Source organism: Gilliamella sp. B3783 (genome assembly GCF_026536125.1).
GTDB lineage: Bacteria > Pseudomonadota > Gammaproteobacteria > Enterobacterales > Orbaceae > Gilliamella.
Genome location: NZ_JAFNOU010000006.1, coordinates 1 through 212,291 on the forward strand (window position 1 = coordinate 1; position 212,291 = coordinate 212,291).

The window sequence follows — 212,291 nt, forward strand, 5'->3', positions numbered from 1 at the left end:
ATCAATTAACTAAACACGAAATCCGATTTATCTACTTTGCCAATCTAATATTAATCTTTATGGGATTGGTCGCCTTGTTAATTGCATATTCCTGATAACTATTGGCAAGCGGGGCGTAAGAAGGTCGTGAATATAAAAACATGATTTTTCAATCAACTCAATTAATGAAAAATACTTTTTTTAACCATAAATAAAAAATATTTTAATTAGGATAACTAAAATTCAAACATCCATACCAATTTAAAGTTAGTACTCAAAGAATCAATCAAATTAAAAATAAGCATCTAATCATACAAACAGCTTTATTTAAAATGAGATGTCTGTCTGGTTATACCCTTATTATTTATTAATGAGTGACTTAATAAAAACATCGAATTGATTTAAAACAATTTTAATAATTTTCCATGCAACAAAAAGAGAATATAACCATGAAATATTACTTATTAATTATTACTTTTGGAATGTGTAATTTAATTACTAGCTGCGCTTTTTATTATAGGTAATTGCAATGAAGTTTATCATGATATTAATTTCAACCTTATTACTTTCAGGCTGTATTACCGTTTATGAATGCGAAGGAGACCATAAAGAAACATATAATAATATATCCCCAACGACACAAGCACCTGAGGATAATACCAATAGTAAACAGCAATAAAGTAGTTATCGATTTAAATTTTTACGCTAATTATTTAGCGTAAATGTATTGAGTTTAAAGTTGAAAATCCAATAGTAATATTTTTTAACTATTTATTCTTACAATGCGTTTCTATTGGCATGAACGCCTGATTGAACCCATCTAAGCTAAATTTCATATTAACAGTTTTAGTTTTATTAAATGCTTTAACCAATAACATTTTTTTATCTTTTAAACTTTGATAGAACAGATGATCAAAATTACTGAATAGAATTTTATCATCAAACTTTAATTTTTGTTGGCTTAACTCTTTACCATCTACCGTAAAAATAAATGTCCACTGCGTTTTTGGTGTTATTAATTCATTCATAATTATTATCGAAATAATATTACTTTCACAACTAACACCTAATAAAACATCAGGAGTTGATGAAAAACGATCAAAATCAGCTGTGATTGCTAAATCTTTATTCTGCTTAGTTGTGACATCTAAAACTTCACCATAAACCCACTTACCACTCGTTTTAAGTTCATTTTTAGCTTGTACAGAAAAGATAAACAACATACCAATTATCACAACAATATAACTTATTCTTCCTTTCATTCACTATTCCTTATCTATCAATATGAAAAATTTTATTGTGTATCATGTTTATTTTAAACACGATTATTAATGATTAGAAAGTTTTTACGTGAAAAAAGATATATATTTATAGATTGAGATAGTTAATTGACATACATTTGGGACAAAAACGAAAGCCCTGCTTAACAGGGCTTTTATTAGTGTGATAAATGATAAATGAAATTATTCCCATTCGATGGTTGCTGGCGGTTTTCCACTAATATCATAAACCACACGGGAAATACCATTAACTTCGTTAATAATTCGATTTGATACTCGCCCTAAAAAGTCATATGGCAAATGTGCCCAGTGGGCGGTCATAAAGTCTACAGTTTCAACTGCTCGTAGTGAGACAACCCAATCATACCTACGTCCGTCGCCCATGACTCCAACTGAACGCACCGGTAAAAATACGGTAAATGCTTGACTGACTTTGTGGTATAAGTCAGCTTTATAAAGTTCTTCGATAAAGATAGCATCGGCTTTGCGTAGTAAATCACAATACTCTTTTTTCACTTCACCAAGAACACGCACTCCTAAACCCGGTCCAGGGAATGGATGACGATAAAGCATTTCGTAAGGTAAGCCAAGTTCTAAACCAACTTTACGTACTTCATCTTTAAATAATTCTCTTAATGGCTCGACTAGCCCCATTTTCATATCTTCAGGTAAACCACCAACATTATGATGAGATTTAATCACATGAGCTTTACCGGTATCGGCCGCAGCTGATTCAATCACATCTGGATAGATGGTACCTTGAGCAAGCCATTTGACATCTTTTAATTTTGCCGCCTCTTCATCAAAAACAGCAACAAATTCACGGCCAATGATTTTACGTTTAGCTTCAGGATCAGCTTCACCCTTTAACGCAGCCATAAACCGATCTTCGGCGTTAATAGCGATGATATTTAAGCCAAATTTATCACCAAACATGTCCATGACTTGTTTTGCTTCGTTTAAGCGTAATAAGCCATGATCGACAAACACACAGGTCAACTGGTCGCCAATTGCTTGATGTAATAATAAAGCTGTAACCGAAGAATCTACACCACCAGATAAGCCAAGTAATACTTTATCTTTACCAACTTTTTCTTTTATACGGGCAATTGCATCAGTAATAATTGAAGATGGCGTCCATAATTTTTCACACTGACAAATATCAATGACAAAACGCGTTAATAACTCTAATCCTTTAATGGTATGAGTAACTTCAGGATGGAATTGTACGCCATAAAACTGTTTTTCATCGTTGGCCATAATGGCGAAAGGACAAGTTTCTGTTTGCCCAATTAAGGTAAATGTGTCAGGTAATGAAGTAACTTTATCACCATGACTCATCCAGACATCAAGTTGCTCTATACCAGCATCATTGGTGCTATCTAAAATACCGTCTGTTAATTTTGATTTTGCAACAATATCAACTTTAGCATAACCAAACTCTCGTTGATTAGATGCTGTAACTTGTCCGCCCTTACCCACTTGAATCGCCATAGTTTGCATACCATAGCAGATACCAAGCACTGGCACGCCAGCGCTAAAAACATATTCAGGTGCGCGTGGGCTATTTTGTTCGGTAGTACTTTCTGGACCACCTGATAATATAATACCTTTAGGATTAAACTGTTTGATTTTTTCTTCTGATACATCCCACGGCCAAAGTTCACAATAAACACCAATTTCACGGACTCGGCGAGCGATCAATTGGGTAACTTGAGAGCCAAAATCGAGGATTAATATGCGCTGTTGGTGGATGTCTTGCTTCATTAATTTTATTCCTAAGGTATGAAATAATATAAAAAATAAGAGGTGATATTGTATCACCTCTTATCTATGGTTAGAACTGCATGCTTCGCTTATTTTGCAGCATTTTCTTGTGCTGATTGAATTGCAGTTAATGCAATAGTGTAGACGATATCGTCAACTAATGCGCCACGTGACAAATCATTAACAGGTTTACGCATACCTTGTAACATTGGACCGATAGACACAAGATCCGCTGAACGTTGTACCGCTTTATAAGTAGTGTTACCTGTATTTAGGTCAGGGAAGATAAATACTGTTGCACGACCAGCTACTTTTGAGTTTGGTGCTTTAGATTTAGCCACATCTGGCATTACCGCCGCATCATATTGTAACGGACCATCAATCATCAGATCAGGACGTTTTTCTTGCGCGATGCGAGTGGCTTCTTTCACTTTTTCAACATCGGCACCTTGACCAGAACTACCTGTTGAATAAGAGATCATCGCAACGCGTGGTTCAATACCAAAGGCAATTGCAGTATCAGCAGATTGGATAGCAATTTCAGCAAGCTCTTGCGCATTTGGATCTGGATTAATCGCACAGTCGCCATAAATGTAGACTTGATCTGGCATTAACATAAAGAACACAGATGAAACAAGTGAACTACCCGGTGCTGTTTTAATTAATTGTAATGGTGGACGAATAGTATTTGCTGTTGTATGCACCGCACCTGATACTAAACCATCTACTTCATTCGCTTCAAGCATCATAGTACCAAGAACCACATTATCGGCTAATTGTTCACGTGCAATAACTTCGGTCATACCTTTGTTTTTTCGTAATTCAACTAAACGCGGCACATATTTTTCACGAATTGATTCAGGATCAACAATTTCAACACCTTGACCTAACGTCACGCCCTGTGACGCAGCAACTTTACGGACTTCATCAGGATTACCAAGTAACACACATTTAGCAATATTACGTTCCGCACAAATAGCAGCAGCTTTAACAGTTCTTGGTTCATCACCTTCAGGCAATACCACCACTTTTTTCGCATTGCGAGCAAGTTCAGTTAATTGATAACGGAACGCAGGTGGTGATAAGCGACGAGCAGAATTCACTACTTCATTTAATGATTTAATCCAACTAGAATCGATATGATCAGCCACAAAGTTTTGTGTGTTTTCCATACGCTCTTTATCATCAACCGGAATTTCTAAGTTAAATTGTTGTAAATTGATTGAAGTTTGGAAAGTATTTGTTTGTACTGTAAATACAGGTAAACCGGTATCAAAAGCTGGTTGACATAATTTATAGATTTTGTCATCAATTTCATAGCCGCCTGTTAATAACACACCGCCGATTGATACACCATTCATAGCCGCTAAGCAGATAGTAACAAGAACATCTGAGCGATCTGCTGAAGTTACTAATAAGGCATTAGGTTGCAAGTGGTTAATGATATTAGGAACGCTTCTTGAACAGAAAGAAATATGTTTAATACGACGGTTTTTAATGCCACCTTCATTGATAATTTTAGCATCAAAATGTTTAGCAATATCGATTGCGCGGCAAGCGCTTAGATCCATATTCCAAGGAATACAACCAAGAACTGGAAGTGGACTATATTCGTTTAAATCTTTAATGGTGATTTTTTTATCGTCAAATTTTGGTGTGTGGTAAATTTCTGCAACATCTGGACGGGCAAGTGATTGCTCTTCAACTGGTGCATTCACTTTATTGACAATTACACCTACAATTTTTTCATTTTTAATACCACCAAAATTAGAGCGCGCAATTTCAATACGATCTTTAAGCTGCTCTGGTGTGTCTTTACCCATGTTAACTACAAAAATAATTTCAGCGCCAAGAGTTTTAGCAATATTATTATTTAGTTCATTCGCAAACGGATAATCTGATGTTGGCACAATACCTTCAACTAACACAACATCTGCACCTTTGGTGTTTTCAGCATAAAGCGCAACAATCTCTTCCATTAATACATCTTGTTGATTTAAACCTAATAGATTTTCAACATGACTCATTTTGAGTGGTTTTAAAGCGGGAATAGACGTGTTATGACTAACTAAAGTTGTAGTATTGTCTGGCGCATCTCCACCTGCTCTTGGTTGTGCAACGGGTTTAAATACATTTAGGTTAATACCTTGACGCTCCATAGCTCGAATAACACCAAGACTCACACCTGTTAAACCGACATTGGTTCCGGTTGGAATTAGCATAATAGTACGAGACATAATTCATTTCCTCTTAATTCTTTATTAAATAAAAACAAACCGCCATTTGGCGGTTTTAATTGTTTTTTAAGCAGTTAGACGCGCAGCATCTTGAGCAATAACGAGTTCTTCATTAGTTGGAATAACCATTGCAATTGCTGACCCCTCTTTAGTGATTGTACCACCTTTACCAAAACGGGCTGCTAAATTGCGTTCTTGATCAAGTTCGAAACCTAATAAACTTAATTTATTTAAAGCCATACGACGAACTTCTTCAGAGTTTTCACCAATACCACCAGTAAAGATGATTGCATCTAAACGTCCATCTAATAACATAGCATAACCACCAATATATTTGACTAAACGATGTACAAATACATCTAACGCATTTTTGGCGTTTTCGTCTGTGTCATAATTATCTGTAACGTAACGGCAATCGCTGCTAACACCGGTTAAACCTAATAAACCAGATTTTTTATTTAATAGGTTGTTAATATCAGCAACAGACATTTTTAAGTTGTCATGTAAAAAGAACATAATTGCAGGGTCGATATCACCACTACGGGTTCCCATCACCAAACCTTCAAGTGGCGTTAATCCCATAGAAGTTTCAACACATTTACCATTTTTGACAGCTGAAATAGATGCCCCATTACCTAAGTGACAAGTAATCACATTAGTTTGATCAACAGGTTTATTTAATAATTTAGCTGCTTGTTGGCTAACATAATAGTGACTTGTACCATGTGCACCATAACGACGAATACCATGTTTTTTATATAATTCGTTTGGAATAGCATATAAATAGGCTTCTTTTGGCATAGTGGTATGGAATGCTGTATCAAAAACTGCTACATTTTTGTTTTTTAAGTGAGGAAATGCAGCAAATGCTTCACGAATACCAATTAAATGAGCTGGATTGTGAAGAGGTGCGAATGCCGCTGCTTCTTCAATACCTTTTAGTACTGAATCATCAATAACAACAGATTGAGTATATTTTTCACCACCGTGAACAATTCGGTGCCCAATAGATTTAATACTATCTAATAATTCTGGTTTTTGTGGGAAGATACTATTAACAATAAATTTAATTGCTTCACTATGTGCAGCGCCTGCACCTAAAGATGCTTCGCCTTTAACACCATCGAGTTTCCACTTAATACGAGCATCGGGAAGGTTGAAACATTCAGCTAATCCAGAAAGAAATTCATCACCATTTTCAGGGTTGATAATAGCAAATTTTAAAGATGAACTTCCGCAGTTAAGAACAAGAGCGTTATTACTTGATGACATAGTAATTCCTATATTTTGAATAAAAAGATATATACCAATCAAAATTGGTAACTCAACACATGATTCAACAACCAATGTGATTACACTAAGGTGACTTCTGATATCGCACTTTTTGATATAAAATAGAGAGCCGCCAATTTGAATGGTGACTATTTTAAGACAATAAAATGTGAATGTCGAGGAATCCAAAAGATATGAGTATTATTAAAACCTTTAAGTCAGGTCAGTTATACATGCAGCTTTGCCCTAATGATAAAGAACTCGCTTATTCATTTCCTGAATTAAAAATCATTAATTACATAAAAACCGCGGCTAAATATCTTCCACCTATCATTATTGCGCTATTGGTCTGGCAATATTATATGCCAATACAACTGGCGGTAACCGTCATTACCATACTTTTTGCACTCAGTTTGCCATTACAAGGTATTTTTTGGTTAGGTAAACGCGCTAAATCGCCTTTGCCACTGAACTTAATAGACTGTTATAATCACATCAAATCACAATTGATTGCTAAAAAAATAATCATTGAAGATAAAAAAAACAATGATAAATTAACTTTTGAATCTTTTATGAGATTAATTTCGCTTGCCAAATTACATTTGGGTAACTATTTTGGTGAAGATAACAATTCTACTCATGATCAGAGATAAGTATTAGTCATGCCTAATTTATTAACTACTCTTAAGCAACAAATCGACGCACTTGAACAACGGGTTAATTTTTCGGATTTTCCTGAATATCAAGAGTGTTATTTTGATGAGCAGCTATTTAATAACAATAAAGTCATTGCTGATCGCTCTTTTTATCTTGAAAAAATAAAGCAAACTTACACAGCATTAACTCAATGCGTACTTTCGCAAAAATTGACTCAAATGACATTTTTATCTGAATCATTAGTTAATCAAATAGAAGCCCTAACACGTGAATTAGCTACTCATCAATTACGTCAAAAACAGCCAGAAACTTGCATTGAAGAAACGCTATCTGAAAAGCATGCACGCCATTTAGATTATTTACGTCGATTACAAGAGATGAAATACGAACTTGAGCTTAGCACAGATTCGCTTGATTACAAGAAAATTGCAACTATTGATAACCGTATTTATCGTTGCGAACAAGCAATCCAAAAGATTGAGTTAGAGATGGAAAGTGATGTTTAATCAAATAAGCGTATTTGAGTTAGCGATGTAAGCTTAATGTAGAGAAATATGGCGCCAAATTTTAAAAACTTTAGTATAGATGTGGTTGGAAAAAAAACTAAAAATCGCTTTAATCAAACACGTGATAAAAATAATATTATGGCGGGATATAGCGCTGTAAAAAAGCTTATTAGAATCAGTTTTTATACTGTTATCATTCTGAATTTTTTACTATTTTATTTTAAATCGATTAATGTCACCCTTCTTTCCAATATTTTCGACAGCAAAGTTTACATATGTTGGTCGTTAATTAACGTTATAATTAGTATAATCCTTTATAAACTAACTAAGCCCAATCTAATTGGTTTTTTAGATCCAATTTCACGCTCTAAAAGAGTTAAATATTTTGTAGGATACTTTTTTGAGTATTTTTGCGCTCTAATGGTTACGATGTATGTTGTTCCTCATAATTTAGTTTATATTGTTCCTAGCGAAATACAGACTTATACAACAGTATATAAAATGACTTCACCAGGCCCTTCGCGTGGAAAACATGGCCATTATAAAAATGGTATCAAGATCTATGAAAAATATACCGGCGATAGATTTTTTTTACCTTTTGATAAGTCCGACAATAAACAGTATCCACCCAAATTATCAGTCCAAATAAAAAATAATATATTTGGTTCTTATTTAGTGAGTTACCGTTTTTATAATAAGTGAAAACAGTTATGCATTTAAAAAGGGGTAAGATTTAACATAACAAAAGCAAATTAACGTAATAAAGCTACCATCGTTTTATTATTTTAATGATAAAAAGTAAAAATCAATCATTTATAAATAGAAAATCTTACTACATTGAATATATTAAAATATCAATCAAATTTGGCTGATAAATGTTAGGACAATGCACGCGATAAAACATTAATCATCAATCATGCATCTGTTAATAATATTTATTAATGCCATATCATTAGACAATTTTGATCAATTTAACCTATATCAATGTAACCACTAAATCTGTTATGCATTATGATCTTAGTAGCAATATACTCTTATTGAAATCAATGGATATTTTCAAAAATTCAACAACAAGTCGATGCCATATAGCCAAAATGCATATTGTTATAATTATTAATTAGTATCTTCTTTTTACGTTATATTTATAATAATCACTATAGTTAATAATTAATGAAGTAATGCTATTTCCTTTAAAGCGACAAATAAGGATTTTAATATGAGTAAAATATTTGATGATAATTCACAAACCATTGGTTATACCCCATTGGTACGATTAAAACACTTTGGTAAGGGCAATATTTTAGCTAAAGTTGAATCACGTAATCCAAGCTTTAGCGTTAAATGTCGTATCGCTTCTAATATGATTTGGGATGCAGAAAAGCGTGGTTTACTCACCTCTGATGTCGAGCTAATTGAGCCAACAAGTGGTAATACGGGTATAGCACTTGCAGCCGTTGCAGCGGCGCGTGGTTATAAACTGACTTTAACCATGCCTGAAAGCATGAGTATCGAGCGACGTAAGTTATTAAAAGCGTTAGGCGCAAATTTAGTGCTAACCGAAGCGGCTAAAGGTATGAAAGGTGCTATAGAAAAAGCGGAAGAGATTGTAGCAAGCAATCCACAAAAAAATATTATGTTGCAACAATTTAGTAATCCTGCTAATCCAGAAATACATGAAAAAACAACTGGACCGGAAATCTGGTTAGATACAGACGGCCAAGTTGATATTTTTATTGCAGGTGTTGGTACAGGGGGAACATTTACTGGGGTTACGCGTTATATAAAAAAAACGCAAGGTAAAAAAATAACTGCCGTTGCGGTTGAACCAACTAACTCACCGGTTATCACACAAGCACTAGCGGGCGAACTTATCAAACCTGGTCCACATAAAATTCAAGGTATAGGTGCAGGCTTTATTCCGGCAAATTTGGATCTCAATTTAATCGATCTTGTCGAAAAAGTATCTAACGAAGAAGCAATTGACACAGCGCGTATTTTAATGGAAAAAGAGGGAATTTTAGCAGGAATATCATCGGGCGCAGCAGTTTTTGCCGCTGATAAGTTAGCTAATTTACCTGAAAATGCCAATAAAACCATTGTCGTTATTTTACCATCTTCCGGTGAACGTTACTTAAGTACGGATCTCTTTAGTGGCATATTTACTGAAAAAGAATTAGGCTGATTTAAAAGAAAACCACCACACAAGGTGGTGGTTTACATACTGAATAATCAACGAATCATTTACCAATCGTGCAATCCATCTAGACTTATATGTTCCACTTTATACATCTTGAATAATTCCAAAATGACGGTAAGCATGAGGCGTTGCAATTCGACCGCGAGGTGTACGCTGAATATAACCTTGTTGGATCAAAAACGGTTCGAGTACATCTTCAATGGTTTCGCGCTCTTCGCCTATTGCCGCTGCAATGTTATCCAAACCAACAGGACCGCCCATAAACTTTTCAATGATCGCCAATAATAGTTTGCGATCCATAAAATCAAAACCTTCATTATCTACATCAAGCATATCGAGCGCTTGAGTTGCTATTGTTTCATCAACAATGCCTTTCGATTTTACATCCGCATAGTCTCTTACTCGTCGCAATAAACGATTGGCAATTCGAGGCGTACCACGAGAACGCTTAGCAATTAAATGCGCACCTTCTTGAGATAAATCCATACCTAAAAATTTGGCACTACGACTAACAATATATTCCAAATCTTCAACCCGATAAAACTCTAGGCGCTGCACAATGCCAAAGCGGTCACGTAGTGGTGAAGTTAATGAACCGGCGCGAGTGGTTGCCCCAATCAAAGTAAACGGGGGTAAATCGATTTTAATCGAACGTGCGGCAGGCCCTTCTCCAATCATAATATCTAATTGATAATCTTCCATTGCTGGATACAAAATTTCTTCAACCATAGGTGAAAGTCGATGAATTTCGTCAATGAAGAGCACATCGTTGGGTTCTAAATTAGTTAACATAGCAGCCAGATCACCCGCTTTTTCTAATACCGGGCCCGAAGTTGTACGCAAATTAACGTTCATTTCATTAGCAACAATATTGGCTAAAGTCGTTTTTCCAAGACCAGGTGGACCAAAGATAAGTAAATGATCTAATGCATCATGCCGCTGCTTAGCAGCTTGAATAAAAATTTTCATCTGCTCACGAACATGCGGTTGACCAATATATTCATCCAAAAATTTAGGACGAATTGCTCGATCTAATGATTCTTCTTCTTTTTGAGCCTGAGGAGCTATCAAACGATCCGCTTCAATCATATCCTTGACCTATTTTATAATGCTGATTTTAATGCTTCACGAATAAGCGTTTCACTATCCATTTCTGGCTTAATGACTTTACTAATAATGCGACTAGCTTCTTGCGGTTTATAACCCAGTGCAATGAGTGCAGAAACTGCTTCGCTTTCAATTTGATTAGACGTTTTTTTAAGGTCGCTTGATGAAATTATACTACTAGTTGTGGACAAATCTTCGCCAAATCGTTTCAGGCGATCTTTCATTTCAACAATCAAACGCTCAGCGGTTTTCGTCCCCACGCCTGGTAATTTAACAAGTGTTTTGATTTCACCTTGTTCAACAGCACTAATAAATTGTTGGGCTGACATACCCGATAAGATCGCCAATGCCAATTTAGGTCCTACCCCATTCACTTTAATCAGTTCTCGAAATAGCTCTCGTTCTTGCTCATGATTAAAGCCATACAATACTTGTGCATCTTCACGAACGGCAAAATGTGTTAATACAATCACTTCTTTACCATTGTCCGGTAACTCATAAAAACAGGTCATTGGCATAAATACTTCATAGCCAACACCGCCGACCTCGATTAACACTTTGGGTGGTTGCTTTTCTATAATGAGTCCTCGTAAACGCCCTATCACATTTAATCCTTAATAAAGAGTATTATTTAACTTTATTTTAACTATCAATAACCGAGGTTTTAAACATCGCTTAAATAAAATAATAGAAATTATTTGATAGTCAGTATTAACAACATTTATAAAATAACTAGTTTGTAGTTTACCTGATAGATAATAATTAATAAAGAAAAACTGTATAAATAGACAGGCAAAATCATATACCAATTTTGGTCATTACTTATTATTGAAAGTAAGGCCTAATAATCATTTATATACATGACACGGGTAAATAGTGCTAAATCTATTTATAGTAATGCTTATAAATTATAATCATTAACATCAGTTTTCTAGGAATAACTTGAATGATTAAGGAGTATTATGCGTGATTAGTCAAATTAAACATTTGTGTCCGAATAAGAATAATAAAGATAACTATTAGGGCTTTATAAAAGCACTAGACGAAAAAAACGATTACTATTTTGCTAAAAAAGATATCAATAATCTACCCATCGAAGAACTAAAAATAGGTACAAAAGTTAGTTTTACTGCAAATGAAAAAGACGCAGGCAAAAGATATGCAACCGATATCAAACTTATCGATGAGCGAAAAATAAAAGAGAATATTGATGTATCGGATGCCAATTCCTTTCCTGATAAAATGGATGCTAAGACTTATCAAGCATTATTAATACACTCGGTACGACAAATCGAAAACATCACCGATCCAATCGCTTTTGAAGATTCTGTTTTTAACTTATTAAAAATAATTGGGTTGAATAAAATTTTTCAATTTGATAGAGAAAATCAAGCCGGAAAAGCGGATGGCTTTTTTATTATTGAAAATTTAGCGGTAATGTATGATTGCACTCTCAAATCAAATTATGAAGCATTTAAAGAAGAACAAATAGAAAATTATATTAATCAACTTAATCATAAAGCACATTTAACGTTCAATACAAAAAAATGGATGGACCAACGACGCCAAAAACAATTCCGCTGACAGGCAAAAGCAAACAAGTTTGGATTATCACTAAAGGTAGAAGCAAAAAAATCAGCGATTATGATAATGTTAAAGTCAAAGAAATATCAATTCATGATTTGTGCAAAATATTCCAAAAAAGATTACATAATATTAACTATGATAATGAAAAATTAATGAATGATTTTATTTTTATTGCTAAATAATTTCTATAAATAAATGGGAAGACTAGAAAACTAGCCTTCCCACTAAATTAGATAAAGTTAATTTTTATACCGACAATAATCAATATTCAACGGCAATCATTAAAATGGCATTTTAAAGCCTGGTGGTAATTGCATGCCACCGGTAACTTGTGCCATTCGCTCTTTTTGCGCCTCGTCTAAACGACGAGTAGCATCGTTATAAGCAGCAGCAATAAGATCTTCTAACATCTCTTTATCATCTTCTGTTAACATTGATGGGTCGATTTCAACGCGTTTGCAGCTATGTGCTCCATTGACTGTGATTTTAACCATTCCAGCACCTGATTCACCGGTCACTTCCAATTTAGCGATCTCTTCTTGAGCTTGCTGCATTTTTGCTTGCATTTGTTGGGCTTGTTTCATCAAATTACCCAAACCACCTTTTCCACCTGAAAACATATTTATTCCTCTTTTAAAACATTTAGCTGTCAATTATACAGGACGAATACTCGCTTCATCAATCTTCGCTTCAAAATATTGGCAAATCATCTCAATTTTAGTATCTCGTTTGATGATCTGCTTAGCCTGTTCTAACTTTTGTTGATATAAATCTTCGCGCATTTCTAAAGGCGTTTTATTTTCTTGATTATCATCAATCATTACCTTGAGTTTTACTAATTGTTGTCGATGGTTAGATAAAGCTTTTTCTAATTTGTTAGTATTAACAGATGAGTTGATCAGATGTTTAACTGACGAGCGCATATGTAAGACAACATTATTTTCATCAACTTGTTCTAAAAATGAATTTATTGCTATTTGTTTAATTAACGGAGCCAATTCTAGTTGTTCGATCTCTGCACACCATTTATCTTTTTGAGCCATTTCACCAATAAGTTTTTGAGTCATTTCTGGTGTTTTATCACCATTTAATGATTCTCGAAAAGCCTTTGTATCGATAACCATATCATCTTTAGTTTCAACCAGACCATAGGATTGCCATTGATAATTTTCAGCAGTAATCTCTTCTTCGTCATTATCATTAATTGTATGGCTATCTAGTTCAGTATTTTTCTCTTTCTCGTTAGTTAATGGCAAAATGTTTTTTATACGCGCTAATGAGGAGTGCTCCTCGCCATTTTGTGACTGCTCTTTTCCAGCCACTGATTCAGACTTTTTTGTATTTTGCTCCTCTTTGATTAATTGCATTCTCATTTCTAAAATATTTTTAGTAATCGAGGATGCTTCATCAGGGATGACTAAGTCTGATTGTGCAACATTATCCTTTACATCTTCTGTTATCGTTTGTTCAGCTACAATCTTTTCTGTTGTGGTTGACCTTATTGGTTCCAACTTTTGTTGTTCTTTAGCATTAGACGAATTAACTGAAGTATTTTGTAAGTTTGACTTCGGTTCAATACGTTGCTGATTTTGCTGACTTGATACCATTGGCGGGACTTGTGGTTTGCTATCCGCCATTTTTGGTGATTGCTCAGCGACTTTAGCTTGCTGGGTATGCGGTTTAACTGCCTCATTTGTCTTAGGGATAAAGGCTAACGCACGTAGAAAGCTCATTTCAACACCAACTTTTTTATCAGGTGCATAAGCAAGTTCTTTTCTACCCATCAACAAAATTTGATAAAACAACTGGATATCATTTGGCGCCATATATTGTGCTAAAAAGCGTATGCGATCTTCATTATCACTGTAATCCCCCAATGCAGTAGGAACGACTTGAAGTAATGCTATTTGATGTAAAAGTGCAATGCTATCAGCAAGTAGATTATCCCAATCAACACCTTGCGTCGCAGCAACATTAATTTGCTGCATTAAAGCATTACCATCCCCGTGATAAAGCGACTCTACTAGTGAAAATGGTATTGATTTATCTAACGTGCCTAGCATCATGGCAACTGACTCAGCTTCGACTTTACCATTGCCTAAAGCAATCGCTTGGTCAGTAAGACTTAACCCATCACGCATACTACCGTTAGCTGCTTTGGCCAATAACTGTATCGCTTTACTATCACTTTCGATCTGTTCGAGTTGTAAAATGTGTGATAACTGTTCGGCAATTAACGAGGTATCAAGTACATTTAAATGCAAATGCAAACAACGAGATAAAATCGTAATCGGTAATTTTTGTGGATCGGTTGTGGCTAATAAAAATTTTACATGTTCTGGTGGTTCTTCTAATGTTTTTAACAAAGCATTAAAACTACTACGTGAAAGCATATGGACTTCATCAATTAGGTAAACTTTGAATCGTCCTTTAGTTGGCAAATATTGAATATTATCTAAAATTTCACGCGTATCTTCGACTTTTGTCCTTGATGCTGCATCGATCTCAAGCAAATCAACAAAGCGACCTTGTTCAATATCGCGACAATTATCACAAACACCGCAAGGCGTTGCAGTTATACCTGTTTCGCAATTTAAACCTTTAGCGAGTAAACGTGCGATAGACGTTTTCCCAACGCCGCGAGTACCCGAAAACAAATAAGCATGGTGTACGCGCCCAAGTGAAAGCGCATTCGACAAAATTTTTAAAACATGCTGCTGTCCAACCACTTCAGAAAATGATTTTGGTCGCCACTTACGTGCCAGAACTTGATAACTCATAATCACCATTACTAATTGCTAATGAAATTGCCAATTATCATATCATAATGTGTCAAATTAGTCTTTACTATGCCGATAACCGATTTAATATTCGACAATGTTTTATACTAAAATGCATACCTTTCCTTAAACTTCATGTCAGGAATTTTTGGATGTAAAGTTTATTTAACAACCTATACGGCTGTGGGCATATAGTTACAGGTGCTCTTGGTGCTGGTAAATTTCTAAGCAACCTTTACGGCTGTGAGCCAAGTGGCTGTTTGAAAAATATTTAGAGGGCGTTTCTAAGCAACCTATACGGCTGTGAGCAAGTCCCTACAGTAGGACTTAGTTTAGTTACTTTTCTAAGCAACCTATACGGCTGTGAGCTAGAACGTGAGATACTATAATCGTTGTTAGTGTAAAGGTAAATGGTATTTTTTTTGATGATTTTTTAATGTTTTGATTTTATTTAATTTTAAATTAACTCGAAAAAAAGGGATAGCAATTGGGTTACTTGAATTCAAGTTTTTTTGTAAAATGAAACTGTATAGACTCCTCAATAATTTTTACAAAAATATTTTAACCAATTAAATATTGATTGTTTTTTATGTTTAAACGCATAGGGTTCCTTAAACTTTTTGGCAGTCATTATTTTCATTTATTAATCAAATTTGTTTCTTAAATTTCTTAATAGAATTTTTGGATTTTAGATTGGTTAAGACTTTGGACGTTGGTCGTTTTGTGATGTTTTCTTTTTTGTAAAAACGCCCGAGTAAAGAGGGGTTTATATGCCTTCCCCAAATTACTCGTATCGTTCATTTTTGCTTGCCGATGCTATCGGCTCGGATTGCCCCTGCCGCTAAAACCGCCCTTTTGTTGCTTAACCTTTATTACGCTTTATTAAACGCCCCCGACTTAAGGATTAAGGATAAGCGCAAACCCCCCCATAGCTACCGTCGCCGGGGTTGATCCTGATAACGTAGCCGTCTCTCGAGTAGACAGTCAACGGGTACGAAGAGCTGATGTCACTTGTCCAATCGTAGTTGTAGAAGAAGCCGGCAGCGGTATAATCGCTCATGTTGCCCCATTCGGTAAACAAACCCGCACCAATATTACGCTGGTAACCATTCCAATTCGATGACGGCGTGGCGCCCACTGCTCCTTGGCAAAAAAAGCCTGAACTAGTTCCCGAACAAACCGCGTTAGTTAAGTCTTTGACCTGTGGCAGGCGGTAACCGCCGCCTAAATTGCTACACCAGGATGAGGTGTTAGCATAAGTATCTTGTTTATTTCTACGGTTAACGAACCACTGTTTTAACACAAAGCCATAGCTTAATACCGTTTTATTACGACTATCTTTACCGACTAACACGAATGTCTGTGGCAAGATGGGAGTAGCGACGCTACCCGGTGTGGCTGAATTGATTTGGGATGCTGTTGCCGCCGGACCCGTGAGGGTGACGCGAATGTTATTAGCATTATCGGGGGATGGCGTCATGGTGGCGGTAATACCGCCTTGGCTGACTGTTGGCCATGTCAATGCTGAACCTTTAACACCACCTATGTCTAAATCAAAATACAGATTATTAATACCAGTAGTGGGGAAGTTACGACTGTAAGTTGATGGCTCAGTGGATTGTACCAGAAAACCTTTATCCGGATTCCAGATAGTGGCGGGACCGGCGTATTTGCCGTCACCATAATTCAGATTGGGTTTGGCATAACAGATTTTTGGTGCGGCTTTAGGACTGATATAATAAGTAGCAGAACTACCATTGAAACTACGACTATTAGGCAGCCCATACTGAGTAGCTATACTTCCATTAGTACTGGTTAATTCCACTTTATAAGGCGCATCACAGATATCTAAAGTAGCACTACGACTCACAGCATGATTGGCTTTATCGGTAATACGCACGCTTAAATTACCGGTAACAGCAATACCATTAGTACCTTGACCATCACCATCTTCATCACCCCAATAATTATAGGGTGCACCAATTAAAGCACTTAAGGCAATGGAATTGGTATTGGTAGGTATTGACATAGCAATATTAACAAAACTCTGATTAGCTACCGGCAGCTGTATTGGGTTGACTGCGGTTGAACTATTGGTTGCTGGTGTAATGTGAGTACCGTCGGATAGGGTAATCCATAACAAACCATCTGTAGTGGTAACCTTAGTTACCCCATTATCAAAGGTTAAATAAGGTGGATTACCATGAATATATTCAGTTGTACTTGCCGATAATGCTTGAGTATTAGAGCAATAAAACAACAATAACATCGGCATCCATGCTAAACCAAGTTTAAATAACCTACCTGATGCTTGAGTTTGAGTATAAACCCCTAGTGAAGTTAAGATTAACCTTAAATTTATATCTTTAATTAAGCTTAAGGATAACGCTGAGCTCAAAGCGTATCTTTTGTTTACACTTATTGCTAAAAAACGATGATTATTTACGCTGTTTCGATGAAATAAGTTAAAAGTAGAAGTAAGAATTGAATTAAATTTCAGCCTAAAGAGAGATTGATGAGTTTTTAAAACATTATTTTGCCAGCGCTGGTGTCTGGTGTCTGGTGTCTATAATTATACTGCATGGCGTTCCATCCGTCAACTAATCTTTTATTTTATTTAGTTTTTTTTATGCTAAACGGCTATAAATTAAGCCTAAATCGTTTTAATTATAAGGGGATAATAAAAAAAAGCCACTCATTCAGCCGAATTATTTGTAAGGAAATGTAAAATAGCAAGATATATTTGAAATATATCGTATTATTTTTTATTCGAAAATATATCACCCCTTTTATTTCTTAAATTTCTTAATAGAATTTTTGGATTTTAGATTGGTTAAGATTTTGGACACTGGTCGTTTTGTGATGTTTTCTTTTCGGTGAAAACGACCGAGAAAAAAAGAGGTTTATGAGCCTCCCCAAATTACTCGTATCGTCCATTTTTGCTTGCTTCTTCGAGGCTATTATCGCTATGTACTAATCTTCAAATTTGTTCCATAAAAAATTTGTCCCCACAACCGCTCGAATACTGGTCACAGCTTTACTGCTTTCGTTTCACATTAACAAACCAGCGAGAATCGTAGCTCGTGTATGCCCTCGCCTTATTCAGTATTCTGAATGTTCTAGGCCAATTCCCTCACTCGGCAAAATTTATATTGGAAATGAACATCTCGATTGGAATTAAGTAATCGCCCAAGAAAAAAACTTAAGTATAAAACACCCTGTGAAGCCTTTTTTAGGCTGAATTCATACTTAGTAGTTGAATTCAAGCAAAGTTTTTATGCTAAAACGTACATATTTCCTTAAGCTTTTTATCAAAATTTAATTTGTTAAATGATCTATTTGTCAGCAGTTGTGAAATAGTTTAGGTTAATTGATATGTTGAATTATCACGCTGCCAAGCCATTTGGCTGGGCAGAGTATCCGCCTAAATCAACTTTTTATTCAAGTTTTTGGCGTTTAGTTTTGATTTAAATAAGCCCAAGCATATTGTGCATAAAATTCTGCACCTAAGGTCATACCATCTTCGTCAACATTAAAGCAACCATGATGATGTGGCCATTGCGTGTCTTTTTCAGAATTACCGGAACCCACCAAGGCAAAAGCGCCTGGAATGTTTTCTGTATAGTAACTAAAATCTTCACCACCAGTTGTCGGCGGTTCAAAATAAAGGGTTTGTTCACCAAACGATTCGACAATAACTTTTTGTGCTAATAAGGCACTCTCTTTATCATTAATCACGGGAAGTGTACCGTAAATATATTCAACTTCGGCCGTAGCTCGGTACATAGCAGCAACTTGGTTAGCATATCGACGAATTGCTGCTTCAATTTTGTCACGTACAGCAACATTAAAACAGCGTACAGTGCCCTCTAATACCGCATTTTCGGCAATCACATTAAAACGAGTACCAACATCCATTTTGCCAATGGTGACTACAGCTGGATCAAGGGGAGATACCTCACGCGAGACAATAGATTGTATATTCATTACAAATGAAGATGCGACCATAACGGCATCAACAGTGTCATGTGGCATAGATCCATGTCCACCTTTACCTTTAAAACGAACAGTTAATAAATCTGCCGAAGCAAAACTAGAACCGACCACACAAGATACTTTCCCTACAGGTGTTTGTGACCAAATATGCATGCCAAAAGCGCTATCGACATCTTCAAGCACACCCTGTTTAATCATGCTTTTTGCACCTTGGGCGATTTCTTCCGCCGGTTGAAACACTAATCTCACATTACCTTTTAGCTGATCGCGAATAGCATAAAGTGCTTTAGCCGCAGTCAGTAGCATAGAAGCATGGGTATCATGACCACAAGCATGCATTTTGCCATCAATTGTTGATTTATAATCGATGTTGGTACTTAATTCTTGCACCGGTAATGCATCGATATCTGCTCTCAGTAAGATTCTTTTACCGGGTTTACCACCTTGGATATCAGCAATAATGCCTGTTGGTTTTGTCCGGCGGTAAGGAATACCGATTTTATCAAGTTGTTCGGCTATTTTGTCGGTGGTTCTAAACTCTTCCCATGGTAATTCAGGATGTCGATGTAGGTCTCGACGAAAAGCAATCATTTCATCAATATTTTGTTGAACGAGTTTTTTAATATCTGGATTTATCATGATACTACCTTTAATATTTCAATGTATTCTATTTTTTAGGATTAGATATGCAATCATCTAATCCTTATTTATGTCATTACTCTTTTTTAATTGTGTCGGTTACTTTAGCCAATCAACACAATTATATCTGTCGCTAAGGCGTAACTGCTGATGGTGCGACAATCATATTGACCATGATACCTGCAAGCACCACAGATACGATTGTGACTGAAATAAATCCACCAATCAGCATCGGGGGTAGCATATGGCTAGTCAGCACCTCTTTTTCTTTCTGATCTTTAGTTAAATTGTTGATCACTTCATTGGTAATAATATAATCGGCAGGAAAACCATATAAGGCGGTCAGTGCGATAGAAAACGCCATCTCTTTACTCACTTTTAAAACTTTACCCACAATCACCGAAAAGATAAACATGCCAACCACCGCAGATAAAATAAAGATGATAAGTGGTGTAATTAATCGAACTAGCATTTCAGGCGTTGCTTTACTTAAGGTATCAAAAATAAAGAGCATTAATCCCATCACCGCTAAACCAAATCCACCTGCTTTTTTGAGTGGATGACGTTCTAAGAAGCCACACGATGCCGCAATAACACCAAATAGTAAACATAAGACAAATGGGCTAACACTGACAATTGGCTTTAAAATTTCAGAGACAGAGTAAGCTAAAAGCCCAATAATTGCGATACGTAAAAAGATGAAATAAGATGAATTATAGCTGGAAGGAATTTTAGCAAACATGCGTGGCATCGGATTTTCATCATATGCGACCACTGATTGTTTGTCAATCGATGACTTTGGATCGTTATTGGCATTCCAAGTACCTGCATGATACTGGCTTAACACTCGTCGCCCTTCTCGTTTAAGCATGATTGAGGTAAGCGGATAACCAATAAAGCCTTGCATCACATAGATAATAATGGCAAATACAGCAAGATCAGGTAATCCAGCATCGGTTGCACCTTTCGCCATAATAATGGCCGATACAATGCCGCCAACTAGAGGCGGAATCGCCACAACAACGGTATTAAAGTCAAAGAATAGATAGCCCACTATTATTGCAATAATAATGATCCCCACAATTCCTGCCAGCGAAATTAAAATAGTTTTCCACTGTAGTAATAGTTCCTTAACCGATAATAGTGTGCCCATATTAACGATCAGTAAATACATAAACATTACAGCAACGACAGTTGGGATACCCGCACGAGCGACGATATCTTTTGGGAAAAACGTCCAATAACCAAGTAAGAAAAGTACAGCACAAATAAATACAGAGGGGATCCAAGCTTTGGTTCGGGTTGAAACAATATCGCCAAGATATAAAATAATTAACAATAATACGAGCGCTAACATTTGTGGCATGTCATTCATCGGTGACATAAAAAGCTCCATTTTTTATCTTTTTTAATAAATTTGTTTTCTTAAGAGACGCTATTATAGTTAATTATTTATGATGTTATATATTTTTTATCATGAAATCGTTAATTTCATCTAAAAATAAATTGCCATATTTCTCTAATTTAATTTTACCTACGCCTGTAACATTAAGTAGTTGTTTTTTGCTTTCTGGCATAGTTTGCACCATTTCTAATAAGGTCGCATCGCTAAATATGACATATGGTGCAATATCTTCAACATCTGCAATATCTTTACGTAATCGTTTTAGATTATTAAATAAAATACGCTCTTCATAAGACAAAATGGTAGTTAAGTTAATTGCTCTAGCATATCGATTTAAGCGACTCTTCTTCACAATCTCTAGTCGAGGTTTAGCTAATGATAAGCTAATCTCACCTCTTAAAATTTTTCGTGCCTCTTGAGTCAGTTGTAACGTTGTAAAAGTTGAAATATTTTGACTTAAGTAACCTAAATAAATTAATTGTCTAATGACACTTAACCAATAATCTGTTGAATGCTGTTTCCCAATTCCATAAACAGACAATTTGTCATGTCCGTTTTCTTTTATTTGCGAGCGAGCTGATCCTCGTAATACATCAGAAATATATTGCGCGCCATAACGTTGCTCAACGCGATAGACACACGATAAAACTTTTTGCGCATCAATTAAACCATCGTACATTTCTGGTGGATACAGACAAATATCACAGTTATTACAAGGCTCGCTGTGATTTTCGCCAAAATAATTAAGCAATACGATTCGCCGACAAGTTAAGCTTTGAGCAAATGATTCCATAGCATTAACTTTATGTTGCTCGACCTCTTTATGCTTACCATCCATTTTGTCAGCAATTTGTCGATGATACCAATTTAAATCTTTTCCATTAAAAAGTAATATTGCTTCGGCAGGTACGCCGTCTCGCCCTGCTCGTCCCGTTTCTTGATAATAAGCTTCAATTGTTCTTGGGCAATCTGCATGGATAACAAATCGAATATTCGGTTTATTAATTCCCATACCAAATGCAACTGTTGCAACAATAATTTGTACATTATCTTTTAAAAAAGATTCTTGTGCCTGTAAACGTTCGCTGTTGGTTAAACCAGCATGATAAGCTATAACAGAAAAACCACGTGCAGCAAGCCTTGTCGCCATATCTTCAACTTTAGAACGACTTGAACAATAAATTATGCCACTATTGCCTTTTTGTGTTTCAATAAAAGAGACCACTTGCTCGGTTAAATTAAATTTATCCACTACAGTATAACGGATATTGGGACGATCAAAACTACGTACGACAACTAAAGGATCCACTAGTTTTAATTGATGAATAATATCCGTCTGAGTCATCTCATCCGCTGTTGCAGTCAGTGCAACCAAAGGAATATCAGGAAAACGCGCAGAGAGCTGCCCTAATTGGCGATAATCAGGGCGAAAATCATGGCCCCATTGTGAAATACAGTGTGCTTCATCTATGGCAATTAATGAAGGGGGATGTTTTTCAATCATGGTAGAAAATGATGATACAGCAAGTCTTTCCGGTGAAATATAAAGCAATTTTATCGAGTGTGATAAATATTGTTCAATAACGGCTTGCTGTTCATCTGATGATTGAGTTGCATTTAGATATGCTGCCGAAATACCGTTGGCAATGAGTTGATCAACCTGATCTTTCATTAAAGAAATTAACGGTGAAATGACCAAAGCGGTACTTGGCAATAATACGGCGGGTATTTGGTAACATAACGATTTACCACCACCGGTAGGAATAATTGTTAAGGTATCTCGACCATCGATAATTGATTCAATAATTTCTTTTTGTTGATTTCTGAATGATTTATATCCAAAAATATTATGTAAAACATCCTCTATCTGATCTTTTATCGACATGTTAACCAAAACAAATAGCTCCTTAATTATTCCATGGAGTATAGCTAAATAAGACTAAACAAACCACAGAAAATTTACATTTATTTACAATTCGAGAAAAAAAACTAAAACTGTTTTTTAAATTGTAATAATGATAAAAATAAATCTATTTTACAACCCTTATCTTGATCATAAAAACAACGGATTCGGTTATTCTATAACCACAATCGTTCAATAGATTAAAAAACAGGCTATTTTTAATTTTTTTACTTGATACAAATCGATTTCACAGCTAATATTTGCGTGTTTCAACATATACGCCCGTAGCTCAGTTGGTTAGAGCATCACCTTGACATGGTGGGGGTCAGTGGTTCGAGTCCACCCGGGCGTACCAATTCAAGTCCTTATCCGAAAAGACTCCGCAAGAATTAATCTTCATCTCAATTCTATTAAAGGGGTTAAATCGGGGTAAAACTGGGGTAAAACCCATACCATTTTTTAGCAAATCTATTATTATCCACTTTCCACCGCCGCACTTCAAATTTCACCATTGCAAAATTCGTTTATTGTTAATAAAAGACCGTTTGCTTGTAACATGATAACAATTAACAACACAATACCATTTACAAACGTGGGCTATAGCTTATTTTGAATATATACAATTATTCAATTGATTATTATACTTAAAAATCAAGATAATTATTGCATATAGAATAACTTCTAAACACGAGAATAAAAAAAAAGCGATCAAAATCGCAATTGTTACAACAAATTATCTTAACTTACTTTATTGTTGGATGATATTCACTTTTTCACACGTACAAAATACGAGAAAGGCTATGCTCTTAATAACACCATATTGTGCCTGTTATTTCCCATCATCATTTTTTAATTTAATATTTATTATTATTAAATTCAGATCTGATAAGTTAGTTAACTAATGATTGTCTTCGTTGATGTCAAATTTCGATTAATCATAGGAACGGTATGACATATTTTTTATTTTGAACGTTCGATTGGCTAGCCTATCAAGATAAAACAGAGTTAACAGCATAATTCAAGTCATAAAAAAATTTTGATAAATAATAAATTAAAATTTTTTGACTGTATTTTGAATTAACCATGGTTAAATAAATTTTTACTGATATGATCTAAGTAATTAAACACTTTAATAGGAAAATACAATGAAAAAAATTTTATTAATATCATTTATTTCTGCAATGCTATTAGGTTGTGATGCTAATGTTGAAACAACCGTGACAATTTCACAGCTTGATGCTAAACCATCTTTTGTTAAGGGAAACTTAACATTAGAAGTCCCTGCCTGCTCAGATTATAAAGACTCCAGAAGTGAATCATCGTCACTCATTACAGCTAAAAAAGAGATAGCCCAACTATTCAAATCAGTTGAATATAAAGAGTGTTATACTCAAAAAATGAAATCATATGCATCATTTGAAATTCCTATTTTAGTTGGTCAAGACATATCAGACACTGAACTTTTAAAACAAGCAGATATCCTAACGGTTAAACATGATAAAGGAATATATGCTATAACTAACCCCGAGTTCACAAAAAAATTAATTCAATATAAGAAAAAAGCCATGTCAAATATTGATTTTAAAATTTCAATTTCACTTATCAATGACACCGATAAGTCTATCGATAAAATTTCTGTAACAAAAGCTTTTATCAATAATAGCCCATACGATGCGGCAGAGTTCTCTTTAACACCAAATGCTAAGGTAACAATAACACTGAGTGATGTTTCTACCCAAATACTGTTAAACCCGACTACAGATTCAAATAATAAACAAGGCATAACTGAAATCGCTAAATTTCAGTAAAATAATATTGTTAAATGCATATTATATGTCTTTATGATACTTACATAATTAAAAAAGGGCGCTTTAACCCGCCCTTTTTATATAAAAATCATCTTAGAAAAATAGTCGAGAGATTGTTTGGTTCATTTAGAAATTAATCTCAGTACCAACAAAATAACGTCGACCTTCTAACGTTTTACCAAAATCATCGTTACTTACGTCTTTATCAAACAAGTTATAAATACCAGCATATAATTTTGCTTGTTTATGGATTTTATAAGAAGCGCCTATATCCCAGAAGGTATAGCCTGCATAAGTGACATATTTAGTTTTTTTACCATCTCTTTTTGTTGCATTTTCTTGACCATAATAAGCCATTTTAGCCCATAAATCCCAATCATGGGCCACATACCAATCAAGTTGTGTATTGAACTTCTGTTTAGGTGTACGATTTAGCGCTCTTCCTTTATTTGGACCTGTTTTTTGTTCAGTCTTAGTCCAAGAATAATTGGTACTTAATAAGAAATCAGTAAATAATGGCGATTTGAATGATAATTCAATACCTTTCAGATTAGCTTTATCTACATTTTCTCTACCTTGTACAAAATCAAATTTTTCTTTATAACCATCAATTTTACATAAACCTTTACCTGCTGGACCATTACAAATATAGTAAGTTTGAATTTTATCTTTATACTTGGTATAGAAAGCAGTTGCTGATGCATCAACACCATATTCGTTAGTATAACCAAGACCAATTTCATAGTTATCAGATTTTTCCGGTTTTAGGTCAGGATTTCCCATTACCATGCCTTTATTCCCAGTACCTGCTCCACCGGTTACTTGTCCCCAATCAGAAACGACTTGACGTAATTGAGGAGTCGCAAAGCCAGTTGAATAACCACCTTTTAACGTAAAGTTATCATCAATATTCCAAACACTGTACACACGCGGATTCCAGTTGCTACCATAATTTTCATCTTTGTTATAACGCAAACCAAGCGTTAAACTCCAATTCTCCATTAATTTTAACTCATCTTCAGCAAACAAAGCATAATTCCAACGATCAATTTTAGTAACGGATTTATTTAACTGATTACCTCTGTCATGCAGTTCTTGATAGTTATATTTACCACCAACCGTTAACGTATTGATATAAAATGGAATTGTTATTCTTGAATCCACATCCGTGTTTCTAATTTTCATCTTTCTTTCTGGGTTATTATTACCTTCATAAGAAATAAAAGAAGTCGTTGATACATCACCAAATATCCCATTATGCGTTAAAGCAAATGAGTTACGAGCATTATCACGAACAAAATCACCTCTATTTTTGTCTCTGGTTTTCCCAGCTGATCCTTTACTATTTTGTAAAGAACGACCAAAGTCTAAATCAAATTTTTGAGTATCGGTTGCATTCAACGATAATTTTCCATTTATACTACGTAATTTTTGCTCGGAATGACCATTTAAAAACTCATCCTCATGGCGATTAGAGTATTGCCCATAAAGTTGAATACCTAAAATATCATCAATAATAGGGCCCATTGTTGAAAAGCTGCCAGTATAAGTATCTTTTTCTTTGGAACGATAAGGGATAACTGACTCTAAACGTAAACCTGAATGCCACTTATCTGATACTTTTTTGGTAATAATATTAATGACCCCGCCCATCGCATCAGAACCATACAGTGAAGACATAGGCCCTCGGACAACTTCAATACGTTCAATTGCGGTCAATGGTGGTAACCAACCTTGCTCAAAACCGGAACCATCACTATTTGGCCGTGTTTCACGAGTGTTAATTTTTTTACCATCAACTAAAATCATCGTGTATTTAGCATCCATACCACGAATACTAATATCAGTTGAATCACCGCCACCTGTTATTGTGACACCTGGAATATCTTTTAAAGCGTCAGTGACATCACGGTAAGGTTTATTATCAATTTCTTCGGGCGTAATAACCGAAATTGTCGCCGGCGCTTCTTTAACTTGTTGCGCAAATCCCGAAGCGGTTACAACCATAGTATCAGTATCAGAATTAGTTGCCGCCAAAGCCGAGGTTGATAATGATATTAAAATACCTGAATTGATTGCATGTTTAGCAAGTTTAAGTTTCTTTTTGAAAGCCATGATGTATAACCCTATTATTAATAATGATATTTTTATTTCAAGTGGAATGTGAACACTACAGTATATGAGAACAATTATCAATATCTTTTCGAAAAATTATTTAAGACTAGACAATTTTAATTTATTAAATAATAATAGTTCTCATTTACACATAAACATAATGCGAGAAATTATGATGAAGAGAAATAAAAAATGGTTAGTAATTAGCCTTATTGCCGCGACATTAGGACTAACCGGTTGCCAATCATCAAATACGATGATAGTAACAGCCGATAATCAAACAGTAACGGTTCCCAAATTACCACATAAAGTTGTCGTGATGAATTATGGAGCCTTAGACACCTTAGATGCATTAGGCAAAGGTTCTATCGTTGTTGGCGCACCACAATCAGTAATTCCAACCTACTTAAATCAGTATAAAAAAACCAATATTAAAGATACAGGTAATATGAAAGAACCTGATTTAGAGGCGATTAAACAAGTTAAACCTGATTTAATTATTATTGATGGTCGTCAAGCTAGTCGTGCGCCTGAGTTAACTAAAATTGCGCCTGTTATTAATCTAAGTGTTGATGCTAAAAACTATATTCAATCAACAAAAGATCATATTAATGTGTTGGCAAGTATTACCGGAACAGAAACTAAAGCTACTAATTTGATTCAATCGCTTGAAAAAAAGGTAAATGATGCACAATCAATTGCTTTAGCAAGCCATAAAAAAGCGATTGTAGCAATTCATAATGATGGAAAAATGATCCTTATAAATACTAGCTCAAGTGCGGCTTTAATACATGATGTACTAAAAGTTAAACGGGCAGTACCCGTCGATGTTAAATCTAGCAATAATAACGACAAACCTAAACCGGTATTTATTGATAATCATTACATAAGCACAGTAAAACCTGATGTTATCTATATCGTTGATCGCAGTAAAGCGATTGGTAAAGAAGGCATGAGTGAAAATTACTTTGACTCAAAAGTATTGAAAAAGGCTAAAACACAGGTGATATATTTAACGCCTGATCTTTGGTACTTATCTGGCGGCGGTGCAGAAAGTTTGGATCGTCAAATTGATGAAGTGGTAAATTCACTAAAATAAATTATTATTAAATTTTTAACTTCCTATTTATGAGCTGTTATTGTCAAATAACGGCTCTTTTTTTAATTAGATAAATCAACCATAATAAATTAAAATACGAGGAATAATTAGCTACTTTTTAGCTATTCTAATTTTAATAACTCAATTCAAAAAACAGTTTACTTAAAATTCAAATTAACCCCATTAAAGCATAAGAAACTTATTTTAACGTAGAATAACCATCTATTAATACATTGATGCTAAAGATGTTTATACGCAATGAGAAATTCTTTATATCAACTAAGATGAAATATGGTAAAATGCACCCGTTTTTTTATTATTAGCTACAAAATTAAACTAATTGACTGATAAAATTCTCAAATATACCTCTAATTAATAAACACACTATAAAAATATGAATATGTCATCCCCTACTATTGGATTTGTGAGTCTTGGTTGTCCTAAAAACCTTGTTGACTCAGAGCGAATTTTAACTGAGTTACGTACTCAAGGTTATCAAGTTGTACCAAGTTATGATAATGCTGATTTAGTTATTGTTAATACCTGTGGTTTTATTGATAGTGCTGTACAAGAATCGCTTGAAGCTATCGGTGAAGCATTAAACGAAAATGGAAAAGTCATTGTCACTGGCTGCCTTGGCGCCAAAGAAGATCAGATTCGTTCTGTTCATCCTAAAGTGCTTGAAATATCAGGTCCACACAGTTACGAATCTGTGCTAACTCATGTAAACAAATACGCGCCTAAACCAGCTTATAATCCCTTTACAAGTTTAGTGCCACAACAAGGTGTTAAATTAACACCAAAGCATTATGCTTATTTAAAAATTTCTGAAGGTTGTAATCATAACTGTACATTTTGTATTATTCCATCACTTCGAGGCGAGATGGTCAGTCGCCCGATTGGTAATGTGCTTGATGAAGCTAAACGCTTAGCCGACAGTGGTGTTAAAGAATTATTAGTGATTGCACAAGATACATCAGCCTATGGTATTGATATTAAAAATCGTACCGATTTCTGGAATGGTATGCCACTAAAAACCGATATCAAAACGCTTTGTGAACAATTAGCGAGTTTCGGTATTTGGGTAAGGTTACACTATATGTATCCCTACCCGAGTGTTGATGAATTGATTCCATTAATGGCTGAAGGTAAAATTCTTCCTTATTTAGATGTACCTTTACAGCATGCCAGCCCATCAGTGCTGAAATCAATGAAACGACCGGGCACCATTGAACGTACTCTTGAACGAATTGAAAAATGGCGAAATATTTGTCCTGAAATCACCCTACGTTCAACCTTTATTGTCGGCTATCCTGGCGAAACCGAACAAGATTTTGAACTATTACTCGACTTTTTATCGCAAGCACAATTAGATCGTGTTGGCTGTTTTACTTACAGTCCTGTTGAAGGTGCAGCAGCGAATGCGCTACCAAATCAAATTCCTGACGAAATCAAACAACAACGTTATGATCGTTTTATGCAACTACAACAAATGATTTCTACCCAAAAATTACAAGATAAAATTGGGAAAACATTATCGGTCATCATAGACGAAGTAGATGAAGAAGGCGCAATTGGCCGTAGTATGGCAGATGCACCAGAAATTGATGGTGTTGTTTACCTAAATGAAGAAAACAGTGTTAAAGTTGGCGATATAGTTCAAGTTAATATTGAACATTCAGACGAATATGATTTATGGGGAACTGTTAAACAGTAATAATAACAATGAAACTACATTATCGGTTAGAGATTAAAAATATTATAAAATTAGCAGTTCCGGTATTGATTGCCCAAATATCGCAAACAGCTATCACCTTTGTTGATACCATTATGGCCGGCAATTATAGTGCTACTGCACTTTCTGGTGTAGCGATTGCGGTTTCCATTTGGCTACCAACAATTTTATTTGGTCAAGGATTACTGACAGTTTTAACACCGATTATCGCTAATTTAAATGGCGCGGCTAAACGCGATCAAATTGCAATTCATACCCGTCAAGGTGTAATTATTGCGTTATTTTTGTCGATAATCATGATGCTTTTTCTCTATCATTCCGATAAATTAATTACATTGAGAAGTTCAACTGATCATCCTATCGATCCAGAAATGGTTAATGTGGCGGTATCGTTTTTACGTGCAATTATGTGGGGAGTACCGGCTTTTTTACTCTTTTTTGTTTACCGTAATCAATGTGAAGGGTTATCAAATACTAAACCAGCAATGGTAATTATATTTATTGCATTACTTGCCAATATTCCCATTAATTACATATTAATATATGGTAAATTAGGGTTACCAGCTTTTGGCGGTGTAGGTTGCGGTATCACTGCCGCAATTATATTTTGGTTAATGTTCGCGTTAATAAGACTATACACATTAACCACCTCAAGTCAGCAAGATGTACGTAAAACACCAATGGTTAAACTATTTGATTTTTCAATCATCAAAAATATTATTGTTCTTGGTACACCTTTAGCATTAGCCTACTTTTTCGAAGTCAGTTTGTTTGCAGTTGTTGCATTATTGATAGCGCCATTAGGTCAAACAACCGTTGCTGCCCACCAAATTATTTTTACCATCAGTAGTTTAACATTTGCTATTCCCCTATCATTAGGTGTCGCAACAAGTATTCGTGTCGGTTTTTTATTGGGTAAAAGCAAGCCAATTTTAGCTAAGCAAAGCGCTTATATCAGTTTAACAATATCATTAATGTTAGCAATTATTGTGGCACTGATATTAGTAATATTTAAATCACCAATAATTGAAGTTTTCACCACCGAAAGCACTGTTATTTCTATCTGCATGCAATTAATTATTTTATTGGCTATCTATCAAGTCTCTGATTATTTACAGGTGGTTGCAAGTAACGTACTGCGCGGTTATAAAGATACACAAAGTATTTTCTTTATTACACTTATTTCTTATTGGGTAGTCGGCTTACCCGTTGGTTATATTTTGGGATTAACAAATATTATTATCGAACCAATAGGAGCTGCTGGTTTTTGGATAGGATTTATATCAGGCCTGAGTGTTGCAGCAATTTTATTGCTTGCAAGAATGGTTTATATTCAAAGACAACCTATCGATACCATTCTAGAACGAGCTGCTAGATAACTAGTTAAACTCTTTTATAAATAATAACAGAGTATTATTAGCATTCATTTGTATAAAATAGTGTTAGATATAGATTTTGAAATATCTGGCACTATAGCAATATCATTATATTATATGACCATATATAAATTAAAAATCAACGTATAAAAATGCTATTTATTTTATTGACATTAATTATATTTTAAATATCCCTTAAAACATCCTAATTTGCAGCCTTTTAATTAAAATAACAAATAAAAACAATACAATAAATTATTTAAATTGGATTTTTGAGCTTAATTTAAAAATAAAGCAAATGGATGGGTGTTCAATTAGATGTCAAACATGATTATATGCAACATGAAATTACAGAAATACCCGAACAACAAAATATCAAAGTCAAAGATTGGAACATGAATAATTTATACGAGTATGATAAATTGAAAAAAGATCCAAACCCTTTGAATTAGTATTTTAAATAATATTTTATAAAAATAGCTTATCAAAATAAAAACGCCATTAGCAATCTACTGCTTATGGCGTTATGAGTTCGTTTTTTAATGTTGTTATTTTAACAAACTATCGGCTTGGGCAATTACATTTTCAACAGTAAAACCAAATGCTTTAAATAATTGCTCTGCTGGTCCTGATTCACCAAACGTTGTCATGCCGATAACTTTGCCATTTAGACCTACATATTTATACCAATAATCACTAATACCAGCTTCAATAGCAATTCTTGCTGTTACTGATGAAGGTAAAACTGATTCTTTATAAGATGGATCTTGTTTGTCAAAGGCATCTGTTGAAGGCATTGAAACGACTCTAACCTTTTTACCTGCTTGGGTAAGTTGATGATAAGCTTCTACCGCAAGTTCAACTTCAGAGCCAGTCGCAATAATGATAAGATCTGGCGTGCCTGTACAATCATTTAGAACATAACCACCACGATAAACATTAGCTAATTGCTGTGCTGTACGATCTTGTTGTTTAAGATTTTGTCTTGAGAAGATCAATGCTGTTGGACCATCTTTACGTTCAATTGCATATTGCCATGCAATGGCTGATTCAACTTGGTCACACGGTCGCCAAGTACTAACGTTTGGAGTAACGCGCAAACTAGCCATTTGTTCAACAGGTTGATGCGTTGGTCCATCTTCACCTAAACCTATTGAATCATGGGTATAGATAAATAATGAACGAATCTTCATTAACGCAGCCATTCTTACTGCATTACGGGCATATTCCATAAACATTAAGAAAGTTGCACCGTAAGGAATAAATCCGCCATGTAGAGCAATACCATTCATAATCGCTGACATACCAAATTCACGCACGCCATAATGAATATAATTGCCATCAGGATTAGACAATATCTCTTTAGAGCCTGACCACATGGTTAAGTTACTTGGTGCTAAGTCCGCTGAACCACCAAGAAATTCTGGTAGTGCTGGTGCAAAAGCTTCGATCGCATTTTGTGAGGCTTTACGCGTTGCAATAGTTGCTGGATTTGCTTGTAATTTATTAATAAAATCTTTAGCTGTTTGTTGCCAATTAGTTGGCAATTGACCTTCAACACGGCGTTTGAATTCTTTCGCTAATTCAGGATAGGCTTTAGCATAAGCATCAAAACGCACATTCCACTCTTGCTCACTTTGCTGACCTTTTGCTTTTGCATCCCAAGCTTCATAATATTCTTTCGGAATTTCAAACGGCGGATATGTCCATCCTAATGCTTTGCGAGTGGCATCGATTTCAGCATCACCAAGTGGTGCCCCATGGCTTTCATGGCTACCAGCTTTATTTGGTGAACCAAAACCAATAATTGTTTTACACATTAATAATGATGGTTTATCTGTTACGGCTTGTGCATGTTCGATAGCTTCAGCTAACGCTTTCGCATCATGACCATCAATACCACGGATCACATGCCAGCCGTAAGCTTCAAAACGTTTTGCAGTATCATCAGTGAACCATCCTTCCACTTCACCATCAATTGAAATACCATTATCATCATAAAACGCGATAAGTTTACCTAATTTAAGGGTGCCAGCTAATGAACAGACTTCATGAGAAATACCTTCCATCATACAGCCATCACCCATAAATACATAAGTGTGATGATCAACAATATTATGACCGGCTTTATTAAATTGGGCTGCTAATGTTTTTTCTGCAATTGCCATACCAACCGCATTAGCGATACCTTGACCTAATGGGCCTGTTGTGGTTTCAATGCCTGGTAGATGACCATATTCAGGATGCCCTGCCGTTTTTGAATGCAATTGACGAAAATTCTTTAAATCATCTATCGTGACATTATAGCCTGTTAAATGTAATAAGCTATAAATCAACATTGACGCATGGCCATTTGATAATACAAATCGGTCACGGTCTGCCCAATGAGGATTAGTTGGATTATGTTTTAAAAAACCTCGCCAAAGAACTTCGGCCATATCCGCCATTCCCATAGGAGCCCCTGGATGACCTGATTTTGCTTTTTGTACGCCATCCATACTTAATGCTCTTATCGCATTCGCGAGTTCGCGGTGAGATAAAGTTGTTGCATTCATTTTGTTATCTCCAAAATATTTAATTTAAATATCATTACTATTTGCAAGTTAAATCACACTTACAAAAATCGTTAAGAAATTAACGATAAAAAATAAAAAAGAGGGGGAAACACGCTCCCCCTGACGATTGTACATAATTAGAGAAGTGCACCAATCATGTCTTCTAATTTACCTTGATCAACAGCAAAAGCACGAATACCTTCAGCTAATTTTTCAACCGCCATTGCATCACTATTATGTTGCCATCTAAATTCAGCTTCAGTCATTAATGTAGGGCGCGCAACAATGGTTTGATTAGGATCTAATTTACGTACTACTGGCGCGTTAGATTGTTGCATTTCTGATAGTAAATTAGGCGAAATAGTTAATCTATCACAACCAGCTAAAGCTAAAATTTGGTCGACTTTACGGAAACTTGCGCCCATAACAATGGTTTTATAACCATGTTGTTTGTAATAATTATAAATATTACGAACCGAAACAACCCCTGGATCTTGATCGGCCACATAAGGTTCAATAGGTTTTTTAGCTTGATACCAATCATAAATACGACCAACAAAAGGGGAAATTAAAAAGGCATTCACTTCTGCACAGGCTCGTGCTTGGGCAAACGAAAAGAGTAATGTTAAATTACAATTAATACCCTCTTTTTCTAAAACTTCTGCGGCTTTAATACCTTCCCACGTTGAAGCAATTTTGATTAAGATTCTTGATTTATCGATCCCTTTTTGCTTATAAAGTTCGATAATTCGGCGTGCTTTTTCGATACAACCCTGTTTATCAAATGACAGGCGAGCGTCAACTTCTGTTGAGATGCGTCCTGGAATGATTTTTAAAATTTCAGCGCCTATATTTACAGCAACTTGATCACAAGCATTGACCAATTGTTGCTCTTTACTGCCACCTAATTTTTTAGCAGTTTCAACAGCAGAATCGATTAAATGACGATATTGAGGAAGTTGAGCGGCTTTAAGTACTAAAGAAGGATTAGTTGTTGCATCTTCAGGCGAAAATTGTTTAATTGAATCGATATCACCAGTATCAGCAACTACAACGGTTAATTTTTTGAATTCATCTAATTGACTCATACATCTATGTCCTCTACAACATTGCTATTTCAAATTGAGTTATCATATCATTTATTCAGTAATAAAACGACACTATCAAATCGCTATTTATATTGTTATTTTGAACTAAGAAAGTTAAAAATGTCGATAAAAACACGCGAGTTCTACTACAATATTTTATATTTTTTTATGAATTTAACTTCACTTTAACTAAAAAATTTCTTACTAACCTAATTACTTTGAATATAACTCATCGTAATAACAGATTCGTTCAACCTTAGCCGTTGATCCACCACCTTCAAATTCCGATTCTAGCCATGCTTGTACGAGCTTTTTCGCTAATTCTACCCCGATGACTCTAGCCCCCATAGTCATAATCTGTGCATTATTACTTTTTCTGGCTCGTTCGGCTGAATAGACATCATGGCACTGAGCGGCACGAATACCGGGAACTTTATTGGCAGCTATCGCTACGCCAATTCCAGTTCCACAAATTAAAATACCTCGCTCATGTTTTCCGGCTTTAATAGCAGATGCAACAGCATTAGCAACATCAGGATATAAACCATTTTCTGACTGCTTATCACTACTATAATCAACGAGTTCAATACCTTGCTTAGTTAAATATTCAACAATACTATTTCTAAATTCAAAAGCAGCATCATCTGCGCCAATTGCAATAGATTTCATGTTTTCTCCTTACTAACTTTTACTAAAATGAACATAAGTTCATATTAATATCATTTGTTATTATTTAAATATAAATTATTTCAGTTATGTGATAAAGGTCTCGAAAATAAAATATTTATTAAGCTATTGATGAGTAGAAGACGAAAATTATTGATTATTTTTTACTTAAAAGCCCTAATAACCTTAATTTCTTTCACAGAAACAATCAAAGGTTAAACATAAAAACATTTGATATAGCCTAAAGAAACATGAGAAAAATGAGATGGCGGCAAATTTATTTTATCTGTTGATACATCTCATTGAAAAGGATGAATTAACTGACGTTATTTAAGATGATGCCCAAGTATAAATGCGTTGACCAGTTAGGTCACAACCGACACAACTGACACATTTTTTTGTTCCACAGGCATTTGAATCCTCCATAATATAGAGCTTTATCTTGCCTTTTTTAATCCAAAACAACATCATTTGTTCAACTACACTTTCAGGCAAATGAAAATAGCGAGCAATATCTTGTAGATTTGCTCGCCCTTTTAATTGAATATAATCTCGAATCGAAATTAACATATGAGTAAAAAGACAAACGCTAGGTTTGCTCTTCTCCAATAAGTTTTATGATCACTTTGATGATGGATCACAGCAGCGAGATCCATTGCTAGTATCATGATACAATTTAGGCGGCATATTTAGAGACGAATATTGCCCCAACCAACGCATTAACAAAATCATTGCACCAATAAAGGCAGCGCATCCCATCAACCAATAAATTGCCGAGACTGATTGCCCTAATAAAGTTATTTGATAATATATCGTCGCAACCAGCCAACCTACTATAAATGTCCACAGGGCAACAAATACCATCCATCTAATTCCCGCTTCACGATAAATCGCTCCCAATGCTGCTGCACAAGGTGTATAAAGTAGAATAAAAATCAAATAGGCAATGGCAACATTGTACGTCATAAATGAAGTTTTAATCTTAGCCACTGTAGTAGAATCAACCGCTAAATCATTTTCAATATCATCAATATCTTCTTTTAAAGATGAGAATCCTAATGGATCTAAAATAGTATCAGTAAAATCGAGTAAATTTTTAGGAATCGATAATATTGAAGCTTTAATACTGTTATTAAAATCGAAGTTATCGCGTTGCTGTTGTTGGTTATCCATAGAATAAAGTGAGTTCAATGTCGCAATAACAGCTTCTTTGGCAAAAATACCCGTAAAAAGTCCAACGGTTGCTGGCCAGTTTTGTTTATCCAGCCCCATCGGTGCAAGTGCAGGTGTAATGGTTTGACTAAATGCAGCAAGTAATGAATCATTAGATTGTTCATGTCCAAATCGACCATCAGTACCCAATGAATTTAGCAAACTCAATACCGTTACCATAATGACAATGGCTTTACCGGCTTTAGTAATAAAACTTTTTAACCTTTGCCAAGTTAGTTTAAACATACTTTGTAATGTCGGAATTCGATAAACAGGCATTTCCATAATAAAAGGTGTTGGCTGACCTTTTAATAAGGTTAGTTTTAAAATATAACCGGTAGCAAGTGCAACGAATATACCAAGCAAATATAAAGAAAAAACGACCATTGATGCATGACGTGGAAAAAAGATAACGGCAAATAAGGCATAAACAGGTAATCTTGCACCACAAGACATAAAAGGAATCATACAAATGGACATAATACGATCACGTGTACTTTCTAGTGTTCGGGTTCCCATAATCGCAGGTACGCCACAGCCAAAACCGACCAGCATTGGCACAAAAGCTTTACCAGGCAACCCAATACAGCGCATGGCTCTATCAACCATCATTGCCGCACGGGCTAAATAACCAGAATCTTCTAAAAAAGATAAGACAAAAAACATAGCAGCAATAACCGGAATAAAGGTTGATACCGTCTTAATCCCCGTTCCAATACCGTCAGCTAAAATAATATTCATCCAAATAGGCGCATCGAGTTGATGCAATAGATAAGATAGACCTTCAACAAAAATAGTATTAAAAAAACCATCAAAAAAGTCGATAAAAATTGAGCCAAAATTGATGGCGATCGTAAACATAACATACATCGCTAACAAAAAGAGAGGTATACCTGTTATTCGTCCTAGCGCAATTTTATCGAGCTTTTCAGAAAAAGTAGAACTTAGCTCCCGGGGTTTATTAATAACGTTTTTGCACACATTATCAATCACGTCATAACGAGCACTGGCTAAAGCAACATCAATTTCATAATCACACCATGCAGAAAGTAATAATCGACAAGCGTTAAGTTTTTCTGATTCACATGGGGTTAATTGATAACGTGAGCCGTCTAATAAAGCATCAATCAATTGCCAACGATTAAATTGATGAACCTGACTGTTTGCCGGCAATTCCTCTATATATCGAGTAATTACTGTTTGCTGATCATGACTTAAGGTATTCATTGCAGGTTGAGTCACTTGCTTAGTTGAGCTAATTTTTTCAATTTGTTGATATAATAAATCAATGCCCGTTTTTCTTTTGGATGATATGGCAATTACCGGACAACCGAGTATATGTGACAACTCTTCAGTATCAATTTGTTCACCAGTCATTTTTAACGCATCAGTCATATTTAAGACAACCACCATTGGCAGCTGTAAATCAATTAATTGTAAAGTTAAATATAAGCTACGTTGTAAATTCGTGGCATCAATAATGTTGATCATTACACTCTCTTTTTCACTCAAGACAAATTGACGCGTGATTAACTCATCTTGTGACACCGACAATGCATCAGATTCAATAGCATAGGTACCGGGCAAATCAATAATAGTATAGTGATTATTTTGATAATTAAGCACACCGGTTTTACGCTCAACAGTCACACCAGGCCAATTACCGACTCGTTGTTTTGCACCAGTAAGTAAATTAAACAGCGTCGTTTTACCACAATTTGGGTTACCAATGAGTGCAACATTCATGACTCAACCTCCATAACTTCGATAGTTGCCGCTTCACTACGCCGCAAACATAATAAAAAACCGCGTATTTTAATTTCAAGTGGATCGCCTAATGGTGCGGCTCGTATCACTAAAACTTTACAACCTGGCGTGACACCCATAGCTAACAGCCGACGACGAAATGGTAACGATTCAGGCAATAGACGCGATATAACCGCCTCCTGACCTAAGGCAAGCTGATTTAAAGTTAGGACTGACATTGTGCTCCTAGATATTACTGAACCATTCGTTTTAATCTGTATAGTTCAAGTCATGATTATCAGAATAATTTAGCTTAAAAATGCGAACAGCCCGCAATAATAATGATTTTTTCAATATAAAAAAACAAATAAACATTAAAAAAATAGAAATAATTGTGGAATTATGGTGTCAAAATGAGATTTTTAATTGAGTTTGTAACGCAATTTTATATATCTTTTTATAAAACGGTATTATATAACAACAAGTTATACTAAACCGTATGATTACCCTAAAACTTGTTGGTAAATTCTATATATTAAAATAATAGCAATAGGTTTTTATAGTTATCGTCTAACGATCAAAATAACAACGAAAATTAACACTATAAGCCTTAAGATCCTACTTTCTCATCAACCGCTATCTTATTTTTATGAACATTAGGAAAAAGATCATCTTCATCTATCTAAAAAATACCTCAACCACAAATACAATTAAACTAAAACTATAGTTAATTAAATACTATATCTTTATCCAAACTACTAGCTCACATTAATCGCAAATTGCCGAACTTAACAGATAACTGTTATAATCTTTTTATAACAATTCAGATTAGGAAAGATCTTAATGTATATCATTTATGGTATTAAAAATTGTAATACAATGAAAAAAGCTTTCACTTGGCTTGATGAACATAATATTAGCTATCAATTTCATAATTATAAAACTGAGGGTTTGTCATCAGAACTTTTAGATTCATTTTTACAGTTAGTTAACTGGCAAAGTTTACTCAATACTCGCGGTACAACTTGGCGTAAACTTGATGAAACCATTCGAGCCAACGTTGATAATGAACAAGCGGCAAAAGATATTATGTTAGCCAATCCCTCAATATTAAAACGTCCTTTACTCATTGATGGAAAACGCGCTTTATTAGGCTTTTCTGACGAAAGCTATTCACAATTTTTTGCTACACAAAAATAAACCGAGATAATTATGACAGACCCTGTTATTACTTTAACTAAAGCATTGATCGCTGAAAAATCAATAAGCCCTGATGATAAAAACTGTCAACAAATGATTATTGAACGATTAAAACCTTTAGGCTTTACTATAGAAGAAGTAAATTTAGGTCACACCAAAAATCTTTGGGCATATCATGGCGAGCCGTCACAAAAGACATTAATGTTTGCAGGGCATACCGATGTCGTGCCAGCAGGTGATGAAAGTCAATGGCTATATCCGCCTTTTCAACCTACAGTCGATAAAAACGGCATCCTATATGGGCGTGGCGCGGCAGATATGAAAAGTGGCGTTGCGGCAATGGTATGTGCAGCTGAACAATTTGTTAAAAACAATCCCAATCATTCTGGTCGTGTTGCTTTTTTAATTACCTCGGATGAAGAAGCCGATGCTTCTGATGGTACAGTCAAAGTTGTTGATCTACTTAAAAAACGTCAAGAACGCATTGATTATTGTATTGTTGGTGAACCGTCTAGTGATCAAAAACTTGGTGATCAAATTAAAAATGGACGCCGAGGTTCGCTAACAGCGAATTTAATAGTCCACGGTATCCAAGGGCATGTCGCTTATCCTCACCTTGCTGATAACCCTGTGCATCGCTTTGCTCCAGCTCTAAATGAATTAGTTACAACAATTTGGGACAATGGCAATGAGTATTTTCCACAAACTACGATGCAAGTAGCAAATATTAATGGTGGAACAGGTGCCGAAAATGTCATACCAGGTGATTTAAAAGTCCAATTCAATTTTCGCTATAGTAGCGAATTGACTGACGAGATCATTAAATCTCGGGTTGAGCAAATTTTACAAAAGCACAAATTAAGCTATAGTCTAACTTGGCGATTATCAGGTAAACCTTTTTTAACGCCGCAAGGAGAACTTACCGATGCAGCTACACATGCTATCAAACAATTAACACAATTAGAGACCAAACTTTCGACAAGTGGTGGGACCTCCGATGGTCGCTTTATCGCCCAATTAGGGTGCCAAGTGATAGAATTAGGCGTAGTGAATAAGACTATTCATAAAATTAATGAGAATGTAAATTGTCAGGATATCATCACGTTAACAGCAATATATCATAACATTCTAGAAAAATTATTATCGATTTAGTGAATAAAGATTATCGTTACTGATACCAAGAATAAGTTGCTAGTTTTATTTTTAGCAGTAAACGATAATTGCTTTTATTTTCGACCATAACCAAAGGTGATTAGATGGAGTGGCTCAAAGACTATTGGTGGATAATTGTAGTTATTTTGATTGGTATTTTTATTAATACAATTAAATCGCTAAGTAAACTTAATTACAAATCTTATCTGGAAAAAAAGAAAGGGATAAAACCTATCCCCTATAATGATGATGACGATGATTAACCAATTCAACCAACCTCAAAGTTAATCATCAACGATTATTATGACCGTCATTGAATATGACTTGATGGCGGTAGCGATCGACCCACATAGCGGTTGAACCACAAACCGCAATAGGCATAATAACAAGGTTTAAAATCGGCATCATCGTAAACAAGCTGACTAAAATACCATAAATTAAATTATCCGTTTTATCCTGCTTTAGTAGCTCACGCATTCGAGGAAAGGTAATTTTATGATTATCAAACGCATAATCGGCATATTGAATGTTAATTTGCCAAGCAGTAAATAAAAACCATATAACAGGCGTGACCGATTGCCCAATAACCGGAATAAAATACGTTAGAAAAATTAGACTTGCCCATAATAGATAATGAATCAGTTTTTGTAATTCTCGCCCCAATATTCTGGGTATATCCATAATCAAACTTATCCAAGAAGTATCAGGTGCCGGCATACCGGTTAATTGAGATTCAACATGCTCGGCTAATAGCCCATTAAATGGCGCAGCAATAATATTAGCAACTGTACTAAAAAAATAGCAAAATACGATAGCGAGTGTCACAACAACAATAAAGCTAATGATGTATCCTAACCATTGAAGCCAACTAGGAACAAAAGATAATCCCCAGTCCACCATACCGGTTATGGATACCAAAAACCAATAAAACAATAAAGACATAATCACAATATTAGCAAGTAAAGGTAAAAAGACATAGTGGCGAATGCTTGGGCTGAAAGCTAATGACCAGCCTTTAATAAAATATTCTAGACCAGTTTTTGGCTGGTAACCTGTTTTGTTACTGTGCATGTTGGTATCTGTTTTTTCAAAATTATTTAATTTCATATTTTGTCCCTTCTAATAAAATATGATCTTATGTTGAGTTTGTGATTAAATTATTTTAAGCCTTGTTATCAACATTGTTTAACCACTGCTTAACTTCATACTTTATTGCCTGCATTAAAGCTGCTTTGCCTGTTAATTGATACTGTTTTATCACATGTGTTAATTTATTATCATCTTGCAATATTGATTTTAAGATAGGTAAATTGAAAGCGTTTTGTTGATGATGACTAAATTGATTCAATCGACAAAGTGCAGCATAAGTTGCTTCATAAGGGCGGTGATAGTAACAAAATCCACGAAGTTCATCAAGATCCTGATGGTTTAGTTGCTGATCGCTATTTAGTTGAAAACGATCAGCTAATGGTAGATCGATAATATTTTTTAACCAGTACCAGTTACGCTGCAATTTTTTGTTTAACTGCATGGTTAAAGATAATCCCTGCTTGGTGATAGGTTTTAATGCCATTACGGAATAACTACCACTGCTTGTTTCTTTACGACTACCAACGTGAACCAGTACAAATCCACATGCAGACCAAAACTGATCGTTTGCTTGATTAAAAGCATAACTGACCGAGATAAAATCTTTACCTTGTATAGTCCCATGCTGATAAATGCGTTCAACTAATTGCTGAGCAATATGCTGGCGACGATGAGACTCCGTAACGGCAATACGATTAATTCTAACTGATGCAAGCTTAGCTGCTAATTTTTCACCGGCATGCGCCACCAACGATTGAGCAACTAAATTACCTTTAGGTCGGCGCGTACCTTGCCACACGGCTTCAATTAAACTGTCAGATAACTGACCTTCATCTATAGTGATGGCTCCAGCAATAAGATAATTTTCTTGCTTTGCTTGCCAAACAGTTTGATTATTTGCATCAAAAATACGTCTTAAATCAATTAAAGTTGTTTGATAATGCGCAGTTTTTAATAAATAAAAAATCTGTTTTAATGCAGTAATATTATTACGGCTAACCCTGTTATATTCAATCGATTGGTTTATCTGATGCCTATCTTGTTTTTGACAAAATAAACCATTTAGCAATAAACAATCAGTAATAGCTTCTAGCTGATCGCCAGCTTGCCAACGTATTGGGTTTGTTAAGTAGAAAAACTCACACGACTTATTTTTAAATAATTGTAATAAAAAACCCTGTCCTGTCCCTTCATAACCTTCCATCGTTGTAGTTAATAAGACTGGGCAATTATTCTCAGATGCAAATTGCAATAAGTTTTCCAGCATCGGAAGTGGAATCATGGCAGCTTCGTCAATAATTAAATAATCAACAGCACTACCAAATCCAACCTCTATTAATTCATCGGGCGCAACAAATTTAACCGATGATTTGGCAAAACGAAAAAAAGTAGTTAAAGCACTTTTGTTAGGTGCGGTAATAATCATTGATTGGTGATACTGGCTAAATAGACCGGCTAAGGCTGATTTTCCTCGTCCGCGTTTAGCCATTAACACTTTAATTGGCGCATCACTTATTAGTAGACGTTCAAGAATAGTTTGTTGCTCTGTTAAACTAAGCGGTGCTGTTTGAATATTTGGAAAGTCAAATTGATCAGATTCAATGTCAAAATCCTTTAATATTTGCTCAAGATGTTTGACAAAATTGGGAACTTCAATAGCTTGGCTGTTCTCATTCCAGCGTATGCTATCTTGATCAAGCCAATGGTTAAAATCTTCTGGTAAAAGTAATATAAGTATACTTCCTTTAACCAAAGTCCCAACCAGCATGGCAAAAGCATCTAAATTAAAACCTTGCGTTGCATCAAAAATCGCATGCAAAAATTCTCGACCTAATAACGATTTGGTTTGATTGGGTAAAAAAGTTTTAGTCAAAAAAGGGGGTAAATTATTCTGTGTAGTAATGGTGATCCAATCAGCTTGATGCTGATTTATTGTATCACGCAATTGATTTAACAATTGTGTTGCTTCGCCTTTTAATACCCAGAGCTTTCTTGTGCTATCTGGACCTGACATAAGCTAACTTTTTCCAATCACGAGCGATAAAATACCTGCCGCTATCAATGGTCCAACCGGGATACCTTTGAAAAAAGCAACACCAATTAATGTACCAATGATTAAACCATTAATTATGGTCGGATGAGCACCAATTAATGATACTCCCCGAGTACCTAACCACGAAACAGCAATCCCTACCAGGATAGCCAACATTGATTGCCACGTCGTGAAGGATTTTAGAATATCTTGAATTTTTAATGTGCCATCAGCCAAAGGAACCATCATTGCAGCAGTTAAAATCACAATGCCAATAGTTAACCCATATTGATTTAATAGTGGGAAGTAAGTTGATAGTGGCGTTAATTTGAATAGTAATAATAACAAAACAGCAAAGGTCACTGTGTTATTATGCGTCACATAACACAGTGCAGCTAAAGCTAATAGAAGAAAAAAAGAAATATCGAACTGAGCAAACATTACAAAGGTACACCAATGCGCTTAGCGACTTCTTCATAAGCTTCAATCACGCCGCCTAAGCTTTGACGGAAACGATCTTTATCCATTTTTTTCAACGTCTCTTTTTCCCATAAACGACAACCATCAGGGGAAAACTCGTCACCTAAGGTTACTTCACCTTTGTATAAACCAAATTCAAGTTTATAATCAACTAAAATCAAACCAGCTTTATCAAATAATTCAGTCAATATTGTATTAATTTTAAAGCTCAGCTCTTTCATTGTGGCTAATTGCTCATCTGTCGCCCAGCCAAAAGCTTTACAATGCGATTCATTAACCATTGGGTCATGCAATGCATCATTTTTCAAAAATAATTCAAAAGTTGGAGGATTAAGGACAGTGCCTTCTTCAACGCCTAAACGTTTGACTAAAGAGCCTGCTGCGCGATTACGCACGACACATTCAACAGGAATCATTTCTAATTTTTTAACTAAAACTTCATTATCTGATATTAAGGCTGCAACTTGTGTAGGAATGCCTTCATCACGTAATAGTGTCATAATAAAATAGTTGAATTTATTATTAACCATTCCTTTACGATCTAACTGCTCAATACGTAAACCATCAAAAGCAGAGGTATCGTTACGAAATTCCAATATTAGTAGTTCCGGGTTGTCTGTTGTGTAAACAGTTTTTGCTTTACCACGATAAAGCTCATCCAACTTTTTCATGCTTATAACCTTATATCATCATAGCCAATAAATAATTAAGGAGCTTTTCGCTCCTTAAATTCGAACTCATTGTTGTTATCTTTACTTCGGATTTATTGAAAGCGTAAATATCAACATACTACTTATTATTAAAGTCATCAATTACGATAAACCAATAACACACCTGACGACTTTTTAATTAAAAACTCGATTTATCACAACAACCAACTCGATAACGACAACTATCGACGGTTGTTGTCTTTAAGATCTTCTTTTAAAGCCTTCATGGACTCAGAATCTTTATCAGACTTAGCGTCCTTTTTGGCATCATCATCTTTAGGATCTTTCACAGGTGGTTGTCGAACTGATTCGGGTGCAACCTCATCCATTATGATATTAAATAAACCAACTACGTAACGTTGTACTTCTGCTGGTTGGGTAGAAATATCTTCAGCACCACGAGTTAGCGAGTTCAACCCAAGTGTAATGGTTTCAGTGTTACCCATAATTTTTCGCTTAAATACGTATGAAGCTTCAGTTTGTTGCGATTCATCAGCACGTACTATATACGCCTTAGCCGTTTTAATAGTTTGATTATCACGACCATCAATAGGAATATTTTTGTTAGTTAAAATATTAGGAATTCGATCCCATATATTATAACTTAATGGTACATTGAACGTTACCATACCATTGTTGTAGATCACAAAAGCTTCAGAAATCGTTGAAAGCGGCAACACAGGTGGGCGAATATCAACTTGTTTTCCTAACGGCCCATCGATTTTGCCATTATTCACAAAATAGTCAGCAACTTCTGCTGGTACTGTAATACCTTGTGGAACAATTAATGGTTTTAAACTTGGTGAATTTAAATAGTCATCATTACCATCAACTTCACGTTTATAGTTTTGATCGCTTCCACATCCTACAAGAAAGAAAGAAGCAACAGCGGTCAAAATAGCGACTTTTTTTATGACATTATTTTGCAATACGGTTTTATTAAACATAGATGTCTGCTTATAAATTAAAAGTTATACGAAAATAAATTACAGTAAATTAGCATCTTTTAATGCTTGTTCCATCGCTGGAATTGAAGCATCAGTCAACGATATCATCGGTAAACGAATTGTACCATCAGCGATTAAACCCAATCTTAGGCAAGCCCATTTTGCTGGCGTGGGGTTGGGTTCAATGAACAAATTATTATGTAATGCTAATAAACTTTCATTTAACGCTCTAGCCTCTTTGATTTGGTTGTTTGCAGCTAATTGACAAACTGTAGCAACTTGTTTTGCTGCAACATTAGCAGTAACAGAAATCACCCCATCACCACCTAAAATCATAAAATCTAAAAATGTAGCATCATCACCACTTAACAGTTTAAAATCATCTCCCACTAATTTTCGCGTTTTATATACGCGAGAAAGATCACCTGTTGCGTCTTTTAATGCAACAATATTTTTGATTTTTGATAAACGACCAACGGTCTCAGGTTTGATATCGCTACTTGTGCGACCTGGTACATTATAAAGAATTTGAGGTAATGCAGTACACTCAGCAATAGCTTTAAAATGCTGATACATACCTTCTTGAGTCGGTTTGTTATAATAGGGAGCAACAGTTAAACACCCCACTACCCCAATATTTTCAACTTGACGAGTTAATTCAATTGCTTCTTTAGTGGCATTAGAGCCTGTTCCAGCAATAATATTGATTCGTCCTTGCGCATAATCAACAGTACGCTTTATAACATCGATATGTTCGTGATGATCAAGTGTCGCTGATTCACCCGTTGTTCCAACAGACACGATAGCAGATGTGCCATTAGCAATATGATATTCGACCAATTTTTTTAAGCTTACGTGGTCCACATTTCCTTTAGAATCCATTGGTGTGATAAGGGCGACCAGACTTCCTGTAAACATAAAATGACCTCTCATATTATCTGTTTAAACAACAACTTTAAAGAATAAAAAATCTGCGAATAAGTATGCGATATTTCTTAGTTAAATTCAACTTTTGTTATGCAGGATTATCAATATCAATAAAAATAACCTCAAGGCTATATTCCTTAGCTAACCATTCGCCAAGCTTTTTAATACCATAACGTTCCGTTGCGTGGTGACCTGCTGCATAAAAATTTATACCATATTCACGTGCAATGTGGATAGTGCGTTCAGAAACCTCGCCGGTAAAAAATGCATCATAACCTTGCTGAGCCGCTGCTTCGATAAAATCTTGCCCGCCGCCGCTACACCAAGCGACGCGTTTTATCACTTTAGGCGCATTATCACCACAAAATAAAATAGAACGCTGACTGTTATGCAAGACTTTTTCCAATTTATGCTTAAATTCAAGAGCGGTTAACGGTTCGGTTAGTGTTCCTTTAAAAAGTAAATCGGTGATATCAGTGCGCGGTTCAACCGAAATATTAAGCATGTTAGCTAATAAGATATTATTTCCAAGTGTGGGGTGGCCATCTAGCGGTAAGTGATAACCATACAGATTAATATCATGCGATAATAATGTCTTAAGCCTCTTATACTTAATGCCAGTAATTGTTTGTGGCTCACTTTTCCAAAAATAGCCATGATGAACTAACACCGCATCGGCTTGCAATTCAACAGCTTTATCTAACAAGTCTTGACAAGCTGTGACACCTGTCACAATTTTTTTTATCTCACTTCGCCCTTGCACTTGCAATCCATTAGGGGCATAGTCACGATAGCGCAAAACTTGCAGTTCTGTATTAATGATTTGTTGCAGTTCGTAATTATGCACAATGCTCCTCGCTACTTTTACTCAATCATAGAGTTGTTCTAAAACAACATTAACAAAAAGCTGAAAATTAGCAGATAAATGTTAAGCCCTTTTGTTTAGCGCCAATTATAGACACTTTCTTGAAATATCTCACCTGATATTATGACTAATTGTTTTTTACCATCCTAGTTGACCAAGGCTTTCATTATTCAATTAGTATCTATCATATTCATTTTAATGTTTATTCAGTTAAATAAAATAGATTAAAAATGTTGTCAGGTTTCAATTATAAGTAGTAGGAAAATGATAAGTGAAGCTTAAAAAAGCTATCTAAGTTAACTATCGTGCCAACGAGGCTTTCCACTTTTATAAAAAGCATTAACTTGTCTTTATCAAACCGCTTCTGAAATAGTATTGCAATAGGTTAACGCACTTTATGAAGATTAACAATTTGCTAAAGCAAACACTCGATTGATTAGAAAGAGAAGGATCGGGATTATTCTTCTAATGAAGGTCATTGACTTTACACAAAAATTTTGATTTCGTTGGATGGTAAAGAGCAAACTAACCAAGAGTTTGGTACACTAATTAGTGACTTTGCAAGCTTAGAAGCAACTTCTTATTTTTTATGTACATCAATCATTTGCAATCAAATTAGTCAAGCTTAAGATGTATTACAAACTGTTGTAACAACGTTTAAAACATCTGCCTAAACATTATAAATGTCTTAATTCACAATGGATTAAAAAGATTGAACTATTAAAACAACAATTATCCCGCTTAGATTGATTTATAAGATTTAAACGATGATTAAATTATCGCTTAAATGCTAAGATGACTTAGGTAAAACTAGGCGAAAACAACAAAAACTGGCATAATAACCTTCATTTTTGACAAACTAAGATAAACAATTGTGCCAAACACAAAATTATGTGAACGCTTTCGGGGTTTTTACCCAGTCGTGATTGATATAGAAACTTCAGGATTTGATCCTAAACTCAATGCCATTTTAGAAATTGCCGCCATTACCCTTAAAATGAATGATGACGGTTGGCTTGAGCCTGATGAAACGTTACAATTTAACGTTAATCCTTTTGAAAATTCCATTTTAGAACCGAGTGCTTTAGCTTTTAATGGCATTGATCCTGATAATCCATTAAGGGCAGCTGTTGACGAAAAACTAGCACTGGAATCCATATTCAAAATGGTGCGTACTGGCATTAAAGCCGCTGATTGTACCCGTGCAGTCATTGTTGCCCACAATGCACACTTCGATCATAGTTTTTTAATGGCAGCGGCAGAACGTGCCGGAATTAAACGTAATCCTTTTCATCCCTTTGCGACATTTGATACGGCATCACTATGTGGTTTAGTATTTGGACAAACCGTATTAGCAAAAGCGTGTGAAGCTGCAAATATTGCCTTTGATCATAAACAAGCTCATTCGGCACTTTATGATACCGAAAAAACCGCTATTTTATTTTGTGAAATTGTCAATCGATTTAAACGATTAGGCGGCTGGCCACTGCCACAAACTAATGAACAACCTGATCAATCAGCATAAAAAAAGAGAGATATAATATCTCTCTTTTCTTTTTAAATATGCACTTACAATTTAATTAAGATTTATGTTTTTCAGCAGTCTCTTTAATTAAGGTTTGTAATTCACCAGCTTGAAACATTTCTAACATAATATCACAACCACCAACTAACTCACCTTCAACCCAAAGTTGTGGAAAAGTCGGCCAATTAGCAAATTTTGGTAGTTCGGCACGAATATCAGGATTTTGTAAAATATCAACATAAGCAAACGGTTCACCGCATTGTGATAAAACTTGCACTGCTTGGGCTGAAAAACCACAACTTGGCAACTTAGGCGACCCTTTCATGTACAAAATAATGGGGTTATCAGCAATCTGTTTTTTAATTTTTTCAAGTGTTGTCATTTCAGTTGTCATACTAGTTAATCCTTCTTTTATTTCTAGCAAATTGTGACTATTCTAACGTAGAATTATGACTTGTCATACTGCTATATTAATTTAGTTTTATTATAACGACAATTTATGAACATCTTGCCATTAGTTGACAAATAAACATCGATAAAAAATTAAGATTAAATGAACAAGGGGTTAATTAACGATATTATAAATTTTGATTTATCGACGATCCTCTATTCATTTTTTGTAAAGATTAAAACTTAACAGTTAAACTTAGCTGACTAAATGTAAATTCTTGATAAGTCATTTTGGCGATCTCTTTTCCTTGCCATCACAATATAGTATGCTTATTGCTATTAAAACGACTTTAATAATATAAATATATCGTGCATCCTTTAATCCTGACTTTACGTAAAGTTTTTTACAGCAGTAATCTCCTTTTTAGCGTTCGTATGCTAATTAGTCTTACCGGTTCTACCCTAGTGCCATGGTATTTTGGTCATGTTAATTTAGTCATCCCGTTAACTTTAGGCGTTGTGGCCGCTGGACTGACCGAGATTGATACCCGTTTACTTAGCCGTTGTATTAATATAGTTTTAACGCTATTTTGTTTTGCTATAGCAACTTTTTCGGTTGAATTGCTATTTGACTTTCCTTTGATTTTTATCGTGGGATTAGTTTTTTCAACCTTTGCATTTATTATGCTTGGCTCACTAGGACAACGCTACGGCGTCATTGCGTTTGGATCATTACTGATTGCTGCATACACAATGCTCGGGCATAATTTATATGCTGACAATTATACTTTACCTTGCTTTTTATTATTAGGCGCACTTTGGTACAACATTGTGTCGTTAATTGAATCTATCATTCAACCTATCCGCACAACCCAACAAAGTTTATCAAACTGTTTTATTAGATTAGCCCAGTATCTTGATGCTAAAGCGGCAATGTTTGATCCTGACGAGACCGATGGATTTACTAAACAAACCTTACAATTAACCGAAAGTAATACTCAATTAATCAATGCATTTAATCAAACTAAACGCTCTTTGTTCAATCGATTAAAAGGCTATCGCGGACAATCTTATGTCAAAAAAATGTTGAGTTATTATTTTGTGGCGCAAGATATTCATGAACGAGCTAGTTCAGCGCATGGACAATATCAAGCGTTAAGTGATAATTTTAAACACAGTGATATTTTGTTTCGATTTGCACGAATTTTAAATTTACAAGCAAAAGCCTGTGCCAAACTTGCAATTTCGATCAAACTGAATCAAACCTATCATCATGATCCTTTATTTGCGCGCTATTTTTCTTATCTTGAAGAAGCGATATCTCAATATCAAAGTCACAATAAAAATTCGTCACTTTTAATAAAATCATTACAAAATTTATATCAAAACCTGTTATCTATTGATCTGTTACTTGCCAACATTGATACAGAGCAGCATCTTGCTAAACAGCAAGAAGAGAATCAATTGGTTGATGATGAGTTAACAAGTTTTTACGATATTTTCGCCAAAATAAAACAAAATTTGACTATCAAATCGGCCCTATTTCGCCATGCTATCAGAATGAGTATTGTGCTCTTTGTTGGTTATGGTGTCATTTATTGCACCGATCTTTCACATGGTTATTGGATCATCCTGACCAGTCTTTTTGTTTGCCAACCCAACTATGCCACAACAAAACATCGACTAAAATTGCGAGTATTTGGCACAATATTAGGGATCATCATTGGTATACCTTTAACCTATCTATTCCCGACTATTGAAGAACAACTTATCTTAATCATTATTACTGGTTGGTTGTTTTTCTTATTTAAAAATTCACAATATGCTTATGCGACAGCGTTTATTACTTTACTGGTCTTTTTCAGTTTTAGCTTAATTGGAGAAAGTAGTATTGAGGTCGCATTGTCCAGAATTATTGCAACCTTAATCGGCTGTTTTATTGCCTGGTTTGCGGTAAGTTTTATTTGGCCCGATTGGAAATTTAGAAACCTTCCGAAATTAGTTGATCGGGTTTGTCACGATGACAGCCACTACTTAGCATTGATTGGTCGTCAGTATCTGTCAGGTAAAACAAATGATCCTCAATATCGATTAGCAAGACGATCCGCCCACGATAGTAATGCAGATTTATCATCATTAATTAGCTTAATGACTAAAGAGCCGCATATGAATCCAGCCTTAATTGATAAAGGTTTTCGATTATTAACTTTAAACCATACGCTAATCAGTTATTTATCAACATTAGGGGCACATCGTGATAAATCTATTTCTAATCAGACATTAGAATTGTTTGATGATTTGTCGGTTTATATCATTAATTTATTGACTGATAAACAGTTAAATAGCGAATATCAACCGATTAAACAATCGGTCGCAAATTATATCGAGTCGATTTCGATCCAAGATGAACAAGCCAATAATGATTTACTCGTTATGCAACAATTAGCACTAATACTCGATATATTGCCGGAATTAATCAGTCTTGTTAGCGAATTAGACAATAAAACGACTTAGTCAAAGCGTACTAAATAAAGTGATTTGCTAACATGAAAATATTTATGAGTAAAGATGTTATACACCCAAAATATAGAGAGAACTGTATTTTTGCATATTCTCATCAATCCAAATGATTAGGTCACTAATCATTTGTGAAAAACTCAATTTATATTACAGAAAATTTTTTGACATCTCTTTTTGCCAAGTTTTATCAAAAATAAATGCAAAATCAAACAGATCGTCTCGCAGTTCAGTAAAATTTTGCGCTTTTGTCACTTTTTGTTTCAGTGTGAATAATTGAGGTTTTATCAGTAACCATTGTTGTTGAGTAACCTGCGTTGCTCCCCAATGTCCAAAATTCTGATAATTAGGAACATTATAATAGATAATACCTTCAATAAAGCTAAATGCGCTTTCTGCCAGATATTTGGACGTTGCATTCCAATGAGTATTTTTGAAAGGAGGGGGCGCAAATTCAAAATTTAGCCCTTCCATCTCTGATTCTAACGATCGTAATTTAAAATTTATCATATCTCAAAACAAAGCTATAACGTTATTTATCGACGAATTACACCATTTTTGACTGAGCTTAAACCGGCGAAAGTAGATAGAATTGATCACAAATTAAAAGAGTAACCATCCCCCTCAAGAAATTTATTTCGCTCAGATATAGCAGATATTTTGACTATCCTTTAGGCTTATCGAATTCAAACTTAGATAACTTTGCTGCTAGTTTCAAAAAAAATTGGATAATCATGATGATGTCACTTATTACGTGAATGTAATTAAATCAAGACTAAAAATCACTTAAGTTAAAGCCATATTTAACCTATTGAACCATCAATAGATTAAATACAGCGTTATTGATATCACTTAAAAGTCAGGCACGGTAGCCGTTTTACTTAGACCATAACTATTAAAAACTCCCTCTACCGCAGTTGAGCTTTTTTCTTGTTTTATCCATAAAATAAAGCGTTGCTCAGTGCTTTGACTATAAAAATGTAAATGCGGATAAGTAAGATTAACACTTCCCCATTTTTCTATCATTTTTTGTTGTACATCGCTAGACCATTTACCCTGAGCAGTTAAGCGTTTTTCGGCACGTCTTAATGCACTTTGTCCTTTAGGGTTAACCCGAATTAAACGTAAATAGCCCTTAACTTCAGCTGGTATGGCTGTGATTGGCAGAATCAAAACATAGTCAGCAATGGCAGCCTGTTGTTGTAACGTACTTTTAAATTCCTGTAACTGGGTTTCAGTACCAAAAATGCGAATAATTCCACCTAGTGTTCGGCGCACATTATAACAGGGAAAACTGATACCAATATTACCTTGAAAATTAACCAAGACTTGATGCAGTTTTTGCATCACTTGATTAATCACCTGCACTTCAGTTATCTCAATTTGTGGTATGGCGCGCAGTTCAAAATAGTGTGTATGCATATCGCTTACTCCTTACCACTCGCCCCAAAGACACCACCACGAATTAATACGGCAATCACATAATGTTGTTGTTCCAAACTTGGCTGCTCACCTTTTAAAACCCAGTTATCAAACAAAGTATAAAAATCTATTTTTTGTTTAGGTTGGCGGAAAGCATGCCCCATAGTGGTTACCGAACCATAAGGTTCAATCGCAATTGGAAATTCCGCTTTTTCATCATACCAGGTATCGATAGTACGAATTGCATTACTGACTTTTTGAGAATGCATCGCTGCTTGACCATTTTTGCCATAAAGCACTTTGCTTTTTTCTTTACCGGTATCTAAAATTAATTCTTGTGATGGATAAACTTCTTGCCCTAAGCCCATTTTTAGTGTTGCGGTAACATCAAAGATCACAAATTTTTTATTGGCTAATCCTGCTTCAATAAGATCAGTCAATGCTTGAACAGATTTATCATCATAATCAAAACTGTTAAGCTGATAATTTTTGGCATCAACGTTAGCAACGTCAATTATCTTAGCCTCATCTTTATCATTGTGCGCTTGATAACTCACGATAATATTAATTTGCTCGGCTGCCATACGGTTTCGCCACAACCAACGACCATTTAAAATATTAATGGCATATCGTTTTGCTAACGCTTTTAAGCCAACATCTTTAATATATTCTTGAGTTGTCGTTGTTAACTGTTCTTGATATTCAACATCATTACATACTGATGGTTTACCGGTAAAAGGTAACACTTTACAGCTCCATGTTACCACTAAAGTATCTTTATCGGCATCTAAGGCCGCAACATCGACGGTTTGTAAATTGGCTTTTTGAATTTCGGCATCTAATTTAGCGGGATCGCTAGCAAGGGCATTTTTAAGGCGATTCGAAATGGTTCCGCGTACTGATTTTTCGGTTAATCGAATTGGAGATAATATTTTAGGATTCGCAGAACTTGGCTGTGAAAAAACAGCATCAGAAATATCAAAACTACGTTCAAAAGCTAAAACGGATGCGGTAGTGATTTTACTTTTACTCATAATAAATTCCTTATTGTATAACTTTAAAATTATTTAATTATTTTTTTGATTAATGATGTAAATCTCTGCACCATTTGATTGCAATGTACTGCATTGATAGCGCCAAAACGCTTGTGATAAGTTTTCCTTTAAGCGCAATGGAAATACCCATTTACCCAGTCCATAAATACATTCAACAAATTGTGATTGATGGTCATTACTCCGAGCTTCTTGCAACTTACCAGCAGCAAATAACGGTGATATTGCTTGATACCCTAATGGTATCGGGACTAACCAACCTCGCCCCTGTTTGACTGATGTGGTTTGCCAGTGTCCTTTCTCTTGTGGATGATGATGCAACATCGCTGTTTCAATTAAAGTATTAAGCGCTGTCGCATTGGGGTCTTTTTGTTGTAACTCAGCCGTGATCTCTTGTAAATCTTTTTGAGCTTCAACTAATACGAAAGCAGGTAATAGAGCATAAATTAAATCTTTATGAGATTTAAAAGCTGAATATAACTCTACCGATTCTATCGACTCGACGTGTCCTCCCGATATCCGCTGTTGTAGTAGCTTTTTCTTCATCTGCTCTTTAAAAACAACCTGTTGTTCTATATCATTTAACGTTTCACGATTTTCGACTTTTACCTCAACAACTAATGAAACATCAAGATGAACACGCCCTTCTTCGATAATTGAACGAGTATCACCATTTTTAGCTAACGGATTACGAGTTAAACGAAAGGTATAATCACTGAAATTATTGGGACGATAAACTTGCACATCACAGTCATGACAAGCAATTAAAACACCATCAAGATAGATTTGTTCTGATTGGTCAATTTTACGATTTAAAGCATGGATTGCGCCTAAAAAACCAGAAATCGCTGGGAATCCATAACTTAATGGGCTAGATATTGCATTGGCATTATGAATTTTAATATGATCAAATAATAAATAATAACGTAAAGAAGCCATTAACCAATCCTCCCATATTTGTGTTGATGTGCTTTAATAGCAGGACGAAATTCACGACACCATTCCTTAAATTCAGGATCAGAAAACTGCTCCTTTATATTGTCAAACTTATTTCTTAAAATTTTTTGCACCCAATCAGCAAATTGCTGTTCAAGTTCTTGTTGCCATATCCCTAATTCGTAATGTTGCTTAAACTTAATTTCATCTTTTAAGTTAATGCGTTTCGGATCAAGCCAAAGTTGTTGACTAATATTTAATGAAGAATCACGAGTCCAACCTGCATGCTTTGAAGATTGAAGATGATTAACAAATTTTAAAATCAAACTGATAATTATATAAAAAGCCTCTTTTCGATTATTCCTTTCTTTAAAAACATTTTTTTTAGCGTTGATAGTATCGAATAATAATCTAAAACCAGATCTACAATAATATTGTAATGATTTATTGAAAATAGTTTCTTGCGAGTTGGCAATCGTTGGAAAAACTGTTCTACTAAATTTTGGTGGCATCGAAGGTAATAAAAAATTACGCCCCATTTGGCTACCAATTAATTGACTAGCATTTTGTGCATTACTTCCGCCTAATTTAACAATAGCTAAATCATGAAAAGAAAAATAATGTTGTTGTTCAAATCCTTTTTTAAATCGCTGTTCCCTAGCTTTTTTATTTTCATCAGAAAATCTTGTTTGCACTTTTTGATAAACAATATTGCATAAACTACTTGGATGAAGAGGTATTAATAATCGATAATTATTATCTACTGGAGATAAATAAATTTCTTCATTATTGGGCCAGAAAAATTGTTTATTAAGTTCTGATGCTTGTGAATCAATCCAGTTGTCACTAAGTAATTTTTTTAAATTTTCTAGATAAATTGCGGCTTTATTTTCATCATCAGATAATGCATTTTTGACTTTGGGATGATCATTAACAATCAATTTTAATATGGTAATATCATCTTTAACTTTCTGTTTTAAAAGTCCAAATATATCCAAAGAACTTGCCCCACCGGTTGCATCAAAGGGTAGATCAATTACTGTTGCAGAAGATACAAAGTTATCACAAGAATCAGGTTTCATCTGGGTGATATAATTAGCATTACTCGCTTTAGAACTAGGATGAATCCCCTTTGAGAGGTGGCTTGCCAGAATTAGAAATTTAATACGCCTTGTCGCTGCATCTTCCATCCAAGTTTCAAAGTCAAATCGTTTAACAAGCTCATTAATTTTTTGCTGTGATTCATTCATTGTAACTAAATCATTTGCTTGCTTGGCTGTATCTAATTTTGCCAGTTCGCTTTTATAATTACTATTATTACTTAATCGCTGATTTAGAAAGTCGACAATGACCTTTCTTATATCTTGCCAAGAAATATCTTCCATTGGCCCTCCTTAATTTCCTTTATGAAATAAAAAAGGCTCATAATAATTCATGAACCTTGATAATTATAATTATGATGCTTGAAATCTTATATATGACTCTAATAAATCACGTGCTTTATTATTGTACATCCATTTATTAGCGACAGTTTGATTTCTATACTTAGGTTGCTGAAGTTCTAATTTCTTAATTAAATATTGTACTTCTTTTGTTGTCGAAATATTTAATACAGTCATTAAATCTTCAATTGAATAACTTTTTAATTGTTCAGATGATGTAATTAAAGATTCATCATTAGCAGCCTTTCTGTTATTCAAAAAATTTTTTAATTTAATTAAGTTTCCTTTTATAGAAGTTATAGAAGGGATTTGACTAAATACTACTAAAAATGTATTATCAAGCATTGTTATTCCTTATATGTAACATGTAAATTTAATACTCTCCTCAGATATACCGAATCTGGGGAGTGTTTTTAATAAACTCTTTGTACAAGAACTACGCTATTAAATATATAATTATATGTTTACCAAGTCAAATTAATTTTAAAATTAAAATAAAATGCCATGGGGACAGAATGCAAATAATATTAAATTAAAATAAAATCCCATGGGAATAAAAAACCGCCTATACGGCGGTGAACTACTAAAAATAAAACTAAATTCCATGTTTCTAAACTGCCTATACAGCAGTAAATAAAAGTATAAAGTAATTCTTTTTTTATTCCTAGCAATAACCTAATTATTTTTACCAATAAACAATTAGCTATAAAAAAACTCTCATATATTAACCTTTATTCTGATAAAACCCAAAATATGGGTGGAAATACCAAGAATTATCAAAATTTAATGTAATATTACAAAATTCATTAGCGAGTCGATATAAGTTTTTATTCGGAAAATGGTAAGTTAATTTTTCAAGCGCTTGTTGTACAGTATTGGTTAACCAAGGCTGAATTTGTGAATCAAAAAATTGCCAACTATTATCATTTTTAATCATTTTATTTTGTGTATCATTACAATATTCGTTCGGCGTTTGCCAAGCAATCTCTGCATAGCTAAACGAATAATCACCATCTTCATCAAGCTGACAAATAAATTCATCTTCTTTATGATTTTGCATTCTAAACGGTGAAATTAATTGTAAATGCGAACAATGGTGATGAGCTAAATCGGGTTGCCAATAGCTCGTAACATAATTACTGTTACGTGCATTAAGCGCAAATAGATGTGCCATCACTTTATGCTCCAATTGCGCAAGCGTAAGCTCATCTTGTGTTAAATTAGTAATACGTGGTGTAGCATCAATATTTGCTAATTGTTGTTGCGGTATTAATTTATTGGTTTGATGTGTCGTAAGTAAAAAAGGTTTTTGTTCAAAACCAGGCTTACAAAAACACGCTGTACCGACACCATAGTTCACACCCTGCTTAATTGATTCAATATTACTGCCTAAAATAGCAACATTCGGACTTTTAGCAACTTTATTGGGGCGATGGCGCCATACACGACCAACTAGCTGTATAATTGAACGCATTGATGACGGTTCAATAATGGCCCAATCGTAATCATGATCTCGCCCGACTTCGGTTACTGGTGTGCCTATAATAATAAAAATATGATTTTTTTTGTCACTATCTTTAATTGCTTCAATAATTTCTGGTTGCTTAAAAATTGCTTTTGGATCAGTACGATTTAAAATTCTATCTAACTTTTGCTCTAATTGGTTACGTAATAATAATAATTGTCTTGCATGGTAAACCACTATATGAAATTGAGTATCTACAGCAAGATCGGTTTGTTGATAGATTTGTTTAGTTAAGGCAATCACATCTTCAGTATGAGCAAAACGGATTAAACCAATACTTATTTGTTTTTGTGTTTTTTCATCGAGTTGATGATGATTTAAATGAAAATCATAAGATTGCCTTAACAGTTGATTAGCTAATAAATAGTAATTTAACTTTTCGTTTTCTGGTTTTTTATGCTGGTAGTCAAGTAATTCTAGAATATGTCCTTGACGACGCACTTCGCCCTTAGCAAGTTCATTAATGCGCTCACTGACAAATAGCTGATGTTGTTGGCTAAATGCCGCATTATCTGAAATTTGCGTAATTGATTGCTGATACTCATCAAACCAACCACAGACGATCGAATCATTATTACGTTGATGGTTTTGATTCCATATTTTTCGTCCCGCTTGATAAGCCGCAAATAAACCCGCAATTAAATCAGGCGTTAAAGTTGCCGATGACAACAACACTTTGCTCCCATAAAGCCCAGCTAAATAAACAAGCCGCGCCAAAGCTGGCAAGTCATTTTGGTCAAAATCATCAGGCTCATCTAAAATCAAATCTGAGGTAAGTAACCTTAAGGTCGGCGCAATATATTTGCCACCTCGTATGCATTCGCTGGCTTGAATAATATGATCAATAGTACATGTAACAATCGGCGCATTAATTAGTTGACGAGCTTTGCTATTTTCAATAATTGTGCCTAATTCACTATCGGCAATACCACTTTCTGCCACATCAACATAGTCATCGACCAATGATTCTATCGATTCGCTACCCTCTTGCTCTAAATTATCTTTTGAGATATTTTGCTTTTCTAAATTTGATTTTTGTAACTTTTCTTCATTCTCTAACTCAAATAACGTTTGCGTTGCTCGTCCACCAACTAAGATCGCTAAATGTTCATCGCTAAGCTGTAGTTTTTCACGCAGCGCTTTACCGGTTTGCAAGGTTAAAACACGTAAACCTAGGGCAATGGTAAATCTAACGCCACGTTTAGGATTCGCCAGTGCATACATAATTCGACCATTGGCAAGCGTTTTACCGCAACCAGTGGATGCCATATTTACACCAAAAAAGCCTTGTTCATCGCTTAATGATTGATAATGCTTAGCGATATCATATGCATGATTTTGCCATTGAAATCGATCGATAGTCGTCCGTTTGGTAAAGGGTTTATGTTGATTAATAGCTGGCAATTCATCAACCATTTTCGGTAGTAAACGCGCAAAGCGTGCAGAAAGATTTGCTACGCCAATTAAATGATCATCTAAACACTGTTTCGCCTTTTTAAGATAATTAGTGTTAGCAATCAGAATGTTATCGTTTTTATCTGCATCTTCATTTGATAGGGATAAACTTGAGTAATTGTGATCAGCCACCATTAGACTTAAACGCGACATATGCAATAAAAAGGCATCAATATTCGTTAATTGCATTAAAGGTGGATGAATTAGCGCCTTATTAGCATAACGGCTGAGTTTTTTTAACCATGCTTGACTTAACGTTATATCGCTTTTAAGTTGCCAAAACTGATTAGGCGAAGGATGTTGGCTAAAACTATTTTTAACCCATTTTTCAACAGCTTTTAACGTTTTATAAAAACTGCGTATTGTCAAACCAGAAATATCGAAATCATCTTTCTGTTTTTCTTTAAGATCTTTTGAGCTAATTGGCATTAAAAATGGCATTCGGTGATGCGATACAATCAACCAAGCTATCCACTGTGTTAATAAAGGCCACTGCATCAGATCGGTTTTTTCAGTTTTGTTAAGTTTTTGATACCAATTGGGGTATTGCTGCTGATATTGAGAAAAATTTGCCAAACGTTCAAAAACAGCTTGATCTGTTGTGCAGTCTTGAATCATTAATAAAAATAATTGTAACGAAATCCATTCATGACGGTATGGATCGCCAGCCACTTTCTCTGTTGCGCGTAATTTAGATTGAAAACCAATAGTCGCTTTACCAAGATCATGTAATAAACCGGCAATCGTTGTGATTAATTGAATCGTTGTTGCATAATGCCAACTACTTTCATTACCACTTTTTAATATATTGCGTTTAGTACGATTAGTTGGTACTCGACCTTGCTGATTAAATTGACTACGATCGCCAACAATCCATAGAAGATCGGTCAAATTTTTACCATGAGTCCAATAACAAGCAACGGCTGTATTTTTGCGAGCCGTTTTGCGCAACAATTTATATAGGGTTTGTAATCCATCTTCGGTCATGGCTGTTTGCCATGTCCGTTCACCACAACGCTCAGCAAACTGATCAATAATCCGCCTTGTTTCGGTTAATGCCCGTTTTTTACATTGGCTTACTAATAAAATATTCATGCTTTTTCTGCTATCTGTTTTAATGTATCAATTATTCGATCCAACGCGCTTAACTGTGCAAATTGTGAAATGCATGCTTGCCGAAACACTTTTTCACTATCGCCTTGCTTTGCAGACAAAAAAGCTTGCGGTAAAACTATGCCATCTTTAATAATATCAGCGGCATCAAATACTAAACCACCACGCCGAGTTTTACCATGCAAAATCGCCAATCCATGCGGTAATCCTAACACCCAACAAGCGGTTGCGCCGAGCCCATAAGCTAAGTAGTTGCCATGATCTAAAAATTGGTTAGCTGGATCATAGCTTTTACCACGGGTACCTTGTTCACGTTTAAACTTATCATCCCTTAACGTTAATTGATTCGCCATACCATACAATGTTTTACTTAAACGCCCTTCTGCTGCGAGCAATGCTTGACTGTTATTTATATTATCAAATTGCGTTATTGCATCATTTATAATACTGTCTAATTGACGTTGATCTATCGTCCAATCAAACTTTGACCAACACTCGCGAATGATTTCAAGGCGACTTTGTTGCAACATTTTAGCCACTTGCAATCTACGTTCATCGTCAAACCAAAATTGACACCAACGTTGTAGGTATTCTGTTGCACGATATTCACTTTGAGGAGAGAAAAACTGACACGCAAATTCAGCTTCGGTAGAGGAAAAAAGTGGCGTTCCACCACCACCGCAAAACCCAATCATCACGCCAGCACGGGAAAGCTCGCGTACAGCCGCTTGCGTTAAAGAGGTACCGGTTCCTAACAAAATACAAGTAGTATTAGCAATCGGAATATTCCAATAAAGCGATTGTTGCCCCTGATCGGTAACATACTCAACGCGCCCACCATTAACCAATACACGGCAATGCTCTAGGTAATAAATGTTGGCACGTTTTGAATGTAAGATGGTTTTAAGATCGGAAGAATGAATCATATCCATGTTTTTCACTAACTTAATTCAATTTAAATATTGACCATAAATTAGCATGATAATGCGCAAAAAACGAGGTAAAAATAATCAAAGATAAAACAAAATCAAAGCTAATCTTTAGCTTATATGAATAAAAAGACATCAAAAAATAGGAGGTTAAAACAGTAAATTGTTTAATCCACTTTTGCAGTGTTGAACACATTTATCGCCCTTGTGCCGCCGAGGTGTGATTTCTAAACCACTTATGCAGTGTTGAACAAAGAATTATTAGCGGTGAACTGAACAAGGTTTTTCTAAACCACTTATGCAGTGTTGAACTAGAAACCGGTATACTATAAACCCTGTTTATAAAAAGGCAAACAAGATTTTTGTACTCAAAAACCCTTTTTTTTAACCCTTTTTTAATATATTGATTTTAATCAATTTTAATTTAGTGTAAAAAAAAGGGTTGATTGGCAAAAAAGTAAATCAAGATTTTTATATTGAAACGTGTATATTTGCTTAAACTTTTTACAAAACTTTTATTGCTGTAATCTTCTAGCTAGCTTTAATATACTTTTTCAAAATGAGTATTTGCTTTTTGTTCGATTTAATTCTACTTTTTTACTCTTCTTCAGCATCATTCCTAATCATAATGGGTAATTGGTAATGCGCATTCTGCATGAGATGGCATAGGTACACGGCTTGTAAAATATGAACGACTTCGATGTTTGGGTGGTTGCCTATTTTTGTCAACACTTGACTTAATGTGTTTAATCCTAAGGTGTCGCATTGATTTTGCAATTGCGCTAATTGCTTTTTATCGTCATTGTTCAGTTTAAGTCGTCCCAAACTCGTTATTGTTTCACAAAAATTGAGCGTCGGCTTGATAATGTAGATAACAATTGGATCGTGTTGGTAAACAATCTGCTGAGGTTGTTTTTGAAAGAGTATTTCGGGTTGTTTACAATAGTCATCGCTGTTATTCGATATTTGGTATAACGATTCGTTGTCAAAATCCAGATTTAAAATATTGATATCATCGGTTAGTGGCTGTTTATAAAATAGTGCAAATGGTTCAAGATCTAAATTATTATCATTTTTTACACATTTTACTAACACGGTTAAGGGTTGCAACTCTATTTCGTGTAGCAAATAAAGTGATTCAATACGTTGTTTTTGTTTACCATCCCAAAAGATGCGTAATAGTAGGTCATTATTCTGTGAATCTTTAACACACCACACCAAGCATTGTCTGATTTCGTCCAAATAAGGTTTTTGTGCTTTGGTAACGTGAATAAAGAGTACTTGGTTGAACAGTGAAATATTAGTATCGTAATTTTGTAAATAGTGACTTAGTAACGACCAGTTATCAAAGCCAACTTGTTGTTGAAATTGCTGATACTGCTGCAAATTCCAACCTGTTGGTTGTAATTTTATGTGTGAACCACGACTTGATAATTTACCATCATGCGATAAACGTGGTTCATATAAGGTAAAAGCTTTATTCATTAAGTCACAAGGCATCGCTTGCCAAATTGATGCACTTTGCCATAGGCTTTGTCGATTAAAGTTGATATCTGAATTATTAGGTCTGGCTAAGGTTGTCTCATAATATTGTAGCGCTATTGGATCCCAAAAGTAAAAGGTCGCCCCAATTGCGCCGGTTTTGCTTTGCCACCAATAAGCTCCCAATGGTAGCAAGTCAATTAATTGAGCATCATTTTGGTAATGACGTTTTTGCCCCCCACGTACTGTGGTAAGTTGTTCACCTTGATAATGTGATAATTTTTCCAGATATGCTTTAAGGCGAGCTAAGAATAACAGTATGTCTTGTTCGTCAACGGTAAAATGTCGATTGGCTTGTTGTTCAACAAGTTGGCAAAGGTGTCTTAGCATTGCGGCTAAACTGGCAAGATTTTGCGATCGAGCAGACATATTAAGCAACTGTAATTGTGTCGCTTGGCTTTGACTCACATGGGATAATCCATGGGTGATTAATGTATAAATATGTTCTTCAACTTGCTTAATTAATGCTATTTCATCAACGCTTAACCGATCAATCGGTTTATCCGTTAAGTTGTTTTCGATTGGCCAAGTCCATGGCTGGTGATGTTGTTGAAACAGGTACGCAATAACCGCTAAATGTACAGCTGTTTTCTGTTTTTCGGGTAGCTGTGAAATCATCCCAGCAAAACCGGTCCCAGTCATATAGATAATCGGCATGTCACTTTGTGGTATTTGAATACGTAATTGCCCTTTTTGATTTTCTACGGTTAATGTCGGCAGTTGCTGCCACTCAAAAACCAATTGATAAGCAAGGCGCACATTGGCTTTACCTGCTTGTTTAAGTAGCGCGCCAGCATCGATTGTCAGTAGCTCGCTTAATGCATCTTTTAATGGTGGCACTGACCGTTCAGTCGCTGAATTTTGCGATAATGTTGCATTATTATCCGTTTGATGATTGTGCGGAAGTTGTAACCATAAAATGGCCGCAATAATATGTTTGCAGTGTCCACTTGCTGGGCAACTGCAAGTTGCTTTTTGAATTCCTTGCGCAGTAAGTTTAACCTGTTGACCATCGACCATAAACAGAAGAAAATCGGGTTGCTCTTCTTGCAATAGGACTTTATCGGCTTCGATATCTTTGCGTGCACGGCGAATTAAACCAATATTGGCATAAAGTGCTAACGCTTCTTGATCATAATTTAAGTAGGTTTGTTGCCAACTCATCGCATCACCTCGGCAAGCCAGTTAGCAAAATGCTCGGGAGTTAAGGCGGCAATTAGCATACCGCGATCAGCAAGTTTTTGTGATATTTGCATATCATAAACAGCATTAGCTTGATAGTCTAAAGCAGCTAAACCCAGCATTTTTACTCGATTAGCATTAAGACGAGTGACAGTTCGATATAAATGCGTTACATTTGCGCCTTCATAAAAATCACTCACCACCACTACCACCGTTCGGCTCGGGTTTTTAATTTTTTGTTCAGCATAATTAAGTGCTTTACCAATGTCTGTTCCACCGCCTAATTGTACAGTCATGAGCACTTCAACCGGATCTTCGGCTATATGTGTTAAATCGACAACTTGAGTATCAAACACCAGTAAATGCAAATTAATCGCCGGTAGTTTAGCGATGATAGCGGCACAAATTGCTGAATAAAGAATTGAACTATCCATCGATCCACTTTGGTCAACACATAAAATAATATCCCAAGGTAATTGTCTTATTTTTCGTGAATTGAAAATTGCTTTTTCGATAATAATTTGCTGTTTGTTCTGATCAAAATGCCTTAGATTAGCATTGATTGTTGCTCGCCAATCAAAGTTCTGGTTATTTTTGATTAAAGAGCGCCTAAATCGATTTTTTTTACCAGTGATCGCATTGACAAAATTCGTTTGAATCTTTTGTAAAATTTCGTCCACCACTTTTTTAATTAATATCCGTACTTCTTGACGAACGTCATAACTCAATTTACCCCGTAAATTCATCAGTAAACGTACTGAGTTTACACTAGGTTCAAGATCTCGTATGACTTTCGGATCGTCTAAAATTCCATCCAAGTGATAACGCTCTATCGCTTGATTTTGCATCCGTTCAAAGGTACTTTTAGGAAACAATTTACGTGTCAGTTTTAACCAATCTATCGTGTTATAAACAGAACGACTTTTATCACCCGCTTTTAGTTCTGAATCAGCTTTGTCATTGGTCAATAAACCTCGAGCACGATATTCGTGTCGATAAAGATACTCTAATGATTGATCGATTTGCTTATCATGCGCATTAAAATTAATTTGACCTAAATCCTCATCGGCATAACTTCCTAAAATTAAACGCCAACGTTTAATTTGTTCATTGGTAGTTTTATCATCGATGTGATTATCGTTAGTCATACGTATTCCTATTGTTTAAACCATGTTTGCAAATGCTGTTGTTGAATATGTTTGGTTATCAATAATTCTAAAGAAAGTGCTTTGTTTAACTCTTTTTCACTAAAGTTGTATTGGTAAAAATTTAATTCATCATCGACAATATGATATTTTTTAGCAATCTGACTAGCCAACGAAGCATTCTGTGTCGGGTTTAATTGAGAAAAGGCATAACGTAAATCAGGCAATATTTCAATAAATCGCTCAGGTGACCAATCAATCATTAGTTGATCTAAGCTATCAAGTAGAAAAGTTGAATGAATAATCAATTGCGGGGTACACTGCATAATAGCGATAAAATAGTTAATTGCGTGATCATTTGGTGTTGTTAAACTGAAGTTATTTTTTATTTTATCTTCTAGTTGTTGTTGGCTTAAGTATGTATCTAAGTAGCTAAGACTATCAATAGCACCACAGATTAATGGCAGTTGGGCTAACTCAGGTTGTAAACGATGCAAATTATGATAAAAATCGTGTTTAAATTGTTTAACATTAAGTTGCTCTGGTAAATAATTTAGTAAGTCTCTAAATGAAAGTAATATTTTGATATTTTTTTGTTGCTGTTCTTGCTCTGGTTGTTTTAACTTGGTTAACAAGAAAAGACTCTGTTTAATTATTTTAACTAATAATATCAGTAACGTTGCGGTATTTTTCAGTTGTAAAAAATTTTGCCCTTGCCATAAGTAAAGTAAGCGATGGCCACAATTGATTAGATTGTCCAGTTCGTTATCGTTCTCAATACAATTAGATAGATTATTTAATAAATAAGCAAAACAAGATTCAAGCCCCATCAAAGCGCCTTGAATTAACTGTTCAACTGCCACAATACTTGAAAAACCAGTACTGTTTTGCCCAAACTGTTCAGTCGCTAATTGTAATTGCTTTATTGCGATTTGCTCTAACTGCGTCCCCTGTTCAGATAATTTAATTAAACGCGCTTCGACCATGGGGGTCCAAGCATAACGCCAATCTTCAAACATAATCGATAAGCGTTTACCATGAATATAATCAGGACCATCTATTCGATTGGCAAAACCCACTTGTAAAAAAGCCAATAAATGTAAATAACGGCTACGTTGCCGATGCTGTGATTTGCGATAAATATCGATATGCGTAAGTTTAGGACTGGAATAATCTAACTTAAATCGATATTTTTTTAGCGTTAAATATACTTCATTCACTAACGGAGGTTGTGCAATACCTTTAGGTATTTCACCCAACAAATTGCCCGATAAGCAATTTTGCACGGTTAACCAAAACTCATGACGAGAATCATTGATACTCTCTTTGATAAAGCAGGATTGAATCGCATCAAGCAGATCATATCTTCCTGGTCCATGATGTTCTCGTAAGTTGGCTAATAACATTGATTGTGCTATTGCAGAACGAAATGGGATAAAACCGATAATATTGTCACTGTTTTGTTGTCGTAATTTATCCACAATATCGGTAAGCATATCAGCAGTTAAAGATTGGCGAAATGCGATGCTAGATTTGCCATTGGTGGTTGATTTATCATAAAGTAACATTGACTGCCATGCCGCTTGATAATAAGCGGGCGAAGGCATTCCTGACGCATAACCATTTAAGGAATCAAGGCGATCAAAGCTATAACGAATTAGCCAATTTTGATCTTTATCACCACTTTTTTGTTGGTGATTAAATCGAGTCATCTCTGCTTTTTTAGGTAGCACAAGCTGATCGTGCCATAATCCTTCCAGTAAAGGTAAGGTATGAAAACCACCTGTTACGACCACAATTTTTGCATCAGGTTGAGATTTCTTTAATTGACCTATCGCTGTTAACATATACTGTTCACGCTGAACTGAACCCTCTGCGGCAAGTGAAGACGGTGAATAATCAAGCCTTGCCATTGCACACCAAATAAAGGTATCAATAAAGAAATTTTGCCAATCAGCGATATCATTATAATCTTTCAGTTCAAAAAGATGTTCCCACACTTCATCATGATCACGACAATGCAATTTTTTCATTAAATATTGAATGTATTGGCTGTGTTTTAGATAAGTTTCGGAAAGTAGCGAGCGACTTTTATCAAAATCAGCAGCGATTTCTTGATCACATTGCAAAGCCCAAGGCAGATCAATGAATTGTAGTGTGGCATGCTGCTCTTTTGCCATTTGTATTGCCACCCATTCTGGCGAGTAATGACAAAATGGGTAAAAAACCGAACAGGTAGATTGTTTAGATACACTATCATCTTCACTTTCTGTTACTAACGGTATTGTGTCAATTTCTGTCTGACAAAGTATCGCAATGGGCGGACGTGTATCATCATGTAACAGTTGTTCAATTAATGGCGTAAAACTCACTGGCGCTTCAATCAATATATGCGTTGGTTTTGTTTGCTCAATCAATTTTTTAAGCGCAAAACTGCATGATGGGCTATGATGACGTATCGGGGCAAAATAGATCTGCTCTTGCTGCAAAGCAGCAAGTTTATTTAATGCTTGTGATAACCTATCGGGTAATAATTCATGGTTAAGCGTCATGTTAAGTCGTTATTTCCAGAACGTTTTTGATACTTGATAAAAACTGTGCCATGTCTCGGATTTTTTTGCGCGTTCACGCACAACATTATCCATATAAAATTGGATTCGTTTTATATCATCGGCATTATCTTTTAAAACCACACCTATAAGCTGTTTGGCGATTTGTCCTGCATTTAAGGTTCCATCGCTAAAATAATAAGCATCTAATGCTGAAGCATAGGCAATGTTTACCGCTTCGGCCGTTGACATCACGGCATCAGGTGTTTTTATATTTGCGCCATCTTGAGTTTGACCTTGCCTTAACTCTTGAAAAGCCGTAACAAGTAAGTCAATGACATCAACCGGAATAACTATTTGTGTTTTTAATTCACCTAATTCTTGTTCAAGTTGCCTTTGTATCAATTCAATCTCAAAATCTTTATTATTTATTGGATTAACAGTTTCAAAGTTAAAACGTCGCTTTAATGCAGCAGACATTTCATGCACACCACGATCTTGTAAATTAGCAGTGCCAATAATATTAAAACCGGGTTTAGCACTAATAATTGCATTTGCTCCCATTTCGGGGATCATCATCTGTTTTTCAGACATAATTGAAACAAGGATATCTTGAATTTCTGGTGGACAGCGAGTTATCTCTTCAAAACGAACAATTTTACCTTGTTTCATACCTTGATAAATTGGCGAACCAACTAATGCACGTTCGGTTGGTCCTTCGGCCAGCAATAAGGCATAATTCCAAGAATATCGGATATGATCTTCACTAGTACCAGCCGTACCTTGGATGGTCAAATTTGAATCACCACTGATGGCGGCTGCCAATAATTCTGATAACATAGATTTGGCTGTACCCGGTTGACCAACCAGCATTAATCCTTGTTTACCTAATAATGAAACAATAGATCGATCAACTAAAGGATCGTCACCAAAAAATTTACGGCTGATACCCAAACGATCGTTACCTAAAATAAATTGACGCACCGATTTAGGGGATAAAACCCAACCTTCAGGCTTATTATTTTCGCTATCGGCCTTGATCAGTTTTTCCAATTCTTTACTATAACGTTGTTCAGCACTTAACCTAATAACTTGTTGTTTTGCCATAATCCTTTATTCTCCCAATCTGAATCAAAACCAGCTGTTCTATCAGCTACTATTCTATAATCAGTATAGCTTTCGACCAGTAACAAACTGGTAATCATTGAGTATTTTGGTTCAGCCTTTTAAACATACATTGTGAGTATTTTGCTAGCTATATTTAGTCAATTTTACCAAATTAACTTATCTTGCCAATTTGGATCAAAACCGCTTGATGCATCTGCTACCGCCATATAATCGGCATAGCCTTCAGCAAGTAACACGGGCGGTAACTCATCAAGTGCAATTAATCTATCTTTAAACGTTGTATTTTTACTAAAGTACAGATTGAAAAGCGCTGCCGGTATATTTTCTTCAGGGACAAAGCTACCACTGAATTCAATATTAATATACAGTTTAAGGCTAGCAAAATATTTATAATAACTATCAAAATAACCCGCATCTTGTATATCATTACGTTTATAACCCAATTTAGTTAGGATTTTTCGTATGGTAAAACTATCGGTTAACCAACCATAATATTTATCAATCATGTCATCTTTAAAGTGACGAATATCCGGTAATGGATGATTGAATTGATCGAATAATTGAATAATTTTGTAATCTTTAAGATGAGTTTGCCAATGTGCTGTGATATCAGCGGTTAATAGCGCTGAATGCGCAACGGTAATATGATTATTTTCGTTCAAAACAATTTCGTCATCTTGATTATTGACCAAACTACCATCTTCAGTTGGTCTAAAGCTATTAACAATATTGCCGTTTTCATCGAGTTCCAACCATACTAAGCGTTGAATAAGTCGACCCACAATTGGATGCGGTTGTAGATAGGTTTGCCAATCATCAACTCGCCAGCGGCGCTGAGTGCACATCGCTTCATAAAAACGATTAATTTGCATATCCAGTAATTGAGTCAGTTCTTTTTTACTGTTACTAAATTGTTTTTTCGCATCTTTTACTAAAGCTGAATCTTCACTTTTACGTGCTTCCGGTAAGGCTTTAATTTCGTCACCATCGGCATTTTTTAAGTGCCATTTAAACTTATCATCTAACGTTGCGCTAAAGGTGCGTTCGCCATAATCGAGAGTTAACACACCACTTTCATCCAACCCAGCTGTTGATATAGTGCGATCGGCTAATTCGTCTAATGTCCAACCATTACGTTCAGCAATAGTTTCTACTAAGGAACGTGCTTTTTCTTGTATTGTTGCCATGCGATGACGTCGAGCTATTGAGAGCAACAATTGAGTAATCAGTGGATCATCACTTTGTGCAAGGGGTTCTAGCATCGCTTCAATTTGAGCACGCCGTTTTTGGTGATGTTTCATAAAATCAAGTAATAACGAAACAGCAATACGCCCTTCAATACCGGTAGTTAACGCTAATACACCCTTTGCTTTAATTGCAGAACCAAGGTAGGTAGCTAATGTCTCTTTTTTTATCTGTTCAAATACTTGTTCCAATGTAATATTGGCATAAGCAGGATATAAACTCGGGTATTGTTTATAATAACCTAAGTATTCTTGCAAGCGTTGATTAGCCATTAGGTTAGCTTGCGCTTCGGCTTCGTTAATGCTTGGCCTTAAAGTATCTTGCTTGATAAAACTACGTAAAATAAACTCAGCTAATTGTTGTTGGCTTGGTTTACTTAACAATTGACTATAAATCGTTAATAGTGGGTTTACGGGCTCTTTTAACTTAACCGCTAACCAAGCCCACCACTGGATAATTTGTGGTTCGACCGCCTCGCCGCTTTGCCAAGTAAGTGCAGGCATTAAGCTAATATCAAACCAGTCAAATTCATTAGGTTTTTTACCTTTTAGACCTTGTTTTGCTTCAGCTAATAATTTTTCAGTGGTTAGTTGTTGACTTATGTCTTCACCACATTTTTCTAAAGCAATCAATAGTGATGCTTGTATAATTTCGCGTTTTTCTTTTTTTAATGCATGATGTAATGCTTTAATTGACGATTTTTGTCCTAATAGTGCCAACCAATCTGCCGCTGCAATTCGCTCTTCTTGTTTGGGCGATAGTAAAGCTTGTTCAACTTGATCATGAATATTAGGAATGACTTTTAGAGTGTTTTGTGCTGCATGCCGTATTAGTTTGTTTTCTTTTAGTGCGAGTTCAAAAAGATAATTAACATATTTAGTCGGCAGACTAGGAAAAAGTTGTAATATTTTTATTGCACTAACTTTATCAAGTTTAATGTAGGACCAACATTTATTGCTTTCAGCAAAGCCTAAAACTTCATCAAGTAGAAATTCATGTTCAGCAAAAAATGGCCATAATTTATCTGGTTGATTTTCATAAAAAGGATGATAAGTCTCACTGGTTAAAAATGGTAAAGCAACAGCATAGAGCACATCTTGACAATAATCAATTTTCGCCATTACATCGGCGATTTGCCTAAGATCGAAATTTTTAACAACGTCATTTTTTATATATACCCTTTCAAAACAATAAGTACCACCATTTTGATCAATTAATCGCATTGCTCTAAATAAGTGATAAAGGGTGAATTCGGGTAAATTTTGTAGTCTATTTTTAGTCAGTAAAAAATGATAATCGACGTTTTTATTAATCCCTTGAAGTAACGTCGTGTATTGAATTTTACCATTTAAATAATGATAAATATCATCTAAATTTTTTTCAGTTAGTGTGTCATATGATTCATTATGTTTTAGTTTGTGATAGTCTTGATAATTTTGCCGTAAAATGTCTTGTGCCATCGATGGTAAATCGATATCGATAATGGGTTCAAAACTAGGAATAACTAAATTTGTTTGTTGTTTTGCATTATTAGCAGTTTCAAGTCGTAGCAAAGCGCTTTCAATGGAGCCAATAACGGTTTTATTGGTTTCACTTGCTAATGCTTGTTGTAATATTGCAGAATCTGATGATATTCTTGCCAGTAATTGAGCGGCATTACTACGTTGTTTAACCGAGCCCGACGTTAAAAAGTGTTGTAGTTTTGGTTGCACATCTTCAACAGGAAAACCCATTAGCATATCTGTCGCTAATTGACTGACTTGTTTGGCAGTATGTAAGGCTTGCTGAGTAATAAACTCAATCAGTGGTAGCTGAAGTTCAGAATGCTTTTTTATATACTTTAATTGTTCTACCTGCCCCAAAACAGCAATATCCTGATCGGGTAGCTGGCTAAATAATTTAAGATGATTTTTAATATAAGATAATAATCCATCGATGTTGTAAAAATACTGAAAGTCACTTAGGTCATTGCTCGTCATATTTTGCCGATCAAATATCGCCAATAATAACTTTTCACCCAATCCAGTTTGTTCCATTTCGAGTAGTTGGTGTAATTGTTCAATTGACCAACTTTTTCGTTGTTCAATGTCTTCTTCATTTTTACAAAAAGAGGGCATTGTGCTAATCAAACCATCATATAAAAGATATAAAAACCATGCCGGCAACTGTTGGTTAATTAATTTAACTAAATGCAAATGGTAACAAATTGCGCTCAAAACACATCCAAAACGCCTTATTTGTTCAAGTGTATAGTCATCAGTCCAACGTTGATAAAAATCTATTCTGGCTTTTTTAGGTGGTTTTGGTTTATCGTAAAAGCTTGTTCCATAAAAATCACAGGGTTTATATAGTAATTCAAAGAGTTTATAAGCGTTATCGCTAGTTTGACATAATTGTTCTAAATCACTTAAAACGTTAGCTTCATCCCCCTGTAAAACATATTGAGTAATACGCTCTGGCAAACTTTTATCGAGTGTGTTTAGTGGTTCGAATATTGTTGCAATTAATTGTTGAGCAGATTGAGCATGTGTTTCTTTCATATTCCTTGGTTCTCCTATACAGGATATTTTTTATTAATCATTTATATTAATTAAGTAGCCATCTTCCGCCGGTCTAAAGCTAGTTATAATTTCATTGTTTTTAATGATTTCTAACTAAACCAAGCGTGTAATCAGTCGTTTTCTTATTAATTATAATTATCCATCCATTGTTCATAAAATCCGATCCTTGCATTAGGCGACGCGCTATCACTATTGTAATAATAACAATAATTGATACCGAGCCAAGAACAGGAATAAGACATAAAATCCATTATGTCATCAATGCTATAATGGCAATCTTGCGTTAATTTATTTATTCAAAATTGCGTAATTATCTCCTAGCATAACATATCTTAAAATGTTTTCAGGGATTGTTTGATTGCGTTTTCATAAAGATTCAAAATAGTTAATATTGGCTGTTCAGACGGCGTATCAATCTCTTTTTTACTGACCTGCGATTGAAAACGGCTAAACAGTGAGGCAATTTTACCTTTTACTTTATTAAACATTCCCTATTCTTAATATCTTTATTTTGTTTTCGCTACTAAACAATAATCGGCATAACTTTCAGCTAATATAATTTGCGGAACGCGATCAAGCGGAATCGTTTTTTCAATTGTTCCTATTTGCTGAGTAAAATACAAATCATAAAGTTTTACAGTCTCATCACTATTTGTTGTTGTACGATAAAATTGGCTGACCATAATACGTGCTCGAATACCTAAGCTTGAATATAATTTAGCGAATCCATCAATACAATCCCAGTCAGTAATGCTATGATAGCCTTTCGAGTATAATATGTTTTTTAAAGTATTTAACTTGATAACCTTGCCATAATAATCATTTAGTTTATTGTCAATCACTTGACTCAAATCAGGTAAATGATTAGCAAATTGAGTAAATAGAGGCGTAACTTTGTAATCCTTAAGATGATTTAACCATTCTTCTACTTGATCATCTGACAAATAGACGCTATGCGCTAACTTAATATAATGCTCAGGATTTAAAGTGACTTCATCATCATTTATGTTAATCAAGCAACCATCTTCTGTCGGCCTAAAACTGTTAATGACTGTGTTGTTATTATCGACTTCAAGCCAGATCAACGATTCAATCATTCTATTCATGATAGGATGTTGGTATAAATTGGCAAACCAATCTTGGTAAGACCACACTTGCCCAATAGACATCATGTCATATAACCGCTTTGTTTGATTGTTGATAACTTGTTTTAACTCTGTTTTACTACTGGTTAGTAATTTTTTATATGCTTTGATTTGTTCAACATTTTCGCTATTTGTTGCTTCTGGTAACGATTTGAGTATTTTACCCGCTTCATTTTTTATCACTAATTGTAAACAGTGATCGAGCTGTGCTGTGAATTTACGATCTCCATAATCAAAATCTAATACACCTCGCTCGTTTAAATTAGCTGTTGGAACCATTCTTTCAATGAGTTGTTCAAGGCTGCATGCTTGCGCTTGCGCAAATTCTTCAAGTATTTTTTTGGCATTTTTACGAACAATATTTGAACTATAACGAAGCGAAGTAGAATAAACTAGTTGAGTAATTACCGCATGATTAATCGTGACAATCGCCTCAAATACCGCTGATATTTCACTACGTTTTGAGGAATGAAATTTCAAATAAGGACGCACAATATCAGCAATTTGATAAGGTTCACTATATTTACACAAAGCCAACATGCCTTTGGTATTTAATGCAGATCTGACATAACGTGAGTGCTTATCGGATGTTCGTTCTGTATCTTGTATAATGAACATTTGCACCACAAAATACCCAAGTTTTTGTTGGCTTTTTACATCTAATAATTTTAAATAGAAATCAAACAAGCCATTATCAGTGGTTTGTTTTAATTTTACCGCTAAGATGATCCACCAATAAATAATTTCAACAGCAACTTTCTGACCATTTTGCCACATTAATTCTGGTAGCATATAAGGTTCAAGCCAATCAAGACTGGCTGGTTTTTTGGTTTTCAATCCTTTTTTTGCTTCATTTAGCAGATAATCAGGCGGTAAATAATAAGAGATATCTTCACCCAACTGACTTAATGCGCTGAGAATAGATGCAATTACCGCTTCTTTTTTCTCTATTGATAAAGCACGCTTTAGTGATTTGATCGACGAATCCCCCCCTAATTTCGCTAACCAATCACTCGCAACTATTCGTATATCTTGTTTTGTTGATAATAATGCTTTTTCAACTTCTAGATGGATATTAGGAATTTTGTTTAAAATAAGCTGTGACTGTAAACGAAAGCGACGACCAGCGCCTAGAGCCCACTCCTGTAATAGTGGAATATACGGCTTAGGTAACTGCGGAAAAAGGGAAAGAATCGCTAAAGCATTTGCTGTTTTATAACATTCTAAATTAGTTTCACCGAATAGTCCCAATGCCTGATCAATATAATGCAAATTTTCGGCAAAAAATGGCCAAATAAGATGTTCTTGATTTAGTATATATTTTTCTAAAAAAGGTAAGGAAAAATAAAATAAAAAAGCACCGGCAATCTTATCTTTTATTGTCGTGCTACCAGTAATACTTTGTAACACATCAGCTAATAATCGCAGATCAACTCGACAATATAATTCTTGTTCCAATAATGATGAGAGATCTTTGTTGACATATTTAGGCTTTTCTAAATAATAAGCTCGTAATACATGCCATAAATTACACTCAGGTAGTTGTTGCAAACTATCTTGGTATAAGGCGAGTGACAATTCATATTTATCAAATATATCTAATTCATTATTATCCAAATCTAAATTGTTTTTTGGTACCAAACCATTTAAATAAGCAAAAACATTATCAAGATCGTTCGAGGTTATTGATTTCAATATGTCATAACGCTGCTGTTGGTTTGAAAGACTAACATTGCAAGTTTTGTTAACTGCTTGTTCATCCTCAACCTTTATTTTTATTATTGCCAATTGCCTATCAATATTTTGTTGTAAGGTTTGTCGAAAATTATCTGGCAGCAGGCGTTGAGGAATGGATTGATATGGCGTTATATCGCGACCTTTAGCTTGTAATGTAGATTGACTCAAAGTATTTCCTTATTTCACTTATTTCATATTATTATAATATCTTGAGGATTATTTAACTCCTCACCCAAAATTTAAATACAACTTATATGACTTTTTAAACAAAATTAAACCTAATATTATTCAAGACAATAGTATTTTGGCGCAAAAAACTGATGCTTTAGATTAATAAATTGAAAAAGAGGTGCGCAGCCATAAATAAAATCAAAAATAACAGGGGGTTCATTTTTTAAAAGTTTACCTGTCCATTGTTCTATTGGTTCATTTTTATCTGCTAAATTATTCAATGGTTTAAAACCACCACCTTCACTATAACAAAGACTAACATTGGTTATCATATTCGAATCCGAATCTAAAATAATCAAATGCTCTAAAACCGTATCAGGATCGGATGGCTTTTGATAGTCTTGTAGATAAAATTGTAAACCATTTACTTCGGACAAATAGCTATCCCCTTTTACTAAGTCATCTGTCGGCCAATGACATCCAATAGAGGCAATTTCAATATTTTTATCAAGTACTGGGAAATCGTCTTTGCTAATTTTTTTCCACGATAATGGCGTTAATTGTTCTTGAGCGAATGGATTCTCTTTACCAAAAGACACCAGATAATCTGAATGGTGATCAAATAGTTTTTCATCTAATTTAAAACCATATATATAATCGTTCTGCTTAAAAGGAGCTTTATAATAAGTCGTATCCACCACAGCAAAAGCATTTAACTGACTAATCGGCAATGATGTTAAGTCATTATGTTTATAATCGTATATAAAAACCTTATCGTCTTGAGATAAACCCGCCAACTCAAAAAATTTAGCACGGTATGAATCTGTCAGTAAATATTGTTCATTTTGGTAACTCTCTTTTTCATCTCCAGGAATTAAAATAATAGCTTGTTGATTATTCTCATCATATAAATGCACATCATCAGATAATGAAACAAAAGTAGATTCAGGTTCATTTTCAATATTATAAACAGTAAATGGGCTATACATGCGAATATCCGACCGATATTGAGACTGAATTGTTGTTTTATCCCATTCTATTAACTTGTTTTCGCCAAGCATTGCCGCATAGCTATAAGGATTAAGGGATGATAAAATCAATCCCCAAAATAAACCCTGTAATAAAAATTTTTTCATGCTGATATCTGTTCTTTTAGCCAAGCAATTTCTTGAGCCCAAATATCAGAATCAATGGTTTCTAAAATTAAAGGGATTTCATCTATTCTTGGATCTTGCATGATATATTTAAAAGCGGTTTTGCCAATGTTACCTTTACCTAAGCTGTCGTGGCGATCGACATGGCTAGCAAGTTCGCTTTTGGCATCATTTAAGTGCATACCACGTAGATAATTAAACCCAACAATTTTTTCAAATTCAGCAAAGGTTTCTTGGCAGGCTTTTTCAGTGCGTAAGTCGTAACCGGCAGCAAAAGCATGACAAGTATCAATGCATACACCTACCCGGCTTTTATCATCAACTTGATCGATTATTTGTGCTAAATGTTCAAATTTATAACCTAAATTAGAACCTTGTCCAGCTGTGTTTTCAATAACGGCGACCACATCTTTGGTTTTATCTAAAGTCATATTAATCGACTCAGCTATACGCTTGAGGCATTCATCAACTGAGATTTGTTTTAAATGACTACCCGGATGAAAATTTAACAGTGTTAAACCTAACTGTTCACAGCGCTGCATTTCGTCTAGAAAAGCAGTGCGCGATTTTTCAAGTTGTTCAGAATCGGGATGACCTAAATTAATTAGGTAGCTATCATGCGGTAGGATTTGTTTACTCGTGAAGCCATATTTTTCACAACGCTTTTTAAAGCTATCAATTATCGATGACTCTAATGGTTTTGCATGCCATTGTCGTTGATTTTTAGTAAATAAGGCAAAGGCAGTTGCACCAATTTGATAGGCATTAATCGGTGCGTTGTCAACACCGCCCGAAGCACTCACATGTGCACCAATGTATTTCATACTGTTATTCATCCTAATAGTTAATTTGAGCCACTGTTACGTTGCAGTTGATCGCGTAAATTAGGTGGAATACCTTTAATCACCAAAGAATCAGTTTGTGGATCCCATTTTATGCGTTCGCCTAATAGATCGGAATCAAAGCTAAGGGTTAATCCCCCCCCACTGCCTGAAAATTTCTTTAATTGACGTAATGCGCTACGATCAACTGGAAAGGTGTCTTCTAAATCATAATCACTGTTTTTAACAAATTGCATAAAGTTGTTATCGTCACTGACTGGTAATTCACTGGCTAGGTTTTTGAGATCTATCTCTTCACCTGCTTGCAATTGACCTTGACAGTAATTATAAACATTTTCACGCGCGGCGTTTTTGTCTTGTTTATCAAATTGCATCTCTTGGCAATAATCATCAACCGCTTTGACTAACGTTTTATTTTGCGCTTTAGCATCTAATCCTTCACTAGCGCCTAAATAATCCATAAAAAAGTCCGATACTTTACGCCCTACTCGACCTTTTAAAAAAGTCAAATAGCGTTTTGAATCAGCTTGAGTTTCCCATTCTGTTATATCAATTCGCGCAATAATGTCGGCATGATCGATATCTAAATATTGGGTTTCGGAAATATCCAAATCTTCATTCACAAGCATGCTTGAACAGCTATTTAACACGGCAATAATTAGATATTCCACCGCTAAATAGCGATAATGACAAAATACGACTGTTCCCCCTTCGGCAAACGGATATTTGGCAAGTTCATTACGTAATTGTTTAGTTGATTCTTGACTAAAGTGGAGAAAATCTTGATTACCTAAACGTAATTCTTCAAGAGATTGTTCAAACAAACTTTCACTATTAAAAAGTCCATAAGCTTTGCTTTTGTTATTATAGATACGATTGATATCTTCAATTAAATTTACCACAGCTTGCTGATTGCTTAACATTGAATCACGAAGCTGTAATTCGATTTCAGTGTCACTTTTTCTAATTAATTTATGTAATATAACTTTTTCTATTTGCACACTCATTTTAAATTCCTATTGGGATAATAGCGTTTATTTGCAACTATTTTATCAAAGCGTTCAAAAAGTGCTATCTGCAATTATAAACAACAACAATAAACTAAGCTTATATCTATTTGAATATTCGATTCTTTCTGCCATTCACGCTTTCGTATAAATATTGCCAATCACATGGTTTATTTTTACTATAGCTTTCTGGTAAAACCTAGCTTTTATAGCTAATAATGACAATTCGGTATAATGATAACATCCACGATTAAAAGTGAAATGACGTTAGTTACAGAAAATTGTAAGAATAACAAAAAACAATTAATCGAAAAGTGGAACAAACCAATTCTTTGTTATGGCTTTTTTCTATTTTTGCATTAAATGATCTGAATTTTTTGTAAATAGTTAATCTGAAAAATAGACTGTTATTAATTTTGTTTTATTACTTCTATAAATAAAAGTATAAGATGCATCCCCACCATCAATTTTTGCGGTATTTCAAATTGATGTTTTCCAATCTATATTTGACTTCAATATTAAGATCATCATAAATATCGGTAAAATTTTGTGCTATTTTTTAGTTTTTCGAAATACGCTAAAAGCCCCAAAAACAATATTTTTATACATAATCACCGTTGTTTTCTTAAACTTGTTAGCAAAATTAATCATTTTTAAAATGGGGAGGCGGAACATTTATCTTCAATTAATCAATAATATTAACCGGGCAAAGCATCTGCTTAACAGCCCAAAAAATCAACTCTAAAAAAAACCAATAAATAACGGCGGATCACCTGATGGTGTTAATTCCCCGCCAATGTTAACAACGAGAAAGATGAAAAAGATAATAAGAAGATAAAAGCGCCAATATGTGATTAATACAGCTATCTACTTAGCTGTATTTTGCTGCAAACTCAGCACTGTTCTTGCATTCGATGCACTGGTAGCAATAATATCAATTACCCCTGATCTCAACGCACCTAAAATAGCGGTTGATTTGGTGTTTTCCGAGGCAATAGCGATTACGCAGGGAATATTACGTAACTCTTCAATACTTAAACCAATGACCCGATCATTCATTACGGTATCGACTGGGTTGCCATTAATATCGAAAAAACCATAACCTGCAATATCCCCAATCACCCCTTGATTTAATGTCGCATAGGTGATCTCTTGTGGGGTAAACCAACCTAATTGCACCATATAACAATTTTCGTTCATATCCCCTAAGCCAACTAAAGCAATATCAGCTTTAGATGCGCGTTCTAACGTATCTTTTATGACACGATTTTGCATAAAAGCGTGTTTAAGCTCGCGGTTTTCGACATATGCTGGTGCATAAAGTGTTTCACTGCTGGCATTAAATTTTCTAGCTAGGCTTCGGCTAATATGATCAGCATCAATAATTTCACCAACTCGTTGCGTTCCACCAATACCACAAATAAATTTACATTGTTTTTCGGGAAACACCCCAACATGACTGGCAATAGCGGCAACATTTCGACCTTGCCCTACCGCAACAGTCATACCATTTTTTAAATTACTTGATAAATAGTTAGAAACAAGAGCCGCAACTTGCCGTCGCTGTTCGTCTTCATCTTGATGATCTAAGGCTATCAGTGCACGCTTAATACCAAAATGGTTAACAAATTGTTGTTCAATCCGTGAACTAAATATTGGATGATATTTGACATTGATTTCAACAATCCCTTCAGCTCTAGCTTTTTTTAACAAGCGACCGACTTTAATACGCGAAATACCAAATCGCTGTGCTATCTCTTCTTGAGTTTGTTCATACTCATAATAGGCAACAGCTATCTCGGTGAGTAGTTCTGCTTCTTGTTTATCGTCAAATCTATCCATTAGTTCGCCTTGTTTCTCAATATTATCGTTGCTGATTTATAGCGGATAATATATTACAAAAACCTGTCGCTTGCCATGCACTGCGACCAATAAATAGACCATCAATATTGGACTGAGCAATTAATTGGGTCGAATTTTCAAGATTGACACTACCACCATAGAGTAAAATCATGTTATTTGCCACTTCTGAACCATAGAGATCAGAGAGCGCTAAACGTAAATTATGATGAATAAATTCAGCCTCTTGAGGTGTTGCCGGTACGCCTTTTTCACCAATTGCCCATATCGGCTCATATGCAATCATAACCTGACTAACTTGATTATGATCAATTCCCGACAGCGCAATCTTCATCTGCTTTACAACAGTTTCACTCGAGACTCCCCAAGATTTTTCTTGAGCGCTGTCCCCAACACAAACTAATGGTGTTAATTGGTGTTTGAGTGCAGCATGAACTTTTTTATTTACTGTCATATCGGTTTCACCAAAAAATTCACGGCGCTCAGAATGCCCTAATTCAACTATTTTAGCACCGGTATCTTTTACCATAATTGGAGATATTTCACCGGTAAAAGCACCCGATTCTTCAAAATGCATATTTTGGACACCGGTTAAGCAATTTATGTTGTGTTGATATAAGTATTCCGCCACATCTCGGACACACGTAAAAGGAGGAATGACAAACGGTTGGATATGACTTTTTAAATCTTCGGGATAGTAGGTTTTTAGTTGTTCACAAAATAACAATGCTTCGGCTAAGGTTTTATTCATTTTCCAGCTGGTGCCTATGAATATTTTTTTCATAATTTGTCCTTTTATTAATGTGATTTTTTATCGCTTTTTTTAATAGGCTTCCAATAGTAAAAATGGGTTGAAGAATAGTTATTGACTAACCTGACTATTCTTCCCCATTTTTTTATCATTTATCTTGTTTTAGCAACACTCTCATTATTACGGCAAAAAGTAACTTATTTAAGCAATAACGATTGTTGACCTAAAAGCACGTGTTGTTTTGGTGTTAGGCGATACCTAAACGTTTTTTATAACTCTTCACATAATAATCTGTTGCTTTGATAGCTTGTATCACATCATCAGCCGTCACCGCAAAAGGCAGACTATGGATAGTTTCAACAGGAGCAATGGCTTTTTCGCCAATTAATTGAAACTCTTCTTCTGTAATTTTATCTAAATGCACTTGCTCTAACGTGATGGGTAAATCCAACTTAATATATAAATCGATATACCTTTCAAGCTCAGCAATTGGTCGACCTTCTAGCACTAGTTGAGCGATTGTGCCATATGCCACTTTTTCACCATGCGTTAGATGATGCACATCACCTGATACGGCAGTAAAACCATTATGAATAGCATGAGCTGCACCTAAACCACCATTTTCAAAACCAAGGCCACTTAGTAAGGTATTCGCTTCAACAATAGCTTCTAATGCAGGAGTAACAAGTTTTTTTTCATTTGATTCAACAGCAAGTAATGCATACTCAAATATGGTTTTTTCACACTCTCTGGCAATTGCTTCACCAGCAATTGTTGCAATACCACCAGCATCCGTTTTATGGCAACTACGAATGGAGGTTCTGGCTTCAACCCAAGTTGCCAGCCCATCAGCTATACCTGATTTTAACGATCTAACCGGTGCATTTGCAATCACTCGAGTGTCAACTAATACCAAATCTGGATTTTTATAATGGTGCCATAAAAAGTCAAAAACACCATCTTCAGTATAAACGACTGAAACTTTAGCCGTTGGTGCATCGGTTGATGCAGTTGTTGGTACACAAACTTTAGGTATATTATATTTGGCGGCAAGTGCTTTAGCCGTATCAAGTGTTTTACCACCTCCTACACCAATAATTGCATCAAATTTTTTTGATTTAAACTCATCAAGTAATCGGTTAATTTCTACCATTGAACATTCGCCGTTAAAAATGGCTTTAGTAATCGATAGTTCGGCTTTTTCGAGTGAATCGGCGAGTTGATTGGCAGCAATATTCCAAATATTCTTATCTGCTAGGATTAAAAAATTGGTCCCAAAGGGTTTGATGTATGCTTCTGCACGAGTCAGCAAATCTTTACCTTGTACATATCTATTAGGACTAACAAAAACCTTATCCATATTAAAATCCTCTTATAAACACATTTACTAACTAATTAATTATTATTAATTCAATTAAAATAATTAATTTACTTCTGGAGAATTACTTCTCGAGTTTTAATTGCTGTAAAAATTCATTCATAATCATCCAAGCTGATTCAGATCCCGCATCCTTGTGCCCTATCGCTCGTTCACCTAATCGCATGGATCGCCCTTTTTTAGCAACCAATGGAATAGTTAAATCGGAACCTTTTTTCATTTCATCAACGCAAATTTCTAACGTTTTTACAGGGTCATCACCCTCTTTATAATTGTTTAAAACATTTAGCCCCGGAATCAGTGCATCTATCATTGTTTTATCATTAAGTTCGGCTTTTCCTCGCATTTGTACAGCTTCAACACCATCTTGATACATTTGACAGAACTCTTTGAATGTTACTGCTTGTTTTCCAGTTGTATGGTTTGCCATTTTCATAAAAAAACTACCATATAAAGGCCCTGATGCTCCGCCGACTTTGCTCAATAAAATCATTCCTACTTTCTTCATTAATTCAGCAATATCTGCTGTTGAGTCAGACAAGAGTGGCAGTTGCTTTTCTACTTCACGAAAACCTATGGTCAAATTAATACCATGATCACCATCGCCAATGTCAGAATCTAATTTACTGAGGTGGTCACGGTTTTTTTCGGCCATATCGGCTATTTTTTTAAATGTTTCGATAAAATAAGATTTATTTAGCATCAGGGCACTCATTTTTCCTCTCCTTGGTAGTTAATAAGCAATTTTAAAATAAGGCGCATCACATGGATGGTCTAATAGCTGTTTTAGTTCATCATCTAACTTGATAACAGAGATAGACATCCCTACCATATCCATTGAAGTCACATAATTGCCCACCAGTGGTTTATAGATTTTAATGCCCTTTTGTGCTAATAAAAGATGTGCTTTTCGGTAGCAGATATATTGGTCCATCAATGCCAAACCACCTAATCCATTAATCAGTAATTGCACTTCATCACCGGCTTTTATTTTGGAGTCTTGTAAAAGATGATCGATTAATTGGCTCACAACGACATCGGCCTTTTCTAGCTTAGTCCTTTCAATACCGGGTTCACCATGAATGCCCATGCCAACTTCCATGTCACCTTCTTGCATATCAAAAATGACTTCGCCGGTAACCGGTAATGTACAAGATGATAGTGCAACACCCATTGAATAAGTATTGGCATTAGCTTTTTCAGTTAAAGCTTTAACTTTATCTAAGTCATAACCTTTGGCGGCAGCACTGGCAGCGACTTTGAACACAAATACATCACCCGCCACACCACGGCGATCACTAATGTTTTTTGAAGAATAGATATCATCAGTCACTGTCACCGTTTCAACACGGATACCTTCATCGGCAGCTAATTCAGCTCCCATATCAAAGTTCATAACATCGCCAGCGTAGTTACCATAAACAAATAGGCATCCTTTACCAGAATCAACCGCTTTTACTGCTTCATAACAATATTCAGGAGATGGTGAAGTGTTCACATTACCGACTGCTGCCGCATCCGCAAAATCTTTGCCAACATAACCTAAAAATGCGGGTTCATGTCCTGAACCGCCGCCAATAATTATTCTCACTCTTGGCTCTGTACTGATTTTTTTACTTACGATTACGCGATTACACGCTTTTTTTAATTCGACATATTCACTATGCGCTAAGCAGTAACCTTCTAGCATCTCTTCTACGACATCATAGCCATCATTAATTAATCTTCTCATTACATCACCTCGGTCTATCCTTTACATGTTTTACTTGTTACTTAACTCACTAAAAAAAGTGATAATACATACCCACCAACAATACCTGCACATACTGCTGCAACAATATTTTTAACTGATTTACGTTTGTTTCCACCGGTTAAAGCTGAGGCTACCCAAATCCCAACACCAGCGGCTAACCCTTGATCGACCCATACTGAACCACTTTGCGTAATCATTGGCGTTGCTATTCCATGATTAATACACCAGACTGTTCCAACAATAAATGCTGCCGCCATCCAACCACCAATTGGTCCCCAATTGTCAACCATACGGCCCCATGCCATGCGTATAACAAAAGGGAAGATAAAACCACCGATTATTGTTGCAATAGCCAATTTAATTGACATCATCATTTGCTCCCTATATTTCAGCTAATTATTTCTTTTTTTGAAAAACTTTAATTTGTTTGCTACGCAAGATCTTTTCTTTTGCTTCTTTCAACTTTTCAAAATCAGAACGTCTTAAACCAGGTTCTCTTGGATTCTCATTAATAAATTCTGTTTTCTTCGCCATATCTTTTTCAATGAAAGCAGCAGTAATTCCCCCTAAAGTAGCGCCGACAATCACAAGCAATATGGTAGGTAAAGAAGAGACAAATGCATGCCCACCTTGAATAAAGGTATCGCGCATAATGCCACATACTGCAATAGCAAGTCCCATATCAACAAAAGCAGCATCATCTTCATTGCCAGTCAGATTGATATAATGATTCATATACCACATTGGACCAATAATGATTACCGCCGCCAAAAAACCACCGAAAATGCCGTAAGTACCTAATTGTGACCAAACTGACATTACAATCATTCCAGCGATACAATAACCCACAAAGCTTCGAAAAAATTTCATCCTAACGCTCACTTTTTAAATATTTTGTAGTTCAGCTAAAATACCTTCAACATCTTCATCAACCATGGCTTGTATTGACGCAACAAATGCACCTTCAACAAGGGGAGCATCAACTAACGTCACCTTACTTCTTAAGGCTTCATCTTCGATAAGGTCAATAGCGGTTTCTGTGCTTAAAATGGCACTACCTATATCAGCAAATATCAGTATGTTTTTGTGATCTTTTGATTGTTCGATGATGTTATAAATCGCAACTGAATCTGTTCCCAATCGTCCATCCTCTGTTCCGCCTGCTGAATAAATTTTTACATCACCGGTTGAATCGACCATCTCTTCGATCATTTCTTTTAATCCATCAGTAATTTTTTTACTGTGAGAGACTAAAATAATACTAATCATGCTTACCTCTTGAACATATGTCTCGTTAACAATCTTTTGTTCAATTATATCGAATAAAATTAAGGCGGAAATTGTTTTATAATAAATTTGTGATTCAGATCTAACTTTTAGATAGTGATAATTTTGACAGCAAAATAAAATAGAATAATTAGCTATATTAGTGTGATATATAAAAAACAATACCGTTAACAGATTGATAGTTGATGTCAAAAATATGATCAACGTTATTTTGTCAAAATGAGCATAAGTTTACATGCAAAACAAAAGATTCAGGTATTGATTAGCAAAAAAGATAAAAAGCATCACTCTATGCAATATTTTACAGTTGTATGGGTAACCTAGCTTAATTCGCTGCGCTTGATAGTTTAAAAACAAAATAAATAAATTGCTTTTAAAACTGAGTAATGAAATGAATAAGTTGATGTTGATGCTTAGAAGAATTTAAAAACTATTTAATATTTAGACAAATGACCCGCTAATTTAATTCAGCTTTTTACTCATTGATCCAACTCAATTAGTCAAAAAAGTTTTTAAATGAGCCTGACTGATTAATGAGTTAAATACAACTAATGCTTTTACCATTAAAATCCACCATAATTAAAAAGTGTCATTAAAATTGGCATTAATAAAGTCAATACAAACCCTTGTACAATGGCTGGTGGCACAATAGTGATGCCGGCGCCTTTTTGTAACATTGGTAAAGTAAAGTCCATCGAAGTTGCACCACACAAACCTAACGCAGTAAGTTTATAGCGTCTTATTAAGGTTGGAATAAGAATTATTGCACACAATTCACGCAAAATATCATTTAAAAAGGTTGCACTACCAATGATTGGGCCATGCGCTTCTGTCATCAAAACTAAGGACAAAGAATACCAGCCAAATCCCGATGACATAGCAAGCCCAACACGAGTTGGAAAATCCAAAATGAAAGCAGCTAATATTCCACCTAAAAAAGTGCTTATGACCACGACTAAAGATGTCGTCAAACCAATTTTATTTAACAAAATCTGTTTAAACGAGATATTGTTACTACGTAGCTGGATACCAATGAGCAATAGAAGTAAAACTAACACTATTTGAATAATGCTGCCAGTATATTGCCAAAAAAACAAAGGTAAAAAGCCGGCAATAAAACCGAGTATCAAGGCAATAAATACTTTTAAAGATTCAAAAATCAATTTAAAACGAGATTGAAAGGACGAGCCGGTGTTAGCTGTTTTCCAAGGCAAAAATAGATCAAATAAGATTAATGCCAAAAAATTGCCACCAAAAGTACAGACAAAAACAACAGCGGTATAGAGCAAAATATGCTGTAAATTTGTGATTAAATTGTCTAACTGAGCTAATTCAGCCCCCATGATAAAAAGAATAAAATAGACCATATAGCCAAGTATCTGATTAATTTTGGCTAGCCATTTTTGATCTTTAATTTTAATCAAATAACCTAAACACAATGGGACAAATGCAATCAAAATACCATAATACATTTTTATTCCTTTCCATGTTCATCTTCATATAGTATTGTTATAAAAATTAGAGGTAAAACTCTGCTCTAATATATCCTCATTATCAACGTAATGAGGATAAACTTTCCTCAATGCTAACTTTAAGCTGATCTAATAATGCATAACGATTACGATATTCCGAGCGTTTTTTACTCGCTATTTCGTCAATCGATTTTCGATTAATTTCGGTCGGTAATATAAATAAGTTTCTGGAATCTGGTTTACCGTCAATTGTTAACCAAAAATCATCGTAATCCGATAAAATTCTTTCTTGTCGGCTATTATATCGCCAGTTATTGTACACATGTGTGTTATTGCCAACAGCAATCACCTGTTCTAAATTAAAATATTTAGCAATAATTAATGCCGCTTCTACCGCGACGCGTTTTGGAAAAAGTCCATAGCACTGTTTTGTTGCTTTTTGTACGCGTGTTCGTGCTTCATGATGCCCTGTTCCTTGTAAACCAGCAATAAATAGCGTAGATTTGTTTTGATATTCGACAAGGGTGAAGGTTAAAGTTGCTAAATCAATACCGTCATTATCATAAAAATAGAGACTCAATTCACCTTCACGCGCATATTTATTTCGCGCTTGAATAGCTATTTGTATGTTTGTTTCGTTTTTAGCGTCGATATTAGCCAAAATATAAGGCGATTCTGGGTTATAAAAAGCCTTAGACATATTGCCAGATTGCTTTGATAAAAAATCATAATGATAAACTAAAGCAGCTAAACGCTCTTTTTGTGTCAAACATGATGATAAATACGGCCGTTGTAATTTACAAGGTAAATTGGTTTGGCAGGAAAGGTAATAACCAAGTAAAGGATATTGTCTTAATTTATCAAGCAATTTGAGTGTAATTGGACTTAAAAAAAGTGTGCGAAAAAAGAACTTATATCGATAAGTTGGTTTAAGCCAAAGTTCATTAAGTGGAAGTTTGCCTACACAAAGCCAGTGAAAAAGTTGCCACTTACTTTTAGGCTGGGGCATATTTGTAATATTATTCATAATCAGAAAAAACTAAACTCGGTTAATTTAAAAAAATATAAAATGACTCAAGTATTACTTAATATGCAATATTAAAGATAAGTCATAAAATCAAGGCAATAAGGGTACAACACAATATAAGTCAGTGCAACTATCCTTATATAAGGTTATATTAAATAAAATGAAAATAAAAAACGGTGAATTTATCACCGTTTTTAAATAACGATTAATTTTTGTTAAAAATTAATTATTGACCTTTAACTTCTTTTAAACCGTTAAATGGTGCTTTAGAACCTAACGCTTCTTCAATACGCATTAATTGGTTGTATTTAGCAATACGGTCAGAACGGCTCATAGAACCAGTTTTGATTTGACCTGCTGCTAAGCCAACGGCTAAATCAGCAATGGTTGAATCTTCTGTTTCACCACTACGGTGAGAAATCACAGCGGTATAGCCAGCATCTTTAGCCATTTTAACTGCTGCAATTGATTCAGTTAATGTACCGATTTGGTTAACTTTAACTAGGATTGAGTTAGCAATGCCTTTTTCAATACCTTGTTTGAAGATTTTGGTATTAGTAACAAAAAGATCATCACCCACTAATTGGATTTTGTGACCTAATTCTTTAGTTAAGTATGCCCAACCTTCCCAATCGCTTTCATCTAAGCCATCTTCGATAGAAACAATTGGATATTGTTCACTTAAACTTTCTAAATAACGAGTAAATTCTTGAGCAGTAAACTCTTTATTACCTTCGCCTTTTAATACATATTTACCGGTTTCTTTGTTATAGAATTCAGATGCAGCACAGTCCATCGCAAGAGTAATGTCTTTACCTAATACATAACCTGCTTTTTCTACTGCTTCTTTAATACATTCTAATGCTTCAGCATTTGAATCTAGGTTAGGTGCAAAACCACCTTCGTCACCAACTGCAGTATTCATACCTTTAGCGTGTAAAACTTTAGCTAAATTGTGGAATACTTCAGAACCAATACGAATTGCTTCACGTACTGTTTTTGCACCAACTGGTTGAATCATGAATTCTTGTAAGTCGATGTTATTATCAGCGTGTTCACCACCGTTGATGATGTTCATCATTGGTAATGGCATAGAGTATTGACCTGGAGTACCATTTAAATCAGCGATGTGTTGATAAAGAGGTACACCTTTAGCTGCTGCTGCTGCTTTAGCATTTGCTAAAGATACGGCTAAAATTGAATTAGCACCTAAGTTAGATTTGAAATCAGTACCATCTAAATCAATCATGATTTGGTCGATAGCTGCTTGATCTAAAGCATCTTTTCCTAAAACAGCTTTAGCAATAGGTCCATTAACATTTTCAACAGCTTTTAATACGCCTTTACCTAAAAAGCGTGACTTGTCACCATCGCGAAGTTCTAGTGCTTCACGTGAACCAGTTGACGCACCAGATGGAACAATTGCTAGACCAACAAAACCACCCTCTAAGTGCACTTCGGCTTCAACTGTTGGGTTACCACGAGAGTCGATCACTTCACGACCATGTACTTTAACGATTTTTGCCATGTTTTTTTCCTCTATATGACAGATATATAACTAATGTAAAAATAAACTATTTTTGCTGCTGATCTTGATACTCTTTAGCAGCTTTCACAAAACTACTGAACAATGGATGTCCATCTCGTGGTGTTGAAGTAAATTCCGGATGGAATTGACATGCGACAAACCAAGGGTGTTCTGGAATCTCAATAATTTCAACTAATTTCTTATCAGTTGATAGTCCAGTGATCTTCAATCCAGCTTTCACAATTTCCGGTAATAAATTGTTGTTTACTTCATAACGATGACGATGACGTTCAGTGATCGACTCTTTTTTATACATATCAAATACTTTAGAATTTGTATCTAAATGGCAAATTTGCGAACCTAATCGCATAGTACCACCTAAATCGCTATTCTCATTACGTTGAACCACATTACCAGATTCATCACTCCATTCTGTGATCAACGCGATAACTGGGTTAGCGCAATCTTTAACAAACTCTGTAGAGTTGGCATCTTTAATACCAGCCTTATTACGAGCATACTCAATTAAAGCAACTTGTAAACCAAGGCAAATACCTAAATAAGGAATTTTATTTTCACGCGCATAACGAGCTGCCATGATTTTTCCTTCAACACCTCGATAACCAAAGCCACCAGGAATCAAAATCGCATCTAAACCTTGTAATAATTCCGTACCACGAGATTCAAGATCTTCAGAATCAATATATCGAATATGAACAGTTAAACGATTTTTTAATCCGCCATGTTTTAATGCTTCGTTTACCGATTTATAAGCATCAGGTAGAGCAATATATTTTCCAACCATACCAATGGTAACTTCACCTATTGGGTTGGCTTCTTCATAAATTACCTGTTCCCATTCAGACAGATCAGCTTCTTTACATTCAAGGTGGAAGCGATTGCAAACAAATGTATCTAAATTCTGAGATTTTAACAGTGCAGGAATTTTATAAATAGAATCAACATCTTTTAATGAAATAACTGCGCGCTCAGGTACATTACAAAATAGTGCAATTTTAGCACGTTCATTAGCAGGAATAATGCGATCTGAACGACAAATTAATACATCAGGTTGAATACCAATTGATAGCAGCTCTTTCACTGAATGTTGTGTCGGTTTGGTTTTTACTTCCCCTGCCGAAGCTAAATAAGGTACTAACGTTAAATGCATAAATAACGTATGTTCACGACCAACATCAACGGCTAATTGACGAATTGCTTCTAAAAATGGAAGTGATTCAATGTCACCCACTGTGCCGCCAACTTCAACAATAGCAACATCAAAACCTTTTGCACCTTCAATCACGCGTGATTTAATTTCGTTAGTGATATGAGGAATAACTTGAACAGTTGCCCCTAAGTAATCACCACGTCGCTCTTTACGTAGTACATCGGAATAAATTCGCCCAGTAGTAAAGTTATTTTTGCGTGTCATTTTAGTGCGAATAAAACGCTCATAATGACCCAAATCAAGATCAGTTTCTGCCCCATCTTCGGTAACAAAAACTTCACCATGTTGAATAGGACTCATTGTGCCCGGATCAACATTAATATAGGGATCGAGTTTGAGCATGGTGACTTTTAAATTGCGGGCTTCTAAAATTGCAGCAAGAGACGCTGCGGCAATGCCTTTACCCAAAGAAGAAACGACACCGCCTGTAACAAAAATATAATTCGTAACCATTAATACCAGACCATTATTAATTTATTAGAATAATATTGTGCGTTTTTAAACCATAAAAACCAACACAATATACGAAGAATCAGACGGGAAGATAGTATAACAGAATCAAGTATAGGTCTCAATTGAATAATTACGTTTAGCTGTTGTTTAGGCTGAATGATTTGATTAATCAGTATTTTTAATAGTAACTTGATTGTTGATGTAACTTCAATATTACTACCGTTTAGAACATATCTTAGTTTAGTGAAAACCTTAAGATCAAAGACAATTAAAACAAAGTTAGATGTGCGAGTTTAAGCATGATTTATTGATGTAACATGTCATAATATTTGAAAAATTAACTAAAAATAGCACTTAACAAGGCACTTAAGGTACCTTGTTATAAGCAAACTAAATACATAACTATTTGACTGTTTTTTCACTACGCGACAAACCAATAATCCCTGATCGGACTGTTTCCACAATATTACATGTTTCTCTAATTGATAATAAGAACGAATCAAGCTTTTCACTGGTGCCCGATAACTGAACAATATAATGCGTTGCAGTCACATCAACAATTGATCCTCGAAAGATATCGGCACATCGCTTCACTTCGTCACGTGCATCTGAATCTTTAGCGGCAACTTTAACTAACATAATTTCACGCTCAACATGAGGGCCTTCGGTTAAATCATTAACACGGTATACATTAATTAGTTTATGAAGTTGCTTTTGAATTTGTTCAAGTACATGCTCATCGCCTGAGGTTTGAATGGTCATACGATGCATGGTTGGATCTTCGGTTTGCGCCGTTGTGATGGTTTCGATATTAAAACCACGTTGTGAAAATAGACCAATTATTCGAGACAATGCGCCAGGTTCATTTTCAGTTAAAATAGATAATATATAACGCATTAGGTTCTCTCCGTTTTACTTAACCACATTTCACTCATTGAACCACCTCGAACTTGCATTGGATAAACATGTTCTGTAGCATCGGTCATCACATCTACAAAAACAAGTCGATCTTTAATTGATAACGCTTGTTTAAGTTTGGATTCAAGCTCTTCACGCTTATTAATACTTATGCCAACATGACCATAAGCTTCAGCAATTTTAGCAAAATCAGGTAATGACTCCATATAAGACGAGGAATGTCGCCCTGCATAAATCATGTCTTGCCACTGTTTAACCATACCTAAAAAACGATTATTAAGATTCAAAATCAAAATAGGTAAACCATATTGTAATGCTGTTGATAGTTCTTGAATATTCATTTGAATACTACCATCACCGGTTACACAAACAACTCGATTTTTTGGGAAGGCCAATTTAACACCTAGTGCGGCAGGTAAGCCAAAGCCCATGGTACCAAGTCCACCTGAAGTAATAAAGTGTCTTGGTTTATCAAACGGATAATAAAGCGCTGTAAACATTTGATGTTGACCTACATCGGTAGTGATATAAGCATCGCCTTTAGTTAATTTATATAATACTTCAATTGCTTCTTGCGGTTTAATACTGTTACCTTCATGACTATAAGCAAGGCAATGTCGAGCTCGCCAATGATCGATCTGTTTCCACCAATCAACCAAGGCATCTAAGTCACGCTCTATGTTTAGTTCATCAATTTGATCTAACATAGTTTCTACAACAACTTTAGCATCACCAACAACAGGAATACTTGCCATGATGGTTTTAGATATTGATGTCGGATCGATATCGACATGAATTATTTTGGCTTTAGGACAATATTTTTCAACATTATTAGTTGTTCTATCATCAAAACGTGCGCCGATAGCCAAAATAACATCCGCATTATGCATTGACATATTGGCTTCATACACACCGTGCATACCTATCATGCCTAAATAGTGTTTATTTGTTCCAGGGAAAGCACTAATGCCCATCAGCGTTGAAGCAACAGGCAGATTCAATTTTTCAGCAAACAGTTTGATCGCCTCACTTGCATTAGCAGATATCACACCACCACCAATAAAAAGAACCGGTTTTTTAGCAGTAAAAAGTGTCGTTAGCGCTTTTTTTATTTGTCCTTTATGTCCTTGTATTGTTGGATTATAAGAACGCATCGATACTGATTTTGGATAATGATAATTATATTTATTAGCAGGATTGACAATATCTTTTGGTAAATCAATGACAACAGGACCAGGGCGACCAGTTGACGCAATATAAAATGCTTTTTTGATAATTTCTGGAATATCTTGAGTATCTTTGATTAAAAAACTATGTTTAACAATCGGTCTTGAAATACCGACCATATCGCACTCTTGGAATGCATCATTGCCAATTAAATTACTTGCTACTTGTCCAGATAATATAACCAGTGGCACAGAATCCATATACGCAGTGGCAATACCGGTAATAGTGTTAGTCGCGCCTGGCCCCGATGTAACTAACACAACACCAACATCACCCGTAGCTCGAGCGTAACCATCAGCCATGTGCACAGCTGCTTGCTCATGACGGACTAATATATGTTCAATACCACCAAGTGTATGAATTGCGTCATAAATATCAAGAACACTACCACCAGGATAACCAAATATCTGTTTTACTCCTTGATCAATCAATGACTGAATGACCATTTCTGCACCTGACAATTTTGCCATGCTTATTGCCTCCAATATAACTTTTTTGTCATCTATTGATTTATTGTGCATTAACTTATATATAAAATCAATTAAGTCAATAATATAACTTTTAACTAAATCACAATAAAAAAATAATGGTGTAAATTTGCAAAATCAAAATAAAGGGAGTTTAATAAAGTAATCAAAATATTATATATTGATTTTCCAGTCATTTTTGTTTTGTTTTAACACTTTAGAAAATTGGAACTCTAGTGTTACTGATGTTAAAATTCTTTATTTGTAAAAGGCACTATTATGAGCAATTTCTCAATTAAACCCATTTCACTTGCCGATTGGCAGTTAGTAAAAGTATCTGGAGTGGATAATCGCAAATATTTACAAGGACAAGTGACGATTGATATCGATCACCTTTCTCAGCAAACTGCCTTATTCGCTGCACATTGTGATGCTAAAGGCAGAATGTGGAGTAACATACTATTATTTCAACGAGAGCAAGATATCTACTATATCTTACGTAAAAGTGTTGCTGATGTGCAAATTGCTGCTTTAAAAAAATATGCCGTATTTTCTAAAGTCTCTATCGAGCAGGTTAATGATTTAAATATCGTTGGTTTAGAATACGATGCGATACCCGCAGACATTATTGACCAATTCAATCATCAAAATTGTATTACCCATAATAATATTACTTATATCAAATTAAATTTACCTCATACACGGGCAATTAGAGTATCACCTCAAACTATCGATGAAGATTTACAACCTTGTAGCCGATGGATGCAACTTGATTTAGAAGCTGGTTATGCCATTATCGATAAAGAAAATTGTGAAACATTACTGCCTCAAGCATGTAATTTACAATATTATGACGCCATCAGTTTTGATAAGGGTTGTTATTGTGGTCAAGAAATGGTGGCTCGAGCTCAATTTCGTGGGGCTAATAAACGAGGGCTTTATTTATTAACGGGTAAAAGCGATAGTTTACCCAATATTGGTGATACCATCGAATGCCAGATTGATGGCAATTGGCGCGAAAGCGGTCAAGTCCTTGCAACGATGAAATTAAATCAAGACAATGATATTTATGTTCAAGTTGTGCTTGCTAATGGCATCGATCTCAACACACAATTTAGAGTAAAAGGCGCTGTAGCGAGTAAACTTTGTTTTCATTAATTGATTAAGGCTTGTTAAGATCAGTGAAAGCTAATCAGTTAACATCTACATTTAAAAAGATAGTTAACTGATTAGTTAAGTAAATTTCTGATAACAATTAAAAAATGTTAGATTGAGTTACCCCCCAAGTTCTTGATTGACTATTTCAATAAAGTATTGCGCCCCGGTTATTAAAACTTCATCGTTAAAATTGTAGGCTGGATTATGTAAATTAGCACCTTTGCCAGCACCTAGCCACACATATACGCCTGGTATTTTTTGCAGCATAAAAGCAAAATCTTCCGAGCCCATTGATGGTAAAGGATCGATAATAAGACCATTTTCACCAACAACGTTTTTAGCAGCTTCTATCGCAATATCAGCTTGCTTAGCATAGTTAATTGTTGCCGGGTAACGCCGTTGATAATCAACCTCAGCCTTAGCTTCGAATGTGCTGGCAATACCTGTTGCAATCTGTGTAATGCGTTGCTCAGCCATATCTTGTACATCGGCGCTAAAAGCACGAACTGTACCACGAATTACCGCTTGTTGTGGTAACACGTTCCACGTATCGCCACTATGTATTTGCGTAACACTCACCACAAGAGAGCTAATAGGATCGACATTGCGGCTGACAATGCTTTGCAAACTATTTACGATTTGTGTTGCCGTTAAAATTGTATCTTTACCAAGATGAGGAGCGGCAGCATGAGCGCCAACACCTGTTACTTTGATTTCGAAAACATCATATGATGCCATCATTGGTCCATGGTTAATGTAAAAATGATTTAATTTCATATTCGGTTGATTATGAATACCATAAACAGCTTCAATTGGAAAACGATCAAACAAGCCATTTTCAACCATCACACGAGCACCGCCTTCGTTTTCTTCAGCTGGCTGGAAGATAACAACGACTGTACCCGAAAAATCACGGTGTTCACTCAAATATTTAGCCACGCCTAATAATGTTGCAGTATGACCATCATGACCACAGGCATGCATTTTACCCGGGATAGTTGAACAATAATCTATTTTATTCTCTTCTATAATATCTAAAGCATCAATATCGGCACGCAATGCGATAACTCGACCTTCTTTTTTGCCTTTAATAATACCGACCACACCAGTTGGTGCAAAATCGGTATAGAGCTCAGTTATACCGAAAGATTTAAGCTTTTCAATTATAAATTCCGTTGTTTTCTTCTCTTCAAATGCGGTTTCTGGGTGGGCATGGATGTGATGACGCCATGCAATCATCTCTGATTTCAATTCATTAATACGACTCATTATACATTCCTTATTCATTCTCAATTGTAAACTTAATCAGTTTATTGATTAGTACTATACTGCTATTCTAGCTTTTATAAAAATAACTATTTTTACTATGATTAGTGATTTTAGTTATATATTAAAATACAGATAAGCTAACTGATGAACTTTGAAAAAGAAGCAAATATTTAATTGATTTACGTTATATATAAAAATTAGATGTGTATGAGCAAAATTTGACCATTTTAATCATTTAATTAACTAAAATAGCAGCAGCAATACGCCGAAATTAATAAAAATGGACCAAATGGAATAACTTTTAATGATTGTCGATAAAAAAGATAGTTTAAGATCAGAAAATAAAAAATACCCAATATTGAAGCCATAATTACTAATAAGGGTAGTAAATGATAAGGAATCCATGCACCTATCGCGGCAAGTAATTTTATATCTCCCCCGCCTAATCCATGCTTGTTTGAAATTAAATAAAATAAACTAGCCGGTACTTTTAATAAAAGATACCCGCATAAAATACCAATAAATGCATCGGCTAATAGTATATTGCTGATATTCAAATATGCCGCCAATAAGCCTCCCCACATTAATGGTTGCGTAAAAAAATCCGGCAATAAATAATATTTAAAATCGATTAAGGCTAATAGTAAAAAATAACAACCCAACATCATTAACACAATACTTTGCGCAGTAATACCTTTATGCCAATAAATCACCATAAACAACACTGACATAGCTAACTCTAGCAAAAAATAGTGAGCCGGTATTTTAGCCTGACATGCATAACAGCGTTGCCTTAATAGCAAATAAGACAACAGCGGAACTAATTGCCAAACTTTCAGTTTATTCAAGCAAGTTGGACAAGATGAACTTGTTAAACTTATGGCCGATAAATAAATAAAAGGAGAATGTAATGGCGAAAACCGACTAAAAGCAACGCAAATAAAACTGCCCATACATGCACCTAACATCGCAATCATACAAGCTATCATTAGTTAATCACCTCGCCAAGTTGAAAGATAGGCAAATACATAGCGATTATTAAACTTCCAATGATTAGCGCTAGTATTAACATTAACAACGGCTCAACTAATTGAGATAGATTATCAGTTAATGTTTGGCTCTGTGCTTCATAGTAATCGGCTAACTTGGTTAGCATTAAATCCAGCGTACCGGATTGTTCTCCTATGTGGATCAATTGACGACATAAAGTTGGAAAACACGGTTGTGTTTGTAAAACATGACTAAATGAAAGCCCTTTTTCGATTTCGGCTATCATATAAAAAATACTTTTTTGATACACGCGATGCATAATCGTATTAGCCGAAGCGGTCAAACCTGCAAGTAAAGGGATGCCAGCTTGTTGAGTTATTGCTATTGTTTGAAAGATATGTGTTAAACAAGTAGTGGCAATTACTTTACCGATTATAGGTAATTTTAATGTATAACTATCAATCACATCTCGATAGCGAAGCTTAAGATAATACTGATACAATAAATAGCTTAGTAATAGAGTAATTAAAACAACGAACCAAGCCCGTTGTAAAAAGTGTGACAAATCGATAATGCACTGGGTAAACAACGGCAATTGAGCATCAAAATCTTGATAGATCTGAGCAAACCTGGGTAAAACCACTAATAGCATTATCACTATCACAATTATAGATACCGTGAGTAAAAAGCATGGATAACGCATGGCCTGTTTGATACGCTTTTGTAGTTTTATTGATTTTTCAAGTTGTAACGTTAACTGTTCAAAACTTGAATCTAATTGTCCTGTCATCTCACCGATTGCAACAATTTCACAATAAAGTGTCGGAAAGACCAAATGATGATGAGTTAAAACTTTTGATAAAGGTTCCCCTTTTGCAATCTGATGTTCAATTTCAACAAGAAGATATTGCCAATGAGGATGAGGGTGCTCTTTCGCTAAAATAAGTAAACTATCAACAATAGAAAGACCTGCTTTAAGCATCGTTGCTATTTGTTTAGTAACAACCAGTAACTCTAAACGAGTAAAACTATGTTTATTAATATATTTAACTGGTTTTATTTTGATGGCAATTTTGCCTTGTAATAATAGCTGTTTTTTCGCGTCTTGCTGAGAAGACGCAATTATTTTATTTTCATTAAAATCCAAATCATACCATACGTAGAGCCTTTTCATAGATAATCACCCAAAACACGTTGCAATTCTGCAATGGTGGTAACACCATCTTTAACCAGTTTTTGTCCTGCAACTTTGAGCGTTATCATATTGGTAGGCGAAATCATTTGGTCACGGAGTAATTGATGTTGTATTTCTGCCGTTATTGGTAAAAATTCATATAATCCTATGCGCCCATGATACCCACCAAAACAATGTTCGCAGCCCATAGCAATAAAATGAGCTGTTGTTTCTCCTCCTAGCACTATTAATTGACTTGCGACAACCTTACAATACTGACAAAGCTTACGAACAAGACGTTGGGCAATAATTAATTTTAAACTTGAGGAAACCAGATAATTTTTAATTCCCATTTGATTTAATCGAATTAAGGCTTCTAAACTTGAATTGGTGTGCAATGTGGATAAAACTAAATGCCCTGTTTGCGCTGCTTGAATAGCAATCTCTGCTGTTTCAGGATCACGAATTTCACCAATCATTATCACATCGGGATCTTGCCTAAGTAAGGCTCGCAATATAACAGCAAAGGTTAAACTTGCTTTAACATTTATGGCAGTTTGATTAATACCATCAATGGGGATTTCTATCGGATCTTCAACGCTACAAATATTACGCTCAGGTTTGTTTAACTTTTTTAATCCACTATATAAGGTAACCGTTTTCCCGCTACCGGTTGGCCCAGTCACTAAAATCAACCCTTGAGGATAATCTAAAATTTGTTGAAATATTGAAAGATTGTGTTGTGTTAATCCTAAATCATCAATGGTGAGTTCCGATTCATTATTGTCCATGACTCTCAGCACGATTTTTTCACCATTAATGACCGGTAACGTAGATATCCGCATTGCATAACGATCTACTATCAATTGACCATCTTGTGGCAAGCGTTGCTCAGCAATATTTAACTTTGCCATAATTTTTAACCGAGCGGCAATTTGTTTAGCTAAAGCTAATGGTGGCATAAGCATATCTTGCAGCACACCATCAATTCGCATGCGAATACGATAATGATGTAAATAAGGTTCAAAATGAATATCCGAAGCCCGTTTATCTAATGCTGACAACAATAATTTATCTAAACTTTCAACTAATTGCTCTGCATTCATCACATATTCCTTGTCAATCGTTTTTATCGATCAAAATTTAAAAATAGCTTCACAAGCTTGTGTTAAAGACGTATCTATCGGTGTTGTTAAACAATTTCGGGTCCAAACTAAATTACCTTCAGTGGTATTAATTGTCGGTGTTAAGGTTGTGGTTAATCCCAATAAAGCGCTCTTGCCAACCAAAGTAATCACGCCGTTAGTTACAGAAACAGATGTGACATAATTCGATGATTTACTGATGGGCACACCATTATTACCATTACTGCAATGTGTTAAATGACCTTGTTCAATTGCACATATTTCAATAGCGGTTTTATAAGCTGTCATAGTCTGTAGCATATCGGTTAAAGCCGCCTTTTTTACATAACCTTGATAAGCCGGCAAGCCAATGGCTGTAAGAATAGCAATAACAACTATTGCAATCATAAGTTCAAACAAGGTAAATCCTGATTGAGCTGTCATAATTATCTCGTGAGTTAAAGTTAGTGAATAAGGTAGTGACTTTATAGCAAAACAAAAAAATGAAATAATATGTAAAAATTCATTTTGGAAGTAATGATTGATATTTATTGCAACTATTTAAGATGCAAGAAGAATGTTTGAGAACGTTATCGCAAAATTAAATTTTATCCTCACTGTATAAAGCAAAGTTTATTGGAGTCCATATGTCACTTAATATTGTTAATGGTTGGTTACAGGGTGTAAAACAAGTCATTTCACCTTATTATAATGATCGCCCTGCTAATGAAGAAATTTCATTAATAGTGATTCATAATATCAGTTTACCGCCAAATCAATATGGTGGTCCTTATGTTGAACAACTATTTACGGGTAAACTTGATCCTAACGAACATCCCTATTTTGCAACAATTTATCAACTAGAAGTATCTAGCCATCTATTTATTCGTCGTGATGGTCAGATAATTCAATTTGTTCCATTTGATAAGCGAGCTTGGCATGCTGGGCAATCACGTTTTGAAGGTAGGGAGAATTGTAATAATTTTTCGATTGGCATTGAAATGGAGGGTTGTGATACAGATGATTTTACGGATTATCAATATCAACAATTAGCCGCTGTTACCTTATTGTTGCAACACACGTATGGCATTAAAAATATTACTGGTCATAGCGATATTGCACCAGAACGTAAAACTGATCCTGGACCTTGTTTTAATTGGCAATATTATCGCAAACTTATTGATGAATTGTCACAAGCCCAAAAAATAGTAAAACAACTTGAGTTAATCAAACTTGAATTACAAAACATTCGTTTATGGCAAACAACGCCACCACCAACTGCTGCTTTTTTAAGCCAAGAACCTTTTGCAATTGATACTATGCAAAGTCATGAATGGTTACAATGGATTTTTATTCCGCGGATTTTGGCGCTTATCGATGCCAAAACCAATATTCCGACATTTGCACTTCATCCTTATTTTGAAGAAGCCTTAAAAGAACATCCTGAAAATACCGTTCAACTGTTACATCTTATTAAACAGCTTGACAAACTATCCACCGAAAATGAACGCAATTAAACCGTTATGCTTACATTTTTGGAATTTGTTATAGATGCCGCATACTGATTTATGCGGCGATGATAGCGATAAGATTAATTAACATCACGCGTTAATTTACGGTATTCATTTACTGCTTGTTGATGACTACCATAACTATTGGAGAACGTATGACCACCGTTGCCTGTTGCCACAAAAAACAGATAGTTGGTCTTAGCTGGGTGAGCAGCGGCTTCTAAAGAAGCAAGGCTAGGCATAGCAATAGGTGTAGGCGGTAACCCCTCAATAACATAAGTATTATACGGATTGTTGGTATCGGTTAGATCTGAGCGCCTAATGGCACCAGTATAATTATCACCTAAGCCATAAATGATCGTTGGATCAGTTTGTAATTTCATTTTTGCCTTTAATCGATTCACAAATACCGAAGCAACATTCGCTCGTTCAGAACTAATGCCCGTCTCTTTTTCAATAATTGAAGCTATGATTAACATTTCGTAAGGCGATCGATATGGCAAATCCTTATCACGATTATCCCATACTTTTTGTAAATTATTTTTCATTGTTAGGTAAGCACGTTTTAATATACTTACATCAGTCGAATCGGCCGTATAAAGATATGTATTTGGTGATAACCATCCTTCGATTGAACCATCAATACCCAATAATTTAGCAATTTCTTCATTGGATTTGCCATCGAGTGTTTGTTGAATATAAGGTGTAGTTTTAAGCACATTAAGCCAATCTTTAGCGCGTTTACCTTCAACAAATTGAATAGAAAAATTACTCTCTTTTCCAGAGACTAGTAACTGTAAAAATTCTTCAACTGTCATGTGAGCATGTAATTGATATGTACCAGCTTTTATCGAACTCAACGAAGGATCTAATTTATAAAGATAAGGTAACAAATAAGCTTGTTGCATTAAGTTGTTTTGTTTTATTTCAGCAACTAATTGATGCAAAGTTGTTCCCTTTTTAAGCACAAATATTTGGTTGTCATCTGTGACTTGCATTTGCTGTTTTGAGAATTGGTGCAGAAAATAGTAACTAATACCAATTGCACCACCTATAATTATAATGAATGTAAGAATCGTATATAAAAATATTTTTTTTGTCATAATGATTAATCTATATAGTGAATTTTTGCGCGGGAAGTTAAGCGCGTTAAAAGCTCATATGCACTGATACCGGTGTGTTTAGCAATCTCTTCAACAGGTAACTGTTTACCCCAAAATATGACCTCATCACCGGGTTTTTCTAGACTATCGATCCCTAAATCGATCACAATCATATCCATTGAAACTCGCCCCACAATTGGCACTCGGCGTCCGTTAATAACGACAGGCGTATTTTCCGCAATATTACGTGGATAACCGTCACCATATCCCATAGCAACCACGCCTAAAAGCGTATCTTTGTGGCTTGTCCAGATTTGACCATAACCGACAGCTTGACCTTTTTTATGTTTACGCACAGCAATTAATTCAGATTTGAATGTCATTACAGGTTTAAGATCCGCAATAGGATCATTGAAAGGAGAAACACCATACAACGCAATTCCTGCTCTTATCATATCACGATGAGAATCCGGCCAATGCAATATTCCTCCAGAGGCAGCAATAGAAAGTTTGTTGATCAATGATTTATTACCTGAAGAATGAATAAACGCATCTAATCGTGCATTTTGTTTGTTAGTTTGTGCTGAATCAAATTCATCCGCTGAGCTAAAATGGCTAATAATGTTTATCGATTTACGTATCACTTGACAATTAGCAAGCCGATTAAATTCGGCTTGTGCTTCATCTAAATGAAACCCTAACCGATGCATTCCTGTATCAATTTTAAACCATGCGGTAATTTGATTGTCAATGGCAATATTATTTAAAGCATCAATTTGCCAACTAGCGTGGATCACCGGTTGCAAATTAAAATCGATCAAATCCGCCACATCATCATGAGGAAAAAAACCTTCAAGTAAGACAATCGGTGTATTAATACCAAGTTTTCTTAAAAATAATGCTTCAGAAACTCTTGCAACCCCAAAATAACTGACTTTATCTTGCAATAACTTAGCGATGCCCTCAACACCATGACCATAAGCATTGGCTTTAACAATAGCCATTAGTGCGCTTTGCGGTGCTTGATTTTTTAAAACGTCAAGATTATGCAGAATTGATTTACGATTTATTTCAACAACAGCGATAGACATTGTGTATAACCTAACTGATATATCAGGAAGATATTGTAAATTTTGTTGTTGAGAAGCACAATAAAAATATTGGTTTGATTATTTATGATATAAGTTTAGTAAAACTAGGCGGCACTTTGTAATAAAGTCAGTAAAATAACTTTATCATCAAAAATTTTTAAAAATAATAATTAAATAACCTTAACAGATTGATTAATTATGCTTAATTACAAAACATTATATTATCTTGTATCAGTGTCTATTCAATTATTAAATTTTTTAGATCTGTTAAAAACGCGTTCGTTTTCAAAATTAATCAATTAAAATTCAGCTTGTTTTGCTAACGATGATGTAATATGAACACAAATCAAATATTTTTTTCTAGACAATAGCAGTTAGCTATTGTCTAGATTTTGCTCAAATATAGTGCGAGCTCCGACGCCGACGGCTCGTCGTTGATAACGACTCGGAGTCGGCTTTTGCCATTTCGTTCATTTCATTCTCTTCAAGGCAACGTCGCGCAAACCATTGACCATAATTCGTTAAATCAAAATCACCAGCAATTAGGTAACCAAAAGAGGTTAAGGTCGCTCCCGGTAAACGTTCGTTTATCTTATTTGCCGGAAAGGCACATTTAACAATCCATTGATTTCGAGCACCTGTAGCTTGATAAAATTTCAATTTTAGCTGTTGCCCAAGTATCTCATTTAAAATGTAGGCAGACTGATTATACGCACGTAAAAATAATCCTTCACGAAATAATAAAATACCTTGATATTGACTCAATAAATCTAACTTCTTATCAATTTTCATTTTTATACCAACCAAACAGATAAAAAGCCGTTATTGCCGACAAACCAAATAGTCAGGAGCCCCTACTGCATCAGCATCTACCCCTAAAAGACCTGAACTTGAATTAACATCAATATGAGTACCATAACTACTTTGATAATATAAATCTTTTGTCCAATATCTATCGCCTTCATCTCGCCATGTTGAATCAGGATAAGTTTGTTGAGTTGAATAACCCCATTCGGGTAGAAGTCCCTGACCAATGGCTCTTGTATAACCATTTATAATTTCAAAAGAACCATTTAAACGATCATCAACAGGTGTATTGGTTAACTCCGAGTATGAGAGCAAATTATTTATACTACATCTTTGAATAGCAACACTCCAAATATCAAAAAAATCTTTAAGCGGATTCGCCCAGACACTGGTTGGATTAAATGTATAATCTAACTTGATCATTGGATTTTGCTTAACAGTTGCTCTTACAGTAACATCACCAGTTGGTTTGCCTTTTAGTAAGACATAACCTTGCGGATCGATAGTCACTTGACCTCCCGGATTATTGGGAACACTAAAACTATAACTGGCAGGAGAGCCTGTCACAATTAGTTGAAATTTGGCACCAGCAAAACCGGTCGTCGGAAATTTTTTACCACCAGATGCAGTTGGCGTCGCTTTAAAGCCGATGTTAGGCACATAATCTGACGTATAGCCTCCACCAACAGCTGTCCTTGACGTATATCGTGAATCATTCCATGCAACGAATGTATTACTACTATCAAAACTTAACCACTGAAATTGTGGCATTTTTTCAATAGCATAGGGTTTAACATAACATACTGTGTGTTTAGACAATATATAGTAACTGTGGCTTTCGCCTTTGAATGAATTCGTATCCGGTATACCATAATTAGTCAATAAAGCACCATCATCGGCACTAAGTGTTAATTTATAGGGAGATTTACACGAATCTAACTCACTATTCGGATTCGATTTCACATAATCGGTCACATCTTCACCATCGTACGTTTCCCATTTCACTTTCATATAACCCGTTATGGTAAAAAGTTTATCCCCATCTGCATCACGCCAATAATTATTTGCCACTATCACATTAGCTAACGGCATTGATGGATAATTACTAAAAGGTAAATAGGTTTTAATATCATTAAAAGTTGTCGGCACTTTTTCTATCACAATGGGTTCGACTACTGATGATTTGTCTTCCAACGCGCTTATCACCTTATTATTCGGTAACGTTAGCGATAACAGTGGTAATATTGTTGTTGATACTGTCTTTCCATTGTCATAAGTTAAATAAGGACTTGTCCCATTTATTACCTGTGCTGTTTGTGTCGTTAAACCATACACCGGCTTTATCGATATCACTGTAAACAACACCAACAAAAATAGAGTGCATAAACCTGTTTTTACTATCCCCTGCCTTAAAAACGCTTTGAATAAGGAGATACGATTAGGCTCACTGATATAGAAAAAATAAAGAGATAAATTTGAAAATGGATTTTTGTATAAAGAATGAAACTCTTGATAACAATTATTATCACTATTAACTAATAAAAACGATGCCCGATGCCCGATGCCCGATGCCCGATGCCCGATGCCCGATGCCCGATGCCCGATGCCCGATTAAGACCACATTTTAACATATTTTTACCATTCCTTGTAGTTAATTTTATTAACTTTTTCAAAAAATACAACATATTAGCTTTTATATATATCACCTAATGTAACTCATTTGTACGCGATAATATCAAACATTCAGTCTAATAGTAAAATAGAATAATCAAATTGTAATGTGTATTTATGTAAATGTTTGTTAAGAATCTACGATAAGTCGATTAAAATGCACGTTAAATCTATATTTTATTGACTAATCTCACCGATTATTAATCGTTAGTTTATTGAATTCAGTTTACTGAAGATCTACAAAACAAAAGTAAAAAAATAGTTATCCTTTCATTAAATAATGATCTCACTTAAGATCTGAACAATTGCCGCTGTAAACTAAGCATAAATTGTTGGGTTATTTTGTTATTATCACTATCAGGCTGCCAATTTTTTAGAAAAATTAATTGATTAGTATTAAGATGCAGCGTTGTTCTTACAGTTTTTGGGGATAATTTTGGCATTATTTCAGGTTGTTGTGATTGATTTATAATTTTAGATTGATGATGAACTAGCGGATTGACTCTAGTATTAATATCTTTCTTTGATAAAGTAAAAAATTGATTAAACCACATTTGATATCCACTTAAATCGAAATCTCCAGCTATTTGATAGCCCCATTCCATTTTTTGAGCGTTATTAAAATGAAATGAAAGATTTCTTTTAGGAAACCCGCAATAAACTATAGGGTAATTGTTCAATTTACCTAGGATATTATGCATTATCTTCAACTTCTGTTGATATAGCTCACTAATGATATAAGCTGATTGATTATAAATTCTTAAAAAACTCCCCTCATCAATTAAACTTAGATAGCCAAGTCGACGACTAATTTCTAACTTTTTAGTAATATGCATGCTCATTTTTTGTTCTTCAATTTTGGCGTGCTAGCGACTTCGCGCTAACACGCCGGTGACTGGGTAACTTTCTTTAATTAAAATAAAAGTTAATGTTATAATTTACTTCAGTGAAGAATTAACCTTTGCAAACTGCCCTAAGATATTTTCTACTATCTACTAGATCAATATCACTGTTATTGCCCATAAAAGAAACTGCGCCATCGCCAGTAATAACAATAAAGTGAGAAAACGCATCATGAACTTCTTTAGTCCAATAATGAGAATAGGAATAACCAGCTGTACTTGCTAAGGTTTGAGCTCCCCAATTGGCATCAGGATAAGACTTTTTGCCTTCAATATATCCCCATTCTGATAAAATACTTTCACCAATAGATCGTGTATAAACATTATTATGTAACACCCAATTTAAAGGGGCTGATTTAACAGGAGAATTCGTTAACTCACTACGTAAAAACATATTTTGTTCACCACCACATTTAATTTTGACCTGCTCGTAAGTACCATAAAAGTCTCCTTGTGGAATAGCCCAAACACTGGTTGGATTAAACGTATAATCAAATTTAATTGTTGGATCTCGTTTCAATGCAGCCCGTACCGTAACATCACCGGTTGGTTTTCCTTTTAGTAAGACATACCCCTGTGGGTCGATAGTCACTTGCCCACCAGGATTATTGGGAATACTAAAACTATAATCAGTCTGTGCGCCTGAAACAATTAATTGAAATTTTGCACCAGGAAAACCTGTCATTGGGAATTTTTTGCCAGCAGATACCGTTGGATTTACTTTAAACCCCATGTTAGGCACATAATCTGCAGTATAGCCACCCCCATAGACAAGATTTGGAACTTTGTACGTTTCTTGATTCCAATCAGCAATACCACCTGTAGATGAATTAACCCCACGCCATTGATACATAGGAAATATTTCTAAAGAATAAGGTTTAGCATAACAAACTTGAGGTTTAGAAGAAATTTGATAACGTTTCACTATTGGCACATAATCACTTTCCCGAGGGATACCATATTTAGAATAGGTCTTTACCTGTGTTGTTATTTCAAGCGTTAATGGCATCGGATAACTACTTCCGCATCCCATCGTTTTACTAATATCTGTAATTAATTTTCCATTACCGTCATACCACTGTTTACTGGTAAATGAAAGTAAAAATGGCTTTGATGCATCTATCCCATCACCATCTTTATCCGCATAATTTAATGTGTTATCCAATGAATTATAGTAAAAATTCTTAACGATAAAATCAGCAGGGCTTAACTCACCACTAAATTCCTTAATTACATCACCTTTGATATTGTTGCTTGCTTCACTGTAAAAAACACCATTAACCGTAAATCCTTGCTTATTCGCTGCCAAATCGATATTTATCACTTCTGGCGCACTGCCTTCTATCGCTTTTGCTGTCGTTGTACTTAATGCTTGAGCGGTATGAGTCGTCAATAAAATAAAAAATATCAATAAAGAACATTGCGCTAATGCCGATTGAATTGATTTAAAATAATCTTTTACATATGAATTATTTAACGAAATAATGCTCGAAAAGTGTTTAAGGAAATATAAAAATTTTAAAAATGTGAAAAAAGAGATAAAAGACGATAAGTGCGAGGATAATCCACTGACGCGATGACTTGTTGTAACTAGACTATCTAATAATGCCCGATGCCCGATGCCCGATGCCCGATGCCCGATGCCCGATGCCCGATGCCCGATTAAGACCATATTTTAACATATTTTTACTACTCCTTGTAGCTAATTTTATTAACTTTTTCATAAAATACAATATATTAGCTTATATATATTATCTAATGTAACTCATTTGTGCGCGATAATATCAAACATTCAGTCTAATAGTAAAATAGAATAATCAAATTGTAATGTGTATTTATGTAAATGTTTGTTAAGAATGATTAACACCTAAAACAATCAACCTCAAATAAATGATTTATTTTTATCACTGGCAACTTTAACCCTATCATGATCAACCTATTTTCAAACGACGTTTAACAATAAAACTAATAGCTTTATTTTTTTAAATCAAACAAATTTTTATATAAATGCTTCAATGCCATAATCGGGTGATAAATTAGCATTCTTGGACCAGAAAATCGCATCACTTGTTTGATTTTTTGTTGGTAATCTTTACGATAACAATGTTTAGGGCATTTTTCGCAAGTTGTTTTATTTTCGCCAAAGCGGCATAAGATGAGTCTTCGCATCGCATATTGCAATAGATCATCACATTCATTACACAATTGATGCTTTTCAGTATGATGTTTTTTGTGGCAATATAAATGAATCATTACCTTAATCGTTGCTTTTTCTTGCTGTATTTTAGGACCAGTATTATTGGCTACCATAATCAAAATATACGCTAATATAAAAAGTGGTAAAATAAAGTTAATTATCAATTATAATCACAAGGATTCGTTACAATGGCAAGAATTATTAATAAAGATACCATAGTTTGTATGTCACTTTCTGCAAGGCCAAGCAATTTTGGAACCCGTTTTCACAACTTCTTATATGAAAAGCTTGATCTCAATTATATTTATAAAGCATTTACAACCAATAATTTAAAAGACGCTATTTATGGTATTAAAGCGTTAGCCATTCGCGGTTGTGCAATTTCAATGCCTTATAAACAAGCGTGTATTGAGTTTATCGATGAATTAGATGTTTCAGCAAGTTCAATCCAGTCAGTCAATACCATTGTTAATACCAATTATCATCTAACTGCTTATAACACTGATTATATTGCTGTAGCTAAACTTATTGAAGAAAATCAGATAGAAAATACCACGCCGTTTGTACTAAAAGGGAGTGGCGGTATGGCCAATGCCGTTATCGGTGCGTTTTACGATAAAGGCTTTAAAAACGGGATTATTGCAGCTCGAAACCAACAAAAAGGACAAGCACTGGCAAAACGCTATGGTTATAAATGGGTAAAAGATGAAACAGAAGTTCCTGCTGAACAAGCAAAATTAATTATTAATGTTACACCAATTGGAATGCAGGGCGGTATCGAAGCTGATCAATTATCTTTCCCTACGACAATGATTGAACAAGCCGAAATTGTGTTTGATGTAGTCGCATTACCTGTTGAAACGCCAATGATTAAATACGCAAGCAAATTAAACAAAACAATAATTTCTGGCGCTGATGTAGCGGTGATCCAAGCACTTGAACAATTTGTATTGTACACTGGAATTAGACCTGAAAAGGAGCTTGTTGAACAAGCCGCAGACTTTGCTAGAAAAGGTTAAACATCAATGTTAGATTTATTCCACCGAAACAATCGGTGGAATATAATTCAATTTCTTATAACATTGCCTGATGCAGTTTGTGATAAACAGAAAGCAATTTTTGATGCATTGTAAATTGTTCAAGATCGTTATTTGACATATTAGGATCGTTAAATAAATCCGTTAAACCAAAAAACTTTTTCTCACCATTGGCATATTGCCACATTTGATCAACACAATTTTTGCCATACATTTTATTAAATGCGTCTTGATAATTCTCAAACTGTTTTTTATCCCGATCAATGATAAAACTGACTAATGTTTGCAGACAACGATAAGCATGATTCCGTTCTGAGGTAAAAATTGATTCATTCATTTCAATTGTCCAATCGATCCATGTTTGTGCTTGAATTAAATCTTTTGCGGCTAATGCTAACATTGCTTTTAACTCACCAACACGTAAAGTTAACCATGCATTATCTTTACCTGTTGCAATACCAAGTAATTCACGAACGCGAGCAAAATCATCTAGCCCCTGCTCATCTAGCTGCTCTATAATTGCCAAATACTGTTTTGCTGTCAGCTTTTTATTCGGTAAAGATAAAATCAGATCTCTAAACTCAATTGCCATATTATTATTCGCAATTAAAAGATCTTCAGGCGGATAGATTTCTGACATACCTACAGCTAAAATGCGACAGGCATAAACACCAAGATGTTCATAGTCCATGATAAGAACCTCTGTTTTGTGTCGAGCAAAAATCGCCATAAGGTTATCAAACTCTTGTTCTGTTGTTCCAGAAAAATCCCAGTCAACAAACTCATAATCAGCTTGTTGATTAAATAGATCCCACGAAATTAAGCCACTTGAGTCAATAAAGTGGGTTTCTAAGTTACTTAAATCAGCCACTTCGTCATTATCAAAACTTGGTGGAGAAAACACATCAAGATCTTTCAAACTACGTCCTTGTAGTAGTTCCGTAACCGTTCTTTCAAGCGCGACACCAAAGTCAGGATGCGCACCAAATGAGGCATAACAAGTACCATTGTTTGGGTTCAATAATACGACACAGATAACAGGGAATTCACCGCCAAGAGAAGCATCAAAACAGTAAAGTGGAAAGCCTTCACTTTCAAGCGCATTTATAGCGGCTAAAACAGCCGGATAACGGTTAATGACTTCAGGCGGAATAGTTGGTAAGCTTATTGCTTCAGCAATTATCTTATTTTTAGTGTAACGCTCAAAAATTTCTGATAACCCTTGCACTCGAGCCTCATTACGCGTATTGCCCGCTGACATACCATTGGAAGCATATAGATTAGCAATTAAATTAACCGGTACATAAATCGTTTTCTGATCGGATTGTTGTATAAAAGGCAGTGCGCAAATGCCACGCTCAGCATTACTTGATTGCAAATCGACTAAATCAGTAGCAGTTAATTCCTGATCAGGATCATAAAACTTAAGTAATTTTTCGGATAAGATTCCTTTTGGCAAGCTATTATCTTGAGGTATTGCAAACCATTTTTCAGTTGGATAATGAACAAAATTAGAATTAGCAACTTGTTGTCCTAAGTAAAAGTCAGAAAAGAAGTAATTAGTTGATAAACGTTCAAAATATTCCCCTAGTGCAGAAGCTAAAGCGGCTTTTTTACTTGCGCCTTTACCATTAGCAAAGCAGAGTGGGCACTGTGTGTTTTGAATATGCACCGACCAAACATTTGGGACAGGATTAAGCCAAGAGGCCTCTTTTACCTCTAATTGGTATTTAGCGAGTTGTTGATGAAAATATTGGATGGAATCTTCAAGGGCGGCATCTTTGCCTGGAATATAAGTTTTCATGTGTTATCTCAGAATATTGTGTAATAATAGATTGCTTTATTCATTTATTTATTCTTAAATGTATACGCTATTAACTGAAATGAAAAGTAATAATCATTAATAATTTTTAATTAAGGAAATAAAATGAAGAAAATTATAAATTCCGAGGGTTTTTCATTAGTAGATTTTTTCTTTTTCAATAAAATGATCACACCAGTAATTATCACTATCCTTTATTGGGTAACACTGGTGTTAATAGTTTTAAGTGGATTAGGTGTCATTATTGCCAGTTTCCATAGTTTTCAATACAGTTTTTTAGGTGGACTTATCGCATTTTTTACAGGTGTCATTGGTCTTATTGTTGGTGTTATTTCTGCAAGAATCGGCTTTGAATTAGTTTGTGTGTTATTCAATATCAATCGTAATATTGAAAAATTAGCCGTAAACCAAAACAGCAGTAACGAAGACCAAAACAGTGACGACAAACAGTAGTGTTTATTTTAACAGTAGGCTTTTGTCTACTGTTAAATATCGTTTGATTGAGCTTTAACTAACGTTTAAAAACAATCTTATTGTTACTTTAAATCACTTAAAGGCCATCTAGGTCTCACCGCAATAGCTAAATCACTATGCTGCCCTTCCTTTAAATGTACCATTCCTGCATAAGCAATCATAGCCCCATTATCTGTACAAAATTCTAATCTCGGATAATAAACTTGTCCTTTGCGGTTTTTCATCAATACCGATAATTGTTGACGTAATGTTTTATTGGCGCTAACGCCGCCGGCAATAACTAGTCGATTAAAGCCTGTTTCATCAAGAGCTCTACGTGACTTAATTACTAAGGTGTCGACCAATGCATCTTCAAAAGCTCGAGCAATATCAGACTTAGTTTGTAAATCAATAGTGCCATCACAAGTGTTTTGATGAATGATGTTAGCAGCAGCGGTTTTGAGTCCTGAAAAACTAAAATCCAATCCAGGCCGATCGGTCATTGGCCTAGGAAAATGGAATCGATTTGCAATCCCCTGCTCTCCTAGTTTTGAAAGCTTCGCTCCACCGGGGTAATCAAGTCCCAATAATTTAGCTGTTTTGTCAAATGCCTCACCTGCTGCATCATCAATCGATTCACCGAGTAACTGATATTGACCTATGCCTTTAACACTAATTAATTGAGTATGTCCCCCCGAAACCAATAACGCAACAAAGGGAAATTCTGGTGGGTTATCTTCCAGCATCGGGGCAAGTAAATGTCCTTCCATGTGATTGACAGCAACTGCTGGCACATTCCAAGCGTAAGCAAGCGCACGGCCGATAGATGCACCAACCATTAAAGCGCCAATTAACCCGGGTCCTGCTGTATAAGCGATGCCATCAATATCCTCTGCCGTTATGTTAGCTTGTTTTAACGCGGCTTGAATCAATGGTACCGTTTTGCGAATATGATCACGTGATGCAAGCTCAGGCACGACACCACCATAATCAGCATGTAAATTAATTTGCGAGTAAAGTTGATTAGCTAATAGACCAGATTGATCGTCATAAACAGCAATTCCAGTTTCATCACAAGACGTTTCAATACCAAGCACTTTCATTAATGTTTTCCTATAAAATCAGAAAGATTATCTTCACTCCAAAGATCGTGTTCTGTGATTTCTTTATCGGGAATTCGATGTTCTTCTGCTGCCCACTCGCCCAAATCAATAAGCTGACAACGTTTGCTACAAAATGGTCTAAATAAACTTTTTTCCGACCATTCCACCTCTTTTTGACATGTTGGACATTTCACAAATTGCATTATTTTTTTGTTCATTTTGACTCTTTAATTTTATGCTATTAACAGCACGCTAATTCAAATTCTATCGTATCGGTACTCGTATTATCACAAGCTTCAAGCGGAATAAATCGAATACTATAACGCGACATATGACCCGATACTTGTGGATAAACATTTTTATCTAACGAAACACGAATACGAATAAGGTTAATGTCACCATTGGTTTCTTGAAAAAAATTATTGGCACAAGTGAATAATTTAAATTCGCCAAGTTGGCGTATCAACTGCATACATGATGAGAGCGATTCATTTAAAATAGCAAGATGCTGCAACCAACTTTGTACTTGTCTATCTCGTTTTTCTGCTGATTGTTTTAACCACAGATAGAAAGAGGGAAGATCAAAACTACAGCACCCGCCAGGAATCATTAAGCGTTGGCGAATTGAGGTAATAAAACGATCATCTTTCAATGCTTGCCCTAATCGAGGTGCTGTATTAAATTTTAGTAAATAATGATCAAATTTATTAAGTAATTCGGTTATTAACTCTTGATCAACGCCTTCAATATTTAACCAAGAAGATAGTTTTTGTTTTTGAGACTCGATTTCTTTAATCAAATCACTTCTAACATCATTACGTTCAATAATTTCTAATAACTCAGACAGTGCATGAAAAAAAAGTAACGCATTATTTTGATCAAAATGACAATGTAGATCTAATTGTTTTAATAAAAATTCAACACGTAACCAGGTACGCATCTTTTCATTTAGTGGATGTTCAAAAATAATCTTATCCATACTTATCCATTATTAATTTTAAGGTTATTTAAGTATTGTTGATGTAATTCATTTACTTGCTCAGTCAAACAAGCTAAATCACCATTATTGATGATTATATCATCAGCATAGGATAATCGTTTTTCACCAGAAACTTGAGATTGAATCATTTTTTGAGCTAACGCTATATCAATATTATCTCTTTGAACCAGACGCTGTAATTGTAGTGCTTTCGGAATATCGATAATCAAAACTCGATCAGCTAAGTGATGTAAATTATTTTCAATCAAAAGTGGCACCACCCAAATTACATAAACCGCAGTCTGTTTTGCAATTTGTTCCTGCGTTTTTTGTTGAATAATCGGATGTAATAAGTGGTTTAACCAAAGCCTTTCATGCGAATTATTAAAGATAATTTCCCGCAATTGACTGCGATCCAATTCACCATCAGGTAATAAGATTTCCTGGCTAAAATGTTTAACAATTTCAAGATAAGCATCAGTTCCAATCTGAACAACTTGCCTAGCAATAACATCAGCATCAATAATCGGCACACCTAATTGTGCAAAAAGATTTGCAATGGTACTTTTACCACTGGCAACACCACCACTAAGTGCAACAATATAAGACATGAATATAGTTTCCGATCTAATAATTACCATGATTAGTATATCATATAACTGAATCTCATTATATATGCTAATTTTTCTTACCTAAAAACAAAAAATACATTTTATTCAGAATATTATAATTTTTTTAATAAAAATCACTTATTGCAAACCAACATAAAAAAATTAAGTTAAGATGATAAAAATGATCACTATTGGAATAAAACAAAATTTATCTTTTTCAATAGAACTTGATTTTATCCAAATGAACAAGTTATCAACATATTGAAAAATTAATCAACCAATAAAAAATAAAATCAACAAAACTGTTGGTTTTATAGTATTAGCTGTATATAATCACATATATCTGTATATAAACACAGGAAATTGATAATGAGACCATTAACAGAACGTCAGCAGCAAATATACGATTTGATCAAAGAAAATATTCAAACAACTGGCATGCCACCAACACGCGCTGAAATTGCGCAAAAATTAGGATTTCGCTCCGCTAATGCGGCTGAAGAACATTTGAAAGCTTTAGCTAAAAAAGGGGCGATTGAAATGATAGCTGGTTCATCTCGTGGTATTCGTCTACTGCTCGAAACGTCCGATGATCAACATGATTTTGAAGGTCTTCCACTTATTGGGCAAGTGGCTGCCGGCTCACCTATCCTAGCGCAAGAACATATTGAAAGTCATTATCAAATCGATCCTTCTGTATTCAAACCCCAAGCTGACTTTTTATTAAGGGTTCACGGTATGTCAATGAAAGATATTGGTATATTAGATGGTGACTTACTTGCCGTGCACAAAACCCAAGATGTAAAAAATGGCCAAGTGGTAGTTGCACGAATTGATGATGAAGTCACCGTTAAAAGACTATCTCGCCATGGTAAACATGTACACTTACTGGCCGAAAATGAAGACTTTTCACCTATTGAAGTTGATTTAGAACAACAGAGCTTTGCTATTGAAGGTATTGCTGTAGGTATTATTCGTAATGGGTCATGGATGTAAATAAAAAGTTAGTATAAAATAGCAACTAATTATTGCTTAGGAGATAACAACATGTGGCTATTTTGGTTATATGAATTTTTAGGATTTGTTGCGATTTTTTTACTTATATTTGCTTATTGTCGATTTCGTGGACAAGGCTTTTGGTCGTTTATTTGGCGACACTTAAAATGGGTAGCATTAGCGATTGTTGCCGTTTGGCTAGTCATAGCCGTGCTCTGTCGTAACGACTTATATAATGCGACACATTGTTACTTTAGAGGTGTGAGTATGCATGCTAATACCAAGTACTCAATCTATTTAGAAGAATGTCAGATCGAAACACCAAGTGGGAGCTATGTACCAATCGATCGCACCAGAGCGTTACCGGGTTCTTCAGATCATGAAGATCATACCGAAGACTATGGCTACCCAGCAGCTAATTAATTATATAAATGATCATTTTACCAAAGCCATTATTGATACAATAATGGCTTAATATTTTGAATATTTAATTAGCTTTTACAGACCAATCTATTTGCATATATGCCAAACAACGCCTTTCTAATTTTCTAAATCCCCAAATTAATGTAAAACTAACACAAAGATAAATAACCGCAGCAATACCAAAGGCATGAAAAGGTTGATATGTTTCAGCATAAATGTCACGAGCAATTTTCATTACATCTTGAACGGTTGCGGTAAATGCTAATGCAGTTGAGTGCAACATAAAAATAACTTCATTACTGTAAGCAGGCAAAGCAAGACGAAAGGCTCTTGGTAAAATAATATATCGATATAATTGAAATCGGTTAAAACCTAAGGCTATTGCCGCTTGAATTTCACCATCGGGCACATTACGCATTGAGCCCGCTATAACCTCAGTGGTGTAAGCACAAGTATTTAAGGTAAACGCTAAAATAGTACAATTTAAGCCACTTTGAAAAAAATCATTAACCCATTGATGATTCTGCACAAAACTCAATGTATAAAGTCCTGTATAGATAACTAATAATTGAACATACAAAGGCGTGCCTCGAAAGACATAGGTGAAACACCAAATAGGTAACTTGATGTATTGATTTTTTGAATTACGACCAACCGCTAAAACTAAAGACAAAATACCGCCAAGGGAAACCGATAAGACCAAAATCCACAGCGTCATAGCTAGCCCAGTGATATTATACCCATCTGTCCATAACAACGCTTTCCAGTAGTCTTGAAGAATCTCTAACATGATAAGGCTCTTTGTTTATAATTTTGCTTTGGTTATACCAATGGAATAATGCTTTTCAAGCCACCACAAAGCAAGATTTGAAATAGTGGTGAAAAACAGATAAAACGCGCCAGCGATTAAAGCAAATAATAGTGGTTGATACGTTGCTTCGCCTACCGTTTTTGTTGCTTTAACTAAATCAAATAAACCTAATAACGAAACCAACGCAGTTGATTTTAAAACAACCAACCAGTTATTTGCTATTCCCGGCAAAGCAAAGCGCATCATAAGTGGAAACATAACATAACGAAAAACTTGAGTTTGACTTAATCCAAGTGCAATAGCAGCATTCAAGGTGTTTTTCGATACTGACTGATAAGCACCTCGGAAGGTTTCAGTAAAATAGGCGCCGTAAATAAAACCTAACGTAATCATTCCAGCTACAAAAGGATTAATTTCGATAATATCCATATTAAAAAAATCGGTAATATTATTGAGCGCAAATTGTAATCCAAAAAATATTAGCATCATAAGAACTAAATCAGGCACACCTCGAATTAAAGAGGTATAAGCCTGACAAAGTAATCGTAGTAATTTTATTTTAGACATTTTGCCTAAAGCACAAATCACACCAAGTAATACAGCCACAATCAACGAAGTGATTGCTAGTCCAATGGTAATTAAAGCACCTTGCAAAATAAGCGGAATATAACCTTGCATTACTTAATTATTTTTTATTGCCATAAACACTAAAATCAAAGTATTTATCATTGATTTTTTTATAGGTACCATCATTTAGAATCTCAACAAGAGCCTTATTAAAAGCCTCTCGTAATTCAGTATCATTTTTACGGAAGCCTAACCCTACCCCAACATCGAAATACGTTTTATCGGTTAATGCGTTGCCTGCAAACGCAAAACCTTTTCCTTGCGGTTGTTTTAAAAATGCATAACTACCGGTTACCTCATCTTGTAATGACGCATCTAAACGCCCCGCCACTAAATCAGAAAACACTTGTAATTGATTTTGATAAGGGACAATGATCACACCGTTTGGACGCCAAACTTCATTAGCAAAATGTTCTTGCGAAGTACCTTGTTCAACACCTACTCGCTTACCTTTTAAAGATTCAACTGTAGGCATAATATTGGCACCTTCTTTTGTGATTAATCTTGAATTAGTCACAAAAATTTCATCAGAAAACGCAATCTGCTTTTTACGTTTTTCGGTCATCATCAAAGATGACGAAATCATATCAATCTTTCTCGATAAAAGTGAAGGAATCAGTGCATCAAAATCAGTAGTTTTAAAGACACATTCAATATTTGCTTTAGCACAAAGTGCCTTTGTTATTTCAATATTAAAACCTGTAATTTCACCATTTGCGTCAATAAAATCGAATGGGGCATAGGAAGTATCTGAACCAATTTTAATTGATTCTGGTAATTTTGCCTGACTATATAATGGTAAACTAATCAAACTAATAAGGGATAGTACCTTTAAAAATATTTTCATAATGATGTCTCTTATAATTTTTTGAGGCGCATAATATAACGTGTTATGAATAAATTTAATAATAAAAAAATCTTTAATATCCGGTATAGTATAAGGATTGATTATTTGAAGTAGTTATTTAGAGTAAAAAGTATCGTATTAAAACTCCAAAAATCACATCGCCATATTAAAATGATAAATTATATCTCTTAATTAAAGACAATATTAATCATGACCATTAACTGCAAGATAAAATTGTTAAACCTATTAAGATAACAGCAAGATTTTACTAGACTGTAATAAAGTTTACTCATTGCCGTTATAATTAAATAAGGATCAACAACAACCAAATAAATATAAACAAATTAGTGCTAGATGCTTATTGATTTAACTCAACGCAATTTAACACCATGTCTAACATTTGTTTAATAACACATTTGATATATTTTAATTATAATATTTATTAATAGATATAGTGATAACAACACTTACTTTATAAATTAAAGGAAATTTTATGAAAATAGTTATCAAAACAATTATATTAATTCTGATTCCATTTATGCTACAGGCAAAACCCGATGTGTCAAAAATCTATGGAAAAATAAAATTTGTTGATTCATTCCCCGATTACAGGGTGAAAGTCGTGAAAAGTTTTCCCGATCTGCGGGTCAAAAAAACGAATGGTTTTGCAAATAAACCCGGAGAGTGGAAAATAGTCGATAGTTTTCCAAATTACAAAATACAGATTGTCGATTCTTTTCCTGATTTTACTATTCAGTATGTCGATTCGTTTCCTGGAGTTAAATAATAATTAATCGGATAGTTAAACGAATCTATTTTAACTTAATAAAAAATAAAAATTTACAGTGCCACGTAAATAACAGTTATATCCTTGTACAAATAAATAGCTATTTTTTGGCTATTTCATGCTAAATAATATAACAGTTCAATCAGATCGATTTTAGTTATCGGATGTATATTGGAGGATTAAAATCGAGAAAAAGTAGACTCGGTTGACGAGTGCTTTTATATGCATAAATCCTTGTAATATAGGATATTATATAATTTAGTCAATCGTTGAGGTTCTATTTAGATTTTATCGTAAAACTTTCAATAAAAACGCTTTTTAAAATCATTATATTCTTATCAAAATCTGACCCCAGCAGGAATCGAACCTGCAATTAGCCCTTAGGAGGGGCTCGTTATATCCATTTAACTATGAGGTCACAGCGGCGTGTATTTTAATAAATTTATATCAATAATACCAATTAAATAACGAAAAATTTTCTATTTTAAGTAAACATGATACAATCGCAGCATCTCTAATCTTATATTATTTTGTCGAAGATATTATGAAAAAAAGAATCGTTGGCATGATGTTTTCTGTAATGGCGCTTACTAGTTGTGCAACTTATCAACCAGAAACCAATACCTATAGTGATCCATTATCAGGATTTAATAAAGCGATGTTCAATGTAAACTACTACGCGCTTGACCCCTATGTTTTACGCCCTGCCGCTGTTGTATGGAAAGATTATGTCCCTACGCCTATGCGAAAAGGGATAGTTAATGTGTCATCAAACCTTTCCGAACCAGCATCGATGGTAAACAACCTTTTACAAGGAGATGTGCATAAAGCTGGTACACATTTAGCTCGATTCTTTTTGAATACTGTTTTTGGTGTTGCAGGTCTTTTTGATGTTGCAAGTATGGTCGAACCCCAATTACAAAAAGGCAATAAACGTACTTTTGGTGATGTATTAGGTCATTACGATGTTCCTTATGGTCCTTACGTTGTGTTACCTTTCTATGGTTCAGCGACATTACGTGAAGAAGGCGGAGGATTAGTTGATACCCTTTATCCCCCACTAGTTTGGTTAGATTGGCAATGGGCGTTAGTACGAGGTGTGTTTGATGGTATTGAAGCGCGTGCTGTCGCTATCCAATATGAAGATCTTATTAAAAATAGTGATGATCCATACAATTTTATGCGTAATGCTTACTTCCAACGTAATGACTTTATTGCCTCGGGCGGTAAAGTGGACGAAGAAAAGCAACAGCAACGTGAAGAGAGTATTAACAGCTTTATTAACGATATTGATTCACAATAGCCATTTTCACTATCACCAAATAATGAAACCGCCGCTAACATTGGCGGTTTTTTATTTACCTTTCATTTCAGGTAGATATTGCCAAAATCGTTTTGGCATCTGTTGACGTTGCAATTTAGGATTCACTCTTTCTTTAATAGTTAGCGCGTTACAATAACGCAGCCACATGGTTTGAAATAGTTGTTCATCTTTAGTCATATAATCTTGATTGATCATACTGTTAACAACGATATCTTCATGATTAGCTAGCGAGATTCGTTCAATCTTTTCAAGATTATAAAAATAGCCATATTGCCGCTTCTCATCATAAATCGCCCATTTTTGATCCGCATAACGATCTTGAAAAAAATTTAACACTAAGGGTAATGCATTATAAATGGGTGCAATGACCGCAAAATAAATTTTTTCACTTAAACTATTTTCACTGGCGCTTATTGGATTATTTATCGCATTAAATCGTACAAACTGCACTAAATGATGCTTTTCGCGACTCACTTTTTTAGCGATATCATGCACAGTTAGCACATCAGGATCGCCAAAATCGGTTTCAATTGAATGTGTTGATTGAAAAACTTTACAGATATAGCGCAAAATAATTAAGTCACTTTCAGGAAGTTCAGATAACCAAACATACAACAACTGATTAAGCGCGATTTTAGAAATTTTTTTTTCGAGTGCTAGTTGTACCCGTTCATATTTGCTATTACGAAATTCAACTACATGCGTTTCTGACGCTAATAAAGGGGCTACATCGCCTTCAAGCAATAAACACTCTGGCATTTTTTTTAACTTGAATATGTCAAACACGGCACAAAGTAACCCTTCAAAAGTTTTGTCATAATAAAAGACTATCATCAACTAAAACCCCATGACTAATTGCTGAGGTAAAGAAGCGGCTTTCGCTTTTAACAAAGGCGGTTCTTGTAAAGAAAGACGAATATATTCAGCTGAAGAGTCGAGTAACTTGAATTCTCGCATCTCATGACAAATGATAAAAAACTGTGCACGCTTCAAAACTACCCCTATGCGTTTAAGTGCTGCTAAATTAAGTTTTCGATGGCGCCTTGCCATAACAATAAGTTTGGCCGATTTAACACCAATACCGGGAACGCGTAAAATTTTTTGATAGCTATCGTAATTAATATCTACCGGAAAAAATTGTGGATTACGTATTGCCCACGATAATTTAGGATCAACTGTCAAATCGAGATCCGGATAACTGTCATTCACAATCTCATCCACATTAAAACCATAAAAACGCAAAAGCCAGTCAGCTTGATACAATCGATTTTCGCGAACTCTAGGCACGTCTTGTAATACAGGTAACCTTTTATCATAGCTATTTACTGGCACAAATCCTGAATAGTAAACACGCTTCATGCTGGGTCTTTTATATAACTTAGCGGTCAATTGTAAAATTTGATTATCCGATTCATCCGTTGCGCCAATAATCAGTTGGGTACTTTGACCTGCGGGTACAAATTTGGGGGTCGATTTTATTCTTTTACGATCTTCCACATTTTCCAATAGATTTTGTTGGATATGGCGCATGGGTTGATAAATGGTTTGATGATCTTTGTCTGGTGCCAATAATTTAAGATTTTTTTCTGTTGGAATTTCTAAATTAACACTCATTCGATCAACTAATAATCCAGCTTGTTTAATCAAATCATTACTTGCTCCGGGTATCGCTTTCATATGAATATAACCATTAAAATCATATTCTTTACGCAAAATGGTAACAACTTTGATCATCTTTTCCATTGTATGGTCAGGGCTTCTAACAATACCGGAACTTAAAAATAGCCCTTCTATATAGTTACGACGATAAAATTCTATTGTTAATTGGGCTAACTCTTTCGGGGTAAAACCCGCTCTTGGAATATCATTACTTTGTCGATTAATACAGTAAGCACAATCAAACATACAGTAGTTAGTCAACATAATTTTAAGCAATGCAACACATCGACCATCGGCGGTAAAAGTATGACAAATACCTCGACTATGAGCATTACCAATACCTTTATGTTTATTTGATCGAGAACTGCCGCTCGAAGCACAAGAAACATCATATTTAGCTGATTCTGCTAATATTTCAAGTTTATTAATCATTTTGTCATTCATAGTACACCACAATTACTGTTTTTATATACAGTATTATAAGGATTATATTATTGTGTGCAACAATTTAATAAAGGTTAATTTTATTTGATCTACCTCATCAGATCAGTAAATTCATCATAATTATTGTCTAAACAACCGGAATGAAAAACGTAGAGTTAATCACGCTTTGTGATGAAAACGGATTATTATCTTTCATCAGCTTAAATAAAATAGATAATAAGGTATTGTTCAGCTTACAAGTGTACGCTATAATCACATCAATTTTTCATATGAAGCCAGATAATTTTAGGAGTAAAGCATTAAATGAAACGTGTTGTAATTACTGGGTTAGGTATTCTATCAAGTATCGGTAACAATACTAAAGAAGTTCTAGAATCATTAAAAGTAGGTCGAAGCGGCATTACTTTTTCACAAGAAATGAAAGATAGCGGAATGCGTAGCCACGTATGTGGAAATGTAAAACTAGATACAACAGGATTAATCGATCGTAAAATTGTTCGCTTTATGAATGATGCTTCTATTTATGGTTATTTAGCTTTACAACAAGCTATAGAAGATGCCAAATTAACCCCTGAACAAGTATCAAATCCTCGCACTGGTCTTATTGCGGGCTATGGTGGTTCAACTAAAACGCAATATAATGTTGTTGCAGGTATGAAAGAAAAAGGGTTACGTGGAGTAGGTCCTTATGCGGTAACAAAATCAATGTCATCGGCAATTTCTGCATGTTTAGCAACGCCATTTAAGATTAAAGGAGTAAGTTATTCCATGACTTCTGCTTGTGCAACATCAGTACACTGTATTGGTCATGCGGCTGAATTAATTCAATTGGGCAAACAAGATATTGTTTTTGCTGGTGGTGGTGAGGAACTCTGTTGGGAAATGTCTTGCGAATTTGATGCAATGGGTGCCCTTTCAACCAAATATAATGATACGCCAGAAAAAGCATCGAGAGCCTATGATGCAAACCGTGATGGTTTTGTTATCGCAGGTGGCGCCGGTATGGTAGTTGTTGAAGAGTTAGAACATGCGCTTGCGCGTGGTGCACATATCTACGGCGAACTAGTCGGTTATGGTGCGACTTCGGATGGTTATGACATGGTTGCACCATCTGGTGAAGGCGCTATGCGTTGTATGCAGCTTGCTATTCAAGATTTAGACGTCCCTGTTGATTATATCAATACTCATGGTACTTCAACACCAGTTGGTGATGTTAAAGAGCTTTGGGCAATCAAACAAGTGTTTGGTGACAATATTCCAGCTATTTCTTCCACAAAATCAATGACAGGTCACTCATTAAGCGCCACCGGTGCACAAGAGTTAATTTATTCACTATTAATGCTAGAGCATGGTTTTATTACACCAAGCATTAATATTGATGAACTTGATGAAGCCGCTATTGGTATGAATATCATTACTGAACCGACTGAACGTGAACTGACAACTGTTATGTCAAATAGTTTTGGTTTTGGTGGAACTAATGCTTCAATTGTGATGAAAAAATATAAAGCATAATTTAGCTGCTTGCTAAAAACTAAACTAAAAACCGTTCAACTTAGAACGGTTTTTTTATTTAAGGTGGCGATAGATAAGCGTAAATAAAATTATCACATCACGTTTAGTGCCTTTATTTTCAAGTTTTATAGAACTTTACTTAAAAATAACTGTGTTCGTTCATTTTGTGGATGATTAAAGATTTGATCGGGTGAACCTTGTTCTTGAATAATGCCCTGATCAATAAAAATCACCCGAGTAGACATTTCTTTAGCAAAGCCCATTTCATGAGTCACAACAATCATTGTCATGCCCTCTTGCGCAAGTGATTTCATGACCGCTAAAACTTCACCGACTAATTCGGGATCAAGCGCCGAAGTTGGTTCATCAAATAACATTACTTTAGGATCCATCATAAGTGCTCTAGCAATAGCCACGCGCTGCTGTTGACCGCCGGAAAGTTGACTTGGATAAGCATCAATTTTATCAATCAACCCGACTTTGGTTAACAACTTCTCCGCTTTGCTAATCGCCAGATCTTTGGGCATCTTTTTCACGTCTCTAGGTGCTAAAATAAGATTTTCCAGTACTGTCATATGTGGAAAAAGATTAAAGCGCTGAAACACCATCCCTACTGATTCTCGTAATTGATTAATATTGGTTTTAGGATTGTGCACTTTAAAACCATTAACTTCAATTTCACCTGATGTAATATCTTCCAATCCATTGATGCATCGTAAAAAAGTGCTTTTACCTGAACCAGATGGACCAATTACCGAGATCACTTCTTTTTCTTGAATATCACACGAAATACCACGTAACACATGGATATCACCAAATTGCTTTTGTAGATTTTTAATGTGAATCACTTTTGCTCAACCTTTTTTCTAAATATTTAACCAGTAGCGATAGCAAGGATGTCATTATCCAATAAACCAAAGATATGACTAGGTAAGGCTCAGTATATGAGCCATAAGCCGCACCAGACGTTCTTGCAGCGAAAGCTAAATCTGCCAGACCAATAGCTGCACCAAGGGAAGAATCTTTCAAAATAGCAATGGCATTATTACCTAGCGGTGGTAACATTCGTCGAAAGGCTTGGGGTAATATCACCTTTCGCATGGTACTGCCATATCCCATACCTAATGAACGTGCAGCTTCCATTTGTCCTTTATCAATCGACTCAATCCCTGCCCTAAAAATTTCTGATATATAAGCACCAGCATTTAAAGTAATGGCTGTAACGCATGAAATAAATGCACCATATTGAGATCGTAAAAAGCGAGCGGTATCAACCGAAATCAAGTTATCCGATACAAGCAAACCATCTCGTGGGTTAATTAACAAAGGCATAAGGACAAAGTGAACGACCATAATTTGCACAAATAATGGCGTACCACGAAAAGCACTAACATATATTCTAACCGGCCATTGTACACAAAAATATAATGTATATTTCCAAACCCCATATTTTGCTGAAGCAGTGCGACCAATACCTAGCAATAATCCCCATAATGTACCTAAAATGACACAAAACAGCGTACATTCAATAGTCATTTTTGCCCCTTCTATAAATAAGGGCAAGTACTCATTAATTATTTCCCAATTAAACGCCATAAAAAATCCACATTATTCTTTATCGGTTAAAGGTAACGTTGGAACATTATTATCAAACCATTTTGAATAAATGTTGGCATAAGTGCCATTATCGATAATTTTTTTCAGTCCTTGGTTAATCATATTGCGCAATTTATCATTACCTTTTGCAACAGCAATACCAAAATATTGCGGCTCAAAATTTTGATCTGAAATCAGATTAAACTCTTTACCAGGATGCATTTTGATATAAAACTTAACAACACCAACATCGCCAATAGCAGCATTAATGCCTTCTTCATATAATTCTTGCAGTAACAAAGGTGTGTTATCAAAACGTTTAATTGACGTACTGTTTTTTCCTAATACTTTAGATACAACCACATCAGCTGTACTACCATTAACAACACCAACAGTATGAGAGCTCAAATCAGCGATAGATGTGATTTTCGACCCTTTTTGAGTCACAATAACTTGCTCAGCAGGAAAATAAGGTAAAGAAAAATCAACAGAATTTTTACGTTTTTCGGTAATGGTAATACCTGAAATGATAATATCGCGTTCACCATTATCTAAGGTAGCAAAAATACCTTCCCATGGTGTATTAATTAATTTAATTTTAAAATGTTGAACATCTGCAATGGCTTTAATTAAATCGATATCAAACCCTTCAAGTTGTTTTGCGCTATTTTCGTACTCAAATGGTCGATATGTACCGCCCGCTCCGACTACATAAGTTGGCTCATCTGCATACGAAAAACTGGTTGTTAATAAAATGACAATACTAAAAATGAGTGAAAAAAAAGATTTGATCATTGTTTATCCTGCCTTGAAATAAATGGGGAAAAATATAATAACTTTTGAACAAAATATTGCAACACTATATTAGAGCGTATTAACAAATAACGTTAATAGTTATAATAGAGTACTGCGTTTTTTTACTGATTAATCACAATCACTAGCAAAAAATTTTCTAGCACAACCAACGCTTTGGTAATGCATTACAACTACATTAAATCAATTAATAATAATTTAAAAACATGATGTGATTAACATTTTGTTTTAATGATTTATTTTGACTACTGTTAAACTCATTTTTTAGTATTAAATAAAGTAGAGCTAAACATAAAAAAGCTCACAAATGTGAGCTTATTATTATACTATTGATTGATTAATGATTCTGATAGATATCCCAAGCAGCCTGTAATCCAGCACCTTGGGTTGTTTTAAAGCCTACACGGTTTAAGACAGCTTCAAATGCAGTTAACGTTTGCATTACACATTGCTTTCTAGCGTTATATCCCATAGTACCAATACGCCATACATTACCTTTAAGTGGACCAAAAGATGCGCCAATTTCAATGCCAAAATCATTTAACATGAGGTTTCGGACTTCTAGATCATTAATATGTTCTGGTTTTTTAACCCCAACCACATTATTCATTTTATGAGAAATATCACCAAATAGCTCAAGTCCCATAGCTTGTAATCCTGCAACCATTGCCGCACCATTAACACGGTGACGCTCAATAACATTGTCTAATCCTTCTTGTAAAACAATGCGTGCACATTCTCGGGCAGCATAAAGCATCGATGTTGCTTCAGTATGATGATTGATACGTTCAGCCCCCCAATAACGGATGATCATGTCAATATCGAAATAGTTAGAATAAATAATTTCGTCACTACCACTGCTATCGCCATCTGCTCGAATACCCAATTCCACACATTTACGTGCTTGAATGATATCAACCATTTGTGGACTTAACGTTAAGGGTGCAACACCAGGAGGGCCACTAAGACATTTTTGTAAGCTGACCGAAACACCATCTAACTGCCATTTATCGACTTCAAGTTCATTACCAACAATAGATGCAGTGGCATCAACATAAGATAATACGCCATGCCGACGACAAATTTCACCAATCTTATCTAATGGTTGCAACAATGTCGTTGAGGTATCACCTTGTACGCAAAGTAATAAGCGAGGTTTGATTTTTTTAATGGCATCTTCAATCACATTTGGATCAAAAACTTCACCCCATGGGACTTCAATGGTATGCACCTCTGCTCGGCAACGGTGAGCTATTTCACAAAGTAATAAACCGAAACGACCAAAAACAGGCACTAAAACTTTATCACCAGGACGAATGGTAGAAACAAGCACCGCTTCAATACCTGCACGAGCGGTACCATCAATAACAAATGTTTGCTCATTTTTAGTTTTGAAAATTTCTCGATAAAGTTCCATGGTTTGATTCATATAATCAGTCATAACAGGATCAAATTGACCAATTAATGGAGCAGCCATTGCTCTTGTCACGCGTGGATCTGCGTTAATTGGACCAGGACCCATAAGTAACCGCGTAGGCGGATTAATTTGATCATATTTGTTTAGGTCTAACATTTATTTTTTCCTTTGTTTATATTTAATTATTTCAATAATCACACGGCATAGTGATTTATCGTTTTTTATCAATATTTTTTAAAAAATTATTTGCTAAAGGATGATGAAATTTGAATAAATTAACAATTTCACTCATAACCTTTCCCATATGTGCTTTTTTCCAAGCTAGTGATAATGGAGAGGGTTTTCGTTCGTTAACCACTTGGCAAGCAATTAAATCGCCTGAATCTAAATAGGGTTGGCAAATCGATTTTGGTAAAAATCCAATGCCAAGACCTTTTAAATGACAAGCTAATTTGGTCGAAATATTCGGTACAATAATTTCTGATTGACTCGGTAATAACCAAGCTACGCGTTTATTCATATGTACTGAAGTATCTTCAACGTTAATGGCTGGGAATTTTCGTAATGATTCATTAGATAATGGCCCCTCAATTTGTGTTACCGGATGATTTTTAGCGGCAACAAAAATCCAACTTACTTCGCCTAATGGAAAAATATTGATCATATTATCTAGCGATTCAGTACCGGTAGCACCAATCGCAAGATGGCATTCGCCATGCAATAATGAATCCCAAACCCCCATATAAACTTGGCGAGTAAAGTTAAAATTGGTAAAAGGGAATTTCTCTTTTAAATGGGCCAACAATTCTGTTACGGCTTCAACATCATATAATAAATTATTAATTGTTACATTGACTTTACGCTCAACACCATCACGGATTTGCTGGAGCTCATCGGGCATGGTCGATAACCAAAGCAACCATTGACTACAATGTTCATAAAGATGTTGACCTGCCAAGGTAAGCGAAACCGATCGCGTGGTCCGTTCAAATAATTGGGTATTTAAGTCAGTTTCTAATGATTTAATGCGATAACTAATTGCTGCTGGCGTTTTATAAAGTAATTTAGCCGCCTTTGAAAAACTATTACATTCAACGACTTTGGTAAATGTTCGCATTGTTTCAGTATCTAACATGATTCAATCCTCTAAAATAAAACGATCAATGCCTAACCACATACCAAGTAAAAGATCAGCGCCAGAGGTATGACCATAATTTAATAATTTATTTATTGATGAATGATCTAACCTATTTTGCTTAAGCGCCTTAACCATCTGTAGTACTAATAACGAAAACTTACCTTCTAATGCATAATTGAGAAAAGATGCACTAATTAACGTTGTCAAAGAATTTAAAGATAACGCTGACAAGCCATGCTTTAGTTGACTTAATTTACCGACAAAACGAACATCGCTTGAAATGACCGCGAGAATCCCCACTAAAATATCATCCATACTAGGTGTTAAACCTGGACCTAAACCGATAAATGGTGTAATGTCAACAACTTGTCCATCCATCAATTGTTTAATTTTACCACACAATAAATCAAGTTGCGGTGGCGATTTATCAATAATATTATCTTTCAAATTGCCAAACAATCCGGTCGGATAATCGACGTGTTGTAATAGCTGTACAATAGACTGTTTATTGAAACTCAGCTTTTCATCACGTTTGATTTGCAAATGACATTTATGAGTATGATTCATGATTAAAATATCACCGCAAATCAAATCACCATTCATGAGTTGATCTATTTTGAATTCATTGTTTAATAAAACCGATTTAATATAATCAAAATCTTCAGATTTAAGCACCCACCCCATTGGTGATATGCCACTTGCATATCGATGAAGCGTAATTAACTGCTGATGCGTATTAATTAAATTAATCGTGTGCTGATGTAAACTAAATAACGATAAAGCACCTTCGATTGTTGGCGCATGCGCACTAACAAGCAAAGGCTTAATTTTATGTAAGTAATTTTGATTCGATAACATGCAGCTATACCGATTATTCAGCGTAAAACTCGAGTTTAATAAGCAATTATCAATATGTTGATTTAATCGATTGCCATTAGCATGCATAATGTTCATAAATTATACTTCGAGCTTTTTAGCCAGTGCTTCTAGTGCTTTTTCAAAACAAGCTAACGGTGCACGCACTGTTCCTGCGCCAATTTGACCAACACCTGCCTTTTTATGAGCAATACCGGTATTGATTAATGGTGTGATTCCTGTTTCAACAATTCGGCGTATATCTAATGCCATACAGCAGCCCTGAAAATTCCAAGATGGTATTTGAAATAGCATGTTATGTTCTAAAAATATTTCGCTCATCTCTTCTGATACTTCATACGCAACATCAGCACCACCAGCACCAACAAATCGCGTAACACCTGGCGCAGCAACCATTGCGGCGCCTCCAATACCAAAAGTTTCAGTTATAGCACTGTCACCAATATCGGGATTAGCATCTTGCTGTGAATAACCGGTAAAAAATAGTCCTTGAGGTGTATTTACTGGAGCGGTAAACCACTGATCACCAAGACCACTAACTTTAATACCAAAATCTTTACCATTACGTGTCATCGCTGTAACAATAGTACCAGCTTGAATCTGGGCGGCACTATCCATTACGGATTTACAAAATGCCATTGCTAAATTCAAGAAAAATTGATCTGTGACACTTAAAAAATCAAAGATTTTTGCCATCTCTTCTTGACTACGTTTAAGTACAGCTAATTTTGGTGACAATGTACGTAATAATAATGCAGAAGCGGCAATATTACGTTGGTGAAATTCATCTCCCATAGTAATGGCTTGCGCCATCAATGCAGTTAAATCAATGCCTTTATCAAATAGTTTAAGTGCATCATTTAATGCTGGACCTAATGATTCTTTCATCCAACGATGACGATTTAAGACTTCTTCACCATAAGCACCAAAGCGCATGACTTTACCAATGCCTTCGTTCAAATTACAGTATGCTCGGTTACCATGAGTAACATTCTCAACAACAACCATTGGCATATTAGCAGAGGTAATTCCGCCCATTGGACCAACGGCATTGACTGAATGACAAGGAATAAATTCTACTTTACCTGACTGTAATAACTGTAAAGCTTCATTTTCGTCTTTCGCCCAACCTTCAAATAAACAGGCACCAATACAAGCACCTTGCATTGGTCCTGTCATATCAGTCCAAACAATAGGTGGGCCAGCATGCAATAATTTTTGTCCTTGTGCTAACGTTGGTACCGCTTCTTTTGCTGCAACTACGCCAATCCAATGAGGCCTAGCCGCTTTAATTCGTTCAATAATAGCTTGATTTGCTTCATTTATTGATGTATTCATATTGTCAAAACCTCTTAATTTAATTTCTTCAAAATAGCCGCTAATTTTTGATTACCACCCGCTACTGGTGCCCATTGATAATGCACAACAGGCACATTCGATGCTTGAAGATCGTCAGCAAAGCCTCTAAGACCTGCATTAATCACACTAATATGATCAAGTAATGGGTACTGTTTTAACGAACGTATTTGCTTTAATGGTGAAATGAGTTTTTTTGCCAATAAAATTGCTTCCGGTAAATTGTCCATTACCACAATATTGGCAGCTTTTAAGGCATCAATCTGCTTGCTACGGCATTGTGGATCTTGCTCAGAACCGGTTACAGTAACAATGGCAATTAAAGGATTATCAGCAGCACGTTTAGCACACGCTTTTTGATAACCAGTAATAATGGATTCGGCAGGGTTAGTATTAGCGCCATAGCCAATAACCAAATCCAATAATAGAACACCAACACTTGTGTTATCACCTAACTGACAAATTTCTTGTTCACGAATTGAAGGATCAATCATTGGATGTGGGCGACCTACAGTATAAAAATCATCACCAAGATCAATTATCTTATGACCATTTTGCGCTAACATGATGCCTTTATCATGATTTTTGCTAACCGCTAAGCCAAGCTCGTGAGCAAGTAACATCGCCGCTTCTGAAGCTAATGTGCCGCCAGTATATAAACCTAAAATAGAACGATGTTCCGCATGACTTAATTGAGTTGCACTTGCTTCTACTTTAGCTAATAAACATGATAATCGCGCCGCTTCATCCAACGTTCTGGCAAAATAAATGTTTTCATCTTGTGGTTTATCTATGTTAGAACCTAAAAATATTGCAACAATTGGCTTGTTAATCAACTTCATGGCAGAAATCACTTTTTTACGCACACTTTCTGCTGGTGGCTTAGAAATAAACGTGATCACCTGTGTTGCCTGATCCGCAGCTAGCATATCTAACGCAGTTAACGCACTAATGCCACCGACTTCTTGAGATAAATCCCGCCCACCCAAACCAATAGCTTGAGTAATCCCTTGATTTAATAAGGCAATTTGTGAAATAACTTCTTGAATACCTGTTCCAGATGCACCAATTACACCAATATTTCCCTTTGGAATGACATTGGCAAAAGCTAAAGGTGCACCAGCAATAATGGCAGTACCGCAATCGGGTCCCATTACAATCAAATCTTTTTCTGACGCTTTGGTTTTCAAGCGAATTTCATCATCAAGTGAGACATTATCCGAAAATATCATCACATTTTTATTATCATCCAAAGCTTGTTCAGCCAACCCAGCAGCATACTCACCGGCTATAGAAATAAGCACCAAATTAGCATCAGGCAATTTTTGATTAGCGCTAGCAAAACGTCTTGCTTTAAGTAATTTACGCCCACCTTGCTGTTGCTGCGCAATATTTTTTAACGCATCTTCCAATTGTTCACTAATCAACGCCACCACATTACAAGAATTATCATGGGTTTTAATGGCCACACAAATATCATTGGGTGTTGCTTCATTAAACATATCATCCCAAAAACCGGTTGCAGTAAGCAGCGATTTATTGGCTGGGGTACCCATCATGACGGAAACTTCATCAACTTCGTCAAGATTACTGAGTTTTTTTGAAATTAGCATTAAACTAACTGAATCTTGAAAGCTGCCTTTTTTTATAAAAGATTGAATCATGAGATTTGGCCTTTCAGTTATGAAAAAATTAAGTTCTGTTTAGATATAGACAATACTCACTTATTACTTATTGAGATACTTTCATAGACGGGAATGATTGATTTTACAGGTGGCATCCTGTTACCCGTTTTTGATAATTCTGATTGATAACAATAAATAGTATGACACTATCACATCTAATTTACAGATTGTATTTATATATTACGTAAAAAATAGTGAATAAATAGGTTGGATGTCACAAATTGACGATTAATCATAAAAAATAAAACATATTAAAATCAGTAACATAAATGATTATTAAAAAATTTTTTATAATACCAATTCATTAATTTAATTAAATTTTAAAAAAATAAAAAAGCTAGTTTGATCACATTATTATTTGCTATTAATAGTATGGTAGATGACAAATTCACTTTTAATGTGTTTCATTATATATAAAGACACTTAATGACAGTAACAAGTTGAACAACAGGTAAATACACATGAATATCTTATATGATGATGTTGCTAACGCAGTAGACTGGATATCTAGCTTTGGCGGATTAAAACAAGGTGGTACAACGCGCCTACTCTATAGCGCCGAATGGCTCGCTGCCCAAAATGCACTGAAACAAAGAATGACCGAAATTGGCATGCATAGCTATTTTGACGACATTGGAAATTTATATGGACGATTTGAAGGCAGTAAATACAAAAATGAAGTTATCATGTCAGGTTCACATGTTGATACTGTAGTAAACGGTGGAAAACTTGATGGACAGTTAGGCATTATAGCGGCTTTACTAGCAATGCAATACCTGAAAGAAAACTATGGTCAACCACTACGCACATTAGAGTTAATCTCGATGGCAGAAGAAGAAGGTAGCCGTTTTCCTTACGTTTTTTGGGGCAGTAAAAATGTATTTGCTATTGCTAATCATCACGATGTCGAAACAATACAAGACAGCGAAGGCATAAAATTTGTTGATGCCATGCAAACATGTGGATTTAAATTCAATACTCAACCTGCACGCGACAATATTAAAGCGTTTTTAGAAATTCATATTGAACAAGGTGGCGTTCTAGAAAAAGAACAAAAAAGTATTGGTGTTGTAACCAGTATTGTAGGTCAACGACGTTATAACATTCGATTAATTGGTGAAGCCAATCACGCCGGTACAACGCCTATGGGATATCGTAAAGATGCGGTGTATGCATTTAGTCGAATCTGTAATGAATCAATCAACAAAGCAATCAAAGTTGGTGATCCACTTGTGCTTACTTTTGGTCACGTAGAACCCAAACCAAATGTCGTCAATGTTGTACCTGGTGAAGTATTATTCACTATGGATTGTCGTCATACGAATAAAGCCCAATTAGTTCAATTCACCGAAGAAATCGAAGCTGATATGCTGCGTATCGCCAACGAACTTGGTCTTGAAATCGACATAAATCGCTGGATGGATGAAGATCCGATCCCGATGGATAACAAGCTAATCAAAATGTTAGAAGCGATATGTAAAGAAGAAAAACTCAGTTATCGGGTAATGCACAGTGGTGCGGGTCATGATTCACAAATATTTGCGCCACGTGTACCTACAGCAATGTTATTTGTGCCAAGCATTAAAGGTATTAGTCACAATCCTGCTGAAGATACAGACACAAAAGATTTAGTAGAAGGCATTAAAGCACTCACGCACGCCCTATATAAATTAGCTTATCAAGAATAATAAGGAATTAACATGACCATAATAGAAAAAACGGGTGGAATTAAATACTGGCATAAAATCGTTGTATTATTATGCCTAGGTTGGACAGTTATGTGGATTTATCGCCCAGTATTAACCGCGATTTTTCCAGAAGTTCAACAAACTATAGGACCACAATCCAATACTGCTCTTGGACTCATTGCCAGTTGTTACTTCTTTGCCTACACCGCAATGCAAATACCCGCAGGTATGTTAGTTGATAAGTTTGGTAAAAAAGCGGTAGTTATCCCCGGCTTTTTACTCTTCACCATTGCTGCGTTAATGATCGGTAATGCTCATTCAATCACAATGATCTATATTGGTAGTTTGCTTGCTGGTTTAGGCTGTGGTTCTTATTATGGTTCGGCATGGTCACTTTCAGCTGAAAATATTCCGTCAGAGCACCGAGGCTTTGCATCAGCAATTATCAATACCGGCTCGGCTTTAGGTATGGGGATTAGTTTGTTAGCAACAAGCTTTTTAGTCAAATCATTAGGCATGCCATGGCAATACATGTTATACATAATTGCTGCATTGCTACTTTGTTTAGTTGCGGGTTTTGCAATTATTATTAAAGAACAACCGAAAATTAAACAAGCAAAACAACATGAAAATACCGCTAACACACGCTCTGTTGATCAAGTAGAATCACAAACACATAGCTTTTTTAGTAGTCAGATGGTTGCATCATATATCATGTATTTTGCCACATGCTATGGTTATTATATGATTGTCAGTTGGTTACCTAACTTTCTTGAAACAGAACGTGGTTTTACTGGTGGTAGCATTGGCTCTGCGTCTTCTTTAGTTGCATTTGCAGCTATTCCTGGGGCATTAATCATCAGTAAAATTTCTGATAAATACAGAAATAAACGCCTATTATTTATCATTGCACTTGAACTAATCGCCGCAGCAACATTACTAACTACAGTGCAATCAGCAACGATTACTTTCTTACTCGCTGGATTAGTTTTTTACGGTTTATTTGGTAAATTAACTGTAGAACCAATTCTGATTTCACATGTTGCCGAAACTGCCCCTAAAACCAATTATGGCACTTCGTTTGGCGTATTTAACTTTTTTGGTATGAGCTCGTCTGTTATCGCGCCACCATTAACTGGTTATTTAGCAGATTTTACCGGCACCAAAATTACCGGATTCTATGTGGCAATTGCTATTTTAATTGTTGCAACCGTGCTGTTCTTCCTTCTTAACATGCATAAAAGCGCAAATAACAATTAATAATCTGTGCCGATCATTATATTTATGATCGGCAACACACATTTTTCTAAACTAAGCTGTTTTTAATGGCGCGCTATTGTATTACCTAAAAAATAGTCAGCCGAAGTAAAAAATCAATATGTTCCAAGGAGATAATTATGGGATATATCAACAACAACACAGGTTACCCAAAAGACTTATTAGCATCAAGAGCAATTATTAAACGACAAAATTACGCGCTCATTCCGCCTGATGGATTGGTAAAAAATATCATTCCTGGTTTTGATAATTGTGACATCACCATTTTATCAACCCCTAAATTGGGCGCGTCATTTGTTGATTATTTAGTCACCATGCATAAAGATGGCAAAAACCTACAAGGATTTGGTGGTAAAGATCTTGAAGTTTTTGTCTATGTTATTCAAGGCGAAATAACCGCTAAAGCTGATCAACAACCGTTTCATTTACAAACAGGCGGCTATCTTTACTGTCCTTGCGGAGTAAAACTTTATTTACAAAATATGACCAGCTCATCTCGCCTATTCTTGTACAAAAGACGTTATACCCCGCTTGATGGATACCAAGCTCGGGTTGTTTCGAACCATGTTATCAATCTGGAAAATATTCATTATGAGAATATGGATAATGTATTTGTACAAGACTTATTACCAAAAGAACTTGGCTTTGATATGAATTTTCATATTTTAACTTTCCAACCAGGCGCAAGTCATGGCTATATTGAAACTCATGTTCAGGAACATGGCGCGTATTTACTCAGTGGTGAAGGTATGTACTTGCTTGACAATGAGTGGATACCGGTCAAAAAAGATGACTATATTTTTATGGGCGCTTATGCATTGCAAGCTTGTTATGCCGTGGGTAAAGAGCCATTAAGTTATATTTATTCAAAAGATTGCCATCGTGATGTCGAAATTTAAAGCAGCGTACTATTTTGTTTCTGAAGCCAAATCGGTGAGCTGAGTTAAGCAACTACAGTTACCAAAACAATATCGATAGACGAATAAAGCGAATCTATGAATGACTAAGTAGGTAAATACATCATTAAAAACCAGGTCACTTTCTTATTCGGACAGTGACAAAAAAAGCGGTATTACCGCATTTAATTAGCTAAATATTAACAAGAAAACACAGTGAATGGCGAGTAAATGTGTTAATACTTTAAAACAATAAGCAATTTTAATAAATGATCAAGGATATCATATGGAACTGATTGTTATTGCATTAGGCGGCAATGCAATTTCTAAACGAAATGAACCACTATCAATAGAGAATCAATATCGAAACATTGATGCTACAACCCAGCTTATCGCAAAACTAGCGGGAAAATATCATTTAGTGATTGTGCATGGCAACGGCCCACAAGTAGGTTTATTAGCACTACAAAATGCGGCTTATACACAGGTTGCTGCCTACCCACTCGATATTCTGGTTTCCCAAACGCAAGGTATGCTCGGGTATATGATAGGTCGCAGTTTACAGCAACACGAACATGTTAAACATGTTGTCACCGTGCTGACCCAAGTTGAAGTTGATCCCAACGACCCTGCTTTTAAAGATCCTACCAAGTATATAGGACCAGTATATCAACCAGCGCAACAGCAACAGTTACAAACACAATATGGATGGCAATTTAAACAAGATGGACAGTATTTACGTCGGGTAGTGCCGTCCCCCAAACCGCAAAAAATCCTCGAAATCGATGCTATCAAACAATTACTTAACCAAGACACTATTGTCATTTGTAATGGCGGTGGCGGTATACCTGTCATTAAAAATCAACTTGGTTATCAAGGTATAGAAGCGGTTATCGACAAAGATCACAGTGCAGCGCAACTTGCCATACAATTAAAAGCCGATCACTTAATGATTTTAACTGATGCTGATGCGGTATATGAAAATTGGGGAACCCCACAACAAACGCCATTACATCATGTTAATACAGAACGATTAAAACCGCTTGCAATTGATGATGGTGCTATTGGTCCTAAAGTCAAATCTGTCATTGAATTTGTTGAAAAAACCAGTAACAAGGCATACATCGGTAATCTAACGGATATAGAGTCTTTATTAGCGGGTACTAAAGGTACAATCATTACAAAATAAGATAACCAAACAGGTAAAACATATATTTAAGGGAGTTTACGATGCGAGTTGACAAAAAAACATTACATGATCTAATCGCGAATAAAATGCATAAAGCCGGTTTAAGTCAGGAACATGCAAACATCGCTGCCGATGCATTAGCTTTTGCTGATGCCCGAGGCATTCATTCGCATGGTGCCGTAAGGGTTGAATATTATGCAGAACGTATTGCGAAAGGTGGCATGACCGTTAATCCTAACATCACTTATAAAGAAACAGGCCCAGCGAGCGCCATTCTCGATTTTGATAATGGCTGTGGTTTGGTTGCTGCCAAAGTTGGCATGGATAAAGCCATTGAAATGGCGAAGAAGAATGGTGTCGCGGTCGTCGGTATACGCCGTATGTCACACAGTGGATCACTGTGTTACTTTACCGAAATGGCTGCTGCACAAAATTTAGTTGCCATTTCAATGTGTCAATCAGATCCAATGGCTGTACCCTATGGTGGAGCCGAAGAATTTTTTGGTACCAATCCAATTGCATTTGCAGCCCCAACAGCCGATGAGCGAGTTGTATCATTTGATATGGCAACTACAGTGCAAGCTTGGGGTAAAGTACTTTATGCACGATCCAAAGGCGCTCCTATTCCGCCAACATGGGCCGTTGATGAGCACGGTGAACCAACCACCGATCCTCATAAAGTCAATGCTTTATTACCGATTGCTGACGCAAAAGGTTATGGTTTGATGATGATGGTTGATATCTTATCGGGGATATTACTAGGCTTGCCTTTTGGTAAAAATGTCTCGTCAATGTATGCAGACCTATCCAAAGGACGCGATCTTGGGCATTTACATATTGTCATTAACCCAGAATATTTTATCGGCCTTGAAATATTCAAACAAACTATGTCTTCGATGCTCGATCAATTAAAAAATGTCAAACCCGCTAAAGGCAATAGCCAAGTATTCTTTCCTGGTGAACGAGGCAAAAAACGTGAAGCAGACTACCTAAAAAATGGTATCGAAATTGTCGATGATATTTATAACTATTTAATTAGTGATGACATCCACTACAACCGGTATGATCATAAAAATAAATTTGCGGAGTAAACACAAATTTCTGACATAGGTAAGTAAAATCCTGTTCGCATACGAACATCATTGCTTATTCATGGTTGATACCGGCTTTACAGGTGTCAACCAAAACAAATATTAAAAGCTTAGTTCTATCGCTTTATAAACAAATTAAAGCCAACTATCAGCAGTAATGATTAACAGAAAACCTACTGGTATTAATTTACTAATCAATAGCAATATATCACGAATAAAATATAGATTGGCAAAATATCACAATTTCAAGACCAAACATGAATTCTGACTATACGGCAGTGAACATATCAGTGATGGCTATTTTTCATTTTATTTTTTTCTAAACTACCTATACGGCAGTGAACTAAAATGCACGCTCGTAATCGTCTTGCTCCTTTTTCTAAACTGCCTATACGGCAGTGAACTTTCAACCGGTACGGGTGTTTTAAAACAAAAATTTCTAAACTGCCTATACGGCAGTGAACTAGAAGCTAAACCACTATAACTGTTGTTGGCAGAAAGGTAAATGATGTTTTGCTACTAAAAAACCCTTTTTTTTATGTGATTTGTAATGTATTGATTTTATTATTTTTTATATTTGGTAAAAAAAAAGGGTTGGTAAAAGGGTTAGTCGTATACGCGTTAGCATTCAATTGTGAGTTTATAAACAGCTTTGTCGAAGTTTTTAGGCAAAAGATCCAACTTGATACTCAAATATAAATTCGTCATGAGAATTGCTATTTAGCAATGCTGACAGGTTTAATTAGCTTGTAATCTACGATATAAAAAATGACTGATGGTATATAAAATAAGTTATACACGCCGAGCATTGATATTTAGCATTATCCAAGAAACAATTGTGCAATTGTCATCAGTTGATTATATAAAAAATAACAGGTATCAATCCCCTTGGAGGGATGATTTCAACGTTTATTATCCTGATAATATCATTAAATAATAATTAATTTGAAATAAAATATCCGTTTTTACAGATAGTTACCTTAAACTGATCAACATCCTAGTTTCATCGATTTGGTTGCTGACTTAAAAATGCAACCCACTAAATTGTTCAATTTTTGTCTTAATGTTCTTTTTAATCAGCAATTAACACAAAATAGATAACAATTATAATAATCAATAAAGTTGAGAGACAAACTCATCGCTATTTGTATCTATTTTTACCGTATTGAAACTTGCATATTTCTATTTTCTAGTTTAATTTACATACACAAATTGACAATAATTAGAGAGTAAACATGACGATATCATTCCAAGAACAACAACAACGAATAAGCTTTGTGAAACATTTTTTTGCTGATAAGTTAGCCGAAAATTTATCCCTGATTGAAGTGCAAGCACCATTATTAAGTCAAGTTGGTGATGGAATTCAAGATAATTTATCTGGTACCGAAAAAGCAGTTCAGGTTAAAGTTAAAACGATTGCTAATGCACAATTTGAAGTCGTTCACTCTTTAGCTAAATGGAAGCGTAAAGTATTAACTGATCACCATTTTGCTGAGGGTGAAGGTTTATATACTAATATGAAAGCGTTACGACCGGATGAAGATCAGCTTTCACCAATTCATTCCGTATTTGTCGATCAATGGGATTGGGAAAAAGTAATAAGTCCAAAAGATCGTACTCTTACTTACCTAAAGCAAACTGTTGAAAAGATCTATTCAGCGATTAAAGCAACAGAAAAAGCCGTATCAGAAAAATATCACCTTTCACGCTTTTTGCCGGAATCCATTACATTTATGGATAGTGAACAACTGTTAAAACGTTACCCTAACTTATCGCCAAAAGAGCGTGAAAATGCAATTACTAAAGAACTGGGGGCTGTATTTTTAATTGGTATAGGCGGCTATTTATCTAATAACGAAAAACACGATGCCCGTGCACCCGATTATGATGATTGGAGTAGTGATAATGAAATGGGTTCTAAAGGCTTGAATGGTGATATTTTAGTTTGGAATCCAGCATTAAATAGTGCATTTGAAATTTCATCAATGGGCATTCGTGTTGATCCTGAAGCATTGAAACGTCAACTTAAGATCACTCATGATGAATCTCGATTACAATTAGCTTGGCATCAAGCATTAGTCAATGGTGAGTTATTACAAACTATTGGTGGTGGTATTGGACAATCTCGATTAGTCATGTTGTTGTTACAACTAAAACATATTGGACAAGTACAAGCAAGTGTTTGGGATGAAAAAACCAAACAAAGTTACTCGAATTTGCTATAACCTTATTACATCATACTTTGCCATCATTGGTGAAGTATGATAATTATTAACAGCTTTTTTCTAATCCCATCTGCCAAAAACCAGCTTCAAGCTGGGTTGCCGTTTTAAAAATGGTTTTTAACTGTTCAAAACGTTCTGACTTGATGTTAGATAAATTATCATTAATCCAATTGATTTCATTTTGCACTGCTTTTTGAAATTCATCACCACAATACATGTCGATCCAACTTGTATAAGGATTATTTTCTGCATTATACCAAGACTGGGCTGTTATCCAATTTGCAATCATGCCATAACCAATCAAGCATGGCGCTAAAACAATATGTAAGTCAAGAATATCACCTTTTAAGCCTACATCTAAAACATAATCGGTGTAAGCCATGTTAGCTTTGGCTCCAACTAAATGGGTTAATTCTGATTCAGTGATATGCCATTGTTTACAATAACGAATATGTAAATCCAGTTCTACTTCAACAATAGCTTTAAGGCTATGTAATGCTTGCTTGATTTCTAAAAGATTACGGCTTTTATAAACGGCAAGTCCCCAAACCCGCGAAAAGTTAACCAAAAATAGATAATCTTGCTTTAAATAGTGTTGAAAACAAGACTTATCTAAGGTTCCTTTACCAAGTTGTTCGATAAACTCATGCTGTATATAACTATTCCAATCTGTCTGGCATGAATCAATAAGGGAATAAAATGAAAACATAAAATACTATCACTTAAACAATCAATTTATAAAGGCATAAAACTGATTTTACCTAATAAACACGTGTTTTACGCCTTTTGTCGACATTAAGCAAATCAGATTCAATGGGTATAATTTGAGCCCAAAGCATATTGGATTAATGAGCAGCGTCGAAAAATAAATTAAACAACTTAATTAACAAAAACTCGCTTTGGATATTGAATGTTTAATTCTAATCGACGCTTTATTATCAACATTACTAGTTAGTGGTTGATTCTGATGTTTGGTTAGGACTTGTTTGGTTTTCCGTTTTTTGTTGTTCACTAGAATCAACTGGCGCTGTCGTAGTTGGAGCTACTGTTTCTGCTTTTGGTTGCTCAGGTTGAGACTTTGTATCAACTGCTTTTTTATCTGTGCTTTTTGCAGCTTTGCTAGCAGAATCATAACGTACATAGACAATATTTTGTTGTCCACGATCACAAGACCCCACAATTTGCCCTTCAATTTGTTGTTGAGATTCATTTGATGAAACGAGTTTCAATTGAAATTGAGAGGCTTCAACACCATTATTTTTAATTTTTTCTGCGATATTAGCGCTGATCTCATCACAGTTGGATGCACTAGCTATCATTGGTAGACTAACGAATAAAACAAAGGCTAACTTTTTCATATTATTTCCTTTTTTATAAATGATATTTTATCGAATGCATTATAAAACTATTGGTTAATCTGTCTATAGTGTTTTTGATAAAGATAAAAAAATATTTTTATTAAAATAATAGGAACGTTAGCCCGCCTAAAACGCAGTAAACTCACGCAATTTTAATGGTGTTTATCTTCTAATGATTTTAACTTATTGATGATCCATGATCGAATATTAGCTAGTTCTGTTTCGCTCAAGCTATTAACAAAATCTCGTTTTTCATGTAACGTTTTTCGATCATCTTCAGTTAAAACCACCCCATCTAAATTTAACAATACTTCTTTTCGATAAACTGAATAAATGAAGTCTTTTATTAACTCATCTGAAAGATTAATTTCTGTCATAATATTTCCTTCCTTTATCACGATTTTTACCCAGCAAAACGATCATCTTGCCAGATTTGTGGTACGACTTTGCTAATACAACGTTTCTAATTAAACCACTAACATTTATCAAAAATTTTTTGAAGTTGAAATCCAGATAAAAAATCGAATTAATCGCTTTTACTATAATAGTATATAAACGACATGACAATGAACAAATTTTGCACAGTGATAAAACCATTAAAAGGGGATAACTAGCAAATTATTCACTGTACTATTTGATAAGTATTTAACAAACCTGTTGATAACTTCGTATTGTATTGATTTATTTAATCTTATTGCTAAGGTTAAATATTAACCTGCTGCTGTATTAATTTCAAACTTTATTAAAATATGCATTCAACATAATCAACGACAGCACAATTAAGAGAAAAAAGGAGAGAAAACTACAGGAATTGAGATCGATTTCACTGTAGTTTAATCAATAATGCGATTTATAAAGCGGTGAAAAAAGCCATTAAGCCAAAAATGACACCCGGTGAATTGGCAATAGCAATTGGCCAATCTTTCTTTTCACGCAATAAACCATAGCAAACCCATAACGAACAGTTTATTGCTGCAGCCAATGGTTGAGTGGGATTAGATTTGTAACCATGAAGATTATCAATGATTTGTGGAATATAAGAAACATACATACCAAGTGAAGCGATAGTAGCAATTACGCCCAAATAATGAAACGCTTTAGGTGAAAGATTCAAGACCTACCTCCCTACTGAGTCGAAAAATAAGGGATTCAACTCTAGCATAGATCCCTTAAAAATTGTACTCATAAACTTGATCCCGAATGTTAATTATTGATAAAGGATTTAACAAGATTTTGCATTCATGACGCCCAGCATCACAAGTTAATACCTTCTAATAAAAAGAGTAATGTATACTACCGAGGTTGATTGTTTAATGTAGGCCAAATAACATATTAAAATTATCAATTTATAAAACAAGCGAAAGACTAAACTCAAAAATACTTTATTTAATCATACAGATAAAAAATATACCGCAATGGGTAAAAGGAGGATTCAGAACCTAAAAATGATAACAGGCGCAACTCATCTAACCCAGATAAATCTGGCATAACCTTTAATCCCATCTTTTAAATGGAATTTTAAAAACTATAACCGCCTACACGGCGTTAAACCTTCGTCACTTAAAACGCGCTCAAGCGCAACATTTCTAAACCACCTACACGGCGTTAAACGGACTAAAGGTGATAATTCCGAAATGTATATTTTTCTAAACCACCTACACGGCGTTAAACTAGAAACCGATACACTATAACGCTTGTTAGGTAAAAGATAAATGTTTGTTTTAGGCTTAAAAACCCTTTTTTTACATTAAAATTTAACCTATTGATTATAAACAAGTTTAAATTATAGTAAAAAAAAGGGTTTTGTTATGATGTTTATTGAGCGTGTAAAGTTACCCTATTTTTATGAGCAAACCTTTGCTTTAGGTAATAACAAAAAGCCTTTGATTATCATCAAAGACTTTTCAGTTAATTACAAATAAAAAAACATCTAAATTTGCAAAATATAAACCTGATTATTAAGAATATTTTTACGATCAAACTGCTGTTTAATTGCTTGCATTAATTGGCGATTATCTTCTGGTATGGCCTGCTTAAAATAGTTAACTTTAGCAGTACCAATTCCATGTTCAGCAGAAGGAAGCCCGCCTAATTGATGACATTTTAGATACAAAGCACAATGGACTTGTTCTAGTAAGCGTTGCCATTGCGTTTGCTCTCTACCATCGCGTAATAGACATAAATGGATATTGCCATCACCAGCATGTCCAAAAGCTAACATTCTTACACCGGTTTTCGCTTCTAATTGTTTGGTGTAATGAATAAAATCAGCAATTTTATTAATGGGTACAACAATATCAATAGGATCTTGCTCTGTCACCGCTTCAACAGCGCGAACAAGCGACCCGCGCACTGCCCAAATTTGACTAGCTTGTTCTACTGTTTCTGCAATAAAATGTTCACAATCAGTCAAATTAGCCAATAGTTGCTGACGCTGTTGTAATATAGTTTGATGATCAGCACCATCTAACATAATAATAAGATAGGCTTGTGCATTGGGTAATGGAAATTGAAAACCTGAATATCTTTCACCCCACTGCGCAACCTGACGTTCTACAAACTCCAATGCTGTGGGTGTTAACGTTTGTAATATAGTTGTGATATTTGCTATAGCTAAATCAATACTTTTAAAACCAATAATTAAGGTTTCGAAAGCTTTTGGTTTAGCAATTAACTTTAAAGTGCATTGCGTAATAATACCCAGTGTCCCTTCACTGCCAATAAAGAGATGTTTTAACGAAAGCCCAGTATTATCTTTAACATTTTTACTGCCAAAATTTAAAACGCTGCCATCAGCCATAACCACTTCTATTGCTTGCACATAATCACGGGTCACGCCATATTTAACCGCACGCATGCCACCAGCATTAGTACTTATATTACCGCCAATAGTGGCATTTTTTGCACCAGGATCGGGCGGATAAAACAGGTCTTGCTTTTCAACCCATTGTTGTAAATCCTGTAATAAAATGCCTGGCTGGACAGTAATTGTGAATGTCTCTTTATCCAGTTCAACAATATTGTTCATTAAAGATAAATCAATAATAATGCCACCATTAGGAATGGTTGAACCCACCAAATTCGTACCCGCACCACGCGTTGTAATATTGATCCCTTTTGAATAGGCATATTGAACTATTTGTGAAACTTCCGCTGTTGTTACTGGATAAACCAGTAGTTCGGCTTGTCCATATTTCAATTGCAGTCCATCACTTAAGTGAGATTTTGGAATATTGTTTTGATAAATGATTCGGTTAGGATCTTTAATAATAGTTGTAATTGTATTCATGTTAATACCGATTATTTATAGCTGCGATCAAAGTGATTAGCTAATTTATCCCCTAAAAATTGAATTAACATCACAATAAAAATCAGAATGATAATACATAAAATCAGGATTTCTGTGACATAACGTTGATAGCCGTAACGAATGGCTAAATCACCTATTCCACCACCGCCAACCACACCGGCCATTGAGCTAAAGCTAATGAGCGAAATTGTCGTTACCGTTGCATGGCGAATTAATTGTGCCATCGCTTCAGGAAATAGTATTCCAATAATTATGCGAATATGTGATGCTCCGCTCGCTACTGCCGCCTCAATCACACCTTTATCTATTTGGCTAAACGCATTTTCAGCTAACCTTGCATAAAAAGCGATAGCCGCTAACGACAAAGGAAAGATAACCGCTTTTGGTCCAACAGTCGTGCCAACAAATAAAGCACCTAAAGGTAACACCGTCACCATTAAAATCAAAAAAGGAATTGAACGAGTCGCATTAATGATAAAGTTAGCAATACTATTCATTACTCTGTTTTTGAAAAAAAACGGATTAGACATCAAAAACAGCAACAGCCCGATTATTGTGCCAAATAAAATACCAGCAAGCAGTGACCAACTGACCATAATAAAAGTCTCGTAAGCGGCTTGCCATAACATTTGTGCCATTTCAGCAAGGGTGAGTTTTATCATTAATTTATTTCCTCAATAATCACACCTTGATTGTGTAACTTTGCAATAAGATTTAAGATATCATCCGGATCACCAATTAACTCTATCACTAAATTGCCTAGCGCTTGCTCGTTAAAATACTCGATAAAGCCATGCAAAATATTGAAAGCGACGCCTGTTTCAAGCGCTGATTGATATAAAATAGGTTGCGTAGTATTTTCATTAATATAGCGTAGTCTAACCAGTTTGCCTTTAGCATTTTGTCTAATTCGATCGGGAAGATGGGTATTTTCATCAATATTAAGAAAGTTTTGGGTAAAGCGTTGTTTTGGACAAGCAAATAAATTAAATGTGTTATTCATCTCAACAATTTCACCTTGCGACATTACCGCAACCCGATGACAAATCTTTTTTACCACATCAATTTCATGGGTAATAAGAACTATAGTTAAACCAAATTTTTCATTGAGTTGTTTAAGTAAATCCAAAATAGCACTGGTTGTGGTTGGATCTAAAGCACTGGTCGCTTCATCACATAGCAATATTTTCGCTTCATTCGCTAAGGCCCTTGCAATACCGACTCGCTGCTTTTGCCCACCACTAAGCTCGGCAGGATAAGCATAAGCTTTATCGCTCAACCCTACCAATGTCAGAAGCTCTTTCACTCGGTTTTTTACTGCATCACCCTTTTTGCCAGCAGCCTTAAGAACAAAGGCAATATTTTCATAAACGGTTTTTGAACAAGCAAGGTTAAAATTTTGGAAAATCATACCTACCTGAAAACGAAAGGCCTGTAAATGGCGGCCTTTCAAAGTGCTAATATCAACACCATCGATAATAACTTGCCCTGACGACGGTATGGCGAGTCGATTAAGCGTTCTTACCAATGTACTCTTACCTGCACCGCTTGAGCCAATAATGCCAAAAATTTCGCCTTGATTGACATCAAATGAAACATTTTTGACAGCTTCAACTATTTGGCCTTTTGCCTCAAAGCGCACCGATACATTTTTTACTTGGATTAAAGGTGTATGTTGCATAATTAAAATAATTGATAGTCAGGTTTTTGGAAAGTATAAAAAATACCATTTTTATCTTCGATCACTTGCGCAAATTCAGGTGATTTAAGTACATCAATAATGTCTTTACCTAAAGTATCTTTAGATGAGCTTCGAATGGCAATAACATTTTTTAGATCTTTATCTAATACTTCGGTATAAAGTGCTTTAGACAAATCTAAACCGGCACCAATAGCATAGTTACCATTGACAACCGACAATACCGCACTATCTAACGATCTAGGTGTTTGCGGTGCTTCAATTGGAACAATATTTAAACCATAAGGATTTTCAATAATGTTATTAGGAGTAAGATTATTTTTATCCACAGTTGGATCAAGTTTAATAAGACCTGCGGCTTGCAAGATTCTTAATGCTCGTGCTTCATTAGTGACATCATTGGCAATAGTGACTTGATCACCTTTTTTTAATTGAGAAAAATCAGTAATTTTATTAGAAAAAATACCCGCACCAGCGGTAGGCACAAAGCCAATTGCGATAATATCTAAATTGCGTGCCTGTTTAAAATTATTCAAATAAGTGAGATGTTGAAATAAATTAGCATCAATTTCTTTATTCGCTAACGCCAAATTAGGTTGTACATAATCACTAAACTCCCGAATTTCAACACTATAACCTTTCTTTTCTAGCCCTGGTGCAATCGCTTGTTTAAACATATCACCATAAGGTCCGGCAGCAACACCGACAACAATATGATTCTCTTTTTTAGTATCATCACAACCGGTCAGCAAAGTGAATGTTGATAAAATAGCAAAACTTAATGCAATTAATTTTTTAAACATAATAATTTTTCCTTAAATTTGGATAATCTTTGTAAAGCTGCAATCAGCGTTTGTTCTTGTTTAGCAAAATGAAAACGAATATATCGATACTCAGGATGTTTGAAAAATGCCGATCCCGGTACAGCCGCTACGCCTACTTCTTTAATTAACCATTCACAAAATTCAAAATCAGTTTTAAATGGGTTAAAGGCCGAAATATCAACCAAGACATAATAGGCGCCTTGAGGTTCATAATAAGATAGACCTATTTTATCTAACCCTTGCAAAAACAGTTGACGTTTTTCAGTATAGATTTGAGTTAATTGTTGATAATAATCATCACCCAATGATAAGCCAGCACAAGCGGCTTTTTGTAATGGTGCAGCGGCGCCAACAGTTAAAAAGTCATGGATCATTTTACAGCCATCAATGATAGTTTTATCTGCAATAATATAACCTAGGCGCCAACCTGTAATCGAATACGTTTTTGATAATGAACTACAACTAATAGTGCGCTCTTTCATGCCGGGAAAACTAGCTAAATAAAGGTGCTTGTGCGGGGCATAAACCATATGTTCATACACTTCATCAGTAATAACATAAGCATCAAACTCGATGACTAATTGACTGATATAGTCAAGTTCTGCTTTGGTAAAAACTTTACCGCATGGATTACTCGGATTACATAAAATTAAGGCTTTCGCACCTTGTTCAAACGCTTGCCTAAGCTGCTTTTTATCAAACTCAAATGTTGGTGGAATGAGTGGTACATATATTGGCGTTGCATCAGATAAAATCGCATCAGCACCATAATTTTCATAAAAAGGCGAAAAGATGATAACTTTGTCTTTAGGATTACAAATTGTCATAACTGCACACATCATTGCTTCTGTACTTCCACAGGTTACAAGGACGTTTTCATCGGGGTTTATATCAATGTTCATCAATTTTTGCTGCTTTTTAGCCAGTAACTGTCTAAATTCTTTTGAACCCCAAGTAATTTCATATTGGTGAGGACCTTGCTCAGCAGCCTGTTTAAGCGCTTGTATCAATTCTTTTGGTGGATCAAAATCAGGAAATCCTTGTGATAAATTGATAGCTTGATATTCATTCGCAATTCGGGTCATCCGGCGGATAACTGAATCAGAAAAGTGGTCGAGTCGATCGGCTAATTTACGCATTTATGTTAGTGATGAAAAAAATTAAGGTGTGCAAGTATAATACAAAATAGTATTTTTCTCGTTAAATAATATATTTATATATATTTATAATTTTTTTTTATAACAAGGTTAATTTTTAATGATTGCCAATCAATTTACTTGAAAGCTGTGAATTTGAGTTATTGGATAAGAATAGTGATTCAATAACTCAATTTGAACGAATTGAATGGACATAAAAACGGCTAAAATTAAAAATTTGAACCACCTGACGGTAAAAAGATTAGTTTCTTGTCCAAATATCTTTATGCGCAAAACCAAGTAAATTATTGGTCATTTTAATGTACTGTAATTCCAGTGACCAAATCGGCGCTTTCATTAATTTAGCGAATGGAAAAGCTTGATAATACAGTGAATAAGCATGCATAGCTTGTTGATCACTTAGCTGTTTTGCTATTGCAACAAACTGTATACCTTGAATTTGAACAACAGTTTTGGGCGCGATACTAATTGTACCTGCTACCTGTGGCTGATTGAGCATTGCATTAGCATGCTGAGTTTTTAGCTCAGTGAGAAAATATAAATTCATCAAATCTTGATCAAATACATAAAAGGTATTACATGCCCAAGGTTGATTATTCGATAAAATCACACATAGCGAAAGCACATGTTGTTTTTTGATAAATTCAATGATTTTATGATTAGGTTGCCTACAAAATTTGTTGCTCGTCATGTCATTCAATTATTTTACTGTTAAGTTGCATATCCTCACCCCAGCGAGGTAAACAAGGCATATCAATATCAAACAAGTCTAAGGCTCTTGCAACGCTATGCGTTATCATATCATCAATGGTATCAATATGTTGATAAAAAGCAGGAACCGGTGGAAATATTATGCCGCCCATTTGAGTGACGGCTTGCATATTGTTAATGTGACCTAAATGCAGTGGTGTTTCTCTTACCATTAAAACTAAACGGCGACGCTCTTTAAGTACCACATCAGCGGCTCGAGTAAGTAAATTATCAGATAAACTAGTCGCAATAGCAGATAGAGAGCGCATTGAACAGGGAGCAACTAACATACCAAGAGTTTTATAAGATCCACTGGCTATCGCAGCACCAATATTATTAATGGAATAAACCTTATCTGCTAATGCTTGAATCTGTTTTATACTCATATTGGGGACTTCGTAGCGACAAGTTATTTGTGCAGCTTTAGAAATAACAAGATGCGTTTCGATATCTAACGGTTTTAACAGTTCTAACGCTTTAATACCATAAGCAATTCCTGTTGCGCCACTAATACCAATTATTATTCGTCGGTTTGCCATTTCTATCCTTATCGTTTAGTAAAATTACACTTAAATAGTGAAATACTATTTTAGCATTAGCAACGTAAAATCATCGTTTAAGTGTTGAGTCATATATATAAACATAATTTTACCGACTATACCTACCAATTAAAAGCGAATCAAGTATCAACCAGCAATACATCTTTAAACTACTTTTATTTAGATAATAATTTTAGAGATGAATAACATGAAAAAATAGATAGATGAGATAGCTACCAACTGCGCGTTGGTAGCAAAATTGGTTAGTTATTCTTTGGCCATAGGTTGAGTAACAACTTGGGTTTGTTGCGCACCCTGAATTGCGTTGATTTGCTCTTCATATTTGCTTACAGCATCTTTACCCGATAATAAACTATACGTTAAAGTAAACTCTGTACTTTGACCAGGTGCCAATTGACGAACGCGTTTTTGTTCTCGCTCTATGGTCACTGGATAGGCAAAACTGGTACCAGGCTCAAGACCCGTCACATAACCTTGCTTAAGGGTGTCGGTATTTTTCCATAACGAAAGTACCGGTAACTGTTTGGTATTAAAAGCGATACCTGCTGCTTTATCGCCTGCTTTATTGGTGACCATCACTTGTGTGTGATTATTTGCATCCGCAAATGGATAAACGTTAAAGACCATTTCATCAAAATCTTTAGTTGGACCTAAATAAGTTTGCCACGTCGCTAATCCTTCTTTCGCATAATCGTTAAAAGGTGAAATTTCTTTAACTGGCGCAACAAATCTAGCGCCTTCTTCAAGAATTGGCGTACCAAAATTGCTATGATAGATGATTTGATAATCGCGGGTATAATCACTCTTATTGGTTACAACATCGTGTATGGTAAAGTCATTACTTCCTGGCACATAGCTAAGTGATGCCCACGTTTCTAAATGACTTTTTTTGAATGTGTTTTCTTTTATTAAACCTTTAATGTTAATAGTATAGGGTGCTTTATCTTCGATTGTGACAATTAATTTTGATACAGGCGTATTTTGTGCTCGCCCATGAAGCGTATACATCATGCCATCGGCTTGAACGGCATGTCCAGTCCATTCAAAACCACAACGAACCATCATTTCGTTAAAGCCATCTAACCAACCGATGCCGCCGCGACTTTCTAAATTGATATATTTGGGGTTAACAACTTCATTAACAGGCGAATCCCAGCCTAAACGAACCCCCTCCCCTTCTACCGATAAAATACCTAAGCCACGAGTAGGAATTAATTTAATAGTCAAAACATCACTTGTTATTGTTAGTAATTCAGTTCCTTCTTGTTTACCGCCTTTAAGCACCGTGTTTTGAATAGTAAATTTTTCATTTTTTACACCCAAATCTTTGCTTGAAATCGACCAGTTACCTTCTGCAATATCTTTTTCGTTATCGATTAAGACAAACTCTTTTGCACTGGCATTACAGCTAAGCAGACCAAGTAATAGAGCAGATGAAACAATTTTGATTTTCATAGTGATTCCTTATAATGAATAAAACGAAACTGAATCGGTTCAGTTAATATGACACAAAATTGAAGGAATCAATAAAACAATATCGTAAAAATGAGAAGTCATTCACACTTTTTTCAAATCAAATAACGTTAGACAAATTAAGTGATGCCCATAAAGTAACACTGTCTAAAATTAACTTTTTGGTCTAACTTGACCTGCTTTCCAATGTTTACGACAAACTGAGTGGAACTCACTATCACCAAGATGAATTGAATTACCAAATTTAACAATTTTACCATCTTGTCCTTCTAGCAAATTCATTGTTGCTTTTTTACCACACCAACAAACTGTTTTTAATTCGCGAAAATTATCGGCAATTTCAAGTAAGGTTTTTGAACCTTCGAATAAATGGCCCATATAATCGGTTTTTAAGCCAAAAAACATCATAGGAACACCATATTCATCACACACATCCGATAGTTTCCATATAGTACTTTTAGATAAAAACTGGCTTTCATCAATCAATATACAGGCATAATTATTTTTTTTGATAAGTGCAATGATCTCATCAACACTATTATCGTCAAGCAATAATGCTTTTTTACGCAACCCTAATCGCGATACAATTTCTACCGCGGAATCACGTGTATCAACGGACGACTTAAGCAATAAAGTCTGCATATTGTTACTTAAATAATTATGATCTATTTGTAATAGTTCGGTTGATTTTCCCGCATTCATTACGGCATAAATGTAATATATTTTCGACAAAATAAGACTCTCAAGAAGTAAAGTGAAATAGATAAAAAAGAGATTGTTAAGATAATAAAAAAGGTAAGTGCTATACCTACCTTTTTAAGCATAAATTAAATATTAATTATTTTGCTTTACCTTGGTTTGCTACCGCTGCTTGTTTTGCAGCAATTTCATCAGCATTACCTAAATAATAGTGTTTAATCACTTTCATGTTGTCATCAAATTCATACACTAAAGGCACACCTGTTGGGATGTTTAGTTCAATGATGTCATCATCACTGATGTTATCAAGGTGTTTGACTAATGCTCGTAAAGAGTTACCGTGTGCTGCAATAATCACACGCTCACCTTTAGCAACACGTGGCGCAATAGTTGATTCCCAATAAGGAAGCACACGTTTAATCGTTAATGCAAGGCTTTCTGTTAATGGTAATTCTGATTCAGGTAATTTGCTGTAACGTGAATCATGTCCAGGAAAACGTTCATCTGATTTTTCAAGTGCTGGAGGTGTAATTGCAAAACCACGACGCCACAATTTGACTTGTTCATCACCATATTTAGCCGCTGTTTCTGCTTTATTTAAACCTTGTAATGCACCATAGTGACGTTCATTAAGCTTCCAGTTTTTTTCAACCGGTAACCATGCTTGATCAACTGCATCTAAAACATGCCATAAAGTATGGATTGCACGTTTTAAAACAGAAGTATAAGCAAAATCAAAAGTAAACCCTTCTTTCTTTAAAAGTTGTCCAGCTTCAGCTGCTTCTTTTTTACCTTTTTCAGATAAATCAACATCTGTCCAACCACAAAAACGGTTTTCTTGATTCCAAACACTTTCTCCGTGTCGAATAAGCACTAATTTTTTTACTGCCATGAGTATAACTCCTTTGTTTCGTAGAATAAAACGGTTAAATTTGTATTCATAATAATGCACGGAAAACACCGTGCATTATGCGTTTTATGTATCAATAAAGCTTACATAAAACTTCAATTATTTTGATAAGTATTTCAATGGATCAACAGATTGTGCTTTATAACGGATTTCAAAATGCAGTCTTACCGATGAAGTCCCTGTTGCGCCCATTGTGGCAATTTGTTCGCCTGCCCTCACTGCTTGTTGCTCTTTTACTAAAATTGATTGGTTATGTGCATAGGCAGTTAAATAATCATCATTGTGTTTAATGATGATTAAATTACCATAACCGGGTAAAGCATTACCTGAGTAAACAACACGACCGTCAGCAGCAGCTACAACTTTGTCACCCAATGAACCTGCAATATCAATACCTTTGCTTGCATTTGAGAATTTTTCAATAATCTTACCTTTTGCCGGCCATTGCCACGCAATATTTGCCACATTTGATACCGGCGAGGATGTTACAGGTATATTAGCTGAACTATTCGCACTGATGCTAGGGCTAGATGTATTATTGAGTGGCTCAGTCACCGTTTCAGTTTTTTGAGTAGTTTTAGGGGGTTGATTATTACCAGATGTGGTAGTAGTCGTAGTAGTGGTTGTTGTCATTACCGGTTTAGTTTTGGCTTGTGCTGCTGCGGTAGTCTTATCATCATCCATGTAAACCATAGAAGGAGAAGAAGTATGATTAGATGTTGTCTTTTGTGTTTGCGTTACAACTGTTGTGCCGCCACTTACATCGAGTACTTGTCCAACATTGACACCATAAGGCTCTTTAATATTATTTTTAGCCGCTAAAGATCGAAAATCATTTCCCGTTACCCATGCAATATAAAATAGTGTATCACCGCGTTTAACTGTATAGGTATCGCCTTTGTAACCACCTTTAGGAATTTCGTCATAATTACGGTTATAAACGGTTCGTTCATTAGTCGTTAACACATTATTATGAACACTGGTTGTCGTTGTAGTAACAGGTCTTGATGAAGGCGTCGAATAAGTTGTTGGTGAACTCACCGGCGTTGACATTCTGCCACCGGTTGAAATATTAGCTGGTGGTTTTTTATAACCCTGTGTCACACCATTACTCGATGATGAATCAGAAATATCTTCAATTTCAGCAGGATTTGACTGTGTACAGGCCACAATCAATAAACTTAAACAACTTAATGTAAGAATCTTTTTCAAAGCAACACCCTTCATTCATATATTTTTATGTGCATATTTTATCGCTTTTATTGTAAAAAGCTATTATATAGATTATTTTTTATGCTGGTCGAATATAATAACCAAAGCAGTTTATATTGTTAGATTTAATTTCTGCTTTATTGCTATTAATTTAGCACAAAAATACCATTTGTTGATCAACAATATCGTTGATTGCTCTACAGATGATTAATATCTTACCAACATTGAATTAATCGATTATTCGATCCCAAATAGGATTTATTTTGAAAGTGGTGAGTATATACAATAAAATGCTAGTTCGTATAGTATATTTATCGTATTTTTCAACCAAAATTGAATGTGACTTAACATAATGACTTTATATATTGTTGCAACCCCTATCGGTAATCTAGATGATATTACGCTCAGAGCAATTGAAACACTTAAAAGTGTTGATCTTATCGCGGCCGAAGACACCCGCCATAGCGGTTTACTTTTACAGCATTTAGCCATAAAAGCTAAACTGTTTTCTTTACACGATCATAATGAACAGCAAAAAGCCCAAATTTTGATTGAAAAACTTAAATCAGGAATATCCATCGCATTAATATCCGATGCAGGTACGCCATTAATTAATGATCCGGGCTATCATTTAGTCAAAGCTTGTCGTGAAAATAATATCAACGTCGTGCCTATTCCTGGCGCTTGCGCAGCAATTGCCGCGCTCTCGGTTGCTGGTCTTCCTTCTGATAAATTTAGTTATGAAGGATTTTTACCGGCTAAAACGAAAGCACGACAAGACAGTTTGGTTAAGCTAGTTAATCAATCACGCACAATGATTTTTTACGAATCGACGCATCGTTTGTTAGATACATTACACGATATGCAAACGGTTTTTGGTCATGAAAGAATGATTGTACTTGCCAAAGAACTGACTAAAACTTGGGAAACCATAGTCAGTTACCCTGTTGCAGAGTTAATTAATTGGTTAAATGAAGATACTAATCGTCAAAAAGGTGAATTTGTTTTGATTGTTGAAGGTCACACTAAAAGCGATGAGGATATCGATGAAAACGTGATTAATACCTTAAAATTATTGCAAAAAGAGTTACCGCTCAAAAAAGCGGCTGCCATAACAGCTGAAATTTATGGGCTTAAAAAAAATCAACTTTATCAACTCGGTTTAACTGTCGAGAATTAACCATAAACAAATAGCGATATATGTCTTACTTGTTGCAATCAACTAAAGCGCGGTTATTGAATAAACCTGCGAATAATTTTGCTAACTTTGCATTCAACATGAAGAACATTGGCACAATCGGCACGATTTAGTATATAATTAGCCTCTATTTTCAAGCTATTTTAGAATAAAAGGTAATTAAAAGTATGGGATTTAAATGTGGTATTGTCGGACTACCAAATGTTGGCAAGTCAACTCTTTTTAACGCATTAACTAAAGCAGGTATTGAAGCAGCTAACTTTCCATTTTGTACAATTGAACCCAATACTGGTGTTGTACCTATGCCCGATCCACGTTTAGATGAATTGGCTAAAATTGTAAAACCACAGCGCACGTTACCCACAACAATGGAGTTTGTTGACATTGCCGGTTTAGTGAAAGGCGCATCAAAAGGTGAAGGTTTGGGTAATCAATTTTTGGCTAATATTCGTGAAACTGAAGCTATTGGTCATGTGGTTCGTTGTTTTGAAAACGACAATATTATCCATGTTGCTGGCAAGATTGATCCCGCAGAAGATATCGAAATTATCAATACTGAACTAGCACTTTCCGATCTTGAAGCCTGTGAACGTGCGATAACTCGTGTACAAAAACGAGCTAAAGGTGGAGATAAAGAGGCCAAATTTGAGTTAGAAATCCTTGAAAAATGTTTACCACATTTAGAGCAAGGAAAAAAATTATTACTTTTAGACTTAAGTAAAGAAGAACTCGAAGCGATTAAATACCTAAGTTTTTTAACGTTAAAACCAACCATGTACATTGCCAATGTAAATGAAGATGGTTTTGAAAATAACCCATATTTAGAAAAAGTGAAAGCTATAGCTGCTCAAGAAAAATCAGTAGTGGTACCGGTCTGTGCTGCTATTGAAGCAGAATTAGCCGAACTTGACGATGCCGATCGTGATGAATTTATGCAAGACCTTGGTTTAACTGAACCTGGGCTTAATCGAGTCATTCGCGCAGGCTACAGCTTACTTAATTTACAAACCTATTTTACAGCGGGTGTTAAAGAAGTTCGCGCATGGACGATTTCGGTCGGGGATACCGCCCCACAAGCAGCCGGTAAAATTCATACCGACTTTGAAAAAGGCTTTATTCGTGCACAAACTATCGCTTTTGATGATTTCATTAAATATGGTGGTGAACAAGGCGCAAAAGAAGCTGGTAAAATGCGCTCTGAAGGTAAAGATTATGTCGTACAAGACGGTGACATTATGAATTTCTTATTTAATGTCTAATCCTGCTTATATCGTCGCCATTAGGCGACGATTTGTTAAACGAATTTAACCATAACTTGATAACAAATCATGTTTTTATTAAAAGCTATTTACTAGTTAACTCTTCTTGTTAGTGAATAACAAAATGGATTTTTAAAATTAAACAAGGCTCATTTTTATGCTACTCACTTTTGAACAAGCCAAACAAAAAATTCTGCAAGCCGTATCGTCCATAAAATTACCCAATTGTGAGCAAGTGAGTTTGCTTGACTCCCTCGATCGGATAACGGCAAAACCAGTAATATCGCCGATGAATGTGCCAAGTTTTGATAATTCAGCCATGGATGGTTATGCGGTAAGATTATCGGATATTGAACACGCCAAAAATCTACCAGTAGCAGGCGTTATTTATGCAGGCGATGATGTTGACAATCTTCATTGGCCGAAAGGCACATGTTTACGAATTATGACAGGTGCGGCCTTACCTAATGAGGCCGATGCCGTTGTCATGCAAGAGCAAACCGAAAAATCGGATTTAGGGATTAGATTTTTAAATGAAGTAAAAAGCGGTGATAACATTCGTCGATGCGGGGAAGACATAAAGAAAGATGCCATTATCGTTGAGTGTGGCACTAAATTAACCATACCAACCCTATCAACCCTTGCAACCCTCGGAATTAATCAACTTACCGTATTTAAAAAATTAAACGTCGCTATTTTTTCTACTGGTAACGAATTAACCTCTATTGGTGAGCCTTTATCTAATAACGCTAGTATTTATGATAGTAACCGTTTCACCTTAAGATTATTATTACAAAAACTAAACTGCGAAATTATCGACTTTGGTATTATTCCTGACGATCCCATGCAAATCAAACAGGCGTTATCTAATGCCGCTAAACAAGCTAATTTAATCATCACAAGTGGTGGAGTCTCGGTTGGTGATGCCGATTATACCAAAATGGCTCTAGAACAATTGGGCGAAATTGATTTTTGGAAAATTGCCATCAAACCCGGAAAACCATTTGCACTGGGTAAAATTGGCGATGCATTATTTTGTGGATTACCGGGTAATCCGGTTTCAACATTAGTGACTTTTTATCAATTAGTTCAACCAATAATTTTAACCTTAAGTGGACAACAACGCTCATCGATCAATACATCTTTTACCGTCAAAACTGCCTGTGATTTGAAAAAAAGTATCGGCCGAATGGATTTTCAACGCGGCAAACTCTACCTTGATGATCAAGGTGAGCTAGCCGTTACCACAACTGGTCAACAAGGATCGCACATAACACAATCGTTCAATCGCGCTAACTGCTTTATTTTGCTTGAACAAGAACGAGGCAATGTTAAAAAAGGCGAACGTGTTACCGTTGAGCTATTTAATGCACTACTAAAATAGTGCAACTAAAATTGCACCAGCGGCAATCATTAAAACGCCAATACTGGCAAGAAAGGAAATTTTTTCACCAAATAAAATGACGGCAAAGATAACAGCAAAAACAACACTTAGCTTATCTATGGGGGCAACTTGAGATACTTTGCCCTCTTTAATTGCCATAAAATAAAACAACCAAGATAGAGCGCCAGCAATACCACTAAGTGCAATGATAAATAACGCTTTTTTGTCATTCAAAAAAGTACTTATCAAATTTAGTTTACCTTGTACTACCACAACGCCCACTAAGAAGATAGCCATTACAATTGCACGAATAGCCGTTGCCGTGTTGGCATCAAGATGTTGTAAACCAATTTTACCTAAAATAGCGACAAAAGCAGCCGAAATTGCCGATAATAATGCATAAATGAGCCAAGCACTCATGTTAATACCTATCTATTTGAAACAAATACTGCTGATTATTACCGTTAGTTTCACACTGTTGTGATTTATTCATCACACCACGGCAATCTTCTAAAACGCCATGTGCTTTTGACCAATGGTATTTTTTGCCTTCATCATTTTTGCCACCACAACCAACTAAAGTTAAACTCATGACTAAGCATGACAACGCAATAAGATTAGATTTCATATGTTTCCTCAATATTCTAGGCCAATGGCTTTTTTAATTTATTTATGTTATTGGTGATTAATATTATTTTAATTCATAATTCTCGGGATTAATAGCTAAACTACCGCCTATTTTCAATAAATAAAACTGACGCGAGTGCTTAAGTGAGCTTAATAGTTCAGGAGGTTCATCTAATGGATCATCGGCTAATTCAAATGTTCCCCAATGAATAGCTATGGCAGATTGACAATTAAGTTCATCATATAACTGCACTGCTTGCGCGGGATCGATATGCTGTGATTGCATAAACCACCTTGGCGCATAAGCACCGATTGGAATTAAGGCTAAATCAATTTTGCTAAAACGTTCATTAATTTTTTTTAAACTGGGTGAATATCCGGTATCGCCCATAAAATAAACTGTCTTAGTTAAGCCATCACAATTAGACTGCATCATCCAACCACACCATAATACTTTATTGGTATCAAATAGTCCTCGCTTACTCCAATGCTGAGCCGGCGTGGCAGTAAACGTAATATCATTTATGTTAATTGAATCCCACCAATCCAATTCTATAACATTTTGTGCGCCCCATTTGATTAATTTATTTTTCAATCCTAGCGGAACAAGCAGTGTAACATTAGCAAACCGCATAATAAGCTGTTTAATGCTAGTAAAGTCAAGATGATCATAATGATTATGCGAAATAACAATAAAATCAAGCTGAGAAAGCTTATCAATACTTATTGCTGCTGGGGTTAAACGTTTAGGCCCCATCGATTGTGAAGGTGATGCTCGCTGTGAAAAAATAGGATCGGTCAATATTATTTTGTTATTTAAACGGATTAATGTTGTTGAATGCCCTATCCACCAAACGCGGTCACCGATCAACGTTAAATCTATATTTTCACACCACGTTTGTCTAAATGCATCGTACCCCATTTTGGGTGGTAAAACTTTTCGTTGTCGATGCCAACGCCAAATATCCCGCAATTTTATTTTAAATGGTTGTTCATTTTGAAAACCTTTAGCGGTTCGATGGCATTGATTAGAAATGGCATCAGGTGAATTGTTCATAATAAAATCTATACTTGTGTTATTAAAAACGAGATGTCCGTTCAATCACAACCGCTACATTAGTTGCATTAGCAATTGCGCTTGGTTTGGAGACTTTAATTTTTATCCATTTCACGGCAAATTGTTGGATGATTAATTGTGCAACACGCTCAGCAACACTTTCAATTAATTCAAATGCGGTTGAAGTGATAAAATCTGTTACAGCTTGACTCACTTTAAAGTAATCCAAACAAAGTGCAACATCATCATGTTCGCCAGCAGGTTGATTATCCCATGCCATTTCTAGATCAAGTATTAGTTTTTGTTTGATGGTTTTTTCCCACTCATATACGCCAATTGTTGCTAATGTGGTTAATCCTTCAATTAATACCCTATCTTTGCTCTGTACACTCATTATCTCAAATTCCGAAAGCTTAATTGCGTGAAAATAGAGATTACCGAATATTGAGAATTTACGCTATAATTTATTGCAAATAATATTAAATAACGATCATTATGACCCGAATTTTTCAACCCTATACGCTTTCGCAAAATAGCCTAATAGAATTAAATAATGACGCTTTCAATCATCTTATTCGTGTATTAAGAATGAAAGTCGGTGAAGAGATTACCCTTTTTGATGGTTCAAACCACATCTTGCCCGCGACCATACACGAGATTAATAAAAAATCTGTAAAAGTAACAACAAAGGATTTGATTTTAGATGATCGTGAATCACCATTAAATATCCATTTAGGACAAGTCATATCTCGTGGCGAAAAAATGGAGTTTACTATCCAAAAATCAGTCGAGCTAGGTGTTGCAAGTATTACACCTTTACTTTCTGAACGTTGTGGAGTCAAACTCGATGAGGAACGGCTGGAAAAAAAAGTACAACAATGGCAAAAAATCGTGATTTCTGCTTGTGAACAATGTGGACGTAATATCATTCCTAAAATAAATCCAGTTGTAAAATTAGAAAATTGGTGTGCAAATTTAACTGACGGACTAAAACTTAATCTTCACCCTAAAGCTAAGCAAGGTATTAATCAATTAACGTGCGAACATAACACCCTTAATTTACTTATTGGTCCGGAAGGTGGGCTTTCAGATGACGAAATAAATTTGACTCATCAATATCATTTTACTGACCTATTACTAGGACCACGAGTTTTACGCACCGAAACAGCGGCGCTAACAGCCATAACTGCATTACAAGTTCGTTTTGGTGATTTGGGATAATCAATAAAAAAGCGTGATAATAAATGTTTATTTGCATCTCATTGAGTAACGAGTATGATAGTTGCCAGCATAATTAAATGCTATTTTATAACGCCATTTATCAACAATGTTTCAAACATACCTTATAAACGGTATAAAATCGCACAACGTAATATCGTGTTAGTAAAACCAATAAAAATCAGTAAGGAGTTACCATGATTAAGCTTGGTATTGTAATGGATCCAATTAGCCAAATAAAAATAAAAAAAGACACCAGTTTTGCCATGTTACATGAAGCACAAAAACGAGGCTACCAACTTTTTTATATGGAAATGAACGACCTGTTCTTACTAAACGGTGAAGCTTATGCAACCACTCGTACTTTAACCGTTCATAATGATAACTCTCACTGGTTTGATATGGGAGATGAACAAACGCTGCCATTAAGTGAACTCGACGTAATATTAATGCGAAAAGACCCACCATTTGATACTGAATTTATCTACGCAACTTATATTCTAGAACGGGCTGAAGCAAAAGGTGTACTGGTGGTGAATAAACCACAAAGTTTGCGAGATTGTAATGAGAAGTTATTCACTGCATGGTTTGCTGAATTTACGCCAGAAACACTCGTTACGCGTCAAACCAATCAACTAAAATCGTTTTATCAAAAATACGGCGATATTATTTTAAAACCCCTTGATGGTATGGGCGGCGCCTCGATTTTCAGAATAAAAGCGGGCGATCCTAATGTCTCGGTAATTATTGAAACACTTACAGAACATAATAGCCGTTACTGTATGGCTCAAACCTACATACCGGCTATTAAAGATGGTGATAAACGTGTTTTAGTTGTTGACGGTGAACCCGTTCCTTATTGTTTAGCCAGAATCCCTCAAAAAGGCGAAACCAGAGGTAATCTTGCTGCCGGTGGTCATGGGGAAGTTAGAGCATTAAGTGAAAGTGATTGGCAGATTGCTAAAAGCATAGCACCCGTATTAAAACAAAAAGGTTTACTGTTTGTTGGTTTAGATATTATTGGTGATAAACTAACTGAAATCAATGTAACAAGTCCAACCTGTGTACGTGAGATTGAATCTGAAAACCCCAAACTTTCTATTACCGGTATGTTAATGGATGCGATTGAACGTCGATTAAATAAGTAGAGAAAAAAATGATTAGAGAATTTCAAAGTAAAGATTTAGACACAGTGATGAATATATGGCTTGAAGGTAACCAACAAGCACATAGCTTTATTGATCCGCAATTTTTTAAACAAAATTATGACATTGTCAAAATGTTAATTCCGATGTCAACGGTGTATGTACAAGATCTTAACGGTGTTAAAGGTTTCATCGGCGTAACCGAAAATTACATCTCGGGTCTCTTTGTTGTACCTGAATATCGTGGGCAAGGCATTGGTAAAGCGCTAGTTGAAAAAGCTAAGCAGCGCCATAGTGAGTTACTAGTACATGTTTATAAGAAAAATAGTTCTGCAATTAACTTTTTTTTATCGCAACAATTTGAAATTATAAACGAATCAATCAATGAAGAGAGTAACGAACCTGAATTATTGATGCGTTGTAATATCCAACATCATGTAAAAATTGGCAAATGTGCATTATAAACTATAGAAATGTGAGCATATGAATTTAAAAAATCATTTTATCGTGGCAATGCCAACTATCACTGAGCCAACATTTAGTCGATCTGTTGTATATATTTGCGAACATAATCGTGATGGGGCAATGGGGATTGTTATCAATAAACCAATACAAGATCTTAATGTCGCCGCAGTCTTAGCTCGCCTTGAAATTACCGCAAGTAAAAACTGTGCTGAACTTGAGCATCCTGTTTTTGCTGGTGGACCAATAGCTGAAGAACAGGGATTTATTTTGCATACGCCGCAACAAGGGTTTGCATCCAGCATAAAAATTTCGGATGATATAATGATTACCACATCGCTTGATCTACTAAAATCAATCGGTTCGCCTGAGCAACCTAAAGATATGTTTTTAGCATTAGGTTATTCTGGGTGGCAGTCACTGCAATTAGAAGCTGAAGTAGCACGTAATGATTGGTTAGTGACAGATGTTGATCCAAAAATTATTTTTGAATCCGCAATTGAAGATCGTTGGCAAAAAGCAGCGCAATCACTCGGTATTAACATAAATACGATTTCGCACCAAATGGGAAATGCATAATAAATGGCAACAATAATTGCATTTGATTTTGGAACTGCGAGCATTGGCGCTGCGATTGGGCAAGATATTACCAAAACAGCGAATCCATTATGCGCTTTTAAAGCGCGTGATGGTATTCCGAATTGGCAAGCAATTGAAAAAATGTTAAATGAGTGGAAACCTGACTATTTGGTTGTAGGCTTACCACTTAACATGGATGGGACTGAACAACCGTTAACTGCTCGAGCACGTAAATTCGCTAATCGTTTGCATGGTATGTTTGGTTATCAAGTCCATCTGCAAGATGAACGGCTATCTACCGTTGAGGCAAAATCTCATATTTTTGCTTCTCGTGGTTATAAAGCGCTGGAAAAGGGGCATGTTGATGCAACATCAGCAATTATCATTCTAGAAAGTTGGTTTGAAGCCAATTAATTATGTTAATTAATTGGTTATTTCATATAATTATAGATCGCCATTCCATTGCTTCCTTGCTAAAATATCAGCAATTTTTCTATTGTAAGGATTACTCCTCGTGTCAAATAACAACTCTCTAAGTTATAAAGATGCTGGCGTTGATATTGATGCCGGTAACGAACTCGTTAATCGAATCAAATCAGTAGTAAAAGCGACTAAGCGCCCAGAAGTCATGGGGGGTTTAGGCGGATTTGGTGCACTATGTGCAATTCCGCAAAAATACAAAGAGCCTATTTTAGTATCTGGAACAGATGGCGTTGGTACTAAACTCCGTCTGGCTATGGATTTAAATCGACATGATGCAATTGGAATTGATTTAGTTGCGATGTGCGTTAATGATCTTATTGTGCAAGGTGCAGAACCGCTATTTTTCCTTGATTATTATGCCACAGGTAAACTTAACGTTGATGTAGCAACTACAGTCGTCACAGGGATTGCTGAAGGCTGTAAGCAAGCGGGGTGTGCATTAGTTGGCGGTGAAACAGCTGAAATGCCAGGCATGTATCATGGTAATGATTATGACTTAGCAGGATTTTGTGTGGGTGTTGTTGAAAAAACGGAAATGATTGATGGCAGCAAAGTACAAGATGGTGATGCGTTGATTGCTTTAGCATCGAGTGGGCCACACTCCAATGGCTATTCGCTAGTACGGAAGATTATCGAAGTGAGTGGGGTAAATCCAGCAAAAACACAATTAGAAGACAAAACGCTGGCCGATCACTTACTTGCACCAACAAAAATCTATGTAAAATCGATTCTAAACTTAATTACGCAAATTGATGTGCATGCCATAGCACATATCACTGGTGGTGGATTTTGGGAAAACATTCCGCGCGTTTTGCCCGACAATACTCAAGCGATAATTAATGAAAACAGTTGGCAATGGCCTGCAATCTTTAATTGGCTACAGCAGGCAGGTAATGTGGATCGTCACGAAATGTACCGAACATTTAACTGTGGAGTTGGATTGATTATTGCGCTACCTAAATCACTTGCAGCTAAAGCCATTACCATACTCAATAATCAAGGTGAAAAGGCTTGGTTACTCGGTGAAATTAAACACTCAACGTCAAACGAACGTGTAATAATAAAATAGCCAAGTGGTTAACACTATTATTATCCAACCATACAGGTTGGATAATAATATGCAATAGGTAAAACGTAGTAGAGAACCACCCTCATTATTAGAAGGTTTTATCGTTAAGTTGATAAATCACCAACAGGTATTTTTTATTGCCTATTGAATTGATTAATTATGCCCTTTTTTAAATTTTCAACTATATTAATATCGATTTCAGTCACTCAAAAATTCAAAGAGTTAAACAAAAAATTTAACATAAAAATAACGAAAAGCTATCTTACTTTCTGGTACAATAATATTAATTATTATAACTAAGTAATGTCATAATACTCTAGAATACAAGGTTTTTTAATGATCATATCAGATGCTAATAGTGCGGTATCTTCCGTTGCTTATCGTGCAAACGAAGTCATTGCTATTTATCCAATAACACCAAGTTCATCAATGGCAGAACAAGCTAGTACATGGGCTGAATTCAATAAACCTAACGTGTTTGGGGATATCCCTAAAGTGGTTGAAATGCAATCTGAAGCAGGCGCGATTTCAACTGTGCATGGTGCGTTAATGACAGGTGCATTAGCTACCTCATTTACCTCATCGCAGGGTTTGCTACTGATGATTCCATCCCTGTATAAAATCGCTGGGGAACTGACACCATTTGTTTTACACGTTGCTGCACGTACCGTTGCGACTCATGCTCTATCAATTTTTGGTGATCACTCCGATGTGATGTCAATCAGACAAACTGGTTTTGCGATGCTCTGCTCAAGCTCGGTACAAGAAGCACAAGATTTAGCATTAATCGCGCAAATGGCAACCTTTAATAGTCGTGTGCCTTTTGTCCACTTTTTTGATGGGTTTAGAACCTCACATGAAGTCAATAAAATCTATCCACTGACTGACGAAGATATCCATCAACTTTTACCTCATGAAGCCATTAAAGCTTACCGTTCTCGAGCTTTAACACCGGATAAACCGGTTATACGAGGTACATCAGCTAACCCAGATACCTTTTTCCAATGCCGTGAAGCAGTCAATCCTTATTACAATAACACTTATCAGCATGTTGTCGATGCGATGGACGCTTTTGAACAACAAACAGGTCGAAAGTATCAGCCATTCGAATATTATGGTGCTAATGATGCCGAGCGAGTAATAGTTATCATGGGTTCGGGTGCAAGTACTAGTAAAGAGGTCGTTGATTATTTGAATAAAAATGATGAAAAAGTGGGTGTGGTAATTGTTAGGTTATATCGCCCTTTTTCCGCCAAACATTTTCTGGAAGTTATTCCGACTAGTGTTAAAAAAGTGGCGGTATTAGATAGAACTAAAGAACCCGGTGCTCAAGCTGAGCCACTTTATTTAGATATAATGACAGCTTTTGCAGAAAGCTTTAGTCAAGGCGAACGAAGCAATATACCCAAAATAATTGGTGGACGTTATGGTTTATCATCAAAAGAGTTTGATCCTTGCTGTGTTCTGGCTATTTTTACAGAACTACAATTAGAAAATCCTCGCCCTCGTTTTACTGTGGGTATTTATGATGATATCACCGGTTTATCGTTACCCTTACCTGAAAAGTCTATTCCTCAAAAATCTGCACTTGAAGCACTATTTTATGGGCTTGGCAGTGATGGCACAGTGTCGGCAACAAAAAATAATATCAAAATTATTGGGGATAGTTCGCCCTTTTATGTTCAGGGATTTTTTGTTTATGACTCTAAAAAAGCAGGTGGCTTAACGACTTCTCATTTACGTGTTAATTTAGAACCGATAGACTCGCCTTATTTAATTACGAGTGCACACTTTATCGGTTGTCATCAAGATCAATTTATTGATAAATATCAGATTGTTGAAAAACTTAAAGATGATGGCATTTTTTTACTCAATACCCCTTATAGTAAAGATGAAATTTGGCATCGCTTACCGAAAGAAGTTCAAATACAATTAATTAAAAAAAGAGCACACTTTTATATCATCAATGCAGCTAAAATAGCACGTGAATGTAATTTAGGTGCAAGAATTAATACCGTAATGCAGGCGGCTTTTTTTCATCTTTCAGAAATATTTAAAAATGACTTCAGTATTGCTCAATTAAAAGAAGTCATTGCCAAAAGTTACAGTAGCAAAGGGCAAGAATTAGTTGAAAATAACTGGAAAGCGCTTGATTTAGCTATCGCGTCACTCGAACAAATCCCATTAAGTTGTGTCGATGAAAGTAGCACATCACGCCCAGCTATTGTGCCATATAACGCACCTGATTTTGTTAAAATGGTTACAGCAACAATGCTAGCAGGACTTGGTGATAGCTTGCCTGTATCGGCTTTTCCCCCTGATGGCACTTGGCCAACCGGAACAACAAAATGGGAAAAACGTAATATTGCTGAAGAGATACCTATTTGGCAACCCGAGCTTTGCACGCAATGTAACCACTGTGCGGTTGCTTGCCCACATGCAGCCATTCGAGCCAAGGTTGTAGCGCCAGATGATATGATTAATGCACCTGAGTCGCTTAGCTCGCTCGAAGTGAAAGCACGTGACATGAAAGGTCAACGCTATGTATTGCAAGTTGCGCCTGAAGATTGTACAGGTTGTAATTTATGTGTTGAAGTTTGTCCAGCCCGAGATCGAAATAACTTCGATATTAAAGCAATTAATATGCGTCCGCGTATTGAAAACCTCGATACCCAGCGAATTAATTATGACTATTTCTCGGCGTTACCCGATCGTGATATAAAAACGCTTGAACGTATTGATATCCGTACATCACAATTGTTAACACCGCTATTTGAATACTCGGGAGCATGCGCAGGCTGTGGTGAAACACCTTATATTAAATTGTTAACCCAGCTCTATGGTGATCATTTAGCCATTGCCAATGCAACCGGCTGCTCATCGATTTATGGTGGAAATTTACCTTCTACGCCTTATACTACCGATCGTAGTGGTCGTGGACCCGCTTGGGCTAACTCATTATTTGAAGATAATGCTGAATTTGCTTTGGGTTACCGTATTACTTATGATCAACATAAAAAACGCGTTTTACGATTATTAGAGCATGTTGCCGGTGAAATCTCACCCGAAATTACCCTAGCCTTACAATCAGCAGATGTTTCGATTGCAGATAAACGCGCACAAATTGCTATATTACGTGAACAATTAGCACACTTGGATTCGATCGAAGCTAAAGAATTAATGCAAGATGCAGACTATTTAATTGATAAGTCAGTATGGGCTATTGGTGGCGATGGTTGGGCTTATGACATTGGCTTTGGTGGGCTTGATCATGTGATGAGTTTAACTGATAACGTCAATATTTTAGTATTAGATACACAATGCTACTCAAATACAGGTGGTCAGCAATCGAAGGCAACACCAATGGGTGCAGTATCTAAATTTGCCGATCTAGGGAAACACAAAGCACGTAAAGATTTAGGCATAAGTGTAATGATGTATGGTCATGTATATGTTGCGCAAATAGCATTAGGTTCTCAGCTCAATCAGACACTTAAAGCGCTGCAAGAGGCCGAAGCCTATGATGGACCTTCACTTGTTATCGCGTATAGTCCTTGTGAAGAACATGGCTATGATCTGGCTAAATCACATGAACAGATGAAAGATTTAGTCAAATCTGGATTCTGGCCTCTTTATCGGTATGATCCACGCCGCGTAGCAGAAGGAAAACCAGGTTTAGTATTAGACTCTAAATCACCAAATAGTGAATCATTGTCAGATATCCTACTGAAAGAACAACGATTCCGACGATTAGAGACATTAGAGCCGGCTGTTGCGAATACTTTACATGAACGATCAACAAAAATGGTTAACTCGAAGTATAAGTTTTTGCAGATGTTATCAACCTACTCAGATATTGAAACGCCTGCTGATAGTTAACTAACCTTATCAAGGTTAACCAAATTAACTGCGCTTATTTATCATTGTTAAATAAGCGCAGTATTTAAAAAAAAGATTTAATTGTGCAAAAAAGCACCAATAGAGTGCATTTCAACATTTCCCCTACTCACACTTACCAATACAATAAATACAAATGTTCTTGACTTAGATAACAAAATTAAGCATTACATAATCGGCAATTGAAACTGGTATAAATATTGCATCAAACTATTACCGACAGAAGATCAACTAATGGTGAGGTGAATAATGGATGCAAATTTAAATATCAGCCGTCGAAGTTTATTAACATTCTCTGGTGCGGCAATTGCTGGTTTATCAATAAATCAATTACTGTCCAAAGCCCATGCTCAAGAAGTGCAAAAATCGATCGCTTTTTCATTGCCCATGCTTGATACAGTTGTAACACCTGATGCAAATAATCCAGTAAGGCTTAACTTTAATGAGAATGCTTTAGGTATGTCACCTTCAGCCAAACAAGCAGCAATTGATGCAGTTCCTAAAGCTAACCGTTATGCTAAAGCGGAGATGCCGATTTTAAGTCAGTCATTAGCAGAACATCATAATGTCAGTGAAAAACAAATACTCTTGACTGCCGGTTCATCAGAAGGTATTAGAAGCACCATCGCTGCTTTTGTAAAACCCAATACTCAGCTAGTTATACCTGAACTTACCTACAGTGATGGAGAACAATTTGCTAAAATTTTTAATTTAAAAATAACCAAAGTACCTTGTTTAAATGACTGGAAAATTGATATCAACGGGTTAAGAAAAGCCGTTGAAGCTCATCAAGGATTCTCAATAGTTTATTTAGTTAACCCTAATAATCCAACTTCTACTGTGTTTGGTTTACCTGAAATTGAATCATGGGTAGCGAGCAAACCTAACAATACTATTTTTATTTTTGATGAAGCATATGCCGAATTTGTCAATGATCCAACCTTTAAGTCTGCCGATAAATTTATTACACAAGGTTACGAAAATATTGTATTACTTAAAACATTTTCAAAAATACACGCAATGGCGGGATTACGTGTTGGTTATGTTGTTAGTACCGAAGTTCACATACAAAATATTTCACAATATGTCGCAGGTGAAAAACTTAATTATTGTGGTGTTTGTGCTGCTTTGGCTTCGATGAAAGATAAACAATATCTGACTTATTCCAAAAAAGCTGTTGATGTATCGAGGGAAATTATGGAAAAAACATTATCAGACCTTGGGCTACATTATCTTAAATCAGAAACAAACTTCATATTTCACCAAACGCCAATTGATTTGAAGAAATATCGTGAATTGATGAAACAAAAATTTATATTAATTGGTAGAGATTTTGCACCAGCTACAAACTGGTGTCGAATATCACTTGGAACACCAGGTGAAATGCTTTATGTGGCTAATGTAATGCGTGAATTGAAAGAACAGGGGAAAATTTAATTTAGCAATGCTCAAAAATAATAAAGCTCTCGAAATCAGTTAACTTAGAGAGCTTTTTAATTTATTAATTTGTAATCAATTGAGTTGACTAACCATCTGTTAAGCGACGCGTCATCCAATAATGTTTTTTCCAATAATCTTCATTTAAACTGGAATAAATTACGCCTTTAGAAGTTGATGCATGTAAAAATTTACCATCAGCATAATAAATACCAACATGTAGACCACTTTGGCTACGACCAGTTTTAAAGAATACTAAATCACCTGCTTTAGGTTGAGAGACTTTATAACCTAATTGAGCTTGAGCTGATGCACTTCGCGGTAATGTCTTAGACAGTTTATTTTTGAAAAAATTAACAACTAAACCAGAACAATCGCTACCCGATAATGTCGTTCCACCGAACCGGTACGGGGTTTTTTGCCATTTTTTATAGTGAGATTCAATCTTTGCTAACATTTGCGGGTCAGGTTTAGTGGTTTTCGTTGATACCTGCCCTTGACTTGTACTACATCCAAATAACATAAAAAGAGAAAAAAGCAAAGTCGTTATTAAAAATCGCTTCTTCACACTAAAAAAGTTGTTCGGCAACATGCTTGATCGTCGATTGTCTTTTTTTGTCATTTCTTTTTGTTCCTTTATTTAAAGTCGACCATTGCGAATAGCGTCTTGCTATTTTTAACTCTTTTGGCAACACACCTTTTTCCCACTCTTGTTGTTCTAATTTTGACAACTTGATCGGATTAGTGTTCGCATGGCTGCGATGATTTAAACTTTCTTTCAGACTAAGCAGCCGTAAAGAAAGAAAACAAATAATAACATCATCAACACTTAGTTTACTATAACCAGAAAGCTGATACCGCATTCTAGAACCATAATGTTTGGCAGTTTGCATTATACTGCCTACTGCTGCTCCAATTAAAGCAGCTGAGCCAAGCGTAATTCCGCCTGTAGCTAAATCTATGCTTGCCCCAATAGTTGCACCTGACACAAAACCTTTCGTCAAATGCACACCCATTCGTTTTAATGCATCAATATTAAATAGATCTGCATTATAGCGCCCTTTTATTAAAGGTAAAGTCTCAAAACTCTCTAAATCAGAATTAAATTGATAAAGTTTCAACAATTCATTTATTGCCAATTGTTCGCGCTTTCTAACTTGATCTTGCATTTGAGCAATTGCCTGTTGATCATCAATTTTTGCCATCTTGTAAAAGGCAGTCACATCAACCAGTGCTTCCGCAATAATCAAGTTAGCACTTTGATGACGAGATTGCCGCATTTGTGCAATTTGATCTAACCATTGATCTAAGATCTTTTTGGCAGGTTCGAGCAATAAAGCAAGACTTTTATATAATCGTTCCTCGCCATCTAGGGGCGGAACTATAGCGTCAAACCGTATGATAGCATGTATCCCCACGCGTGAGAGTAATCTTTTCCATTCCTTTTCATTTTCTTTTTCGCTTGCGGTAAAATTTAATACGGCAAGCATTGGTTTATCACTACTCGCAAGTATTGCAAGCTCATCATGATATTTATCTAAAATCGGCTCACGCACGTCTATAACATAGATTGCCGCATCACTTTTGAGCAATTGTCGGATGACTTTTGCTTCTTGATCAAAACTATTTTCGGCTTCTGGACTTTGTAAAAAAATCGTTAATTTATCGATCCCATCTAGTTTACCGCTATCGATAGTTAATTGATGAATATAATCGTACAACGCTAAGCTGTCTTCCAATCCAGGTGTATCATAATAAATGATAGATTGATGATGTGCTAAAGGTAATGTAATGGACTGGACATTCCTTGTGGTCCCAGGTTTATCTGAAACTTCACCAAATTGGCTATTGTGTATTAAAGTTCGCAATAAAGACGTTTTACCGACATTGGCATGCCCGACTACAGCTAATTTTAATGTTGTTAACATGTCAAAACTCCTCACTTAACCAAGTGGGTGTTGCTAATTGTAGCGATAAAGCTTGCCAGTTTTTCATTTGCTTACCGTTATTGATAAACCAAAGGCGATTTTGCTGTGATTTATTCATAAGCTGATTAATTAAATTTAACATACCTCTATCTGGTGCTCTATCGGTATCAATAGCGATCAATAACTTTTTAGCTGGCGTTAATTGCAAATAATCTAGAATGTTACGCCGCTGTTCTCGCGTATTTAAAAAGCCTAAAAACGTAACCGAATTTGGTGGGGTCCAGCTTTCAGTGATATCAATTGCGACTAAAAAAGCGCCCTTTGCATTTTCAACATAGTGATAAGGTGAATAATTTATGGAATGCTCCCCATGCTTATCTTCATCTTCTATATTCACTGAAATAGGTTGTAACTCGTTAGTTAAAACCTGAAAATGTGGATGTTTGGTGTCCAATTTCACTTTTCGACTGCAAATCAACCAATTTATAGCACAAACTATCATGCATAAAAATCGAATAGCTACACCATAAACAATAAATACACCCAATAACCAAACAGCCCAAGCAAAACGGGCATCGCCAGAATTTAATGCGTGCTCACTCGCTCGAATAACATCATCATTAGGGATGGTAAAACCAATTAAAGCAGGTATCGAACCTAAATAATGCGTTAAATCAATAATAGTACCAGAGCTTAATAAAGTTGTTTTCCATTCAAAGCGATAATGTTCAGTTGAAAACAGTACAACTAATACCACCAGTGCACTCGTTAATATAAAAGTCCAAAAAAGATTGAGTATAAAACCAATTAGCCAGCGAATTTGACTACCAAATAGTTCAACAAAAGCGGGAATAAGTTGTTGGACAGTCTTTTTTTGTGAAAATTTTTTAGTTAACCATAACCAACAGTAAACCAATATACTGCCACCCCAATTTGAAAAAAAGAAAAAAGACATTAACCAAACGATTAAAGTGACTAAATGTACCCCTAATAGACTAAACAAAGCCCAATATAAATTAATCGGATCTTGGCTTAAGGCACTTAACGCTAATGAAGCGCCAAGCATAATAGAAAGAAAAATTAATATAATGAAAGAGAGATTTGCTGCCCGTAATAACGTCTGTTGGGCTGAAAATAATCCATTTTTTTTAGACAGCATTAAGGCACGCATCACAATGCGATTAATAGATGAAGTTTGAGCGGCTCTTACTTGTCGATTAATGTCTTGATCCGCAAAACGCCCAGATTCTTGTTCAATTAAATGAATAGTTTGAGCAATCCATAATGATTTTAACTCTTCACGCATTGTGTATAATTTTCGCCATCACTTTAATGAATAACAAAAACAAACGCGACATATGCCGCGTTAACAAACAGATATAACAACTTATTGTGTAATTTCACCAATTTTACTTAATAAAGTTTGAATACGTTGTTGCCATATTTGTTGATCTTGTTTAAGTTTTTCGTTTTCGTCTCGCAATGCTTTCATTTCGTCAGAACTATCATTAATTAATTGTTCTAGCTCTTGATTACCTTGTTTTAACGTTGCAATTTCTTGTTGCAAAGTAGTGATTGTATTAACAGTGTGTTGAATTCTATTTTCTAATTGGTTCAAAATTTCTAATGACATATTTTTCCTCAAGCTCAAAATATTTGGTGTATAATGCAAACCATTATAGCGAATTCATTCTAAAATCAACACTATTTTAAACTTTAAGTTGGAGAAAATTATGCGTAAACCACTAGTCATGGGGAATTGGAAACTCAATGGTAGCATTGATATGGCTAAAAACTTAGTAGAAGGACTTCGAAATGAGCTATCTACTGATATTGAATGCAGTATCGCTATAGCACCACCTGTTGTCTATCTTGATTTTGTTAAACATCAGTTAGGCGGTTCAAATATCATTTTAGGTGCACAAGACGTAGATGTGAATCTTTCAGGGGCATTTACGGGCGAAGTATCAGCTAACATGTTAAAAGAAATTGGTGTAACACATGTTATTATTGGGCACTCTGAACGACGCACTTATCATAAAGAATCAGATGAATATATTGCTAAAAAATTCGGCGTGTTAAAAGATGCAGGACTTGTGCCGGTACTTTGTATTGGTGAAACAGAATCTGAAAACGAAGCAGGACAAACACAAGCGGTTTGTGCTCGTCAAATTGACGCGGTTATCAAAGCATTAGGAGTACAAGCATTCAATGGTGCAGTTATTGCCTACGAACCGGTTTGGGCAATTGGTACAGGTAAATCAGCTACCCCTGCGCAAGCCCAAGCTGTACATAAATTTATTCGTGAACATATCGCTAAGCAAGATGTTAATGTTGCTGAGCAAGTTATCATCCAATACGGTGGTTCAGTAAATGATAAAAATGCAGCAGAGCTATTTACTCAGCCAGATATTGATGGTGCATTAGTCGGTGGTGCATCACTAAAAGCCGATGCTTTTGCAGCGATTGTTAAAGCAGCAGAACAAGCTAAAAAATAATTTAATGACGCCTGTAAGGGCGTCTTTTTTTATAGAATTTTATTTAAACTATTTTTTTCCAGTTGGGGCATAGCGAGAAGGCCAAATAGTTTCAACCGGAACCTGCAAATATTCAGAAATAATTCTTTCGTATTTAGGACAATGACGATATAGCGCATTTCTTAAAGTATCAGCTTGTAATCCGCTCGCTCTTGATAAAGCTCTTAAATTTCCACCTCTAATTTTAATTTCGCCCACGACTCTTGATGGTGACCAGTCTTGATCTTGTTCTCTCATTATGAGATCCTCTATTGGTTAATTTTTTTGCTATTGTAATGATTATCGGTATTACAACGCTGAATAGATATGAATTTACCGGCAGAGAATAACATATAAAAAAACGAAACAAAACTACAAAAACAAAAAAAACACATGAAATGGAATAGAAAATGAACAAAAAGAACTTTAAAACACTTAATGAGCAAGAAAAAACGTCGATTTTAATAAACACAGGGGTGATAAATTTCAAAAATCGATTAACATTAGTCTTAGAAGGACTATCGGGTAATGCTTTTGCTAAAAAAGTAGGTATGTCTGAAGCTGTAATTCGAGATTATCTATCTGGTAAAACTTATCCTTCACTTAATCGCTTGGCCATCATTGCACATAAGTGTGAAGTTCCAATAGAATGGTTAGCAACAGGAAAAGGCGAATGTAGATTGTTAAGTGAATCACAAAATCGAGGATCAATACATATACCTTTCCACAATCTAAATAAAACGAGTAATTCTTTAGCCGACATTCAATCTATTCCCTTCGAAACGAGCTTACTTAAACATCAAGATTGTCATAATGATGATTTAACTGCGGTATGGGCTAAAGGCGATAGTATGGAACCTACAATCGCAAACCACGACATTCTTATCATTAATAAAGCATATTGCAAACCTATTGATGGTTATTTGTATGCAGTACAGTATGATGATCAAATCAGTATAAAACGAATTCAAAATCAAGGTTCTAATTTAGCCTTATTATGTGACAATTCGAAATATCCAACTATTATGGTTAATAAAAATTCACCACTCGATTTTGAAATTATTGGTCATGTTGTTTATCTTCTGAAAAAACTAAATTAACTATCATAAATAAAGTCACTTGTTCATGCATGAATAAGTGACTAAAAAAAAGACAAATTCGTTTTTTTCCGTGCAAATATCGAGCAAAAATCGCGTTTAAAAATGTTCAAAATATTGCGTAGGCCCAATTATTGCAAAAAGCTTTGCAGAATTAACCAAATTGATACAGGTATAGCTTTATGCTTTTTTATCCAAATATGATAGAATTGTCCTAAATTTTTAGTCTAATTATTTTGTTATTATGCCAAATTTAAATACATCCAAAAAAGTTGTTGTCGGCATGTCTGGCGGCGTTGACTCTTCTGTTTCAGCATATTTATTACAGCAACAAGGTTATCAAGTTGTTGGATTATTTATGAAGAACTGGGAAGAAGACGACACCGAAGAATATTGTTCTGCATCCGTTGATTTAGCTGATGCTCAGGCCGTATGTGATAAATTGAATATTAAATTGCACACAATCAATTTTGCGGCTGAATATTGGGACAATGTATTTGAACATTTTTTATCCGAATATAAAGCAGGTCGAACACCTAATCCGGATATTTTATGTAATAAAGAAATCAAATTTAAAGCATTTTTGGAATATGCAGCCGAAGATCTTGGTGCAGATTTTATTGCAACAGGGCATTATGTACGCAAACGTGAGCACAACGGCAAGGTCGAATTATTACGGGGCATCGACAACAACAAAGACCAGAGTTATTTTCTTTACACACTAAGCGAAGCACAAATTCGTCAAAGCCTTTTCCCTGTTGGTGAACTTGAAAAACCTAAAGTTCGTGAAATAGCGAAACAATTAGGTTTAGCCACTGCTGCCAAAAAAGACTCAACAGGAATCTGTTTTATTGGCGAACGTAAATTTACTGAATTTCTTGCACGCTATTTACCGGCTAAATCCGGTCCTATAAGAACCGTGGATGGCAAAGTCATTGGTCAACATCAAGGGTTGATGTATCACACATTAGGACAACGTAAAGGACTGGGCATTGGTGGTTTAAAACAAGCCGATGATACGCCTTGGTATGTTGTTGATAAAGATCTTATCAATAATGAATTAATTGTAGCGCAAGGACACGATCATCCTGCCCTATTTTCAAATGGATTAATTGCCAGTCAATTGCATTGGGTAGATAGGCAAGTCGTCACTGAGCCATTTAATTGCACGGTAAAAACTCGCTACCGTCAAGAAGATATTATTTGCCGTGTAAATCCTTTATCTGAGGATAAAATTGAAGTGATCTTTGCTCATCCTGTTGCCGCCGTAACGCCAGGACAATCCGCTGTTTTTTATCAAGGTGAAGTTTGCCTTGGGGGTGGTATTATAGAAGAGAGAATTATGGGCAATAAGGAGTTTTAAAATGAATAATAAATATCATCATATTGCTATAGCCCTTGCCGGTGTTGCACAAAGTGCGATATTAATTCCTCAACTGGCCAATACAGGGGTATGCAGTAACGCGCTTTATGAACGATCAATAAAAAGCGTGTTTGAAACTTCGCCCAGAACAACAGCAGATGTTTATGATGGACTTGAAAACATAAAAACGGGATTACAAACACTTATCCAATTGCTCTCTTCAGGGCAAAAAGAGCAGATCGAAATTATTCGTTATCTTTTTGGCACATTAAATATTACCAGCAAATTAATAAAAAATAATGATGCTTTAGATAAGATCGATCAGCGACTTAAACGAATTGCGAGTCTTTACCCCGATACAAATATTGATACCATTAATAACAATATTGAAGATTTATCATACTCATTAGCGGGGATCTACTCCGATATTATTAGTCCTTTAGCGACCAAAATAAAAGTTATAGGCAAACCAGAATTTTTACAAAACTCACTAGTGCAAGCTAAAGTAAGAACATCGCTACTGGGTTGTGTTCGTTCTGCAATGTTATGGTATCAAGTTGGAGGTGGTCGATTACAGTTTTTATTTTGTCGAAAACGAATCAATAATGCGGCACAACAATTATTACAAGATATCAATACAACAATTTAATTTATATTTTCAATATGATACTTAAATAGAGTCACGGAGTTGAACCGATGGAATTATCTGCACTTACAGCCCTTTCACCTATTGATGGTCGTTATGGTGATAAAACAATAGAATTACGTACCATTTTTAGCGAATTTGGTTTATTAAAATACCGCGTTGAAGTTGAAGTTCGTTGGTTACAAAAATTAGCTTCACAAGAAAATATTCCTGAAATTCCAGCACTAAGTCAGTCAGCCACTCATCATTTAAACCAAATTGTTGAACAATTTAATCAAGACGACGCATTACGCATTAAAGCGATCGAAAAAACAACCAATCACGATGTAAAAGCCGTTGAATATTTTCTAAAAGAGAAAGTCAGTACGAATGAAGAACTCCATGCTATTAATGAGTTTATTCACTTTGCTTGCACTTCTGAAGATATTAATAATTTATCTTATGCTTTGATGCTAAAAACAGCAAAAGAGACTGTTTTACTACCTTATTGGCAACAAGTAATTGATAAAATTACGTTGCAAGCAAAAGAGTATTGCAACTTACCTTTACTAGCTAGAACCCATGGACAACCCGCTACACCCACAACTATTGGCAAAGAGTTTGCCAATGTTGCCTATCGATTAAAACGCCAATTTAATCAGCTTCAATCCGTTGAAATATTAGGAAAAATAAATGGGGCTACCGGTAACTATAATGCGCATATGGTTGCTTACCCGCATGTTGATTGGCACAATTTAAGCGAAGCGTTTGTTAGTTCATTAGGCCTAAAATGGAATCCTTACACAACTCAAATTGAACCACACGACTATATCGCTGAATTTTTTGATTGTGTTGCGCGTTTTAATACTATCCTGATCGATTTCGATCGCGATGTTTGGGGCTATATTGCTTTAAATCACTTCAAACAAAAAACGGTAACAGGCGAAATCGGATCGTCAACCATGCCACATAAAGTCAATCCTATTGATTTTGAAAATTCAGAAGGTAATTTAGGTCTTGCCAATGCCATTATGAATCATCTAGGCAGTAAATTGCCGGTTTCTCGTTGGCAACGCGATCTAACCGATTCGACTGTATTACGAAACTTAGGCGTTGGGATTGGCTACGCGATTATTGCTTACCAATCAACCTTAAAAGGCCTAAATAAGTTAGAAGTAAACCAAGCATACTTGCTTGACGAACTTGACCGTAATTGGGAAGTATTAGCTGAACCAATCCAAACAGTGATGCGCCGTTATGGTATAGAAAAGCCATACGAAAAATTGAAAGAATTAACACGTGGCAAACGAGTTGATGCAGAGGGCATGAAACAGTTTATTGAATCCTTAGATTTACCTGAAGAGGAAAAAACTCGATTAAAACAGCTAACACCAGCTAATTATATTGGTTATGCGGTGAATTTTGTAGATAAGCTCTAATCATTGAAAAACGGTCTGAATAGTAACAGTATTTTGCTATTCAGACTAAACTATGAGCTCATTTAAACTAAAAAAACAACTACACTTAGCTATACAATAGGAAAATCAATTGAAGATTCGCATTGCAACTCGAAGAAGCCCTTTAGCATTATGGCAAGCTAATTTTGTTAAACAAAATCTACTCTTGGCACATAAGAATTTAACTGTCGAGCTTATACCGATGATGACTCAAGGTGATATCATACTTGATAGTCCACTTGCCAAAATTGGCGGTAAAGGTCTTTTTGTTAAACAGCTTGAACAAGCTATATTAACTAACCAAGCTGATATTGCGGTTCATTCAATAAAAGATATTCCTGCACAATTTCCTGAAGGTTTAACCCTTGCGACAATTTGTCAACGAGACGATGTGCGCGATGCCTTTATTTCTAATCACTATTCCAATTTAGATGAACTACCTAATGGTGCAATTGTCGGTACATCAAGCTTACGCCGCCAATGCCAGCTACGAGCTAACTACCCCCATTTACAGATCAAAGATCTACGTGGAAATGTTGGAACCCGATTAGCAAAACTTGATAATCAGGAGTATGATGCAATCATCTTAGCTTCAGTAGGATTAAAGCGATTAGATTTACAAGATAGAATCAAGCAATATATCGGTATCAGCTCAATTTTACCCGCCGTTGGTCAAGGTGCCATTGGTATTGAAACTCGAGCAAATGATAAACCATTATTAGACATTCTATCTGTACTTGATGATAAAAATAGCCGGATTTGCATTCAAGCTGAAAGAGCGATGAATAAAGCTTTACAAGGGGGATGCCAAGTCCCTATCGCCTGCTATAGTCAATTAAATAATGATATATTATCCTTACAAGGTCTAGTTGGAAGTATTGATGGTTCGAAAATTATCAAAGCAACAGTAGAAGGTAGCATTAACGATCCTGAAAAATTAGGGCAAACACTAGCTGAACATTTACTAGAACAAGGTGCCAAATCTATATTACAGGAATTAAATGACGGATGATTTTTGTCACTAGACCCTCACCTGAGGGTGAACAACTAACCCAATTATTAAACCAAGCAAATCTACCTGCGAAGCATTTGCCATTTTTTAAAATTTTACCGGGTCGTGATCTGTTAAATTTACAAGAACAACTCACTAAACTCCGTCCTCATGATATGGTTATTGTAGTTTCACCACAAGTAAGCTATGCAATAAAGACTTATCTTTGCCGTTTAAACCTCCCCACTAACGTCCGTTATTTTGCAATTGGTAAAAAGTCAGCTGACCTTTTTAATCAAATGACAACAGTAAACGTTAATTACCCAGCCCAAGAAAACAGCGAAGGACTTTTAATCAGACTGCAGTCAGAAGTAATAGAAAATCATACTGTATTACTATTATGCGGTAATGTCGGCAGGCAACTATTAGCACAAGAACTCATTGGTCGAAACGCAAAAGTAATCCCAATTGAATGTTATTGCCGAGAACCAATAATCTATCCAACCGATATCTTATCTCACAACATTGCCGAACAAACTATCATTATTACCAGTTTGGAACACTTAAACCAACTTGAACTGTACAGCAATTTAGAGCATAAACAGCTGACCCATCTAATTGTAACAAGTCATAGAATTTTCACTGTTGCCAAGCAGCATCTATGGCAAAACGTATTATTAGTAAATGGCGCAAATAATCAAAATATACTCAATGCTGCCATGCAAAACTTTCCCAATTCAAACAAAAATGGTTCTAGTCACATAAGTTATCAACATGATGAAAAATAATAGGAAAAATGAGATAAAAACACCTATAAATTCTTTTAGCAGTACCACTCCTATTAACAAGTTGTGCCAATCGTTTTAAGCCGATTGTAAAAATGGCCTTGAGTAACAATAAAACCTTATGCACACAGATAGAAACAATTAAATGTAATTATAAAAATCTTACTTCTGACCGAAATGGTAGTGGTGGTGCCCTTAACACGCCAGAAATTGATGACGAAGATGTGGGCAAAAAAAGGGGCGGCGGCTCAACTTGTGGCGCTGCTGTATTAAGAGCTAACTGGATCCCAGTATGACGATCAAGATTTATTGAGTCGTCTTGCCATATCTAAGATGAGGACCTGCGCGTTAAACTTACCTGCCATGAATTTGGATTATGATGAAATAAATATCATTCAACAATATGATAAAAGTGACTCGACCGAAATTTCATTGCCTCAACCACCGCCATCAGCCCGCGATGATTTTGGTAAAGTCGCAAATATCACGGTACATTTTTTACCTTGTAACCAGATATTTATCACATATGTCACAACAGAATAAGGACGTAATCCGGTTCTTTGAAAACGGTTTGCCGAAAGCTGTGTTCGCCGCACCCAAGTATTAAATCAACAGCGGATTACCGTAAAATAAGGCTAAAATGGATGCAATTAAGGCTCAGCAGTTGAAGATACCACAATAAATTTTGCCACGTTATATCAAATAACAAGAGGCAAGGATCAAATTACCGATTAATACCGAAAAGAATTCATCGCTAATAAAATAAAAAATATATCAAGCTAACTAACTAGAAGTTTATGAAAATATAATTACTCACTAATCAATTGTTTTTGATATTATAAAAGCGATAAAACTTACCAATTGATTAGCTACATTTTTTAAATTATAAAATTTTAATGATTAAGAGAATACGATGGCATTAACATTTAATGACGGCGTTAAAGCATGTATACCAACATTACTTGGCTATGTTGGTATTGGCATTGCAGCTGGAGCTGTAGGTAAAGCAGCAAATTTATCCATTTTAGAAGTCACCTTATTGGCAGTAATGGTTTATGCGGGCGCTGCACAATTTATTATTACCGGTTTAATGATTGTTGCAACACCAATTTCAGCTATTATTTTTACTGTTTTTTTAGTTAATTCTCGCCATTTTTTAATGAGCATGGCAACTGCACCAACATTTAAAAAGTATTCTTTATTGAATAATATTGCAATAGGCAGCTTATTAACCGATGAAAGTTTTGCGGTCGCGATGAATGCAATTGCGAATAAAAATCCAATCAATTGTGCATGGATGCATGGCCTAAATTTAACCGCTTACTTAGCTTGGATTTTATCTTGTTTGATTGGAGCATTAATTGGCAAATGGTTACCCGATCCTGCCCAGTTTGGCTTAGATTATGCTTTAGTTGCTATGTTTATTGGTCTTTTATATTTACAACTTATAAGTGATAAAAATAAACGCATGAAAAATCGACTATTGGCAATGTTGACTGTAACTATCGTATTAATTTTTTTATTACGATTTTTATCCGCTGAATTGGCAATACTGGCCAGTACGTTTGCAGGATGTTTTATCGGCGTTGCCATGGAGCGTAAAGCATGAGTATTTATAGTTTACTGATTATATTAGGATCAGGGTTAGTGACTTGGTTACCTAGAATTATTCCATTCATATTAGTACGAAAATTACAATTACCTGACATTGTGACTCGTTTTTTATCCTATGTTCCTATATGTATATTAACTGCCTTATTTGTAGAAAATCTGTTTATTGTAAAACCTGGCGCGTTTCCTGAGTTTAATCTTGAATATTGCTTAGCGGCGATTCCAACGATTATTGTGGCACTATTGACTAAAAATCTAATGTTAATTGTGGTAACAGGCATGTGTGCGATGTCAGCGATACGGTTCTTTTTAACCTAATAAATTGAAAAAAGCAGGACAACTGTCCTGCTTATTATGTTCTCTCTTTATTTTCAAGCTTATTGATAGCATTTATAATCTTATTAGCTTCAGCTGTTTGTCCTACTTGATTAAGATAATTCGCCATTGCTTTTTGGTACGCCATATTATTTAGAATTGCTTTAGGTTGTGATTTCCACCATTTTATTAATGCTAATGGATCGCTATCAGCTGACAATTGCTTAATGCGACCAATATAAGCGGCTTGTTTAAATTGATCTAATTGAGATTCACTATAAGCCTTAACTTTGTACATAGCAGGCATTAAATCAATCACAGCTTGATAATCACCCATATCATAAAAGAGTTGATCGGCAAGTCTTAATACTTCTGGATGACGTGGTTTTTCATTCAATAGCTGCTCTATTGTTGTTCGCGCTGAAGCATATTCACGGTTTTTAATTTGTAAACGTATCTGTACCAGTTTGAAAGCAAATATCTCATTAGGTTGACAGTTTTGTGCAGCTTGTTCCAAAGATTGATTGGCTGAAACCAATTCATCATTATCGATTTGCGCTTGTGCAGCAAGCAAATAAGATAATGCCGAATTGTTCGATACTTTAGCTGATTTCATAAAAAACTTACTGGCTTGTTGATAATCGCCTTCAAGTAGTGAAATTTGTGCCATCTCAAGCCGTTTAACAACTTTTTTAGGTGATTTTGAACGTAACCATTCCCCTAAAATTGTTTTGGAATTAAAAATTTTCTTTAAAAACCAATAAACAATATATAAACAAAATAAAGCTAATAACTCAAGTATGACAAATGAATTAAATGACATACTGACTTTATAATTTGCAACTTCAAAAACAGCTGAACCTTGATGACCTTGTAATAGCGGTCCTAACAAAAAACCCGCCACCAACACTAAAAAAATAATCAATATTTTTAGCATTATTATTCTCCTATTTAGCCATCATTGAACGCACACGCGATTGCATTAATTTTTCTAATTCCGTCGCGCTTGCCAACTTATCTGGAACAGATTGATTACTGATTGATTGACTTTGTAAATTCTCAAGATCATCTAAGAAAGCTTTAACATCAGGCGCATTACCATCAAAATAAGCATTAACCCACAATGCAGCATCACTTAAAGCGCGTTGGTAAACAAGATCTTGATGTCTTGGTACAGCCTGAGCTGCAATCAATAAACGAAAACGAATATTTTCGCGTAAATAAAGTGATTGTTCTAAATTTAGTGGTGTTTTCAATATTTGACATCTCACAATCTGTTTTTCATCTTTTTGAGCTTTGGATAAACAAGTGGCAAAATTTTTCTCATTTTCATCAATTTTTTCAATGGTGATGAATTTATCCAAAAATGACTGAGCATTAGTCAATAAATTATTCGACCAATCAAAAACAGACGACGTTATTTCGCGATGATTATTTTTCTCTGTTGGCTCTTCGGTTAGCTCTTTTGAATTAGTCGGCGTATTAACTGATTGTGCTGATGATATGTCATCATTATATTGTGTCATCCCTAAATCTATTTCTTTGTAATTTCCAACCAAAGGTAATTCCGTTAGGGATTCAGAAAGTCCGATTAAATTCATCACAATACCATCATAGTCAACAAAACTGACTTTTGACAGTGAAGTAATATCTTGATTAATCGCTTGCCTTGCCGGTATCAAACTAGGATCATCAGCTTGCGCTAAACTTTCATCGGCACTTTTAAGCAATAATCGAGCGGTTGTATAATCTTGATCATTCCAAATTTTTCTACCCGCTAGATGCACCAGATAATTTGCTTGTGAAATCAACCACACACTGTTATCTGTTGTTGACATGGCCGAAAGACGCTCGTTTAAATTATGCAAATTTTGTTCAGTTAATTTTGAGGCGTCATTGATTTGATTGGTTAACTGTTGTTGATTTTTTTGTTGTTCATTGAGTTGGCGATCAACGCGCTGTTCCAGCGATGAAAATTGTTGATTTTGCTTGTTTACCGCATCGGTGATGCTATTTTGCAAATCATGAACAATACTATCTTTGGTACTTTGTTTCAAATTGGCAAGTTCAACTTGTAGGCTTGCAATTGTCTTTTTTTGATTTTCGACTTGCAAGTGTCCATGATAAAAAACAAAGCCGCCTAAACCGATTGTTAAAGCAATCGCTAAGATGGCTAACTTTGAAGTGGGCACTTTATTTGAATTATTTTTAGTAGCTGATAAATTGGATTTTTTTTCTACTTCAGGACTAGATTGGGCATTTATTGGCATTTTTTTATTTTCAGTCATAGTCTTATTCGCTTTATATTCAGTTTTTATGATAGGTGAAGGGCTAAATGAGGTCGTATTTATTGTTGAAAGCGTTGCATTGGCACCATAATATTTTAATGGCATAATTTACTCCACTTAGCTCTGGTTTAAATGACAATATTATGACATAGAGTCATCACAGTTTTAACTAAAATTTAATTAGTAACAAATCAAATCATTTTAAATAGTTATTTTTAAATTGATTTTGTTGATTAACTTACTCTCTTTATTTTGGTATTTGTCATATTACTAGTTATCCTTTTTTGATCAATATTATGTTTTTCATCATTGAGCAGTAATTTTATCTTTAGCCTTTCGCTGCTTGATATAACGTGGTTAAACGAAGAAAAATACTGTTATAGGGGTATATGGGCTATATTATTCACCCTAGATTCAATGATAGTTAAAAATTTTATTGCTAAATAAAGATAAACCAGACATGAATATGACACAAAATTTTTGCAATTATTATTTTTGTGTACTATTTTATTGATACCTTCATCAAAACTATATTGTTATATTTTTTATATCTATACCTTAAAAAATTACTGCTAAAATTAGCGGTTGATCAAATTTATCTTTCTGATTAACAAAATTCAATTCAATTATTTTTATAGTCGTTTTGATGTATTGTCAGTATATTGTTAACTTATTAAATTGCAAAAACTTTAACAACCTATCATTGCATCCAGTATAAACATATGTAATTTGATGTTTGCTATACCACAATCTAGCAAATTATTTTGTTATAATATTTGCATTTCGTTTTAGTTATCTTATTTTAGTTATCTAATCAACCTTTTCATACTAAGTGATAAAATTTTATGTATACAGGAACCTTGTTTATTATTTCAGCACCAAGTGGTGCGGGTAAATCAAGTTTAATTCAAGCTTATTTAGCGCAAAAAGATCATCATCCAGCTAGAGTTTCTATTTCTCATACAACTCGCACACCAAGGCCTGGTGAACAACATGGTGAACATTATTATTTTGTTGATCATCAACAGTTTGAATCGTTGATCAATCAACAAGCTTTTGTTGAGTATGCGCATGTATTTGAAAACTATTACGGCACCTCAAAAGATGAGATCGAAAAAAGTTTAATTGATGGAGTAAATGTTTTTTTAGATATTGATTGGCAAGGTGCAAGGCAAGTACGAGCGCAAATGCCCGAGTCAAAAAGCATTTTTATTTTGCCACCATCAATTGAAGAGCTAAAAAATCGACTCAAGAAGCGTGGACAAGATGATGATCAGGTAATTGATAAAAGAATGCAAAAAGCTCAAGCCGAAATTTCACATTATGATGAATATGATTATATTATTATTAATGATGATTTTGATTGTTCATTAAATTCATTAAATTCAATTATCACAGCTACACGTTTAGAACAGCAGAAACAAGCAATGATTAATCAAAACCTACTTAGAAGTTTACTAGCAAAATAGTAACTCATAGGTTAGCGCTATATAATTTTGCTAGCTTTGACATAAAAGCCTTAACGTAAATTAGTTAATTCATTTTTTACAACAATATCGCCGAATTTGATCGGCGATATGATTTACCTTAATTTTAATGACCTAATGCTTTATTAGCCTGATCATTTTGAATCAACTCTATTTTATAACCATCGGGATCTTCAATAAATGCAATAATTGTGTTGCCCCCTTTTACTGGACCGGCTTCACGCGTTACTTTGCCACCTGCTTGTTTGACATTACTACACATTTGCGCAACATCATCAACACCAATAGCAATATGCCCAAAAGCATTACCATGATCATAACTTTGTGTTCCCCAATTATAGGTCAGTTCAATAACTGAACCGGCTGATTCATCATGATAACCAACAAAAGCAAGTGAATATTTATATTCTGTATTTTCACTCGTTCTTAATAATCGCATGCCCATTATACGAGTATAAAAATCAATTGATCGTTGTAAATCACCAACACGAATCATAGTATGTAATATACGCATCGCTTTATTGTTCCTTTTATAGTAATAATGATTTCAATAATTTTATATATTCACAACGAGCCAATCAAATTTTTTATGCCTGAATTTGCATATTGATAATATTTGATATGGATTGAAGAGAAAGCCTTGAAGATTTTATTGGTGCACGACTTACTGAAGATAGTTAAATGAATAATTTTGCGAAAATAGACTTCGCTTAGAACGCTAACAAGCAAAGTCTATTTTATTTAGAAAAAAGGGAAAATTACTTCTTAATTTCGCTATTATAACGAGGTGATGCGCTAATTTGTTTACCATTACTGACTAAACGTACTTTTTGCCCTGCAAAAAAATCATTAGCAGATCCTTTTTGTACAATAACGATATTGCCGCCGTTTTCTCGTTGAATTTCTAACTCAACAGCACTGGTTTGGCTAGCTTGATTTTCAATTGCACTACCTAACACTGCACCACCGATTGCACCAGTTGCAATCGCCACAGCTTGCCCGGTACCATTACCGACTGTATTACCTAAAACGCCACCAAGTACTGCACCACCTAATGAACCTAAAATATTTTCACTGCTACCATCAGAGGCATTAGTTTGGATTTTCACTGGGCGAACAGACACAACTGTACCATAACTAACTTGTTGAACCTGTTTTGCTTGATCTGTTGTATAAACATCGCCAGAATATATATCACTATTACCACAACCCGTTAAAATTGCTGCTAAAATAGCTAAAGTGACGATTTTTTTCATAATTTATTCCTCATATAATTTGAGTATGAGCATGCTCATACTATTTTTTAGCATAATATTCTTTTATAAAAACGACAATATCATTTTCACTATTTTATCACTAGATAATATTATTTCTTAGCAAGTTGAGTTATACTCAGGTTAATAGTTTATCTACCATACAATAAGTATATGAAACGGTTATTTTTTCAATTAATATTATCAGTTATGATATGTGCCTGCCATGATACCAATCAACAACAAAAATTAGATAATGAAGCAATTGTTGAGAGTAAAAATAAAGATTGTTTATCAGAGAATGCAGGCAGTAATTTGCATCAACTCGACAATATTGCAATTGCAGCGCAAGGGTGTCCCGTAAAATAACTTAATAGGCATAATTAACATAATGAAAACCATCGAAATAGACGAAGAATTATATCAATTTATTGCAGCACAAACTAAACATATTGGTGAAGATGCATCAAGTATTTTGCGTCGTTTGTTAAAGATCAATCAACCTGTAAAAACAACAATTAGTACTACCAGTCAAGCAGACAATCAATATACCTTATTTAATGACTTACTAACGAGTGATACTTTTGTTAATGAAAAATCAATTATAAATCGGTTTATATTGTTACTTGGTGCGCTTTACAATTATAACCCAGCTTTATTTTCAATTGCGGCTACATCACTGCATGGCAGTAAACGGCAATATTTGGCGAAAGATAAAGAGTCATTAGAAACATCCGGTAAAAATACAAAGCCGCGTGAAGTAATTGGCACGCCGTATTGGGTGATCAGCAATACCAATACAGCCCGAAAAATCTATATTATTGAATCAATTATGAGTGATATGGGTATATCAGAAAATATGATTAATCGAGTGATTGAAATTTTTTCATCGCAGAATAAATAAAATCACATGCTTTTATTAAAGAATAAACAACTATAGCTTGTAGCATAGATATAAATAGATAATTTATGAAAGAGGAGTATAAAATGGCAAACCCTAGCCGGGCAGGATTATTAGCTGAACCGTCTGATCTCATTGACGTTGAAGCATTAAGAAATAATTACTATAGCATTAGCCCTGATATAGAAAACGCAAGTCAATTAGTGATTTTTGGTACCTCAGGTCACCGCGGTAGTTCCAACAAAGGTACCTTTAATGAGGATCATATTTTAGCCGTTGCTCAAGCTATAGCAGAATACCGTCAGGCAAATAATATTACGGGTCCATGTTTTATTGGTCAAGACACCCATGCTTTGTCAGAGTTGGCATTAAAATCAGTATTAGAAGTGTTTGTCGCTAATGAACAAACCGTTGTTATCGCTCGAGATTGGGGATTTACCCCAACGCCAGTTATTTCACATGCTATTTTAACGTATAACCTTGGCAAACAATCACAATTGGCTGATGGTATTGTAATTACGCCTTCGCATAATCCGCCTGAAGATGGTGGTATTAAATATAATCCGACTAATGGTGGTCCGGCCGATACGCATATCACTAAGCAAATCGAAAATCGCGCTAACGAATTACTAAAAAATAAACTTAATGGCGTGAAGCGTGTTTCTTTAGACAAAGCGATTAACTCCTCTTACATACATACTAAAGAGTACGAAACTGATTATGTAAATGATCTTGAAAACATTTTAGATTTAGCATTAATTAAATCTTCTGATCTTAATATTGGCGTTGATCCATTAGGGGGAGCCGGTATCACCTATTGGCCAAGAATTGCTGACAAATATGGTATTAAACTTAATATTGTCAACAATAAAATCGATCCGACCTTTAGCTTTATGCACCTTGATCATGATGAAGTGATTAGAATGGATTGTTCTAGTCGCTGGGCAATGGCGGGATTATTGCAATTAAAAGATAAGTTTGACTTAGCGTTTGGTAACGATACCGATTTTGACCGTCATGGTATTGTAACGCCAAAAGGATTGATGAATCCAAATGCTTACCTTTCTGTTTGTGTGAATTATTTATTCCAAAATCGTCCACAATGGCATAAAGACATAGCTATTGGTAAAACATTAGTAACGAGTTCAATGATCGACCGCGTCGCCAATAGCCTTAATAAAAAATATTTAGAATATCCAGTTGGCTTTAAATGGTATGCTGATGGTCTTTACAATGGAACATTAGGTTTTGCCGGCGAAGAAAGTGCTGGCGCCTCTTTTTTAAGAACGAATGGAAAAGTTTGGGCAACCGATAAAGATGGTATTATTTTATGTTTGCTAGCAGCTGAAATGACGGCAAAAACAGGAAAAAATCCACAAGAACAATACCAAGAACTTGAAGCAAAATTTGGTGTTTCATATTATGGACGGCTCCAAGCACCGGCCTCTTTTACTGAGAAACAAAAATTAGCTAAACTTGATGCCAGCCAGTTAACGACAGACCAGCTTGCTGGTGAAAAAATTACCCAATGTTTAACTACGGCGCCGGCAAATAATGCACCAATTGGTGGATTGAAAGTGATAACTGAAAACGGTTGGTTTGCAGCTCGACCTTCAGGCACAGAAGACGCTTACAAAATTTATGCTGAAAGTTTTATCAGTAACGATCATTTAGCAACATTACAAAAAGAAGCGCAAGAAATTGTTGCCAAAGCTATCAAATAACTGCCATGTATTTTGCTGATTTAACTTAAAATCAGCAAAGGTTATTGAGTTGTTTGTCGTGTTCATAACAATTTGTACAGCAATAAAAATTCTGCCCAGATCACTATTTGTGTCTGGGCAAATTTTTTACTTCACTCATTTATAAATAATAGATTCTAAGTTTGTTGGCAATCTTGCCCTCATCAGGGCTCAATTATCAAGTTTTTTAGAGTATAAAACACACAACAACATGATCTGAACAGTGGTAAATCGTTTATTAAGCCAATATGTGTTTTTTATTTTTGTAATACCCCCACCTCAACTCAGTATATAAAACAACTAATAACAAAATTGAGGCTATAATATCATCACAGTTATGGACTAACACAAGCAATATGATATGAACTAAAGCTTGGTTCGTTATACCACATGTCCCCATCACCAGCATCAATTCTTATTGGATTACCTTGATAAGTCTCCATCGCCCAATACCAATCTCCAGGATGATCAGAAGCCCAGTTTGTGCCAGGATAATGAATAGGTTGATTAAACATGGTTCCCCATTCGTTAAATAATCCGCCTATCCATTTGCCGTTCGTTCCTCTATAACTTAATTGACGACGGTAACCATTTATATTACGCCCAGGTATTCCGCCAGACCAAATCGAAGTATTAGCATTAGTATAATCAGCCACACTTGGCAGTCGATAACCAATGCCTCGACAATAAGATATTGCGCTACTCTGATTTGAAACAAGATCAACTGATGGGGTGAGATACCAACGTTGTATAGTAAAACTGTAGAGTATATTCTGCTTAGCTTTGTCAGAATATAACTGAAAGGTAACCGGAGAAAAACTTTTATTGGCAGTTGAAGTTGTTGGCCCTTTTAGTACTATTTTTACCGCACTTACACTACTACTATTACCCCAACCCGGCGTATTTTCCGCTGATAGCAATAACGTAACATTACCTGAACTTGATTTAATTGTGCTACCATTGATATTGACGACTTCTTGCGGTGTTATTCCGCTTAATAACAAATAAAATCTTAAATTATCTGAACCGGTACTTGGAAAATTTTTAGCAGCTGTATTAATATCTTGTGGAATAAATCCTTTTCCTTTGCCCCAATCGGGACCATCTAAATCTTGATATTGCGTATTATTACTTGAATCGTTTGCTAGATTAGGTTGTGCGTAACAAACTGTCGGTTTATGAGAAATTTGATAACGTTTAGTCACTGGCACATAATCACTTTCTTTAGGAATGCCATATTTAGAATAAGTTTTTAATTGTGCGGTAATCTCTAACGTTAATGGCAGTGTATACGCATTATCACAAGCCAATCTTTGACTAATATTGGTTAACGCTTTACCATTTGCATCATACCAATTAGAACTCGTGAAACTGAGTAGAAAAGGTTTATAAGTATCTATCTGATCGCCATCTTTATCGGCATAGTTTAATTTATTATCTAACGAATCATAGTAAAAGTTTTTAACTGCAAAACTTGATGGTTTTAAATTACCGTCAAAAAGATTAACTTCATTCCCTTTCATATTACTGCTTGCTTCACTATAAAATACACCACCTACGGTAAATCCATGTTTACTAGCGGCCAAATCTATATTGGCTACTTGCGGTGCATTCCCTTCTATTGCTTTCGCTGTCGCGGCGATCAATGCGTTGGCACAAGTAAAAGGGAGTAACAGTAAGCCAACAATTATTAGGGTTGTCTTTTTAAAAAAGAGATGAAGATAAAGCGTATTAAGCATTAAACCTATAGGTTTGTTAACAAGCTTAAAATAAATAAAAAAATGTTCTAATAACGACGCTTTAAAGTAAGTCAATAATTGTTTTTTTGTTAAACCCTTAGATATGGGGATCACACCCGATCGAAGACAAAATAATATAAAACGATATCCCTTTTCAATCATATTTTTACCGCTCCTTGTAACGCTATACCTGTTTTTTGGCAGAAATCTATATGGTTATTTTCGTTTAATTAAAAATTATTTTTTTCATATATTTCAATACCATAAAAGTAAAAATGATTTGGGTATCATAAAGTAATTAATATCACCTGTAACGGTTATTTATGTTAAAAATTGTCATTGATTGTTAATTATTTCAAATTTACGATTTTTTGTTCCTATTAATTTCAAACAGTGAGATTTATTGAATGACTGATAGCAATTTTGACAAACGTTGTTAGTTTTAAAAGAATCTAGCAGAGAGATTGATATTTAAATTTTATCTAGAGTAGTCAAACGCAGAAAATATAACTATGCAATAACTGAAACAATTTATTTAAAAATAACAAATTGTTTTATAGAGAATTAATTATGTTAGATTGGGATCATTTAATCAATGATCCCTGTTTTTTTTTGGATTTTAAACACCTGCACGATAGTTAGGTGGTTCTTTAGTAATAAGTACATCATGTACATGACTTTCTTTCATGCCTGCACCAGTAATACGATAGAATTTAGCTTTTGTGCGTAATTCATCAATTGTGGCACAACCAGTTAATCCCATACAAGAGCGTAATCCGCCCATTTGTTGATGGACGATTTCTTTCAATAAGCCTTTATAAGCGATACGACCTTCAATCCCTTCAGGTACTAATTTATCAGCGGCATTATCAGTTTGGAAATATCGATCTGAAGAACCTTTCGCCATTGCACCTAATGACCCCATTCCACGATAAGATTTATAAGCTCGGCCTTGGAATAATTCAATTTCACCGGGTGCTTCTTCGGTTCCAGCAAACATCGATCCAACCATAACACACGAAGCACCTGCTGCAATCGCTTTAGCAATATCACCCGAAAAACGTATGCCACCATCGGCAATAACTGGGATATTGTATTTTTGTGCCATCTCTACAGCGTCCATAATCGCTGTAATTTGTGGTACGCCCACACCAGTGACAATACGCGTTGTACAAATTGAACCTGGACCAATCCCAACTTTAACTGCACTCACACCCGCCTCGATCAAGGCTTTTGCACCTTCGGCCGTTGCAACATTACCACCTATTATTTGTAAATCAGGATACGCTTTTCGAGCTTGACGAATACGTTCAAGAACGCCTTCGGAGTGACCATGTGAAGAGTCAATTAACAGCACATCGACACCCGCTTCGACTAAGGCAGCAATGCGCTCCTCATTTCCAGCACCAGCACCTACCGCAGCACCGACACGCAAGCGTCCTTTTTCATCTTTACAAGCATTCGGTTTTTGCTCCGCTTTATTGTAATCTTTAACGGTGATCATGCCTTTTAAGTGGAATTTATCATCAACGACTAATACTTTTTCAACGCGGTGTTCATGCATTTTTTGCAGAACACTTTCACGTTTTTCACCTTCATTGACCGTTACTAAACGTTCTTTAGGGGTCATCACTGCAGTAACCGGTAACGACAAATCGGTGGCAAATCTTACATCCCGTGCAGTAATAATCCCCACTAATTCTTGCGATTTGGTGACAACAGGAAAACCGGCAAAGCCATACTCTTTAGCAAGATCAATAACATGCTGTATTGTTGCTGTTGGTAACACTGAAACTGGATCTTGTACAATACCACTTTCATGCTTTTTAACACGCTTAACATGATTTGCTTGAACGTCTATTGGCATATTTTTATGAATAAAACCAATTCCACCTTCTTGAGCAAGGGCTATAGCCAGATCGGATTCGGTAACCGTATCCATTGCAGCTGAAAGCATTGGAATATTAAGTTTTATTGTTTTCGTTAATTGAGTACTAATATCAGCAGTGTTAGGTAATACAGATGAGTGAGCGGGAACTAATAACACATCATCAAATGTGAGGGCTTCTTTTACGATACGAGACATGACAATATTCACCATTGAGTTGAATTGTTGATAAAATATTGCCGACGTATTCTACCTTTCTTTTTTATGAAAAACTAGTTAAATTTAATATTTTATTAAGTGTTTGTTCACTTACATATCAAAAAATTTAACTTACTCATAATCATTATTAATCTCTTTTTGCGCCATCATAATATAATTCACATCGACATTCGATCCTAATGTAAATTGATTTTTGAGTAAATGATATTCCATTCCGATAATATCTTTAACCACTAAACCTGATTGTTCAACCCATAGCATTAACTCTGACGGACGAATAAATTTATTGGCGTCATGTGTGCCTTTTGGTACTAGTCTTGCAATATATTCAGCACCATAAATCAACATTAATTTAGCTTTATAATTGCGATTAATGGTTGATAAAAATAGTTTTCCGCCAGGTTTAAGTAATTTTGCACAAGCGTTAATGATAGAAAAGGGATCGGGAACATGTTCTAATAATTCCATACACGTAATCATATCATAATAATCACTTTTTTGGTCAGCATGCTCTTCAACGGTCTGTTTTAAATATGTGATAGAAAGACCACTTTGTTGTGCATGGCATTTTGCCACTTGTAATGATTCATCAGCTAGATCGATTGCCGTAACATTAGCACCGAGTTTGGCTAAACTTTCAGATAAAATTCCCCCACCACATCCTACATCTAATACATTTTTTTGCTCTAATGAGCCACACTTTTGCTTAACATAGTCTACTCGTAATGGATTAATAATATGTAGTGGCTTACATTTACCATTGGGATCCCACCATTGGGCAGCCATCTGTGAAAATTTATTGATTTCATTAATATCGATATTTTGTGACATGATTATGTATTATAAGATTATCAAAACTGAAATTAACTATATTCTAACTATCAGTAATTATCAACAAATTGCCCAAACTATTCTTAGTTCATTAATTATGATGATCATAATAAAAACCTAATAGAAATTACAGCTGGCTGGGTACGTTCATTCAATCGTTTATTTTTATTATCAAAATAAGTTTTTTCTACTCTACTTGTAGGCTAATTTTTATTGACATTAATTTAATGAACAAAGTCAATCTAATAGAATAATTAATATAAAAATTATTCAGTAATAGATGCTAATTTACTAATAACGTCAAGCTAAAATTTTAGACAGATATAGTAAATAAAGTAATGTTTTCTTGTTTATAGCTTGGTTTCATGGCATGATCTAACACTTAATTTTTTTAATAAAAAAGCTTTTTGAGCATTTGTTTACACTAAAATTAAACGTTTAATTAAGAGTAAAGGAAAAGATATTCATGAGTACAGGTACTATGAAGAAAAGTCACTCGCAGTGGAGCTCTCGCATGGGATTTATGCTTGCAGCGGCGGGTTCTGCAGTGGGTTTAGGTAATATTTGGAAATTTCCATATATGGCAGGTGAAATGGGTGGTTCAGCATTTGTACTCACCTATTTACTGTTCATGTTCATGATTGGACTACCAATTTTAGTTTTAGAATGGTTAATTGGTCGCCGCGGGCAAAAAAATCCGATTCATACAATGGAAGATGTCGCCGCTTCTGAGGGACGTTCTAAATCATGGCGTTGGGTTGGTATTATTGGTGTACTTGGCTCATTTTTAATTTTATCTTTTTATAGTGTAATCGGTGGATGGGCTACAGATTATATTGTGCTGGCAGCAGAAGGGACCTTTGAAAACGCAACAGGCGAAATTACCGGACAAATTTTTACTGACTTCCTTGGTAATGTGACTAGTTTACTCACTTGGCATACCGTATTTATGTTTGCAACTGCATTTATTGTTGCCTTAGGTGTCGGAGCAGGTTTAGAGCGTGGCTGTAAAGTGATGATGCCAGGTTTAGGCATTTTACTATTAGTATTAGTAGGTTACGCGGCTTATGCAAGTGGACCGTCTTTTGGTGTAGCTTGTGAATTCTTATTCTCACCTAACTGGTCAGCATTAAACGGCACAGCTATTTTAGCTGCGTTGGGACATGCATTTTTCAGTCTATCATTAGGTATGGGTATTATGATGGCATATGGCTCTTACTTAGGACAGGATGTTAACTTGTTATCAACCGCCCGTACAGTCGTGATATTAGATGTTATTGTGGCTGTTTTATCTGGCTTAGCGATTTTCCCATTAGTTTTTGCCAACAATCTAACACCAGGTTCTGGTCCAGGCTTAATATTTGTTACGTTACCAATTGCATTTGGTAATATGGGTGGTGGTTTAATTTTAGGTATTTTATTCTTTATCTTTTTAACTTTTGCTGCATTAACCTCTTCTATCTCTTTACTTGAGCCAACAGTTGAATTGCTAGAAGAAAAAACACATATGGGCCGTAAAACAGCAACCGCTGTAAGTAGTATTATTATTTGGGCATTAGGTATTGCCTGTATTTTATCGTTCAACAAATGGGCCGATGTAACGCTATTTGGCAAAAATATTTTTGATATTCTTGACTACATAACCAGTAAAATTATGTTGCCGGTCACAGGACTAGGTACGGTTATTTTTGGTGCATGGATGATGAATCAAAAACGCATCCGTCAAGAGCTCAACTTAAATTCATTCTGGACTATTGTTTGGACTTTATTGACACGATTTGTTATTCCAGTAGCAATTATCGCGATTCTTATTTTTGGATTTACACCAGAATAATCATTAGAAAGTTGTTAATCAGCCCTGAATTAATGTCAGGGCTTTTTTGGCAACTTTACAAAAAACCAGCAAACTACCCACTAAATTTGCAAACGTCTATTGAAAACGATTTTTTTATTCCCATATACCAATACAATAATAAATCATATGGTTAAAACAATGTTATTCGATTAACGTTAATACCCTTTTGTATTGATATTTTTTTAAAATAATCGTTAAAGTATATCAATGAGTTAACAATCATTATGGTCGCAATCGTTAATTGAATTTACTTAATAGAGTAAGAGGTACTAGTCAATGAGTAAGCAAGGAACCGAAACACGAGGATTTCAATCCGAAGTTAAACAGATTCTTCATTTAATGATCCACTCTTTATATTCTAATAAAGAGATATTTTTACGTGAACTAATCTCTAATGCATCTGATGCTGCCGATAAACTCCGTTTTAAAGCATTAGAAAACCCAAATCTATACGCCGGTGATGGTGAACTAGGCGTACGTATTTCAACCGATAAAGATGCTGGTACGCTAACAATCTCGGATAACGGTATTGGTATGACTCGTGACGAAGTCATTGAAAATCTTGGCACTATTGCTAAGTCAGGCACCAAAGCATTTTTAGAATCAATTGGTAGCGATCAAGCTAAAGATAGTCAGTTAATTGGCCAATTTGGTGTCGGTTTTTACTCCGCATTTATCGTTGCTGATAAAGTGACCGTTAGAACGCGCGCCGCTACTGCAAATGCAGATGAAGCCGTCATGTGGGAATCAGCCGGAGAAGGTGAATACACTATTTCTGATGATCATAAAGAAACCCGAGGAACTGAAATCACATTACATTTAAAAGACGATGAAAAAGAGTTTTTAGATGACTGGCGTTTACGATCAATTATCAGCAAATATTCTGATCATATTTCTCTTCCGGTTGAAGTACAAACCACAGACGAAGAAAGTAAAGAAGTTAAATGGGAAAAAGTTAATAAAGCTCAAGCGCTTTGGACAAGAAGCAAATCTGAAATAACTGATGAAGAATATAAAGAGTTTTATAAACATATTTCTCACGATTTTGCCGATCCTTTAAGCTGGAGTCATAATCGCGTTGAAGGTAAACAAGAGTATACTAGTTTACTTTATATCCCATCTAAAGCACCTTGGGATATGTGGAATCGTGATAACAAACACGGCTTAAAACTCTATGTTCAACGCGTATTTATTATGGATGATGCGGAACAATTTATGCCTAACTATTTACGTTTTGTGAAGGGATTAATTGATTCAAATGATCTACCACTAAATGTATCGCGTGAAATTCTGCAAGACAATAAAATTACCCAAAGTTTACGTAATGCGTGTACTAAACGTGTATTACAGATGCTTGAAAAATTAGACAAAGACGACAAACAACAGTATCAACAATTCTGGAGTGAGTTTGGTTTAGTATTAAAAGAAGGTACAGGTGAAGACTTTGCTAACCGTGAAGCGATAGCTAAATTATTGCGTTTTGCTACAACCCATAGTGATAGTGATGCACAAACTGTCTCATTAGAAGACTACATTAGCCGCATGCAAGATGGTCAGGAAAAAATTTACTATATTACTGCTGATAGTTATGGCGCAGCAAAAAATAGTCCTCATCTTGAGTTATTCCGTAAAAAAGGTATTGAAGTTTTATTACTTTCTGATCGTATTGATGAATGGATGATGAGCAATTTAACTGAATTTGATGGTAAACAATTCCAATCAATCAGCAAATCAGACGAATCAATCGAAAAATTAGCCGATCAAGATAGTGAAGCACAAAAACAAGTTGAAAAAGAACTTGAACCATTTATTGAGAGAGTCAAAAAAGTATTAGGTGATAAAGTTAAAGAAGTCAAATTAACCCATCGCTTAACGGATACGCCAGCAATTGTGACTACGGCTGCTGATGAAATGACAACACAAATGGCTAAACTCTTTGCCGCAGCAGGACAAAAAGCGCCAGATATAAAATATACTTTTGAGATTAATCCTGATCACAGCTTGGTTAAACGCATTGCCGATACCCAAGATGAAGCTGCATTCAAGGATTGGATTGAATTATTATTAGATCAGTCGCTGCTTGCCGAAAAAGGTTCGCTTAGTGATCCGAGTAAATTTATTCAGACAATGAATAAGTTACTGGCTCAATAATTTTTTTAATCTAATGTTAAAGTGCAAACCCGATATTGACCAATGTATCGGGTTTTTTGTTATTTTTTCCTCAAAAAGCAATAAAATTTTGTTGGAATTATGATAAATATCACACTTTTTGATATTTTAACTTTCCATTTTCGATTAGCTATTCATAATATTTTAACCGATAAATTAAATCCTAAGCTATGAAAGTTCATAAAATACTTAATAATAATGTAGTTATTACGCTTGATGCTAAAGGCAATGAATTAATTGTAACGGGTAGAGGCGTTGGCTTTAAAAAACGTGAAGGTGATTTAATTGATCCAACCCTAATTGAAAAGCAGTTTTCATTAACCAATAAAGAAACTTTGCCCAAATTTGCTGAGTTACTTTCTGAAATTCCAATTGAAGTACTCACCACTTCAGAAATTATTATTCAACATGCCAAGCAATTTATAGAAGGAAAACTACAAGATAGTATTTATATTTCACTCACTGATCATATTCATTTTGCCATAGAGCGTCATAAGCAAGGATTTGACATTCCAAATAGTTTCTTGTGGGAAATAAAAAAACTCTACCCCAAAGAGTTCCAAATGGGGTTATACGCTTTATCGGTAATAAAAGATCGTTTGAATATTGAATTACCCGAAGACGAAGCCGGCTTTATCACTTTTCATATTATTAATGCACAGCTAAATGATACCATGCCAAATATCGTCAAAATGACAAAGATTATGCGGGAAATCCTTAATATTGTAAAATATCATTTCAACTTCGAATATGATGAAGATTGTTTATCTTATCAGCGGTTTGTAACACATTTGAAATTTTTTGCTCATCGAATTTTAAACCAAAGCAAACAAGTACAACAAGATGCTTCACTGTATCAGATAATTCGGCAAAAATATGAGCACGCTTACCTTTGTACCAAACAAATAGACTTACATCTAATTCAACAATATCAGCACCCTCTTACCGATGACGAAAGTTTATATTTAACCATCCACATTGAACGTTTACGTAATGAGCTTAAAACGCAATAATGTGAAATAGATCACATTTTTGTAATGACTTTCAAAAAGTGATATTTACTTTTCACAATTTATGTTAGCCTAACTTCATAATTTTTGGATTGTTATTGCATAATAGAACAATAAATTATGCAAGCAAAACCTAATCACCTTGAACAAAGGTGGTTAGGTTTTTTTTTGCTTTTAATAAGGATAAGGTATGAAAAACAGAGGGCTTGCCGAATCAATTATTCAACACGTTGGTGGAAAAGAGAACATTACCAGTTTAGTTCATTGTGCAACTCGATTACGCTTTGTATTGAAAGATGACAATAAAGCTGATGCCGATATTTTAAAAAAACAAAAAGGTGTAATTACTGTTGTACAAAGCGGTGGGCAATTTCAGGTCGTTATTGGTAACAATGTTGCTGATGTGTTTAACGATATTATGGAATTAACCAAATTAAATGAAATTTCTCAACCAAACAGTTCATCAGGTAAAAAATCGGGCATTTTATCTAAATTAATTGATTTAGTTTCTGGTATATTTATTCCTGCATTAGCTATCATCGTTGCGGGCGGTATTTTAAAAGGCCTCATATCATTATTGCAAGTATTGAATCTTGTTCAGCCTGCGACACCAACCTATAATTTTTTATTTGCGATTGCCGATGCGCCTTTTTACTACTTACCACTAATTTTAGGTTTTTCTGCCGTGAAAAAATTTGGTGGTAATCCTTACGTTGGTATGGCAATTGGCGGCGCTTTAGTCCACCCCAATATAGTCAATATGATGGGGAGTGCTTTAGCCCTTAAAACGGAATTCTTCTCTATTCCGATAAACCTTATTCCCTATGCATCTTCTGTCTTTCCAATCATCTTAGCGAGTTGGTTTTATTGCTTATTAGAAAGAAGCTTTAATAAAATATTACATGACTCGTTTAAAAAGTTTATTTCGCCCCTGCTTGGGTTACTAATTACTGTGCCATTAACTTTTGCAGTTATTGGTCCTGTGGTCTCATTTTTAAGCGATATTGTAGCTGCTGGTATTATTTATGTATATCAACTCAACTCAATTATTGCCTCAATGATTTTAGCTGCAGTTTGGCAAGTGATGGTTATTTTTGGTATTCATTGGGGATTAGTCCCGTTTGCCATGAATAACTTATCTATCAGTGGCGAAGATTTTATGCTACCAATTTTATTCCCAGCGGTTTTTGCACAAGTGGGGGCTGTTTTAGCGGTGATGCTAAGAGCAAAAGATCCACAATTTAAAGCATTGGCCAGTTCATCCGTTTTATCGGGCATTTTTGGGGTAACAGAACCGGCTATTTATGGTGTTAATTTACCGTTAAAAAGACCCTTTGTGATTGGCTGTCTAGCCGCTACAGTTGGTGGCGGTATTGTGGGTTACTTCCATACGGTAATTTACTCATTTAGTTTTATTAGTATCTTTTCATTTTTACAATTAATTCCTGCTGAAGGTATCGATGAAAGATTTTATGCGGTCGTTGTGGGTTGTTTAATCTCATTTATGCTTGCCTTGATTGCTACTTATCTTTTTGGAATTGCGAAAGATAAACGCGATGTAATCGGACAAAACGAACAACAAACTGAAAAACAACATGATAAAGTTAATGACAGCAGCGTTACCTTATTTAGCCCAATGACAGGTGAGTTAATTGCTTTAAATAAAGTTAATGACCCTACTTTTGCCAATGAACTAATGGGAAAAGGTGTAGCGATAATACCAACAATTGGTCAAGCTGTTGCACCCGATGATGGTGAAGTGGTCTCACTATTTAGAACTAAACACGCGATTGGATTACAAACTGATTCAGGTGCTGAAATTTTAATTCATATTGGTATTGATACTGTTAAATTAGAGGGTCAATACTTTGAAGCTCACGTACAAGCTGGCAGTAAAGTCAAGAAAGGTGATCTACTTGTTAGCTTTGATATAGATGCTATTAAACAAGCTGGATTTGAAGTCACTACACCAATTATCGTAACAAATACAGATAATTATCAAGATATTCAATGTATTTTTAAACAAGATAATATTCAAATTGGTGATGCATTATTGGCATTATCGACAAATAAGGAGTAAAACATGTCAACAAAATTTCCTGAAGATTTTTTATGGGGCGGTGCGATTGCCGCCAATCAAGTAGAAGGGGCATTTCGTGAAGATGGCAAAGGGCTATCGACCTCGGACTGTACACCTAATGGACTATTTGGTGATATTGTTGATCGTAATGAACATAACATTACTAGTATTAAAGATCGAGCAATCGATTTTTATCACCGCTATCCGGAAGATGTTGCACTATTTGCACAAATGGGCTTTACCTGTTTACGCACTTCTATTGCATGGACTAGGATCTTTCCAAATGGCGATGAAACTCAGCCTAATGAGGCAGGGCTTGCTTTTTACGATAAGCTATTTGATGAAATGATAAAACACAATATTAAACCATTAGTTACTTTATCTCATTACGAAATGCCTTACCACTTAGTTACACAATATGGTGGCTGGGCAAACCGTAAAGTGATCGACTTTTTTACCCTTTATGCTAAAACAGTTTTTGAACGCTATAAAAATAAAGTAAAACTTTGGTTAACCTTTAATGAAATCAATATGTCATTACACGAACCGTTTACCGGTGTTGGGCTTGCCCGCAATAGCAGCAAAGCACAAATTTACCAAGCGATTCATCATCAACTTGTCGCGAGTAGCCGAGCAGTAAAACTATGCCACAACATGATTCCTGATGCAAAAATCGGTAATATGTTATTGGGTGCTGTTGCCTACCCACTTACACCAAAACCAGAAGATGTATGGGCTACTCATCAAGAAAATCATGGTTGGTTATTTTTTGGTGATGTACAAGTGCGTGGATACTATCCAACCTATATGCACCGATTTTTTAAAGAGAACAATATTAAACTAACAATAACAGAGCAAGATCATGAAGATCTTAAAGAAACGATCGATTTTGTTTCATTTAGTTATTATATGAGTTGCTGCGCAACAGCGGATGAATCACAAAAAACGAAAGGTAACATTTTAGATATGGTGCCAAATCCTTATCTAAAAGCTTCTGAATGGGGATGGCAAATCGATCCTATTGGTATTCGTTATTTACTTAATATGCTTTATGAACGTTATCAAAAACCGCTATTTATTGTCGAAAATGGTTTAGGTGCTAAAGATAAACTTGAGGATAACGGCACTGTCAACGACGACTATCGAATTAATTATATGAATGATCACCTTGTGCAAATTCGAGAAGCAATCAATGATGGTGTACAAGTCATGGGATACACGAGTTGGGGACCCATTGATCTTATCAGTGCCTCAAAAGCAGAAGTAACCAAACGTTATGGTTTTATTTATGTCGATCTTAATCAAGATGGTTCAGGTAGCTTAACGCGTTATAAAAAGAAAAGTTTTTATTGGTATCAATCTGTCATCGCCTCAAATGGTGAAACATTAAAATAAACGATAAAGTGATTAGTCTATCATTGACTAATTGCGAGTTAAAAAGTAGTTAATTATTGTGTCAAGGCAGAATGGTTAGCTACTTTACTAAAAAGTTAGAACTAGAATATGAAAAAAATAATCATAAAAACACTCGTTACCGTAAATTTGATTGCATCTAGCCTATTAATCACGAGTTGTGCTCAATTATCATCAAATTCATCACAAGACACGATCACCATCTATTTTGCTCGTCATGGAAAAACACTTTTCAATAGTTATGATTTGGTTCAAGGATGGGCTGACTCGCCTTTAACTGAACAAGGTATTGAAGTTGCTCGCTATTTAGGTGAAGGCCTTAAAGATATTAAATTTGATGCTTACTATACCAGTGATGCAGGTCGCCAGCGCGAAACAATGCAAGTATTGCTAGCACAAAAAGGGGTAAAAGATTATAAAATCCAAGAACTGAAAGGTTTACGTGAAGTATTTTATGGTGGTTTTGAAGGTGGGCCGAATGCCAAAATGGTTAACGCCAGTATGGATTCTTTGGGTTATAAATCTGTCGACAGTTTTTATAAAAGCTATAAAGAAGGTAAGATTTCTGTCGCTGCATTGACGAATGCTATTGCCAAAGCTGATCCTAAACATCAAGCCGAAGATTATCAACAAGTTAAACAGCGTACACAAGCAGCGCTAAAGACTATCGTTAATAATGCAATCAAACATCACCAAAAAAATGTGTTAGCGATTTCATCTGGAATGTCAATGCAAGTAATGATTTCTGATCTTACTGACAACAGCAATAAAAATAAACCATTATCGAATGCAACAGTCGTTAAAATTGTTTACAAAAACGGCCAATACAACGTGGTTGAAATAGGCAACATGCATTATGTTGAAAAAGGTAAATCTACCTTAAAAAATTAGACCGACAAAAAATTGAGCAGATTGGATTGTTACTGCCATGGCAGGCAAAACCTAAATGTTTAGTAAAAAATAAAAACTTATAAATATTAATTATTTTAAATTTTGAATATAAACACTTTAGGAATTTAGGAATGAAATTAAAATCCCTCACTGTTATACTTTTTAGCTTGACGAGTAGTCTTGTGGTAGCTAATGAATCGACATCAAAATATGAACCTAAATCAATAGCTGATAATGAATTTTTTAAAGATACCAAAATCGTGCTAACAACCAAAAACTATTGGAAGTATTTAAAAGAAGAAGCCGAAAATCCAAAAACAGTTCACAATGCATGGGGGCATGGCGTTGCAGTAAGTTATCAATCCGGTTATTTGGCTGATTTTATTAGTTTACATGCTGATTTTTATCGAGCATTTCGTTTAGCTGCCAGTGATCACTTTGCAAGTCGAGGCGTACTTTACAATAAAGGCAATAAAGCCAAAAGTAGCAATGCCGGTGGCTACACTAAAATAGGCCAACGTTATGTAAAATTAAAAGCGAAAGTAGCTGATGTTAATCTTAATGGTAATATTGGCTGGCATACAATGAAAAACTTTGGGGTTATTTCTAATACTACTCGCCTATCGCCAACAACTTATCAAGGCTATAGCGCAACATTAAATTACGGTGAAGTGACATTAAAAGGGGCTTATATAACGCATTCAATTTCTCGCGACTCTCCCGATAAAAAACAGTTTAAAAGTCGTGATGGCAAACACACCATTGATTATATTGCCACAGGCGATATTTCACTAAAAAATAAATTTTACAGCGTTGAATATGCCATTGGTGAAAGCAAAGACTATTTACGCCGTCAAATCTTTTTAGGTAGCATTAAACCAATCGATAAGTTAACAATTGGCACCCAACTATATTTTACCAAATCGCTAAATAATTATAAAAAAATGGCACTAAGCAAACGTTATTTTGATAAACATGCCAATCACTATGCCGCTGATGTCAAATGGCAAGATGATAAGTGGGGAGCTAAAATTGGCATTGCCTATACTGATGCTAAAAAAGGTCAAGGACAGTTAGGCTATTATCATCGCCATATGTCTAGCCACTCACGCGGTACATTTATGTCTATGACGCAAGCAGGCGAAGATTATTTACGACATGGCGAACGAGCATTATCAACAATCATTGATTATAAGCTATATCCCGATTTAACGCTTGGTTTAACTGCAAATTATGGGGAGTTTAAATTCAGGCACACAACCGTACGCTCAAGCGAATTTAACCTGTTCACCAGCTGGATCCCGACCAATAATAGTTTAAAAGGGTTAACCCTTTGGGGAATGGTTGGGCCCGGATGGTCTTATAAACATAAAAATCGCACACCCATTTTACGAAATGGTAAATCACAAACTGCACAGTTCTTAGGTGCTGAATTTATTGCAGAATACCGTTTTAACTTATTATAAATCAGAACACTATGAGGTACTTTTTATGAAAACATTAATAAAATCTTCAAGTTTGTTATTGGTATTTCTTTTTACGATAACAAATGCTTTCGCTCAAGATGTCTATCTTTATGTTACTCGACATGGTAAAACCATGTTCAATAATGTACATCGTGTTCAGGGGTGGTCTGATACCCCATTAACCAAACCTGGTATTGACGTTGCTCAGCAACTTGGTCGAGGGTTAAAAGATGTTGATTTTATTTCGGTCTATTCTAGTGATTTAGGACGAGCAAGGCAAACTGCACGTATTATTCTCGAAACAAAAGGTGTGCCAGTGCAAATAAACGAAATGGAAGGATTACGGGAAAATTGCTTTGGCGAATATGAAGGTGATCTTGACCCTAATATGTGGAATCCGGCAGCCAAACATTTAGGTTACGCATCTGATAAAGATCTTATGGACGATTTAGCAAAAGGTAAAGTAACACTTAAAAAAATGATCGACGCGATTGCTGCTGTTGAAAAATCAGGAGAAGCAGAAGACTATAATAAAGTAAAAACTCGCATGCAAGAATCATTAAAAATGATTGCAGAATCAGCCAAAGCACAAGGTGGCGGTAACGTTTTAGTCGTATCGCATGGTTTGGCAATTATGGCAATGGTTGAAGAGCTGTTAGATAAACCGATAACCGCAGGTTTAGGTAATGCAAGTGTAACTAAAATTCGTTATACCGATGATGGCAAATTTATTGTTGAAAGTTTAGGTGATATGAGTTATGTCGAAAAAGGCAAACAATAATATCTAACAGTTAAAAGATGCCCCCTCAACATTGGGGCATCTTTAACTCAACATACTTTTTGCAATTAAAAAAATGATAGAATTTGTTACAATAAACCTGCACAATTAATCAATTATTTCAAGTGATAACATTAAAAAGGTCAGCATGTTTTATCTATCTCAATACCAATCACCTATGGGCTCAATCAGTCTAGCAAGTCAACAAAATAAATTAGTTGGCGTTTGGATTGAAGGACAAAAATATTTCGGTACCATTCTCAAAGCAGAAAAACAATATCATGCAAACCTACCCATCTTTAATCAGACAAAAAAATGGCTCGATGATTATTTTGCAGGGAAAAAACCTAACATTAAGCAACTTGAACTCGCGCCACAAGGTACCCCTTTTCAACACTTAGTCTGGCAAATTTTGTGTCAGATCCCTTACGGGCATGTAATCACCTATGGCAATATAGCCAAACAAATTGCACTACAAACAAATAAGGCTAGCATGTCAAGCCAAGCCGTTGGCGGTGCGGTTGGTCATAATCCTATATCCATTATTATCCCCTGTCATCGAGTTGTTGGTGCCAATGGTAATTTAACCGGTTATGCTGGTGGCATAGATAAAAAAATTAAACTACTTGAAATAGAAGGCTTAGATATGACACAATTTTTTACACCCCGTAAAGGTACAGCACTTTAAAAGTTAAAATAATAATCGACTAAAAGTAAATCAGATGACTACACTGATCCATTTTTAATGGTTGAAAAATAACCGTTATCTAGCAAATTATCATTCATTTATCGTGGTGATTGCTTAAAGATTATGGTGTTTTTTAAGCGCTTTGCTGTTAGACATTGCCTTGATTTATTTTGGTAAACGCTGAACTAAAAATCCCACTTACAGATTAAAAAATCAGCATAAATATTTTATTATTTATCAATACGCTACTTTTATCATACATAACTTAATGAACAACATGACTATATAACCTACAGAGTAAATTTACCTAGTCGTTTAACTGGTTAAATATGTAAGATTTATTGGTAAATAGATGGCTGTAATTCACTTAACTCAAGTCGTTTTTATGAAAATGATAAAAAGTTAGCGATTAATTCCAATATAAATTTAAGTGAATTAAGTTAAAAAATTTATCTGTTTAGCACAGTTATCTATAATTATTATTTACGCTCAACTGAAGTATCTTTTAACTGTTGCTAAGTTATCAATAAAGCACCGTTATCTGTTTATTTTTTATGCATTCATTTTAAAAAATTTTGCTTGTCGCTTAGCGACAAGACAAAATTTTGTTTTCTCTCTAATAATATAATCATCACAATGCGTTTTTTCTTACCCTTGTAAGTTGCATAGCCCATTAGTAGATGGCACTAACCATCATAATGAGATCAAATATACCATTGTAAAAATTATTTAGCCTTTACAGGCAACTAAATGTTGATAAGTAACAGAATAAGTATTTACATTACCTGCTCTTGCATCAGCAACAAACATATAACTACCAGTAAGATGAACACTAGATGTCCAATAGAATGCTTTTCCATCCAAAGCTTGTACAAAGTTACCCCATTGCGAATCCGGATAAGCAGCAAAATTTGTAAATCCCCATTCTGGGAACACGCCTTGTCCTATCGCCCGTGTAAAGGTGTTCATACTGGTATCCCAATCAACATTAGGCGCTATATTATTTTGTGGTGAATTAGTAAACACTGAAATAGCCGGTATATTTTGGATGCCACCACATCGATTTTTTGCACTCTCAAAATCCATATAATTACTACCTTGTGGAATTATCCAAATACTTGTTGGATTAAAGGTATAAGTAAAAACTTTGGAGTTATCTCTTTTGGTGACAATACTTACTGTTACATTACCAGTCGGTTTATCTTTGATTTTAACAAATCCTTGCGGATCAACCGAAACCTGCCCACCAGGGTTAGCTATGATACTATAACTATAATCAGTTTGTGCACCTGACATAACTAACTGAAACTTAGCGCCAGGAAAACCAGTTGTTGGAAACGTCGCTTTCGATACAGTAGGATTGACCTTAAATCCCATATCTGGAACATAATCTGCCGTAAAACCACCACCGTGAATCGGATGACGACTGGTACGATTAACATCATTCCAAGCTTCACCACTGCCATCGGCATTATAACTAATCCATTGATTAGATTTGTTAACAATTGTTGCATTAGGTTTAGCATAACAAAGTAGAGGTTTAGAAGAAATTTGATAACGTTTTACTATTGGCACATAATCACTTTCCCGAGGGATACCATATTTAGAATAGGTCTTTACTTGTGTTGTTATTTCAAGCGTTAATGGCATCGGATAACCACTTCCGCACCCCATTGTTTTACTAATATCTGTAATTAATTTTCCATTACCGTCATACCACTGTTTACTGGTAAATGAAAGTAAAAATGGCTTTGATGCATCTATCCCATCACCATCTTTATCCGCATAATTTAATGTGTTATCCAATGAATTATAGTAAAAATTCTTAACGATAAAATCAGCAGGGCTTAACTCACCACTAAATTCCTTAATTACATCACCTTTGATATTGTTACTTGCTTCACTGTAAAAAATACCATTAACCGTAAATCCTTGCTTATTCGCTGCCAAATCGATATTTATCACTTCCGGCGCACTACCTTCTATCGCTTTCGCTGTCGTTGTACTTAATGCTTGAGCGGTATGAGTCGTCAATAAAATAAAAAATATCAATAAAGAACATTGCGCTAATGTCGATTGAATTAATTTAAAATAATCTTTTACATATAAATTATTTAACGAAATAATGCTCGAAAAGTGTTTAAGGAAATATAAAAATTTTAAAAATGTGAAAAAAGAGATAAAAGTCGATAAGTGCGAGGATAATCCACTGACGCGATGACTTGTTGTAACTAGACTATCTAATAATGCCCGATGCCCGATGCCCGATGCC

186 protein-coding genes, 2 tRNA genes and 2 pseudogenes are annotated in these 212,291 nt (G+C 35.2%); 67 read left to right on the plus strand and 123 right to left on the minus strand.

Features of this window, described 5'->3' with window-relative positions:
• Positions 1 to 508 precede the first annotated feature (508 nt).
• On the plus strand, positions 509 to 658 hold the full coding sequence (locus J3U59_RS06995; RefSeq protein WP_267332898.1) for a hypothetical protein: 150 nt from the start codon (positions 509 to 511) through the stop codon (positions 656 to 658).
• A gap of 88 nt (positions 659 to 746) precedes the next feature.
• Here the strand turns inward: J3U59_RS06995 and J3U59_RS07000 are convergent, their stop codons facing one another.
• The 4 genes from J3U59_RS07000 to J3U59_RS07015 form a co-directional block, all read right to left on the minus strand.
• Positions 747 to 1,241, minus strand: a complete 495-nt coding sequence (locus J3U59_RS07000; protein ID WP_267332899.1) for a hypothetical protein — start codon at positions 1,239 to 1,241, stop codon at positions 747 to 749.
• A gap of 201 nt (positions 1,242 to 1,442) precedes the next feature.
• Positions 1,443 to 3,026, minus strand: a complete 1,584-nt coding sequence (gene guaA / locus J3U59_RS07005; RefSeq protein WP_267332900.1) for a glutamine-hydrolyzing GMP synthase — start codon at positions 3,024 to 3,026, stop codon at positions 1,443 to 1,445.
• An 89-nt stretch (positions 3,027 to 3,115) separates the two neighbouring features.
• Positions 3,116 to 5,263, minus strand: coding sequence for a phosphate acetyltransferase (gene pta, locus J3U59_RS07010; protein WP_267332901.1), 2,148 nt, complete (start codon positions 5,261 to 5,263; stop codon positions 3,116 to 3,118).
• 66 nt (positions 5,264 to 5,329) lie between these two features.
• A complete protein-coding gene (locus tag J3U59_RS07015; RefSeq protein ID WP_267332902.1) occupies positions 5,330 to 6,535 on the minus strand; it encodes an acetate kinase in 1,206 nt (401 codons plus the stop codon).
• 194 nt (positions 6,536 to 6,729) lie between these two features.
• Between J3U59_RS07015 and yfbV the strand changes: the two genes are divergently transcribed.
• From yfbV to cysK, 4 genes are all read left to right on the plus strand, one after another.
• On the plus strand, positions 6,730 to 7,188 hold the full coding sequence (gene yfbV, locus J3U59_RS07020; RefSeq protein ID WP_267332903.1) for a terminus macrodomain insulation protein YfbV: 459 nt from the start codon (positions 6,730 to 6,732) through the stop codon (positions 7,186 to 7,188).
• Between the two features lie 9 nt (positions 7,189 to 7,197).
• Complete coding sequence (priC, locus tag J3U59_RS07025; RefSeq protein WP_267332904.1) at positions 7,198 to 7,698, plus strand: primosomal replication protein PriC; 501 nt, start codon at positions 7,198 to 7,200, stop codon at positions 7,696 to 7,698.
• A 48-nt stretch (positions 7,699 to 7,746) separates the two neighbouring features.
• Positions 7,747 to 8,400, plus strand: coding sequence for a hypothetical protein (locus tag J3U59_RS07030; protein ID WP_267332905.1), 654 nt, complete (start codon positions 7,747 to 7,749; stop codon positions 8,398 to 8,400).
• A gap of 514 nt (positions 8,401 to 8,914) precedes the next feature.
• Positions 8,915 to 9,880 carry a cysteine synthase A gene (cysK, locus tag J3U59_RS07035; RefSeq protein ID WP_267332906.1) on the plus strand — a complete coding sequence of 322 codons (966 nt, stop codon included), beginning with the start codon at positions 8,915 to 8,917 and terminating at the stop codon, positions 9,878 to 9,880.
• A 99-nt stretch (positions 9,881 to 9,979) separates the two neighbouring features.
• Here the strand turns inward: cysK and ruvB are convergent, their stop codons facing one another.
• On the minus strand, positions 9,980 to 10,984 hold the full coding sequence (gene ruvB, locus J3U59_RS07040) for a Holliday junction branch migration DNA helicase RuvB (protein WP_065799120.1): 1,005 nt from the start codon (positions 10,982 to 10,984) through the stop codon (positions 9,980 to 9,982).
• Positions 10,985 to 10,998: 14 nt separating this feature from the next.
• Positions 10,999 to 11,607 carry a Holliday junction branch migration protein RuvA gene (gene ruvA / locus J3U59_RS07045; RefSeq protein ID WP_267332907.1) on the minus strand — a complete coding sequence of 203 codons (609 nt, stop codon included), beginning with the start codon at positions 11,605 to 11,607 and terminating at the stop codon, positions 10,999 to 11,001.
• Between the two features lie 637 nt (positions 11,608 to 12,244).
• Between ruvA and J3U59_RS07050 the strand changes: the two genes are divergently transcribed.
• Complete coding sequence (locus J3U59_RS07050) at positions 12,245 to 12,586, plus strand: hypothetical protein (protein ID WP_267332908.1); 342 nt, start codon at positions 12,245 to 12,247, stop codon at positions 12,584 to 12,586.
• Positions 12,587 to 12,870: 284 nt separating this feature from the next.
• Here the strand turns inward: J3U59_RS07050 and J3U59_RS07055 are convergent, their stop codons facing one another.
• The 6 genes from J3U59_RS07055 to recQ all read right to left on the minus strand — a co-directional run bounded on the left by J3U59_RS07055 (position 12,871) and on the right by recQ (position 23,294).
• Complete coding sequence (locus J3U59_RS07055) at positions 12,871 to 13,209, minus strand: YbaB/EbfC family nucleoid-associated protein (RefSeq protein ID WP_065633450.1); 339 nt, start codon at positions 13,207 to 13,209, stop codon at positions 12,871 to 12,873.
• Between the two features lie 33 nt (positions 13,210 to 13,242).
• On the minus strand, positions 13,243 to 15,369 hold the full coding sequence (gene dnaX / locus J3U59_RS07060) for a DNA polymerase III subunit gamma/tau (RefSeq protein ID WP_267332909.1): 2,127 nt from the start codon (positions 15,367 to 15,369) through the stop codon (positions 13,243 to 13,245).
• Positions 15,370 to 16,273: 904 nt separating this feature from the next.
• The gene (locus tag J3U59_RS07065) at positions 16,274 to 17,767 is read right to left on the minus strand and encodes a hypothetical protein (protein WP_267347216.1); all 1,494 of its coding nucleotides are present in this window, start codon (positions 17,765 to 17,767) and stop codon (positions 16,274 to 16,276) included.
• Positions 17,768 to 18,825: 1,058 nt separating this feature from the next.
• Positions 18,826 to 20,004 carry a M20 family metallopeptidase gene (locus tag J3U59_RS07070; protein WP_267332911.1) on the minus strand — a complete coding sequence of 393 codons (1,179 nt, stop codon included), beginning with the start codon at positions 20,002 to 20,004 and terminating at the stop codon, positions 18,826 to 18,828.
• Between the two features lie 133 nt (positions 20,005 to 20,137).
• Positions 20,138 to 21,370 (minus strand): hypothetical protein, encoded by a 1,233-nt coding sequence (locus tag J3U59_RS07075; RefSeq protein WP_416379552.1) that lies wholly within the window; start codon positions 21,368 to 21,370, stop codon positions 20,138 to 20,140.
• A 94-nt stretch (positions 21,371 to 21,464) separates the two neighbouring features.
• Complete coding sequence (gene recQ, locus J3U59_RS07080) at positions 21,465 to 23,294, minus strand: DNA helicase RecQ (RefSeq protein ID WP_267332913.1); 1,830 nt, start codon at positions 23,292 to 23,294, stop codon at positions 21,465 to 21,467.
• Positions 23,295 to 23,590: 296 nt separating this feature from the next.
• On the opposite strand from recQ, the gene J3U59_RS07085 reads away from it, so the two are divergent.
• Both J3U59_RS07085 and J3U59_RS07090 read left to right on the plus strand, forming a co-directional pair.
• Positions 23,591 to 23,667: transfer RNA gene (locus J3U59_RS07085), tRNA-Val, on the plus strand.
• 790 nt (positions 23,668 to 24,457) lie between these two features.
• A complete protein-coding gene (locus J3U59_RS07090) occupies positions 24,458 to 25,120 on the plus strand; it encodes a DUF7424 family protein (protein WP_267332914.1) in 663 nt (220 codons plus the stop codon).
• Between the two features lie 126 nt (positions 25,121 to 25,246).
• On the opposite strand, the gene J3U59_RS07095 is transcribed toward J3U59_RS07090, so the two are convergent.
• The gene (locus tag J3U59_RS07095; RefSeq protein WP_267332915.1) at positions 25,247 to 27,235 is read right to left on the minus strand and encodes a TonB-dependent receptor domain-containing protein; all 1,989 of its coding nucleotides are present in this window, start codon (positions 27,233 to 27,235) and stop codon (positions 25,247 to 25,249) included.
• A 172-nt stretch (positions 27,236 to 27,407) separates the two neighbouring features.
• Here J3U59_RS07095 and J3U59_RS07100 point away from each other — a divergent pair, with 172 nt between their 5' ends.
• The 3 genes from J3U59_RS07100 to J3U59_RS07110 all read left to right on the plus strand — a co-directional run bounded on the left by J3U59_RS07100 (position 27,408) and on the right by J3U59_RS07110 (position 31,448).
• A complete protein-coding gene (locus J3U59_RS07100; protein WP_267332916.1) occupies positions 27,408 to 28,334 on the plus strand; it encodes a siderophore ABC transporter substrate-binding protein in 927 nt (308 codons plus the stop codon).
• A 400-nt stretch (positions 28,335 to 28,734) separates the two neighbouring features.
• Positions 28,735 to 30,051 carry a 30S ribosomal protein S12 methylthiotransferase RimO gene (rimO, locus tag J3U59_RS07105; protein WP_267332917.1) on the plus strand — a complete coding sequence of 439 codons (1,317 nt, stop codon included), beginning with the start codon at positions 28,735 to 28,737 and terminating at the stop codon, positions 30,049 to 30,051.
• A gap of 8 nt (positions 30,052 to 30,059) precedes the next feature.
• Positions 30,060 to 31,448: an MATE family efflux transporter gene (locus J3U59_RS07110; RefSeq protein ID WP_267332918.1), complete on the plus strand. Its 1,389-nt coding sequence runs from the start codon at positions 30,060 to 30,062 to the stop codon at positions 31,446 to 31,448.
• A gap of 545 nt (positions 31,449 to 31,993) precedes the next feature.
• Here J3U59_RS07110 and tkt read toward each other — a convergent pair.
• The 6 genes from tkt to J3U59_RS07140 all read right to left on the minus strand — a co-directional run bounded on the left by tkt (position 31,994) and on the right by J3U59_RS07140 (position 38,951).
• Positions 31,994 to 34,000 (minus strand): transketolase, encoded by a 2,007-nt coding sequence (gene tkt, locus J3U59_RS07115; RefSeq protein WP_267332919.1) that lies wholly within the window; start codon positions 33,998 to 34,000, stop codon positions 31,994 to 31,996.
• A 137-nt stretch (positions 34,001 to 34,137) separates the two neighbouring features.
• Positions 34,138 to 35,088 carry a transaldolase gene (gene tal / locus J3U59_RS07120; RefSeq protein WP_267332920.1) on the minus strand — a complete coding sequence of 317 codons (951 nt, stop codon included), beginning with the start codon at positions 35,086 to 35,088 and terminating at the stop codon, positions 34,138 to 34,140.
• A 213-nt stretch (positions 35,089 to 35,301) separates the two neighbouring features.
• Complete coding sequence (gene rpiB / locus J3U59_RS07125) at positions 35,302 to 35,757, minus strand: ribose 5-phosphate isomerase B (RefSeq protein ID WP_267332921.1); 456 nt, start codon at positions 35,755 to 35,757, stop codon at positions 35,302 to 35,304.
• Between the two features lie 327 nt (positions 35,758 to 36,084).
• A complete protein-coding gene (locus J3U59_RS07130; RefSeq protein WP_267332922.1) occupies positions 36,085 to 36,324 on the minus strand; it encodes a FeoC-like transcriptional regulator in 240 nt (79 codons plus the stop codon).
• Between the two features lie 51 nt (positions 36,325 to 36,375).
• Positions 36,376 to 38,712, minus strand: a complete 2,337-nt coding sequence (feoB, locus tag J3U59_RS07135; RefSeq protein WP_267332923.1) for a Fe(2+) transporter permease subunit FeoB — start codon at positions 38,710 to 38,712, stop codon at positions 36,376 to 36,378.
• Entirely contained in the window at positions 38,709 to 38,951 is a 243-nt protein-coding gene (locus J3U59_RS07140) for a FeoA family protein (RefSeq protein ID WP_267332924.1), read from the minus strand. Before J3U59_RS07140 ends, feoB begins: the two co-directional genes overlap by 4 nt.
• A gap of 604 nt (positions 38,952 to 39,555) precedes the next feature.
• Between J3U59_RS07140 and J3U59_RS07145 the strand changes: the two genes are divergently transcribed.
• The 3 genes from J3U59_RS07145 (at position 39,556) to J3U59_RS07155 (ending at position 41,327) form a co-directional block, all read left to right on the plus strand.
• On the plus strand, positions 39,556 to 39,912 hold the full coding sequence (locus J3U59_RS07145; protein WP_267332925.1) for an ArsC family reductase: 357 nt from the start codon (positions 39,556 to 39,558) through the stop codon (positions 39,910 to 39,912).
• 12 nt (positions 39,913 to 39,924) lie between these two features.
• Entirely contained in the window at positions 39,925 to 41,064 is a 1,140-nt protein-coding gene (gene dapE / locus J3U59_RS07150) for a succinyl-diaminopimelate desuccinylase (RefSeq protein WP_267332926.1), read from the plus strand.
• A gap of 104 nt (positions 41,065 to 41,168) precedes the next feature.
• Positions 41,169 to 41,327: a YpfN family protein gene (locus tag J3U59_RS07155; protein WP_082209445.1), complete on the plus strand. Its 159-nt coding sequence runs from the start codon at positions 41,169 to 41,171 to the stop codon at positions 41,325 to 41,327.
• Between the two features lie 28 nt (positions 41,328 to 41,355).
• Here J3U59_RS07155 and cysZ read toward each other — a convergent pair whose 3' ends face one another.
• The 7 genes from cysZ to J3U59_RS07190 all read right to left on the minus strand — a co-directional run bounded on the left by cysZ (position 41,356) and on the right by J3U59_RS07190 (position 48,096).
• The gene (cysZ, locus tag J3U59_RS07160) at positions 41,356 to 42,135 is read right to left on the minus strand and encodes a sulfate transporter CysZ (RefSeq protein ID WP_267333254.1); all 780 of its coding nucleotides are present in this window, start codon (positions 42,133 to 42,135) and stop codon (positions 41,356 to 41,358) included.
• Positions 42,136 to 42,226: 91 nt separating this feature from the next.
• Positions 42,227 to 44,167, minus strand: a complete 1,941-nt coding sequence (locus J3U59_RS07165; protein WP_267332927.1) for a GNAT family N-acetyltransferase — start codon at positions 44,165 to 44,167, stop codon at positions 42,227 to 42,229.
• Between the two features lie 3 nt (positions 44,168 to 44,170).
• Complete coding sequence (locus J3U59_RS07170) at positions 44,171 to 44,626, minus strand: DUF441 domain-containing protein (protein WP_267332928.1); 456 nt, start codon at positions 44,624 to 44,626, stop codon at positions 44,171 to 44,173.
• Positions 44,626 to 45,336: a phosphoribosylaminoimidazolesuccinocarboxamide synthase gene (gene purC, locus J3U59_RS07175; protein WP_065633469.1), complete on the minus strand. Its 711-nt coding sequence runs from the start codon at positions 45,334 to 45,336 to the stop codon at positions 44,626 to 44,628. Before purC ends, J3U59_RS07170 begins: the two co-directional genes overlap by 1 nt.
• Before the next feature lie 221 nt (positions 45,337 to 45,557).
• Positions 45,558 to 46,322, minus strand: coding sequence for an outer membrane protein assembly factor BamC (bamC, locus tag J3U59_RS07180; RefSeq protein WP_267332929.1), 765 nt, complete (start codon positions 46,320 to 46,322; stop codon positions 45,558 to 45,560).
• Positions 46,323 to 46,361: 39 nt separating this feature from the next.
• Positions 46,362 to 47,240, minus strand: coding sequence for a 4-hydroxy-tetrahydrodipicolinate synthase (dapA, locus tag J3U59_RS07185; RefSeq protein WP_267332930.1), 879 nt, complete (start codon positions 47,238 to 47,240; stop codon positions 46,362 to 46,364).
• A 97-nt stretch (positions 47,241 to 47,337) separates the two neighbouring features.
• Complete coding sequence (locus J3U59_RS07190; RefSeq protein ID WP_267332931.1) at positions 47,338 to 48,096, minus strand: Nif3-like dinuclear metal center hexameric protein; 759 nt, start codon at positions 48,094 to 48,096, stop codon at positions 47,338 to 47,340.
• A gap of 889 nt (positions 48,097 to 48,985) precedes the next feature.
• Here J3U59_RS07190 and rnt point away from each other — a divergent pair.
• Complete coding sequence (gene rnt / locus J3U59_RS07195) at positions 48,986 to 49,639, plus strand: ribonuclease T (protein ID WP_416379553.1); 654 nt, start codon at positions 48,986 to 48,988, stop codon at positions 49,637 to 49,639.
• Between the two features lie 55 nt (positions 49,640 to 49,694).
• Here the strand turns inward: rnt and J3U59_RS07200 are convergent, their stop codons facing one another.
• Positions 49,695 to 50,021, minus strand: a complete 327-nt coding sequence (locus J3U59_RS07200) for a Grx4 family monothiol glutaredoxin (protein WP_323849467.1) — start codon at positions 50,019 to 50,021, stop codon at positions 49,695 to 49,697.
• A gap of 377 nt (positions 50,022 to 50,398) precedes the next feature.
• Between J3U59_RS07200 and yccS the strand changes: the two genes are divergently transcribed.
• The gene (gene yccS, locus J3U59_RS07205; protein WP_267332934.1) at positions 50,399 to 52,543 is read left to right on the plus strand and encodes a YccS family putative transporter; all 2,145 of its coding nucleotides are present in this window, start codon (positions 50,399 to 50,401) and stop codon (positions 52,541 to 52,543) included.
• 153 nt (positions 52,544 to 52,696) lie between these two features.
• On the opposite strand, the gene J3U59_RS07210 is transcribed toward yccS, so the two are convergent.
• From J3U59_RS07210 to ilvI, 33 genes are all read right to left on the minus strand, one after another.
• The gene (locus J3U59_RS07210; protein ID WP_267332935.1) at positions 52,697 to 53,056 is read right to left on the minus strand and encodes a hypothetical protein; all 360 of its coding nucleotides are present in this window, start codon (positions 53,054 to 53,056) and stop codon (positions 52,697 to 52,699) included.
• A 342-nt stretch (positions 53,057 to 53,398) separates the two neighbouring features.
• A complete protein-coding gene (gene cas6f / locus J3U59_RS07215) occupies positions 53,399 to 53,968 on the minus strand; it encodes a type I-F CRISPR-associated endoribonuclease Cas6/Csy4 (protein ID WP_267332936.1) in 570 nt (189 codons plus the stop codon).
• A gap of 5 nt (positions 53,969 to 53,973) precedes the next feature.
• A complete protein-coding gene (csy3, locus tag J3U59_RS07220; protein ID WP_267332937.1) occupies positions 53,974 to 55,002 on the minus strand; it encodes a type I-F CRISPR-associated protein Csy3 in 1,029 nt (342 codons plus the stop codon).
• Positions 55,003 to 55,035: 33 nt separating this feature from the next.
• Positions 55,036 to 55,959: a type I-F CRISPR-associated protein Csy2 gene (gene csy2 / locus J3U59_RS07225; protein WP_267332938.1), complete on the minus strand. Its 924-nt coding sequence runs from the start codon at positions 55,957 to 55,959 to the stop codon at positions 55,036 to 55,038.
• Positions 55,959 to 57,341, minus strand: coding sequence for a type I-F CRISPR-associated protein Csy1 (gene csy1, locus J3U59_RS07230; RefSeq protein ID WP_267332939.1), 1,383 nt, complete (start codon positions 57,339 to 57,341; stop codon positions 55,959 to 55,961). The genes csy2 and csy1 overlap by 1 nt, the downstream gene beginning before the upstream one ends.
• A gap of 69 nt (positions 57,342 to 57,410) precedes the next feature.
• The gene (locus J3U59_RS07235) at positions 57,411 to 57,743 is read right to left on the minus strand and encodes a hypothetical protein (RefSeq protein WP_267332940.1); all 333 of its coding nucleotides are present in this window, start codon (positions 57,741 to 57,743) and stop codon (positions 57,411 to 57,413) included.
• A gap of 379 nt (positions 57,744 to 58,122) precedes the next feature.
• Positions 58,123 to 61,473, minus strand: a complete 3,351-nt coding sequence (gene cas3f, locus J3U59_RS07240; protein ID WP_267332941.1) for a type I-F CRISPR-associated helicase Cas3f — start codon at positions 61,471 to 61,473, stop codon at positions 58,123 to 58,125.
• The gene (cas1f, locus tag J3U59_RS07245) at positions 61,470 to 62,423 is read right to left on the minus strand and encodes a type I-F CRISPR-associated endonuclease Cas1f (RefSeq protein ID WP_267332942.1); all 954 of its coding nucleotides are present in this window, start codon (positions 62,421 to 62,423) and stop codon (positions 61,470 to 61,472) included. Before cas1f ends, cas3f begins: the two co-directional genes overlap by 4 nt.
• A gap of 594 nt (positions 62,424 to 63,017) precedes the next feature.
• Positions 63,018 to 65,126, minus strand: coding sequence for an SWIM zinc finger family protein (locus J3U59_RS07250; protein WP_267332943.1), 2,109 nt, complete (start codon positions 65,124 to 65,126; stop codon positions 63,018 to 63,020).
• On the minus strand, positions 65,123 to 66,292 hold the full coding sequence (locus J3U59_RS07255) for a VWA domain-containing protein (RefSeq protein ID WP_267332944.1): 1,170 nt from the start codon (positions 66,290 to 66,292) through the stop codon (positions 65,123 to 65,125). Before J3U59_RS07255 ends, J3U59_RS07250 begins: the two co-directional genes overlap by 4 nt.
• Before the next feature lie 8 nt (positions 66,293 to 66,300).
• Positions 66,301 to 68,841, minus strand: coding sequence for a DUF5682 family protein (locus tag J3U59_RS07260; RefSeq protein ID WP_267332945.1), 2,541 nt, complete (start codon positions 68,839 to 68,841; stop codon positions 66,301 to 66,303).
• 9 nt (positions 68,842 to 68,850) lie between these two features.
• Entirely contained in the window at positions 68,851 to 69,945 is a 1,095-nt protein-coding gene (locus J3U59_RS07265) for an ATP-binding protein (RefSeq protein WP_267332946.1), read from the minus strand.
• 164 nt (positions 69,946 to 70,109) lie between these two features.
• Positions 70,110 to 73,751: a DUF4132 domain-containing protein gene (locus J3U59_RS07270; RefSeq protein ID WP_267332947.1), complete on the minus strand. Its 3,642-nt coding sequence runs from the start codon at positions 73,749 to 73,751 to the stop codon at positions 70,110 to 70,112.
• Between the two features lie 353 nt (positions 73,752 to 74,104).
• A complete protein-coding gene (locus J3U59_RS07275; protein ID WP_267332948.1) occupies positions 74,105 to 74,260 on the minus strand; it encodes a hypothetical protein in 156 nt (51 codons plus the stop codon).
• Positions 74,261 to 74,278: 18 nt separating this feature from the next.
• Positions 74,279 to 76,822, minus strand: coding sequence for a DUF4132 domain-containing protein (locus tag J3U59_RS07280; RefSeq protein ID WP_267332949.1), 2,544 nt, complete (start codon positions 76,820 to 76,822; stop codon positions 74,279 to 74,281).
• Between the two features lie 116 nt (positions 76,823 to 76,938).
• Positions 76,939 to 77,961 carry a hypothetical protein gene (locus tag J3U59_RS07285; protein WP_267332950.1) on the minus strand — a complete coding sequence of 341 codons (1,023 nt, stop codon included), beginning with the start codon at positions 77,959 to 77,961 and terminating at the stop codon, positions 76,939 to 76,941.
• Positions 77,958 to 78,803 (minus strand): deoxyribonuclease IV, encoded by an 846-nt coding sequence (gene nfo, locus J3U59_RS07290; RefSeq protein WP_267332951.1) that lies wholly within the window; start codon positions 78,801 to 78,803, stop codon positions 77,958 to 77,960. Before nfo ends, J3U59_RS07285 begins: the two co-directional genes overlap by 4 nt.
• 20 nt (positions 78,804 to 78,823) lie before the next feature.
• Positions 78,824 to 79,828 (minus strand): nucleoid-associated protein YejK, encoded by a 1,005-nt coding sequence (gene yejK / locus J3U59_RS07295; RefSeq protein WP_267332952.1) that lies wholly within the window; start codon positions 79,826 to 79,828, stop codon positions 78,824 to 78,826.
• Between the two features lie 741 nt (positions 79,829 to 80,569).
• On the minus strand, positions 80,570 to 80,695 hold the full coding sequence (locus tag J3U59_RS07300) for a sodium:proton antiporter (protein WP_323849487.1): 126 nt from the start codon (positions 80,693 to 80,695) through the stop codon (positions 80,570 to 80,572).
• A complete protein-coding gene (locus J3U59_RS07305) occupies positions 80,696 to 81,670 on the minus strand; it encodes a sugar-binding transcriptional regulator (protein ID WP_065633492.1) in 975 nt (324 codons plus the stop codon).
• Positions 81,671 to 81,692: 22 nt separating this feature from the next.
• On the minus strand, positions 81,693 to 82,472 hold the full coding sequence (locus J3U59_RS07310; RefSeq protein ID WP_267332953.1) for a triose-phosphate isomerase: 780 nt from the start codon (positions 82,470 to 82,472) through the stop codon (positions 81,693 to 81,695).
• Positions 82,473 to 82,686: 214 nt separating this feature from the next.
• On the minus strand, positions 82,687 to 83,799 hold the full coding sequence (locus J3U59_RS07315) for a glycerol dehydrogenase (protein WP_065633494.1): 1,113 nt from the start codon (positions 83,797 to 83,799) through the stop codon (positions 82,687 to 82,689).
• Between the two features lie 82 nt (positions 83,800 to 83,881).
• Positions 83,882 to 84,532, minus strand: a complete 651-nt coding sequence (gene dhaL / locus J3U59_RS07320; RefSeq protein ID WP_267332954.1) for a dihydroxyacetone kinase subunit DhaL — start codon at positions 84,530 to 84,532, stop codon at positions 83,882 to 83,884.
• Positions 84,533 to 84,550: 18 nt separating this feature from the next.
• Positions 84,551 to 85,549: a dihydroxyacetone kinase subunit DhaK gene (locus tag J3U59_RS07325; protein ID WP_267332955.1), complete on the minus strand. Its 999-nt coding sequence runs from the start codon at positions 85,547 to 85,549 to the stop codon at positions 84,551 to 84,553.
• Positions 85,550 to 85,590: 41 nt separating this feature from the next.
• Positions 85,591 to 85,938, minus strand: coding sequence for a Lin0368 family putative glycerol transporter subunit (locus J3U59_RS07330; RefSeq protein WP_416379554.1), 348 nt, complete (start codon positions 85,936 to 85,938; stop codon positions 85,591 to 85,593).
• Between the two features lie 28 nt (positions 85,939 to 85,966).
• Positions 85,967 to 86,440 (minus strand): Lin0368 family putative glycerol transporter subunit, encoded by a 474-nt coding sequence (locus J3U59_RS07335; RefSeq protein ID WP_065799081.1) that lies wholly within the window; start codon positions 86,438 to 86,440, stop codon positions 85,967 to 85,969.
• Between the two features lie 15 nt (positions 86,441 to 86,455).
• Entirely contained in the window at positions 86,456 to 86,839 is a 384-nt protein-coding gene (gene dhaM / locus J3U59_RS07340) for a dihydroxyacetone kinase phosphoryl donor subunit DhaM (RefSeq protein WP_267332957.1), read from the minus strand.
• 581 nt (positions 86,840 to 87,420) lie between these two features.
• Entirely contained in the window at positions 87,421 to 88,329 is a 909-nt protein-coding gene (locus J3U59_RS07345) for a lysine exporter LysO family protein (RefSeq protein WP_267332958.1), read from the minus strand.
• Between the two features lie 82 nt (positions 88,330 to 88,411).
• Positions 88,412 to 89,356 (minus strand): VirK/YbjX family protein, encoded by a 945-nt coding sequence (locus J3U59_RS07350; RefSeq protein ID WP_267332959.1) that lies wholly within the window; start codon positions 89,354 to 89,356, stop codon positions 88,412 to 88,414.
• A gap of 226 nt (positions 89,357 to 89,582) precedes the next feature.
• Positions 89,583 to 90,884, minus strand: coding sequence for a phosphopyruvate hydratase (gene eno, locus J3U59_RS07355; protein ID WP_065633501.1), 1,302 nt, complete (start codon positions 90,882 to 90,884; stop codon positions 89,583 to 89,585).
• Positions 90,885 to 90,930: 46 nt separating this feature from the next.
• Entirely contained in the window at positions 90,931 to 92,568 is a 1,638-nt protein-coding gene (pyrG, locus tag J3U59_RS07360) for a glutamine hydrolyzing CTP synthase (RefSeq protein WP_267332960.1), read from the minus strand.
• 402 nt (positions 92,569 to 92,970) lie between these two features.
• Entirely contained in the window at positions 92,971 to 93,465 is a 495-nt protein-coding gene (ilvN, locus tag J3U59_RS07365) for an acetolactate synthase small subunit (protein ID WP_065633503.1), read from the minus strand.
• Entirely contained in the window at positions 93,465 to 95,183 is a 1,719-nt protein-coding gene (ilvI, locus tag J3U59_RS07370; RefSeq protein ID WP_267332961.1) for an acetolactate synthase 3 large subunit, read from the minus strand. Before ilvI ends, ilvN begins: the two co-directional genes overlap by 1 nt.
• Before the next feature lie 276 nt (positions 95,184 to 95,459).
• On the opposite strand from ilvI, the gene ygfZ reads away from it, so the two are divergent.
• Entirely contained in the window at positions 95,460 to 96,338 is an 879-nt protein-coding gene (ygfZ, locus tag J3U59_RS07375; protein WP_267332962.1) for a tRNA-modifying protein YgfZ, read from the plus strand.
• Between the two features lie 117 nt (positions 96,339 to 96,455).
• Here ygfZ and J3U59_RS07380 read toward each other — a convergent pair whose 3' ends face one another.
• The 5 genes from J3U59_RS07380 to ppdD form a co-directional block, all read right to left on the minus strand.
• Positions 96,456 to 97,607, minus strand: coding sequence for a M20 aminoacylase family protein (locus tag J3U59_RS07380; protein WP_267332963.1), 1,152 nt, complete (start codon positions 97,605 to 97,607; stop codon positions 96,456 to 96,458).
• 239 nt (positions 97,608 to 97,846) lie between these two features.
• Complete coding sequence (locus J3U59_RS07385) at positions 97,847 to 98,596, minus strand: prepilin peptidase (RefSeq protein ID WP_267332964.1); 750 nt, start codon at positions 98,594 to 98,596, stop codon at positions 97,847 to 97,849.
• On the minus strand, positions 98,596 to 99,771 hold the full coding sequence (locus J3U59_RS07390) for a type II secretion system F family protein (protein ID WP_267332965.1): 1,176 nt from the start codon (positions 99,769 to 99,771) through the stop codon (positions 98,596 to 98,598). Before J3U59_RS07390 ends, J3U59_RS07385 begins: the two co-directional genes overlap by 1 nt.
• Positions 99,768 to 100,877: an ATPase, T2SS/T4P/T4SS family gene (locus J3U59_RS07395; protein ID WP_267332966.1), complete on the minus strand. Its 1,110-nt coding sequence runs from the start codon at positions 100,875 to 100,877 to the stop codon at positions 99,768 to 99,770. Before J3U59_RS07395 ends, J3U59_RS07390 begins: the two co-directional genes overlap by 4 nt.
• A gap of 30 nt (positions 100,878 to 100,907) precedes the next feature.
• A complete protein-coding gene (gene ppdD, locus J3U59_RS07400; protein ID WP_267332967.1) occupies positions 100,908 to 101,339 on the minus strand; it encodes a prepilin peptidase-dependent pilin in 432 nt (143 codons plus the stop codon).
• 203 nt (positions 101,340 to 101,542) lie between these two features.
• Here ppdD and ampD point away from each other — a divergent pair.
• Positions 101,543 to 102,082, plus strand: a pseudogene (ampD, locus tag J3U59_RS12045) (1,6-anhydro-N-acetylmuramyl-L-alanine amidase AmpD); the annotation flags it as partial.
• On the plus strand, positions 102,083 to 102,412 hold the full coding sequence (locus tag J3U59_RS12050; RefSeq protein ID WP_416379555.1) for a YqcC family protein: 330 nt from the start codon (positions 102,083 to 102,085) through the stop codon (positions 102,410 to 102,412). It abuts the pseudogene before it with no gap.
• Between the two features lie 74 nt (positions 102,413 to 102,486).
• Here the strand turns inward: J3U59_RS12050 and mltG are convergent, their stop codons facing one another.
• The 7 genes from mltG to J3U59_RS07440 all read right to left on the minus strand — a co-directional run bounded on the left by mltG (position 102,487) and on the right by J3U59_RS07440 (position 110,290).
• Positions 102,487 to 103,509, minus strand: coding sequence for an endolytic transglycosylase MltG (gene mltG / locus J3U59_RS07410; RefSeq protein WP_267332969.1), 1,023 nt, complete (start codon positions 103,507 to 103,509; stop codon positions 102,487 to 102,489).
• Between the two features lie 5 nt (positions 103,510 to 103,514).
• Positions 103,515 to 104,600 carry an alanine racemase gene (alr, locus tag J3U59_RS07415; protein WP_267332970.1) on the minus strand — a complete coding sequence of 362 codons (1,086 nt, stop codon included), beginning with the start codon at positions 104,598 to 104,600 and terminating at the stop codon, positions 103,515 to 103,517.
• Between the two features lie 396 nt (positions 104,601 to 104,996).
• Complete coding sequence (locus tag J3U59_RS07420) at positions 104,997 to 105,392, minus strand: hypothetical protein (protein ID WP_267332971.1); 396 nt, start codon at positions 105,390 to 105,392, stop codon at positions 104,997 to 104,999.
• Positions 105,393 to 105,422: 30 nt separating this feature from the next.
• Entirely contained in the window at positions 105,423 to 106,760 is a 1,338-nt protein-coding gene (locus tag J3U59_RS07425) for a hypothetical protein (protein ID WP_267332972.1), read from the minus strand.
• 608 nt (positions 106,761 to 107,368) lie between these two features.
• Positions 107,369 to 107,920: a hypothetical protein gene (locus J3U59_RS07430; protein ID WP_267332973.1), complete on the minus strand. Its 552-nt coding sequence runs from the start codon at positions 107,918 to 107,920 to the stop codon at positions 107,369 to 107,371.
• A gap of 112 nt (positions 107,921 to 108,032) precedes the next feature.
• On the minus strand, positions 108,033 to 109,652 hold the full coding sequence (locus J3U59_RS07435; RefSeq protein WP_267346526.1) for a hypothetical protein: 1,620 nt from the start codon (positions 109,650 to 109,652) through the stop codon (positions 108,033 to 108,035).
• Between the two features lie 302 nt (positions 109,653 to 109,954).
• Positions 109,955 to 110,290, minus strand: coding sequence for a nitrous oxide-stimulated promoter family protein (locus J3U59_RS07440; RefSeq protein WP_267343899.1), 336 nt, complete (start codon positions 110,288 to 110,290; stop codon positions 109,955 to 109,957).
• Positions 110,291 to 110,365: 75 nt separating this feature from the next.
• Between J3U59_RS07440 and J3U59_RS07445 the strand changes: the two genes are divergently transcribed.
• The gene (locus tag J3U59_RS07445) at positions 110,366 to 111,196 is read left to right on the plus strand and encodes a shikimate 5-dehydrogenase (protein ID WP_267332976.1); all 831 of its coding nucleotides are present in this window, start codon (positions 110,366 to 110,368) and stop codon (positions 111,194 to 111,196) included.
• A 55-nt stretch (positions 111,197 to 111,251) separates the two neighbouring features.
• Here the strand turns inward: J3U59_RS07445 and ycaO are convergent, their stop codons facing one another.
• On the minus strand, positions 111,252 to 113,018 hold the full coding sequence (gene ycaO / locus J3U59_RS07450) for a 30S ribosomal protein S12 methylthiotransferase accessory factor YcaO (protein ID WP_267332977.1): 1,767 nt from the start codon (positions 113,016 to 113,018) through the stop codon (positions 111,252 to 111,254).
• A 123-nt stretch (positions 113,019 to 113,141) separates the two neighbouring features.
• On the opposite strand from ycaO, the gene J3U59_RS07455 reads away from it, so the two are divergent.
• On the plus strand, positions 113,142 to 113,489 hold the full coding sequence (locus J3U59_RS07455; RefSeq protein WP_065634591.1) for a DUF4282 domain-containing protein: 348 nt from the start codon (positions 113,142 to 113,144) through the stop codon (positions 113,487 to 113,489).
• Positions 113,490 to 113,572: 83 nt separating this feature from the next.
• Here J3U59_RS07455 and tsaD read toward each other — a convergent pair whose 3' ends face one another.
• The 4 genes from tsaD to coaE are packed head-to-tail and all read right to left on the minus strand — an operon-like array spanning position 113,573 to position 116,182.
• On the minus strand, positions 113,573 to 114,592 hold the full coding sequence (gene tsaD / locus J3U59_RS07460) for a tRNA (adenosine(37)-N6)-threonylcarbamoyltransferase complex transferase subunit TsaD (protein ID WP_267332978.1): 1,020 nt from the start codon (positions 114,590 to 114,592) through the stop codon (positions 113,573 to 113,575).
• Positions 114,592 to 114,795, minus strand: coding sequence for a DNA gyrase inhibitor YacG (yacG, locus tag J3U59_RS07465; protein ID WP_416379551.1), 204 nt, complete (start codon positions 114,793 to 114,795; stop codon positions 114,592 to 114,594). The genes tsaD and yacG overlap by 1 nt, the downstream gene beginning before the upstream one ends.
• 38 nt (positions 114,796 to 114,833) lie before the next feature.
• Positions 114,834 to 115,571 (minus strand): cell division protein ZapD, encoded by a 738-nt coding sequence (zapD, locus tag J3U59_RS07470; RefSeq protein WP_267332980.1) that lies wholly within the window; start codon positions 115,569 to 115,571, stop codon positions 114,834 to 114,836.
• Positions 115,572 to 115,573: 2 nt separating this feature from the next.
• Positions 115,574 to 116,182, minus strand: coding sequence for a dephospho-CoA kinase (gene coaE, locus J3U59_RS07475; protein ID WP_267332981.1), 609 nt, complete (start codon positions 116,180 to 116,182; stop codon positions 115,574 to 115,576).
• A 369-nt stretch (positions 116,183 to 116,551) separates the two neighbouring features.
• Between coaE and lexA the strand changes: the two genes are divergently transcribed.
• Positions 116,552 to 117,178 carry a transcriptional repressor LexA gene (gene lexA, locus J3U59_RS07480; protein WP_267332982.1) on the plus strand — a complete coding sequence of 209 codons (627 nt, stop codon included), beginning with the start codon at positions 116,552 to 116,554 and terminating at the stop codon, positions 117,176 to 117,178.
• 51 nt (positions 117,179 to 117,229) lie between these two features.
• The gene (locus J3U59_RS07485; RefSeq protein ID WP_267332983.1) at positions 117,230 to 117,601 is read left to right on the plus strand and encodes a hypothetical protein; all 372 of its coding nucleotides are present in this window, start codon (positions 117,230 to 117,232) and stop codon (positions 117,599 to 117,601) included.
• A gap of 64 nt (positions 117,602 to 117,665) precedes the next feature.
• Here J3U59_RS07485 and J3U59_RS07490 read toward each other — a convergent pair whose 3' ends face one another.
• The 3 genes from J3U59_RS07490 to J3U59_RS07500 are packed head-to-tail and all read right to left on the minus strand — an operon-like array spanning position 117,666 to position 119,886.
• Positions 117,666 to 118,391, minus strand: a complete 726-nt coding sequence (locus J3U59_RS07490) for an ABC transporter permease (protein ID WP_267332984.1) — start codon at positions 118,389 to 118,391, stop codon at positions 117,666 to 117,668.
• A gap of 15 nt (positions 118,392 to 118,406) precedes the next feature.
• Entirely contained in the window at positions 118,407 to 119,090 is a 684-nt protein-coding gene (locus J3U59_RS07495) for an ABC transporter permease (RefSeq protein ID WP_267332985.1), read from the minus strand.
• 7 nt (positions 119,091 to 119,097) lie between these two features.
• The gene (locus J3U59_RS07500; protein WP_267332986.1) at positions 119,098 to 119,886 is read right to left on the minus strand and encodes a transporter substrate-binding domain-containing protein; all 789 of its coding nucleotides are present in this window, start codon (positions 119,884 to 119,886) and stop codon (positions 119,098 to 119,100) included.
• 538 nt (positions 119,887 to 120,424) lie between these two features.
• Here J3U59_RS07500 and J3U59_RS07505 point away from each other — a divergent pair.
• Positions 120,425 to 120,673 (plus strand): hypothetical protein, encoded by a 249-nt coding sequence (locus J3U59_RS07505; protein WP_065634191.1) that lies wholly within the window; start codon positions 120,425 to 120,427, stop codon positions 120,671 to 120,673.
• 346 nt (positions 120,674 to 121,019) lie between these two features.
• Here J3U59_RS07505 and J3U59_RS07510 read toward each other — a convergent pair.
• Positions 121,020 to 121,091, minus strand: a tRNA-Arg gene (locus J3U59_RS07510).
• Between the two features lie 126 nt (positions 121,092 to 121,217).
• Between J3U59_RS07510 and J3U59_RS07515 the strand changes: the two genes are divergently transcribed.
• The gene (locus tag J3U59_RS07515; protein WP_267332988.1) at positions 121,218 to 121,976 is read left to right on the plus strand and encodes an MlaA family lipoprotein; all 759 of its coding nucleotides are present in this window, start codon (positions 121,218 to 121,220) and stop codon (positions 121,974 to 121,976) included.
• 51 nt (positions 121,977 to 122,027) lie between these two features.
• Here the strand turns inward: J3U59_RS07515 and J3U59_RS07520 are convergent, their stop codons facing one another.
• A complete protein-coding gene (locus tag J3U59_RS07520) occupies positions 122,028 to 122,831 on the minus strand; it encodes a TIGR03915 family putative DNA repair protein (RefSeq protein ID WP_267332989.1) in 804 nt (267 codons plus the stop codon).
• 3 nt (positions 122,832 to 122,834) lie between these two features.
• A complete protein-coding gene (locus J3U59_RS07525) occupies positions 122,835 to 124,100 on the minus strand; it encodes a putative DNA modification/repair radical SAM protein (RefSeq protein ID WP_267332990.1) in 1,266 nt (421 codons plus the stop codon).
• Between the two features lie 303 nt (positions 124,101 to 124,403).
• On the opposite strand from J3U59_RS07525, the gene fabB reads away from it, so the two are divergent.
• Positions 124,404 to 125,615, plus strand: a complete 1,212-nt coding sequence (fabB, locus tag J3U59_RS07530; RefSeq protein ID WP_267332991.1) for a beta-ketoacyl-ACP synthase I — start codon at positions 124,404 to 124,406, stop codon at positions 125,613 to 125,615.
• Between the two features lie 125 nt (positions 125,616 to 125,740).
• Here the strand turns inward: fabB and J3U59_RS07535 are convergent, their stop codons facing one another.
• The 8 genes from J3U59_RS07535 to fdrA form a co-directional block, all read right to left on the minus strand.
• On the minus strand, positions 125,741 to 126,463 hold the full coding sequence (locus J3U59_RS07535; RefSeq protein ID WP_267332992.1) for an amino acid ABC transporter ATP-binding protein: 723 nt from the start codon (positions 126,461 to 126,463) through the stop codon (positions 125,741 to 125,743).
• Positions 126,450 to 127,211 carry an amino acid ABC transporter permease gene (locus J3U59_RS07540; protein WP_267332993.1) on the minus strand — a complete coding sequence of 254 codons (762 nt, stop codon included), beginning with the start codon at positions 127,209 to 127,211 and terminating at the stop codon, positions 126,450 to 126,452. Before J3U59_RS07540 ends, J3U59_RS07535 begins: the two co-directional genes overlap by 14 nt.
• A gap of 12 nt (positions 127,212 to 127,223) precedes the next feature.
• On the minus strand, positions 127,224 to 128,006 hold the full coding sequence (locus tag J3U59_RS07545; RefSeq protein WP_267332994.1) for a basic amino acid ABC transporter substrate-binding protein: 783 nt from the start codon (positions 128,004 to 128,006) through the stop codon (positions 127,224 to 127,226).
• A 355-nt stretch (positions 128,007 to 128,361) separates the two neighbouring features.
• Positions 128,362 to 129,597 carry a pyridoxal-phosphate-dependent aminotransferase family protein gene (locus J3U59_RS07550; RefSeq protein ID WP_267332995.1) on the minus strand — a complete coding sequence of 412 codons (1,236 nt, stop codon included), beginning with the start codon at positions 129,595 to 129,597 and terminating at the stop codon, positions 128,362 to 128,364.
• A gap of 55 nt (positions 129,598 to 129,652) precedes the next feature.
• The gene (gene allS, locus J3U59_RS07555; protein ID WP_267332996.1) at positions 129,653 to 130,576 is read right to left on the minus strand and encodes an HTH-type transcriptional activator AllS; all 924 of its coding nucleotides are present in this window, start codon (positions 130,574 to 130,576) and stop codon (positions 129,653 to 129,655) included.
• A gap of 3 nt (positions 130,577 to 130,579) precedes the next feature.
• Complete coding sequence (locus tag J3U59_RS07560; RefSeq protein WP_267332997.1) at positions 130,580 to 131,533, minus strand: DUF2877 domain-containing protein; 954 nt, start codon at positions 131,531 to 131,533, stop codon at positions 130,580 to 130,582.
• A 3-nt stretch (positions 131,534 to 131,536) separates the two neighbouring features.
• Positions 131,537 to 132,793 (minus strand): DUF1116 domain-containing protein, encoded by a 1,257-nt coding sequence (locus tag J3U59_RS07565; protein WP_267332998.1) that lies wholly within the window; start codon positions 132,791 to 132,793, stop codon positions 131,537 to 131,539.
• Positions 132,794 to 132,807: 14 nt separating this feature from the next.
• Positions 132,808 to 134,475, minus strand: a complete 1,668-nt coding sequence (gene fdrA, locus J3U59_RS07570) for an acyl-CoA synthetase FdrA (protein ID WP_267332999.1) — start codon at positions 134,473 to 134,475, stop codon at positions 132,808 to 132,810.
• Positions 134,476 to 134,957: 482 nt separating this feature from the next.
• On the opposite strand from fdrA, the gene allC reads away from it, so the two are divergent.
• The 6 genes from allC (at position 134,958) to asnA (ending at position 142,866) form a co-directional block, all read left to right on the plus strand.
• On the plus strand, positions 134,958 to 136,184 hold the full coding sequence (allC, locus tag J3U59_RS07575) for an allantoate deiminase (RefSeq protein WP_267333000.1): 1,227 nt from the start codon (positions 134,958 to 134,960) through the stop codon (positions 136,182 to 136,184).
• 12 nt (positions 136,185 to 136,196) lie between these two features.
• Complete coding sequence (locus J3U59_RS07580) at positions 136,197 to 137,444, plus strand: MFS transporter (RefSeq protein ID WP_267333001.1); 1,248 nt, start codon at positions 136,197 to 136,199, stop codon at positions 137,442 to 137,444.
• Between the two features lie 137 nt (positions 137,445 to 137,581).
• Positions 137,582 to 138,361 (plus strand): (S)-ureidoglycine aminohydrolase, encoded by a 780-nt coding sequence (gene allE, locus J3U59_RS07585; RefSeq protein WP_267333002.1) that lies wholly within the window; start codon positions 137,582 to 137,584, stop codon positions 138,359 to 138,361.
• A gap of 283 nt (positions 138,362 to 138,644) precedes the next feature.
• A complete protein-coding gene (locus J3U59_RS07590) occupies positions 138,645 to 139,547 on the plus strand; it encodes a carbamate kinase (protein ID WP_267333003.1) in 903 nt (300 codons plus the stop codon).
• Positions 139,548 to 139,588: 41 nt separating this feature from the next.
• On the plus strand, positions 139,589 to 140,638 hold the full coding sequence (gene allD, locus J3U59_RS07595) for an ureidoglycolate dehydrogenase (RefSeq protein WP_065634163.1): 1,050 nt from the start codon (positions 139,589 to 139,591) through the stop codon (positions 140,636 to 140,638).
• A 1,235-nt stretch (positions 140,639 to 141,873) separates the two neighbouring features.
• Positions 141,874 to 142,866, plus strand: a complete 993-nt coding sequence (asnA, locus tag J3U59_RS07600; protein WP_267333004.1) for an aspartate--ammonia ligase — start codon at positions 141,874 to 141,876, stop codon at positions 142,864 to 142,866.
• Between the two features lie 46 nt (positions 142,867 to 142,912).
• Here the strand turns inward: asnA and tenA are convergent, their stop codons facing one another.
• The 15 genes from tenA to nlpD all read right to left on the minus strand — a co-directional run bounded on the left by tenA (position 142,913) and on the right by nlpD (position 156,818).
• On the minus strand, positions 142,913 to 143,575 hold the full coding sequence (tenA, locus tag J3U59_RS07605) for a thiaminase II (RefSeq protein ID WP_267333005.1): 663 nt from the start codon (positions 143,573 to 143,575) through the stop codon (positions 142,913 to 142,915).
• A gap of 238 nt (positions 143,576 to 143,813) precedes the next feature.
• A complete protein-coding gene (locus J3U59_RS07610; protein ID WP_267333006.1) occupies positions 143,814 to 144,224 on the minus strand; it encodes a DUF1161 domain-containing protein in 411 nt (136 codons plus the stop codon).
• Positions 144,225 to 144,376: 152 nt separating this feature from the next.
• Complete coding sequence (locus J3U59_RS07615; protein ID WP_065634167.1) at positions 144,377 to 144,601, minus strand: hypothetical protein; 225 nt, start codon at positions 144,599 to 144,601, stop codon at positions 144,377 to 144,379.
• A gap of 473 nt (positions 144,602 to 145,074) precedes the next feature.
• Complete coding sequence (locus J3U59_RS07620; protein WP_081297501.1) at positions 145,075 to 145,338, minus strand: SemiSWEET family transporter; 264 nt, start codon at positions 145,336 to 145,338, stop codon at positions 145,075 to 145,077.
• 816 nt (positions 145,339 to 146,154) lie between these two features.
• On the minus strand, positions 146,155 to 147,513 hold the full coding sequence (locus J3U59_RS07625; RefSeq protein ID WP_267333007.1) for an FAD-binding oxidoreductase: 1,359 nt from the start codon (positions 147,511 to 147,513) through the stop codon (positions 146,155 to 146,157).
• Positions 147,514 to 147,524: 11 nt separating this feature from the next.
• On the minus strand, positions 147,525 to 148,196 hold the full coding sequence (locus J3U59_RS07630) for a methionine ABC transporter permease (RefSeq protein ID WP_369126354.1): 672 nt from the start codon (positions 148,194 to 148,196) through the stop codon (positions 147,525 to 147,527).
• Complete coding sequence (locus J3U59_RS07635; protein ID WP_267333008.1) at positions 148,196 to 149,215, minus strand: methionine ABC transporter ATP-binding protein; 1,020 nt, start codon at positions 149,213 to 149,215, stop codon at positions 148,196 to 148,198. The genes J3U59_RS07630 and J3U59_RS07635 overlap by 1 nt, the downstream gene beginning before the upstream one ends.
• A 2-nt stretch (positions 149,216 to 149,217) precedes the next feature.
• Complete coding sequence (locus tag J3U59_RS07640; protein ID WP_065634051.1) at positions 149,218 to 150,036, minus strand: MetQ/NlpA family ABC transporter substrate-binding protein; 819 nt, start codon at positions 150,034 to 150,036, stop codon at positions 149,218 to 149,220.
• Positions 150,021 to 151,196 (minus strand): pyridoxal phosphate-dependent aminotransferase, encoded by a 1,176-nt coding sequence (locus tag J3U59_RS07645; protein WP_267333009.1) that lies wholly within the window; start codon positions 151,194 to 151,196, stop codon positions 150,021 to 150,023. The genes J3U59_RS07640 and J3U59_RS07645 overlap by 16 nt, the downstream gene beginning before the upstream one ends.
• Positions 151,197 to 151,455: 259 nt before the next feature.
• Positions 151,456 to 151,905 carry a pyridoxamine 5'-phosphate oxidase family protein gene (locus J3U59_RS07650; protein WP_267333010.1) on the minus strand — a complete coding sequence of 150 codons (450 nt, stop codon included), beginning with the start codon at positions 151,903 to 151,905 and terminating at the stop codon, positions 151,456 to 151,458.
• 1 nt (position 151,906) lies between these two features.
• Positions 151,907 to 152,503: a UbiX family flavin prenyltransferase gene (locus tag J3U59_RS07655; RefSeq protein WP_267333011.1), complete on the minus strand. Its 597-nt coding sequence runs from the start codon at positions 152,501 to 152,503 to the stop codon at positions 151,907 to 151,909.
• A 267-nt stretch (positions 152,504 to 152,770) separates the two neighbouring features.
• Complete coding sequence (locus J3U59_RS07660) at positions 152,771 to 153,979, minus strand: aldose 1-epimerase family protein (protein ID WP_267333012.1); 1,209 nt, start codon at positions 153,977 to 153,979, stop codon at positions 152,771 to 152,773.
• Between the two features lie 171 nt (positions 153,980 to 154,150).
• On the minus strand, positions 154,151 to 154,729 hold the full coding sequence (locus J3U59_RS07665; RefSeq protein WP_065633379.1) for a thymidine kinase: 579 nt from the start codon (positions 154,727 to 154,729) through the stop codon (positions 154,151 to 154,153).
• A 106-nt stretch (positions 154,730 to 154,835) separates the two neighbouring features.
• Positions 154,836 to 155,588 (minus strand): 2,3-diphosphoglycerate-dependent phosphoglycerate mutase, encoded by a 753-nt coding sequence (gene gpmA / locus J3U59_RS07670; protein ID WP_267333013.1) that lies wholly within the window; start codon positions 155,586 to 155,588, stop codon positions 154,836 to 154,838.
• A gap of 117 nt (positions 155,589 to 155,705) precedes the next feature.
• Positions 155,706 to 156,818 (minus strand): murein hydrolase activator NlpD, encoded by a 1,113-nt coding sequence (nlpD, locus tag J3U59_RS07675; RefSeq protein ID WP_267333014.1) that lies wholly within the window; start codon positions 156,816 to 156,818, stop codon positions 155,706 to 155,708.
• A gap of 352 nt (positions 156,819 to 157,170) precedes the next feature.
• On the opposite strand from nlpD, the gene rsmI reads away from it, so the two are divergent.
• From rsmI to moeA, 3 genes are all read left to right on the plus strand, one after another.
• Positions 157,171 to 157,998 (plus strand): 16S rRNA (cytidine(1402)-2'-O)-methyltransferase, encoded by an 828-nt coding sequence (rsmI, locus tag J3U59_RS07680; protein ID WP_267333015.1) that lies wholly within the window; start codon positions 157,171 to 157,173, stop codon positions 157,996 to 157,998.
• Between the two features lie 185 nt (positions 157,999 to 158,183).
• Entirely contained in the window at positions 158,184 to 159,275 is a 1,092-nt protein-coding gene (ychF, locus tag J3U59_RS07685) for a redox-regulated ATPase YchF (RefSeq protein WP_267333016.1), read from the plus strand.
• Positions 159,276 to 159,432: 157 nt separating this feature from the next.
• Positions 159,433 to 160,659: a molybdopterin molybdotransferase MoeA gene (gene moeA / locus J3U59_RS07690; protein ID WP_267333017.1), complete on the plus strand. Its 1,227-nt coding sequence runs from the start codon at positions 159,433 to 159,435 to the stop codon at positions 160,657 to 160,659.
• Here the strand turns inward: moeA and J3U59_RS07695 are convergent.
• From J3U59_RS07695 to folB, 4 genes are all read right to left on the minus strand, one after another.
• Positions 160,651 to 161,079, minus strand: coding sequence for an EamA family transporter (locus tag J3U59_RS07695; protein ID WP_065633385.1), 429 nt, complete (start codon positions 161,077 to 161,079; stop codon positions 160,651 to 160,653). The two genes, moeA and J3U59_RS07695, sit on opposite strands and share 9 nt — an antisense overlap.
• 1 nt (position 161,080) lies before the next feature.
• On the minus strand, positions 161,081 to 161,287 hold the full coding sequence (locus tag J3U59_RS07700) for a hypothetical protein (RefSeq protein WP_065633386.1): 207 nt from the start codon (positions 161,285 to 161,287) through the stop codon (positions 161,081 to 161,083).
• A 63-nt stretch (positions 161,288 to 161,350) separates the two neighbouring features.
• On the minus strand, positions 161,351 to 162,343 hold the full coding sequence (locus tag J3U59_RS07705; RefSeq protein ID WP_267333018.1) for an MBL fold metallo-hydrolase: 993 nt from the start codon (positions 162,341 to 162,343) through the stop codon (positions 161,351 to 161,353).
• A 22-nt stretch (positions 162,344 to 162,365) separates the two neighbouring features.
• Positions 162,366 to 162,737, minus strand: a complete 372-nt coding sequence (folB, locus tag J3U59_RS07710; protein ID WP_267333019.1) for a dihydroneopterin aldolase — start codon at positions 162,735 to 162,737, stop codon at positions 162,366 to 162,368.
• 95 nt (positions 162,738 to 162,832) lie between these two features.
• Here folB and rsmE point away from each other — a divergent pair, with 95 nt between their 5' ends.
• The 8 genes from rsmE to J3U59_RS07750 all read left to right on the plus strand — a co-directional run bounded on the left by rsmE (position 162,833) and on the right by J3U59_RS07750 (position 172,633).
• Entirely contained in the window at positions 162,833 to 163,564 is a 732-nt protein-coding gene (gene rsmE, locus J3U59_RS07715) for a 16S rRNA (uracil(1498)-N(3))-methyltransferase (protein WP_416379556.1), read from the plus strand.
• A 194-nt stretch (positions 163,565 to 163,758) separates the two neighbouring features.
• Positions 163,759 to 164,709 (plus strand): glutathione synthase, encoded by a 951-nt coding sequence (gene gshB, locus J3U59_RS07720; RefSeq protein ID WP_267333021.1) that lies wholly within the window; start codon positions 163,759 to 163,761, stop codon positions 164,707 to 164,709.
• 8 nt (positions 164,710 to 164,717) lie between these two features.
• A complete protein-coding gene (locus J3U59_RS07725) occupies positions 164,718 to 165,170 on the plus strand; it encodes a GNAT family N-acetyltransferase (protein ID WP_267333022.1) in 453 nt (150 codons plus the stop codon).
• 19 nt (positions 165,171 to 165,189) lie between these two features.
• Positions 165,190 to 165,747, plus strand: coding sequence for a YqgE/AlgH family protein (locus tag J3U59_RS07730; RefSeq protein WP_267333023.1), 558 nt, complete (start codon positions 165,190 to 165,192; stop codon positions 165,745 to 165,747).
• Positions 165,748 to 165,750: 3 nt separating this feature from the next.
• Positions 165,751 to 166,161 (plus strand): Holliday junction resolvase RuvX, encoded by a 411-nt coding sequence (ruvX, locus tag J3U59_RS07735; RefSeq protein WP_267333024.1) that lies wholly within the window; start codon positions 165,751 to 165,753, stop codon positions 166,159 to 166,161.
• 100 nt (positions 166,162 to 166,261) lie between these two features.
• The gene (gene purM / locus J3U59_RS07740; protein ID WP_267333025.1) at positions 166,262 to 167,299 is read left to right on the plus strand and encodes a phosphoribosylformylglycinamidine cyclo-ligase; all 1,038 of its coding nucleotides are present in this window, start codon (positions 166,262 to 166,264) and stop codon (positions 167,297 to 167,299) included.
• A 336-nt stretch (positions 167,300 to 167,635) separates the two neighbouring features.
• Positions 167,636 to 171,178, plus strand: coding sequence for a pyruvate:ferredoxin (flavodoxin) oxidoreductase (gene nifJ / locus J3U59_RS07745; RefSeq protein ID WP_267333026.1), 3,543 nt, complete (start codon positions 167,636 to 167,638; stop codon positions 171,176 to 171,178).
• Positions 171,179 to 171,445: 267 nt separating this feature from the next.
• The gene (locus J3U59_RS07750) at positions 171,446 to 172,633 is read left to right on the plus strand and encodes a pyridoxal phosphate-dependent aminotransferase (RefSeq protein WP_267333027.1); all 1,188 of its coding nucleotides are present in this window, start codon (positions 171,446 to 171,448) and stop codon (positions 172,631 to 172,633) included.
• An 88-nt stretch (positions 172,634 to 172,721) separates the two neighbouring features.
• Here J3U59_RS07750 and J3U59_RS07755 read toward each other — a convergent pair whose 3' ends face one another.
• The 4 genes from J3U59_RS07755 to zapB form a co-directional block, all read right to left on the minus strand.
• Positions 172,722 to 173,255, minus strand: a complete 534-nt coding sequence (locus tag J3U59_RS07755; RefSeq protein WP_267333028.1) for a C40 family peptidase — start codon at positions 173,253 to 173,255, stop codon at positions 172,722 to 172,724.
• Positions 173,203 to 174,561 (minus strand): DUF3482 domain-containing protein, encoded by a 1,359-nt coding sequence (locus J3U59_RS07760; protein ID WP_267333029.1) that lies wholly within the window; start codon positions 174,559 to 174,561, stop codon positions 173,203 to 173,205. Before J3U59_RS07760 ends, J3U59_RS07755 begins: the two co-directional genes overlap by 53 nt.
• 1 nt (position 174,562) lies before the next feature.
• Positions 174,563 to 175,867, minus strand: a complete 1,305-nt coding sequence (locus tag J3U59_RS07765; protein WP_267333030.1) for a DUF2868 domain-containing protein — start codon at positions 175,865 to 175,867, stop codon at positions 174,563 to 174,565.
• A gap of 81 nt (positions 175,868 to 175,948) precedes the next feature.
• On the minus strand, positions 175,949 to 176,194 hold the full coding sequence (gene zapB, locus J3U59_RS07770) for a cell division protein ZapB (protein ID WP_267333031.1): 246 nt from the start codon (positions 176,192 to 176,194) through the stop codon (positions 175,949 to 175,951).
• Between the two features lie 100 nt (positions 176,195 to 176,294).
• Between zapB and tpiA the strand changes: the two genes are divergently transcribed.
• Positions 176,295 to 177,059: a triose-phosphate isomerase gene (gene tpiA / locus J3U59_RS07775; protein WP_065633400.1), complete on the plus strand. Its 765-nt coding sequence runs from the start codon at positions 176,295 to 176,297 to the stop codon at positions 177,057 to 177,059.
• Between the two features lie 48 nt (positions 177,060 to 177,107).
• Here the strand turns inward: tpiA and J3U59_RS07780 are convergent, their stop codons facing one another.
• Positions 177,108 to 177,335 (minus strand): helix-turn-helix domain-containing protein, encoded by a 228-nt coding sequence (locus J3U59_RS07780; RefSeq protein WP_267333032.1) that lies wholly within the window; start codon positions 177,333 to 177,335, stop codon positions 177,108 to 177,110.
• Positions 177,336 to 177,487: 152 nt separating this feature from the next.
• On the opposite strand from J3U59_RS07780, the gene J3U59_RS07785 reads away from it, so the two are divergent.
• From J3U59_RS07785 to J3U59_RS07830, 10 genes are all read left to right on the plus strand, one after another.
• Positions 177,488 to 178,177, plus strand: a complete 690-nt coding sequence (locus tag J3U59_RS07785) for a LexA family transcriptional regulator (protein ID WP_267333033.1) — start codon at positions 177,488 to 177,490, stop codon at positions 178,175 to 178,177.
• A 241-nt stretch (positions 178,178 to 178,418) separates the two neighbouring features.
• Positions 178,419 to 179,537, plus strand: coding sequence for a tRNA 2-thiouridine(34) synthase MnmA (gene mnmA, locus J3U59_RS07790; RefSeq protein ID WP_267333034.1), 1,119 nt, complete (start codon positions 178,419 to 178,421; stop codon positions 179,535 to 179,537).
• Position 179,538: 1 nt separating this feature from the next.
• Entirely contained in the window at positions 179,539 to 180,186 is a 648-nt protein-coding gene (hflD, locus tag J3U59_RS07795) for a high frequency lysogenization protein HflD (RefSeq protein ID WP_267333035.1), read from the plus strand.
• Between the two features lie 47 nt (positions 180,187 to 180,233).
• Positions 180,234 to 181,601, plus strand: coding sequence for an adenylosuccinate lyase (purB, locus tag J3U59_RS07800; RefSeq protein ID WP_267333036.1), 1,368 nt, complete (start codon positions 180,234 to 180,236; stop codon positions 181,599 to 181,601).
• Positions 181,602 to 181,710: 109 nt separating this feature from the next.
• Positions 181,711 to 182,631, plus strand: coding sequence for a hydroxymethylbilane synthase (gene hemC, locus J3U59_RS07805; protein ID WP_267333037.1), 921 nt, complete (start codon positions 181,711 to 181,713; stop codon positions 182,629 to 182,631).
• The gene (locus J3U59_RS07810) at positions 182,628 to 183,398 is read left to right on the plus strand and encodes a uroporphyrinogen-III synthase (RefSeq protein WP_267333038.1); all 771 of its coding nucleotides are present in this window, start codon (positions 182,628 to 182,630) and stop codon (positions 183,396 to 183,398) included. The genes hemC and J3U59_RS07810 overlap by 4 nt, the downstream gene beginning before the upstream one ends.
• Before the next feature lie 92 nt (positions 183,399 to 183,490).
• Complete coding sequence (locus tag J3U59_RS07815; protein ID WP_267333039.1) at positions 183,491 to 183,691, plus strand: hypothetical protein; 201 nt, start codon at positions 183,491 to 183,493, stop codon at positions 183,689 to 183,691.
• A 67-nt stretch (positions 183,692 to 183,758) separates the two neighbouring features.
• Positions 183,759 to 183,938, plus strand: coding sequence for a hypothetical protein (locus tag J3U59_RS07820; protein ID WP_267333040.1), 180 nt, complete (start codon positions 183,759 to 183,761; stop codon positions 183,936 to 183,938).
• Positions 183,939 to 184,308: 370 nt separating this feature from the next.
• Entirely contained in the window at positions 184,309 to 185,004 is a 696-nt protein-coding gene (locus J3U59_RS07825) for an AzlC family ABC transporter permease (RefSeq protein WP_267333041.1), read from the plus strand.
• Positions 185,001 to 185,324 carry an AzlD domain-containing protein gene (locus J3U59_RS07830; RefSeq protein WP_267333042.1) on the plus strand — a complete coding sequence of 108 codons (324 nt, stop codon included), beginning with the start codon at positions 185,001 to 185,003 and terminating at the stop codon, positions 185,322 to 185,324. The genes J3U59_RS07825 and J3U59_RS07830 overlap by 4 nt, the downstream gene beginning before the upstream one ends.
• A gap of 34 nt (positions 185,325 to 185,358) precedes the next feature.
• On the opposite strand, the gene J3U59_RS07835 is transcribed toward J3U59_RS07830, so the two are convergent.
• Positions 185,359 to 186,258: a heme biosynthesis HemY N-terminal domain-containing protein gene (locus J3U59_RS07835; protein ID WP_267333043.1), complete on the minus strand. Its 900-nt coding sequence runs from the start codon at positions 186,256 to 186,258 to the stop codon at positions 185,359 to 185,361.
• A gap of 10 nt (positions 186,259 to 186,268) precedes the next feature.
• Entirely contained in the window at positions 186,269 to 187,714 is a 1,446-nt protein-coding gene (locus J3U59_RS07840; RefSeq protein WP_267333044.1) for a uroporphyrinogen-III C-methyltransferase, read from the minus strand.
• A gap of 740 nt (positions 187,715 to 188,454) precedes the next feature.
• On the opposite strand from J3U59_RS07840, the gene gmk reads away from it, so the two are divergent.
• Positions 188,455 to 189,078 (plus strand): guanylate kinase, encoded by a 624-nt coding sequence (gmk, locus tag J3U59_RS07845; protein WP_267333045.1) that lies wholly within the window; start codon positions 188,455 to 188,457, stop codon positions 189,076 to 189,078.
• Between the two features lie 124 nt (positions 189,079 to 189,202).
• Here gmk and gloA read toward each other — a convergent pair whose 3' ends face one another.
• Together gloA and J3U59_RS07855 are read right to left on the minus strand one after the other, a co-directional pair.
• Positions 189,203 to 189,610, minus strand: a complete 408-nt coding sequence (gene gloA / locus J3U59_RS07850) for a lactoylglutathione lyase (RefSeq protein WP_267333046.1) — start codon at positions 189,608 to 189,610, stop codon at positions 189,203 to 189,205.
• Positions 189,611 to 189,854: 244 nt separating this feature from the next.
• A complete protein-coding gene (locus tag J3U59_RS07855) occupies positions 189,855 to 190,355 on the minus strand; it encodes a glycine zipper 2TM domain-containing protein (RefSeq protein WP_416379557.1) in 501 nt (166 codons plus the stop codon).
• 168 nt (positions 190,356 to 190,523) lie between these two features.
• Here J3U59_RS07855 and J3U59_RS07860 point away from each other — a divergent pair, with 168 nt between their 5' ends.
• The 3 genes from J3U59_RS07860 to pgm all read left to right on the plus strand — a co-directional run bounded on the left by J3U59_RS07860 (position 190,524) and on the right by pgm (position 192,974).
• On the plus strand, positions 190,524 to 190,718 hold the full coding sequence (locus J3U59_RS07860; protein ID WP_267333048.1) for a hypothetical protein: 195 nt from the start codon (positions 190,524 to 190,526) through the stop codon (positions 190,716 to 190,718).
• Between the two features lie 22 nt (positions 190,719 to 190,740).
• Positions 190,741 to 191,253, plus strand: coding sequence for a hypothetical protein (locus J3U59_RS07865; protein WP_267333049.1), 513 nt, complete (start codon positions 190,741 to 190,743; stop codon positions 191,251 to 191,253).
• A gap of 83 nt (positions 191,254 to 191,336) precedes the next feature.
• Positions 191,337 to 192,974 (plus strand): phosphoglucomutase (alpha-D-glucose-1,6-bisphosphate-dependent), encoded by a 1,638-nt coding sequence (gene pgm, locus J3U59_RS07870; RefSeq protein ID WP_267333050.1) that lies wholly within the window; start codon positions 191,337 to 191,339, stop codon positions 192,972 to 192,974.
• 353 nt (positions 192,975 to 193,327) lie between these two features.
• Here the strand turns inward: pgm and J3U59_RS07875 are convergent, their stop codons facing one another.
• The 3 genes from J3U59_RS07875 to ubiG all read right to left on the minus strand — a co-directional run bounded on the left by J3U59_RS07875 (position 193,328) and on the right by ubiG (position 197,669).
• Entirely contained in the window at positions 193,328 to 194,893 is a 1,566-nt protein-coding gene (locus J3U59_RS07875; protein ID WP_267333051.1) for a hypothetical protein, read from the minus strand.
• A 457-nt stretch (positions 194,894 to 195,350) separates the two neighbouring features.
• On the minus strand, positions 195,351 to 196,817 hold the full coding sequence (gene guaB, locus J3U59_RS07880) for an IMP dehydrogenase (protein WP_267333052.1): 1,467 nt from the start codon (positions 196,815 to 196,817) through the stop codon (positions 195,351 to 195,353).
• A gap of 132 nt (positions 196,818 to 196,949) precedes the next feature.
• Positions 196,950 to 197,669 carry a bifunctional 2-polyprenyl-6-hydroxyphenol methylase/3-demethylubiquinol 3-O-methyltransferase UbiG gene (ubiG, locus tag J3U59_RS07885; protein ID WP_267333053.1) on the minus strand — a complete coding sequence of 240 codons (720 nt, stop codon included), beginning with the start codon at positions 197,667 to 197,669 and terminating at the stop codon, positions 196,950 to 196,952.
• A 466-nt stretch (positions 197,670 to 198,135) separates the two neighbouring features.
• Between ubiG and J3U59_RS07890 the strand changes: the two genes are divergently transcribed.
• From J3U59_RS07890 to J3U59_RS07930, 9 genes are all read left to right on the plus strand, one after another.
• A complete protein-coding gene (locus J3U59_RS07890) occupies positions 198,136 to 199,503 on the plus strand; it encodes a sodium-dependent transporter (protein ID WP_267333054.1) in 1,368 nt (455 codons plus the stop codon).
• 297 nt (positions 199,504 to 199,800) lie between these two features.
• Positions 199,801 to 201,675, plus strand: a complete 1,875-nt coding sequence (gene htpG / locus J3U59_RS07895) for a molecular chaperone HtpG (RefSeq protein WP_267333055.1) — start codon at positions 199,801 to 199,803, stop codon at positions 201,673 to 201,675.
• A 188-nt stretch (positions 201,676 to 201,863) separates the two neighbouring features.
• Positions 201,864 to 202,706: a BglG family transcription antiterminator LicT gene (licT, locus tag J3U59_RS07900; protein WP_267333056.1), complete on the plus strand. Its 843-nt coding sequence runs from the start codon at positions 201,864 to 201,866 to the stop codon at positions 202,704 to 202,706.
• 187 nt (positions 202,707 to 202,893) lie between these two features.
• Entirely contained in the window at positions 202,894 to 204,783 is a 1,890-nt protein-coding gene (locus tag J3U59_RS07905) for a beta-glucoside-specific PTS transporter subunit IIABC (RefSeq protein ID WP_267333057.1), read from the plus strand.
• Between the two features lie 3 nt (positions 204,784 to 204,786).
• A complete protein-coding gene (locus J3U59_RS07910) occupies positions 204,787 to 206,178 on the plus strand; it encodes a glycoside hydrolase family 1 protein (protein WP_267333058.1) in 1,392 nt (463 codons plus the stop codon).
• Between the two features lie 108 nt (positions 206,179 to 206,286).
• Positions 206,287 to 207,087 (plus strand): histidine phosphatase family protein, encoded by an 801-nt coding sequence (locus J3U59_RS07915; protein WP_267333059.1) that lies wholly within the window; start codon positions 206,287 to 206,289, stop codon positions 207,085 to 207,087.
• A 131-nt stretch (positions 207,088 to 207,218) separates the two neighbouring features.
• Positions 207,219 to 208,553 (plus strand): OprD family outer membrane porin, encoded by a 1,335-nt coding sequence (locus J3U59_RS07920; protein WP_267333060.1) that lies wholly within the window; start codon positions 207,219 to 207,221, stop codon positions 208,551 to 208,553.
• A 25-nt stretch (positions 208,554 to 208,578) separates the two neighbouring features.
• Positions 208,579 to 209,334 (plus strand): histidine phosphatase family protein, encoded by a 756-nt coding sequence (locus J3U59_RS07925; protein WP_267333061.1) that lies wholly within the window; start codon positions 208,579 to 208,581, stop codon positions 209,332 to 209,334.
• 145 nt (positions 209,335 to 209,479) lie between these two features.
• The gene (locus J3U59_RS07930) at positions 209,480 to 210,019 is read left to right on the plus strand and encodes a methylated-DNA--[protein]-cysteine S-methyltransferase (protein ID WP_267333062.1); all 540 of its coding nucleotides are present in this window, start codon (positions 209,480 to 209,482) and stop codon (positions 210,017 to 210,019) included.
• A gap of 729 nt (positions 210,020 to 210,748) precedes the next feature.
• On the opposite strand, the pseudogene J3U59_RS07935 reads toward J3U59_RS07930, so the two are convergent.
• Positions 210,749 to 212,291, minus strand: a pseudogene (locus J3U59_RS07935) (hypothetical protein); the annotation flags it as partial.

Bases quoted from the DNA above. Each gene is read 5' to 3' on its own strand.
- J3U59_RS06995 (WP_267332898.1), top strand. From the start codon at position 509: ATGAAGTTTATCATGATATTAATTTCAACCTTATTACTTTCAGGCTGT.
- J3U59_RS07000 (WP_267332899.1), bottom strand. From the start codon at position 1,241: ATGAAAGGAAGAATAAGTTATATTGTTGTGATAATTGGTATGTTGTTT.
- guaA (WP_267332900.1), bottom strand. From the start codon at position 3,026: ATGAAGCAAGACATCCACCAACAGCGCATATTAATCCTCGATTTTGGC.
- pta (WP_267332901.1), bottom strand. From the start codon at position 5,263: ATGTCTCGTACTATTATGCTAATTCCAACCGGAACCAATGTCGGTTTA.
- J3U59_RS07015 (WP_267332902.1), bottom strand. From the start codon at position 6,535: ATGTCATCAAGTAATAACGCTCTTGTTCTTAACTGCGGAAGTTCATCT.
- yfbV (WP_267332903.1), top strand. From the start codon at position 6,730: ATGAGTATTATTAAAACCTTTAAGTCAGGTCAGTTATACATGCAGCTT.
- priC (WP_267332904.1), top strand. From the start codon at position 7,198: ATGCCTAATTTATTAACTACTCTTAAGCAACAAATCGACGCACTTGAA.
- J3U59_RS07030 (WP_267332905.1), top strand. From the start codon at position 7,747: ATGGCGCCAAATTTTAAAAACTTTAGTATAGATGTGGTTGGAAAAAAA.
- cysK (WP_267332906.1), top strand. From the start codon at position 8,915: ATGAGTAAAATATTTGATGATAATTCACAAACCATTGGTTATACCCCA.
- ruvB (WP_065799120.1), bottom strand. From the start codon at position 10,984: ATGATTGAAGCGGATCGTTTGATAGCTCCTCAGGCTCAAAAAGAAGAA.
- J3U59_RS07050 (WP_267332908.1), top strand. From the start codon at position 12,245: ATGGATGCTAAGACTTATCAAGCATTATTAATACACTCGGTACGACAA.
- J3U59_RS07055 (WP_065633450.1), bottom strand. From the start codon at position 13,209: ATGTTTTCAGGTGGAAAAGGTGGTTTGGGTAATTTGATGAAACAAGCC.
- dnaX (WP_267332909.1), bottom strand. From the start codon at position 15,369: ATGAGTTATCAAGTTCTGGCACGTAAGTGGCGACCAAAATCATTTTCT.
- J3U59_RS07070 (WP_267332911.1), bottom strand. From the start codon at position 20,004: ATGATAAATCCAGATATTAAAAAACTCGTTCAACAAAATATTGATGAA.
- J3U59_RS07075 (WP_416379552.1), bottom strand. From the start codon at position 21,370: ATGCCACAAATGTTAGCGCTCGTATTATTGTTAATTATTTTATATCTT.
- recQ (WP_267332913.1), bottom strand. From the start codon at position 23,294: ATGTCGATAAAAGATCAGATAGAGGATGTTTTACATAATATTTTTGGA.
- J3U59_RS07090 (WP_267332914.1), top strand. From the start codon at position 24,458: ATGAAAAAAATTTTATTAATATCATTTATTTCTGCAATGCTATTAGGT.
- J3U59_RS07095 (WP_267332915.1), bottom strand. From the start codon at position 27,235: ATGGCTTTCAAAAAGAAACTTAAACTTGCTAAACATGCAATCAATTCA.
- J3U59_RS07100 (WP_267332916.1), top strand. From the start codon at position 27,408: ATGATGAAGAGAAATAAAAAATGGTTAGTAATTAGCCTTATTGCCGCG.
- rimO (WP_267332917.1), top strand. From the start codon at position 28,735: ATGTCATCCCCTACTATTGGATTTGTGAGTCTTGGTTGTCCTAAAAAC.
- J3U59_RS07110 (WP_267332918.1), top strand. From the start codon at position 30,060: ATGAAACTACATTATCGGTTAGAGATTAAAAATATTATAAAATTAGCA.
- tkt (WP_267332919.1), bottom strand. From the start codon at position 34,000: ATGAATGCAACAACTTTATCTCACCGCGAACTCGCGAATGCGATAAGA.
- tal (WP_267332920.1), bottom strand. From the start codon at position 35,088: ATGAGTCAATTAGATGAATTCAAAAAATTAACCGTTGTAGTTGCTGAT.
- rpiB (WP_267332921.1), bottom strand. From the start codon at position 35,757: ATGAAATCTATTGCAATTGGCGCAGATGATGCTGCTTTTGAATTTAGA.
- J3U59_RS07130 (WP_267332922.1), bottom strand. From the start codon at position 36,324: ATGTTAATTTCGATTCGAGATTATATTCAATTAAAAGGGCGAGCAAAT.
- feoB (WP_267332923.1), bottom strand. From the start codon at position 38,712: ATGAATGTTGCACTCATTGGTAACCCAAATTGTGGTAAAACGACGCTG.
- J3U59_RS07140 (WP_267332924.1), bottom strand. From the start codon at position 38,951: ATGTCAGTCCTAACTTTAAATCAGCTTGCCTTAGGTCAGGAGGCGGTT.
- J3U59_RS07145 (WP_267332925.1), top strand. From the start codon at position 39,556: ATGTATATCATTTATGGTATTAAAAATTGTAATACAATGAAAAAAGCT.
- dapE (WP_267332926.1), top strand. From the start codon at position 39,925: ATGACAGACCCTGTTATTACTTTAACTAAAGCATTGATCGCTGAAAAA.
- J3U59_RS07155 (WP_082209445.1), top strand. From the start codon at position 41,169: ATGGAGTGGCTCAAAGACTATTGGTGGATAATTGTAGTTATTTTGATT.
- cysZ (WP_267333254.1), bottom strand. From the start codon at position 42,135: ATGCACAGTAACAAAACAGGTTACCAGCCAAAAACTGGTCTAGAATAT.
- J3U59_RS07165 (WP_267332927.1), bottom strand. From the start codon at position 44,167: ATGTCAGGTCCAGATAGCACAAGAAAGCTCTGGGTATTAAAAGGCGAA.
- J3U59_RS07170 (WP_267332928.1), bottom strand. From the start codon at position 44,626: ATGTTTGCTCAGTTCGATATTTCTTTTTTTCTTCTATTAGCTTTAGCT.
- purC (WP_065633469.1), bottom strand. From the start codon at position 45,336: ATGAAAAAGTTGGATGAGCTTTATCGTGGTAAAGCAAAAACTGTTTAC.
- bamC (WP_267332929.1), bottom strand. From the start codon at position 46,322: ATGTTTAATAAAACCGTATTGCAAAATAATGTCATAAAAAAAGTCGCT.
- dapA (WP_267332930.1), bottom strand. From the start codon at position 47,240: ATGTTTACAGGAAGTCTGGTCGCCCTTATCACACCAATGGATTCTAAA.
- J3U59_RS07200 (WP_323849467.1), bottom strand. From the start codon at position 50,021: ATGACAACACTTGAAAAAATTAAAAAACAGATTGCTGATAACCCCATT.
- J3U59_RS07210 (WP_267332935.1), bottom strand. From the start codon at position 53,056: ATGATAAATTTTAAATTACGATCGTTAGAATCAGAGATGGAAGGGCTA.
- cas6f (WP_267332936.1), bottom strand. From the start codon at position 53,968: ATGCATACACACTATTTTGAACTGCGCGCCATACCACAAATTGAGATA.
- csy3 (WP_267332937.1), bottom strand. From the start codon at position 55,002: ATGAGTAAAAGTAAAATCACTACCGCATCCGTTTTAGCTTTTGAACGT.
- csy2 (WP_267332938.1), bottom strand. From the start codon at position 55,959: ATGGCTTCTTTACGTTATTATTTATTATTTGATCATATTAAAATTCAT.
- csy1 (WP_267332939.1), bottom strand. From the start codon at position 57,341: ATGGAAGATATTTCTTGGCAAGATATAAGAAAGGTCATTGTCGACTTT.
- J3U59_RS07235 (WP_267332940.1), bottom strand. From the start codon at position 57,743: ATGCTTGATAATACATTTTTAGTAGTATTTAGTCAAATCCCTTCTATA.
- cas3f (WP_267332941.1), bottom strand. From the start codon at position 61,473: ATGAATATTTTATTAGTAAGCCAATGTAAAAAACGGGCATTAACCGAA.
- cas1f (WP_267332942.1), bottom strand. From the start codon at position 62,423: ATGGATATGATTCATTCTTCCGATCTTAAAACCATCTTACATTCAAAA.
- J3U59_RS07250 (WP_267332943.1), bottom strand. From the start codon at position 65,126: ATGAGTTGGCAACAAACCTACTTAAATTATGATCAAGAAGCGTTAGCA.
- J3U59_RS07255 (WP_267332944.1), bottom strand. From the start codon at position 66,292: ATGACTAACGATAATCACATCGATGATAAAACTACCAATGAACAAATT.
- J3U59_RS07260 (WP_267332945.1), bottom strand. From the start codon at position 68,841: ATGACGCTTAACCATGAATTATTACCCGATAGGTTATCACAAGCATTA.
- J3U59_RS07265 (WP_267332946.1), bottom strand. From the start codon at position 69,945: ATGGCAAAACAACAAGTTATTAGGTTAAGTGCTGAACAACGTTATAGT.
- J3U59_RS07270 (WP_267332947.1), bottom strand. From the start codon at position 73,751: ATGAAAGAAACACATGCTCAATCTGCTCAACAATTAATTGCAACAATA.
- J3U59_RS07275 (WP_267332948.1), bottom strand. From the start codon at position 74,260: ATGTTTAATAAAGTAAAAGGTAAAATTGCCTCACTGTTTAGCCGTTTT.
- J3U59_RS07285 (WP_267332950.1), bottom strand. From the start codon at position 77,961: ATGAAAAAATTTTTATTACAGGGTTTATTTTGGGGATTGATTTTATCA.
- nfo (WP_267332951.1), bottom strand. From the start codon at position 78,803: ATGAAATACATTGGTGCACATGTGAGTGCTTCGGGCGGTGTTGACAAC.
- yejK (WP_267332952.1), bottom strand. From the start codon at position 79,828: ATGAGTGTGCAAATAGAAAAAGTTATATTACATAAATTAATTAGAAAA.
- J3U59_RS07305 (WP_065633492.1), bottom strand. From the start codon at position 81,670: ATGGATAGATTTGACGATAAACAAGAAGCAGAACTACTCACCGAGATA.
- J3U59_RS07310 (WP_267332953.1), bottom strand. From the start codon at position 82,472: ATGAAAAAAATATTCATAGGCACCAGCTGGAAAATGAATAAAACCTTA.
- J3U59_RS07315 (WP_065633494.1), bottom strand. From the start codon at position 83,799: ATGGATAAGGTTTTTGTTAGTCCTAATAGATATGTACAAGGTAAAGAT.
- dhaL (WP_267332954.1), bottom strand. From the start codon at position 84,532: ATGAGTGCCCTGATGCTAAATAAATCTTATTTTATCGAAACATTTAAA.
- J3U59_RS07325 (WP_267332955.1), bottom strand. From the start codon at position 85,549: ATGAGAAGATTAATTAATGATGGCTATGATGTCGTAGAAGAGATGCTA.
- J3U59_RS07330 (WP_416379554.1), bottom strand. From the start codon at position 85,938: ATGTCAATTAAATTGGCTATTGCAACAATAATCGGTGGTTTTATCTTC.
- J3U59_RS07335 (WP_065799081.1), bottom strand. From the start codon at position 86,440: ATGAAATTTTTTCGAAGCTTTGTGGGTTATTGTATCGCTGGAATGATT.
- dhaM (WP_267332957.1), bottom strand. From the start codon at position 86,839: ATGATTAGTATTATTTTAGTCTCTCACAGTAAAAAAATTACTGATGGA.
- J3U59_RS07345 (WP_267332958.1), bottom strand. From the start codon at position 88,329: ATGTATTATGGTATTTTGATTGCATTTGTCCCATTGTGTTTAGGTTAT.
- J3U59_RS07350 (WP_267332959.1), bottom strand. From the start codon at position 89,356: ATGAATAATATTACAAATATGCCCCAGCCTAAAAGTAAGTGGCAACTT.
- eno (WP_065633501.1), bottom strand. From the start codon at position 90,884: ATGGCAAAAATCGTTAAAGTACATGGTCGTGAAGTGATCGACTCTCGT.
- pyrG (WP_267332960.1), bottom strand. From the start codon at position 92,568: ATGGTTACGAATTATATTTTTGTTACAGGCGGTGTCGTTTCTTCTTTG.
- ilvN (WP_065633503.1), bottom strand. From the start codon at position 93,465: ATGCGTTATATATTATCTATTTTAACTGAAAATGAACCTGGCGCATTG.
- ilvI (WP_267332961.1), bottom strand. From the start codon at position 95,183: ATGGCAAAATTGTCAGGTGCAGAAATGGTCATTCAGTCATTGATTGAT.
- ygfZ (WP_267332962.1), top strand. From the start codon at position 95,460: ATGAGCAATTTCTCAATTAAACCCATTTCACTTGCCGATTGGCAGTTA.
- J3U59_RS07380 (WP_267332963.1), bottom strand. From the start codon at position 97,607: ATGAGTCGTATTAATGAATTGAAATCAGAGATGATTGCATGGCGTCAT.
- J3U59_RS07385 (WP_267332964.1), bottom strand. From the start codon at position 98,596: ATGATAGCTTGTATGATTGCGATGTTAGGTGCATGTATGGGCAGTTTT.
- J3U59_RS07390 (WP_267332965.1), bottom strand. From the start codon at position 99,771: ATGAAAAGGCTCTACGTATGGTATGATTTGGATTTTAATGAAAATAAA.
- J3U59_RS07395 (WP_267332966.1), bottom strand. From the start codon at position 100,877: ATGAATGCAGAGCAATTAGTTGAAAGTTTAGATAAATTATTGTTGTCA.
- ppdD (WP_267332967.1), bottom strand. From the start codon at position 101,339: ATGACAGCTCAATCAGGATTTACCTTGTTTGAACTTATGATTGCAATA.
- mltG (WP_267332969.1), bottom strand. From the start codon at position 103,509: ATGACAAAAAAAATATTTTTATATACGATTCTTACATTCATTATAATT.
- alr (WP_267332970.1), bottom strand. From the start codon at position 104,600: ATGTCTATCGCTGTTGTTGAAATAAATCGTAAATCAATTCTGCATAAT.
- J3U59_RS07420 (WP_267332971.1), bottom strand. From the start codon at position 105,392: ATGAAAATTGATAAGAAGTTAGATTTATTGAGTCAATATCAAGGTATT.
- J3U59_RS07430 (WP_267332973.1), bottom strand. From the start codon at position 107,920: ATGAGCATGCATATTACTAAAAAGTTAGAAATTAGTCGTCGACTTGGC.
- J3U59_RS07435 (WP_267346526.1), bottom strand. From the start codon at position 109,652: ATGGTCTTAATCGGGCATCGGGCATCGGGCATCGGGCATCGGGCATCG.
- J3U59_RS07440 (WP_267343899.1), bottom strand. From the start codon at position 110,290: ATGGTAGCCAATAATACTGGTCCTAAAATACAGCAAGAAAAAGCAACG.
- J3U59_RS07445 (WP_267332976.1), top strand. From the start codon at position 110,366: ATGGCAAGAATTATTAATAAAGATACCATAGTTTGTATGTCACTTTCT.
- ycaO (WP_267332977.1), bottom strand. From the start codon at position 113,018: ATGAAAACTTATATTCCAGGCAAAGATGCCGCCCTTGAAGATTCCATC.
- J3U59_RS07455 (WP_065634591.1), top strand. From the start codon at position 113,142: ATGAAGAAAATTATAAATTCCGAGGGTTTTTCATTAGTAGATTTTTTC.
- tsaD (WP_267332978.1), bottom strand. From the start codon at position 114,592: ATGAAAGTGCTTGGTATTGAAACGTCTTGTGATGAAACTGGAATTGCT.
- yacG (WP_416379551.1), bottom strand. From the start codon at position 114,795: ATGCAATTTGTGAAATGTCCAACATGTCAAAAAGAGGTGGAATGGTCG.
- zapD (WP_267332980.1), bottom strand. From the start codon at position 115,571: ATGGATAAGATTATTTTTGAACATCCACTAAATGAAAAGATGCGTACC.
- coaE (WP_267332981.1), bottom strand. From the start codon at position 116,182: ATGTCTTATATTGTTGCACTTAGTGGTGGTGTTGCCAGTGGTAAAAGT.
- lexA (WP_267332982.1), top strand. From the start codon at position 116,552: ATGAGACCATTAACAGAACGTCAGCAGCAAATATACGATTTGATCAAA.
- J3U59_RS07485 (WP_267332983.1), top strand. From the start codon at position 117,230: ATGTGGCTATTTTGGTTATATGAATTTTTAGGATTTGTTGCGATTTTT.
- J3U59_RS07490 (WP_267332984.1), bottom strand. From the start codon at position 118,391: ATGTTAGAGATTCTTCAAGACTACTGGAAAGCGTTGTTATGGACAGAT.
- J3U59_RS07495 (WP_267332985.1), bottom strand. From the start codon at position 119,090: ATGCAAGGTTATATTCCGCTTATTTTGCAAGGTGCTTTAATTACCATT.
- J3U59_RS07500 (WP_267332986.1), bottom strand. From the start codon at position 119,886: ATGAAAATATTTTTAAAGGTACTATCCCTTATTAGTTTGATTAGTTTA.
- J3U59_RS07505 (WP_065634191.1), top strand. From the start codon at position 120,425: ATGCTACAGGCAAAACCCGATGTGTCAAAAATCTATGGAAAAATAAAA.
- J3U59_RS07515 (WP_267332988.1), top strand. From the start codon at position 121,218: ATGAAAAAAAGAATCGTTGGCATGATGTTTTCTGTAATGGCGCTTACT.
- J3U59_RS07520 (WP_267332989.1), bottom strand. From the start codon at position 122,831: ATGATAGTCTTTTATTATGACAAAACTTTTGAAGGGTTACTTTGTGCC.
- J3U59_RS07525 (WP_267332990.1), bottom strand. From the start codon at position 124,100: ATGAATGACAAAATGATTAATAAACTTGAAATATTAGCAGAATCAGCT.
- fabB (WP_267332991.1), top strand. From the start codon at position 124,404: ATGAAACGTGTTGTAATTACTGGGTTAGGTATTCTATCAAGTATCGGT.
- J3U59_RS07540 (WP_267332993.1), bottom strand. From the start codon at position 127,211: ATGGCGTTTAATTGGGAAATAATTAATGAGTACTTGCCCTTATTTATA.
- J3U59_RS07545 (WP_267332994.1), bottom strand. From the start codon at position 128,006: ATGATCAAATCTTTTTTTTCACTCATTTTTAGTATTGTCATTTTATTA.
- J3U59_RS07550 (WP_267332995.1), bottom strand. From the start codon at position 129,597: ATGTTAGACCTAAACAAATATGATCAAATTAATCCGCCTACGCGGTTA.
- allS (WP_267332996.1), bottom strand. From the start codon at position 130,576: ATGTTAGATACTGAAACAATGCGAACATTTACCAAAGTCGTTGAATGT.
- J3U59_RS07560 (WP_267332997.1), bottom strand. From the start codon at position 131,533: ATGAACATTATGCATGCTAATGGCAATCGATTAAATCAACATATTGAT.
- J3U59_RS07565 (WP_267332998.1), bottom strand. From the start codon at position 132,793: ATGAATACATCAATAAATGAAGCAAATCAAGCTATTATTGAACGAATT.
- fdrA (WP_267332999.1), bottom strand. From the start codon at position 134,475: ATGATTCAATCTTTTATAAAAAAAGGCAGCTTTCAAGATTCAGTTAGT.
- allC (WP_267333000.1), top strand. From the start codon at position 134,958: ATGAATATCTTATATGATGATGTTGCTAACGCAGTAGACTGGATATCT.
- J3U59_RS07580 (WP_267333001.1), top strand. From the start codon at position 136,197: ATGACCATAATAGAAAAAACGGGTGGAATTAAATACTGGCATAAAATC.
- allE (WP_267333002.1), top strand. From the start codon at position 137,582: ATGGGATATATCAACAACAACACAGGTTACCCAAAAGACTTATTAGCA.
- J3U59_RS07590 (WP_267333003.1), top strand. From the start codon at position 138,645: ATGGAACTGATTGTTATTGCATTAGGCGGCAATGCAATTTCTAAACGA.
- allD (WP_065634163.1), top strand. From the start codon at position 139,589: ATGCGAGTTGACAAAAAAACATTACATGATCTAATCGCGAATAAAATG.
- asnA (WP_267333004.1), top strand. From the start codon at position 141,874: ATGACGATATCATTCCAAGAACAACAACAACGAATAAGCTTTGTGAAA.
- tenA (WP_267333005.1), bottom strand. From the start codon at position 143,575: ATGTTTTCATTTTATTCCCTTATTGATTCATGCCAGACAGATTGGAAT.
- J3U59_RS07610 (WP_267333006.1), bottom strand. From the start codon at position 144,224: ATGAAAAAGTTAGCCTTTGTTTTATTCGTTAGTCTACCAATGATAGCT.
- J3U59_RS07615 (WP_065634167.1), bottom strand. From the start codon at position 144,601: ATGACAGAAATTAATCTTTCAGATGAGTTAATAAAAGACTTCATTTAT.
- J3U59_RS07625 (WP_267333007.1), bottom strand. From the start codon at position 147,513: ATGAATACAATTACAACTATTATTAAAGATCCTAACCGAATCATTTAT.
- J3U59_RS07630 (WP_369126354.1), bottom strand. From the start codon at position 148,196: ATGATAAAACTCACCCTTGCTGAAATGGCACAAATGTTATGGCAAGCC.
- J3U59_RS07635 (WP_267333008.1), bottom strand. From the start codon at position 149,215: ATGCAACATACACCTTTAATCCAAGTAAAAAATGTATCGGTGCGCTTT.
- J3U59_RS07640 (WP_065634051.1), bottom strand. From the start codon at position 150,036: ATGTTTAAAAAATTAATTGCATTAAGTTTTGCTATTTTATCAACATTC.
- J3U59_RS07645 (WP_267333009.1), bottom strand. From the start codon at position 151,196: ATGCGTAAATTAGCCGATCGACTCGACCACTTTTCTGATTCAGTTATC.
- J3U59_RS07650 (WP_267333010.1), bottom strand. From the start codon at position 151,905: ATGACGAGCAACAAATTTTGTAGGCAACCTAATCATAAAATCATTGAA.
- J3U59_RS07655 (WP_267333011.1), bottom strand. From the start codon at position 152,503: ATGGCAAACCGACGAATAATAATTGGTATTAGTGGCGCAACAGGAATT.
- J3U59_RS07660 (WP_267333012.1), bottom strand. From the start codon at position 153,979: ATGAAAATCAAAATTGTTTCATCTGCTCTATTACTTGGTCTGCTTAGC.
- gpmA (WP_267333013.1), bottom strand. From the start codon at position 155,588: ATGGCAGTAAAAAAATTAGTGCTTATTCGACACGGAGAAAGTGTTTGG.
- rsmI (WP_267333015.1), top strand. From the start codon at position 157,171: ATGACTTTATATATTGTTGCAACCCCTATCGGTAATCTAGATGATATT.
- ychF (WP_267333016.1), top strand. From the start codon at position 158,184: ATGGGATTTAAATGTGGTATTGTCGGACTACCAAATGTTGGCAAGTCA.
- moeA (WP_267333017.1), top strand. From the start codon at position 159,433: ATGCTACTCACTTTTGAACAAGCCAAACAAAAAATTCTGCAAGCCGTA.
- J3U59_RS07695 (WP_065633385.1), bottom strand. From the start codon at position 161,079: ATGAGTGCTTGGCTCATTTATGCATTATTATCGGCAATTTCGGCTGCT.
- J3U59_RS07700 (WP_065633386.1), bottom strand. From the start codon at position 161,287: ATGAAATCTAATCTTATTGCGTTGTCATGCTTAGTCATGAGTTTAACT.
- J3U59_RS07705 (WP_267333018.1), bottom strand. From the start codon at position 162,343: ATGAACAATTCACCTGATGCCATTTCTAATCAATGCCATCGAACCGCT.
- folB (WP_267333019.1), bottom strand. From the start codon at position 162,737: ATGAGTGTACAGAGCAAAGATAGGGTATTAATTGAAGGATTAACCACA.
- gshB (WP_267333021.1), top strand. From the start codon at position 163,759: ATGATTAAGCTTGGTATTGTAATGGATCCAATTAGCCAAATAAAAATA.
- J3U59_RS07725 (WP_267333022.1), top strand. From the start codon at position 164,718: ATGATTAGAGAATTTCAAAGTAAAGATTTAGACACAGTGATGAATATA.
- J3U59_RS07730 (WP_267333023.1), top strand. From the start codon at position 165,190: ATGAATTTAAAAAATCATTTTATCGTGGCAATGCCAACTATCACTGAG.
- ruvX (WP_267333024.1), top strand. From the start codon at position 165,751: ATGGCAACAATAATTGCATTTGATTTTGGAACTGCGAGCATTGGCGCT.
- nifJ (WP_267333026.1), top strand. From the start codon at position 167,636: ATGATCATATCAGATGCTAATAGTGCGGTATCTTCCGTTGCTTATCGT.
- J3U59_RS07750 (WP_267333027.1), top strand. From the start codon at position 171,446: ATGGATGCAAATTTAAATATCAGCCGTCGAAGTTTATTAACATTCTCT.
- J3U59_RS07755 (WP_267333028.1), bottom strand. From the start codon at position 173,255: ATGACAAAAAAAGACAATCGACGATCAAGCATGTTGCCGAACAACTTT.
- J3U59_RS07760 (WP_267333029.1), bottom strand. From the start codon at position 174,561: ATGTTAACAACATTAAAATTAGCTGTAGTCGGGCATGCCAATGTCGGT.
- J3U59_RS07765 (WP_267333030.1), bottom strand. From the start codon at position 175,867: ATGCGTGAAGAGTTAAAATCATTATGGATTGCTCAAACTATTCATTTA.
- zapB (WP_267333031.1), bottom strand. From the start codon at position 176,194: ATGTCATTAGAAATTTTGAACCAATTAGAAAATAGAATTCAACACACT.
- tpiA (WP_065633400.1), top strand. From the start codon at position 176,295: ATGCGTAAACCACTAGTCATGGGGAATTGGAAACTCAATGGTAGCATT.
- J3U59_RS07780 (WP_267333032.1), bottom strand. From the start codon at position 177,335: ATGAGAGAACAAGATCAAGACTGGTCACCATCAAGAGTCGTGGGCGAA.
- J3U59_RS07785 (WP_267333033.1), top strand. From the start codon at position 177,488: ATGAACAAAAAGAACTTTAAAACACTTAATGAGCAAGAAAAAACGTCG.
- mnmA (WP_267333034.1), top strand. From the start codon at position 178,419: ATGCCAAATTTAAATACATCCAAAAAAGTTGTTGTCGGCATGTCTGGC.
- hflD (WP_267333035.1), top strand. From the start codon at position 179,539: ATGAATAATAAATATCATCATATTGCTATAGCCCTTGCCGGTGTTGCA.
- purB (WP_267333036.1), top strand. From the start codon at position 180,234: ATGGAATTATCTGCACTTACAGCCCTTTCACCTATTGATGGTCGTTAT.
- J3U59_RS07810 (WP_267333038.1), top strand. From the start codon at position 182,628: ATGATTTTTGTCACTAGACCCTCACCTGAGGGTGAACAACTAACCCAA.
- J3U59_RS07815 (WP_267333039.1), top strand. From the start codon at position 183,491: ATGGCCTTGAGTAACAATAAAACCTTATGCACACAGATAGAAACAATT.
- J3U59_RS07820 (WP_267333040.1), top strand. From the start codon at position 183,759: ATGAATTTGGATTATGATGAAATAAATATCATTCAACAATATGATAAA.
- J3U59_RS07825 (WP_267333041.1), top strand. From the start codon at position 184,309: ATGGCATTAACATTTAATGACGGCGTTAAAGCATGTATACCAACATTA.
- J3U59_RS07830 (WP_267333042.1), top strand. From the start codon at position 185,001: ATGAGTATTTATAGTTTACTGATTATATTAGGATCAGGGTTAGTGACT.
- J3U59_RS07835 (WP_267333043.1), bottom strand. From the start codon at position 186,258: ATGCTAAAAATATTGATTATTTTTTTAGTGTTGGTGGCGGGTTTTTTG.
- J3U59_RS07840 (WP_267333044.1), bottom strand. From the start codon at position 187,714: ATGCCATTAAAATATTATGGTGCCAATGCAACGCTTTCAACAATAAAT.
- gmk (WP_267333045.1), top strand. From the start codon at position 188,455: ATGTATACAGGAACCTTGTTTATTATTTCAGCACCAAGTGGTGCGGGT.
- gloA (WP_267333046.1), bottom strand. From the start codon at position 189,610: ATGCGTATATTACATACTATGATTCGTGTTGGTGATTTACAACGATCA.
- J3U59_RS07860 (WP_267333048.1), top strand. From the start codon at position 190,524: ATGAAACGGTTATTTTTTCAATTAATATTATCAGTTATGATATGTGCC.
- J3U59_RS07865 (WP_267333049.1), top strand. From the start codon at position 190,741: ATGAAAACCATCGAAATAGACGAAGAATTATATCAATTTATTGCAGCA.
- pgm (WP_267333050.1), top strand. From the start codon at position 191,337: ATGGCAAACCCTAGCCGGGCAGGATTATTAGCTGAACCGTCTGATCTC.
- J3U59_RS07875 (WP_267333051.1), bottom strand. From the start codon at position 194,893: ATGATTGAAAAGGGATATCGTTTTATATTATTTTGTCTTCGATCGGGT.
- guaB (WP_267333052.1), bottom strand. From the start codon at position 196,817: ATGTCTCGTATCGTAAAAGAAGCCCTCACATTTGATGATGTGTTATTA.
- ubiG (WP_267333053.1), bottom strand. From the start codon at position 197,669: ATGTCACAAAATATCGATATTAATGAAATCAATAAATTTTCACAGATG.
- J3U59_RS07890 (WP_267333054.1), top strand. From the start codon at position 198,136: ATGAGTACAGGTACTATGAAGAAAAGTCACTCGCAGTGGAGCTCTCGC.
- htpG (WP_267333055.1), top strand. From the start codon at position 199,801: ATGAGTAAGCAAGGAACCGAAACACGAGGATTTCAATCCGAAGTTAAA.
- licT (WP_267333056.1), top strand. From the start codon at position 201,864: ATGAAAGTTCATAAAATACTTAATAATAATGTAGTTATTACGCTTGAT.
- J3U59_RS07905 (WP_267333057.1), top strand. From the start codon at position 202,894: ATGAAAAACAGAGGGCTTGCCGAATCAATTATTCAACACGTTGGTGGA.
- J3U59_RS07910 (WP_267333058.1), top strand. From the start codon at position 204,787: ATGTCAACAAAATTTCCTGAAGATTTTTTATGGGGCGGTGCGATTGCC.
- J3U59_RS07915 (WP_267333059.1), top strand. From the start codon at position 206,287: ATGAAAAAAATAATCATAAAAACACTCGTTACCGTAAATTTGATTGCA.
- J3U59_RS07920 (WP_267333060.1), top strand. From the start codon at position 207,219: ATGAAATTAAAATCCCTCACTGTTATACTTTTTAGCTTGACGAGTAGT.
- J3U59_RS07925 (WP_267333061.1), top strand. From the start codon at position 208,579: ATGAAAACATTAATAAAATCTTCAAGTTTGTTATTGGTATTTCTTTTT.
- J3U59_RS07930 (WP_267333062.1), top strand. From the start codon at position 209,480: ATGTTTTATCTATCTCAATACCAATCACCTATGGGCTCAATCAGTCTA.